The 166450-nt window shown below is 53.6% G+C and carries 161 protein-coding genes and 1 pseudogene (1 of these 162 running past the window's edge); 64 read left to right on the forward strand and 98 right to left on the reverse strand.

Translation table 11 applies throughout. The features are described 5' to 3' along the window. The 11 genes from HV107_RS25220 to HV107_RS25270 form a co-directional block, all read right to left on the reverse strand. Window positions 1-493, reverse strand: partial view of an MFS transporter gene (locus HV107_RS25220; protein WP_259349662.1) — the beginning only. The gene continues 821 nt to the left of window position 1, outside the view; the window shows 493 of its 1314 coding nt (coding positions 1-493); the start codon lies at window positions 491-493; its stop codon lies beyond the left edge, outside the window. 29 nt (window positions 494-522) lie between these two features. Then, window positions 523-1017: a flavin reductase gene (locus tag HV107_RS25225; protein ID WP_182061425.1), complete on the reverse strand. Its 495-nt coding sequence runs from the start codon at window positions 1015-1017 to the stop codon at window positions 523-525. 10 nt (window positions 1018-1027) lie between these two features. Beyond that, complete coding sequence (locus HV107_RS25230) at window positions 1028-1960, reverse strand: PDR/VanB family oxidoreductase (protein ID WP_182061426.1); 933 nt, start codon at window positions 1958-1960, stop codon at window positions 1028-1030. A gap of 9 nt (window positions 1961-1969) precedes the next feature. Next, complete coding sequence (locus tag HV107_RS25235; RefSeq protein ID WP_182061427.1) at window positions 1970-2704, reverse strand: SDR family NAD(P)-dependent oxidoreductase; 735 nt, start codon at window positions 2702-2704, stop codon at window positions 1970-1972. Window positions 2705-2714: 10 nt separating this feature from the next. Beyond that, complete coding sequence (locus HV107_RS25240) at window positions 2715-3194, reverse strand: aromatic-ring-hydroxylating dioxygenase subunit beta (RefSeq protein ID WP_182063593.1); 480 nt, start codon at window positions 3192-3194, stop codon at window positions 2715-2717. Beyond that, entirely contained in the window at window positions 3194-4507 is a 1314-nt protein-coding gene (locus tag HV107_RS25245) for a Rieske 2Fe-2S domain-containing protein (RefSeq protein ID WP_182061428.1), read from the reverse strand. Before HV107_RS25245 ends, HV107_RS25240 begins: the two co-directional genes overlap by 1 nt. Before the next feature lie 19 nt (window positions 4508-4526). Continuing rightward, window positions 4527-5039 (reverse strand): nuclear transport factor 2 family protein, encoded by a 513-nt coding sequence (locus tag HV107_RS25250; protein ID WP_182061429.1) that lies wholly within the window; start codon window positions 5037-5039, stop codon window positions 4527-4529. A gap of 11 nt (window positions 5040-5050) precedes the next feature. Further along, complete coding sequence (locus HV107_RS25255) at window positions 5051-5410, reverse strand: IacB protein (protein WP_166715748.1); 360 nt, start codon at window positions 5408-5410, stop codon at window positions 5051-5053. Window positions 5411-5432: 22 nt separating this feature from the next. Beyond that, entirely contained in the window at window positions 5433-6560 is a 1128-nt protein-coding gene (locus HV107_RS25260) for an acyl-CoA dehydrogenase family protein (RefSeq protein WP_182061430.1), read from the reverse strand. A 99-nt stretch (window positions 6561-6659) separates the two neighbouring features. Then, window positions 6660-7784: an amidase gene (locus HV107_RS25265; RefSeq protein ID WP_182061431.1), complete on the reverse strand. Its 1125-nt coding sequence runs from the start codon at window positions 7782-7784 to the stop codon at window positions 6660-6662. A gap of 333 nt (window positions 7785-8117) precedes the next feature. Further along, on the reverse strand, window positions 8118-8591 hold the full coding sequence (locus HV107_RS25270) for a MarR family winged helix-turn-helix transcriptional regulator (RefSeq protein ID WP_014070613.1): 474 nt from the start codon (window positions 8589-8591) through the stop codon (window positions 8118-8120). Window positions 8592-8856: 265 nt separating this feature from the next. Here HV107_RS25270 and hpaX point away from each other — a divergent pair, with 265 nt between their 5' ends. From hpaX to gap, 4 genes are all read left to right on the forward strand, one after another. Continuing rightward, a complete protein-coding gene (gene hpaX, locus HV107_RS25275) occupies window positions 8857-10245 on the forward strand; it encodes a 4-hydroxyphenylacetate permease (RefSeq protein WP_182061432.1) in 1389 nt (462 codons plus the stop codon). Window positions 10246-10383: 138 nt separating this feature from the next. After that, on the forward strand, window positions 10384-11580 hold the full coding sequence (locus HV107_RS25280; protein WP_182061433.1) for a DUF2235 domain-containing protein: 1197 nt from the start codon (window positions 10384-10386) through the stop codon (window positions 11578-11580). Window positions 11581-11632: 52 nt separating this feature from the next. Then, window positions 11633-12613: a GlxA family transcriptional regulator gene (locus tag HV107_RS25285; protein ID WP_182061434.1), complete on the forward strand. Its 981-nt coding sequence runs from the start codon at window positions 11633-11635 to the stop codon at window positions 12611-12613. A 78-nt stretch (window positions 12614-12691) separates the two neighbouring features. After that, window positions 12692-13702 carry a type I glyceraldehyde-3-phosphate dehydrogenase gene (gene gap, locus HV107_RS25290; protein WP_182061435.1) on the forward strand — a complete coding sequence of 337 codons (1011 nt, stop codon included), beginning with the start codon at window positions 12692-12694 and terminating at the stop codon, window positions 13700-13702. 137 nt (window positions 13703-13839) lie between these two features. Here gap and HV107_RS25295 read toward each other — a convergent pair whose 3' ends face one another. Continuing rightward, window positions 13840-15030, reverse strand: coding sequence for an MFS transporter (locus HV107_RS25295; protein WP_182061436.1), 1191 nt, complete (start codon window positions 15028-15030; stop codon window positions 13840-13842). 116 nt (window positions 15031-15146) lie between these two features. Between HV107_RS25295 and HV107_RS25300 the strand changes: the two genes are divergently transcribed. Next, entirely contained in the window at window positions 15147-16103 is a 957-nt protein-coding gene (locus HV107_RS25300; RefSeq protein ID WP_182061437.1) for an AraC family transcriptional regulator, read from the forward strand. A gap of 13 nt (window positions 16104-16116) precedes the next feature. On the opposite strand, the gene HV107_RS25305 is transcribed toward HV107_RS25300, so the two are convergent. Both HV107_RS25305 and HV107_RS25310 read right to left on the reverse strand, forming a co-directional pair. Beyond that, complete coding sequence (locus tag HV107_RS25305; RefSeq protein WP_182061438.1) at window positions 16117-17499, reverse strand: carbohydrate porin; 1383 nt, start codon at window positions 17497-17499, stop codon at window positions 16117-16119. 97 nt (window positions 17500-17596) lie between these two features. Next, window positions 17597-18955: a glycoside-pentoside-hexuronide (GPH):cation symporter gene (locus HV107_RS25310; protein ID WP_182061439.1), complete on the reverse strand. Its 1359-nt coding sequence runs from the start codon at window positions 18953-18955 to the stop codon at window positions 17597-17599. Between the two features lie 355 nt (window positions 18956-19310). Here HV107_RS25310 and HV107_RS25315 point away from each other — a divergent pair, with 355 nt between their 5' ends. Then, the gene (locus HV107_RS25315) at window positions 19311-20996 is read left to right on the forward strand and encodes an alpha,alpha-trehalase (RefSeq protein WP_182061440.1); all 1686 of its coding nucleotides are present in this window, start codon (window positions 19311-19313) and stop codon (window positions 20994-20996) included. Window positions 20997-21099: 103 nt separating this feature from the next. On the opposite strand, the gene HV107_RS25320 is transcribed toward HV107_RS25315, so the two are convergent. From HV107_RS25320 to HV107_RS25330, 3 genes are all read right to left on the reverse strand, one after another. Beyond that, window positions 21100-21387, reverse strand: a complete 288-nt coding sequence (locus tag HV107_RS25320; protein ID WP_182061441.1) for a hypothetical protein — start codon at window positions 21385-21387, stop codon at window positions 21100-21102. Between the two features lie 153 nt (window positions 21388-21540). Next, entirely contained in the window at window positions 21541-23643 is a 2103-nt protein-coding gene (locus tag HV107_RS25325) for a TonB-dependent siderophore receptor (protein ID WP_182061442.1), read from the reverse strand. 113 nt (window positions 23644-23756) lie between these two features. After that, the gene (locus HV107_RS25330) at window positions 23757-24011 is read right to left on the reverse strand and encodes a GlsB/YeaQ/YmgE family stress response membrane protein (protein ID WP_182061443.1); all 255 of its coding nucleotides are present in this window, start codon (window positions 24009-24011) and stop codon (window positions 23757-23759) included. 206 nt (window positions 24012-24217) lie between these two features. Here HV107_RS25330 and HV107_RS25335 point away from each other — a divergent pair, with 206 nt between their 5' ends. Then, entirely contained in the window at window positions 24218-24949 is a 732-nt protein-coding gene (locus tag HV107_RS25335; RefSeq protein ID WP_182061444.1) for a flagellar brake protein, read from the forward strand. Between the two features lie 37 nt (window positions 24950-24986). Here the strand turns inward: HV107_RS25335 and emtA are convergent, their stop codons facing one another. Further along, a complete protein-coding gene (emtA, locus tag HV107_RS25340) occupies window positions 24987-25598 on the reverse strand; it encodes a membrane-bound lytic murein transglycosylase EmtA (protein WP_166715770.1) in 612 nt (203 codons plus the stop codon). 108 nt (window positions 25599-25706) lie between these two features. Here emtA and ldcA point away from each other — a divergent pair, with 108 nt between their 5' ends. After that, window positions 25707-26621, forward strand: coding sequence for a muramoyltetrapeptide carboxypeptidase (gene ldcA / locus HV107_RS25345; RefSeq protein ID WP_182061445.1), 915 nt, complete (start codon window positions 25707-25709; stop codon window positions 26619-26621). A 97-nt stretch (window positions 26622-26718) separates the two neighbouring features. Further along, a complete protein-coding gene (locus HV107_RS25350; RefSeq protein ID WP_182061446.1) occupies window positions 26719-28452 on the forward strand; it encodes a potassium/proton antiporter in 1734 nt (577 codons plus the stop codon). A 59-nt stretch (window positions 28453-28511) separates the two neighbouring features. Here HV107_RS25350 and dadX read toward each other — a convergent pair whose 3' ends face one another. Next, entirely contained in the window at window positions 28512-29582 is a 1071-nt protein-coding gene (gene dadX / locus HV107_RS25355; RefSeq protein WP_182061447.1) for a catabolic alanine racemase DadX, read from the reverse strand. Window positions 29583-29594: 12 nt separating this feature from the next. Further along, the gene (locus HV107_RS25360; protein WP_182061448.1) at window positions 29595-30893 is read right to left on the reverse strand and encodes a D-amino acid dehydrogenase; all 1299 of its coding nucleotides are present in this window, start codon (window positions 30891-30893) and stop codon (window positions 29595-29597) included. A gap of 322 nt (window positions 30894-31215) precedes the next feature. Between HV107_RS25360 and HV107_RS25365 the strand changes: the two genes are divergently transcribed. After that, window positions 31216-32748 carry a SpoVR family protein gene (locus HV107_RS25365; protein ID WP_182061449.1) on the forward strand — a complete coding sequence of 511 codons (1533 nt, stop codon included), beginning with the start codon at window positions 31216-31218 and terminating at the stop codon, window positions 32746-32748. A gap of 109 nt (window positions 32749-32857) precedes the next feature. On the opposite strand, the gene fadR is transcribed toward HV107_RS25365, so the two are convergent. Beyond that, entirely contained in the window at window positions 32858-33577 is a 720-nt protein-coding gene (gene fadR / locus HV107_RS25370; RefSeq protein ID WP_182061450.1) for a fatty acid metabolism transcriptional regulator FadR, read from the reverse strand. A 201-nt stretch (window positions 33578-33778) separates the two neighbouring features. Here fadR and nhaB point away from each other — a divergent pair, with 201 nt between their 5' ends. Then, a complete protein-coding gene (nhaB, locus tag HV107_RS25375; protein ID WP_182061451.1) occupies window positions 33779-35317 on the forward strand; it encodes a Na(+)/H(+) antiporter NhaB in 1539 nt (512 codons plus the stop codon). 143 nt (window positions 35318-35460) lie between these two features. Then, window positions 35461-35991, forward strand: coding sequence for a disulfide bond formation protein DsbB (dsbB, locus tag HV107_RS25380; RefSeq protein WP_014070634.1), 531 nt, complete (start codon window positions 35461-35463; stop codon window positions 35989-35991). A 123-nt stretch (window positions 35992-36114) separates the two neighbouring features. On the opposite strand, the gene HV107_RS25385 is transcribed toward dsbB, so the two are convergent. The 3 genes from HV107_RS25385 to HV107_RS25395 form a co-directional block, all read right to left on the reverse strand. Beyond that, complete coding sequence (locus tag HV107_RS25385) at window positions 36115-36555, reverse strand: YcgN family cysteine cluster protein (RefSeq protein WP_182061452.1); 441 nt, start codon at window positions 36553-36555, stop codon at window positions 36115-36117. Window positions 36556-36648: 93 nt separating this feature from the next. Beyond that, window positions 36649-37308: a fumarylacetoacetate hydrolase family protein gene (locus HV107_RS25390; protein ID WP_182061453.1), complete on the reverse strand. Its 660-nt coding sequence runs from the start codon at window positions 37306-37308 to the stop codon at window positions 36649-36651. Between the two features lie 47 nt (window positions 37309-37355). Then, complete coding sequence (locus tag HV107_RS25395; RefSeq protein WP_182063594.1) at window positions 37356-37631, reverse strand: YcgL domain-containing protein; 276 nt, start codon at window positions 37629-37631, stop codon at window positions 37356-37358. 124 nt (window positions 37632-37755) lie between these two features. Here HV107_RS25395 and minC point away from each other — a divergent pair, with 124 nt between their 5' ends. Genes minC through minE form a run of 3 tightly spaced genes read left to right on the forward strand, consistent with a single transcriptional unit; the run spans window position 37756 to window position 39569 of the window. Beyond that, a complete protein-coding gene (gene minC / locus HV107_RS25400; RefSeq protein ID WP_182061454.1) occupies window positions 37756-38463 on the forward strand; it encodes a septum site-determining protein MinC in 708 nt (235 codons plus the stop codon). 23 nt (window positions 38464-38486) lie between these two features. Beyond that, entirely contained in the window at window positions 38487-39299 is an 813-nt protein-coding gene (gene minD / locus HV107_RS25405; protein ID WP_182061455.1) for a septum site-determining protein MinD, read from the forward strand. A gap of 3 nt (window positions 39300-39302) precedes the next feature. Further along, window positions 39303-39569 carry a cell division topological specificity factor MinE gene (minE, locus tag HV107_RS25410; RefSeq protein WP_003859937.1) on the forward strand — a complete coding sequence of 89 codons (267 nt, stop codon included), beginning with the start codon at window positions 39303-39305 and terminating at the stop codon, window positions 39567-39569. Window positions 39570-39651: 82 nt separating this feature from the next. Here the strand turns inward: minE and rnd are convergent, their stop codons facing one another. The 5 genes from rnd to HV107_RS25435 form a co-directional block, all read right to left on the reverse strand. Further along, the gene (gene rnd / locus HV107_RS25415; RefSeq protein WP_182063595.1) at window positions 39652-40767 is read right to left on the reverse strand and encodes a ribonuclease D; all 1116 of its coding nucleotides are present in this window, start codon (window positions 40765-40767) and stop codon (window positions 39652-39654) included. An 83-nt stretch (window positions 40768-40850) separates the two neighbouring features. Continuing rightward, window positions 40851-42536 carry a long-chain-fatty-acid--CoA ligase FadD gene (fadD, locus tag HV107_RS25420; RefSeq protein WP_182061456.1) on the reverse strand — a complete coding sequence of 562 codons (1686 nt, stop codon included), beginning with the start codon at window positions 42534-42536 and terminating at the stop codon, window positions 40851-40853. 203 nt (window positions 42537-42739) lie between these two features. After that, complete coding sequence (locus HV107_RS25425) at window positions 42740-43321, reverse strand: Slp family lipoprotein (RefSeq protein WP_182061457.1); 582 nt, start codon at window positions 43319-43321, stop codon at window positions 42740-42742. 37 nt (window positions 43322-43358) lie between these two features. Further along, entirely contained in the window at window positions 43359-44054 is a 696-nt protein-coding gene (gene tsaB, locus HV107_RS25430) for a tRNA (adenosine(37)-N6)-threonylcarbamoyltransferase complex dimerization subunit type 1 TsaB (RefSeq protein ID WP_182061458.1), read from the reverse strand. 66 nt (window positions 44055-44120) lie between these two features. Continuing rightward, complete coding sequence (locus HV107_RS25435; protein ID WP_182061459.1) at window positions 44121-46031, reverse strand: ATP-dependent DNA helicase; 1911 nt, start codon at window positions 46029-46031, stop codon at window positions 44121-44123. A 132-nt stretch (window positions 46032-46163) separates the two neighbouring features. Here HV107_RS25435 and HV107_RS25440 point away from each other — a divergent pair, with 132 nt between their 5' ends. Beyond that, window positions 46164-46508 carry a RidA family protein gene (locus HV107_RS25440; protein WP_182061460.1) on the forward strand — a complete coding sequence of 115 codons (345 nt, stop codon included), beginning with the start codon at window positions 46164-46166 and terminating at the stop codon, window positions 46506-46508. 6 nt (window positions 46509-46514) lie between these two features. On the opposite strand, the gene HV107_RS25445 is transcribed toward HV107_RS25440, so the two are convergent. Beyond that, complete coding sequence (locus HV107_RS25445) at window positions 46515-46700, reverse strand: YoaH family protein (RefSeq protein WP_182061461.1); 186 nt, start codon at window positions 46698-46700, stop codon at window positions 46515-46517. Between the two features lie 61 nt (window positions 46701-46761). Between HV107_RS25445 and pabB the strand changes: the two genes are divergently transcribed. The 4 genes from pabB (at window position 46762) to HV107_RS25465 (ending at window position 51982) form a co-directional block, all read left to right on the forward strand. After that, the gene (gene pabB, locus HV107_RS25450) at window positions 46762-48120 is read left to right on the forward strand and encodes an aminodeoxychorismate synthase component 1 (RefSeq protein ID WP_182061462.1); all 1359 of its coding nucleotides are present in this window, start codon (window positions 46762-46764) and stop codon (window positions 48118-48120) included. Window positions 48121-48123: 3 nt separating this feature from the next. Beyond that, window positions 48124-48702 (forward strand): CoA pyrophosphatase, encoded by a 579-nt coding sequence (locus HV107_RS25455; protein WP_182061463.1) that lies wholly within the window; start codon window positions 48124-48126, stop codon window positions 48700-48702. Window positions 48703-48886: 184 nt separating this feature from the next. Then, complete coding sequence (gene sdaA / locus HV107_RS25460; protein ID WP_014070649.1) at window positions 48887-50251, forward strand: L-serine ammonia-lyase; 1365 nt, start codon at window positions 48887-48889, stop codon at window positions 50249-50251. A 132-nt stretch (window positions 50252-50383) separates the two neighbouring features. After that, a complete protein-coding gene (locus HV107_RS25465; RefSeq protein ID WP_182061464.1) occupies window positions 50384-51982 on the forward strand; it encodes an EAL domain-containing protein in 1599 nt (532 codons plus the stop codon). Between the two features lie 6 nt (window positions 51983-51988). Here HV107_RS25465 and yoaE read toward each other — a convergent pair whose 3' ends face one another. Further along, a complete protein-coding gene (yoaE, locus tag HV107_RS25470; RefSeq protein WP_182061465.1) occupies window positions 51989-53548 on the reverse strand; it encodes a CNNM family cation transport protein YoaE in 1560 nt (519 codons plus the stop codon). Beyond that, a complete protein-coding gene (locus HV107_RS27575; protein WP_409050238.1) occupies window positions 53536-53745 on the reverse strand; it encodes a protein YoaL in 210 nt (69 codons plus the stop codon). The genes yoaE and HV107_RS27575 overlap by 13 nt, the downstream gene beginning before the upstream one ends. Window positions 53746-54011: 266 nt before the next feature. Here HV107_RS27575 and manX point away from each other — a divergent pair, with 266 nt between their 5' ends. From manX to mntP, 5 genes are all read left to right on the forward strand, one after another. Further along, complete coding sequence (manX, locus tag HV107_RS25475; RefSeq protein WP_182061466.1) at window positions 54012-54974, forward strand: PTS mannose transporter subunit IIAB; 963 nt, start codon at window positions 54012-54014, stop codon at window positions 54972-54974. Window positions 54975-55021: 47 nt separating this feature from the next. Further along, on the forward strand, window positions 55022-55822 hold the full coding sequence (gene manY, locus HV107_RS25480; RefSeq protein WP_008500490.1) for a PTS mannose transporter subunit IIC: 801 nt from the start codon (window positions 55022-55024) through the stop codon (window positions 55820-55822). A 12-nt stretch (window positions 55823-55834) separates the two neighbouring features. Continuing rightward, entirely contained in the window at window positions 55835-56686 is an 852-nt protein-coding gene (locus HV107_RS25485) for a PTS mannose transporter subunit IID (protein ID WP_014070653.1), read from the forward strand. A 54-nt stretch (window positions 56687-56740) separates the two neighbouring features. After that, window positions 56741-57199: a DUF986 family protein gene (locus HV107_RS25490; protein WP_182061467.1), complete on the forward strand. Its 459-nt coding sequence runs from the start codon at window positions 56741-56743 to the stop codon at window positions 57197-57199. Between the two features lie 399 nt (window positions 57200-57598). After that, window positions 57599-58165: a manganese efflux pump MntP gene (gene mntP / locus HV107_RS25495; protein ID WP_182061468.1), complete on the forward strand. Its 567-nt coding sequence runs from the start codon at window positions 57599-57601 to the stop codon at window positions 58163-58165. On the opposite strand, the gene rlmA is transcribed toward mntP, so the two are convergent. From rlmA to mgrB, 7 genes and pseudogenes are all read right to left on the reverse strand, one after another. Next, window positions 58162-58974: a 23S rRNA (guanine(745)-N(1))-methyltransferase gene (gene rlmA / locus HV107_RS25500; protein WP_182061469.1), complete on the reverse strand. Its 813-nt coding sequence runs from the start codon at window positions 58972-58974 to the stop codon at window positions 58162-58164. The genes mntP and rlmA overlap by 4 nt on opposite strands. A gap of 65 nt (window positions 58975-59039) precedes the next feature. Then, window positions 59040-60758, reverse strand: coding sequence for a peptidoglycan glycosyltransferase FtsI (gene ftsI, locus HV107_RS25505; RefSeq protein WP_182061470.1), 1719 nt, complete (start codon window positions 60756-60758; stop codon window positions 59040-59042). 218 nt (window positions 60759-60976) lie between these two features. Continuing rightward, complete coding sequence (cspE, locus tag HV107_RS25510; protein ID WP_001062678.1) at window positions 60977-61186, reverse strand: transcription antiterminator/RNA stability regulator CspE; 210 nt, start codon at window positions 61184-61186, stop codon at window positions 60977-60979. A 12-nt stretch (window positions 61187-61198) separates the two neighbouring features. Further along, window positions 61199-61343: pseudogene (locus HV107_RS25515) on the reverse strand (DUF2627 domain-containing protein). A 527-nt stretch (window positions 61344-61870) separates the two neighbouring features. After that, entirely contained in the window at window positions 61871-62860 is a 990-nt protein-coding gene (locus tag HV107_RS25520; RefSeq protein ID WP_182061471.1) for an MBL fold metallo-hydrolase, read from the reverse strand. A gap of 23 nt (window positions 62861-62883) precedes the next feature. Continuing rightward, window positions 62884-63171 carry a YebO family protein gene (locus tag HV107_RS25525; protein WP_182061472.1) on the reverse strand — a complete coding sequence of 96 codons (288 nt, stop codon included), beginning with the start codon at window positions 63169-63171 and terminating at the stop codon, window positions 62884-62886. 74 nt (window positions 63172-63245) lie between these two features. Continuing rightward, window positions 63246-63389, reverse strand: a complete 144-nt coding sequence (gene mgrB, locus HV107_RS25530; protein ID WP_013096124.1) for a PhoP/PhoQ regulator MgrB — start codon at window positions 63387-63389, stop codon at window positions 63246-63248. A gap of 160 nt (window positions 63390-63549) precedes the next feature. Here mgrB and HV107_RS25535 point away from each other — a divergent pair, with 160 nt between their 5' ends. Further along, complete coding sequence (locus HV107_RS25535) at window positions 63550-63789, forward strand: YobH family protein (RefSeq protein WP_182063596.1); 240 nt, start codon at window positions 63550-63552, stop codon at window positions 63787-63789. Between the two features lie 62 nt (window positions 63790-63851). On the opposite strand, the gene kdgR is transcribed toward HV107_RS25535, so the two are convergent. Next, entirely contained in the window at window positions 63852-64643 is a 792-nt protein-coding gene (kdgR, locus tag HV107_RS25540; protein ID WP_182061473.1) for a DNA-binding transcriptional regulator KdgR, read from the reverse strand. Between the two features lie 178 nt (window positions 64644-64821). On the opposite strand from kdgR, the gene HV107_RS25545 reads away from it, so the two are divergent. Continuing rightward, the gene (locus tag HV107_RS25545) at window positions 64822-66195 is read left to right on the forward strand and encodes an MFS transporter (RefSeq protein ID WP_182061474.1); all 1374 of its coding nucleotides are present in this window, start codon (window positions 64822-64824) and stop codon (window positions 66193-66195) included. Between the two features lie 49 nt (window positions 66196-66244). Here the strand turns inward: HV107_RS25545 and htpX are convergent, their stop codons facing one another. The 4 genes from htpX to HV107_RS25565 all read right to left on the reverse strand — a co-directional run bounded on the left by htpX (window position 66245) and on the right by HV107_RS25565 (window position 70671). After that, entirely contained in the window at window positions 66245-67126 is an 882-nt protein-coding gene (gene htpX / locus HV107_RS25550) for a protease HtpX (protein WP_182061475.1), read from the reverse strand. A 193-nt stretch (window positions 67127-67319) separates the two neighbouring features. Continuing rightward, on the reverse strand, window positions 67320-69368 hold the full coding sequence (gene prc / locus HV107_RS25555; RefSeq protein ID WP_182061476.1) for a carboxy terminal-processing peptidase: 2049 nt from the start codon (window positions 69366-69368) through the stop codon (window positions 67320-67322). Window positions 69369-69387: 19 nt separating this feature from the next. Then, the gene (proQ, locus tag HV107_RS25560; RefSeq protein WP_182061477.1) at window positions 69388-70077 is read right to left on the reverse strand and encodes an RNA chaperone ProQ; all 690 of its coding nucleotides are present in this window, start codon (window positions 70075-70077) and stop codon (window positions 69388-69390) included. A gap of 96 nt (window positions 70078-70173) precedes the next feature. Beyond that, window positions 70174-70671, reverse strand: a complete 498-nt coding sequence (locus HV107_RS25565; RefSeq protein WP_182061478.1) for a GAF domain-containing protein — start codon at window positions 70669-70671, stop codon at window positions 70174-70176. 132 nt (window positions 70672-70803) lie between these two features. Here HV107_RS25565 and yebS point away from each other — a divergent pair, with 132 nt between their 5' ends. From yebS to HV107_RS25585, 4 genes are all read left to right on the forward strand, one after another. Further along, window positions 70804-72087 carry a membrane integrity lipid transport subunit YebS gene (gene yebS / locus HV107_RS25570; RefSeq protein WP_182061479.1) on the forward strand — a complete coding sequence of 428 codons (1284 nt, stop codon included), beginning with the start codon at window positions 70804-70806 and terminating at the stop codon, window positions 72085-72087. Beyond that, window positions 72056-74689: a PqiB family protein gene (locus HV107_RS25575; RefSeq protein ID WP_182061480.1), complete on the forward strand. Its 2634-nt coding sequence runs from the start codon at window positions 72056-72058 to the stop codon at window positions 74687-74689. Before yebS ends, HV107_RS25575 begins: the two co-directional genes overlap by 32 nt. A 76-nt stretch (window positions 74690-74765) precedes the next feature. Next, window positions 74766-76208 carry a 16S rRNA (cytosine(1407)-C(5))-methyltransferase RsmF gene (gene rsmF, locus HV107_RS25580; RefSeq protein ID WP_182061481.1) on the forward strand — a complete coding sequence of 481 codons (1443 nt, stop codon included), beginning with the start codon at window positions 74766-74768 and terminating at the stop codon, window positions 76206-76208. Window positions 76209-76313: 105 nt separating this feature from the next. Next, window positions 76314-76553, forward strand: a complete 240-nt coding sequence (locus tag HV107_RS25585; RefSeq protein ID WP_014070670.1) for a YebV family protein — start codon at window positions 76314-76316, stop codon at window positions 76551-76553. A gap of 38 nt (window positions 76554-76591) precedes the next feature. On the opposite strand, the gene pphA is transcribed toward HV107_RS25585, so the two are convergent. Further along, window positions 76592-77236, reverse strand: a complete 645-nt coding sequence (pphA, locus tag HV107_RS25590; protein ID WP_182061482.1) for a protein-serine/threonine phosphatase — start codon at window positions 77234-77236, stop codon at window positions 76592-76594. 178 nt (window positions 77237-77414) lie between these two features. Between pphA and HV107_RS25595 the strand changes: the two genes are divergently transcribed. Continuing rightward, complete coding sequence (locus HV107_RS25595) at window positions 77415-78356, forward strand: VirK/YbjX family protein (protein ID WP_182061483.1); 942 nt, start codon at window positions 77415-77417, stop codon at window positions 78354-78356. A gap of 527 nt (window positions 78357-78883) precedes the next feature. On the opposite strand, the gene HV107_RS25600 is transcribed toward HV107_RS25595, so the two are convergent. From HV107_RS25600 to yobA, 3 genes are read right to left on the reverse strand one after another with little or no spacing between them, the layout of a single operon-like run. Then, a complete protein-coding gene (locus tag HV107_RS25600; RefSeq protein ID WP_182061484.1) occupies window positions 78884-79222 on the reverse strand; it encodes a YebY family protein in 339 nt (112 codons plus the stop codon). A 14-nt stretch (window positions 79223-79236) separates the two neighbouring features. Continuing rightward, entirely contained in the window at window positions 79237-80106 is an 870-nt protein-coding gene (copD, locus tag HV107_RS25605; RefSeq protein WP_182061485.1) for a copper homeostasis membrane protein CopD, read from the reverse strand. A gap of 1 nt (window position 80107) precedes the next feature. Further along, window positions 80108-80482, reverse strand: coding sequence for a CopC domain-containing protein YobA (yobA, locus tag HV107_RS25610; protein ID WP_182061486.1), 375 nt, complete (start codon window positions 80480-80482; stop codon window positions 80108-80110). A gap of 137 nt (window positions 80483-80619) precedes the next feature. Here yobA and HV107_RS25615 point away from each other — a divergent pair, with 137 nt between their 5' ends. From HV107_RS25615 to exoX, 3 genes are all read left to right on the forward strand, one after another. Continuing rightward, entirely contained in the window at window positions 80620-80850 is a 231-nt protein-coding gene (locus tag HV107_RS25615) for a DNA polymerase III subunit theta (RefSeq protein ID WP_182061487.1), read from the forward strand. Window positions 80851-80959: 109 nt separating this feature from the next. Next, window positions 80960-81610, forward strand: coding sequence for a carbon-nitrogen hydrolase family protein (locus HV107_RS25620; protein WP_182061488.1), 651 nt, complete (start codon window positions 80960-80962; stop codon window positions 81608-81610). 24 nt (window positions 81611-81634) lie between these two features. After that, window positions 81635-82297 carry an exodeoxyribonuclease X gene (gene exoX, locus HV107_RS25625; protein WP_182061489.1) on the forward strand — a complete coding sequence of 221 codons (663 nt, stop codon included), beginning with the start codon at window positions 81635-81637 and terminating at the stop codon, window positions 82295-82297. Here the strand turns inward: exoX and ptrB are convergent. Beyond that, on the reverse strand, window positions 82294-84354 hold the full coding sequence (gene ptrB / locus HV107_RS25630; RefSeq protein WP_182061490.1) for an oligopeptidase B: 2061 nt from the start codon (window positions 84352-84354) through the stop codon (window positions 82294-82296). The genes exoX and ptrB overlap by 4 nt on opposite strands. Before the next feature lie 198 nt (window positions 84355-84552). Here ptrB and purT point away from each other — a divergent pair, with 198 nt between their 5' ends. Continuing rightward, on the forward strand, window positions 84553-85731 hold the full coding sequence (gene purT, locus HV107_RS25635; protein ID WP_182061491.1) for a formate-dependent phosphoribosylglycinamide formyltransferase: 1179 nt from the start codon (window positions 84553-84555) through the stop codon (window positions 85729-85731). 59 nt (window positions 85732-85790) lie between these two features. Here the strand turns inward: purT and kdgA are convergent, their stop codons facing one another. The 3 genes from kdgA to zwf form a co-directional block, all read right to left on the reverse strand. After that, the gene (gene kdgA, locus HV107_RS25640; protein ID WP_014070680.1) at window positions 85791-86432 is read right to left on the reverse strand and encodes a bifunctional 4-hydroxy-2-oxoglutarate aldolase/2-dehydro-3-deoxy-phosphogluconate aldolase; all 642 of its coding nucleotides are present in this window, start codon (window positions 86430-86432) and stop codon (window positions 85791-85793) included. 37 nt (window positions 86433-86469) lie between these two features. Continuing rightward, window positions 86470-88281: a phosphogluconate dehydratase gene (gene edd / locus HV107_RS25645; RefSeq protein ID WP_182061492.1), complete on the reverse strand. Its 1812-nt coding sequence runs from the start codon at window positions 88279-88281 to the stop codon at window positions 86470-86472. 234 nt (window positions 88282-88515) lie between these two features. Next, entirely contained in the window at window positions 88516-89991 is a 1476-nt protein-coding gene (gene zwf / locus HV107_RS25650) for a glucose-6-phosphate dehydrogenase (protein WP_182061493.1), read from the reverse strand. 356 nt (window positions 89992-90347) lie between these two features. On the opposite strand from zwf, the gene HV107_RS25655 reads away from it, so the two are divergent. Both HV107_RS25655 and pyk read left to right on the forward strand, forming a co-directional pair. Further along, window positions 90348-91217, forward strand: a complete 870-nt coding sequence (locus HV107_RS25655) for a MurR/RpiR family transcriptional regulator (protein WP_041162241.1) — start codon at window positions 90348-90350, stop codon at window positions 91215-91217. Window positions 91218-91340: 123 nt separating this feature from the next. Then, on the forward strand, window positions 91341-92783 hold the full coding sequence (gene pyk, locus HV107_RS25660; RefSeq protein WP_182061494.1) for a pyruvate kinase: 1443 nt from the start codon (window positions 91341-91343) through the stop codon (window positions 92781-92783). Between the two features lie 272 nt (window positions 92784-93055). On the opposite strand, the gene lpxM is transcribed toward pyk, so the two are convergent. The 3 genes from lpxM to znuA all read right to left on the reverse strand — a co-directional run bounded on the left by lpxM (window position 93056) and on the right by znuA (window position 96426). Then, the gene (gene lpxM, locus HV107_RS25665; protein WP_182061495.1) at window positions 93056-94027 is read right to left on the reverse strand and encodes a lauroyl-Kdo(2)-lipid IV(A) myristoyltransferase; all 972 of its coding nucleotides are present in this window, start codon (window positions 94025-94027) and stop codon (window positions 93056-93058) included. Between the two features lie 119 nt (window positions 94028-94146). Next, the gene (gene mepM, locus HV107_RS25670; RefSeq protein WP_182061496.1) at window positions 94147-95466 is read right to left on the reverse strand and encodes a murein DD-endopeptidase MepM; all 1320 of its coding nucleotides are present in this window, start codon (window positions 95464-95466) and stop codon (window positions 94147-94149) included. Window positions 95467-95481: 15 nt separating this feature from the next. After that, the gene (znuA, locus tag HV107_RS25675; RefSeq protein ID WP_182063597.1) at window positions 95482-96426 is read right to left on the reverse strand and encodes a zinc ABC transporter substrate-binding protein ZnuA; all 945 of its coding nucleotides are present in this window, start codon (window positions 96424-96426) and stop codon (window positions 95482-95484) included. A 77-nt stretch (window positions 96427-96503) separates the two neighbouring features. Here znuA and znuC point away from each other — a divergent pair, with 77 nt between their 5' ends. Next, the gene (gene znuC / locus HV107_RS25680) at window positions 96504-97259 is read left to right on the forward strand and encodes a zinc ABC transporter ATP-binding protein ZnuC (protein ID WP_182061497.1); all 756 of its coding nucleotides are present in this window, start codon (window positions 96504-96506) and stop codon (window positions 97257-97259) included. Then, on the forward strand, window positions 97256-98041 hold the full coding sequence (znuB, locus tag HV107_RS25685; protein ID WP_182061498.1) for a zinc ABC transporter permease subunit ZnuB: 786 nt from the start codon (window positions 97256-97258) through the stop codon (window positions 98039-98041). The genes znuC and znuB overlap by 4 nt, the downstream gene beginning before the upstream one ends. A gap of 59 nt (window positions 98042-98100) precedes the next feature. Here znuB and ruvB read toward each other — a convergent pair whose 3' ends face one another. The 6 genes from ruvB to aspS form a co-directional block, all read right to left on the reverse strand. Then, on the reverse strand, window positions 98101-99111 hold the full coding sequence (gene ruvB, locus HV107_RS25690; protein ID WP_182061499.1) for a Holliday junction branch migration DNA helicase RuvB: 1011 nt from the start codon (window positions 99109-99111) through the stop codon (window positions 98101-98103). Between the two features lie 8 nt (window positions 99112-99119). After that, window positions 99120-99731, reverse strand: a complete 612-nt coding sequence (gene ruvA, locus HV107_RS25695; protein WP_014070691.1) for a Holliday junction branch migration protein RuvA — start codon at window positions 99729-99731, stop codon at window positions 99120-99122. A gap of 79 nt (window positions 99732-99810) precedes the next feature. Beyond that, window positions 99811-100332: a crossover junction endodeoxyribonuclease RuvC gene (gene ruvC, locus HV107_RS25700; RefSeq protein WP_182061500.1), complete on the reverse strand. Its 522-nt coding sequence runs from the start codon at window positions 100330-100332 to the stop codon at window positions 99811-99813. A gap of 33 nt (window positions 100333-100365) precedes the next feature. Beyond that, on the reverse strand, window positions 100366-101106 hold the full coding sequence (locus HV107_RS25705; protein WP_014070693.1) for a YebC/PmpR family DNA-binding transcriptional regulator: 741 nt from the start codon (window positions 101104-101106) through the stop codon (window positions 100366-100368). Between the two features lie 139 nt (window positions 101107-101245). Beyond that, window positions 101246-101689 carry a dihydroneopterin triphosphate diphosphatase gene (gene nudB, locus HV107_RS25710; protein ID WP_182061501.1) on the reverse strand — a complete coding sequence of 148 codons (444 nt, stop codon included), beginning with the start codon at window positions 101687-101689 and terminating at the stop codon, window positions 101246-101248. Window position 101690: 1 nt separating this feature from the next. Then, the gene (gene aspS / locus HV107_RS25715) at window positions 101691-103463 is read right to left on the reverse strand and encodes an aspartate--tRNA ligase (protein ID WP_182061502.1); all 1773 of its coding nucleotides are present in this window, start codon (window positions 103461-103463) and stop codon (window positions 101691-101693) included. A gap of 266 nt (window positions 103464-103729) precedes the next feature. On the opposite strand from aspS, the gene HV107_RS25720 reads away from it, so the two are divergent. The 5 genes from HV107_RS25720 to cmoB are packed head-to-tail and all read left to right on the forward strand — an operon-like array spanning window position 103730 to window position 107310. Next, window positions 103730-104296: a hydrolase gene (locus HV107_RS25720; RefSeq protein WP_182061503.1), complete on the forward strand. Its 567-nt coding sequence runs from the start codon at window positions 103730-103732 to the stop codon at window positions 104294-104296. Further along, entirely contained in the window at window positions 104293-105111 is an 819-nt protein-coding gene (locus HV107_RS25725; RefSeq protein ID WP_182061504.1) for a DUF72 domain-containing protein, read from the forward strand. Before HV107_RS25720 ends, HV107_RS25725 begins: the two co-directional genes overlap by 4 nt. A gap of 51 nt (window positions 105112-105162) precedes the next feature. After that, window positions 105163-105558, forward strand: coding sequence for an MAPEG family protein (locus HV107_RS25730; protein WP_182061505.1), 396 nt, complete (start codon window positions 105163-105165; stop codon window positions 105556-105558). A 40-nt stretch (window positions 105559-105598) separates the two neighbouring features. Beyond that, window positions 105599-106342 carry a carboxy-S-adenosyl-L-methionine synthase CmoA gene (cmoA, locus tag HV107_RS25735; protein WP_182061506.1) on the forward strand — a complete coding sequence of 248 codons (744 nt, stop codon included), beginning with the start codon at window positions 105599-105601 and terminating at the stop codon, window positions 106340-106342. After that, the gene (gene cmoB, locus HV107_RS25740) at window positions 106339-107310 is read left to right on the forward strand and encodes a tRNA 5-methoxyuridine(34)/uridine 5-oxyacetic acid(34) synthase CmoB (RefSeq protein ID WP_182061507.1); all 972 of its coding nucleotides are present in this window, start codon (window positions 106339-106341) and stop codon (window positions 107308-107310) included. The genes cmoA and cmoB overlap by 4 nt, the downstream gene beginning before the upstream one ends. Before the next feature lie 141 nt (window positions 107311-107451). On the opposite strand, the gene cutC is transcribed toward cmoB, so the two are convergent. Both cutC and HV107_RS25750 read right to left on the reverse strand, forming a co-directional pair. Continuing rightward, the gene (gene cutC / locus HV107_RS25745; RefSeq protein WP_182061508.1) at window positions 107452-108195 is read right to left on the reverse strand and encodes a copper homeostasis protein CutC; all 744 of its coding nucleotides are present in this window, start codon (window positions 108193-108195) and stop codon (window positions 107452-107454) included. Between the two features lie 85 nt (window positions 108196-108280). Further along, window positions 108281-108841 (reverse strand): VOC family protein, encoded by a 561-nt coding sequence (locus HV107_RS25750; protein WP_182061509.1) that lies wholly within the window; start codon window positions 108839-108841, stop codon window positions 108281-108283. Between the two features lie 238 nt (window positions 108842-109079). On the opposite strand from HV107_RS25750, the gene argS reads away from it, so the two are divergent. Continuing rightward, the gene (gene argS, locus HV107_RS25755) at window positions 109080-110813 is read left to right on the forward strand and encodes an arginine--tRNA ligase (protein WP_182061510.1); all 1734 of its coding nucleotides are present in this window, start codon (window positions 109080-109082) and stop codon (window positions 110811-110813) included. Between the two features lie 35 nt (window positions 110814-110848). Here argS and HV107_RS25760 read toward each other — a convergent pair whose 3' ends face one another. The 5 genes from HV107_RS25760 to flhB all read right to left on the reverse strand — a co-directional run bounded on the left by HV107_RS25760 (window position 110849) and on the right by flhB (window position 117447). Continuing rightward, a complete protein-coding gene (locus tag HV107_RS25760) occupies window positions 110849-111988 on the reverse strand; it encodes a glycoside hydrolase family 105 protein (protein WP_182061511.1) in 1140 nt (379 codons plus the stop codon). A gap of 4 nt (window positions 111989-111992) precedes the next feature. Continuing rightward, window positions 111993-113576: an MFS transporter gene (locus HV107_RS25765; RefSeq protein ID WP_182061512.1), complete on the reverse strand. Its 1584-nt coding sequence runs from the start codon at window positions 113574-113576 to the stop codon at window positions 111993-111995. A gap of 259 nt (window positions 113577-113835) precedes the next feature. Then, the gene (locus HV107_RS25770) at window positions 113836-114228 is read right to left on the reverse strand and encodes a flagellar protein FlhE (RefSeq protein ID WP_409050239.1); all 393 of its coding nucleotides are present in this window, start codon (window positions 114226-114228) and stop codon (window positions 113836-113838) included. After that, window positions 114228-116306, reverse strand: a complete 2079-nt coding sequence (flhA, locus tag HV107_RS25775; RefSeq protein WP_182061513.1) for a flagellar biosynthesis protein FlhA — start codon at window positions 116304-116306, stop codon at window positions 114228-114230. The genes HV107_RS25770 and flhA overlap by 1 nt, the downstream gene beginning before the upstream one ends. Continuing rightward, entirely contained in the window at window positions 116299-117447 is a 1149-nt protein-coding gene (flhB, locus tag HV107_RS25780) for a flagellar biosynthesis protein FlhB (protein ID WP_182061514.1), read from the reverse strand. The genes flhA and flhB overlap by 8 nt, the downstream gene beginning before the upstream one ends. 496 nt (window positions 117448-117943) lie before the next feature. On the opposite strand from flhB, the gene HV107_RS25785 reads away from it, so the two are divergent. From HV107_RS25785 to HV107_RS25800, 4 genes are all read left to right on the forward strand, one after another. Continuing rightward, window positions 117944-118519, forward strand: a complete 576-nt coding sequence (locus HV107_RS25785) for a fimbrial protein (RefSeq protein WP_182061515.1) — start codon at window positions 117944-117946, stop codon at window positions 118517-118519. A gap of 128 nt (window positions 118520-118647) precedes the next feature. Then, window positions 118648-119340, forward strand: coding sequence for a molecular chaperone (locus HV107_RS25790; protein WP_182061516.1), 693 nt, complete (start codon window positions 118648-118650; stop codon window positions 119338-119340). 93 nt (window positions 119341-119433) lie between these two features. Next, on the forward strand, window positions 119434-121905 hold the full coding sequence (locus HV107_RS25795; protein ID WP_259349664.1) for a fimbria/pilus outer membrane usher protein: 2472 nt from the start codon (window positions 119434-119436) through the stop codon (window positions 121903-121905). After that, window positions 121895-123052, forward strand: a complete 1158-nt coding sequence (locus HV107_RS25800) for a fimbrial protein (RefSeq protein WP_182061518.1) — start codon at window positions 121895-121897, stop codon at window positions 123050-123052. Before HV107_RS25795 ends, HV107_RS25800 begins: the two co-directional genes overlap by 11 nt. 47 nt (window positions 123053-123099) lie before the next feature. Here HV107_RS25800 and cheZ read toward each other — a convergent pair whose 3' ends face one another. From cheZ to HV107_RS25855, 11 genes are all read right to left on the reverse strand, one after another. Beyond that, the gene (gene cheZ, locus HV107_RS25805) at window positions 123100-123744 is read right to left on the reverse strand and encodes a protein phosphatase CheZ (protein ID WP_182061519.1); all 645 of its coding nucleotides are present in this window, start codon (window positions 123742-123744) and stop codon (window positions 123100-123102) included. A gap of 10 nt (window positions 123745-123754) precedes the next feature. Further along, window positions 123755-124144, reverse strand: coding sequence for a chemotaxis response regulator CheY (gene cheY, locus HV107_RS25810; RefSeq protein WP_182061520.1), 390 nt, complete (start codon window positions 124142-124144; stop codon window positions 123755-123757). A gap of 16 nt (window positions 124145-124160) precedes the next feature. Further along, window positions 124161-125210: a chemotaxis response regulator protein-glutamate methylesterase gene (locus tag HV107_RS25815; protein WP_014832418.1), complete on the reverse strand. Its 1050-nt coding sequence runs from the start codon at window positions 125208-125210 to the stop codon at window positions 124161-124163. Continuing rightward, window positions 125207-126061, reverse strand: a complete 855-nt coding sequence (gene cheR / locus HV107_RS25820; protein ID WP_182061521.1) for a protein-glutamate O-methyltransferase CheR — start codon at window positions 126059-126061, stop codon at window positions 125207-125209. The genes HV107_RS25815 and cheR overlap by 4 nt, the downstream gene beginning before the upstream one ends. Before the next feature lie 19 nt (window positions 126062-126080). Then, window positions 126081-127682, reverse strand: coding sequence for a methyl-accepting chemotaxis protein IV (gene tap, locus HV107_RS25825; protein ID WP_182061522.1), 1602 nt, complete (start codon window positions 127680-127682; stop codon window positions 126081-126083). A 44-nt stretch (window positions 127683-127726) separates the two neighbouring features. After that, window positions 127727-129394: a methyl-accepting chemotaxis protein II gene (gene tar / locus HV107_RS25830; protein ID WP_182061523.1), complete on the reverse strand. Its 1668-nt coding sequence runs from the start codon at window positions 129392-129394 to the stop codon at window positions 127727-127729. A gap of 83 nt (window positions 129395-129477) precedes the next feature. Continuing rightward, a complete protein-coding gene (locus HV107_RS25835; protein ID WP_182061524.1) occupies window positions 129478-130440 on the reverse strand; it encodes a spore coat U domain-containing protein in 963 nt (320 codons plus the stop codon). Beyond that, window positions 130437-132821 carry a fimbria/pilus outer membrane usher protein gene (locus tag HV107_RS25840; protein ID WP_182061525.1) on the reverse strand — a complete coding sequence of 795 codons (2385 nt, stop codon included), beginning with the start codon at window positions 132819-132821 and terminating at the stop codon, window positions 130437-130439. Before HV107_RS25840 ends, HV107_RS25835 begins: the two co-directional genes overlap by 4 nt. Further along, window positions 132797-133558 carry a molecular chaperone gene (locus tag HV107_RS25845; protein ID WP_182061526.1) on the reverse strand — a complete coding sequence of 254 codons (762 nt, stop codon included), beginning with the start codon at window positions 133556-133558 and terminating at the stop codon, window positions 132797-132799. Before HV107_RS25845 ends, HV107_RS25840 begins: the two co-directional genes overlap by 25 nt. Window positions 133559-133574: 16 nt before the next feature. Continuing rightward, window positions 133575-134123 carry a spore coat U domain-containing protein gene (locus tag HV107_RS25850; protein WP_182061527.1) on the reverse strand — a complete coding sequence of 183 codons (549 nt, stop codon included), beginning with the start codon at window positions 134121-134123 and terminating at the stop codon, window positions 133575-133577. A gap of 8 nt (window positions 134124-134131) precedes the next feature. Continuing rightward, window positions 134132-134704 carry a spore coat protein U domain-containing protein gene (locus HV107_RS25855; RefSeq protein WP_182061528.1) on the reverse strand — a complete coding sequence of 191 codons (573 nt, stop codon included), beginning with the start codon at window positions 134702-134704 and terminating at the stop codon, window positions 134132-134134. A gap of 430 nt (window positions 134705-135134) precedes the next feature. On the opposite strand from HV107_RS25855, the gene HV107_RS25860 reads away from it, so the two are divergent. Next, complete coding sequence (locus tag HV107_RS25860; protein ID WP_182061529.1) at window positions 135135-136394, forward strand: dicarboxylate/amino acid:cation symporter; 1260 nt, start codon at window positions 135135-135137, stop codon at window positions 136392-136394. 95 nt (window positions 136395-136489) lie between these two features. Here HV107_RS25860 and cheW read toward each other — a convergent pair whose 3' ends face one another. From cheW to flhD, 6 genes are all read right to left on the reverse strand, one after another. Continuing rightward, on the reverse strand, window positions 136490-136993 hold the full coding sequence (cheW, locus tag HV107_RS25865; RefSeq protein WP_182061530.1) for a chemotaxis protein CheW: 504 nt from the start codon (window positions 136991-136993) through the stop codon (window positions 136490-136492). A 19-nt stretch (window positions 136994-137012) separates the two neighbouring features. Beyond that, the gene (cheA, locus tag HV107_RS25870; protein ID WP_182061531.1) at window positions 137013-139034 is read right to left on the reverse strand and encodes a chemotaxis protein CheA; all 2022 of its coding nucleotides are present in this window, start codon (window positions 139032-139034) and stop codon (window positions 137013-137015) included. A 4-nt stretch (window positions 139035-139038) separates the two neighbouring features. Beyond that, window positions 139039-139968, reverse strand: a complete 930-nt coding sequence (gene motB, locus HV107_RS25875; protein ID WP_182061532.1) for a flagellar motor protein MotB — start codon at window positions 139966-139968, stop codon at window positions 139039-139041. Beyond that, complete coding sequence (gene motA / locus HV107_RS25880) at window positions 139965-140852, reverse strand: flagellar motor stator protein MotA (protein WP_094935636.1); 888 nt, start codon at window positions 140850-140852, stop codon at window positions 139965-139967. Before motA ends, motB begins: the two co-directional genes overlap by 4 nt. A 123-nt stretch (window positions 140853-140975) precedes the next feature. After that, window positions 140976-141557, reverse strand: coding sequence for a flagellar transcriptional regulator FlhC (gene flhC, locus HV107_RS25885; protein WP_014070721.1), 582 nt, complete (start codon window positions 141555-141557; stop codon window positions 140976-140978). A gap of 2 nt (window positions 141558-141559) precedes the next feature. After that, the gene (flhD, locus tag HV107_RS25890; RefSeq protein WP_182061533.1) at window positions 141560-141910 is read right to left on the reverse strand and encodes a flagellar transcriptional regulator FlhD; all 351 of its coding nucleotides are present in this window, start codon (window positions 141908-141910) and stop codon (window positions 141560-141562) included. A gap of 788 nt (window positions 141911-142698) precedes the next feature. Between flhD and uspC the strand changes: the two genes are divergently transcribed. Beyond that, the gene (gene uspC / locus HV107_RS25895; RefSeq protein ID WP_182061534.1) at window positions 142699-143127 is read left to right on the forward strand and encodes a universal stress protein UspC; all 429 of its coding nucleotides are present in this window, start codon (window positions 142699-142701) and stop codon (window positions 143125-143127) included. A gap of 15 nt (window positions 143128-143142) precedes the next feature. On the opposite strand, the gene otsA is transcribed toward uspC, so the two are convergent. The 6 genes from otsA to HV107_RS25925 all read right to left on the reverse strand — a co-directional run bounded on the left by otsA (window position 143143) and on the right by HV107_RS25925 (window position 149965). Beyond that, entirely contained in the window at window positions 143143-144567 is a 1425-nt protein-coding gene (gene otsA / locus HV107_RS25900) for an alpha,alpha-trehalose-phosphate synthase (RefSeq protein WP_182061535.1), read from the reverse strand. Then, window positions 144542-145336, reverse strand: coding sequence for a trehalose-phosphatase (gene otsB, locus HV107_RS25905; RefSeq protein ID WP_182061536.1), 795 nt, complete (start codon window positions 145334-145336; stop codon window positions 144542-144544). Before otsB ends, otsA begins: the two co-directional genes overlap by 26 nt. 176 nt (window positions 145337-145512) lie before the next feature. Further along, window positions 145513-146493, reverse strand: coding sequence for an L-arabinose ABC transporter permease AraH (araH, locus tag HV107_RS25910; protein WP_182061537.1), 981 nt, complete (start codon window positions 146491-146493; stop codon window positions 145513-145515). Between the two features lie 14 nt (window positions 146494-146507). Further along, entirely contained in the window at window positions 146508-148022 is a 1515-nt protein-coding gene (gene araG, locus HV107_RS25915; RefSeq protein WP_182061538.1) for an L-arabinose ABC transporter ATP-binding protein AraG, read from the reverse strand. A 76-nt stretch (window positions 148023-148098) separates the two neighbouring features. Further along, window positions 148099-149091, reverse strand: coding sequence for an arabinose ABC transporter substrate-binding protein AraF (araF, locus tag HV107_RS25920; protein WP_182061539.1), 993 nt, complete (start codon window positions 149089-149091; stop codon window positions 148099-148101). 316 nt (window positions 149092-149407) lie between these two features. After that, the gene (locus HV107_RS25925) at window positions 149408-149965 is read right to left on the reverse strand and encodes a DJ-1/PfpI family protein (RefSeq protein ID WP_182061540.1); all 558 of its coding nucleotides are present in this window, start codon (window positions 149963-149965) and stop codon (window positions 149408-149410) included. A gap of 549 nt (window positions 149966-150514) precedes the next feature. On the opposite strand from HV107_RS25925, the gene HV107_RS25930 reads away from it, so the two are divergent. Next, a complete protein-coding gene (locus HV107_RS25930; protein ID WP_182061541.1) occupies window positions 150515-151018 on the forward strand; it encodes a non-heme ferritin-like protein in 504 nt (167 codons plus the stop codon). 157 nt (window positions 151019-151175) lie between these two features. Then, the gene (locus HV107_RS25935) at window positions 151176-152519 is read left to right on the forward strand and encodes an anaerobic C4-dicarboxylate transporter (RefSeq protein ID WP_182061542.1); all 1344 of its coding nucleotides are present in this window, start codon (window positions 151176-151178) and stop codon (window positions 152517-152519) included. A 79-nt stretch (window positions 152520-152598) separates the two neighbouring features. Here the strand turns inward: HV107_RS25935 and HV107_RS25940 are convergent, their stop codons facing one another. Together HV107_RS25940 and azuC are read right to left on the reverse strand one after the other, a co-directional pair. Continuing rightward, complete coding sequence (locus tag HV107_RS25940; protein ID WP_014070732.1) at window positions 152599-152850, reverse strand: DUF2766 family protein; 252 nt, start codon at window positions 152848-152850, stop codon at window positions 152599-152601. A 107-nt stretch (window positions 152851-152957) separates the two neighbouring features. Further along, the gene (gene azuC, locus HV107_RS25945; protein ID WP_014832437.1) at window positions 152958-153041 is read right to left on the reverse strand and encodes a stress response protein AzuC; all 84 of its coding nucleotides are present in this window, start codon (window positions 153039-153041) and stop codon (window positions 152958-152960) included. A 214-nt stretch (window positions 153042-153255) separates the two neighbouring features. Here azuC and HV107_RS25950 point away from each other — a divergent pair, with 214 nt between their 5' ends. After that, on the forward strand, window positions 153256-154674 hold the full coding sequence (locus HV107_RS25950; RefSeq protein WP_182061543.1) for an MFS transporter: 1419 nt from the start codon (window positions 153256-153258) through the stop codon (window positions 154672-154674). Between the two features lie 72 nt (window positions 154675-154746). On the opposite strand, the gene HV107_RS25955 is transcribed toward HV107_RS25950, so the two are convergent. Then, complete coding sequence (locus tag HV107_RS25955; RefSeq protein ID WP_182061544.1) at window positions 154747-155385, reverse strand: RpiB/LacA/LacB family sugar-phosphate isomerase; 639 nt, start codon at window positions 155383-155385, stop codon at window positions 154747-154749. A 276-nt stretch (window positions 155386-155661) separates the two neighbouring features. Between HV107_RS25955 and yecR the strand changes: the two genes are divergently transcribed. Together yecR and ftnA are read left to right on the forward strand one after the other, a co-directional pair. After that, window positions 155662-156000: a YecR family lipoprotein gene (gene yecR / locus HV107_RS25960; protein WP_182061545.1), complete on the forward strand. Its 339-nt coding sequence runs from the start codon at window positions 155662-155664 to the stop codon at window positions 155998-156000. A gap of 202 nt (window positions 156001-156202) precedes the next feature. After that, window positions 156203-156700, forward strand: a complete 498-nt coding sequence (ftnA, locus tag HV107_RS25965; RefSeq protein WP_182061546.1) for a non-heme ferritin — start codon at window positions 156203-156205, stop codon at window positions 156698-156700. Between the two features lie 36 nt (window positions 156701-156736). Here the strand turns inward: ftnA and HV107_RS25970 are convergent, their stop codons facing one another. Continuing rightward, window positions 156737-156973, reverse strand: coding sequence for a YecH family metal-binding protein (locus HV107_RS25970; protein WP_182061547.1), 237 nt, complete (start codon window positions 156971-156973; stop codon window positions 156737-156739). A gap of 71 nt (window positions 156974-157044) precedes the next feature. Next, on the reverse strand, window positions 157045-157386 hold the full coding sequence (locus HV107_RS25975; RefSeq protein ID WP_182061548.1) for a hypothetical protein: 342 nt from the start codon (window positions 157384-157386) through the stop codon (window positions 157045-157047). Between the two features lie 248 nt (window positions 157387-157634). Between HV107_RS25975 and tyrP the strand changes: the two genes are divergently transcribed. Next, the gene (gene tyrP, locus HV107_RS25980; protein ID WP_182061549.1) at window positions 157635-158846 is read left to right on the forward strand and encodes a tyrosine transporter TyrP; all 1212 of its coding nucleotides are present in this window, start codon (window positions 157635-157637) and stop codon (window positions 158844-158846) included. 33 nt (window positions 158847-158879) lie between these two features. Here the strand turns inward: tyrP and HV107_RS25985 are convergent, their stop codons facing one another. Beyond that, window positions 158880-159548, reverse strand: a complete 669-nt coding sequence (locus HV107_RS25985) for a YecA family protein (RefSeq protein WP_182061550.1) — start codon at window positions 159546-159548, stop codon at window positions 158880-158882. 418 nt (window positions 159549-159966) lie between these two features. On the opposite strand from HV107_RS25985, the gene HV107_RS25990 reads away from it, so the two are divergent. From HV107_RS25990 to HV107_RS26010, 5 genes are all read left to right on the forward strand, one after another. Then, window positions 159967-161088 carry a branched-chain amino acid ABC transporter substrate-binding protein gene (locus HV107_RS25990; RefSeq protein WP_182061551.1) on the forward strand — a complete coding sequence of 374 codons (1122 nt, stop codon included), beginning with the start codon at window positions 159967-159969 and terminating at the stop codon, window positions 161086-161088. 98 nt (window positions 161089-161186) lie between these two features. After that, window positions 161187-162101 (forward strand): ABC transporter permease subunit, encoded by a 915-nt coding sequence (locus HV107_RS25995; protein WP_182061552.1) that lies wholly within the window; start codon window positions 161187-161189, stop codon window positions 162099-162101. An 11-nt stretch (window positions 162102-162112) separates the two neighbouring features. Continuing rightward, window positions 162113-163402: a high-affinity branched-chain amino acid ABC transporter permease LivM gene (gene livM, locus HV107_RS26000; protein ID WP_182061553.1), complete on the forward strand. Its 1290-nt coding sequence runs from the start codon at window positions 162113-162115 to the stop codon at window positions 163400-163402. Further along, window positions 163399-164274, forward strand: coding sequence for an ATP-binding cassette domain-containing protein (locus HV107_RS26005; RefSeq protein ID WP_182061554.1), 876 nt, complete (start codon window positions 163399-163401; stop codon window positions 164272-164274). The genes livM and HV107_RS26005 overlap by 4 nt, the downstream gene beginning before the upstream one ends. Then, window positions 164271-164987 carry an ABC transporter ATP-binding protein gene (locus HV107_RS26010; RefSeq protein ID WP_182061555.1) on the forward strand — a complete coding sequence of 239 codons (717 nt, stop codon included), beginning with the start codon at window positions 164271-164273 and terminating at the stop codon, window positions 164985-164987. The genes HV107_RS26005 and HV107_RS26010 overlap by 4 nt, the downstream gene beginning before the upstream one ends. Before the next feature lie 126 nt (window positions 164988-165113). Here the strand turns inward: HV107_RS26010 and HV107_RS26015 are convergent, their stop codons facing one another. After that, window positions 165114-165809 carry a hypothetical protein gene (locus HV107_RS26015; protein WP_182061556.1) on the reverse strand — a complete coding sequence of 232 codons (696 nt, stop codon included), beginning with the start codon at window positions 165807-165809 and terminating at the stop codon, window positions 165114-165116. Window positions 165810-165896: 87 nt separating this feature from the next. On the opposite strand from HV107_RS26015, the gene HV107_RS26020 reads away from it, so the two are divergent. Then, window positions 165897-166298, forward strand: a complete 402-nt coding sequence (locus HV107_RS26020) for a DUF6979 family protein (protein ID WP_182061557.1) — start codon at window positions 165897-165899, stop codon at window positions 166296-166298. Window positions 166299-166450 lie beyond the last annotated feature (152 nt).

Raw genomic sequence — 166450 nt, forward strand, 5'->3', positions numbered from 1 at the left:
TGTAGAACCCACGGCGCGATGCCGGTGCATTTTCGCTCAACATCAGCACGCCACCGCCCCACTCGCCACCCGAGGCTACACCCTGCAAAAAGCGCAGAATAATCAGCGTCAGCGGCGCCCAGATGCCAATCTGGCTATAGACCGGCAGCAGACCAATCACAAACGTGGTCGCCCCCATCAGCGTTAAGGTCATGATTAGCGTCATCTTGCGGCTGTAGCGGTCACCCAGGTGCCCAAAGACGATGCCACCCAGCGGACGCGCCAGAAAGCCGACCGCAAAACCGGAAAACGCCAGCAGCGTCCCCTGAAGAGGATCGCCGCCGACCGGGAAGAACAGCGGCCCAAAGACCAGCGCCGCTGCGGTGCCATAGAGGAAAAAGTCATACCACTCGAGCGCATTCCCCAGTACCGAGGCGATCACCAGCTTGCGCATCTGGCCCGCATCCTGGTTCACCCCGGTGGTGATGTTGTTTTCTGTGACGACATTGCTCATTACGCACTCCCCTGTATTCGGGAAAAAGGCTAAGCCTCAATGTCATGCCCGACGGCATGGTAACGGCGGTTAAAATAGACCAGCCCACACGGCTGTTCGCTGATGCGAATGGCCTGCACCTGGCAGTAAAAAACCGAGTGGCTGCCAACTTCATGGCAATCGGCTATCAGGCAGTCGAAACTGGCCACTGAGGAGCTCAGCACCGGCGCACCGCTGCTCATCACCTGCCAGCTGTCATGCAGAAAACGCTGGTCTGAGCGCAGGCTCGCGTTGGCAAACACGCCGGATAACTCCTGATGGCTACTGGAGAGCACGTTGACGCACAACACCCCGTTGCGGCGAAAGTGTTCGTGGGCATAAGAGTTGCGGTTCATACAGACCAGCAGGGTCGGCGGCTGATCGGTCACGCTACAGACGGCAGAGGCGGTGAAGCCAAATTTTCCCGCCGGGCCGTCGGTGGTGATCACCGATACCGCGCTGCCGAGCTGTGCCATCGCATTACGAAATTCAGTTTGCAGAGTCATGGGTATCCCCTTACAGATCGATAACTAAACGCCCGCACTTCGCGCGGGAACAGCACAGCAGGATTTGATCGCCGTCGGCTTTCTCTTCATCGGTGAGATAGTGGTCACGATGATCCACATCCCCTTCCAGCACGTCGGTTAAACAACTGCCGCAGATCCCCTGCTTGCAGGAGACATTGACCTTCAGCCCGGCCTGGGCCAGGGCTTCGACAATGGTCTGGTTTTCCAGCACCTTCACGGTGATACCGCTGGTGGCCGCTACCACATCAAAGGCCGAGCCGCCGGTTTGCACCTCAGCGCTGAAACATTCCTGATGGATTTGGCCCGACGAGTACCCCAGGGTTTGCGCCTGTTCAGTGACGGCATCCATCAGCCGCGTGGGGCCGCATACATACACGTGGGTTTGCGCTGGCACATCGGTCAGCACCGCAGCCAGGTTCAGCCGTTGTTCGTTGCTGAAGTGCAGTTGCACCTGTGCTGCGTAAGGGGCACGTTCCAGCTGTGAGACAAACGCCGCCTGCGCACGCGAACGGGCGCAGTAGTGCAGTGCGAAAGAACGTCCGGCGGCGTGCAGTTCAGCAGCCATCGCCAGCATCGGCGTGACCCCAATTCCCCCGCCAATCAGCAGGGTGTGCGCCGCGCGGTCTTCCAGCTCAAACAGATTGCGCGGCTCGCTGACCGCAATGGCGTCGCCTTCACGCAGGGCATGTACCGCAAGAGATCCGCCCTTTGAGCGCCCTTCTTTCAGGATGCCCAGTTGATAGTGCTGCCGGTCCTGCGGATCGCCGCAAAGGGAATACGGGCGGACCAGGTCGGCGCTGAGATGCAGGTCGATATGAGCCCCCGCGCGAAACACTGGCAGTGCGATGCCCTCAGAATGCGCCAGGGTCAGCAACACCACGTCGCCCTGCACCTCGCGTCGGATAACCTGTAATGTCAGCATGTTCACTCCTCAACGCATAAACAGGCCGCCGTTGATGTCCCAGGTCGCCCCGGTGACAAACGACGCCTGGGGTGAAGCCAGCAACGCAACGGCCTGGGCAACAAACTCCGCCTCGCCCAGTTTGCCCACCGGGATCATTTGCAGCAGCCCGGCCATCTTCTCTTCCGGGACCAGCGCGTGAACGGTGGGGAGATCCATCGGGCCCGGTGCAATGGCATTTACCGTCACGCCGGATTTGCTCAGTTCGCGGGCAAAGACTTTGGTCAGCGTTAAAATGCCGCCCTTGGATGCGGCGTAGTGTGCCCCGGAGGCCGTGCCCCCGTTTTGCCCGGCCAGGGACGCCAGGTTGATGATTCGGCCATAGCCCCGGTCGGCAAAATAGAGCCCCATCGTCTGACACCCGATAAACGTGCCGCGCAGATTGGTAGAGATAACCCGGTCGAACTCGTCGACGTTGATCTCCATCACCGGTGTGGTGAGCGTCAGCGCGGCGTTGTTTACCAGCACCTGCAGGCTGCCAAAGTGGTCGAGGGTGGCATCAAGCGCACGGGCAAAATCCTGCGGCTGGCGGATGTCCAGCCCAAGCGCCAGCACCTTGCCGTTATCCAGTTCATCTGCCGCCTGCTGTGCGCGGCTGGCGTCTACGTCGGTCAGCACCACCTGATAGCCCTGCCCGAGCAGTGTGGCGGCGATAACCTGTCCCAGACCGGCGGCAGCGCCAGTCACTAATACGGTTTGCGTCATGGTCAGCTCCTCAGAGGATGTAGCCGATGCTGTGCAGCACATCGTCGCTGTTCACCAGGCGGATCACCTTTTGCTGAATAAGCCAGCGGCCATCCTGCTGCTGGAGGTGCCAGGTAATGTCCGCCGCGTAGTGGCGGCTGTGGCCTTTACGGTGCTCCCACAGGGACTGCGCCCCGCGCACCACAATGCTGTCCTCGGCGGATCCCAGCACGCGAAAGCGCGACAGGGTGCGCAAGGTACGGGCGCGTGGTGTGGTGGAGATCGACTCCCCGCTGTAAAGACGTTTCACACGCTTTTCCCGCATGTGGTGGTCATCACAGGCGTAGTTGAGGGTGTTTTTGAAATCCGTTTCGGTCGGATCAATTGGCACCACGTACAGGCCATCGTGTTGCCACAGTTCAAGCCAGGTGTTGAATTCGCCCTGATCGAGCAAATCACCTTCGAGATTGATTACCGACATGGCGGTAAAGAGTGCTGAATCAGGCGTCATCATTGCGCGTTCTCCGTCATGAGCTTTTTCCACTGCTGGTAGGCGGCGCGCATCCCGGTTTCAGCGCTCACGTCACTGCGCAGGCCATCGTCGGAGCGGTATTCCCCTGCCAGCCCACGGTTGAGCATGATCCAGAGATCGTTGCCCGAGGTGGCCCCGCGCTGAACGCGCTCCCAGGCTTCGGAGTCATCCGGCGTGCCAAAGCCCATCGGCCCCTGGAAGTGTTCGTGCAGACGCAGACGCGCCTGGTTGGCGATTTCCGGCCCGCCATCCATGGTGATCACCGCATGGTGAATTTCGGTTTCGTTGACGGACACCGGCTGAAGCACGCGGAAGAACGCCATCGAACAGGCAATGTTCGGGAAGATATTGAGGTTAAAACCGGAGCCGCCGACCGCACGCACAATACGCCGGACCTGCTCTTCGTCGTGGTCTTCGCGCAGGGCGTCTGCCAGCTCACTAAAGCGCTCCGGGATGGGCGCATCGAGGTTAGCGTCAAGATCCACCAGCTCCGGGATCATCACCATCACGCTGTGGCCGTTGCCTAAGTCTTCGACGTAGCCGCTGCCATCCACAAAATTCAGCATCTCTTCTGTTTGCTTATCGACCGAGCTTAAAAACGAACGGTGAACCACCGGGAAGTGGTAGCCGTCAGTGGTGTTTTCGAGCTGGATTTTCCAGTTGCCCGGGAAGCGGAAACGGTGTGCCGGGCCGGTTTTGATCGGGTAACCTGCCCCCTGTTTCATAAACAGATCCATCCACTTCTTCGCCACGCCGAGGAAATCCTCCAGCGGCTCAATCTGGTCGTTAAAGGTGGCGAAAATCATCCCGGCATATTGTTCGGTACGTAGCGACACCAGCCCCAGTTCGCCTTTTTCCAGCTGGTCGGCGTAGCTTTCCGGGTGCGGCACGCCGCGCAGGCTGCCGTCCAGCGCATAGCCCCAGCCGTGGTACGGGCAGACAAAACTGTTGGTTTTGCCGCTGCGGTGTTCGCAAACGGTCGCTGCGCGGTGGCGGCAGCGGTTCAGCAGGGTGTGAACCGTGCCTTTGCGATCGCGCACCACGATCACCGGCTGTGTGCCGATCTCGGTGGTTTTAAAACTGCCGGTGTCCGGGATTTCACTGGCGTGGGCGACCCACACCCAGGTTTTGCTGAAGATCCTGTCCAGCTCCAGGCTGAACAGCGCTTCCGAGGTGTACAGCGAGGTGTGTACCCGGTCGTGCTGCACCAGCGCCGCAATCTCCGCGGTAGTCGGCGTGGCTGGCGTGGTGGTATCGATGTTCTTCACGTTGATGAGGTGATCGCATTGCATGTCCAGTATCCTGCAAGTCTTATTTTTTATCCGGTACGGGAAGCACATCCGCCGCGTGCCAGTGGTCAACCGGCCTGCTGAACAGATTGCGGGTCGTGAAATGGGCCATCGCCATGGCGTGCGCATCGCGCACAAAAGTGACGCGGATTTCCGCCGCATTCAGGTGCGCTCCACCGGCACTGAACGCCGAGGTTTGCAGCATCAGCCAGCGGCCCTTCAACTGCCCGTCCGGCTCATGCCATATCGCCTCTGAGCACAAAAAATGGGCGTTCATGGCGAAGTGCGCAGGCTGACGCACGTAACCCGCCATCATGGTGACGATGGCCTCGCGCCCCAGATGGCGTCCCAGACGCGTGGCATAAGGTTCACCGATGCCCTCCCAGCAGGCATCGGCAGTAAACAAGGCGCCAATGGCCTGCACGGTTTCGGGGCTGTCGAGGCTGTCGCACAGGCGCATGTAATCGCTAATGCAGACGCGGGCGGCCTGGCTGTCTTCAAGCTGCTGTAAACGCAGCGCATCCTGGGCGTTCATCGCGGGCCCCGTTAGTTCTGGATAATCAGTTCACGGCCCACGCGGGCTTCGATTTTGCAGTACTTCCACAGCTTGCTGCCGCTGTCGCCTACCGGCGTGGTGCGGAACAGGTTGCAGACGGCAGCCACGTTTTCCAGGCGCTCGGCATCCGCCAGCACGTAGGTGGTCCAGGGGGCGGTGGTCGATGGCCCGACCATCAGTTGGTCGTCATCCATGTTGCCGATCACGCGGATCCCCGGCGTCTCGTCGATGCCTTTCATCATCACGCCAAAGGCGGCCCAGACCTGTTTTGCCTCGGTCGCACTGGCGTCAAAAAAGTTCTGATTCACCCCAATACAAAACAGCACGCGTAAGGTGGTTGACTGGCTCATGTGTTGCTCCTTTCGTTAAAAATCACAGGTAACCCGGCAGCGGTTTGCCGCCGAAAAAGACCGTCCCGGCATTGAGGTACGAGAGGTCGCCCATAAAGGCGTGTTGGGTAATAACCATCGTGTCGCGCACGTAGCGTTGCAGCGGGCTACGCATAGTGACGCCGCTCATCCCGTTGAGCGCCAGCGCCTGACGCGCCACATCGGCGGCCACGCGGGTCACGTGCGTTGAGGAAAGACGTAGCGCGTTAATTTGTTCGCAGCTGGCGTCATCGCCCGCCAGCAGTCGCTGCCACACGTCGTCGATGGCGTCGTAAAACCAGGCGCGCGCTGAGCGCAGTTCCGCCTCGCAGCGGGCAATTTGCATCTGTGCCTGCGGCCGGTCGGCCAGACGTGGCGCGCCGGTGACGGACTGCTGGCGATGAGCGATGGCATAGATCTCGTTGAGTGCGGCACGCGCCACGCCGAGCGCCACCACCGACAGCACCTGGGTCGCCAGGGAAAGCACCGGATAGCGGTACAGCGGCCCTTCAAGGTTCAGTGCGCCACCGCGAATAAAGGTCCATTCCTGAGGAACAAAAGCATCGTTTACCACCAGGTCATGACTGCCGGTACCGGCCAGCCCGACGGTGTCCCAGACGGGATCAATCTGTACGCGCTCACGGGGGAGTACCGCCATGCGCGGCAGTGCCTGATCGCCTTCCGGCAAAATGCCCACGCCCAGCACCGTAGCCCCCATGCTGCCGCTGGCAAAGCTCCAGCGACCGCTCACCCGATAACCACCATCGGCCTGAGTGGCTTTTTGGGTGGGGAAAATGCCGCCCGCAAAGACCACGTCCGGCCCATCGCGATACAGCTCTTTCAGGGTATCCGGCGGCAGTGCGCCCAGGTAAAACGGGCTCATGCCAAAGCTTGCCACCCATCCGGCAGAGCCATCGGCGGTAGAGATTTGTTCTATCAGCTCGCAAAATTGCGCCGGAGAGCATTCATCACCGCCGTACATTTTCGGCACCAGTGCGCGGTATACGCCCACCTCTCTGAAACGGGCGATCACATCGTCAGAAATATGGCGCTGGTGCTCAAAATCAGGGCTGCGTGCGGCAACATCACTCAGCAGCGAAACCAGCTCTTCACGAACCTGTGCAGCAGACATAGCGACCTCCGAATAGTTATCCGCGGCTGTCGCGAGGGCGAACGGGGCCGCAATGAGTCGTACTCACTGAGAAATCAGGAAAATGAAAACAGGGGGTGGCTAGTGGCGTCGTCGCGCCGTGAGCCATTCGGCGGCCTGCACCAGCAGGCCATCATGCCCTTTGCGGGCGACCAGTTGCAGGGCCACAGGACGGCCGTCGATCTCCCCCACCGGCAACGTGAGTGCGGGATGGCCGCTCAGATTGAACGGGCGTACCAGTCGCGTCAGGTTGACGACAGCAAGTGGATCTTGTGCTTCCTGTAACGTGGGCGGCAGCTCTGGCAACGTGGCCAGCGCCAGCAGCGGCGTCTGTTTGAGTACGGCATCAAGGTGTTCGCTAAAAGCCACGCGGACCTCTTCTGCCTGTACCAGCGCTTCGCGGCTGACGTCTGCTCCGGCGCGGATACGGGACGCCACATCCGGCGATACGTCATCGCTTGCCAGTAGCGGGCCTAATGCCAGCCAGTTTTCATGGCTGATAAGCGTTAACCCCGAGCGGTGCGCCTCTTCCAGCAGTGGCAGCGTGGTTTCCTGTACAGAAACCCCGGTCTGTGAGAGTGCGTTCAGGATTAAGGCGTCGATATCGGGCTCCGCCGCCAGCACATACGCTACCGGCGGCAAGGAATTCAGCGGGGCGTCAACAGGCACCGACAGGCGCGTCATCACCTGGCGCAGCACTGCGGCATTACGGGTAAAGACACCCACGCAATCGAGAGAGCTTTCGGCAGGCATAACGCCCTGACGGCTTAACACGCCATAGCCAGGCTTAAGGCCCATCACGCCGCAGCAGGCCGCCGGCATCCGCACGGAGCCGCCGGTATCGGTGCCGAGTGAAAAATCCACCTCGCCGGATGCAACGACCGCCGCCGAGCCGCTGGATGAGCCACCCGGGATCAGCGCCGGGAAACGCGGGTTAACCGGCGTACCACAGCGCGGGTTGATCCCCGTTACCCCAAAGGCCAGTTCATGCAGCGTGGTTTTGCCCGTCAGTACGCAACGGTTTTCCAGTAATTGCGACACTACGCTTGCATGGCTGTGCGCGGCTGGCGACGTTGCCAGCGCCGGGCAACCCGCCTGAGTGCGGTATCCGGCGATATCCAGCGTGTCTTTGACGGCGAATCGCAGATCGCCTTCGCCGAGGATGAACTGCTCAGTATAACCATTGCTCTCTGAAACTGGCTTCATGATTGACACCTTTACCAGAAATGTTGAATCACATTCAGGCTGACAGTCATTGCTGTCTTTTTGTCCTGACTAACGTTAGGTCAATCATGGAAGAATTAGATGAAAATTCAAGTAATATTTCACGTTAATTTTACGTGACTGCAACATTTTATTAACCATAATATGTGCAGGGCCAATCACTCATAGTGATGAAAAATAAAGCAAAAAAGACGAAAGCGGCGAGAACCACTGTTGCAATCACTTGCAACAGTGGTTGAATAAAAGGTGATTATTTACAACGAGTTAAATCGATTTTCAACGCAGGTCACAAATTTGTCATTCGGTTTTTTTGGCTTATAGCTCGTTAAGGTTATCGAGCACTTTTGCCAGGGAGAGGTTCATTTTGGCAACCTGATTTCGGGTCATTCCTTTGAAGCCTTTCTCGAACACTTTTCCCGCCTGAGCCATGGCTTCTTCCACTTTTTGCCGCCCGGCGTCGGTGAGCATCACTTCCGTTACCCGGGCGTCATTTTCGCTACTGGCGGTGGTCACAAGGCCATCCTCCCGCAGCCGCCCGACGATTTTGGTCACCGTCGGCATTTTTGCCATCGCGTATTCGGAAATTTGTGAAATGCTCGCTTTACCGTACTGGTGCGTCACCATCAACACCCGGAAGCCAGAGACATCCAGCTGCGCTTTTTTCAGTGTAATTTCCATGATTTGTGTGTAGCGCGCATAGACATTAACAATCCAGTAGAAGGGAAATTCTTCTCGATGGAAGGCAGGATCGGTGGCCTGTTCTTCGGCTGTTTTTTTTATATTACTCATGCGTTTCCTTACCAAAAAAAGCGGCAGATAACGCGATTATACTCTGCGAATCTGTGACGGCTATAGCACCATCGCAGCCTGTAAAACCCCTGGCGACGCTCCGGGGAGTTCAGGGTGCGATCCCTGTCTCATTATGATTCACAAATGCTATGTAATTAACAAATACGTATCATTTTTTGAACATTAATTTGACGCTTCATATGGCGATTTTCTATACGTTACCCGACCTGCACACTCATACTAAAAAACGCAATGTGGAGCTTTCATGAACGATAATGCCTCTGTAGAACAGACTCAGAACGGAACGCTGGCCCCGCCTGCCGCGGGAGATACCACGCTGGATCCCCGCCAGCAAGCCGTTATCAAAAAGCTGTTCCGCCGTTTAATTGTTTTTTTATTTATTCTGTTCGTCTTTTCCTACCTTGACCGCATCAACATTGGCTTTGCCGGGTTAACGATGGGCAAAGATCTGGGGCTCACCAGCACCATGTTTGGCCTGGCCACCACCCTGTTTTATGTGATGTATGTTATTTGCGGGATCCCCAGTAACGTGATGCTGAGTATTGTCGGCGCGCGCCGCTGGATTGCTATCCTGATGGTTATCTGGGGGATTGCTTCTACCGCCACCATGTTCGCCACCGGGCCAAAAAGCCTCTACGTGCTGCGAATGCTGGTAGGGATTGCCGAAGCCGGTTTTCTGCCCGGTTTGCTGCTCTATTTAACCTACTGGTTTCCGGCGCACTATCGTGCCCGCGCCAACGCGCTGTTTATGATTGCGATGCCGGTGACCATGGCGCTGGGTTCGCTGGCATCCGGGTATATTTTGAATATGGACGGCCTGCTGAACCTGAAAGGCTGGCAGTGGCTGTTCCTGCTGGAAGGGTTCCCGTCCGTGCTGCTGGGCCTGGTGGTCTGGTTCTGGCTGGACGATAGCCCGGCAAAAGCCAAATGGTTAACGGATGATGACAAAGCCTGCCTGAACGAGATGCTGGAGGCGGACAAAGTGGCGGTGCGAAAGACTCAGCTCGCGGCAAATACCGCACCTGTGGCGCAGCGCAGTCTGGCGCGCGAACTCTTTACCCCGGTCATTATCCTCTACACCGTGGCTTACTTCTGCCTGACCAATACCCTTAGCGCGCTGAGCGTCTGGACGCCGCTGATTTTGCGCAGTATTAACGAAACCAGCAGCAACGTGACCATCGGCATTCTGAGCGCCATTCCCCAGATGTGTACCATCATCGCGATGGTCTGGTGGAGTAAACGTTCGGACAGGCTGAACGAACGTAAAATTCACACCCTGCTCCCCTATCTGTTTGCAGCCGCAGGCTGGATGTTAACCGCCACCAGCACCACGCCGCTGTTCCAGTTCACCGGGATTGTGATGGCCTCTGCTGGCGCCTTTGCTGCAATGGTGATTTTCTGGACGACACCTGACTGGTTTATCTCCGTGCGCGCCCGCGCGGTGGGCATTGCGGTGATCAACGCCACCGGGATGACCGGCGCCGCGCTTGGCCCGCTGCTGATGGGCCTGATGAAAGACACCACGGGGAACTTCAATGCCGGGATCTTTATGGTCGCCGGATTCCTGGTGCTGGGTGCGGTGATTATCGCCGCGATCCCAATGGCAAAAAACGCGGCGCAACCCGCGCATTAAGCAAGTCCCGGACCCGAAACGGTATGTATCGTTTCGGGTTTTAATCGCAAAGATCATCAATACTCATGAGGGTTAACCCTGTTAACCACGCCGAAAATTGGGTGGTGTTCCCGTTCCCGTTATGTGAGAAAAAACATCATGAGTAAAAACATTATTTTTTGTGCAGATGGTACGTGGAATGGACCGAATAACGACGATAACAAGGACGATATCCCCGATTACACAAATGTTTTGCGGCTATTTAATGAGCTGGATGGCACCGCCGATACTCCCGATATGTTTGTGCGCAATGAGCAGGAAAAAACGCTGAGAAATAAATCGGGAGTGGTTTTGCAGGTCAGTAAGTACATTCATGGCGTGGGGGATTCAAATAACTGGCTCGATAAAATGCTGGGCGGGGTGTTTGGTGCGGGGATCATTGAACGCATCGTGCGTGGATATACCTTCATCTGCCGTAATTACGACAGAGATGATGATATCTTTCTTATCGGGTTTAGCCGGGGAGCCTACACGGCACGCGCTCTGGCAGGGATGATTGGTGAATGCGGGCTGCTGGATAAAAACAAAATCGACCTCACTGACAAAGAGGAAGCCTACCGTCTGGGAACCGCGGTATGGCGGCAGTACCGGCAAAAAACCAACGTTGACGGTTCGCTGTTAGACCGAATTATCCGCGATGCCCCGATGTTTTTGCATGAGCAGGTTGATCCGAACAAGATTATCTATTTTGTGCCGATTAAAGCCGTTACCGTCTGGGAAACCGTGGGCTCATTGGGTATTCCTGAATATATTAAAGACGCCCGTATCGATGCCTTTAAATTTGCCAGCACCGCGCTTGGGGAGCACGTCAAATATGGCCGACAGGCCATTGCCATTGATGAAATGCGGCTGGATTTTACCCCCACCTTCTGGGACAAACGCGACAATATCGTGCAGATCTATTTTCCGGGGATCCACGCAGATGTCGGTGGCGGTTACAGCAGCACCAATAATGGAACCGGATTATCGAACGGCGCTTATCTGTGGATCCGCACCGAGCTGGGTCAGCTTGGCGTGCATCTGGATCCTGTGCAGGTTAACGTGGATTTCAAAGGGCCTATCCATTGCGAGTGGTACCAGATACCTTACAAGCTGGGCGTCCGGCAGCTCCGACGTCCCGACAGCCCGGACCTTGCTATCCACAGCTCTGCAGTATCGAGAATGGCCTGGCCGACTCCGCTTCCCGTGCAGGACAACACCGGGATGTGGGGGGCGCAGCTGTATCGCCCGGCGTCGATACAGCCTTATGTGAATGCCTGCTGGCAACCGCTGAACGGGATTGTTATCCATCCCTGATTAAGCACTGCCACCTCTTGACTTATTTTGCGATAAAGGTACTTTTCAGGACATGAAGAAGATCCTGATTATCGTCCCGGATGGCGGCATGTTATTTGAAGCCGCCGGTATCGCCGACATTCTGATGCAGGCCAACCGGCTACACCCGGAAGGCCCGCAACATCCCTGCTATCGCATTATTATCGCCACCACTCAGCCTCACCAGGTGATCCACGGCCAGTCCGGGTTAAACCTGCTGGCGGACTACCGCCTGCCAGAGCTTGATCCCCGCGAGCCGCTCGACACCATCATCATTACCGGACGCGGGATGAACGAACTGGAGAGCACTGCGGTGGTCGACTGGCTGCACCTGGCAGCGCCGCACGCGCGCCGTGTGGCATCAATTTGCGGCGGCGCCATGCTGCTGGCGCAGACCGGTTTGCTTGATGGCCGACGGGCAACGACCCACTGGCGACTGCTGGAAACCATGCAGACCACCTACCCTAAAATCAATGTTGAAGGTGGGCCGCTGTACATTCAGGATGGTCCGATATGGACATCCGGCGGCGTTAGTTCCGGCTTTGACCTGACGCTGGCGCTGGTTGAAGATGATTATGGATTTAGCCTTGCCCGTGACGTTGCGCAGGACATGGTGATGTACCTGCGCCGCCCCGGCGGGCAGCTTCAGTTCAGCCGCTATAACCTGCATCAGCCTAGCGCTTCCGGGCCGATAAATGACCTGCAACGCTGGATCCTGCAAAACCTCACTGCCGACCTGTGCGTTGAAAACCTGGCAGAAAAAGTCGCCATGAGCCCGCGTAACTTTACCCGCGTATTCACCCGTGAAACCGGAGCCTCCCCGGCGCGGTATGTCACCGAGGCACGGCTGGCGGCGGCACGACAACTCCTGGAACAGACAGCGGAAACCCTGGATCGCATTGCCGAAAAAAGTGGTTTTGGCAGCAGCATTAATCTGCGTCGGGTGTTTGAAAAACAGCTTCACCTCACCCCGGGGGAATATCGCCAGCGTTTTCACTGTCGCAAGATGGCGTAATGTGATCCTTTTTTGTCATTTACGCCATTTCACCTAAAGCCTACATTGACTCCAGACAACACAGATAAGGAGTTAATCATGGTTAAGGTCGGTATTAATGGCTTCGGCAGGATCGGACGTAATTTCTTACGCGCTGCACTGGGTAACCCGGATATTCAGATTGCGGCAATTAACGATCTGACGGACAGCAAAACCCTCGCCCATCTACTGAAATACGATTCCTTGCTCGGTACGTTACCGGTATCCGTTGAAGCGGCAGACGGCGCATTGCAGGTCGATGGCCAGCGCATCAGGGTGTTTAGCGAACGTGATCCGGCAAACATTCGCTGGCGTGATGTGGGCGTAGACGTGGTTATCGAAGCGACTGGATTTTTCACCGAGCGCGAAAAAGCGGCGGTTCATATCACCAGCGGCGGCGCGAAACGCGTCATCATCTCTGCCCCGGGCAAGAACGATGACCTGACGGTGGTGATGGGCGTTAATCACGGGAATTACGACCCGGCTCAGCATTTTGTCGTCAGTAACGGGAGTTGCACCACCAACGGGCTGGCACCGGCGGCACAGGTACTGCATCAGACATTTGGTATCGAACACGGGCTGATGAATACCACCCACGCGTACACCAACAGCCAGGTGCTGCACGACCAGCCGGAAAAAGATCTGCGCGGCGCGCGAGCTGCGGCTCTGTCGATTGTGCCTTACTCCAGCGGTGCGGCAAAAGCGCTTGGCAAGGTCATTCCCGAGCTGGATGGCAAACTGACGGGGTATTCACTCCGTGTACCGGTTCCGGTAGTGTCGATTGTGGATTTAACGGTAACGCTGAGTCGCAACGTGACCGCTGAAGAGGTTAACGCTGCCTTCCGCGAAGCCGCTGCCAGCGGTCCGCTAAAAGGGATCCTGGGTTATAGCGATGAGCCGCTGGTATCAAGTGATTATCAGGGCGACCCACGCTCCTCCATTATTGATGGCCTTTCCACGCTGGTGATTGGCGGCAATATGGTCAAGATCCTCGCGTGGTATGACAACGAATGGGGATTCTCGAATCGCCTGGTGGACCTGGCAGTGCTGATGGATAAGAAAGGGTTGTGAGTGACAGGTGATTGAGGTTAAGGAACATAGGGCCACCGTTCGCTTTATGTTCCTTGCCTCACTGTCACCACAATACGCGTGAACGTACCAGCAAGCCCAGTGGCGCTACGCTTACTGGGCCTACAATGGCTGACGCGTTACTCTTCCGCCTTCACCCTCACGCCCATAAACACAATCACCATTGCTGTTACCAGCAGCAGGCCACTTCCGGCAAATACGCCGCTGGCCCCATTAAGATCAAATACCGCGCCGCCGCCGGCCGCACCTGCACTGATAGCCAGCTGGATGGATGCCACCAGCAGCCCCCCTGCACTTTCTGCTTCATCCGGTACGGTGGTGGCAAGCCATGTTGACCAGCCTACCGGCACCAGCCCAAACGCAAAGCCCCAGAGCGCCACCAGTAAGCCATCCAGCATCGCCAGGTGCCCGAACGCCACCATCATCAGCGCCAGGATCCCCATCGCGAACGGGACCAACGCCAGCGTCAGGCGCAGATTTCGTGCCAGCAGATGCCCGGCAATCGACGTACCGATAAAGTTTGCCACGCCAAAGCCCAGCAGGATCAGCGAAATGCTCTCAACGCTTGCCTGGCCTACCGTTTCAAGGAACGGACGCAGATAGGTGAAGAAGGCAAAGTGACCGCTGAAAATCAGGATAGTCGCCAGCATCCCGCCAATCATGCCAGGACGGCGCAGCACGCGGAACAGCGTCCCCAGGCTACCGCTGCTTTCCGGCTTCATAGAGGGCAGAACCCACAGCTGCCAGAGCAGCGCCAGGATACTTGGCAGAATGCAGAGGATAAAAACGTTACGCCAGCCAATAAGGCTGCCGAGATAGCTACCCAGCGGTGCGGCAACCACCGTGGCAATCGACACGCTGGAGAAAATCACCGCCAGCGCTTTCGGCACTTTATCGGCAGGCACCAGACGCATCGCCGTGGCGGTAGACATTGCCCAGAAACCGCCGATGGCAACGCCCAGCAGCAGACGCCCGAGCAGCAACACGTGCAGAGTTGGCGCAAAAGCGACCAGCAGGCTGGAAATGATTTGCAGCACTGAGAAAAACATCAGTACCCAGCGCCTGTCGATACTTTTGGTGGCCGAGGTAATCAGCAGCCCGGTCACCAGTGCCACCAACGCCGTTGCGGTAACGGCTTGCCCGGCCATCCCTTCGCTTACGCCAAGACTGGCCGCCATCGGCGTCAGTAAACTGGCGGGTAAAAACTCTGCCGTTATCAGGCCAAAGACCCCCAGACCCAGTGAATAGACTGCTCGCCAGGCGGGCTTTGCGGGTGCAATGGCCTCTCTCGCCGCGACACATGAATTCATCTGTTGTTCTCCCGTTAGAAAAATGTGACAACTGTCGCAAAAGCATAGTGAGTTCCCCCTGGACGATCTATGACATATAATCTTTGATTATTGATTATTCGTCCGAAAGTGAAGACATGAGCAACCCGTCACCCGATTTGATCAGCGAGCTTCTTCGTGGAATGCGCCTCTCCGGTGTGAAATATCGCCGCATTGAAGCCAGCGCCCCCTTTGGTGTGGCGTTTCATCAGGCGCCCGGCAAAGCGCAATTCCATTTTGTGAGCCACGGCTCCGCACTGCTGCGCATGGAGAGTGGCGCGACGTTTGCCCTGAGCGGCGGCGATGCACTGTTCATCCCAAACGGCAACGCCCATGCCTTACTTTCTGACGAACATGCCGACATCACGCCGGTGAGCGCGTTTCCGAGTGAGCCGATTTGCAACTCAGTCTGCGCTATCACCTGTGAACCCTGCCCGGACAGCGAGAACACGGTAATATTCAGTGGTTGCATGGATTTTGAGCTTGGCGGGATGCAACCCCTCATCAAAGCGATGCCGGAAGTGATGATGGTAAGCCGCCTGATGTCCACGTGGCCGGAGATCCATCCGCTGCTCGCCGCAATGGAGCGAGAATCCATGACCCGGCAGGTTGGTTTTGCCGGCATTCTGGCACGCCTTGCCGATGTGGTGGCCGCGCTGATTGTGCGGGGCTGGGTGGAGGCCGGATGCGGGAAATCGACCGGATGGGTCCAGGTGCTGCGCGATCCACGTTTAAGCCGCGCGATTTATGCCATGCATCAACAGCCGGGGGTAAACTGGAACGTTGCGGACCTGGCAAAAGAGGCCGGAACGTCACGTTCCGTCTTCGCCGAGCGTTTTCTGTCGGCGACCGGCACCACCCCGGCCAAATACCTTTCAGAACTACGGATGCGGCTGGCCATTCAGTATATTCGTCACGAACATCAACCGCTCGAAACGGTAGCGCTGCGTCTTGGCTACGGGTCACTTGCCGCGTTTAGCCGGGCATTCAAACGCATTGTCGGCCAGGCGCCGGGTTCACTGCGGGAATCCAGTCAGACCCCGGAAGAGGTCTGACTGTCAGGGGGTATCAGAAGTAATATTTAAAGCGTACGCGGCCGCCGTATCGGGAGTCGTTATTATTGTCGCCCTGGTTTGGATGCGCTTCAACCCAGGACGCATACGCGCCCAGATAGATATTGAAGTTCTTCATCTTCATGACGTTATCGAAAAGATAGGAAGCGTGAACGGTATGGATATCGTAATCGCCCGGATCGGTTATCCAGCAGTCGTTGTCACAGTCGGCGTTGAAGCTGGCGGTGTCAAATTTGTCGATTTCATTATGCGCATAGATGTAACCCAGCTCGAACTTGCGCCATAACCCGTTGATACCCGCCGTGAAGTCTTTCTCATCCGTGGCGTCCATATAGGCTGTATTCAGGTTGATCACCGCGCCATTTTCCGGGTCGGCTTTCTGGCCGTTCCAGGTCATCGTCAGGCCGTAACCGGTACGATCGGACTGATCCACCCATTTGCCAGATGCATCGCGATAACCATAGGCGTTGTTCACCAGGTTGCTCTCCATCGCGATGGCGGTTGAGAAGCCCCCGTTTTGCCATGAGATGACCGGACGTACATAAGCCACGTTTTTCTCGTTATCGAGATCAACGCCGTGGTACTGCTTATCGACAAACAGCGTACTGCCGTTCTCCAGCAAGGTGTTGATCTCGAAATACCAGTTATCAACCGTCTTACTGAGCAGGAAGTTTCCGCCGCTGTCACTACGCCCACGCCCTTCTTTCAGCATGTAGATGTAGCCGTAGCCATCGCTGTAAAGGTCGTTTGCTGTGTTGCCGGAGTACTCTACGAAGGTGTCCTGGTTCAGCGGGAACATGTCGTAGGCTTCAAAGCGACCCACTTTTACCTTCCAGTCGTTTTCCGTTCCGAAGAAGAACACGGCATCATCAAGGTTCATTTTGCCGGTCAGGTCGGCAAGCGGTTGCACGGAGAAACCGGCAAAATTGCCGTTATCCATCCGGCGATAACCGTCAAAACCGAGCAACAGACGGCCGTTGATGTCCCAGCGCTCATTGCTGCCAGGTGCCCAGTCTTTATTGGCCGTGGTTTTCATTGATGTCAGGCTGCCGGTTTTGCTGGCCGCATCCATGTTAAATTCGACGTCGCCATAGAATTTAATATCGCCATAGCCTGATAACGTCAGTTTTGGTACAGCTGATTGGGCTACTGGCTCCGCTGATTCCACATTCACGCTGGCAGGTTTCTGCACGGCCACAACCTGCTGTTGCTGGAGAACCTGAATTTGCGCTTCTGCCTGCGCCGCGCGATTTTCTGCGCTTTCAAGGCGAGCTTCCAGTTTCGCCAGTTTTTCTTCAAGGGTCGGGGTATTTTTTGCTGCGAAAGCGCCTGTGGTACAAAAAGCGCTAATGACCAGAGCAATAGACTTAACTCTCATGGATTCCATCCTCGTGAATTATTCATTACGTCCTGAGTGGTACTACCCTATACCGGTAATACAACTGTATTACCGGCTTAATACATCAATTGTTATTTTATTCTTTTGCGAATTCACCTTTATTCAAATCACGGACTACGCCGTTCATCACATTTTCCGTCAGACCATAGAACTTAATTGAGAACGCCGTAAGCAAATAAAAGAACGATGGGATGAGAGTGAATAACAGAATAACACCCTGCACTGCGGATTCAGGCTGTACTTCACTGTTTGATTCATAATTGAACCAGGCCAGTACCCATCCCAGAATTGCCCCACCAACTGCGACACCCAATTTAATGACAAAAATATTGGCAGCGACATTCATACCCGTTATTCGACGCTGCGTTTTCCATTCACCATAGTTATTTGCATCAGTAATCATTGACCACTGCAATGCGCCATTTCCGCCCTGCACTATCTGAATCAGGACGTGGGCAATTAACGGAATAATCCAGAACTCCAACGGGAGCCAGAAACACGCTACGCCAAGCGCGGCGTTAAGAATATTGATCCAGAACGACAGTTTAACCTTGCAAAAGCGAGTCCCGAACGGTTGCGCCAGTACTGAGCCAAACATTGACGCCAGCATTCCGCCCAGCATAAAGAATGAGATGATGTCCGCGCCTTTGTTCAGGACCGTATTGACGAAATAAACCACGGCGCCGCCACGGATCACCACCGCGACCAGCATCATGAAGTTATAGACCGACAAAATGCGCCACTGGTCGTTACGAAAGAGGATCTTAACGTCTCGGGAGATGTTCAGATTCTCTTCTTTAATGGGTTGAACCCGCTCTCTGGTCGTGAGAAAACAGACCAGGAACATCAGGCAGCCAATCACGCCAAAAATGCCCATTGCGACCTGAATGCCGGTGGCTCGATCGCCTGGGAAAAGATAATCCGCTAGCGGCAGAATGCAGGCGGTTCCCAGCGCGCCACCAATGGGGGTAATGGCAAAACGCCAGGACTGCAACGAGAGATTTTCGCGTGGGTCGGAGGTTAACGCCGCACCAAGTGAGCAGTAAGGGATATTAATGGCGGTATACATCAGGGTCATAAAGATATACGCCCCGACGGCATAATAGATTTTTCCAGTTTCGGTAAAATCAGGAATGGAATACACCAGCACGCAACTTACTGCAAAGGGAATACACATTGCTAACAGCCACGGGCGAAAACGCCCCCAGCGCGTTGACGTTGCATCCGCAATCGCACCCATTATCGGATCAGTTATTGCGTCTAATAAACGGACCAGCAGGAACATGGTCCCCATGACTGCGGGTGGCAGACCATATATATCAGTGTAATAATACGCCAGAATGGCCACTGACGAGTCAAATACAATATGACTTGCCGCATCCCCCAGGCTATAACCTATTTTTTCTTTTACTGGAATTCGTTCTGTCATCGCCATACATTCACCTCATTTTATGAAACCGGTTTCTGTTGTCGGCGATAATTTCGCTGAGAGTCGCACGATTATCCATTATGTTTTTTCACTACAAGATTATGTTTTTTGTTTTATGTGATCCTGACAATTAAAATAATGAAATGACCGCAAGAGTGCTCTTCACTCTATATTAAATAATGTCGCAATTATTCTCCCGGTCAATATTTCAATTATTCGACGTGGACCTAAACGCAACGGTAAATTGTCTGAGTCTGCAAAAAATGGGATATTCGACACGCGAATATCTCGATATTCGTCTAAGGTTTTCACGTGGTTGATGACAGCGGTCACGCTGCTCAGCAAATACAGGAGAGAACCGATGATAAAACCTCATATGCGCCACCCTACACTTTTATCGCTCGCGCTTGGCGGCGCACTGCTGGGCGTCACCTTATCTGGCTACGCTGAAGACAAGGCAACCGGCCAGTCGACGCCCCCTGACATACTGCTCGGACCCCTTTTTAACGATGTCCAGAGTGCCAAACTCTTTCCCGATCAAAAGACCTTTGCCGATGCGGTTCCTAAAAGCGATCCCCTGACCATCCTGGCGGATTACCGGATGCAGCACACTCAGACCGGTTTCGACCTGCGGCATTTTGTGGAAATGAACTTTACCCTGCCAACGGAAGGTGAAAAGTATGTCCCACCGTCTGGACAGAGTTTACGGGCGCATATCGACGGGCTGTGGCCGGTTCTGACGCGGACCACTGACAAAGCCAGTAAATGGGATTCTTTGCTGCCGCTGCCAAAATCTTATGTGGTGCCCGGCGGTCGTTTTCGCGAGGTGTATTACTGGGACAGCTATTTCACCATGCTTGGTTTAGCAGAAAGCGACCACTGGGACAAAATCCGCGATATGGTAGACAACTTTGCCTATGAAATTGATACCTGGGGGCATATCCCAAACGGCAACCGCAGCTACTACCTGAGCCGCTCGCAACCGCCGTTCTTCGCACTGATGGTTGAGTTGTTAGCCACGCACGACAGCGATGCGCTGAAAAAATACCGCCCGCAGATGGAAAAAGAGTATCGGTACTGGATGGATGGCGTGGACGCACTCCAGCCGGGTCAAGCCAGTAAGCGGGTGGTGAAACTGGATGACGGCACCATTCTTAACCGCTACTGGGACGACCGTGATACGCCGCGCCCGGAGTCCTGGCTTGATGATGTGACCACCGCGAAAAAGAATCCCAACCGCCCGGCAACGGAGATCTATCGCGATCTGCGTTCCGCCGCGGCATCCGGCTGGGATTTCAGCTCCCGCTGGATGGATGATCCGCAAAAGCTTGGCACGATCCGCACTACCAGCATTGTGCCAGTCGATCTTAACGCGCTGATGTACAAGATGGAAAAGCTGCTGGCAAAAGCCAGCCAGGACGCTGGGGATACAGCCAGTGCGACGAAATATGACACCCTGGCAACTGCACGTCGGAAAGCCATTGAGGGGCATCTGTGGAATGAAAAAGAGGGCTGGTACGCCGATTACGATCTGAAAAGCAAAAAGGTGCGTAATCAGCTGACCGCTGCTGCCCTTTACCCGCTGTTTGTGAAAGCAGCGGCGCAGGACCGTGCGGATAAAGTGGCAGTTGCGGCCTCTGCGCGGCTGTTGAAACCTGGCGGCATTTCGACGACCACAATCGACAGCGGGCAACAGTGGGATGCGCCAAACGGTTGGGCACCATTGCAGTGGATCGCGACGGAAGGGTTGCAGAATTACGGGCAAGACAAGGTGGCAATGGATGTCACCTGGCGGTTCCTGAAAAATGTACAGCATACCTACGATCGCGAGCAGAAACTGGTTGAGAAATATGATGTTTCTACTACTGGCACAGGTGGCGGCGGCGGAGAGTATCCCTTGCAGGACGGCTTCGGCTGGACAAACGGCGTGACGCTGAAAATGCTGGATTTAGTGTGTCCGAAAGAGAAGCCGTGCGAGAGTGTGCCGGAGAATCAGCCTGCGGCAAATGAGAAGGTCGCGACTCCGGCGAAAAATGTGGCGCAGTAGGTGGAGATTGTCGGGAATTTGGAGGCTGTGTAGAGTGTGGGGGTACATACGGATGAAGTGGTCATTCCGTTCACTTTATGTTCCTTGCTACTCTGTTACTACATTACTCGTGAACGTGCCAGGGTGGCTCACCGCCACCACCCTGGCGACCCGGGCTCCCGGCAAGAAAATCGCCGCTTCGCGAATTGTTCGCCCCATCCCTGGGGCTCACCCCTTCGGGGTCAGCGCGAGCGCTGTCCAAAATTGCTCCCGGCAATTTTGTCCTCAGCGTTTGCTCCAGGCTAATCGGGGACGGGCGGATGAAACGTCCCTGTAAAGCCGCCCTCGCCGCGCATCCATGCGCGTCGCCCCGGCCTTCCGTAAACGCTTCGGCGATTTTCAGCCGGACCATGGAGCCGCTATAAGTCTTTCATTTCAAAGGTGTAATGTCATCGCTGAGTAAAGACAAAACTGACCGGAGGTCCCTCTTCCCGCAGGGCAAGGGAGAAAACCATTTCACCCGTAGGCCCGGTAAGCGAAGCGCCACCGGGCATCAGACCCAACATCAGAAGCTGTAACTTGCTCCCAGCTGCCAGGTGCGGTCGCGGCCTATCCAGCAGTTGCTGGCGTCGTAGCAGGTCAGCGTCTCTTTGTTGGTGATGTTCTGCGCGCTCATCTTCAGCGTTAGTCCCGCAAGCGACGGCAGGAGTTCACCCATACGATAAGACGCCGCCAGGTCATACTGCGTGGTGCCGCCCAGTTTGCCCTCGTCGTTGGCTGGCGCAATTTCCATTGGCCCGGTATAACGTGCCCCGGCACCGATATTCACCCCTTTCAGCAGCGTGCTGTCGAAGGTGTAATCGCCCCACAGGTTAAACGCATTCTCCGGCACCTGGGTCGGGCGTTTGCCTTTGTACTTATCATCCTCGGTGTTAATCGCGTGGGTATACGCATAGTTGGCCACCAGCGTCAGGTTGTCCGTCGGGCGACTGATAGCTGAAAGCTCCGCCCCCTCAGATTCCACCTCGCCGGTCTGGCGGTAGTTCAGGAAGCCGGGATCGGTTGTGACCACGTTCTTCTGGCGAATGTTAAATACCGAGGCAGTCAGCGTGGTCGCGAAGTCCTCCAGCAGATATTTTACCCCGCCTTCCACCTGTTTACTGGTCGTTGGCTTGACGTCCTGGGCCGTCAGCGTGCCTTGCGGCGATACCGGGGCAAATCCTTCGGAGTAACTGATAAACGGCGAAATGCCATTGTCGAAGGCATACAACGCGCCCAGACGTTTGGTAACACGATCCTGTGCAACCCACGCTTTATCCCCGTTTTGCAGGTAGTTGGTAGTCACAGAGCGGTAATCGTCATAGCGCAGGCTGCCCAGCAGGTTAAGCCCGCCAAATACCACTTGATCCTGCACGTAATAACCGTTCTGCTGATAGCTCAGGCGGTTTTTCTGCGCGGTATATAAACCCAGCTCGCTTTCATGAATTTGTGAATAGTCCGGGTGGCGCATATCGATGCCCGGTGTAGCGGAGGCGTAGCGATAGTGGAAGTGGGAGTTCAGCTTCTGGTAATCGAACCCCGCCAGCAGATGATGTTGCCACTCGCCCAGCGCCACCGTTTTGGTGACCTGGTTATCCATGTTGAAGCTCTGGAGGTCTTCATCCGTGGTATAGGCAAAACGGTTAAGCTCATACACTTCACTTCCCTGCCCGGTGGAATAGGCGCTGCGCTGATGCGTGTCCACATCGAAATAACGCACTTTCTGGCTGAAGCCCCAGCCACTGTCAAATGCATGTTCGAAGTGGTATCCGAGCATCCACTGCCGCTGTTTAAAACCGCTCCATTCATCCCCGGCATAATCACGACGCCCGGCATATTCAGAGCGCAAATACGCTAACGGCAGCGGGTTAGATGGCGACAAACTCGGGGTGTTTTGCGCCAGTGCATCAATCGTGAGCCGTGTGTTACTGTCGGGTTGCCAGGTCACTGACGGTGCCACCAGATAGTTTTCATAGCGCGTGGTGTGCGGCTGGTCGTCATTTTCGGTGGCTTTACCCAACAGACGGTAATTCCAGTCGCTGTCGGCAAGTTGCCCGGTCGAATCGAGATATCCCTCTTTCAGATTGCGGTTACCGGTGGTAAAGCCCAGCTCGGTTTTCGCCTCTTTTTGCGGCATCTTACCCTGAATATTCACCAGGCCACCCGGTGAGCCCCCGCCATACAACACCGACGATGGCCCTTTGAGAATATCGACGCTCTCGATCAGCAGAGGATCGATGCGCGCTTTGGTGTTACCGGTGACGTTGTAAGGCAGTTGTAGACCGTTGTAGAACTCCTGGTCGACGGTAAAGCCGCGAATTTTATACTCGCTCATGTACGACGTATTACCACGTACCTCGGTCGACACGCCCGGCGCATACCGCAGGATCTCGTTCACCGAGTTCGCATGGCGTTGTTCAATCTCTTGCGCAGACAGGGTATTAATGACCTGCGGGGTTTTACTTTCCGCCACCGCAGACTTGGTGGCACTGTTTGTCCAGGTTGGTAGCACATCGCTCTGCGCTGAACCCGTCACCACAAGTGTTGTTTCTTCGGCAAAAGCCGCTCCCTGCAATGCCAGCGTCACGGCTCCTGCCAACGCACATAACGCAAAACGCGAAATGATCATATTGTCGTCTTATTATCAAATGATATTGGGAACGACAATTATTATCATTTGCATAAACAAATCAATACCATCAAAGAAAACGGCCCTCCGAAGAGAGCCGTTTTTCACTGTTCTTATGCTCTTCTGAGTAACCTGAACACGCCCAGTACCACGATGGCGCCCACCACGGCAACCAGGAAACTGTGCATATTAAAACCACTCACGCTACCTCCGAGGCCAAACATTGTTGCCAGCCAGCCACCAACAACTGCACCAACGACCCCGAGGACACAGGTCAGAATAAAGCCGCCACCATCACGCCCCGGCATGATAAGTTTGGCGATAGCGCCGGCAATAAGACCAAAGATAATCCAGGCGATGATACCCATAGCAATGCCCTCTTGCAGGTTTAACGCATACGCAGAAAACCTTCTGCACATGTACTCTAATTATAGGCTAAAGCCATAAAACCGATTTCATCTCACCGACTTAAATTGCTGGCGCACTGAAAAAAACTCACCGGTTTGTATTAAGTTTCATTTCAGGCTGCCGATAACTCAAAGACAGTCTGTCACATATCGAGGAGCCATCTGGCGTGAGTAATTACAGTGAGCAGTTCCTGAAACAAAATCCGCTGGCTGTATTAGGGGTATTACGCGATCTGCAAAAAGGCGAGGTGCCGCTGCGCATCAGTTGGGCAACAAATCAGTTTATTAGCAAAATCCTCGAAGCCTCGTCGGAGCGCCTGGTCATCGATCTGGGTAGCCAGGAGTACGAAAACCGGGCGGCGCTTCGGGCAGAAAATATCTCGGTGATGGCTGAAACTCAGGGTGCAAAAGTAGAGTTTGTGCTGCCACGTCTGACACAGGGCGAATTCCAGGGTCTTCCTGCGTTTATCACGCCCTTGCCGACTAACCTGTGGTTTGTGCAACGCCGCGAATATTTTCGTATCAGCGCCCCGCTTCATCCTGCTTATTTTTGCAAGGCGCGAATGCCGGACAGGAAAGAGTTTCGCTTCCGCCTGTTTGATTTGTCGCTCGGCGGAATGGGTGCATTAATGGATACGCCAAAACCCGACGGACTGGTCGAAGGGATGCGTTTCTCGCAAATTGAGCTGGATATGGGCGGCTGGGGGCGGTTCTATTTTGATGCTCAGCTGATTGCCATCAGCGAGCGCAAAGTGGTTGATAGCAAAAACGAAACCATCACCACCCCGCGTCTGAGCTTCCGTTTTCTTAATGTCGGGCCAGGTGCGGAGCGGGAACTTCAGCGCATTATCTTCTCGCTGGAACGCGAAGCACGGGAAAGAGCAAACAAAGTCCTGTGACAGATGTCGGGCAGCAGAGCGCCGCCCGACGGCGGCATTACATGGCATCCATCGCTTTCTGTACTTTCCAGATATAACGTGGAGCCTGTGGTGCCGGATGATTCTTCACCACATGCTCAAAGAACTCATCTTTATCCATTCCATTAATCTCGTCGATCGCTTCTTTACGATCCGAGGAGAATGTCCTGAGCAACGCGCCCGCACCGTTAACGTAAGAGACCACCAGCGCATATTGCATCACTTCTGGATCTTCAATGCCTTTCAGCACCCCGTGTTCCAGAATGCTCAGATACGCGGTCCCCATTGAGATATTACGTTCCGGGTTTTTCAGCTCGCTGGTCGATGGCTGCCCGCTCCATCCCATATAGCGATAAACTTCTTTCCCGGCCGTAGAAGCCTTCAGCTGCATCAGCCCCACCGCGTTCGATTTACTGACCAGGGTCGGATTACCGCCCGACTCCACCGCAATGATCGCCGTCACCAGACGCGGGCTCACGCCCCAGGCCTTTCCGGCTTGCTCGCTGATTGGCATCCACTGCATTGCCCGTTTAACAGGCACTTCCGGGTTCCACGGCGGATTTTGGTAGTCATGTTTGGTACTACAGCCAGCAAGCAACACAATCAAAAAAGCAAACCATCTCAATTTCACGTCATCTATCCTTATAGCCGGTCATCGCAGTCACACTGCCTCTTGAAGCCGGCAGCGTGTAAGCGGCATGATATAGACAATTAGCTTCTCATTCAGCAAGGAATTGCCATGTCTCAGTTTCATCTCATTGCACCGTCGGGCTACTGCATTAACCAGGAGGCGGCACAACGGGGCGTTCAGCGCTTACTGGGATCCGGCCATCAGGTAGAAAATCAGACGATTATCCCCCGCCGCGAGCAACGTTTTGCCGGAACGCAGGCGCAGAGGCTGAATGATATCAACAGTCTGGTGAACCTGAAGGGTGAGAATAACATCGTGCTGGCGGTGCGAGGGGGATACGGTGCCAGCCGGTTGCTGGAAAGCATTGACTGGGCAGGGCTGGCAAAACGCCAGCAGCACGATCCCCTGCTGATTTGCGGCCACAGCGACTTCACGGTTATCCAGCTCGGGCTGCTGGCACTGCATAATGTGATTACCTTCAGCGGCCCGATGCTGGCCGGTAATTTTGGCGCACCAGAGCTTGATGCCTTTACCCAGGAGCATTTCTGGCGCGCCCTGCGTAACCCAACCTACAGCGTCGAGTGGCAAGGCGACGGGCCACACTGGGAATGTGAGGGGCTGCTGTGGGGCGGAAATCTGGCGATGCTGGTTTCGCTGATTGGCACGCCGTGGCTCCCTGATATTGATGACGGTATTCTGGTGCTTGAAGATATCAATGAACACCCGTTCCGGGTCGAGCGGATGTTACTTCAGCTTTATCATGCCGGTATTCTTGCGCGTCAGTCGGCTATCGTGCTGGGCAGTTTTAGCGGCTCCGCCCCGAATGAGTACGACGCGGGCTATTCTCTTGAAACGATGGTCGATTTTATCCGCTCCAGGCTGGATATTCCGGTGATAACCGGGCTGGCATTTGGTCATGAACAACAAACGGTGACCCTTCCTCTTGGCGCCCAGGCTTTCATGAAGCACGATAATTCAGGCAGTCGGTTAACAATAAGCGGCCATCCGGTCATAAAGGCATAAAAAAGCCGTTAAACCACCGCAATAAAACGCTGTATCTGTCGTTAATATGATAGGGTTTTAATAACAGATACAGTATTAAGGTGGGAGTACGACAACATTGGATGCCGCAGCGATAATCAACCTATTCATTCTGGGTTCTGTCCTTGTAACCTGTAGTATTTTATTAAGTTCATTTTCTTCGCGCCTTGGCATCCCTATTCTTGTAATTTTTCTCGCTATCGGGATGTTGGCCGGTATAGATGGTATCGGTGGAATTCCTTTCGATAACTATCCCTTCGCTTATATGATCAGTAACCTCGCTCTGGCGGTCATTTTGCTGGACGGCGGGATGCGTACTCAGGCCAGCTCATTCAGGGTAGCCTTAGGGCCCGCGCTTTCACTTGCAACTGTCGGGGTGCTTATCACCTCTGGCTTGACCGGCATGATGGCGGCGTGGCTGTTTCACCTTAACATCATGGAAGGCTTGCTGATTGGCGCGATTGTCGGCTCCACCGATGCGGCTGCGGTCTTTTCCCTGCTGGGCGGTAAAGGGCTGAATGAGCGCGTTGGCTCAACGCTTGAAATTGAATCCGGCAGTAACGATCCGATGGCGGTGTTCCTCACTATCACCCTGATTGAGATGATCCAGCAGCACGAAAACGGGTTAAGCTGGATGTTTGCCTGGCATATTTTGCAGCAGTTTGGGCTGGGGATTATCATCGGCCTTTCCGGCGGTTATCTGCTACAGCAAATGATCAACCGTATTTCGCTGCCTGCGGGGCTCTATCCGTTGCTGGCCCTGAGCGGCGGGATCCTTATTTTCGGCCTGACTACGGCGATGGACGGCAGCGGGATTCTGGCGGTCTATCTGTGCGGATTCCTGTTGGGCAACCGCCCTATTCGTAACCGCCACGCCATTTTGCAGAACTTTGACGGTCTGGCCTGGCTTGCACAAATCGGCATGTTCCTGGTGCTGGGGTTGCTGGTTACGCCATCCGACCTGCTGCCGATTGCTGTTCCTGCGTTAATCCTGTCTGCCTGGATGATTTTCTTTGCCCGTCCGCTGTCGGTCTTTGCCGGGCTGCTGCCATTTCGCGGGTTCAACCTGCGCGAGCGTATTTTTATCAGTTGGGTGGGGCTGCGAGGCGCAGTGCCGATTATCCTTGCCGTTTTCCCGATGATGGCGGGGCTTGATAACTCGCGGTTGTTCTTTAACGTGGCCTTCTTCGTGGTGCTGGTATCGCTCTTATTCCAGGGGACATCTCTGGGATGGGCCGCCAAAAAAGCCAAAGTGGTGGTTCCGCCTGTCGGCTGGCCTGTCTCCCGCGTGGGGCTGGATATTCACCCGGAAAACCCGTGGGAACAGTTTGTCTATCAACTGAGTGCTGACAAGTGGTGCGTGGGTGCTTCGCTGCGCGATTTGCACATGCCTGCCGAAACGCGAATTGCCGCCCTGTTCCGCGATAATATCCTGCTGCACCCGACGGGCAGTACCCGCCTGCGGGAAGGCGATATTCTCTGCGTCATTGGCCGTGAGCGCGACCTTCCGGCACTCGGGAAGCTGTTCAGCCAGTCTCCGCCGGTAGCGCTGGATCAGCGATTCTTCGGTGATTTTATTCTGGAAGCGAATGCCAAATTTGCCGATGTCGCGCTGATTTACGGCCTGGATGAAGGTCTGGAGTATCGCGACAAGCAACAGACCCTGGGGGAGATTATCCAGCAGTTGCTGGGTGCGGCACCGGTTGTCGGTGACCAGGTGGAGTTTGCCGGGATGATCTGGACGGTGGCCGAGAAAGAAGATAACGCGGTGCGTAAGGTCGGCGTAAGGCCGATGGAAGAGGACGAGGAGTAGTGGGTTTGTGCCGGGTGGCGGCTTCGCCTTACCCGGCCTACAACTTAACAAAAAAAATGTTACACCGTCACAACAGGCACTCTCGGTGCCAGCGCGCACATCAGTTCATACCCGATAGTCCCCGCCGCAGCGGCCACATCATCGATTTTAATCTCATTCCCCCACAACTCGACGGGCGACCCAATGCCCGCCTGCGGACACGGTGTTAAATCAACCGCCAGCATGTCCATCGAAACGGTTCCCACCGTACCGGTACGAACGCCATCAACCCATACCGGCGTGCCCGTTGGCGCGACGCGTGGATAGCCGTCAGCATAACCGCCTGCCACAATCCCGATACGTTGCTCACCTGTTGCGCGGTAGCGGCTGCCGTAACCGACGGTATCCCCTGCTTTCAGGGTCTGGACGCCAATGATTTCACTGCGCAGGGTCATCACCGGTTTCAGGCCACTGTTGGCAATATCCTGCCACTGGCCCGACGGAGAAGCGCCGTACAGAATAATTCCCGGACGCACCCAGTTATAGTGGGCTTCAGGGTGCCAGAGCGTGGCCGCTGAATTGGAAAGCGAACGGGGGCAATCCAGACCTTCGGCAGCTTGCCCGATACGCGTCATGGCATCGGCAATACCATCAGGTTTTTCTGCATCAGCGAAATGTGCCATTAACGTCATTTCACCCACATTTTGCAGGGCGCGGAGCTGCTGCCAGACCGTATGCACGCGCTCAGGCTGGAAGCCCAGGCGGTTCATGCCGCTGTTCATTTTGACGTAGATATCCAGCGGAGCATGTAATTTCGCATTTTGCAGTGCTTTGATTTGCCAGTTACTGTGCACGCTGGTTGTCAGACGATACTTATCCAGCAGCGGCAGATCGTCGGCGTGGAAGAACCCTTCCAGCAGCAGTATCGGCCCTTTCCAGCCGCGCTCACGCAGTAAAATGGCTTCTTCCAGATTCAGTAAGGCAAAACCATCCGTGCTGCTGAGCGCGCTCCAGATGCGATCAATACCGTGGCCGTAGGCGTTAGCTTTGACGACCGACCATACACGCGAGCCTGGCGCTGCACGACGAACAATCTGGAGGTTATCCTTCAGCGCCTTCAGATCCAGCTGAGCCAGAATAGGACGGGACATGACAACTCCTTGTTAATTATGCGCGCCGTGCAGGTGCTGTGGGCGCGATGGGGTAAATCCCGATTGATAACGCGCGGCACTTAAATCGTCAAACGGAATCGCCGGTGTACGCCCGGAAATCAGGTCGCTCAACAGCTGGCCTGAGCCGCAGGCCATCGTCCAGCCCAGCGTACCGTGGCCCGTGTTGGTCCACAGATTTTTAAACGGTGTACGCCCAACAATAGGCGTGCCATCTGGCGTCATAGGGCGCAGCCCGGTCCAGAATGTCGCCTGCTCAACAAAGCCGCCGCGCGGGAACAGATCGCCCACCACCATCTCCAGCGTTTCACGACGCGGCTGTAACAGCTCGGTGTTAAAGCCCACGATTTCGGCCATACCGCCCACGCGAATACGGTTGTCAAAACGGGTGATCGCAATCTTGTAGGTTTCATCAAGAATAGTGGAGACCGGCGCGCCGCTTTCCTCTTTTACCGGAATGGTCAGTGAGTAGCCTTTCAGCGGATAAACCGGAATATCAAGAATGCCTTTCAGCATCGCCGTGGAGTACGAGCCAAACGCCATGACGTAAGCATCGGCTTTAATCACTTCGTCACCACACTTCACGCCGTAGATGTTTTCACCTTCCGACAGCAACTTATCGACGGAGGTGTTAAAGCGGAATTTCACCCCTGCCTGTTCGCACATCGCTGCCAGACGCTGAGTAAACAGCTGGCAGTCGCCGGTTTCATCATTTGGTAAACGCAGCCCGCCGGTCAGCTTGTGTGCTACTTCCGCCAGCGCCGGTTCAACCTGCGCCAGCTGGCTGGCTTCCAGCAGCTGATACGGCACACCGGCGTCTTCAAGCACGGCGATATCCCGCGTGGCGTTTTCGTATTGCTGCGCGGTACGGAACAGCTGCAAGGTGCCGCCCTGACGCCCTTCGTACTCAATGCCGGTAGAGGCACGCAGCGTTTTCAGACAGTCACGGCTGTATTCCGCGAGGCGAACCATGCGGCCTTTGTTTTCCATGTAATGGCGGGTGTCGCAGTTGCGCAGCATTTGCCACATCCACTTGAGCTGGAATTGCGAGCCATCAAGGCTGATAGCCAGCGGCGCATGGCGCTGGAACATCCATTTAATCGCCTTCAGCGGCACGCCCGGAGCGGCCCACGGTGCTGCATAGCCCGGAGATATCTGTCCGGCGTTTGCTGCACTGGTTTCCAGTGCCGGGCCGGGTTCCCTGTCGATAACAGTAACGTCATGTCCCGCCTGACTTAAATACCAGGCGCTGGTTACACCAACGACACCACTTCCCAGTATGACAACACGCATAGCCAACTCCATTATGTGCAAAAGAACAATCTTCTAATTACAGATTGATAACCTAGTTGAAAATATTATTCAACATACGACTTTTTTATGGTGACTTATCTCACACCTTCCCCTGTATACGGGGACAGGGCTTATTTGGGATCTCCTGCTGCGCGTTATTTTTAACCAGCATAAAATATTGCAGCCATCGCTTTTTTACCCGTTTCAAAAACGGGAAATCGCAAAGAAAAAATTTCTGCGCCAGCACGCTTTTGAATGCGTTGTTCTATGCTTGAAAAGAGGCTCTCCAGACAGAGAGAGCACCAACAACGAGGGCGCGCTAATGGCTACTATTGATTCCATATCCAAGGACAGCACACGTCTGAGTGATGGGCCCGACTGGACCTTTGAGTTGCTGGATGTCTACCTGGCCGAGATCGACCGGGTGGCAAAACTGTATCGCCTGGATACCTATCCCCATCAGATTGAGGTGATTACGTCCGAACAAATGATGGATGCCTACTCAAGCGTTGGGATGCCTATCAACTATCCGCACTGGTCGTTTGGTAAAAAATTCATCGAAACCGAGCGGTTGTACAAACACGGCCAGCAAGGGCTGGCGTATGAAATCGTCATTAACTCCAACCCGTGTATTGCTTATCTGATGGAAGAGAACACCATTACCATGCAGGCGCTGGTCATGGCTCATGCCTGCTACGGGCATAACTCATTTTTCAAGAATAACTATCTTTTCCGCAGCTGGACGGATGCCAGCTCGATTGTCGATTATTTGATTTTCGCCCGTAAATACATCACCGAATGCGAAGAACGCTATGGGGTAGATGAAGTTGAGAAATTGCTCGACTCCTGCCACGCGCTGATGAACTACGGGGTAGATCGTTATAAACGTCCGCAGAAGATCTCCTTACAGGAGGAGAAAGCCCGGCAGAAAAGCCGTGAAGAGTATCTGCAAAGCCAGGTGAATATGCTGTGGCGCACCCTGCCGAAACGTGAAGAAGAGAAAACGGTGACTGAGGCACGCCGTTATCCGTCTGAGCCGCAGGAGAACCTGCTCTACTTTATGGAGAAAAACGCCCCGCTGCTGGAGCCGTGGCAGCGTGAGATCCTGCGTATCGTGCGCAAGGTGAGCCAGTATTTCTATCCGCAAAAACAGACCCAGGTAATGAACGAAGGCTGGGCCACTTTCTGGCACTACACCATCCTTAACCATCTGTACGATGAAGGGAAAGTCACCGAGCGGTTTATGATGGAATTCCTGCACAGCCACACTAACGTGGTGTTCCAGCCGCCGTACAACAGCCCGTGGTACAGCGGTATTAACCCGTATGCGCTCGGCTTCGCGATGTTCCAGGACATTAAACGTATTTGCCAGTCGCCAACGGAAGAAGACAAATACTGGTTCCCGGATATTGCCGGCTCTGACTGGCTGCAAACGCTGCATTTTGCGATGCGTGACTTTAAGGACGAAAGTTTTATCAGCCAGTTTATGTCGCCGAAGATCATGCGTGACTTCCGCTTCTTTACCGTGCTGGATGATGACCGGAATAATTATCTGGAAATTTCCGCTATCCATAACGAAGAGGGATACCGCGAGATCCGCTCGCGCCTCTCTTCCCAGTACAATCTGAGCAACCTCGAGCCAAACATCCAGGTGTGGAATGTGGATTTACGCGGAGACCGCTCGCTGACGCTGCGCTACATTCCGCATAACCGCGCGCCGCTGGATAAAGGCCGCAAAGAGGTGCTGAAACATGTGCATCGCCTGTGGGGCTTTGACGTGTTGCTGGAGCAGCAGAACGAAGACGGTAGCGTGGAGCTGCTGGAACGCTGCCCGACGCGGTTAAATACGTTGTAGTTTTTTTGCCGGGTGGCGGCTACGCCTTACCCGGCCTACGGGTTTTGTAGGCACGGTATGCGAAGCGCCACCGGGCGAAAAAAACCTCTCAAGCGAGAGGTTTTTTATTTTAGCGGCCCTGGATAACCAGGTCGCCTGGCAGCGTTTTCTGCATCCGGTGCCAGATCTCGCCGGAGTCGTGACCATAGCGACGCACGGTTTCATAAACCTGATCGTGCTGACCCGATGTGCACAGCTCGCTCAGCTTGTGATAGAACCCCAGTGCCAGGCTACGGGCTTCCGGGTTCGCAAAATAGTGACGACCAATGCGGGTGTACAGCCCTTTCATGCCATTGAGGATCAGGCCATAAATCGGGTTACCAGATGCAAACGCCAGCCCACGGAATACGTTGTAATCGAGGGTGGCAAAGGCATCGGCATGATCTTCAACTGCTTTTGCGCTTTCCAGCACTTCCAGCGCGTTGTCCGGGTGCTGGCGGAACGCTGTACGGATAAAGATGGTGGCAATGTTGGTACGAACAGACAGCAGGTTATCAATCAGCTGTGGCACGCTTTCGTGATCAAGACGCGCGAGCGTTTCGAGAATATTCAGCCCGGACGTTTCCCAGAAGTTGTTTACTTTTGTTGGCTTGCCGTGCTGAATCGTCAACCAGCCATCACGCGCCAGTCGCTGAAGAACTTCTCGCAACGTGGTACGGGTGACACCAATCAGTTCAGAGAGTTCGCGTTCAGCAGGAAGAATTGATCCCGCAGGGAAACGATTATTCCAGATGCTTTCAATGATGTACTCTTCCGCGAAACCCGCCGGGCTCTGCGCCTTAATGACCATAGTGAGATTTCCATTACACAGCTTTAGCAAATTGGACTCATCATACCAGAGGCCAGAAGCGGCAGGTAGCGCAGCAGCAAGAGAAAAGAGGGATCACCGTTTCATTTTTGTGAAATTTACAATACTGCCTTGTTGTCCTCCCGGGCGCTAATTTTGCGTATACTGATGTTTTAGCTGTCTTGACGGGGAAGGACGTCTGTCGTGGAAATTTCATTTGGTCGCGCACTGTGGCGCAATTTTTTAGGCCAGTCACCTGACTGGTACAAACTCACTCTGTTGGTATTTCTGGTTGTTAATCCGATCATTTTTATCGTCAGTCCCTTTTATGCCGGGTGGCTGCTGGTTGCAGAGTTCATCTTTACCCTGGCAATGGCGCTGAAATGCTATCCATTATTGCCTGGCGGCTTGCTGGCATTTGAAGCTGTTGTCATCGGTATGACCAGTGCCGAACATGTGAAAGAAGAGCTGGCATCGAATCTTGAAGTGCTTCTGCTGCTGATGTTTATGGTGGCTGGCATCTATTTTATGAAGCAGCTTCTGCTATTTATTTTCACGCGCCTGCTGTTAAGCATTCCTTCGAAAACGCTGCTGTCGCTCTCCTTCTGCCTTGCCGCAGCCTTCTTGTCTGCGTTTCTCGATGCCCTAACCGTGGTCGCGGTGGTGATAAGCGTGGCGGTCGGGTTTTACGGCATTTATCACCGTGTTGCTTCATCACGCCAGGGCGATGACCTGCAGGACGACAGCCACATCGACGCGCATAATCGTGTTGTGCTGGAGCAGTTCCGCGCATTCCTGCGCAGCCTGATGATGCACGCGGGTGTCGGTACCGCGTTGGGCGGGGTGATGACCATGGTCGGCGAACCGCAAAACCTGATTATCGCTAAAGCCGCAGGCTGGCATTTCGGCGAGTTCTTTCTGCGCATGGCGTCTGTCAGCGTACCGGTGCTTATCTGCGGTTTGGTCACCTGCATTCTGGTCGAGAAATTCAGCGTCTTTGGTTACGGCGCAAAACTCCCGGAGCCGGTACTCCTGGAGTTACGAAAATTTGACCAACAGAGTCGCAGCCAGCGCACCCGACAGGAAACATTGCGCCTGATAGCCCAGGGAATTATCGGCCTCTGGCTTATCGCCGCGCTGGCGTTCCATCTCGCGGAAGTAGGCTTAATCGGCCTGTCGGTGATTATTCTGGCCACGTCATTTACCGGCGTTACAGACGAACATGCTATAGGCAAAGCCTTTACCGAAGCTCTTCCGTTTACCGCATTGCTGGCGGTATTTTTCGCGGTTGTGGCGGTCATTATTGACCAGCAGCTGTTCACGCCGATCATCGCTTTCGTACTCCAGGCCGCCCCTGATTCACAGCTGACGCTCTTCTACCTGTTTAATGGCCTGTTATCGTCTATTTCGGATAACGTCTTTGTCGGTACCGTCTATATCAATGAGGCAAAAGCCGCGATGGAGCATGGGGCTATCAGCGCCGGGCAGTTTGAACTGCTTGCGGTCGCCATTAATACCGGGACGAACCTACCTTCCGTTGCTACACCAAACGGACAGGCGGCCTTTTTATTCCTGCTGACGTCTGCCCTCGCCCCACTCATACGACTTTCTTATGGAAGAATGGTATGGATGGCGCTGCCGTACACGATGGTGCTGACGCTCGTGGGATTGCTTTGCGTCAAAATTACCCTCATTCCCTATACGCACTGGTTGCTACAAGCAGGTATACTTGCGGCGCAGTAAGTCAGGCATATCGGGCAGTTCGCTGCCCGTTTGCGTTTTCGCATGATAAACATCCGATTACGCTTTAATTCGCAAGGCACAGGTGGCGCAGGAAATGAATTCGTTTACACTGCGCTTTCTAAGCATGTTCCAGGGAAATGATTATGTTGAGATTTTTAAACCAGTGCTCTCGCGGTCGCGGAGCGTGGTTGTTAATGGCCCTGACCGCCTTTGCGCTGGAAATGGTCGCTCTGTGGTTCCAGCACGTTATGGGGCTTAAGCCTTGTGTGCTGTGTATCTACGAACGTTGCGCACTGTTCGGCATTATGGGGGCGGGTCTGGTTGGAGCTATTGCGCCAAAATCCCCGCTTCGCTATGCCGGCCTCGCCATCTGGATTTACAGCGCCTGGAAAGGTATTGAGCTGTCCTGGCAGCACACTATGATGCAACTGCATCCGTCACCGTTTATGACCTGTGATTTTGCCGCCCGCTTCCCGAGCTGGCTGCCGCTGGATAAATGGCTGCCGCAGGTGTTCGTAGCATCCGGTGACTGCTCTGTGCGTCAGTGGGAGTTCCTGACGCTGGAGATGCCTCAGTGGCTGGTAGGGATTTTTGTTGCTTACTTCGTGGTGGCGCTACTGGTGCTGATTGCTCAGCCGTTCAAACCGAAGAAACGCGATTTGTTCGGAAGATAAAAGCAAAACGGCAACTTCGGTTGCCGTTTTTAGTGTTTGCGCCCTCTCCCGTGGGAGAGGGTTGGGGTGAGGGCATCAGGCAGCACACCACATTAAAAAACCGCCCAGGCGGTTTTTTTCGTATCAACGGTTGGGATGATTCATGATGTGGTCTTCCCAGTCCCGCACCTCTGACTCTTTCACCGCAATATGGCGCACGGAAATACGCTCACCGTGCATCGCCGCTTTTGACCCCGTCAGCAACGGATACCACTTCGGCAGGTCCTGACCTTCCGCCAGCAAACGATAGGCGCAGGTATGCGGCAGCCATTCGAAGGTTGGCAGGTTATCACGGGTTAACTTGATGCAGTCCGGCTCAAACTCGAAGCGACGCTCATAGTTGCGGCACTGGCAGGTTTTGATGTTCAGCTGTTTGCAGGCAACGTTGGTGAAATAGATCTCGTCCGAGTCTTCATCCATCAGCTTATGCAGGCAGCACTGCCCGCAGCCATCGCACAACGATTCCCACTCCTCGTCGGTCATTTCGTCGAGAGTTTTGCTTTGCCAGAAAGGGATGTTGTTCATCGGGATGTCCACACGTCAAAAGAAAGCGCACCTTATAACGAGTCTGGCACGTTGATGCAAGTTTTGCCGCCCGAAGAAGGCGGCAAGTTGCTTTTACAGCACGCGAGTTTTCAAGGACTGGCCGTTAAAACTGACTTCCAGTTCGTCGCCGCTGTTTAGCGGGCCAACACCTTCTGGCGTACCGGTCAGGATCACATCACCCGGTTTCAGGGTAAAGAAACGGCTCATATAGGCAATCAGCGGCAGGATCTTGTGGATCATATCGGCGGTGGTGCCCTGCTGGCGGAATTCACCGTTAACCTTCAGAGAAAGCGGGGTATCCTGCGGGTCAGCACTGAACTCACCCACTGGCACAAAACCGGAGATCGGGCAGGAATTATCAAACCCTTTAGCTTTTTCCCACGGCTGCCCGGCTTTTTTCATTTTGCCCTGCACATCACGCAGCGTGAGATCCAGCGCGACACCGTAGCCAGCAATCGCTTTTTGCACATGCTCTTCAGAGGCCTGACGCAGGGTTGCGCCAATCAGTACGGCCAGCTCCACTTCGTGATGAACCGAACCTAACCCCTGTGGTAGCGCCAGCGGCTGGCGAATGTCGCAAAGCGCAGTTTCCGGTTTAATGAACAGCACCGGCTCTTCTGGCGTGGCACTGCCCATTTCCTGAATGTGTTTTGCATAATTGCTGCCAACGCAGACAACTTTGCTGACGGGATAATCCAGTAATGCACCTTGCCAGTTATGATGTTGATACATTTACGCCCCCTAAACGGTTGATGTGTTGTGCCCGGACGCGCGCCGGACTATTTCTTTCCGTTCACCTCAAGATGCTGTTTTAATAAATTCTCGGGTGGTGGCGGAAGCTGTAAATAATAGCCCTGTTCAGCTAATGCTGATTTCACTTTTTCCAGATCGGCATTAACCAGTTTCTTTCGTCCATCCAGCGGCAGCAGCATTGCCAGCTGCGGACGGCCAAAGTTCTTCATTAATTCTTCAGGCACGCGGGAGAAATCGTCTTTCTTTTCGACATAAAGATAGGTCTGGTCGCGGCTGGTACTTCTATAGATCACACAAAACATGTTTTTACTCTGAATTCTCGGGTGGTTGCTTGCCTCAATATACTCCTGACTATAACATGCCTGATACTCTTCGGAATATCGCAACGACAGCGTTGTGGTTAATAGCAAATTGAGTAAGGCCAGGATGTCAAACACGCCCATCGAGCTTAAAGGCAGTAGTTTCACCTTATCAGTGGTTCATTTGCATGATGCAAAACCCGAGGTTATTCGTCAGGCGTTAGAAGACAAAATCGCGCAGGCTCCTGCTTTTCTGAAGCACGCCCCCGTCGTCGTCAATGTCAGCGGTCTTGATGCCCCTGTTAACTGGAAACTTCTCCAGCAGGCAGTGTCATCAACCGGGCTGCGCATTGTCGGCATCAGCGGTTGCAAAGACGCCGAACTGAAAGCTGAGATTGACCGCGCAGGGCTACCCATTCTGACGGAAGGCAAAGAGAAAGCCCCACGTCCGGCACCTGTTGCCGTGCAAACACCCCCGCTGCCAGTTCAGAACGTTACACCTGTCACAAAAACGCGATTGATTGATGTGCCGGTTCGTTCCGGTCAGCGAATTTATGCACCAAACTGTGATCTGATTGTTACAAGCCACGTCAGCGCCGGTGCAGAACTCATTGCGGATGGCAATATTCACGTCTACGGTATGATGCGTGGGCGTGCACTTGCAGGTGCAGGTGGCGATCGGGATGCACAAATATTTTGTACTCACCTGACGGCGGAACTGGTTTCCATCGCAGGTGAATATTGGCTGAGCGACAAGATCCCAGCCGAATTTTATGGCAAAGCGGCTCGTCTGCGACTGGCAGACGACGCGTTGACCGTTCAACCGTTGAATTGATCCCTTTTTAACAAGGAATTTCTATGGCACGCATTATTGTTGTTACTTCGGGTAAAGGAGGCGTTGGCAAGACCACCTCCAGCGCGGCCATCGCTACTGGTTTGGCCCAGAAGGGAAAGAAAACCGTCGTTATCGATTTCGATATCGGCCTGCGTAACCTGGACCTGATTATGGGTTGTGAGCGTCGTGTGGTGTATGACTTTGTGAACGTCATTCAGGGCGATGCCACGCTGAACCAGGCGCTGATTAAAGATAAGCGCACCGAGAATCTCTATGTTCTCCCGGCCTCTCAGACGCGTGACAAAGATGCCCTGACCCGCGAAGGCGTGGAAAAGGTGCTCGACGATCTGAAAAAGATGGAGTTCGACTTTGTGGTTTGCGACTCCCCTGCCGGTATCGAAACGGGTGCACTGATGGCGCTCTACTTCGCTGATGAAGCGATCATCACCACTAACCCTGAAGTATCGTCCGTACGTGACTCTGACCGAATTCTGGGTATCCTCGCCTCTAAATCACGTCGTGCGGAAAATGGCCAAGACCCAATCAAAGAGCACCTGCTGCTGACCCGTTACAACCCGGGTCGCGTGAACAAAGGTGATATGCTGAGCATGGAAGACGTGCTGGAGATCCTGCGCATTAAACTGGTGGGTGTCATCCCGGAAGACCAATCCGTGTTACGCGCCTCTAACCAGGGTGAGCCGGTTATTCTGGATACGATGGCAGACGCAGGTAAAGCTTACGCCGATACCGTTGATCGTCTGCTGGGAGAAGAACGTCCTTTCCGCTTCATTGAAGAAGAGAAGAAAGGTTTCCTCAAACGCCTGTTCGGAGGATAAGTTATGGCATTACTGGACTTTTTTCTCTCGCGGAAAAAAAGCACCGCCAACATCGCTAAAGAGCGTCTGCAAATCATCGTTGCGGAGCGTCGTCGTAGTGACGCCGAGCCGCATTACCTGCCGCAGCTGCGCAAGGACATCCTGGAAGTGATCTGTAAGTATGTGCAGATTGACCCGGAAATGGTCACTGTACAGCTGGAACAAAAAGACGGGGATATTTCGATTCTGGAGCTGAACGTTACGCTACCAGAAGCGGAAGAGTCACGTTAATCAGGTTTTGTTTTTGTAGCCCCGGTAAGCGCTAGCGCCACCGGGGAGATATTCCGGGCATGGTTTCATGACCCGGCATATTTTATCGCGGATACCCTTCCAGCAGCGTATTCAGGCGATCGGCCATCAGTTCCCCGCGCCAGCCTGCCATCATTTCCGGCAATCCATTCTGTGTTTTCAGCTTCCAGTGCCAGTTCAGCAACTGATTGATCTGACGACGCGACGCCAGCAATTCAGCACCAAGTTTGCTCTCGGTTGCAACGTCCTGCACCAGTGCCTTAATGTCTTTGAACGCCTTGCGGTAACCCGGCATGTCCATCAGATTCAACAGCGGTTCAGGTAGCGCGTCATCCGGCGTTTGCTGAGCTTTTTCCACCAGCGCCAGCAGGGTTTTACCGTGGAAACGGATCTCGCTCCCGGAAAGGCCAATGCTGTCCAGCTCGCCCATGCTACCTGGCATATAACGCGCAACCGCCCAGAGATGTTCTTCACGAACCACAAAGTTAACGGCCAGATCGCGCTCGCGCGCTTTACGCAGGCGCCAGTCGGCCAGCAACTGCAAACAGGCCAACTGACGCGTACGCAGCTGCCATGCGTTGCTGATATCGCGCCAGGCCTCTTTCGGGGAGACCACTTCCTGACGACGCTGCTGTGTCATGCGACACTCGTCCAGCGCCGCAGGCAACCAGCCAGAGGCTTCAGCTTCTTTCATCAGTTGGCCAGCAATCGGCAGCAGATAAAACACGTCTGCCGCAGCATATTCCAGCTGACGTTCGGTTAACGGGCGCGCCAGCCAGTCGGTACGGGATTCGCTTTTATCCAGCGCGATACCCGTGTACTCCTCAACCATTGCCGCAAAGCCCCATGAGAGTGGACGATTGCTGAATGCCGCCAGGATCTGCGTATCAATCAGGGGTTGCGGCATGATGCCAAAGGTGTTGAGAAACACTTCCAGATCTTCACTGCCGGCGTGCAGGTATTTGGTGACGCCAGTATCCAGCAGCAGCTCACGCATCGGCGACCAGTCGGTAATACCAAGCGGATCGATAAGTGAAACATGTTTACCGTCGTACATCTGAATCAAACCCAGCTGCGGGTAGTACGTTCGGGTGCGGACAAACTCGGTATCCAGCGCGATGGCGGGAAAATCACGCGTAACCTCGCACAGCGAAGCCAGCTCGTCGTTGGTGGTGATCATCTGGTAATTCAAAACGGATTCTCTTTTGTTTGCGCCCATAAAAAACGCCGGCTAAACCGGCGTCTGGGCGATTAGCGTGAAGCTCATGCCTTATTGTCCACTTTGGCACGGGCTTCGTCACGTAATTCTCGTCGTAATATCTTCCCGACGTTGGATTTCGGCAGCTCATCGCGAAACTCAACCAGCTTCGGTACTTTATAGCCCGTTAACTGGCGGCGGCAGAAGGTAATAAGTTCCTCTTCGCTAAGCGATGCATCTTTTTTGACCACAAAAATCTTCACCGCTTCACCGCTGCTGCCGGAAGGGACACCCACCGCCGCCACTTCCTGCACGCCGGAGTGCTGCATGACCACGTCTTCAATTTCGTTCGGATAAACGTTAAAACCGGACACCAGGATCATGTCTTTCTTACGGTCAACGATGCGCAGGAAGCCCTCTTCATCCATTACGGCGATATCACCGGTGTGAAGCCAGCCATTTTTGATTATCTCATCCGTGGCGTCCGGGCGCTGCCAGTAACCCAGCATTACCTGCGGGCCTTTTACGCATAACTCACCGGGTTGACCGGGTTCGACTTCGTTATCGTCGTCGTCAACCAGTCTGGCTTCCGTCGACGGAACAGGCAGCCCGATACTGCCACTGTGGTAGTCGATATCGTGCGGGTTTACACTGACCAGCGGAGCACATTCCGTCAGGCCATAACCTTCCAGAAGATACTGTCCGGTGAGTTTAACCCAACGTTCGGCAACGGCCTGTTGCACCGGCATCCCGCCGCCGGCGGACAGATGCAGCGTTGAGAAATCGAGCTGCTGGAACTCTTTGTTATTGAGCAGTGCGTTGAACAGGGTATTCACCCCGGTCATGGCCGTGAACGGATATTTTGCCAGCTCTTTGACCAGTCCCGGGATATCGCGCGGGTTGGTAATCAGTAGGTTCTGACCACCCAGTTCAATAAACAGCAGGCAGTTCATTGTCAGGGCAAAAATGTGATACAGCGGCAGTGCCGTCACGACCAGCTCTTTGCCACGGTGAAGCAATGGCCCATAGGTCGCATTCACCTGTTCGAGGTTTGCCAGCATATTGCGGTGCGTCAGCATGGCTCCTTTTGCCACACCCGTCGTACCGCCGGTGTATTGCAGAAACGCCAGGTCTTCCGCGACCACGTCCGGCTTAACGTATTGCATCCGGTAGCCCGCATGAAGCGCTCGGCGAAAAGAGATGGCATCCGGCAGGTGGTATTTCGGCACCAGGCGTTTGACGTATTTCACAACAAAGTTAACCAGCGTCCCTTTGGCGGTGGAAAGCTGATCGCCCATGCGGGTCAGAATGACGTGTTTAACCTGAGTCTTTTCGACTATTTTCTCGAGGGTATGGGCAAAGTTAGAGACAATCACAATCGCCGCAGCGCCGCTGTCGTTTAACTGGTGCTCCAGCTCGCGTGGGGTGTACAGCGGGTTAACGTTGACCACAATCATCCCGGCACGCAGGATGCCAAATAACGCCACTGGATATTGCAACAGGTTCGGCATCATTAACGCAACGCGATCCCCTTTTTGCAGCCCTAACCCTTGCTGTAAATAAGCCGCGAATGCACGGCTACGTTCCTCAAGCTTACGGAACGTCATCACCTCGCCCATATTCACGAACGCAGGCTGATCGGCATAACGCGCAACTGAATTCTCAAATAATTCAATCAGGGATTGATAACGGTCAGGATTGATCTCCGCAGGGACATCTGCGGGATAACGGTTAAGCCAAACCTTCTTCAATGCATCACCTCTGAAATGAGTGTTCGTCGTCATCACAACCCCGATAATAAACAGTTTGTTAACATTATATTAACTCAGCGTACCAGTTTATTAATTGTTCAGATTTAAGGTTGCGAAGCGCGTCACTCTTTTTTTTAGTTTTGTCCGTAAAAAAACAGAGACAGCGGCTGAGCCGCTGTCTCTTTCCTATTAATAACAGTTAGTTACTCGGTTACAACGGTCTGAACATGTGCAGGTCCTGGGTTATACCAGCCCCATCCCGGATAGCCGTAACGGTATGGATGTGGGCCCCACATCCACGGATCAATAGGCTGCGGTGGCATTATCACCTGCTGCTCAAGCCGCCAGCGTTTATAGCCGTTTACCTGCATGGTCATGAATTTATACGACGTACTGCCGATTTTGCCCTGTACCGTGCCGGTAATGGGGCCGACAACGGTCACCAGTTGTCCGCGAAAATCAACCGGGTCGAGGAAGCCGCTGACGTCAGCATAGATACGCCCGCGCGAGGCCTCACCCAGGACCGGTCTTGCGCCGCTATCCAGAGGGACGGTGGCTATTTCCAGGCGGGTTTTCCCCTGCTGGTTTAAGACTTCAACCACCTTACCGCCAAAACGCGCTTCCTGGCCAACATAGAGCTCAGGCGCATTCATTACGCGCACCAGATCCTGCTGCGGCGTTGGGCTTGTTCCCTTGATCACATCAGGAACGGTAACGCACCCGCTCAGCGCTGCGGCAACAATACCCGCCATCATCAGACGTACTACTTTAGTTTGAACCGCCATGGTGCGACTCCTTTTTCTCAGTTCCTGTTACTGAGATTCACTCGCGGCCCGGAAGTTTCTTCCACGCGACCGTGTTTCGCAAATAAACTGGTTCAGCTTGTTCAACTGCAACGGTTTTTCCTGCGCCGAGCAACTGGCAAGCGATAGGTAACATGTCTTCCGCGGCAGGCAGAAGTATGTTGCCGTCTACCAGCGTTACGCCGGTATCGTTCGCCATCTCAGGCCATGCGGGCCAGCCAGTACCTACCGTTGCCCATTCGCCTGAGAGCTGTTGCAGACGTTCGGTTACTGCTTCCGGTTTGAGTACCGCTTCAGTCTCTTCACCGTGCCAGACGCCGTTTTCGTCGCGGGTATATTCCGCCCAGTAAACTTCACCCATACGTGCGTCAATTGCCGCCAGCACGCGCGTTGCACCGGTCATGCGCCATGCGCCCTGCGCCATGGTTGCCAGTGTAGAAACACCGATCATCGGCAGTTCTGCGCCCAGGGCCAGCCCCTGCGCAATGCCGATACCGATACGTACGCCCGTAAAACTGCCCGGGCCACGGCCGTAGGCCAGCGCATCAAGGTGAGTTAAGGTGGTATTGCCCTTGTTGAGGATCTCTTTTACCAGCGGCAGAATCCGTTGGGTATGTTCTCGTGGGCACTCTTCGAAATGAGCACAGATAGCACCGTCGTTCCACAGGGCAACAGAACAGGCCTCTGTGGCGGTATCAATAGCCAGAATTCGCATGAGTCGTCGCGCTCTCGCAGTGGTCAGTCACAAAATGGCGCGCATTTTAGCACACTCCGGAGCAAATTACTCCGCTGTTGGGTTCGCGAGGAACCGAACCGCGCGTTTAATGTCCCGCGTACGCGGCGCGGGCGGCAGGCTTGCCAGGAAAGTGGCACCATACGGGCGCATCACCAGCCGGTTGTCGCAGATAACCAGCACGCCACGGTCGGTGACATCGCGAATAAGACGCCCTACCCCTTGCTTCAGGGTAATCACCGCATCAGGCAGTTGCACCTCGTCAAAGGGATCGCCGCCCCGCAGGCGGCAGTCTTCCATACGCGCTTTGAGTAATGGATCGTCCGGCGAAGTAAACGGCAGTTTATCGATAATAACCAGTGAGAGCGTATCACCGCGCACGTCTACGCCTTCCCAGAAACTGCTGGTTGCCACCAGCAGGGCATTACCGGCGCTGACAAACTGTTGCAGCAGTTGCCCTTTACTGGTTTCCCCCTGGAGCAGTACCGGTAAAGTCATGGTGGCGCGGAACTGTTCTGCCAGGTCGCGCATCATGGCGTGGGAGGTACAGAGCATAAAGCAGCGGCCATTATTGGCTTCGATCATCGGCTTCAGCATCGCCGCCAGGTGGCGTGCGGCACCGGGCTGGTTTGGCAGCGGCAGATTGCGCGGCACACAGAGCAGCGCCTGTTTTTCGTAATCAAACGGGCTTGGCAGCAGCAGGGATTCGGCCTGCTCAATTCCCAGACGTTCGGTGAAGTGGTGTAAATCGTCATTCACCGACAGCGTTGCCGAGGTAAAAATCCAGCTCCCCGGTTTTTGCGCCATCACCTCTTTGAATTTATCCGCCACGGTTAAAGGCGTCAGGGCCAGGGTGAAATGGCGTGAAGTGCATTCGTACCAGTAACTGAATCCTGGCTGGTTGATCTCTTTGAGTCGTTTCAGACGGCCACGGTACACAGCCGCGCGCTCAAAAGCGGCGTCAAGCAACGCGGAGCGCCCAAGCGACAGTTTTGCCACGTCGTAGCAAAGCTCCAGCGAATCATCCAGCAACAGCAATGCGCGCTGGATATTTTTATCGGCCAGCAGCTCGCGCAGGTTACCGCGATAACCCGGCTCCCCGAGCTGTAAGCGGAAATCCTGCGCGCTTTGCGCCAGACGGTCGGCACATTTTTGCAGCTGTTGGGTATCTTTTAACTCTGTGCGATAGGCAATGGTGAAATCTTTCGCCAGGTCCAGAAGCTGACGGCTGGAGATCGACTGGCCAAAATACTGGCTGGCAATATCGGGCAGCTGATGTGCTTCATCGAAGATCATGACGTCGGCTTCCGGGATCAGCTCGCCAAACCCGCTGTCCTTCACCACCATATCCGCCAGAAACAGATGATGGTTTACCACCACCACATCCGCATCCATTGCCGTTTTACGCGCCTTTACCACAAAACAGTCTTTATACAGCGGGCAGTCGCTGCCAAGGCAGTTATCGTTGGTGCTCGTCACCAGCGGCCAGGCCTGCGAGTCTTCCGCCACGCTCGCACAGGTGCTGATATCTCCGTCTTCGGTCTGATTCGCCCACGCCCGCAGGATGATGACATCACTCAGGGTTTGTACCGGGAGATCGCCCCCGGCCAGCGCCTGTTGTTCCAGACGCTCAAGGCAAAGGTAGTTGGAGCGGCCTTTCAGCAATGCCAGTCGCCCTTTGTATTTCAGTGCCTTAGCCACCGTGGGCAGATCGCGGCTATAGAGCTGATCCTGTAACGCTTTAGATCCCGTGGAGATGATCACTTTCTTTTTTGCACGCAGCGCCGGGGCCAGATAAGCGTAGGTTTTACCGGTTCCAGTGCCTGCCTCCACCACCAGCGGTTGTGCATTGTCGATTGCGTGCGCAACGGCGTGCGCCATATGGCGCTGAGGTTCACGCGGCTTAAAGCCGGGGATCGCCTGCGCTAACTGACCATCTGCTGAAAAATCGTCTGCCACGGTGCTCTCTCACTGTATTTTTACACAGGGATTATGTCAGCCCGCTCTCGCCAGTGCCACCCCAAATAGTGACGAGGCGAGAACAATATGGCAGTCTTGCCGCCTGATATGAAAAATAACGAGGAAACGTTTATGACAATTGTGCGCATTGATGCCGAAGCCCGCTGGTCTGATGTGGTTATCCATAATCAGACGCTGTACTACACCGGCGTGCCGGCAAACCTGGATGCAGACGCTTTCGAACAGACGGCCAACACGCTGGCGCAAATTGATGCCGTGCTGGTCAAGCAAGGCAGCGACAAGTCCCGCATTCTGGATGCGACCATTTTCCTGGCGAATAAAGAGGATTTCGCGGCGATGAACAAAGCCTGGGATGCGTGGGTAGTGGCGGGTCACGCGCCTGTACGCTGTACCGTACAGGCCACGCTGATGAAACCGGAATATAAGGTTGAGATCAAGATTATCGCGGCGGTCTAAGCCCGATTACTCTTCTTCATCTTCGTCTTCAAATCGCGCCACGATCCGCTCGCCGGTATGACTGGCGCGAATTTCCTGCGCGACAACGGTTATCGCCTCGCCGCTACTCATGCCCTGGGTCATCAGTTCCTGAATGCGCTCTACAGCTTTCTGCTGTTGCTCGTGGCTCAGAGAAGGTAAACCTGCAAACATCGTCAACTCCTGCTAAATTATTCGCGCTAATTATTTCACGCTGCCCGGTAGTATGCCACACATGAACATGCGCTTCCCCACTGTTATTATCTTGCCCTGGCGTACAGACGCTGCTGAATTTTGGTTTGCCCGTCTGAGCCATCTTCCTTTTGCGATGCTGCTGCACTCCGGCCACGCAGACCACCCCTATAGCCGCTTTGATATTCTGGTGGCTGACCCGCGGGGTACGCTGGTGACGCAGGGTGACACCACGACGGTATCCCTGGCTGATGTTCAGACCTCCACTGATGACCCGCTCCTCCTGCTTCAGCAGGCTCTCGATTCACTGGACTTACACGCGCCAGCAAACCCCGACCTGCCATTCCAGGGCGGTGCTCTGGGCTTATTTGGCTATGATTTAGGTCGCCGTTTCGAAACGCTGCCGGACCTCGCAAAGCAGGATATTTCCCTGCCGGACATGGCCGTGGGGCTGTATGACTGGGCAATCATTGTTGATCACCGCAAACAGGTCGTTTCCCTGTTAAGTCATACTGATATCGCGCAACGCCGCGCCTGGCTCGACGCGCAAACGCCTGTCGCCAGTCGCGATTTTCGCCTTACTTCCGGGTGGCGTTCGAATATGACGGCGCAGGAATACGCGGATAAATTCGCCAGCGTTCAGGCGTATCTGCAAAGCGGCGACTGTTATCAGGTCAACCTTGCGCAGCGTTTCCAGGCGACGTATCAGGGGGATGAGTGGCAGGCGTTTACCCGCCTAAATGCCAGCAATAAGGCACCGTTCAGCGCGTTCCTGCGCCTTGAACATGGCGCGATTTTAAGCCTGTCGCCGGAACGTTTTATTCATCTGGCGGAAGGGACCATTCAGACCCGGCCAATTAAAGGTACGCTACCGCGTCTTGCCGACCCTGTCGCCGACCGTCAGCAGGCAGAAAAACTCGCCGCTTCCCCGAAAGACCGGGCTGAGAATCTGATGATTGTGGATTTGATGCGTAACGATATTGGCCGTGTTGCCGAGCCGGGTAGCGTGCGCGTACCTGAGCTATTTGTTGTCGAACCCTTCCCGGCCGTACATCATCTGGTTAGTACCATTACCGCGCACCTGCCGGACTCGCGCACCGCTTGCGACCTGCTGCGTGCCGCATTTCCGGGTGGCTCAATCACCGGAGCGCCAAAGGTGCGGGCGATGGAAATTATCGACGAGCTGGAGCCTCACCGTCGTAACGCATGGTGCGGCAGTATTGGGTATGTGAGCCTGTGCGGCACAATGGACACCAGCATTACGATCCGCACCCTGACGGCCTGTGAGGGAACACTGTATTGCTCTGCCGGAGGAGGCATCGTTGCTGACAGCCAGGTTGAGGCGGAATATCAGGAAACCTTTGATAAAGTTAACCGTATCCTGAAACAACTGGAGAACTAACGGGTGGAGAAAGATAACCTGACGCTGGATGATTTTTTGTCGCGATTCCAGCTTTTGCGTCCGCAGACGCGCCGCGAAACGCTGAACAACCGTCAGGCTGCCGTGCTGATCCCGGTTGTGCGGCGCGAACACCCGGGCTTATTGCTCACTCAGCGTTCACCGCACTTGCGCAAGCACGCCGGGCAGGTCGCGTTTCCGGGCGGTGCGGTTGACAGCACTGATGCGTCATTAATTACCGCGGCGCTGCGTGAAGCACAGGAAGAGGTTGCCATCCCGCCTGAGTCTGTTGAAATTATTGGAGTTTTGCCGCCGGTCGACAGCGTAACGGGCTTTCAGGTCACGCCGGTGGTGGGCATCATTCCCCCCGACCTTCAGTATCACGCCAGCGTGGATGAAGTCTCTGCGGTATTTGAAATGCCGCTGGAAGAGGCCCTTCGTCTTGGTCGCTATCATCCTCTGGATATTCAGCGCCGTGGACATGCTCACCGTGTGTGGCTCTCCTGGTATCAGCATTATTTTGTCTGGGGCATGACGGCGGGTATCATTCGTGAGCTGGCGCTGCAAATCGGCCTGAAGCCTTGACTATACTTTACATTCCACCCTTTTCTGCCAGGTTTGCGATCGCTGTCGCGCTATTAGCAAAACAGCTGTTATCCATTAGTTTAATTCATGTGAATAGTTAAGCCGAGGCCAGTGTTCCCTCTTACACTATGCGCAGTTATAACATCGTTACTGGAAACCCGGTAACCCTGTCAGGAGTGTGAAAGTGATTAGTATATTCGACATGTTCAAAGTGGGAATTGGTCCTTCTTCTTCCCATACTGTAGGGCCGATGAAGGCCGGTAAACAGTTCGTCGATGACCTGGTCGAAAAAGGATTACTGGAAAGCGTTACCCGTGTTGCCGTGGATGTCTACGGCTCGCTGTCATTGACGGGTAAAGGCCACCACACCGATATCGCCATTATTATGGGTCTGGCGGGCAATATGCCGGACACTGTTGATATTGATGCCATCCCGGCATTCATCCGCGACGTTGAAACACGCGGTCGCCTGCTGCTGGCAAACGGCCAGCACGAAGTGGATTTCCCGCAGGATGACGGAATGCGTTTTCGCAGCGACAACCTGCCGCTGCATGAAAATGGCATGACCATCCATGCCTGGAACGGCGAAAAAGAGATTTACAGCAAAACGTACTACTCCATCGGCGGTGGTTTTATCGTTGATGAAGAGCACTTTGGCAAAGACAGTGCTGGCGACGTCAGCGTGCCGTATCCGTTCAAGTCTGCCACCGAAATGCTGGCGTATTGCAAAGAGACGGGGCTGTCACTCTCCGGCATGGTGATGCAGAACGAACTGGCGCTGCACAGCAAGAAAGAGATTGAAGACTACTTTGCTAACGTGTGGCAAACCATGCGTGCCTGTATCGATCGCGGTATGAATACCGAAGGCGTACTGCCTGGCCCACTGCGCGTTCCGCGTCGTGCTTCTGCCCTTCGCCGGATGCTGGTTACAACCGATAAATTCTCCAACGACCCGATGAATGTGGTCGACTGGGTGAACATGTTTGCGCTTGCGGTAAACGAAGAGAACGCCGCTGGCGGTCGTGTTGTTACCGCACCAACCAACGGCGCGTGCGGCATTGTTCCGGCGGTGCTGGCCTATTACGATCACTTTATTGAATCTGTCAGCCCGGATATCTATATCCGTTACTTCCTGGCGGCAGGTGCAATTGGCGCGCTGTACAAAATGAACGCCTCTATCTCTGGCGCTGAAGTCGGTTGCCAGGGCGAAGTGGGCGTGGCCTGTTCTATGGCGGCTGCCGGTCTTGCAGAACTACTGGGTGCAAGCCCTGAGCAGGTGTGTGTTGCTGCCGAAATTGGTATGGAGCATAACCTCGGTCTGACCTGTGACCCGGTCGCAGGCCAGGTGCAGGTGCCTTGTATCGAGCGTAACGCAATCGCATCCGTGAAAGCGATCAATGCGTCCCGCATGGCGATGCGCCGTACCAGCGAACCACGCGTATCGCTGGATAAGGTTATCGAAACCATGTATGAAACGGGTAAAGACATGAACGCTAAATATCGCGAAACCTCGCGTGGCGGGCTGGCCATTAAGGTGCAGTGCGACTAATACCTCGCTCTCGCCCATCTGCAACGGATGGGCGAATTTTCCCCTTCTTTCTCGTCGCCTTAGCATTTCCCCACTACACTTTCTCTGTTGCTTCTGGCTTTTGGTGCCAGTGGCGTTTCAGGCGACCGTTTTATGCAAACTGCACAAACGATCATTAAAAACTACCGCCAAAAACGCGTTATCGTCAGTGTCACGGTCGCGCTTCTTACGCTCATCCTTACGCTGGGAATTCGGTTTATTTCACAGCGCAATTTAAATCAGGAACAGATCCGCGACTTTACCAGCCACACCGTTGATTCGATGGATAAAGTCCTGCTTTCGTTAGAAAACCGTCGCGGTATGCTGCAATCATTGGTCGGCCAGCCCTGCACGCAAGCGCATCTGGTGCTGCGAAAGCAAGCCGCCATTTTGCAAACCGTTCGCTCCATCGCGCTGGTCAAGGATGGCGTGCTGTATTGTTCGAGTATCTTCGGAACGCGGGACGTTCTTGTACGTGAGGTACAGCCCACTTTACCCAATAACGCACCCCGGCTCATTTTATCGACCGATCAGTGGCTGCTGAAAGGCAGCCCAATCCTCATCCAGTGGTATCCCGTTTCACAAAGTGGTGAAGATGGGGTGATGGAGATTGTTAACATTGATCTCATCACCCGAATGATGCTGGAGCCGCAACCTCCACTGATTACTGACGTTGTCCTGAGGGTGGGCAACAACTTCCTGCGCTACGGGCAACAGGTGACGGATAACCTGACCTTTGATGATGGCGATTCGCTTCTGCACAAAGCGTCATCACACTATCCCTTCAGCATTACGGTGAGTGGCCCCGGCCCCGGGAAACTGGCGCTGAAAAATCTGCCAACCCAGTTACCGCTGGCGCTCATGCTCAGCCTGCTGCTTGGCTATGTCGCCTGGCTTGCAACGGCCAGGAGAATGAGCTTCACGTGGGAAATTAACATGGGGCTGGCGGCGCGTGAATTTGAACTCTTCTGTCAGCCGCTGGTGAATGCCCGGACGCAGAATTGTGTTGGCGTTGAAATTTTACTGCGCTGGAATAACCCGCGTCAGGGCTGGATTTCCCCTGAAGTGTTTATCCCTCTGGCAGAAGAGCACAACCTGATAGTCCCGCTAACCCGCTATGTTATTACCGAAACGGTTCGTCAGATTGGCTTTTTTCCCGCGTCCTCTGGGTTTCAGATAGGTATTAACGTTGCCGCCAGCCATTTTCGCCACGCCACCCTATTGCAGGATCTCAACCATTCCTGGTTTAACGTGGGTCCGGCTCAGCAGTTGGTTATCGAATTAACCGAGCGCGATGCACTTATGGATGTGGACTACCGGATAGTGCGTGAGCTTCACAATAAAGGGGTGAAGCTCGCCATTGATGATTTTGGGACAGGAAACAGTTCGCTCTCCTGGCTGGAAAAGCTGCACCCGGATGTACTGAAAATCGATCAGTCATTTACTACGGCGATTGGTACGGACGCGGTGAATTCGACCGTGACGGATATCATCATCGCGCTGGGTCAGCGACTCAATATTGAACTGGTTGCGGAAGGTGTAGAAACCGAGGAGCAGGCACAGTATCTGCGCTGCCACGGTGTGCATATCTTGCAGGGATTTTTTTACGCCCGGCCGATGCCGTTGCGGGAGTTTCCAAAATGGCTGGCGGGGAGCTCGCCTCCGCCAGCGCGTCATAACGGGCACATCGTGCCCTTAATGCCGTTACGTTAGAAACACTTATTCATCTTCGTCATGCACTGATTGCTCTTTAACAATACGCACCAAATCAACACGGTAGTCGTTCGCTTCGACAATCGTGATGTGCAACGGCGGCAGTTCGATGATGTCGCCAGCACGCGGAATTTGTCCTTTTACCGAAATGACCAGACCTGCCACGGTGGCAATGTCTTCCTCATCGTTGAGCACGTTTTCAACGCCCAGCGTATGGGATAACGCGTGCAGATCGGTGGTACCTTTTACCAGCCATCCTTCACCATCGGCGACGATTTCCGGGGTTTCATCCGCATCCGGGAATTCACCTGCAATAGCTTCCAGCACGTCCAGCGGCGTGACTAGCCCCTGCACGACACCAAACTCGTTAGTCACGATAACAAAGCTGCCGCGGGCACGACGCAACACGCCCAGCAGGTTAATCGGATCCAGCGTTTCAGGGACCACGATAGCAGGCGATGCTGCGGCAATGGCTTCAACGTTGCCCCCCTCTTCCAGGGCCACCAGCAGCTCTTTCGCGCGCACGATACCGACTATCTCATCGAGTTCACCACGGCACACCGGGAACAGGCTGTGCGGCGACGAGAGCAACTGCTGGCGAATTTCATCAATACTGAGATTAGCGTCTACCCAACTGATTTCACCGCGTGGGGTCATTATCCCGCGTAGCGAACGGGAGGCCAGAGAAAGCACACCGTTAATCATGTAACGCTCTTCTTCGACAAACGCCCCTTCAGGTACCGGAACCGGGTTACGGTTGTCTGAATCAGCCTGCACGTTCACCTGACGGCGACCGCCCATCAGACGTAAGATCGCATCAGCTGTACGGGCGCGCAGCGGCTGATTCGACTGCTGTTTGATAAAGTTACGACGCGCAATCTGATTAAACAGCTCGATGAGGATCGAGAAGCCAATTGCGGCATACAGGTAACCTTTCGGAATATGGAAGCCAAACCCTTCTGCCACCAGGCTCAGGCCAATCATCAGAAGGAAGCTCAGACAAAGTACAACGACCGTCGGATGCTGGTTCACGAAGCGCGTCAGCGGTTTAGACGCCAGCAGCATGACCGCCATCGCAATAACAACAGCCGCCATCATGACCGGCAGATGGTTCACCATACCGACCGCAGTAATCACCGCATCCAGCGAAAACACGGCATCCAGCACCACAATTTGCAGTACCACAACCCAGAAGCTGGCATAGCCTTTACCGTGGCCATCATCGTGCTGTCTGTTCTCTAACCGTTCGTGAAGCTCCGTCGTCGCTTTGAAAAGCAGGAATATACCCCCGACCAGCATGATCAAATCACGGCCGGAGAAGGTGTAATCCATCACGGAGAACAGCGGTTTGGTCAGCGTAACCATCCAAGAGATGACGGACAGCAGCGCCAGTCGCATAAACAGCGCCAGCGAGAGGCCGATCAGACGCGCTTTATCACGCTGTTTCGGCGGCAGTTTGTCCGCGAGAATGGCAATAAACACCAGGTTATCGATACCGAGAACAATCTCAAGTACCACCAGCGTGAGTAATCCCACCCAGATTGACGGGTCCATTAAGAATTCCATGACAAGCTCCTGCTAAAGGAATGACGAAACGGTGCCCCACTCAACGTGGGCAAATCAAGGGTAGACAGAATTGATGTGTGGCGAGAAACGCCGGTGAAAAAGGCATGAAATAGCCTGGAAGATGTCTGACGTCGGTGACGGTCCATACAGTGGGCTGCTGCCCTATACTCCTGAACAATTAAACGGAGGCTAAACATATCAGAGACAATGGGTTATTAGCAAAGATTTACGTTCCTTTGCAAACATCTGTAACACAAGTGCTTTACCTTACCGAAAAATCTGAAATCCGTAGCTAAATTACGGATCTTCATCACATAAATTATTTTTTCACTATCTAAAATAAATCGCGGAAGTCTTAGTTAATTTAACTCTAACCCTTATCTGAATCGATTCGGTTCACCTAATACGATTCTCAGTACGAATGCCTGGCAGACGTATTAATGATAATAAAAGGAGGTAGCAAGTGACCATTGCTATTGTAATAGGCACACATGGTTGGGCTGCAGAGCAGTTACTCAAAACAGCAGAAATGCTGTTGGGCGAGCAGGAAAACGTGGGCTGGATCGATTTCGTTCCCGGTGAAAACGCCGAAACGCTGATTGAGAAATACACTGCTCAACTGGAGAAGCTGGATACCAGCAAAGGCGTGCTGTTTCTCGTCGATACATGGGGCGGCAGCCCATTCAACGCTGCCAGTCGCATTGTCGTCGATAAAGAGCACTATGAAGTCATCGCCGGGGTCAATGTCCCGATGTTGGTAGAAACCTTCATGGCGCGTGACGACAACCCGTCTTTCGATGAGCTGGTGGCATTGGCCGTTGAAACCGGTCGCGAAGGCGTGAAAGCGCTGAAAGCACAACCGGTTGCGAAGCCTGTACCTGCTGCCGTGGCGCCAAAAGCCGCCGCACCAGCGAAACCGATGGGCCCTAACGATTACATGGTTATCGGCCTCGCACGTATCGATGACCGTTTAATCCACGGCCAGGTGGCAACACGCTGGACCAAAGAAACCAACGTTAAACGCATTATCGTGGTCAGCGACGAAGTTGCCGCCGACACGGTGCGAAGCACCCTGCTGACGCAGGTTGCCCCACCGGGTGTAACCGCGCACGTTGTGGATATCGCCAAGATGCTCCGAGTTTATAACAACCCGAAATATGCTGGTGAGCGCGTGATGCTTCTGTTTACTAACCCGACAGACGTAGAGCGCATTGTTGAAGGCGGCGTGAAAATAACCTCTGTTAACATTGGTGGTATGGCTTTCCGTCAGGGGAAAACTCAGGTCAACAACGCGATTTCAGTCGATGAGAAAGATATCGAAGCATTCAACAAACTGAATGCACGCGGTATTGAGCTGGAAGCCCGTAAAGTTTCCACAGACCAGAAACTGAAAATGATGGATTTGATCGGCAAAGTTGGGAAATAACCCCGCGCTGATTTTTCACATAAAGCTTATGTAATAGGAGAAGTGCAATGGAGATTACCACTCTTCAGATTGTGCTGGTGTTCGTCGTCGCATGTATTGCGGGTATGGAATCCGTACTTGATGAATTTCAGTTCCACCGCCCTCTGGTGGCCTGTACGTTGATTGGTGCCGTTCTCGGTGATATGAAAACCGGTATCATCATCGGTGGTACCCTGGAAATGATCGCCCTCGGCTGGATGAACATCGGTGCGGCGGTTGCGCCAGATGCCGCGCTGGCATCCATTATTTCTACCGTTCTGGTTATTGCCGGCCACCAAAGCATCGGTGCAGGTATCGCGCTGGCGATTCCACTGGCAGCGGCAGGCCAGGTACTGACCATCATCGTTCGTACCATCACCGTAGCCTTCCAGCACGCGGCGGATAAGGCGGCCGAAAATGGCAACCTGACGGCGTTGTCCTGGATCCACGTTTCATCCCTGTTCCTGCAAGCAATGCGTATTGCAATCCCGGCCGTTATCGTTGCTATCTCTGTCGGTACCAGCGAAGTGCAGAGTATGCTGAACGCCATTCCTGAAGTGGTGACCGGCGGCCTGAACATCGCAGGTGGCATGATCGTGGTAGTAGGTTATGCGATGGTCATCAACATGATGCGCGCAGGCTATCTGATGCCGTTCTTCTACCTCGGCTTCGTTACCGCTGCGTTCACCAACTTCAACCTGGTTGCTCTGGGTGTGATTGGTGCGGTCATGGCGATTCTCTACATCCAGCTCAGCCCGAAATACAACCGCGTAGCGGGTGCTCCGGCACAGGCTGCTGGTAATAACGATCTCGATAACGAACTGGACTAGCAGGTGAGCGAAATGGTTGATATGACAAAAAATACCACTGAGAAGAAACTCACTCCGGGTGATATTCGTGGCGTGTTCATCCGTTCTAACCTGTTTCAGGGTTCATGGAACTTCGAACGTATGCAGGCGCTCGGCTTCTGCTTCTCCATGGTACCGGCGATCAAACGCCTGTATCCGGAAAACAACGAAGCGCGTCGTCAGGCGATTAAGCGTCACCTGGAATTCTTCAACACCCATCCTTATGTAGCGGCACCGGTTCTGGGCGTTACCCTGGCGATGGAAGAGCAGCGTGCTAACGGCGCAGAGATTGACGATGGTGCCATCAACGGTATCAAAGTGGGTCTGATGGGGCCGCTGGCAGGCGTAGGCGACCCCATCTTCTGGGGTACTGTTCGTCCGGTATTTGCGGCTCTTGGCGCAGGTATCGCGATGAGTGGGAGCCTGCTCGGCCCACTGCTGTTCTTCATCCTGTTCAACGCTGTGCGTCTGCTGACCCGTTATTACGGCGTGGCATACGGCTACCGTAAAGGTGTTGACATCGTTAAGGACATGGGTGGCGGCTTCCTGCAAAAGCTGACCGAGGGGGCGTCTATTCTCGGCCTCTTTGTTATGGGGGCGCTGGTTAACAAATGGACGCACGTGAACATCCCGCTGGTGGTGTCGACCATTACCGGTCAGGATGGTCAGACACGCGTCACCACGGTGCAAACCATTCTGGATCAGCTGATGCCAGGCCTGGTTCCACTGCTGTTGACCTTCGCCTGTATGTGGCTGCTGCGTAAGAAAGTTAACCCGCTGTGGATCATCGTTGGCTTCTTCGTCATCGGTATCGCGGGCTACGCTGTCGGCTTGCTGGGTCTGTAAGTTACTGCTTTATATACCGGGGGCTTGCCCCCGGTTTTTTTATCTGGAGGATGAATGACTGCCACGGACATCGTACTGGTTCTTTTTATTGCTGCCCTTCTGGCTTACGCCATTTATGATGAGTTCATCATGACCCGCCGCCATGGCGAATCGTTGCTCACCATCCCTCTTCTGCGCCGTAACCGCATCGATGCCGTCATCTTTGTGGGTTTACTGGTCATTCTGATTTACAACAACATCATGAGTCACGGTGCATTATTAACCACATGGTTATTATGTGCGCTGGTATTAATGGCGATTTATTTGTTCTGGGTCCGTACACCGAAGGTCATCTTTAAAAGTCAGGGGTTTTTCTTTGCTAATGTGTGGATAGAATATAACCGCATTAAAGAGATGAATTTATCGGAAGATGGTGTCCTGGTTATGCAATTAGAACAACGCCGCCTTCTTATCCGGGTCAAAAATATTGATGACCTCGAAAAGATATACAAGTTACTCGTTAAAACTCAATAAGTTACACTTATAGCACTGGCTATATATTGCAGTATTTTCACGCTGAGAATATAGCCTTAGCTATATTAAGAAGCCAAAAACACTTATATTTATTAACGATAAGTTTACGCTTAAATCTAAATGAAAATCGTTATCAAGTAGTTAATGGAATAATACTTTTCTGTTGTTGTTTTATATTCTAAAAATATGTTAAGGTTGCGCCCGTCGTTGGGGAGTAGCTGATTTCCTGTTTACCAGGAAATGTACGTGTCAACATACTCGTTGAAAAACGTGGCGCGTACGGATCTTTTTGCACAGTTGCGGTGTTCGAAAAGATCAGGCGAGACCATAGATACATTAACTGCTGTTTACTGGGGGCAGTGATGTGTCATATGGATATCTCCCGGTCTGGACGCTCTTATGAATATCTCTGCAACAATTCTTCTGGCTTTCGGCATGTCCATGGACGCTTTTGCAGCCTCCATTGGTAAAGGTGCCACTCTCCACAAACCAAAATTCTCTGAAGCGTTACGCACCGGTCTTATCTTTGGTGCCATCGAAACGCTAACACCGCTGATTGGCTGGGGTCTGGGAATGCTCGCCAGCCAGTTCGTCCTGGAGTGGAATCATTGGATCGCGTTTGTTCTGCTGGTGTTCCTCGGCGGGCGAATGGTTATCGAAGGTTTTCGCGCAAGCAGCGATGAAGATGAAGCACCGCAACACCGCCATGGCTTCTGGTTGCTGGTCACGACCGCGATCGCCACAAGTCTTGACGCGATGGCTGTAGGGGTTGGTCTGGCATTCCTTCAGGTCAACATTATCGCCACCGCCCTGGCGATTGGCTGTGCCACCCTGATTATGTCGACGCTGGGGATGATGGTTGGCCGCTTTATCGGCCCGCTGCTTGGCAAGCGAGCCGAAATTCTGGGGGGTATCGTGTTAATCGGGATTGGTGCCCAAATCCTGTGGGCACACTTCGCCGGTTAATCTTTGCGCTGCCAGCAGTGGATACTGAAATCCGTCTGGCAGCAAAACTCGTTCTGTTTCGCTAACGTCTCCCACACAGCAGGTTTCGCCCGCCACGCAAAGGGCGTCATTTGCAGCAAGGCTACCGCTTCATCCCCTTTGAGTTTCATCTCATACGCGACCGTCTGTTCCTGTTGCAGGCTAAAACCCGCCAGCTGTTCAGAATGCGGTTCATGTAAGCGCACGTCATCGTAAATCAAACCTTTCAGCTCCATCAGATGACGCGGGCCCGGTGTAACGGTAATCACCCAGCCACCGGGTTTTACGACCCGCGCCAGCTCTTCAGCTTTACAGGGCGCATAAATTCGCACCACGGCATCCATGCTGGCATCCTCAAATGGCAAGCGATGGCTGGACGCCACGCAGAACGTCACCGACGAATAGCGCTTCGCCGCCGCGCGGATAGCCACTTTAGAGACATCCAGACCGAAGGTTTCAGCGCCTTTCTCGCGGGCCACATCAGCAAACAATGCTGTGTAGTAACCCTCACCACAGCCAATATCCAGAATGGCTGAAGGCGTCGAAAGGTTTTCTGTCAGTAGCTGTGCAACAGTGTCTCTCAGGGGCTGATAATGTCCGGCATCAAGAAATGCTCGGCGCGCCTGCATCATCTCCGCGCTGTCGCCCGGGTCGCGCGAACGTTTATGTTGCACCGGAAGAAGATTCACATAGCCCTCTTTCGCCATATCAAACTGGTGCCCTTGCGGGCAGGTAAAACTTTTCTCAGAACGCGTCAGGCGCGCGTGGCAAAGTGGGCAACTGAAGGACATGGTGGCTCCGGGCAATCATAAAGGGCGAAAGTGTACCGCTATTCGCCCGGGTTATAAACGCCTGGCTAACGCATGACGATAAGGTGAGTGGAATCCGCCGCTAAACCATCAGGTTTGACGTTTTCAAGGCGTAGCACGTTCCCCATGATCTCGCTGAAAACCGGTGCTGATACTGCCCCGCCGTAATAATCCCCGTTTTGCGGATCGTTAATCACCACCACTAATGCAAAACGCGGCTGACTGGCGGGCGCAACACCTGCGGTGTAAGCCACGTATTTATCAACATATTTACCGTCATCACCGATTTTTTTCGCTGTCCCGGTTTTAACCGCTACACGATAATCGCGTACCGCAGCCTTAATGCCACCGCCACCCGGCAGCGCCACGCTTTCCATCATATGCTCAACTTCATGGGCAATCTCCTCAGACATCACCCTGTGCCCGATTACCGGAGGATCAATTCGGGTTATCGACAACGGGCGCTCCAGCCCATAGCTGCCAATGGTAGCGTAGACATGCGCCAGTTGCAGTGGCGTGACCATCAGCCCGTAGCCAAACGCGAAGGTGGCCCGGTCGAGCTGGCTCCAGAATTTACGCTGCGGCAGCAAGCCCGAGCTTTCCCCCGTTAAGCCAAGCCCGGTGTTCGTACCAAAACCAAAGTTCTTATAGGTATCAAGCAATCGCTGGATCGGCATCGCCAGCGAGAGCCGCGACACCCCTGTGTCGCTCGATTTTTGCAATATACCGGTCATCGTCAGTTCAGGGTAATACCCCACATCCCGAATGCGGTGGCCATCAAGCATGTACGGATGGGTATCTATCACGCTGTCGGGCTTTACCAGCCCTTGCTGTAACGCGGTCATCAACACCAGAGGCTTGACGGTAGAGCCCGGTTCAAAGGTGTCGCTGATGGCGCGATTGCGAAAATCGTTCAAAGTCGCACCATCACGATTATTAGGGTTGAAATCAGGGAAACTCGCCATCGCCAGGATCTCGCCCGTCTGGACGTTAATCAGAACAGAGGCGCCAGATTCGGCTTTATTCCACACGACAGCGTTATCCAGCGCATCTTCCGTAATGGTTTGCAGACGCTCATCAATACTAAGCTGGATGTTGTGCGCTGGAACCGGCGCTATCTCAGTCAGGTTTTCAACCACGCGCCCGTAGCGGTCTTCCCTCACCTGCCTGACGCCGGCTTTCCCTGAAAGTTGTGCGTTAAAGCTTTTCTCAACCCCTTCAATGCCCTGCCCGTCAATATTCGTGAACCCTATCAGGTTGGCTGCAACATGACCGGCGGGATAAAAGCGCCGCGATTCGTCGCGCAAGTTGATGCCTGGCAGATTGAGTTTATCGATCCATTGCGCCTGAGAAGGGTCAACCTGACGGGCAAGATAAATAAAGCGCCCCTGCGGTGTGCTGTTGATTCGGGCAGAGAGTGTGCCAAGAGAGAGATGTAATGCATTCGCCAGCGCCTGCCAGCGTTCATCAAACCCCACACCACCTTTTGCCAGCACGGTTTTCGGATCAGCCCAGACAGCTCTTACCGGTACACTGACAGCAAGCGGTCTGTTTTCCCTGTCAACAATCATCCCGCGAGGCGCATCAATCGCGACTTCACGCAGCGAGCGCATATCTTCCTGCTTAACGAGATTGTCAGGTTTGATGATTTGCAACCAGGCAACACGGCCCAGTAAGAAAGCCAGACTACAAAAAATAGCAAGACACAGCAGCGCAAAACGAGCCGGGGTAAAGTTTCCGGCTGTCGTTATCGTTTTCTTTTTCACCTGAACCCCAGGTCCGTTGAACAACGCCCTGATTTAACGGGAAAAGGCCGGCTGACGCGGTGAAAACAATGCTAATAACCTCGTAGCTTTGCAACAAGTTGCTAACAAGGCGTTCATTCGTAATATTTTGAAAGATAAGGCAATAAAAAAGCCCCGCATAAGCGAGGCTTTATATCTGAGATCGAAGCGCAGAAGCACTTCAGTCAGCAGTGGTTCGATCAGATAGCAGTTACGTTAACTGCAGCTGGGCCTTTCTGGCCGTCCTGAATTTCGAACTCAACGTTCTGGCCTTCAGCCAGAGTTTTGAAGCCGTTACCCTGGATTGCAGAGAAGTGTACGAACACATCTTTGCTGCCGTCAGCAGGAGTAATGAAACCAAAACCTTTAGACTCGTTGAACCACTTAACTTGACCTTTAATCTTTGCCATTTGCAAAATTCCTTAGAGTGTTTTCTTAGCCCGCAGGCATTGACTGAGATAAAACTGAGACATTACTGCTTGAGGCACTAATATAAGGTTCGGCAGAGAAGCGGTATTCAACGACAACGTGTTTACTCAGGACTTCTTTACTGAAAATGCCACACATAAACAGAACTGTACCTCGTTTGACCCAAAACGTGTTATCACACACAACGTTAATTATGGCAAGCCATTTTTAAACGTGTCTAGATCCGCCGCACAAATTCTGGCGCTGCCTTGCAACCTTCTGCACAATTATGCGCAATGTTTGCGATCGGCATTACCAGCCTGAACTGCATTAACGATGTTTTCACAACCGCTGTAATCTAAGACTTTTTTACCTTAGCTCAATCACTTCGGTGCGTCCAGCGCCAGGCAAAAGAATCCTCCATGCAATGATTGAGTTAGAACAAATTGTGAAAAGTTATGCTTAAATCATTCCAACGTACCGGAGCTGTTGTAATGAAAATACGTTGTTAATAAACCCGCCCGAGTTGTATTAAAATTCACCGCTTAATAAATATCGTTATGCACCAAAATAATGAAATTTTTATGACTCTGCCTCAAAAGAAGGCAAGCAAAACGTTTCGATAAAAATAAAATTCTCTTTGCGTGATTAAAATACAGAATATATGCAACAAATCAGCGCTGCGTTTAGAAGGGTAAATATTCACCAATTTTCAGTGTCCTGAATGAATCATTAACTGGTGCTAAATTGGCGAGTGCCTGATTTAACTCCTTCACCGGTTCTTCCAGCGATTCATCCCCCAATTCAAACACGCCCCAGTGAATGGGGAATGCCAGCGGAGCACCCAGTTGTTGCCATAACGCAACGGCAGATTGCGGGTCCATATGATGTACTGACATGAACCAGCGCGGTGCATACGCGCCAACCGGCAATGCGGCAGCGTCAATCTTTCCAAGCCGTTCGGGGATGGTGAGCAGCTCCGGCGTATAACCCGTATCACCGCTAAACCAAAAGCGATGATGACGGCTTTCAAATACCCAGCCGCACCAGAGGGAGCGATTTCGGTTCCACGGCGTGCGCATACTCCAGTGCTGCGCGGGTACAGCCGTGAGCGTCATACCCTGCCACGTTATGCTCTGCCACCAGTCGAGTTCAGTCACATTTTTTGCTCCCCGACGACGAAACCAGCTCGCCAGACCTAGTGGCACAAACACGTGCAGATCGGGGAAACGACGCAACAGATGACGAACGGTGGCGGCATCGAGGTGATCATAGTGATTATGGGAAATGGCCAGAATATCGAGCTGCGGGAGTTTATCGACAGAGATAACCGGAGGCGTTTTACGCTCGGGCCCAAGAAAAGGAAACGGAGAGGCACGTCGGGAAAAAACGGGATCGGTCAGGATGTAATTCCCGTCCATACGCAATAGCATACTGGCATGGCCCAGCCACCATACGCCATCTTCGGATAACGTGTTAAGGGTTACAGGCTGCCACCACTGCTTAAGAAAGGTGTCATAGCCCGCTGCGGGCGGTTTAGGCAACCCAGCTGATTTACGCTCTTTTCGCCAGCGTTCGACATCGCCCTGCTGATGGCCAGCGGGCAGCGTATTGCGAAAACCAGCGGGGGTGTGATGCTTCAGGGAGGGGTCATACCAGGGATTTTTCCAGACCACAGCCACCTCCCGTGAATCACAGATTAACGTTCAGCCACCAGGCGAATAAAATCGTCTTCTTCTTTATCTTCAACAACCGCTTCTTTTGCCGCTTCTTTCTCTTCCGGCTCGTTGGCTTCACACAGACGGCGCAGCAAGGCATTCTGTCGTTTCTGCTGATCGAGCAATGCTTCCAGTAACTCAATTTGCTCGTTTGTACGGGAACTGGCGCGATTGACGAAAAACCACAGAACCAAACCCACAACCATAATAACCAAAGAGATAACCAGGGACGCCATGCTCAGCAGCCCTGAATTCAGTAACTCACCCATTTCACCACCTCAATAAAAACGTCTATTTTACCACTGGCGCGAAGGAAGGAAATCACCTTGAGAAAAAATGAGTCTTACCACGGAATAAACTTATTGATTGCACAAACGCCACTGAAGAACTGTACATCCTGATCGCACATCACATTGATAGTCTGCGTCCACAACACCACGCATGCTATCAGCACGATAACCAGAATTACCCAGCGTATTTTTTTCACTCCACACTCCGTCTTATGACCTGATGTAACCAGGTTAGCATGGCTATCTTAAACAGGGGCTAACTGTACTGTCATCAAGTACTTTTCGGAATAGTGCACTTGTTTCATTGCGTAAACCCGTTACGCTTAAAGGCATGACAACTAACAAAAAGAGGCAATGATGCATTTTATCATTCGCACTATTATTGCACTGGCCATTATCTGGATTGGCCTGTTGTTAACCGGATACGGTGTACTTGTGGGAAGTACCGAAAATGCGGCGGGCTTAGGTATTCAGTGTAAGTATGTGACGGCCCGTGGAGTCAGTACTGCACAATACCTGCATTCAGACAGCGGCTTCATTGGGTTAACGAACTGTCCGGTGCTGCGCAAGATGACGGTTGTTATCGATAACGGTTAACACCATAACGGGAATTAATAAAAAAACGCCGCGATTACGCGGCGTTTTTATCTTAGCCTGGATTAAAACGGATACTCGTTATAACCCATCTGCTCGGAGATTTTACGCGCAGCGGTATGCAGCATCGCTACATACTCGTGCAGACGTTCCTCAGAGAAACGCAGTGTCGGGAATGAAATACTCAGGCCGGCAATCACCACCCCGAAGCGATCAAACACCGGCACACCGATGCAACGCAAACCTTCTTCCTGCTCTTCGTTATCTTCGCCGTAACCCTGCTCGCGAACCTTATCGAGAACCGTTAACAGCTCATCAGTGCTGGTGATGGTTCGCTCGGTGCTGCGTTTATATTCCACGCCATCGAGGATCTGGGTCACTTCTTCACGATCGCGCCAGGCCAGCAGCACTTTACCGATTGCAGTACTGTACAGCGGGTTACGACGGCCAATGCGCGAATACATGCGCAGGTTGTACATGGAGTCAATTTTGTGGATGTAAACAATGCTGTCTTCATCCAGCGCCCCCAGGTGAACCGTCTCTTTGGTTAAACGAGATAATTCACGCATCTGGATATCGGCGCTGCGAATCAGATCGACGTTCTGGAGCGCGCGGGCGCCCAGTTCGAACAGTTTCAGCGTCAGAGAATATTTTTCAGATTCGCCTTCCTGCGCGACATACCCTAAAGACTTCATGGTTTGCAAAAAGCGATAAACGGTGCTTTTCGACATCATCACACGCTGCGACAACTCTGTAATACCAATTTCACGCTCTTCTCCGAGCGCCTGTAAGATGCCAAACACCTTCAGCACGGAAGAAACAGAATCTGGCTGCTTATCCAAATCTGCGATTGCCATTTATCACCTCATGGAGAGTGTTTTATAAAAATCAGAACCGGTTTTTATTATAAATTCCTGTCATGATACCTGCAATCAATCCCTGTTTACTTCGTTACAAATCTGCGACATAAAACGGAATTAACAATGCTAAAATAGTTACTCTGAGAATAATTTCACGTTGAGCTTTTTATTCCCCATGGAAAAAATTCCTTCTGATGGACTGCCTTTACCCCAGCGGTACGGCGCCATTGCCACCATTATTATCGGTATTTCGATGGCTGTCCTTGACGGTGCAATTGCTAACGTTGCCCTGCCAACCATCGCCAGCGACCTTCATGCCTCACCCGCCAGTTCCATCTGGATTGTGAATGCGTACCAGATAGCAATCGTGGTTTCTCTTCTTTCGCTCTCTTTCCTCGGTGATATGTTTGGCTATCGCCGGGTCTATCAGTGCGGTCTGGTGGTCTTTACGCTCACCTCACTTTTCTGTGCCCTGTCGGATTCCCTGCATACACTTACTCTCGCCCGTATCGCCCAGGGATTTGGCGGCGCGGCATTGATGAGCGTGAATACGGCCCTGATACGCCTTATCTACCCGCAGCGCCATCTGGGACGCGGCATGGGGATAAACTCCTTTATTGTCGCGGTGTCCTCGGCGGCCGGGCCAACCATTGCCGCTGCAATCCTCTCCGTTGCATCGTGGCAGTGGCTTTTTGCCATCAACGTGCCTCTTGGCATCATTGCTATCGTCTTTGCCCTGCGCTACCTCCCGGCAAATGGCCCGAAAAACACCATGCCGCGATTCGATTTACCCAGTGCGGTGATGAATGCGCTGACCTTCGGTCTGCTGATCACCGCCCTGAGTGGATTTGCTCAAGGTCAGTCCATCACCTTAATCGCCGCAGAAATTGCCGCGATGCTGGTCATCGGCTTCTTCTTTGTTCGCCGCCAGTTGTCCTTGCCTGTGCCCCTGCTGCCGGTTGATTTGTTACGCATTCCACTGTTTTCACTCTCTATTGGTACGTCAATCTGTTCATTCTGCGCGCAGATGCTGGCGCTGGTATCTCTGCCCTTCTTCTTACAGAGCGTGATTGGCCGTACTGAGGTTGAAACGGGGCTGTTGTTAACCCCGTGGCCGCTGGCCACGATGGTGATGGCACCGTTGGCAGGTTATTTGATTGAGCGGGTTCATGCCGGGCTGTTGGGTGCACTCGGTCTGGTGGTGATGGCAACAGGGCTATTCGCTCTGGCATTGCTCCCCTCCTCGCCCTCTGACCTGGATATTATCTGGCGAATGATCCTCTGCGGCGCCGGGTTTGGTCTGTTCCAGTCACCGAACAACCACACCATTATCACTTCCGCCCCGCGCCATCGCAGCGGTGGTGCCAGCGGAATGCTGGGTACGGCACGGTTACTTGGGCAAAGTACCGGGGCCGCGCTGGTCGCTCTGATGTTTAACCTCGCCGGTCAGAATGGCACACACGTGGCGCTGTTTACCGCCGGGACACTCGCTACCATTGCCGCAATTATCAGCGGGCTTCGCGTCACTCAGCCCGGCGTTCAGGCATAAAAAAAGCCGGGCGGAGTGGCTCCTGCCCGGCTCTTCATCACAAACTGCGTTACTTCAGGTATTCCCCACTACGCAGCGCTTCGATACGTTTATCCAGCGGTGGGTGAGACATAAACAGCTCACTCAGCGATTTAGATTTACCGTTGATGCAGAATGCCATCATGCTGGTTGCTTCCTGCGGCTCGTAGCTGGTTTTCAGACGCTGCAATGCGGCAATCATCTTTTCACGCCCTACCAGTTTCGCAGAGCCCGCATCCGCATGGAATTCACGGTGACGAGAGAACCACATGGTAATGATGCTTGCGAGAATACCAAACACCAGTTCCAGTACTATCGACACAGCGAGATAGATCAGCGGGTTACCGTTGCTCTCTTCACCCTCGTCACGGTTTCCGCTCATAAAACCAGCGGCAATCTGCGCCAGGATACGCGAAATAAAGATAACAAAGGTGTTCACCACACCCTGAATCAGGGTCATGGTCACCATGTCACCGTTGGCAATATGGCTAATCTCGTGAGCGATAACCGCTTCGGCTTCGTCACGGCTCATGTTCTGTAACAGACCGGTACTGACCGCAACCAGTGACGCATCGCGACGCGCACCCGTGGCGAACGCATTGATGTCCGGTGCATGGTAAATGGCGACCTGCGGCATGGCGATACCCGCCTGTTGCGACTGCTGAGCAACAGTGTTCATCAGCCACCGTTCCATATCGTTACGTGGCTGCTCAATGACCTCACCACCCACAGATTTCAGTGCCATCCACTTCGACATCAGCAGAGAAACGAAGGAACCACCAAAACCAAACAGCAGCGCCATAATCAAAAGACCCTGAACGCTGCTCGACTGAATTCCTGTCAGGCTTAGCACGAGCCCGAATACCACCATAACCGCCAGGTTGGTGAGCAGGAAGAGCGCGATTCGCATCATAATTTTCTTTTAACCTCAGTTTAACAAAACGCACTATGCGATTACCCACATCGTATGGGTATTGCGTCTATTTTCAAGGATTCGACGGGCGTAAGTCACCAGAAAGACACAACTTTACACAATTGAAAAGCTGATTGACGGGAGGATGCAGAACTAAAAAGAACAGGCACAATTACTTGTGCCTGTCTGGGGGTTATTTTGCCGGTGCAGGCTGCACGGCTGGCTTGTCTTTTTCAAGATTCGCCAGGTCGAGAGCGATATGCACCGTCTCGTCCAGATACGGATCTGGCTCCTGGTAATCTTTAGGCAGATCGTCCAGTTTTTTCAGCAGCGGTTTGCCTTCACGTTTGAAGCGATCGTTGATACGCGCCAGACGGGTTGCATCATCTTCCGTGTTCTCTTTCTCACGCTGTGCGTAATTCAGAGAAGCAATGTTCCGTTTATCTTTCATGGCATTGAAACGCGCAATGTCTTTCATGATGTACTGGAACTCAGGATCTTTTGCGATGCGATCGTTATGATCTTTCAGCAGTTCAGGACCAAACTGGGTCATGTCACCAGATTTCACATATGTCGCGGCGTTGATGCTATCCCACGGCAGTGCGTTATCTTCAAACTTCTCACCGGTTTCTGTCTCTTCCGTGCCCGTAGGCATCATGATATCCGGCGTTACGCCTTTACGCTGCGTACTGCCGCCATTCACACGATAGAACTTCTGAATGGTGTACTGTACGGAACCCAGCGCTGGCCATTCAGGGCGCAGCATCTGATCGTAAATACGGTTCAGAGAACGGTATTGCTGAACAGTACCTTTACCGAAGGTTGGCTCACCCACAATCAGCGCACGGCCATAATCCTGCATTGCAGCCGCAAAGATCTCAGAAGCTGAAGCACTGAAGCGATCGACCAACACCACCAGCGGGCCCTTGTAATAAACCACACCATCGGTATCAGAGTCTTCACGCACTTTACCGTTATTATCGCGTACCTGAACCACCGGACCAGACGGAATGAACAACCCGGAAAGTGAGACGGCTTCGGTCAATGCACCACCACCGTTGCTACGCAGATCGATGATAATGCTGCTGACGTTTTGCTTTTCCAGTTTCTGCAACTGCACTTTTACGTTATCCGTCAGGCCAACGTAGAAGCCAGGAATATCCAGAACACCGACCTTCTCTTTACCCACGGTTTTGACCGACATTTTCACCGCGCGGTCTTCCAGACGGATACGTTCGCGGGTCAAGGTAACGATACGGGTTTTGGTGCCTTTACCGGCAGGCAGGACTTCCAGGCGAACCTTGCTGCCTTTTGGTCCTTTGATCAGCGCGACAACATCATCCAGACGCCAACCGATAACATCAACCATGCTCTGCCCGGTCTGGCCGACACCGACAATACGATCGCCAACGCTAATCGCTTTGCTTTTGGATGCAGGGCCACCCGCCACCATGGAGTTGATGACCGTGTAATCATCGTCCATTTGCAGCACCGCACCAATACCTTCCAGAGACAGGCTCATTTCAGTATTGAATTGTTCGGTATTACGCGGGGAAAGGTAGTTGGTATGCGGATCGATTTCGTGGGCAAACGCGGTCATTGCCAGCGAGAACACATCTTCACTGTTGGTTTGCGCCAGACGACGAATGGCCGATTTATAACGACGCGTCAGCGTGTCACGGATCTCTTTTTCGTCTTTGCCGGCGAGCTTAAGGCTCAGCTCGTCATATTTTACCTTTCCGTCCCACAACGCATTCAGCTCGGCTTCATCTTTCGGCCAGGGAGATTTGCTGCGATCCAGATTAAAGGTGTCATTTCCGGTGAAGTCCATCGGACGTTCCAGCACTTTCAGCGCGTACTGGTAACGTTCAAAACGGCGCTTCTGTGCCAGATTATACAGGTCGTAGAACAGATCCAGCTTACCGGAGCGCAGTTCATCACCCACGTCGGCCTTACGTTTTGCGAACTGTTCAACATCGCTGGCCAACAGCACGTTATGGCTGTAGTCCAGCAAGTTTAAATAGCGGTCGAAGATTTTGGCCGAAAAGGCCTGATCGAGATCGAACTGACGATAATGCGAACGAGTAAAGCGTGACGTCACACGCTCACTCACCGTCGCGTGCTGAGTCTCTTCCTTTAAAACCGGAATTTGATCAACACGCGTAATATCGTCCACTGCGAAAGCGTGACCTGTTATAGCAAACAGGCCCGCCAGCGCGGTGAGCTTAAAAAAAGTGTTCATGCCAGGCTTGGCCTCCGTTTCAGAACAACAAGTGTTCTGCGCGTACAATCATTGACATACCAGAAGTCAGCTGTACCCGAACGCCATCTTTGGTGATTTCCAGTACGGTGGCGTCCATAGCATTGTTACCCGCTTTGACCTTCAGCGACTGACCCACGCTCAGTGCGTTGATGTCAGAAACTGGGGTGTGGCGCGGCTCTTCACGAGGCGCACGCGGGGCTTTCGCTGCTGCTGGTTTGTCGGTACGCGGTTTACGATCGTTATTCTCATTGCGACGTGGGGCAGGACGCGGTTTGCGCTCACGACGAGGCGCTTCTTCCTGACCGTTTGCCGCTGCGGCTTCGCGTTTTTTCGCTTGCTGCTCAGCACGTTGTGCCTGAACACGGGCTTTCGCTTCTTCCAGCTGCTTACGAGCGTGCTCTACGTGCTGTTCGTCCAGCTCACCGCAAGGGTTGCCGTCGAGATCGACACGCGTCGCGCCCGCTTTGATACCGTACAGGTAACGCCAGCTCGAAGTATAAAGACGTAAGGCAGAACGCAGCTGAGTTTTGCTGAGATTCATCTCACCTTCAACGCGTGCTACCAAATCCTGAAAAATACCGACTTTCAGGGGACGAGCTTCACCTTCAGCGCTAAAGCACTGTGGGAAACGCTCGGCCAGAAATGCGATAACTTCTTTACTGCTATTCAACTTAGGTTGATTTTCCATGAAATTTCCTGATTACAACGGACGTTGCCAACAAGCGCAGGCATGAACAGGCGACATTATAATGACGCCATCAGTAAATGCTACGTTATCCGTTGATTATCCTGCGACGCTCGCAAAGAATTTTTGATAATCGGTGGCTGCTAATACTTTTTCAAGATGAGCGACCAGCTCGCGAAGCCCCTGCTCATCTTCAGTTGTGAAGCGGCTGAAGACCGTACTGTCGATGTCCAGAACGCCAATAATCTGATCATTCACCACCAGCGGAAGAACGATTTCAGAATTACTGGCCGCATCACATGCAATATGTCCGTCAAAGGCGTGGACGTCTTCTACACGCTGAACCTGGTTTGTCGCAACTGCAGTGCCACATACGCCACGACCTACAGGAATACGCACACAGGCGATTTTCCCCTGGAATGGCCCAAGCACCAGCGTCTTATCTTCAAGAAGATAAAAACCGGCCCAGTTAACGCCGGAAAGACGTTCAAACAGTAACGCACTTGTATTTGCCAGAGTGGCTAAAAAGCTGGTTTCACCTGCCATTAATGCCTGGAAGTCGCGGTTGAGATCCGCGTAGAATTCTGTTTTGTTCATTATACAATCACTTGGTTGTCTTACAAAATCACCGCATAGCCTATTAAAATAAGCATTAAATGCGTTCATGCTCAAGATGAATCAGTTCATGAGTTAATATAACCTTCAACAATACTTATCTGTGCGCGACTGATGGCTCTAAAAACACCCAAAATTACGCCGGCAAAAAAGATAACAGTCCATGCGGTAAGCGATGCGCTGCCTCGTGCACATTATCAGCGTTGTCCTCAGTGCGATACGCTTTTTACGTTGCCGAAGATGAAATCGCACCAAAGTGCATTTTGTCCCCGCTGCGACGCAAAAATCCGCAGTGGTCGCGACTGGTCGTTAACCCGGCTCGCGGCGATGGCGGTGACCATGCTGATGCTGATGCCTTTCGCCTGGAGCGAACCGCTGCTCAAGCTCTATCTGCTTGGCGTTCGCATTGATGCCAACGTGTTGCAAGGTATCTGGCAAATGACCCGTCAGGGCGACCCGTTGACGGCAGCGATGGTGCTGTTTTGTACCGTTGGCGCGCCGCTGGTATTGGTTGCGTCCATTGCCTACCTGTGGTTCGGCAACATTCTGGGGATGAACCTGCGCCCTGTGCTGCTGATGCTGGAAAAGCTCAAAGAGTGGGTAATGCTCGATATCTACCTGGTCGGCGTTGGCGTTGCTTCTATTAAGGTACAGGACTATGCATTTTTGCAGCCAGGCATTGGCCTGGTGGCGTTTCTCTCACTGGTGTTGCTCAGTATTCTGACGCTCATCCATCTCAATGTGGAACAACTCTGGGAGCGGTTTTATCCCCAGCGACCTGCCACGCGCCCCGATAACAACCTACGCGTGTGTCTGGGCTGCCACTATACCGGCTTGCCCGACGCCCGTGATCGCTGCAAACGCTGCCATATCCCGTTAAGATTACGCCGCAACAACAGCCTGCAAAAATGCTGGGCGGCACTGATTGCTTCGGTGGTGTTACTGATACCTGCGAACATGCTTCCAATTTCAATCATTTATGTTAACGGAGGTCGACAGGAAGATACTATCCTCTCGGGTATTATCTCGCTGGGTCACAGCAACGTTGCCGTGGCCTCCATTGTATTCATCGCCAGTATTCTGGTGCCATTTACCAAAGTTGTGGTGATGTTTACGCTGCTTATCAGCATTCACTTTAAATGTGAGCAAGGATTACGCACGCGCGTCCTTCTCCTGCGGCTCGTCACCTGGATTGGTCGCTGGTCGATGTTGGATCTGTTTGTGATTTCGTTGATGATGTCGCTCATCAATCGCGATCAGTTACTTGCTTTTACAATGGGACCCGCAGCTTTTTACTTCGGCTCTGCGGTGATATTGACTATTCTTGCAGTGGAATGGCTGGATAGCCGCTTACTTTGGGATGCACATGAGTCAGGAAACGCCCGCTTCGCCGACTGAAGCGAGAATTAAAACAAAACGCCGCATTTCGCCATTCTGGTTGCTGCCGGTCATCGCGCTGATGATTGCAGGCTGGCTCGTCTGGACGAGCTATCAAGATCGCGGTAATACCATCACCATTGATTTCCAGTCCGCGGACGGCATTGTCGCCGGACGAACCCCTGTTCGCTTCCAGGGTGTGGAAGTGGGTACGGTTCAGGATATTACGCTGGGAAAAAGCCTGAATAAGATTCAGGTTCGCGCCAGTATTAAATCCGATATGCAGGACGCCCTGCGCAGTGAAACACAGTTCTGGCTGGTTACGCCAAAAGCCTCGCTGGCTGGCGTATCGGGCCTGGATGCGCTCGTGGGCGGGAACTACATCGGCATGATGCCCGGTAAAGGCGAACCCCAGGATCACTTCACCGCCCTGGATACCCAACCCAAATACCGTCTCAACAACGGTGATTTGATGATTCACCTGCAATCCCCGGATTTGGGCTCACTGAACAGCGGTTCACTGGTCTATTTCCGTAAAATCCCTGTCGGGCGTGTCTATGACTACACCATCAACCCCAACAAACAAGGGGTGACTATTGACGTCCTGATCGAACGCCGTTTCACCAATCTGGTCAAAAAAGGCAGCCGTTTCTGGAATGTTTCTGGCGTGGACGCAGACCTGAGCCTGAGCGGCGCCAAAGTGAGACTTGAGAGTCTGGCGGCCCTTGTCAATGGTGCCATCGCGTTCGACTCCCCGGACAATTCCAGCGCAGCAACAGCAGACGATACCTTCGGGCTATACGCCGACCTTGCCCACAGCCAGCGTGGCGTTATCATAAAACTGGCTCTGCCAGATGCCAAAGGTCTGAAAGCAGGTTCCACGCCGCTGATGTATCAGGGCTTACAGGTGGGGCAGCTCACCAAAATGACGCTCAATCCTGGCGGCTCGGTCACCGGAGAGATGACTGTCGACCCTGGCGTGGTCGACCTCTTGCGTGAAAAAACGCGCATTGAAATGCGTAATCCGAAGTTATCCCTGAGCGATGCGAACATCAGTAGTCTGTTGACCGGCAGCACCTTTGAACTGATACCCGGTGACGGCGAGCCAGTCAGCAGTTTTGTTATCGCCCCGGCAGATAAATCACTGCTGCAACAGCCCGGCGTTATCACCGTGACGCTGAATGCCCCGGAAAGTTACGGTATCGAAGCGGGTCAGCCGCTGATCTTGCACGGTGTCCAGGTCGGCCAGGTGCTGGAGCGTAAACTGACAGAACAGGGAGTGACCTTCTCTGTTGCCGTCGAGCCGCAGTATCGTGACCTGCTGCATGGCGACAGCAAATTTGTGGTTAACAGCCGTGTTGATGTGAAGGTCGGTCTGGATGGCGTGGAGTTTCTTGGCGCCAGCGCCAGCGAATGGGTCAACGGGGGTATTCGTATTCTACCGGGCGATAAAGGCCCGCTGCGCGACAATTATCCGCTGTATGCCAATCTCGACAAGGCGATTGAAAACAGCCTGAGTGATTTACCCACAACCACACTGACGCTCAACGCCGAAACCCTGCCTGATGTCCAGGCCGGCTCGGTGGTGCTTTACCGTAAGTTCGAAGTGGGTGAAGTGATCACCGTACGTCCGCGTGCCGATGCCTTTGATATCGAATTGCATATCAAACCGGAATACCGCCATCTGCTGACCCCGAATAGCGTCTTCTGGGCAGAAGGTGGCGCGAAAGTGCAGCTCAATGGCAGCGGTTTAACCGTTCAGGCCTCCCCGCTCTCCCGGGCCCTGCGCGGGGCGATCAGCTTCGACAACCTCAGCGGTGCAGGTGCGAACCTGCGTAAAGGCGATAAACGTATTCTCTTCCCGTCAGAGACGGCAGCACGCGCGGTCGGCGGGCAGATAACGCTTCATGCATTTGATGCGGGCAAGCTGGCGGAAGGAATGCCTATTCGCTATCTGGGTATCGACATCGGGCAGATCCAGAAGTTAACGCTTATCACCGCGCGTAACGAAGTGCAGGCAACTGCCGTGCTGTACCCGGAGTATGTGCAGACCTTCGCCAGAACGGGCAGCCGTTTTTCGGTGGTCACACCGCAAATTTCTGCCGCGGGTGTTGAGCATCTGGATACCATCCTGCAACCGTACATCAACGTCGAACCCGGTCGTGGCAACGCGCGTCGCGATTTTGAGCTCCAGGAAGCCACCATTACCGATTCCCGTTATCTTGACGGCCTGAGCATTGTGGTCGAAGTGCCGGAAGCAGGTTCCCTGAACATCGGGACACCGGTGCTGTTCCGCGGCATCGAAGTCGGGACCGTCACCGGCCTGACGCTCGGGACATTGTCTGACCGCGTGATGGTTGCCCTCAGGATCAGTGAACGCTACCAGCATCTGGTGCGGAATAACTCGGTATTCTGGCTGGCATCCGGTTATTCGCTGGACTTTGGTCTGACAGGGGGCGTGGTGAAAACCGGGACCTTCAACCAGTTCATCCGCGGTGGTATTGCCTTCGCCACACCGCCGGGCACACCGCTTGCGCCAAAAGCGCAGCCGGATAAACACTTCCTGCTGCTGGAAAGCGAACCAAAAGAGTGGCGTGAGTGGGGAACCGCGTTACCGCGTTAATCTCAGGGCTCCGGTGTCAACGCGCCGGAGCCTTTATGTTACACTGCGCACCTGAATTATTCCCTGTGGTGTGCCCGTGGCTCAAAACTCCGTATTTCTTCCTGAACAATTCCTGGCGCAAATGCGCGAGGCGCTTCCTTCTCATCTTTCGTTTGACGATTTTATTGCGGCCTGCCAGCGTCCGTTACGCCGCAGCATCCGCGTCAATACGTTGAAAATCAGCGTGACCGATTTTCTGACGCTGGTGTCGCCCTACAACTGGCAGCTGACGCCCGTCCCCTGGTGTGAAGAAGGTTTTTGGATTGAGCGTGATGACGAAGAAGCCCTGCCGCTGGGCAGCACCGCCGAACACCTGAGCGGGCTGTTTTATATTCAGGAAGCCAGCTCAATGCTGCCGGTTGCTGCGTTGTTCGCCGACGGCAATACGCCGGACCGGGTTATGGATGTCGCCGCCGCGCCCGGTTCAAAAACCACACAGATTGCCGCACGCATGGGTAACCATGGGGCAATACTCGCGAACGAATTCTCCGCCAGTCGCGTTAAGGTACTGCACGCCAATATTAGCCGCTGCGGAATCCACAACGTTGCCCTTACGCACTTTGATGGCCGCGTGTTTGGCGCGGCATTACCTGAAGCTTTCGATGCCATTTTGCTGGATGCGCCCTGCTCAGGTGAAGGTGTGGTACGTAAAGATCCCGATGCGCTTAAGAACTGGTCCGTTGAAAGTAATCTGGATATCGCCGCCACGCAGCGTGAACTTATCGACAGCGCATTCCATGCATTGCGCCCCGGCGGCACGCTGGTCTACTCCACTTGCACATTAAACCGCGACGAGAACGAAGACGTCTGCCTGTGGCTCAAGGCGCAATACCCGGATGCTGTCGAATTTCTGCCGCTTGGCGAGCTGTTTTCTTCGGCAAAAGAGGCACTGACGCCTGAAGGCTTCCTGCATGTTTTCCCGCAGATTTACGATTGCGAAGGGTTCTTTGTCGCCCGACTGCGTAAAATCTGCGCAATCGCACCACTGCCCGCCCCGAAATTCAAAGTCGGTAATTTCCCCTTCACGCCGTTAAAAGGACGTGAAGCGGCACACACCGAAGAGGCTGCACGTAAGGCCGGGATTTCCTGGGATGAGAGCCTGCGCCTCTGGATGCGTGACAAAGAGATTTGGCTTTTCCCGGTCAATATTGAGCCGCTGATCGGCAAAGTTCGTTTTTCGCGCATTGGTATTCGCCTCGCAGAGGTGCATAACAAAGGGTATCGCTGGCAACATGAAGCGGTCATTGCGCTTGCCGGTGAGGCAAATACCTTCGCCCTGACTCATCAGGAAGCCGAAGAGTGGTATCGCGGCCGGGATGTTTACCCTGAAAATACGCCTGCGTCTGACGAAGTGGTCGTCACCCATCAGGGATACCCGATAGGGCTGGCGAAGAAGGTGGGCTCGCGCCTGAAAAACAGCTACCCGCGTGAACTGGTGCGCGATGGCCGCCTGTTTACCGGTCATGATCGCACCGCCTGAAAAAAGCGCACTTTTTTACTGGCGATTTTGCTCCCCCTGGCTACTCTAAAATCTGGGTGACCTACTGGTCATACCAGATTTTTAGCTTAAACCCCGGAGAGCATTATGACGAAAACCAGCGTGCGTATTGGCGCTTTTGAAATCGACGATGCAGAATTGCGCGGCGAAACACAAGGCGACCGAACGTTAAGTATTCCCTGCAAATCCGACCCGGATTTATGTATGCAATTGGATGCCTGGGATGCCGATATCAGCATTCCTGCCATTCTTGATGGCGAACACTCTGTTCTTTACCGTGAGCACTACGATCGTAATTCCGATGCCTGGGTCATGCGGCTTGTCTGACCTAAAGAGAACCCGCCCGAAGGCGGGTTATTTATGCGTTACTGTAGCTGCGCCAGTGTAAAATACCCGTCAAAGACTGCGCCGGTATCGATATAGTGCAGGTTATTAAAATCATAGCGTTTATCGAGGGGCGTATGCCCAAACCAGAAGTGATCCGCGCCGCTAATCCCCTGCCCTTTACCCGCCATAAAACCCATTAAGCGGTTACGGTCCCATAAGACCCGCTGCGCGCTAACGGGCTTGTTCCAGGCATACTCCTCTGATGGATAATCTGCATGAGCAATCACATTGAGGCCGTTTGCACAGGTGATTTCAATAATAAGTGGTAATGTTCGACACTCCTCAAGCAACGCCAGGGCTCGTTTTTGCTGCCCGCTCTCAAGCCTGGCAAACCATATGCCGCCATTTATCGTCCAGAGTGCGAAATCATTATCATGAAGGCTGTCCAGGGCCATTTGCTCATGATTACCCCGAACCGCACGAAACCACTTTTCATGCATCAGTGCGAGGCAACTAACACTGTCTGGCCCACGGTCGATGAGATCCCCAACCGAGATAAGCAGATCCTCATAAGGATTAAAATGCCGGCGTTTGAGTTCGTCCATAAGCCATTGATAGCAGCCATGTATATCGCTGACCACCCAGACATGACGCCACTGTGAACCATCGATTCGTTGATACATAACCCCTCCTCAAAGGAGTATAGCCGCAACGTAAAAGACCATACGGAGCCGCTCTGTGATGCACCTTTTCATAATGCTAAACAAACAGTAAACTAAGGATAAATAAATCTCTCACCAGTATTAATTCACTTTTGCATGCCCCCTAAAATATGCAATGCATAAAATCTGAGGTTCTCACGTGTCAAATTCGCGCCTGCAAAACGATGTAGCACATTCTCATCGCGCAACTATTATTTCCGATCTGGTGAAAGGTAAACTCGTCCCAGGCCCAATCTGGCAAAAACGCGAGTATCGAATGAAATTTCTTCTTCGCTCGCTGCTGTTCTGGTCTTCAACTCACCGGATGCTGGAAGCACTGTCTCGCCGTGACGATTTTGATCAGCTTCTGGCCTCGCAAATCACCTTGCCGAGCAAAACTCACCGCCAGTATCTGATGCGCGGCATGAATGCCAACGATCGTGCCGAAGCCATCGTCAGCCACTATGAGTGGATCGATTCCCTGAAAGACGCCAGTCTGGTCAAGGCGTTAACGGGCCCGCAGGAACAGTCGATTGTTGAGTTTCATGCGAAAGAAGGCGTCAGCTATAACGTCAACGCCATGAATGCCAGCAAAGCTGAACGTGAAGGTGAATGTACGTTGTGGCTGCGTGATAACGAAAATACCTTGCTGGCGAGCCTGACGTTCTGTGTCGCCCGAGAAAACGGCCAGCCGGTGCTGGTGATCGGCGGTCTGCAAGGCCCGCGCCGCAGCGTGTCTCGTGATGTGATTAAGCAAGCCACCCGCGCCTGCCATGGCCTGTTCCCGAAACGCGTGCTGATGGAAGTGCTGTTCCAGCTGGCAACGCTTTCTGGCATCAAAGCCATTTACGCCGTCAGCGACGAAGGCCACATCTTCCGCGCGTTGCGTTACCGTCTGAGCAAAGGCCGCCATTTCCACGCCAGCTACGATGAGTTCTGGGAGTCTATTGACGGCAAAAAGCTGTCTACCTTCCGCTGGCAGTTACCTTTGCAGATGGAACGTAAATCTCTGGAAGAGATTGCCAGTAAAAAACGTGCTGAATACCGCCGTCGTTTTGAACTGCTCGACGAAATTGAAGCGTCAGTAAAATCACGCTTTTAAGCCCGGTTTACGTTATGCCGCTTTCGGGCGGCATTTTTATATTGCCCTCGCCCACATCTACGGTTTGACCAGCCTCAATATCCTTGTTTTTCTTCAGTAATGTCCTTCAGACCTTAAAAACACAATCACCGAATCGCTCAAACACGAAAACGTAATAATGACAAAAAATACCTGGACGAACGCGGTGCAGAGTATGTTATGGTTTAGAAAGGATATGGAAAATTCGAGAAATTTTCGGGTGGTTTCGGGTTAACACCGACAAGCACTGTGAAAAAACAAGCACATAAAAAGAGACCGAATACGATTCCTGTATTCGGTCCAGGGAAATGGCTCTTGGGAGAGAGCCGTGCGCTAAAAGTTGGCATTAATGCAGGCTAAAATCGCCTTGCCTTTTAAGAATAGATGAGAGCGCCAGGTTTTCCAGTCCACGGTAAAAGTGGCCTGAAAAAAAGCGTATCAACATCATAAAACTGAAAAACCGCAGTGCTCTCGCAAGCACCTGCGGTTTTTTATTGGAAACCAGAGTGCTAGCAGAGCTTGTCGGCTCGCTCGATAAACGGAGCCAGGCTCATTTTGTGGCCCGGATTTGCTGGATCGTCAATCTGGATCACGCTGATAGGTTTTCCGCTGCTTTTTCCGCTGGCGACCTGCTGCTCCGCAATATCATTGAGCGGGTATTGCACCAGGGTGCTTGGATTAATGGCATACAGGGCATGACCAGGGCGACAGGTCAGCATCACCTCTTCACGATCGAACGCCCATTTCTCTTTGCCCACTTCAAAACGGCTAACCGTGATCACCTGCTGCGCCGCCAGTACATTTGTGGCGCTGGCCAGCAGTAAGAGCGAAAATAGTGTCTTTTTCATATGTTTTAACCTTCTCAGAAGGGCTCCCAGGTGGCAAAAAGGCTGACAGTTGCCAGCACCAGCGCACCCAGCACAACCTCTGCCTGTGTCATCCTGATAAAAATCTGTTGTTCTCGTCCGGCATCCGGTCGAAATCGTGGAACCAGAAAATACCGATTCGTCAGCGCAATTACCACCATCATTGCCACCAGCGCACATTTGAACAACAAAAGTTGCCCGTAGTGCGTCTGCCAGGGGGCATTAAACCCGAGGATAAACAGCGCATTGATTACCCCGGTAACAATAACCCCCGCCACCGCATAATGCCCCACACGGGAAAAACGCATCATGGTGTAGATGGCGGCAACGTGCCAACGACCTTTCGCCAGTTGCATACAAAACAGCAATGGCAGCAATCCGCCGAGCCAGGTTGCAGCACACAGCAGGTGCACTGCATGATTCACGCGCTGCACGCCTCCGGCAATGCCTTCATTCATTGCTGCATGGCCGACGCCCGCCAGCAGAAAAAATTGCCCCATCGCCAGCAAAAGTAATCGCGCCCCTTTCTGCGGCGCAATCCAGGCGGATGCGGTGGTGATTAATGCCAGAATTATCTGCCACACCCAGACGCTGCCATATTGCGTGGAGGCCACCGTACTCCAGATTTCCGGGCGCAACACATCACTCCAGCCATTCCCCATCAACCCACCCTGAAGGCCAAACATCAGGAGGGCAGACAGCAGGCTGACTATTACCATGGCTTTTTGCTGTTGCTGAAAACGCCGCGTCATCAGTCTGTGCAGCGAAAAAGGCGCGAGCCATGCGCTGTACAACGCATTGCCAAAAATCAGCATCAGCGCGCCGAAGTGGATAAAACGCAGCACCACGTAGCTTAACGCCAGCATGTTATTTCACGCTGAAACGATAGCTGCCTTTGGTTTTGTGGCCATCCACAGAAACCACATGCCATTCGACGAGATACGTCCCCGTCGCCAGTGTTTGATCTAACGGCACAATTAGCTGCGTTTTGTCTTTCTCGTCACGCTTAACCGCGCCCGTTTTGACCGTTTGCTGCTGCTCCCCCGTTACGGTCACTCCGCTAAAGGCAGGTTCAATGCCTTCTGAAAAATGCAGTGTTAATGCCTGTGGCGCCGTTGCGACCACTGCGTCTGCCGCCGGGGTTTGCTGTTTAAGATGCGCGTGCGCCAGTACAGAAGGTGTTACCACCGAAGCAATCAGAAAGGTTAACGCGCAAACCGCGCGGGTCGAGGAAAAAACCATCGCAATCATTCCTTTTTGTTATGTCTACATGACAGAGGATAACTCTGTATAATAAACGAGTCGAGGATCATCCTGCGCCTGCTTGTCAACGCCGTGCAATCGCGGTAACGTTGCCGCCGCAAAAAAAGGAGAAGGAAATGAAGATCAATCTGGCCGCCCTTCCTCAGGACGAGATGGACAAAGTCAATGTCGATCTCGCTGCCGCTGGCGTGGTATTTAAAGAGCGTTACAACATGCCTGTCGTGGCCGAAGTTGTCGAACGTGAACAGCCTGCGCACCTGCGCGACTGGTTCCGCGAACGCCTTATTGCCCACCGTCTTGCCTCAGTTAATCTTTCGCGTTTACCCTACGAACCTAAAGTTAAGTAACCTTAACGACGTGTTACATTTCCTTACACGGATTGTGGCAGGATAAGAAAACCCTGATGTTATAAGGTGTATTCTTAAATTCTGCGACTCTGTGTATAAGGATGTCACGATGTCACGATGGAATATTGCTGCCGCCCAGTATGCCCCCCAGCATCACTGCGTGGACGCGCACGTCGAGCACCATTTACGGTTCATTGCCGAAGCCGCACGACAGCAGTGCGATTTACTGGTATTCCCAGAGCTTTCGTTAACCGGCCCCGGTGATGAGGATTTGCCTGCGCCTCCCAGCGATCGCCAGCTAGAACCTCTGCTGCGCGCAACCCAGATTTACCGTATTACCGTTATCGCCGGGATCACGCTGGAAAACCAGGGTCAGCGCCAGAAAGGATTGGCCCTGTTTAGCCCGTGTTGCGATACCTCTCTGCGCTATCCGCAAGGCAGTGGCGCATGTATTACCCGCGATGATACGCAACTCACCATAATAGATACCCACTCCGACACGCCGAACCTCGACCCAATGGCCGCCTTATTGACCTGCAGTCAGGATGTGGGCGACCATCGCTGGCGTCAGTCTATTAGTACGTTACAGCGGTTTTCCCACAAATATTCGATTGCCGTGTTGATGGCGAATGCCCGCAACGGCAGCGCGCTGTGGGATGAAAAAGGACAACTCATCGTCCGGGCCGATAAAGGTGAACTGTTATTGACAGGTTCCCGGGACAGACAGGGTTGGCAAGGCGATATCATTCCTTTAGGCTAAGCGTTTTAGGGTCAGGAGCGATCAATGCTGCGCGTAATCGATACCGAAACTTGCGATCTTCAGGGCGGAATTGTGGAAGTTGCCTCTGTGGACGTGGTTGACGGTAAAATAGTCAATCCCATGAGTCACCTGGTGCGTCCCGATCGTCCAATAAGCCCGCAGGCGATGGCCATTCACCGCATTACGGAATCGATGGTGGCGGATAAGCCCTGGATTGAAGAGGTCATCCCTCACTACTACGGCAGCATGTGGTACGTGGCGCATAACGCCAGCTTTGACCGCCGCGTCTTGCCGGAAATGCCCGGCGAGTGGATCTGTACCATGAAGCTGGCCCGCCGCTTATGGCCGGGGATCAAATACAGCAATATGGCGCTCTACAAATCGCGCAAGCTGAGCGTGAGAACCCCGGAAGGGCTTCACCATCACCGTGCGCTGTATGATTGCTATATCACCGCTGCACTGCTCATCGATATTATGAATACCTCTGGCTGGACGCCAGATGATATGGCAAACATAACCGGACGCCCGGCATTGCTGACAACGTTTACGTTCGGCAAATATCGCGGAAAAGCGGTGTCCGAAATAGCCGACAAAGATCCGGGCTATCTGCGCTGGCTGTACAACAACCTCGACAGAATGAGCCCGGAGCTTCGTTTAACCCTCCGGCACTACCTGGGCGAATCTTAATGCCCGGCACGGCCTGGCAGCGTATCCTGCGCCAGGCCAATCAAAAAGGCATACTCCAGCGCGACCCCTTCGTAGGATTTAAAACGCCCCGATTTCCCGCCGTGGCCGGAATCCATGTCCGTGCAGAGCAACAACAGATTATCGTCGGTTTTTAATTCGCGCAGCTTAGCTACCCATTTTGCCGGCTCCCAGTATTGTACCTGCGAGTCATGTAATCCGGTGGTCACCAGCAGATGCGGATAGGCTTTGGCCTCTACGTTGTCGTAAGGGCTGTACTCTTTCATGTAGCGGTAATAGGCTTCGTCCTGCGGATTGCCCCACTCTTCAAACTCACCGGTGGTCAGCGGGATGGATTCATCCAGCATCGTGGTTAATACATCGACAAACGGCACCTGGGCGACGATACCTTTAAAACGCTCGGGCCGCGCATTTATCACTGCCCCCATCAGCATTCCACCGGCACTCCCCCCCATACCGAAACAGAGCCCCGGATCGCCATAGCCCTGCTCTATCAACGCATCACAGACATCAAGATAGTCATTGAAGGTGTTTTTCTTTCTGAGGAATTTCCCCTCTTCATACCAGTGATGTCCCAGCTCACTGCCGCCACGCACATGTGCTATCGCAAAAACGAAACCTCGATCGAGGAGGCTTAGCCTGCTGCTGCTAAAATCGGCATCCATGCTGGCGCCATACGAGCCGTAACCGTAGACCAGCAATGGATTTTTGCCCTTACGAAAATGTTCAGGTCGATACACCAGCGATACCGGCACTTCCGCGCCATCCCGGGCTTTCACCCACAGGTGTTCACTGCGATAATTCTCCGACTCAAAACCGGCAACCGCAGCCTGTTTCAGCACCTGCCGCTGCCCGGTGTCCATATCCAGCTCGAACAGCGTGTCAGGTGTGGTCATTGACGAGTAGCCATAGCGAAGGCGAGACGATTCCGGTTCAGGGTTGAAGCCAATCCACGTCACATAGGCCGGGTCATCAAAGGCAATCCCCACCACTTCCCGCGTTTTACGATTGATCTGCCGCAGGCTGGTCAGCCCACGCTGGCGCTCTTCCACCACCAGCCAGTCAGTGAACAGCGTAAATCCTTCCAGCATCACCTGTTCGCGGGCCGGAATTAACACCTCCCATTTCAGCTCTTCGCGCACTTTGGTTTTATAAAGGCCGAAGTTTTTACCCTCGCGGTTTGAGCGCAGGTAAAAGCTGTGCTGGTAGTGATCCAGGCTGTACTCATGGTCTTTACGACGCGGCAGGAAGCACAAAGGCTGTGCGTCAGGAAGCTCCGCATCCAGCAGCAGTACTTCTGAGGTGGTCGCACTGGCAAGAGAGATGACGACATAATGACGGGATGTAGTTTTACTCAGGCTGACGTAAAAGGTTTCGTCTTTCTCTTCATACACCAGCTCATCCTGAACCGCAGATGTCCCAATGGTATGGCGCCAGACCTGGTAAGGCAGCAATGTCACCGCGTGTTTTTTAACGTAGTAGACCGTTTCGGAATCATTCGCCCAGACAAAATCCGGTGACACGTTGTCGAGCATTTCGGGATACCAGTTCCCGCTTTCAAGATTGCGAAAGCGCAGACCGTACTGCCGACGCGAAAGATAATCCTCGGCCAGCGCCATAATGGCGTTATCCGGCGAGATGGACATACCGCCCAGGGTATAAAATTCGCTGTGGGCAGCACGCTGATTGGCATCCAGCAGGATTTCCCAGTCGTCCCATTCTGCGCTCAGGGCAGACTGGCGTTGATACACCGGGTATTCGTTGCCGGGCTCGTAGATATGGCGATAGCGATAGCCATTTTTGGTCCAGGGCGCGGAGATATCGCGCTGCGGGATACGTTCCACCATTTCGGCTAATAGCCGGTCCTGAAGCGCCTGCTGGCTGGCCATAACCTTGCGGCCATAGTCATTTTCCTGGTGAAGATAGTCGAGAACCTCCGGGCGGGAACGTGAATCGTCCCGCAGCCAGTAATAGTTGTCTATGCGTGTATCGCCATGCGTGGTAATGGCGTGAGGCTCGCGTCGGGCTTTTGGTGACATGTTGTTTATTCGTTTTGGTTTTACACCTTATAAGGTTGGCAAAACACGCGCACGATGCAAGCGAAACATCGCCGTCAGCCCCGCAAGTTAGCCCTGAAATTCGAAAGCACAATTTCTTAAGCCCCTCATCGGGCCAGAGACAAGACAGACGCAAACGTTTTCGTTTATACTGCGCGCAACTTTTTCAGGGGGATTGTTATGATTCGTTTAGGAACTGCGCTGCGTCCGGCAGCCACCCGCGTAATGCTGCTGGGCTCGGGTGAACTGGGTAAAGAAGTCGCCATCGAGTGCCAGCGTTTAGGCGTGGAAGTGATTGCGGTCGACCGTTATGCCGATGCACCTGCCATGCATGTTGCCCATCGCTCACATGTGATAAATATGCTGGATGGCGATGCCCTGCGTGCACTGATTGCACAAGAAAAACCGGATTTTGTGGTGCCCGAAATCGAAGCCATTGCCACCGATACGCTGATTGCGCTTGAGCAGGAAGGCCAGCGCGTTGTGCCTTGTGCGAAAGCGGCAAAGCTCACCATGAATCGCGAAGGCATTCGCCGCCTGGCGGCAGAAGAGCTGGCTCTGCCGACCTCCAGCTACCGTTTTGCCGACAGCAAAGAGGCCTTTATCAACGCTGTGGAAGAGATTGGCTACCCGTGCATCATTAAGCCAGTGATGAGCTCTTCCGGCAAAGGACAAAGCTTTATCCGCGACAGCACCACGCTGGACAAGGCCTGGGATTACGCGCAACAAGGTGGCCGTGCAGGCGCCGGACGCGTGATTGTTGAAGGCGTGGTGAAGTTTGATTTCGAGATCACCCTTCTGACCGTCAGCGCTGTGGACGGTGTGCATTTCTGCGAAGCAATCGGCCATCGTCAGGAAGATGGCGATTATCGTGAATCCTGGCAGCCTCAACAGATGAGCGCACTGGCGCTGGAGCGTGCGCAGGATATCGCCCGCAAAGTGGTTCTGGCCCTGGGCGGTTATGGTCTGTTTGGCGTTGAGCTGTTTGTCTGTGGCGACGATGTGGTGTTCAGCGAAGTCTCCCCTCGTCCGCACGATACCGGGATGGTGACGTTAATTTCACAGGATCTCTCAGAGTTTGCCCTGCACGTCCGCGCATTCCTTGGCCTGCCAGTTGGCGGCATTCGTCAGTACGGCCCGGCAGCATCGGCGGTGATCCTGCCGCAATTGACCAGTCAGAACGTGACGTTTGATAACGTCAACGGTGCCGTTGGCGCAGGGTTGCAGGTACGTCTGTTTGGTAAGCCGGAAATCGACGGCACGCGCCGTCTTGGCGTGGCGCTAGCCACCGGTGATAACGTGGACGATGCCGTGGCAAGAGCCAAAGTAGCCGCGGCGAATATTATCGTCGCAGGATAAAAAAACGGGCCAAAAGGCCCGTTTTTTATTTCGCAGGCCGGGTTACCCGGCAAGCAAACTTACTGTTTCGCGCCTTCAACCGCTTCGCGAGCCAGTTTGGTGATGCGATCCCAGTCGCCCGCTTCCAGCGCATCCGCCGGAACCAGCCATGAACCACCGATGCACAGCACGCTTTTCAGCGCCAGGTAGTCACGGTAGTTCGCCGGTGAAATACCGCCAGTCGGGCAGAAACGAACCTGAGAGAATGGGCCAGCAATGGCCTGCAACGCTTTGGTGCCGCCGTTAGCTTCAGCCGGGAAGAATTTGAACTCTTTCAGACCGTAGTCCATGCCCAGCATCAGTTCAGAAACGGTGCTGATACCCGGGATCAAAGGAATGGTGCCTTCGGTAGCGGCTTTCAGCAGTGGCTCAGTCAGGCCAGGGCTGATAGCGAACTGCGCGCCTGCTTCAGTCACGTCAGCCAGCTGTTGTGGGTTCAGAACCGTGCCCGCACCGATAATTGCTTCCGGTACTTCTTTGGCGATCGCGCGGATCGCGTCCATTGCACAGGCAGTACGCAGGGTCACTTCCAGCACGCGAACACCGCCAGCAACCAGCGCTTTTGCCATAGGTACGGCGTGTTCCAGCTTATTCACCACGATTACCGGCACGACAGGGCCAGTTTTCAGGATTGCTTCTGCACTTGTTTTCCAGTTTTTCATCAGAGTTTCTCTCGCCAGATCGATAATTCAGGTCGTCTTAAAACGTAATACAGGTCGCACCCTGTTCCGCGCCGGAGAGTTTCTCGCGCAGCGCACTGAACATTTCGCGTCCGGTTCCCACGCGCGATGCGCTCAGGTCAGGAATATGCGGTTTACGGGCAGCAAGTTCAGCCTCATCCACCAGCAGGGTTAACTCGCCTGTCTGGCCATTGACGCGAATCATATCGCCGTCACGGACTTTCGCCAGCAATCCACCATCGTACGCTTCAGGCGTCACGTGGATTGCTGAAGGCACTTTACCTGAAGCACCAGAGAGGCGTCCATCGGTAACCAACGCAATTTTGAAACAGCGGTCCAATAATACACCAAGTGGCGGCATAAGTTTATGTAATTCTGGCATCCCGTTCGCTTTTGGCCCCTGATGGCGCACGACCACCACGCAATCCCTGTCGAGAAGACCGGCATCGAAGGCTGGTAAAACATCGTGCTGGCTTTCAAATACCACAGCCGGAGCTTCGATAATCTGGTTCTCTTCCGGTACGGCAGAGGTTTTCATTACCGCGCGCCCCAGGTTGCCGCTCAGCACTTTTGTGCCACCGTGACGGGAGAACGGGGTATCGAAGGTTGCGATAACCTGTGCGTCCAGGGAGGCAGTCGCCCCATCACGCCAGTCCAGTTCACCATTGTTCAGCCACGGCTCCATGGTGTAACGCTGCAAGCCAAAGCCTGCCACCGTATTCACATCTTCATGTAGCAAGCCGCCTTTGAGCAGTTCACGCATCAGCACCGGTACGCCGCCAGCCGCCTGGAAGTGGTTAATGTCTGCCGGGCCATTCGGGTACAGACGCGCCATCAGCGGCACAACGGCTGAGATGTCAGAGAAATCATCCCAGTTAATCAGAATGCCCGCCGCACGTGCCATCGCCACCAGGTGCATGGTGTGGTTGGTTGAGCCGCCGGTTGCCAGCAGGGCAACAATCCCGTTGACGATAACTTTCTCATCCACCATTTTGCCCATCGGCATCCACTCGTTACCGTTTCCGGTGAGGCGAGTAACCTGGCGGGCAGCGGCTTCGGTCAGCGCCTGACGCAGTGGCGCATCCGGCTGAATGAAGGATGAACCCGGAAGCTGCATACCCATAAATTCCACCACCATCTGATTGGTGTTGGCCGTACCGTAGAACGTACAGGTACCTGGTGCGTGGTAGGAGGCAGCTTCGGCTTCCAGCAGCGCCTGACGATCCGCTTTACCTTCGGCATACAGCTGGCGGATACGCACTTTTTCTTTGTTTGGCAGGCCACTTGCCATCGGGCCTGACGGCACGAAAATCGCAGGCAGATGACCAAAGGAGAGCGCCGCCATCACCAGGCCCGGGACAATTTTGTCGCACACGCCCAGGTAAAGCGCGCCATCGAACATATTGTGCGATAGCCCTACCGCCGCAGACATGGCAATCACTTCACGGCTCAGCAGGGACAACTCCATCCCATCCTGACCCTGGGTTACACCGTCGCACATGGCCGGTACGCCCCCTGCAACCTGCCCCACCGCATTGACGCTGTGCAGCGCTTTACGAATGATATTCGGGTAGACCTCATACGGCTGGTGCGCCGAGAGCATATCGTTATAGGAGGTAATGATGGCGATATTGTTACGCAACATGCTTTTCAGCGAGTCTTTGTCACCCGGCTGGCAGGCAGCAAAGCCGTGGGCCAGATTACCGCAGGCCAGCTGTGAACGATGTACGGTGTTGCTTTTGGCCTGTTCAACACGGGCGAGGTAGGCAGAACGCGTATCTTTCGAGCGCTCAATAATGCGTTGTGTTACGCGTAACAATGTCGGATTCATAAAAGCTCCTCTAATTTATCTGTCCGGGCTCGGGAGTTTACAAAGTCTCTGGCAGTTGTTAACAACGCTGAAACGCTTGGTGTCCGGAGCTCAGGGGCAAAATCGCTTCCGGCAGTGTAATAAAAAAAGCTCCGCGGGGAAATCCACGCGGAGCTTAAAAGATTAAAAATTGTGCCACTAACTGTGTTAGATCATGTTACCGGTAAAATAACACCTTCGGGCTAGAGGATTATCCTACTCAAACTCGTTCCAGGAGCGGCCATCACGGGTGATCATCGCCACAGAGGCGACAGGTCCCCAGGTACCCGCCTGATACGGTTTTGGCGCGTCCTGATCGGCAGCCCAGGCTTCGGTAATAGAATCGACCCATTTCCACGCCTCTTCCACTTCATCGCGACGTACGAACAGCGCCTGAATACCACGCATGGTTTCCAGCAGCAGACGCTCGTAAGCATCCGCAAGGTGTGTTTGGTTGAAAGTCTCGGAGTAGCTCAGATCAAGCTTAGTGGTTTGCAGGTTGTGTTTGTGATCCAGACCTGGCACTTTGTTCAGGATCTGAATATCCACACCTTCGTCCGGTTGCAGACGGATGGTCAACTTGTTCTGCGGCAGCTCCTGCCAGGACTCTTTGAACAGGTTCAGCTCAGGGTTTTTAAAGTACACAACCACTTCGGAGCATTTGGCTGGCAGACGTTTACCGGTACGCAGGTAGAACGGAACACCCGCCCAGCGCCAGTCATCGATATCCACACGGATCGCCACAAAGGTCTCGGTGTTGCTGGCCTTGTTCGCACCCTCTTCTTCCAGGTAGCCCGGCACTTTTTTACCCTGGGCAAAGCCTGCGGTGTACTGGCCGCGCACGGTTTTCTCACGCACATTTGAACGGTCAATGCGGCGCAGAGATTTCAGCACTTTCACTTTTGCATCGCGGATGCTGTCGGCCGTCAGGTCAGAAGGTGGAGACATGGCGATCATGCACAGAATTTGCAGCAGGTGGTTCTGGATCATGTCGCGCATCTGGCCGGCCTGGTCAAAGTAACCCCAGCGCCCTTCGATACCCACCTCTTCGGCCACGGTAATTTCCACGTGATCGATAGTACGGTTGTCCCAGTTGTTCACAAACAGGGAGTTCGCAAAACGCAGCGCCAGCAGGTTCAGTACCGTCTCTTTACCAAGATAGTGGTCGATACGGTAAACCTGGCACTCTTCAAAGAACTCGCCCACCTGATCGTTGATTTCGCGGGAGGTCGCAAGCGATGTACCCAGCGGTTTTTCCATCACGACGCGTGCAGGTTTGGCGTTCAGTTTCGCTTCGCCCAGGCCTTTGCAGATGGCGCCGAAGGTGCTTGGTGGCATTGCGAAATAGTTGATGGTGACGCGGTTTTTCTGGTCCAGCATCTCGCCCAGACGAGAAAACGCGCTAACGTCGTTCACGTCCAGGTTACAGAAATCGAGGCGTCCGCTCAGCGTATCCCACAAACTTTCATCGATTTTCTCTTTCATGAAAGTTTCGAGCGCTTCGCGCACGACTTTGGTATAAGCGTCCTTGTCCCATTCGGCGCGCCCGACACCCAGGATACGGGTATCCGGATGAAGTTGGCCCGCTTTTTCCAGTTGATACAGGGAAGGCAGCAATTTCCGGCGTGCAAGATCGCCTTTCGCGCCGAAAATGACCAGGTCACATGCCTGGGCTGTTTGCGTTACCGCCATGTCATTCTCCTCAGTTGGATAACCTGGTACTTCTGCCAGGTATCGTTGTAATTTTATTACAATGCACTGTACTGCTTTTACGTCATTCCCGAAACCATTAGCGCTTATCGTCACGTGCGATACCGCGATTTTTCGCCCGTAAAACGCCTGTGGCACGGCAAAAACGCTGGATCCGTCGAATCTTTGTACTGCCCGGTCACTGCAAAACCCGACAGCGATCAAGTAATGAAAAAAAACAACAACATTTCTTGTCGTACATTACCCTTTAAGGAAGCCTGAGGGGTAATATCGACTCAATCGAATCATGATTTCATCAATCAATGAAATCGTTTCCACCCATGAGCGCCTGGTTAACGATGAACATGCTGGAAAAAATCCAGTTTCAACTGGAACACCTTAGCAAATCCGAGCGAAAAGTGGCTGAAGTTATTCTCGCCTCCCCCGCTCAGGCGATTCATTCAAGCATCGCCGCTCTGGCACAGGAATCGGGCGTTAGCGAACCGACGGTTAACAGGTTCTGTCGAAGCCTTGAAACGCGTGGCTTCCCCGATTTTAAACTGCATCTGGCACAAAGTCTGGCAAACGGTACGCCGTATGTTAATCGCAATGTAGATGAAGACGACAGCGTTGATGCCTATACCGCGAAAATATTTGAATCCGCGATGGCAACGCTCGATCATGTCCGGCAGTCGCTGGATATGACATCGGTTAATCGCGCGGTCGATTTACTGACCCAGGCCAAGAAGATAGCCTTCTTCGGTCTGGGCTCGTCCGCAGCGGTTGCTCACGATGCCATGAACAAGTTCTTTCGCTTTAATGTCCCGGTCATTTATTCCGATGACATTGTGCTGCAACGCATGAGTTGTATGAATTGTAGCGAAGATGATGTGGTGGTTCTTATCTCGCATACCGGACGCACCAAAAGCCAGGTAGAACTTGCTCAGCTGGCGCGTGATAACGATGCTATGGTGATAGCGCTTACAACAGCAGGTACGCCGTTGGCACGAGAAGCGACTCTCGCCATCACTCTGGATGTGCCTGAAGACACCGACATGTATATGCCAATGGTGTCACGTCTTGCGCAACTCACTGTGATTGACGTACTGGCGACCGGTTTTACCTTGCGTCGAGGGGCAAAATTCAGAGATAACTTGAAGCGGGTCAAGGAAGCGCTCAAGGAATCGCGTTTTGATAAAGAATTGCTCATAAAGAGCGATGTTCCCTAATAGTTAATAATGATGTTTTAACGATTCACGGCACTCGGTCAGTTCACTGTTGCCTTGCAGCAGGCAGAACGCCGATTCAATGTTCACGCAACACCAAAATTGTTTCAGTCAACGGAGTATTACATGTCCAGAAGGCTTCGCAGAACCAAGATCGTAACCACCTTAGGCCCGGCTACCGATCGCGATAATAACCTCGAGAAAATTATCGCCGCAGGCGCCAACGTGGTACGTATGAACTTCTCTCACGGTACGCCAGAAGACCATAAACTGCGTGCAGATAAAGTACGTGAGATCGCGGCTAAACTGGGCCGCCATGTTGCTATCCTCGGTGACCTGCAAGGGCCAAAAATCCGTGTATCAACATTTAAAGAAGGTAAAGTTTTCCTTAATGTTGGCGATAAGTTCCTGCTTGATGCCAACCTGAGCAAAGGTGAAGGCGATAAAGAGAAAGTGGGCATCGACTATAAAGGTCTGCCTGCTGACGTGGTGACTGGCGACATTCTGCTGCTCGACGATGGCCGCGTTCAGCTGAAAGTGCTGGAAGTTCAGGGCATGAAAGTGTTCACCGAAGTGACCGTGGGTGGCCCGCTTTCCAACAACAAAGGTATTAACAAACTCGGTGGCGGTCTCTCTGCTGAAGCGCTGACCGATAAAGACAAAGCCGACATCGTTACTGCCGCCCAGATTAGTGTGGATTACCTGGCGGTCTCCTTCCCACGCTGTGGTGAAGACCTGAACTACGCTCGTCGTCTGGCGCGTGATGCAGGTTGCGATGCGAAAATCGTTGCCAAAGTTGAGCGTGCAGAAGCCGTTTGCGATCAGGATGCGATGGATGACGTTATCCTGGCCTCCGACGTGGTGATGGTTGCCCGTGGTGACCTGGGCGTTGAAATCGGCGACCCGGAACTGGTAGGTATCCAGAAAGCGCTGATCCGCCGTGCGCGTCAGCTGAACCGCGCGGTGATCACTGCGACCCAGATGATGGAGTCAATGATTACCAACCCAATGCCAACCCGTGCAGAAGTCATGGACGTGGCAAACGCCGTGCTGGATGGTACCGATGCGGTCATGCTGTCTGCTGAAACTGCGGCAGGCCAGTACCCGGCTGAAACCGTTGCTGCCATGGCGCGCGTGTGCCTGGGCGCTGAGAAGATCCCAAGCATCAACGTGTCTAAACACCGTCTGGACGTGCAGTTCGACAACGTGGAAGAAGCCATTGCGATGTCCGCAATGTACGCGGCAAACCACCTGAAAGGTGTTACTGCTATCATCACCATGACCGAATCTGGCCGTACCGCGCTGATGACGTCCCGTATCAGCTCCGGTCTGCCAATCTTTGCTATGTCCCGTCACGAGCGCACCCTGAACCTGACTGCGCTGTATCGTGGTGTGACCCCGGTTTACTTCGACAGCACCAGCGATGGCGTTGCCGCTGCGAACGATGCCGTTAACCTGCTGCGCGACAAAGGCTACCTGGTGTCCGGTGATATCGTTATCGTGACTCAGGGTGACGTGATGAGCACCGTGGGTTCAACCAACACTACCCGTGTTATGACCGTCGAATAATCCCGATGCTGTTAAAAAGCCCCCTCCTTGCGGAGGTTAGGCTTGCCAGTTAAGCACGGTGCAGGATTCCGTTCACCTTAATATCCGCAGAAAATAATTCGTTCAGCACACGTGAACGGGATAAGGGGGCCACCGCGGCCCCCTTAGCACGTTCACCGCAGCGGATTATGCAGGTAGCAGGAAAGTCTGAGTGAACGGAACGATGCCACGAAAATAACAGAGTGGCTTAATATCGTTTAACTGACTGGCATTGCTCCTTGCCGAGGTTTTTTTTATTTCTTCGGGAAAAGCTCTTTGCGTTTATAAGGCTCTTTTTCGCCCGGCTTACGCGTTTTAAGCAGCTTGAGTATCCACGTGTACTGTTCCGTATGCGGCCCCACCAGCAGCTCAACCTCTTCATTCATCCGGCGCGCAATGGTGTGATCGTCTGCCGTTAGCAGGTCATCCATTGGCGGGCGCACCTCAATGCTCAGGCGGTGCGTGTTGCCGTCATAAACTGGGAACAGCGGAATAACGCGGGCGCGACACACTTTCATCAGGCGGCCAATCGCAGGCAGCGTGGCTTTGTAAGTGGCAAAGAAATCGACAAACTCACTGTGCTCAGGACCGTGGTCCTGATCCGGTAGATAGTATCCCCAGTAGCCCTGACGCACAGACTGAATAAAAGGTTTAATGCCGTCGTTACGCGCGTGCAGGCGACCACCAAAACGACGGCGGACGGTGTTCCACACATAATCAAAGATCTTATTGCCCTGATTATGGAACATGGCAGCCATCTTCTGACCTTGCGATGCCATAAGCATGGCCGGGATATCAACACCCCAGCCGTGAGGAACAAGGAAGATCACCTTCTCGTCATTGCGGCGCATCTCTTCAATGATTTCCAGCCCTTTCCAGTCAACACGGCTGAGCAGCTTCTCCGGCCCGCGCAGCGCCAGCTCTGCCATCATCGCCATTGCCTGCGGTGCTGTGGTGTACATCGCATCAATGATAGCTTCACGCTCGGCGTCGCTTTTCTCAGGGAAGCAGTAGTAGAGGTTAATTTGTGCGCGGCGACGGGCGCTTTTACCCATCCGCCCGGCAAGGCGGCCTATTTTACCCAGAATGGGATCGCGGACGGCCGCCGGGAGCAGCGCGATACCGGCAAACGCATAGACACCCAGCCAGGCGCCCCAGTTAGACGGATGGCGAAACGACGGCTCAAACTCAGGAATGTACTCAATGTTATTTTTTTTTGTTTCCATGCTGATTCCAGGGAAGGTGACGCAAAATAAAGAACAATGCGGATAGTGTAGCGAGGCTGGCGCTTACGTACAAAAGAAAAAGCCGGCGCGCGAGGGCACCGGCTTTGCAAAACACGAGCTTAGTCAAAACGCAGTTGCGGCATCACCTCTTTCACCTGCGCCAGATAATCGGTGCGATCTTTACCGATCAGGCCTTCGGTGCGCGGCAGCTTCGCCGTCAGCGGGTTAACCGCCTGCTGGTTGATCCACACTTCATAGTGCAGGTGTGGCCCGGTTGAACGTCCAGTATTACCGGAAAGCGCGATACGATCGCCACGTTTTACCTTCTGCCCCGGCTGAACCAGCAGTTTACGCAAGTGCATATAGCGGGTGGTGTAGGTACGACCATGGCGCACGGCAACATAGTAACCTGCGGCACCACTGCGTTTCGCCATGACCACCTCGCCATCACCCACCGCCAGCACAGGGGTCCCCTGAGGCATGGCGAAGTCAACACCACGGTGCGGCGCAACGCGGCCAGTAACCGGGTTCAGACGACGCGGGTTAAAGTTAGAAGAGACACGGAACTGCTTCGCAGTCGGGAATCGCAGGAAGCCTTTCGCCAGCCCCGTACCGTTTCGGTCATAGAACTTGCCGTCTTCAGCGCGGATTGCGTAGTAATCCTTGCCATCAGAACGCAGACGCACGCCCACCAGTTGGCTTTGCTCACGCTTACCGTCCAGCATCTCACGAGACATCAGCACTGAGAACTCATCGCCTTTTTTCAGCTTGCGGAAGTCCATCTGCCACTGCATCGCTTTAATCACCGAGCTGATTTCCGCGCTGGTCAGGCCCGCATCACGCGCGCTGCTGACGAAACTCGCCCCTACCGTACCTTTCAGCACGCTGTTAACCCAGTCGCCCTGCTGCATTTCACTGCTCATTTTGAAACCGTTTGCAGTGCGATCGTAAGTACGGGTTTCACGGCGGGAAACTTCCCACGTCAGACGTTGTAAATCGCCCTCTGTGGTTAAGGTCCAGGAGAGTTGTTGACCGATTTTGAGGTTACGTAAATCTTTATCTGCGGCGGCAAGCTGGCTGATATCCCCCAGCTCGATGCCGTACTGGTTCAGTACACTACTGAGTGTATCTCCGGTGGATACCACGTATTCGTGGTTACCCGCTTCGGTATCGGTTTTGTCGTCAAGCTCATCCTGCGGAATAGCTTCATCTTCCTGAGCCGCCTGATCGATAGGCTCGCTGGCCTCAGGCAACAGAGAACGGATTTCGCTCTTCTCAAGCTCGATGGTTTTGATGACAGGGGTAGAACTCGGGTGGTAGACATAGGGCCGCCATACGGCGACCGCCAGAGTGAGAACTGTAAGCGACCCCAGCATAACGCGATGGGGTCGGGGCAGATTGTTAAATGCCAGAGCGACAGAGCGGGCTATCTGTTGCACGTATTCACTTCCTCGTTAATCTCCTTTCAGGCAGCTCGCATACTGGTTCGCCAGTTGGCTGAGGAACTGCGAATAGCTCGCTTTGCTCAACTGGATGTTCGTTCCTAGCGGGTCAAGGGTACCCATGCGCACGGATGTTCCCCTGGCCACGGCTTCTACGACCGCTGGCCTGAACTGTGGCTCAGCAAAAACGCATGTCGCTTTTTGCTCAACCAACTGTGTTCTGATTTCATGTAAACGCTGCGCACCAGGCTGAATTTCAGGGTTGACGGTAAAGTGACCGAGCGGGGTCAAACCGTAGTGTTTTTCGTAGTAGCCATAAGCGTCATGAAAAACGAAATACCCTTTGCCTTTCAGCGGTGCGAGCTCGTTACCCACCTGTTTATCGGTTGCGGCTAAACTTGCCTCAAAATCCTTCAGGTTGGCGTCTAATTTGGCTCGACTTTGCGGCATAAGTTCCACTAATTTGTCATGGATTGCAACCGCCGAAAGCCGCGCTATCTCTGGCGAGAGCCAAAGATGCATGTTGTACTCGCCGTGATGGTGATGGTCGTCACCTTTTTCACCTTCAGCGTGGTTATGCTCACTTTCGTGCTCGTCGTCGTCAGCCCCTTTCATGAGTAACGGTTTCACGCCTGCAAGGTCCGCAATGGTGACCTGCTTTTGCGCCGGAACCTGTTGGGCAGACTTCTGCATAAACGCTTCCATTTCTGGACCAATCCAAACGACTAAGTCCGCGTTTTGTAAGCGTTTTACATCTGACGGACGCAGAGAATAATCATGTTCAGAGGCACCATCAGGGAGCAAAACCTGGGTCTCCGTTACGCCCTCTGCAATGGCAGATGCGATGAAGCCAAGGGGTTTAAGCGAAGCGACAACGGCAGCGTTAACATCTTGTGCTGTTGTACCCCAAAGGGCAGCGGATAATGCTGCGAAAAGAAGCGTATTTTTATGTAACATAATGCGACTATTCATCGTAATAAGTTCGGGGAATGTGATATTATAACATTCGATGACTTCTGCAAGCTTAAATTGACATGACGACTTTGGTTTCTCTCGAAAATATTTCGGTGTCATTCGGTCAGCGTCGCGTCCTTTCTGACGTTTCGCTGGAACTGAAACCCGGTAAAATACTGACGCTGCTCGGCCCTAATGGTGCCGGGAAATCCACCCTGGTGCGCGTGGTTCTGGGTTTGGTTGCACCCGATGAAGGCGTTATCAAACGTGATAACAAACTGCGTATTGGCTATGTGCCGCAAAAATTACACCTGGACGCCACCCTGCCGCTCACGGTGAGCCGTTTCCTGCGCCTGCGCCCTGGCACACGTAAAGACGAAATTCTGCCAGCCCTGAAACGCGTGCAGGCAGGGCATCTGATCGAGGCACCCTTGCAAAAGCTCTCTGGCGGCGAAACGCAGCGTGTTCTGCTGGCTCGCGCATTACTGAGCAGTCCGCAATTGCTGGTCCTCGATGAACCGACCCAGGGTGTTGACGTGAACGGCCAGGTTGCGCTTTACGATTTGATTGATCAGCTTCGCCGTGAACTTGACTGCGCAGTGCTGATGGTTTCTCACGACCTGCATCTGGTGATGGCAAAAACCGACGAAGTGCTGTGCCTGAACCACCACATCTGCTGCTCCGGCACGCCGGAAGTGGTGTCGATGCACCCGGAATTTATCTCTATGTTTGGCCCTCGCGGAGCCGAACAACTTGGCATCTATCGCCACCACCACAATCACCGCCATGATTTACAGGGACGAATTGTGCTGCGTCGGGGAAATGGACACTCATGATTGAATTGTTACTGCCCGGCTGGCTGGCCGGGATTATGCTCGCCTGCGCCGCAGGGCCGCTGGGCTCTTTTGTTGTGTGGCGCAGAATGTCCTATTTCGGCGATACGCTGGCGCACGCCTCGCTGCTCGGCGTTGCCTTTGGTCTGCTGCTGAATGTAAACCCGTTTTATGCGGTGATCGCGGTGACGCTGATGCTGGCAGCCGGTCTGGTGTGGCTGGAAAAACGGCCGCACCTCGCCATTGATACTTTACTCGGCATTATGGCGCACAGCGCATTGTCACTGGGTCTGGTCGTTGTGAGTCTGATGTCGAATATTCGTGTCGACCTGATGGCCTACCTGTTTGGTGACCTGCTGGCCGTTACCCCGGAAGACCTGATCTCTATCGCCATCGGTGTGGTAGTGGTGCTGGCTATTCTGTTATGGCAGTGGCGCAACCTGCTGGCGATGACCGTTAGCCCGGATCTGGCATTCGTCGATGGCGTTAAGCTTCAGCGCGTGAAACTGCTCCTGATGCTGGTAACCGCCTTGACCATTGGTGTGGCGATGAAGTTTGTCGGGGCGTTGATTATTACGTCCCTGCTGATCATCCCGGCTGCGACCGCACGTCGTTTTGCCCGTACGCCAGAACAAATGGCCGGTGTGGCCGTTATTGTAGGGATGATTGCAGTAACAGGCGGGTTGACCTTCTCGGCGTTCTACGACACGCCAGCGGGGCCGTCAGTGGTTCTCTGTGCAGCGGTGCTGTTTATCTTCAGTATGATGAAGAAGGCTGCAGGTTAACATCGAGGGCGCTGATGCCCTCACCCTAACCCTCTCCTACAGGGAGAGGGAAAATAAGGCTACGGCATTGCCGGTGGCGTAATGCCAAAGTGATTCCACGCCCGCACCGTCGCCATGCGTCCACGCGGGGTGCGCTGTAAAAAGCCCTGCTGGATAAGATACGGCTCCAGCACATCTTCTATGGTTTCGCGCTCTTCACCAATCGCTGCCGCCAGGTTATCCAGCCCCACCGGCCCGCCAAAGAATTTATCCAGCACCGCCAGCAGCAGCTTGCGGTCCATATAGTCGAAACCTTCCGCATCCACATTCAGCATGTCCAGAGCCTGTGAAGCGATATCTGACGAGATAGTGCCGTCGTGCTTCACTTCAGCGAAGTCACGGACGCGTCGCAGCAGACGGTTAGCAATACGCGGCGTGCCTCGAGAACGCTTTGCAACCTCAAACGCCCCTTCATCGCTCATCTCCAGCCCCATGTAACGCGCGCTACGGCTGACGATATGCTGGAGATCAGGAACCTGATAAAACTCAAGGCGCTGCACAATTCCGAAGCGATCACGCAGTGGTGATGTTAATGAACCAGCGCGGGTTGTGGCACCAATCAACGTAAACGGCGGCAGGTCGATTTTAATGGAGCGCGCAGCCGGGCCTTCACCAATCATGATGTCCAGCTGGTAATCTTCCATCGCCGGATAGAGTACCTCTTCCACTACCGGGGAAAGACGGTGGATCTCATCAATGAACAGCACATCATGCGGTTCAAGGTTGGTCAGCATCGCTGCCAGGTCGCCCGCTTTTTCAAGCACCGGGCCGGAAGTGGTGCGCAGATTTACGCCCATTTCATTGGCAACGATATTTGCCAGCGTGGTTTTACCTAACCCCGGCGGGCCGAAAATCAGCAGATGATCGAGCGCATCGCCACGCAGTTTTGCCGCCTGGATGAAGATCTCCATCTGGGAACGAACCTGCGGCTGGCCAATGTACTCATCAAGCAGTTTCGGGCGGATCGCGCGATCCACGACGTCTTCTGCCTGAAGGGTGCCTGCCGATACCAGGCGGTCTACTTCAATCATCCTTTACCTCACAATGCAGCGCGCAGCGCTTCACGAATCAGGGTTTCACTGCTGGCATCCGGTTTGGCGATTTTGCTCACCATACGGCTGGCCTCCTGAGGTTTATAGCCCAGCGCCACCAGGGCAGCAACCGCTTCCTGCTCGGCATCATCAGCCGTTGGCGCACCCGGCGATGTCAGCACCAGGTCTGCCGCAGGGGTAAACAGATCGCCGTGCAGGCCTTTAAAGCGGTCTTTCATTTCAACAATCAGGCGCTCTGCGGTCTTCTTACCGATGCCAGGCAGTTTAATCAGCGCTACTGGATCTTCGCGCTCTACGGCATTCACAAACTGCTGTGCAGACATGCCGGATAAAATCGCCAGCGCCAGTTTCGGCCCGACACCATTGGTTTTAATAAGCTCCCGGAACAGGGTGCGTTCCTGCTTGTTATTAAAACCGTAAAGCAGCTGCGCATCTTCGCGCACGACGAACTGGGTGAAGACAATGGCTTCTTTGCCCGCGTCAGGAAGTTCATAGAAACAGGTCATTGGCATATGGACTTCATAGCCTACGCCTCCCGCTTCAAGCAGCACTAACGGGGGTTGTTTTTCAATGATGATGCCTCTGAGTCTGCCTATCACGTGACGCTCCTGCGTTCTGGAAGAGTTAACTGCGGGTATAATAAAAAAAGGCTGGATAAACATCCAGCCTGATTTGTCATTATCGTAACCTGCCTCGCGCCAGATTGAGCCGCGAATCACTCATTTGCATCGCGTTCTGGCTGACATGACAGTGGGTTATCGCAATCGCCAGCGCATCGGCGGCGTCAGCCTGCGGGTTTGCGGGGAGCTTCAACAGCGTGCGCACCATGTGCTGCACCTGGCTTTTCTCCGCGCCACCATTTCCTACCACCGTCTGCTTAACCTGTCTTGCCGCGTATTCGAACACCGGAAGATCCTGGTTCACGGCAGCAACAATCGCTACGCCGCGCGCCTGGCCAAGCTTTAACGCCGAATCGGCGTTTTTCGCCATAAAGACCTGCTCGATAGCGAAATAGTCAGGCTGAAACTGAGTGATAATCTCTGACACGCCTGCGTAGATCAACTTAAGACGTGATGGCAGATCGTCCACTTTGGTACGAATACAGCCACTGCCCAGGTAGGTTAGCTGGCGTCCAACCTGGCGGATGACGCCATAACCGGTGACGCGTGAGCCGGGGTCAATCCCGAGGATAATCGACATCACGCGCCTCCTGTAACGGTTTAAACGCTCTCATCAGAGAGTCGCTGCAACCTCATCAGAGATTTCACCGTTGTGGTACACTTCCTGCACATCGTCGCAGTCTTCGAGCATGTCGATCAGACGCAGCAGTTTAGGCGCAGTTTCTGCGTCCATGTCCGCTTTGGTTGACGGGATCATAGAGACTTCAGCGTTGTCTGCTTTCAGACCCGCCGCTTCCAGCGCATCACGCACCGCACCCATCTCTTCCCACGCGGTGTACACGTCGATAGCACCGTCATCGAAGGTCACAACGTCTTCAGCACCGGCTTCCAGCGCCGCTTCCATGATCACATCTTCGTCGCCTTTCTCGAAAGAAATCACGCCTTTTTTGCTGAACAGGTAAGCGACGGAGCCATCAGTACCCAGATTGCCACCGGTTTTGGTGAACGCGTGGCGCACTTCGGCAACGGTACGGTTACGGTTGTCAGACAGACATTCAACCATGACCGCAGTACCACCAGGGCCGTAACCTTCATAAATGATGGTTTCCATGTTCGCGTCGTCATCACCGCCCACGCCACGAGCGATTGCACGGTTCAGGGTGTCACGCGTCATGTTGTTAGACAGTGCTTTATCAATTGCTGCACGCAGACGTGGGTTAGAACCCGCATCGCCGCCACCCAGACGTGCTGCTGTTACCAGCTCACGAATGATTTTGGTAAAGATCTTACCGCGTTTGGCATCCTGTGCCGCTTTGCGGTGTTTGGTGTTGGCCCACTTACTATGACCTGCCATAAAAAGTTCTCCAAAATTATCCTGCGCCTTTCAGCTTCCAGATGCGTTGGCTGCGCCCGCTCATACCAGTCACTTACTAATGTAAGCTCCTGGCACTTCACGGCCTTGCCGCCTTCCTGGAAACTGAAATGCCTGGAAATTAATTAACATTAATTACAAATTCTTCAATCGCCTGCCGGTTGCTCCACGACTTGGTCAGTGCGGCGGCATCCGCCGCATCCACCCAACGGTAGCTCAGGTGTTCAGTGAACACGATCTCCCGTTCATGGGGGAGCGCGAGACAGAACCACGATTCCGTATTGCGCTCGATATCCGGAGCATAGCGATGACGTAAATGGCTAAAAATTTCAAACTCCACCGTGCGCTGACAGTCCTTCAGGGTCAATTGCTCGCAAGCAACATCAATGGCGACCTCTTCCTTTACTTCACGCGCGGCGGCCTGCGGTGCAGTTTCACCCTCTTCCAGGCTGCCGGTAACCGACTGCCAGAAATCAGGATCGTCACGCCGCTGCAACATCAGCACCCGCTTCGTGTCCAGGGCATAAATGACAACTAAGACAGAAACGGGAAGCTTATATGTCATATCAGTTTTTCTCTTCCTTTTTCACCACGTCGATGCCCAGTTCAGCCAGTGAGGCCGGGTTGGCAAAGCTTGGTGCTTCCGTCATCAGACACGCCGCGGCGGTCGTTTTCGGGAAGGCAATAACATCACGGATGTTGTCGGTACCGGTCAGCAACATGGTCAGACGGTCAAGACCGAATGCCAGACCCGCGTGCGGAGGCGTGCCGTATTTCAGGGCATCCAGCAGGAAGCCGAATTTCTCGCGCTGCTCTTGCTCGTTAATGCCCAGAATACCGAACACGGTCTGCTGCATTTCGCCGCTATGAATACGTACGGAACCGCCACCCACTTCATAGCCGTTGATAACCATGTCGTAGGCGTTCGCCACAGCCTCTTCCGGTGCCGCTTTCAGCTCTGTCGCGCTCATGTCTTTTGCCGAGGTGAACGGGTGGTGCATCGCAGTCAGGCCGCCTTCACCGTCGTCTTCAAACATCGGGAAGTCGATAACCCACAGCGGCGCCCATTTGGTTTCGTCGGTCAGGTTCAGGTCTTTGCCGAGCTTCAGACGCAGCGCACCCATCGCATCGGCAACCACTTTCTTGTTGTCTGCACCGAAGAAGATCATGTCGCCGTCCTGCGCACCAGTGCGCTCAAGGATAGCTTCTACGATCTCTGCGTTCAGGAATTTAGCAACCGGGCTGGTAATGCCTTCCAGACCTTTTGCACGCTCGGTAACCTTAATATAGGCCAGACCTTTCGCGCCGTAGATCTTGATGAAGTTGCCGTAGTCGTCAATCTGCTTACGGCTTAAGCTTGCGCCACCCGGAACACGCAGGGCAGCAACACGGCCTTTCGGATCGTTAGCCGGGCCAGAGAACACCGCGAACTCAACGGCTTTCACCAGGTCTGCCACGTCCACCAGCTCCATCGGGTTACGCAGGTCAGGTTTATCAGAGCCGTAGCGACGCTCGGCTTCAGCAAAGGTCATGATTGGGAAATCGCCCAGCTCAACACCTTTTACGTCGTTCCACAGGCTACGCACCAGCGCTTCCATCACTTCACGCACCTGCTCTGCAGTCATGAAGGAGGTTTCTACGTCGATCTGGGTAAATTCAGGCTGACGGTCAGCACGCAGGTCTTCGTCACGGAAGCACTTAACAATCTGATAGTAACGGTCGAAGCCGGACATCATCAGCAGCTGTTTGAACAGCTGTGGTGACTGCGGCAGCGCGTAGAATTTGCCTTTATGAACGCGGGACGGGACCAGGTAATCGCGCGCGCCTTCCGGCGTGGCTTTGGTCAGCATCGGGGTTTCGATATCGAGGAAACCGTGGTCGTCCATAAAGCGGCGCACAAGGCTTGTGATCTTCGCGCGCGTTTTCAGGCGCTGAGCCATTTCCGGGCGACGCAGATCAAGATAGCGGTATTTCAGACGCGCTTCTTCAGTGTTGACGTGGTTGGAGTCCAGCGGCAGCGCTTCAGCACGGTTGATGATAACCAGGTCAGATGCCAGCACTTCGATTGCGCCGGTCGCCATGTCCGCGTTGATATTTTTCTCGTCACGCGCACGAACGGTGCCAGTGACCTGAATGCAGAACTCATTACGCAGCTCAGAAGCCAGTTTCAACGCCTCTGCGCGATCAGGATCGAAGAACACCTGAACGATACCTTCGCGGTCGCGCATATCGATGAAGATAAGGCTACCAAGATCACGACGACGGTTGACCCAACCACACAGGGTAACCTGCTGCCCGACGTGGGACTGACGCAGCTGCCCGCAATATTCTGTACGCATGAGATATCCCTTATTTAGCCGCAGGCTGTTTGTCGCCTTTAAATCAGGCTACGTTGTCGCAGCTTTAACTGTATGTCACAACTGGATGAAAAAAGGCGGCTATTATACTGGAAATTCCGCCCGACGATAAGAGAGAAGCGCTGTCTGAGGCACGTTTGCTGCACTCTTATTGCGCATTCTCACAAAAATTAACAAAATTATCCGCCCGGTAACAGGCCGGAACATCGTAAGGTGTAGCCGAAGCGATTAATTTGACTGGAGTTACTATGTTTACACTCGATGCCGCCAAAACCGCACTTGTGGTGATTGATTTACAGGAAGGGATCCTGCCATTTGCCGGCGGCCCGCACGCGGCTGATGACGTAGTCAGCCGTGCCGCCCGTCTGGCGGAAAAATGCCGCGCCAGTGGCGCGCCTGTTGTCATGGTGCGTGTCGGCTGGTCTGCGGATTTCGCCGAAGCGTTAAAACAGCCTGTCGATGCACAGGCAGCAGGACATGCGCTGCCGGAAAACTGGTGGACATATCCGGTATCCCTTGGCAAACGCGACAGCGATATCGAAGTCACTAAACGCCAGTGGGGCGCCTTCTATGGCACCGACCTGGAGTTACAGCTGCGTCGTCGCGGGATAGACACCATCATTTTGTGCGGGATCTCCACCAATATCGGCGTCGAGTCCACCGCCCGTAACGCATGGGAGCTGGGCTTTAATCTGGTCGTCGTGGAAGATGCGTGCAGCGCAGGCTCTGCGGAACAACACCAGGGGAGCATGACCAATATCTTCCCGCGCATCGGTCGTGTGCGCAGCACCGATGAGGTTTTAAGCGCCCTATGATGTATGTGGGTCTGCCCCAGTGGTCGCACCCGAAATGGGTGCGTCTTGGGATAACCAGCCTCGAAGAGTATGCCCGCTACTTTAACTGCGTAGAGGGCAATACCACCCTGTATGCCCTTCCGAGAGCAGAGATCGTCGAACGCTGGCGGGAGCAAACCAGCGATAACTTCCGCTTCTGCTTTAAGTTTCCGGCAACCATAAGTCATACCGCGGCATTGCGTAACTGTGGTGATTTAACCGCTGAATTTTTTGCTCGGATGTCGCCGCTGGCACATCGTATCGGTCAGTACTGGCTCCAGCTTCCTGCGACATTTGGCCCTCGCGACCTCCCCGCCCTGTGGCAGTTTCTCGATGCCCTGCCCCGAGAATTTACCTACGGCGTTGAAGTGCGGCATCCCGATTTTTTTGCCAAAGGCGAGGCTGAAACAGCCCTCAATCGCGGTTTGCATGAACGCGCGGTTAACCGCGTGATCCTCGATAGCCGCCCGGTGCATAGTGCCATTGCGCATAACGAGGCCATTATTGACGCGCAGCGTAAGAAACCCAAGGTTCCCGTCCATGCCGTGGTAACGGCCAGTAACCCGATAGTGCGGTTTATCGGCAGCGATAACATGCTGCAAAATCAGGAGATGTTCGCCGTCTGGCTGCAAACCCTGCCGAAATGGGAACAGACAACAACCCCGTTCCTTTTTTTGCATACGCCTGATATTGCCCAGGCTCCCGAACTGGTCGATGCGCTCTGGCAGGCCTTGCAGAATGCAGTTCCGTCCGTAGGCGACGCGCCCTCTATCCCACAACAATCTTCTCTTTTCTGATATCACCCCCTATCATATAGACGTGCCATCTGCCAAAAACAGGGAGTTTGTATGGTCAGCGCGCTCTATGCGGTGTTAGGTGCATTACTGCTGATTAAGTTTTCGTTTGATGTTGTGCGCCTCAGAATGCAGTACCGCGTGTCCTACGGCGACGGTGGTTTTTCCGAGCTGCAAAGCGCGATCCGCGTCCACGGTAATGCGGTTGAGTACATTCCCGTTGCGCTGATATTGCTGCTGTTTATGGAGATGAACGGCGCGGAAACCTGGATGGTCCACATCTGTGGTCTGCTTCTGATTGCAGGTCGGTTAATGCATTATTACGGCTTTCACCACCGCTTATTCCGCTGGCGTCGTTCCGGCATGAGCGCAACCTGGTGTTCGCTTTTGCTGATGGTGCTGGCTAACCTTTGGTATATGCCGTGGGAGTTGGTTTTCTCCTTCCATTAGCGCACAATACGCCACTTTATTTTTCCCGGATTTTTACGTTATGTCTGATCGCGACACGCTTTTTTCCGCGCCTATCGCCAGTCTGGGCGACTGGACCTTTGATGAACGGGTAGCCGAAGTCTTCCCTGACATGATCCAGCGCTCTGTTCCTGGTTACTCCAATATTGTCTCCATGATTGGGATGCTGGCTGAACGTTTTGTTCAGCCCGGCACGCAGGTCTACGATCTGGGGTGTTCGCTTGGCGCATCAACGCTGTCGGTTCGTCGTAACGTTCATCACGAAGGTTGTAAAATCATCGCTGTTGATAATTCTCCGGCCATGGTTGAACGCTGCCGTCGCCATATTGACGCGTATAAAGCCCCAACGCCGGTTGAGGTTGTTGAAGGCGATATCCGCGATATCGACATTCAGAACGCCTCAATGGTAGTACTGAATTTCACCCTTCAGTTCCTGGTGCCGGAAGACCGCCAGCTGCTGCTGGACAAGATTTATAAAGGCCTGAACCCGGGCGGCGCGCTGGTGTTATCCGAGAAATTCAGTTTCGAGGATGCCGATGTGGGTGAGCTGCTGTTTAACATGCACCACGACTTTAAACGGGCGAACGGCTATAGCGAGCTGGAGATCAGCCAGAAGCGCAGTATGCTTGAAAATGTCATGCTGACAGACTCCGTTGATACCCACAAAGCGCGTCTGCGCAAAGCCGGGTTTGAGCATAGCGAACTGTGGTTCCAGTGCTTCAACTTTGGCTCTCTGGTGGCGCTGAAAGCCGGAGACGCAGCATGATCGAGTTCGGTAATTTCTATCAGTTGATCGCCAAAAATCACCTTTCTCACTGGCTGGAAACACTGCCTGCGCAAATCGCCACCTGGCAGCGCGATCAGCAGCATGGTCTGTTAAAGCAGTGGTCGAATGCGGTGGAGTTTTTGCCGGAACTGGCTCCTCATCGTCTTGATTTGCTTCACAGTGTAACGGCCGAAAGCGAAGAGCCCCTCTCCGCAGGCCAGACGAACCGTATCGAAACGCTGATGCGTAACCTGATGCCGTGGCGCAAAGGGCCGTTTTCGCTTTACGGTGTGAACATCAACACGGAATGGCGTTCAGACTGGAAATGGGATCGCGTTCTGCCGCATCTGTCTGACCTCAGCGGGCGCACCATTCTGGATGTGGGCTGCGGCAGCGGTTACCACATGTGGCGCATGATTGGTGCAGGCGCGCATCTGGCGGTCGGCATCGATCCTATGCAGCTGTTCCTGTGTCAGTTTGAAGCCGTGCGTAAATTGCTCGGCAATGACCAGCGAGCGCATCTGCTGCCGCTGGGTATCGAGCAATTACCGGCGCTGAAAGCCTTTGATACCGTGTTCTCTATGGGCGTGCTTTATCACCGTCGTTCCCCGCTTGAGCATCTGTGGCAGCTGAAAGATCAGCTGGTCAGCGGTGGTGAGTTGGTGCTGGAAACGCTGGTTATCGAAGGTGACGAGAATGCCGTTCTGGTGCCTGGTGACCGCTACGCGCAGATGCGCAACGTGTACTTTATTCCTTCCGCGCTGGCGCTGAAAAACTGGCTTGAGAAGTGCGGTTTTGTGGATGTGCGCATTGCCGATGTGAGCGTGACCTCAATCGAAGAGCAGCGCCGTACAGACTGGATGATTACCGAATCGCTGGAGCAGTTCCTCGACCCGGCAGACCACAGTAAAACGATTGAAGGCTATCCGGCACCGATGCGTGCGGTGCTGATTGCGACGAAGCCGTAGTCTTTTTTGCCGGGTGGCGGCTAACGCAGCTGCGGCTTGAAATATGAAGAAGAAAAAAAGGCCCCTGTGTAATTGGCAGGGGCCTGGTACAAGCAAGCATCATATTGGGCGACATGATGCGCGGTAAAAATCGGTACGTTGCTACACGTGATGACGTTCAATCATCGATTTCATTACCGCAACCGACTCTCCATCTACACCGTAGCGTGAATACTCATCCGCCTCAGCATCCGTCGACATTGACAACCCTGTATTGCGATAACGCATAGGCGAAGGCATCCATTTGCCTGCTGAGCTATGAAGCTCTTCTACCCCTGCGTTTAAAAACAGATTCAGATTGCTGGTGCGAACTCCTGCACCTGCCATTATTGTTAGAACACCGGAATGTGCTTTTAGTTCCGTAATTAATTGCAATCCTTTTTCTGCGGACGACTGCTGACCCGATGTCAGGATACGCGAAATGCCAAGTTCTGCCAGATTATCAAAGGCTTGCACTGGATTTTTACACATATCAAATGCACGATGAAAAGTGACTGCCAGCCCTTTCGCCGCATCCATGACCTGACGCATCCTCGGCATATCGACATTGCCGTCTTCATCAAGCAGGCCGATAACCAGGCCCGGGAATCCCAGGTCGCGAACGAGGGCGATATCTTCCAGCATGGCACTGAATTCACCCGCCGTGTAACAAAAATCACCGCCGCGCGGACGAATGATCGGGTGAACCGGAATGGAAACCGCCTGACGGGCAGAGTTCAGCATCCCGTAAGAGGGTGTTAAGCCCCCTTCTTTGGGCGCCGCGCACAGTTCAATGCGATCGGCCCCATGTTGTTGTGCGGTCACGGCACACTCCACGCTGTAACAACAAATCTCCAGCAGCGCCATTCAATCCTCCTTAAAAATCCACGAAACGAACTATCATGACACGCCTGCCGCCGTGGGTCCTGGCGTGAACTCACAAGTCTTACACTCAGGCTTCGCTGGCAACAATCTGTTCAATCGTCCACGGATGAAACTTCACGGTAACCTGCCCGTCTGTCACGGCAAGCGTCGGGTTTGGCAAACGCTCGCGCTCCCCTTTTGGTGAGCTGGTTTTCACGAAGATACCCGGCTTGCTTAATCCTTCGTCAGACAACAGGGCCAGCGCGCGGGCATTCAGGTTTTCAGACTCGCCCGGCAGCACAATTTCGATGTGTTCCCAGCCTTCATGCGGGTAGCGTTTTTCACCCGGCCACGGCAGCTCAACAACGCTGAATTGCCAGTGGGCAACGCAAACCGGTTCGTGCAGCTTAAACAGGCAAATTGGGCGTCCGTTGATGATGTTTTCTGACAGCAGCTCCCCGCACAACTCAAACCCACGACGCCAGCGTTCGGCGGTGGCATTCTGGTGGCAGCGCAGCGAAATGTGATCGGCCTCAAGCGGCGCAATATCCAGACCAAGACGGGTGGCAAGTTCTGTGAACGCCTGGGTGAAACGCGGGAGATCTGCGGAAATATCATGCAGTTGGTCAATGGATTGCCAGTTCGCCATAAAATCGTCTCTCAATATGTCGCAAAGCCGCTAATTTACTCTGTTGCCTCGTTTCTACCAACCGCAGCGTTGCGGTTTTTATGACTGCATGATTATGCATGCTGCCTTAGCCTGGATTCTGTACAATCAAAGCCCCCCGCAGTGCTGACGCCAGAAGGCATTTGCAGTATACTCCCGCCCTAAATTCTTAAACTGGCGCGGATGTGTTGAGTCCGCATCAAAAATGTAAGGTATCCAGGTGAATATTCAGGCTCTTCTCTCAGAAAAAGTCAGTCAGGCACTGATTGCCGCAGGCGCACCTGCGGATTGCGAACCGCAGGTTCGTCAGTCAGCAAAAGTACAGTTTGGCGACTATCAGGCTAATGGCGTGATGGCAGTGGCTAAAAAACTGGGCATGCCGCCGCGACAACTCGCTGAGCAGGTGCTGACTCATCTGGATCTCACCGGTATAGCCAGCAAAACTGAAATTGCCGGCCCTGGCTTTATCAATATCTTCCTTGACCCGGCATTCCTGGCAGGCAATGTTGATGCAGCGCTGAAGTCTGACCGTCTGGGCGTAACGCAGCCAGAAGCGCAGACCATCGTGGTTGACTACTCTGCGCCAAACGTGGCGAAAGAGATGCACGTCGGTCACCTGCGCTCCACCATCATTGGTGATGCGTCCGTGCGCACGCTGGAGTTCCTCGGCCACAATGTTATCCGTGCGAACCACGTGGGTGACTGGGGTACGCAGTTCGGGATGCTGATTGCTTACCTGGAAAAACAGCAGCAGGAAAATGCAGGCGAAATGGCGCTGTCAGACCTGGAAGGTTTCTACCGCGAAGCGAAAAAACACTACGACGAAGACGAAGTCTTCGCCGAGCGTGCCCGTAGCTACGTGGTGAAATTGCAGGGCGGCGATGCGTACTTCCTCGATATGTGGCGCAAACTGGTAGACATCACCATGTCCCAGAACCAGTTAACCTATAACCGCCTGAACGTGACTCTGACCCGTAACGATGTGATGGGTGAAAGCCTGTACAACCCAATGCTGCCAGGTATTGTGGCTGACCTTAAAGCGAAAGGTCTGGCGGTAGAGAGCGAAGGCGCAACGGTTGTGTTCCTTGATGAGTACAAAAACAAGGAAGGCGAACCGATGGGCGTGATCATCCAGAAAAAGGATGGCGGCTATCTGTACACCACCACCGATATCGCCTGCGCGAAATACCGTTACGAAACCCTTCATGCCGATCGCGTGCTGTACTACATCGATTCCCGTCAGCACCAGCATCTGATGCAGGCGTGGACGATTGTGCGTAAAGCAGGCTACGTGCCTGATTCTGTTCCACTGGAACACCACATGTTCGGGATGATGCTCGGCAAAGACGGTAAACCATTCAAAACCCGCGCTGGCGGCACAGTAAAACTGGCTGACCTGCTGGATGAAGCGCTGGAACGCGCCCGTCGTCTGGTGGCTGAGAAAAACCCGGATATGCCAGCCGATGAACTGGAAAAACTGGCTAACGCGGTAGGTATTGGTGCCGTGAAATATGCGGATCTGTCCAAGAATCGTACTACTGACTATGTGTTCGACTGGGATAACATGCTGGCGTTCGAAGGTAACACTGCGCCGTATATGCAGTATGCCTACACCCGTGTGTTGTCTGTGTTCCGTAAAGCGAATATCGACGAAAGCGTACTGGCCAATGCCGCGGTTCAGATCAGCGAAGATCGTGAAGCCCAGTTGGCCGCCCGCCTGCTGCAATTCGAAGAGACGCTGTCAGTCGTTGCCCGCGATGGCACCCCGCACGTGATGTGTGCGTATCTGTACGATCTGGCTGGCCTGTTCTCTGGCTTCTACGAGCACTGCCCTATCCTGTCAGCAGAAAGCGAAGAGGTGCGCAACAGCCGCCTGAAGCTGGCGCAGTTGACGGCGAAGACCCTGAAACTGGGTCTGGATACCCTGGGTATCGAAACCGTAGAGCGTATGTAAAAAAAGAAACCCGGCAAGCGCCGGGTTTTTTATTATCAGAAGTACTTACGCAAATATTCCGTTAAACACAAGATTGCCATCGCCTGGCCGTACGGCATCGACGTCAACGGGATCTGGCGATAAAACGCCAGATCGCTCCCCATCCCCGTACCGAATGACGTTTGCAGTAACTCTCCTTCCGGCGAAATATTTTTCACAATTCCGCGAATCGCTTTATCGGCGACGTCGGCATACTCCGCCCCGACATAGCGCTTACGCACTGCTTTCAGAATACCGTAAGCAAACCCCGCAGTTGCTGATGCCTCGAGGTAGGAATCTGGATCGTCAAGCAGCGTGTGCCACAGGCCGCTGTCGTCCTGACATTTTGCCAGAGCGGTAATCTGTGCGTTCAGCACCTGCACCAGATAACGACGCACGGCGCTGTTTTCCGGCAGATCCACAAGCTCGAGGAAATCCGGGATGACGATGGTCAGCCAGCTGTTGCCGCGCGCCCAGCGGGCCCTGGCAAAGTTGTGGTTTCCTTCGTAATTCCAGCCGTGGAACCACAACCCGGTTTCCCTGTCCATCAGGTTCTGCACGTGCAGCAGGAACTGATACACCGCTTCCTCAACGTATTCCGGTTTGTTCAGCAACTTACCGATTTTCGCCAGCGGCAGCACCGTCATCATCAGCGTGTCATCCCACATCTGCTGATGGTTCTCTTCAGCCAGTGTGATGTGCTGCATCCCGCCGTGATCGGTGCGCGGCATCTCGTTCATCGCCCATTCTGCCCAGCTTTCCAGCCACGGCAGCCAGGCCGGGTTTTTCGTCTCTTCGTAGCGATAAGCCAGGGTCAGAAACGGTGACATAGTGTTGACGTTTTTGGTGGTCGCCCCTTCCGCGAAGCGGTTGGTAAACCAGCTGTCAATAATGTCACGCATCGCTACGTCGCCGGTCTGGCAGTAATACTGCCAGATGCCGTATAAGCCGACGCCATGCGTCCACTCCCATCCCGCCCAGCCTTTGGTGTCGATCACGCGCCCGTCGTCCAGTCGCAGTAAAAATTCGCCCGTTTTATCGTGAATGTTCACCAGATTATGTGTCACCTTCTGAATCAGTGATTTCAGCTCATCCCTGGCGATAAAACGCTCAGGCTGACGCAGTAACGGACTCTGTTTGACAGGCCAAACTTTCATAATCTTAACCTCTGTTGTATGTCGAATTCAGTACTGCGCCATCCTTCAGAGAAGGTGCCGCTGGCTTATTACGATTCAGGTAACCGATGTTGTTGTTGCCCCACAGTGACTCGAATGGCATCCCGGCGAGCATCTCCACCGTCGCACGGGCTTGCGGGGTTGCGGCTTCAGGCATCGCCCTGCCAGACTCACGCATTTTGGCGGTCTCTTCACGCAGCGTACTGTGGGTCTGCAAATTGAGTTTGAACCGCAGGGACACCAGGAAGCCGCAGAACAGCACCAGAACGGTTCCCACACTCAGTATCATCAGAATGGTGTGGCTCACTTCAGCAGGCTGAACCTTCTGCCCGCTGACAAAGCCGGACATCTGCATCACGATCCCCACCAGCATTACCGCACCCGCCTGAGATGCTTTACGTGTCAGGGTCATGATGCCGGCAAAGATCCCTTCGCGGCGCTGACCGGTGATCACTTCGTCCACGTCAGCAATGTAGGTGTAGGTATTCCACGGCACGTAGTTGATACCACCGCGGCCCAGCCCCGCCACCGCGGAAACCAGCAACAGCAGCGAGAAGATGTCACTCAGTCCGGCGTAATAAAGCACGGCATACGAAACAGACGCCAGGCCAAACAGCACCACCACCATGCGGTAGGACGGCGCAGGTCCGAAGCGGATGCACAACGGGATCATGGCGATGACCGCAATAAACTGGAAGCTCGCCATCGTGCCGAGCAGGGTCGACGCCATTGACGCTTCCTGCATCAGGACAAACACCACGTAGTAGGTGAATACCGCATTGAACACGTCCTGCGCGATGTAACCCCCCAGGTACATCCCCAGGTGCTGACGGAAGATTTTAATGCGCAGCGTAGAGCTTAACTCCACAAACAGGCGGTTGAGACTCTGCCTCAGAGACAGTTTTTTCTTCTCTTCTTCGGCACGCAGCGCCGCTTCTGTCCAGTCTTCACGCGGGCGTTCCCAGGTAAAGCACCAGACGAAGGTCAGCATCACCGCGCAGAGCACAGAGAAGACCAGGCTTGCATAGAAGAAGGAAACCGCGTTGTCTTTACCAAAGTGAGTCAGTAAGACACCCGGCAGGAATGAAGCAAGAATGGCCGACATCTGTGCCATTGAGATACGCGCGCCAGAGAATTTGGTTTTCTGTTTGAAGTCATCGGTCATCTCCGGTACCAGCGTTTCGTATGGCACCAGAATCATGGTGTAGACGACATCGAACACCAGATAGGTCAACAGGTAGTACCAGAAATTCATGTCCCCTACCCACATCAGTGAATAGCTGAACACGCAAGGAATGCCGAGCAGGATAAAGAACTTACGCCGACCGAAGCGTTTTCCAAACCAGGTCGTGCCAAAGTTATCGGTTAAAAAGCCCATTAACGGGCTGACCACAGCATCCAGTACCCTTGCAGCAGCAAAGATAAATGTTGCCTCAATCGGCGAGAGTCCACAGAAGGTCGTATAAAAATATAAAAGCCAGGCGGAGGTCAGCGCAGTCGTCCCTGCGCCAAGGAAATCGCCCGAGCCATAAGCAAGGTAATTTGCGAGTCCAATTTTACGTGTTTTCATTGCCGTCAACCCTAATCAGTGTTGGGAGACTCCCTGTAAGCAACCTCATCCGGGAGTTTTTACACGGCTACAGTAAAAGTATCGTCAGGGTGATACCTTTCTGTTTTTGCCACCTCAAACAAGGGGATGGCAAAAATGCAAAGAGTGTCGCTACGCGCGTCACTGATTTATAAAACAGCGTTTCTTTTGCATCAAAAGCAGGTGTCATTTTTGCGAGCCCGCCATCAGAATCACCTGATGTCGGGCGTTAAGGCGGCAGTTAGCGGTAGTTGACGATGACAGAGTTGCTCTGAACTTTCAGCGCCGGAATCAAACGCCCGCCGCCAGGAACTTCCCAGATAAAGCGCAGTGGTTCGAGGGCCGATACGCCGTTAAACGCCTGAGTTGTGCCATTTTCCCCGTCGATTTCCGCGCAGCGGGTCTGTGTACACAAACGTACGCGCAACCCTGCGGGCGTTGGGCCAATCAGTCTGTAATTCCATGCCACCAGCGTCATCTGGCCAGAAGCAGATTCTGAAGGCGATAGCGGGCGTGAAGACATCGACTCACCACGATGATTGAGCGTAATCCCCATGCTGCTGGCCTGCCATGTCCCCTCGCCTGCGGCCTGTGCCGCCAGCGGGAAGAACAGTACCCATAACCACTTATGCATTATTTACCTCCAATGGTTGCCGTCATGCGGATATGGCGGTTATCCGACAGCTCCATGTTCGACAGCACCACCAGCTGCGTCAGGCTGCGGCGCAGGAAGCGGGACAACAACGGACGCAGAGCATGGTTCACCAGCAGAACAGGTGGCGCACCCAGCATCTCCTGACGCCCCAGCGCTTCCTGGGTTTGTGCCAGCAGTCGGTCTGCAAGCCCAGGTTCAAGACCGCCACCACCCTGCAAGGCCTGGAGCAGTAAGCGTTCCAGCGGAGTATCAAGACCAATTACCTGCACTTCACCTGTTCCCGGGAACCACTGTTGGGTAATAGCACGTCCCAGCGCCACACGAACCACCGCCGTCAGCTCATGCGGATCGCTTTGCAGCGGGGCATGTTCCGCCAGGGTTTCCAGAATGGTGCGCATATCACGGATGGGCACTTTCTCGTCGAGCAGGTTTTGCAGCACTTTGTGCAACGTAGTCAAGGTCACCACACCAGGTACCAGATCTTCGGTCAACTTCGGCATCTCTTGCGTGACGCGGTCAAGAAGTTGCTGCGCTTCCTGGCGGCCAAACAGTTCAGACGAGAATTGCCCAATCAGATGGTTAAGATGGGTTGCCACTACGGTACTGGCTTCCACCACGGTATACCCCTGGATCTGCGCCTGCTCTTTTAGCGCGCTCTCGATCCAGATAGCGGCCAGACCGAAGGCCGGATCGATGGTTTGTTCACCCGGCAAAGTACCGGCAGCCGTGCCCGGGTTGATAGCAAGCCAGCGTCCCGGATAAGCATCACCGCTGCCAATTTCCACACCTTTCATCAGAATACGGTATCGCGCTGGCGGTAAATCCATGTTGTCGCGGATATGAACCACCGGAGGCAAAAAGCCCATCTCCTGCGCGAATTTCTTACGAATACTGCGAATACGCCCAAGCAGTTCACCATCCTGCTGGAAATCCACCATCGGGATCAGGCGATAGCCCACCTCCATCCCCAGTGAATCCTCCAGCTGGACATCGTTCCAGGTGGCTTCGACCGCCTGGGTATTCTCCTGCATTTTAACGGGAACAGGCTCGGCAGCGGGTTGGGTTTCACGCCCGCGCATCCACCAGGCAAGGCCAAGCAGAGCGGCGGTAAACAGCAGGAACACCAGATTCGGCATCCCCGGAACCATACCGAGCAGCCCCAGCACAGCCGCAGCCAGCAGCATCACGCGTGGGTTGCTGAACAGCTGGCCAACCATCTGCTCGCCAACGTCCTGGTCCGTACTGACGCGGGTAACAATAACACCCGCAGCAGTAGAGATAACCAGCGCCGGGATCTGTGCAACCAGACCGTCACCGATGGTCAGCAGCGTATAGCTTTCCGCCGCGTGGCCCATGTCCATACCATGTTGCAGAACACCGACCAGCAGGCCGCCCACCACGTTGATAACCATAATCAGGATGCCCGCAATGGCATCCCCACGCACAAACTTACTCGCACCGTCCATCGAGCCGTAGAAGTCGGCTTCCTGAGTCACTTCCGAACGGCGCTTTTTGGCTTCATCTTCAGCAATAAGACCCGCGTTAAGGTCGGCGTCGATCGCCATCTGCTTACCCGGCATCCCGTCCAGCACGAAGCGCGCACCGACTTCTGCGATACGCCCTGCACCTTTGGTGATAACCATAAAGTTGATGATAACGAGGATCACGAACACCACGATACCGATGGCAAAGTTACCGCCCACCAGGAAGTGACCGAAGGCTTCAACCACTTTACCCGCCGCCGCCGCACCTGTATGCCCTTCCATCAGGATGATACGCGTAGAGGCCACGTTCAATGCCAGACGCAGTAAGGTGGTAAACAGCAGAATGGTCGGGAACGCTGCAAACTCCAGTGTCCGCTGGGTAAACATCGCCACCAGCAGCACCATGATGGACAGTGCAATGTTGAATGTGAAAAGCAGATCGAGGATGAATGCCGGGAGCGGCAATACCATCATCGACAAAATCAGCAGGATGAGAATCGGCCCGGCCAGAATCTGCCATTGCGTCGATTTCATGTTGCTCGGCAGGCGCAACATTGCCACCAGATTAGCCATCAGTGTCCTTCTCGTTCATAAAATCCAGCGCTTCTGGCACTGGAAGGTTTTCAGGTTTCACAGGTCGTTGACCACCTGCTAAACGCCAGCGTTTCAATTGCCATACCCAGGCCAGAACTTCCGCCACTGCGGCGTAAAGTTGCCCCGGGATTTGTTGTCCTATTTCGGCATGACGGTACAAGGCACGCGCCAGCGGCGGTGCTTCAAGAATGGGAACGCGATTCTCAGTGCCGATCTCACGAATACGCAGCGCAATCAGCCCGGCCCCTTTCGCCACCACTTTTGGCGCGCTCATTTTGTTTTCGTCGTACTGCAACGCCACCGAGTAGTGCGTCGGGTTGGTGACAATGACATCGGCTTTTGGCACATCTTCCATCATGCGACGGCGAGCGGCAGCGCGCTGCATCTGGCGAATACGCCCCTTCACATGCGGGTCACCTTCCATCTGCTTGTATTCATCACGAATATCCTGACGTGACATGCGCAGCTTCTTGAAGTGGCTATACAGCTGGAAAATAACGTCGAAACCTACCATCGGGATAATGCTGAGCACCACCAGTAGCGCGCACAGCCCGACAAGGTTCATGGCGTTACTCATCGCGCTTAACGGTGATTCGCTAATAAGGCGCATCATCTCGGGCCAGTTGTGCAAAAGATAAAAACCCGCCGCACTGCCCATCAGCGTAGATTTCAGAATAGCTTTCACCAGCTCCGCGCCGGTCTGGGCGGAAAACATGCGGGCGATGCCCGGCAGCGGGTTGAGTTTGGAAAACTTAGGTTGCAGCGATTTCGCGCTGAACACCAGTCCGCCCAGCATAACGGGTGAGACGATAGCCACCAGCACCACGCCGGTTATCAGCGGCAGCAAGGCAATCATGGCGCCTTTGATGAGCAGAATGATTTGGCTAAGGATCAGGTTCGGATCGTTGACCATGCTGTGATCAAAACGTAATCCGGTAGAGAGCATTCCAGCCAGTCTTCGGGCGAGCGACTCCCCACCCAGCCAGATAATGCAAACACCCACTACTAAAATAAGCAGGGATGTCAGTTCTCTGGAACGGGGGATTTGCCCTTCCTCACGCGCTTTTTCAAGTCGGTGGGGTGTGGGGGCTTCCGTTTTGTCGTCGTTTTCTTCTGACACTGTACGTGCTCGCAGCCCATTAAGTCACGGTTATCATGCCAGAGCTCAGGGCATTCAATGGCTGGAAAAGACTCTATAACTCACCGTTTTTACCTGGTTTACTTTCCACAAGGCTATTTCAACACGGCTTCATTTTTCAGAAAAATGCCCAGATGTATTATTCGTTAACAATGTTTGTTAAACCCTTACGTGTTTCAAAACTTATTACTACAACTCATACACAATAAATTTACGGCAATCGCCGCAACACGCAGAAATAGCTTTTACATTACCGAATCACATTCCCGATATGTATACAAACAAATACAAAGATCAATTCGATCAATTAAACAAAAGAATTCACAAAATAAATAGCGCGTTTATCAAGTCCATTTCAATTTCACCGATCTTTTCAGCTCTACATAAGGGTGTATACTCCCCGCAGCATCAGCATCACTATTACCAAACCCTCTAACACTCAACGAATAGATGCATTATTTATTAAAGGACACTAGTTATGAAACGTACCAAAACAATGGTAGCCAGTTTTATTCTTAGCCTCGTTTCTGTTAGCGCAATTGCTGCTGAAATGAATGCAGGGACAATTCACTTTACCGGGCAAATTATTGAACCAAGCTGTACGATTGATGGTGATAACGGCACAGACAGCACTGTCCCTTTGGGTACGTATCCAAACTCATTGTTTGACAAGGTGGGTAAAGAAAGTGAATTGATCCCTTTTAGTATCAGGCTCTCAGACTGCCCGGTCAAAAGTGATGGTCTACCGTCAGTACAGCTAACGTTTAACGGGAGCACTGCCGTCACAGGTTCAACGACCTTACTGGACGTCAGTAAAATCACCACAGATGGCGATACGGCAGCGACAGGCATTGGCATTGCCGTGACCCCGGCAGATGATAACGAAGACTATATTTCCTTCGATGGCAGCGAAGATCAGGTACGTATTACGCTACCCACGACGAAAGAAGATCAGGTTCATGCTGATTTCAATGCGCGTTATCAATCTTTTGCATCTGATGTCACGCCAGGCCCAGCAGATGCCGATATGACAATTAACATTCTTTACCGTTAACAGATCGCCATCGAACATTCATCAATTCAATTTTTAACTAAAAACACACTCTCAGAATACCAAATAGAATAGTTCGGATAAGCCCGGATTATTCTATTTTATTTTAAATTACGAACAGCAGGCTGACCATGCGTAAATTGTCGAAAGCATTTATCTACCTCTCGCTAATAATGCCCACATTGAGCCATGCAGCAGGTGTCCAGATTGGCCGCACGCGTATTATTTACAACGCCGAAAAAAAAGAGATAGCCCTTCCGCTCGTCAACAAAGATAACGCACTTCCCTGGCTCATCCAGTCCTGGACGGACACAGGCGACGAGACAACGCGTGGCCCCTTTATTGTCACCCCCCCGCTTTTCCGACTGGATGCGCAAAAGGAGCAAAGTCTCCGCATCGCCTGGAATGGATCCTCGCTCCCTGAAGACCGTGAATCGTTGTTTTATATGAACATCCGCACCATTCCAGCAACCGCGAAAGAGGACAGCGATAAAAACATGCTGCGCCTTATTTATAAGACCCGCCTGAAGCTGTTCTGGCGCCCTTCTGGGCTTAAAGGGACGCCCGGTGACACCTGTAAAAACCTGCATTTTCGCCAGGAAAAGGGCGACGTAATTATCATTAACGACGGGGCATTTTACAGCGTTTTTGACAGCCTACAGTTCGGGAATACACCGCTATCAAAGGCGGATATGGTTGCGCCGTTTTCCCGTGTCTCCGTCCCTCTTCCGGCGAAGACCTCAGGCGCTCAAGTTAGTTGGCGTTGTATTACTGATTACGGAAATGCATCGGAAAAATACACATCCACAATGATTCAGGGATAAATCAACAAAATGACGAATGGACTATGCCATTTACCCGGCAAACGGAACAACACATTCGCATCGCTGGTACATTGCTTTTGCGGCGTTTTACTGATGACCTCTACGCCCCTTCTCGCACGGGAATACCTTTTTTCACCCTCTTCACTGGAAGGCAGCACGCTTGCTCAGCAGGACATCGACCTTTCACTCTTTTCGAAGCCCAACGCTCAGCCTCCTGGCCGTTATTCATCCCATATTGTCATCAACAAAACGCGGATGCGCGATGCCGACATACATTATGTGAACAGCCCGACGGGCGAGCTGGTCGCAGAGATCACGCCGGATATGCTGCGTCAGTGGGGGGTGGATGTCGATATGTACCCTAAACTTGCAGACTACGATGTTCAGACGCCGCTCGATAAGCCCCTCGGCGATTTTATTCCTTTCGCCTCCTCAGCGCTTGATTTCAGCAAAATGACGCTGAGCCTTAGCATTCCGCAGGCGGGTATGGTCAGCAATGCCGTGGATTATATTGACCCGTCAAGGTGGAACGACGGTGTGCCGGTCATGTTCTCGGATTATGCCTTTTCGGGTACCCGCCATAATGACGACGCGCAGAATACGACCACCAGTCAGTACCTAAATCTGCGCAGCGGCGCCAATCTTGGTGGCTGGCGGCTTCGCAACTACTCAACCTGGAGCAAAACGCAGGACGCCGCTCACTGGAGTACCATTAATACCTATCTACAGCATGATATTGATGCCCTGAAAGCACAATTCACCGCTGGTGAAAACAGTACACGGGGAGAGGTTTTTGACAGTCTCCAGTATCGCGGGGTGAATATAGCGTCTGACGAAGAGATGCTACCCTATAGCCTGCGGGGGTATGCCCCCGTAATACGAGGGATAGCCAGTTCCAGTGCCGAGGTGTCCATTCGCCAGAACGGCTATCTGATCTACCAGCAGAGCGTTGCGCCTGGGGCGTTTGAGATACACGACCTCTACTCGACGACTAACAGCGGCGACCTTGAGGTCACGGTGAAAGAAGCCGACGGCAGCGAGCACCACTTCACCCAGCCCTACTCTAGTGTCGCCGTGATGCAGCGCCCCGGTCATCTGAAGTATGAAGTAACCGCTGCACGCTACCGCGCCGACAGCGGCAGCGGTCAAAAAGAACCCACGTTTGTGCAGGGCAGTGCTATCTATGGTCTGAACAATGCCATGACGCTGTTTGGCGGTGTCACCGCGTCTGAAGACTATCAGGCGGTTAACAGCGGCGCGGGAATTGCACTCGGCGTAGTGGGTTCACTTTCAGCGGACGTGACGGTGGCCAAAACCCGGCTGGATAATGGGGAAGAAAGCACCGGGCAGTCTTACCGCCTGCTCTACTCAGGGAAAGTCGATGCCACAGAGACCAACTTCACGCTCGGCAGTTATCGCTACTCCACGGCGGGCTATTACAGTTTTGCTGATGCCAACCAGAAGTATGAAGGTAATGAAAACGACTGGCTGTATCAGTACAACAAACGCAGCCGTCTTCAGGCCAGTATCAGCCAGAGCCTGTTTGGCAGCAGTTTTTATCTGAATGGCTATCAGCAGGATTACTGGGGAAGCTCGCGTAAAGAGCGCAGCCTTTCCGCTGGCGCAAACACCGTTGTGGAAGGGGTCAGCCTGCACATGGCTTACACCTACAGTAAAACCAGCGACGACAGCAGCGATCAGATGGTCTCCTTTGGTTTCAGCATCCCACTCAGCAAATGGCTGCCGCGAGCGTGGAGCAGTTATTCCTTAAGCAACAGTAAAAAGGGTTACACCCGACAAAACCTGGGTCTCAGCGGCACCCTTCTGGACGATGAACGGCTCAGCTATTCGTTGCAACAGAGCCATGCCAACCACGATGCTGACGATAGCAGTAGCCTGTACGGCAGTTATCGTTCGCAGTACGCCAATCTCAATGCGGGCTATTACTACTCATCAGATAACAGCCAGCAGCTCAGTTACGGCGCCAGCGGCGCAATCGTAGCTCATCCACACGGGATCACTCTTGCCCAGCCATTAGGCGATCAGTTTGCCATCGTCAGTGCTTCCGGTGCGGCGGGGGTTCGCTTCAAGAATCAGCGGGGAGTCCAGACAGACTGGCAGGGAAATGCGGTGATCCCCTCACTCACGCCCTATCAGGAAAACCGCATACGCATCGATACCACCAGCCTGCCACGAGATGTGGATACCAGCGACACCTCGATCACCGTAGTACCTTCGCGAAATGCCGCCGTGACCGCGAGCTTTGACGCCCATGTTGGTTACCGTGCCCTGATCACACTTACCCGCCAGGATGGCAGGAACGTCCCTTTCGGTGCGATAGCGACGATGAGAGCGTCCAGTATGACAGGAATTGTCGACGATATGGGCACGCTCTACCTTGCAGGGATAAGCAAAAATGCTGAACTTGACGTCGTCTGGGGAGACACCAGCGATCAACGCTGCACGGCGCCCATCACGCTTTCCGATTTGCAAAATTCAAACAACCCCACGGGGATCCGCCAGGCCCGCGTGATATGCCAGCAGGAACAACCGCATGATCAGTAAACGCCAGAAATCTGTTTTGACGCGCCTTCAGGTCCTCCTGTACGCCTTCGCCTTCCCCCTTACAGGACAAGCCGCAACGGTATTAAAGAATTGCTTCGCGGCCCCTCAGGATTACCAGATTTCCTATAGCCGGGAGCTCTCCACCACGGATAACGTTGTGGGTAATGCGGTAAATGATAACGAGCACCTTGTCGGTAGCGGTAGCGAAATGGAAGCTAACTGTAGCTGCCCAAAAGATCTGGATGAAAGTACAGCAATCATGGAGCTGACGCTTGCCGGCAGCCCGCTTAGCCCCGGTGCCAGCGGCTATGGTTATCTTACAGACTCGCTGGATATTCACGTATCCGGCTACAATGATGCGATTAACTCGCCTGATGGGGCGAATTTAACCAAACTCGATATCAACGCGTACCCTTCGTCGCTCTCGTCGATGGATAAATTGATCGAAAAGATAAAAACCACTGAGGGCACTGCCAGCGTTTGCAGTGAAAGCACCCGCCCTAAAAGCACTCTCCCCGTGAAGCGGCAATTCCGATGGAATGTCATTGTGGCGAGATTTCTGGTCAAAAAAACCATTCTGGGAGAAGCCATCATTCCCCCGACCATCGTGGTACAAAACTATGCCTGCCTCTACTACGGCTCCGGCAGCTGCGACCCAACCAACGCTGAACAGGTATCAAATATCTGGTTAAGCGGTTCTCTTACTGCCCCTCTAAGTTGCACGATTAACGAGGGAAGTACCATCGAGGTCGATTTTGGCGACCTGGTCTCCAGTCAGTTTGTGAATAAGGGACAACAACCGAAAGGCTTTACGCTGAAAGATGTCGACATTTCCTACCAGTGCGGCAGTAACACCGTAGGTAAAAATGACAGGATTAAACTCACGCTGAGTGCCGATCAGGGGGTCATAGACAGCAGTAATCCCGTGATTGCGAAAATGATCGGAAGGGATGATATCGGCGTAAGGGTGTTCGATGAACAGAATCAGGATATTGCGCTGGACGGCAGCTATGCGTTTCCCGTCACGGTGGATGAACAAGGAAATGGTGTGATTCGTATTAAAGCCGCGCCAGTCAGCACCACCAGTGCGACACCCGGATCCGGGAGCTTTGAGGGTAATGTCACAGTAAAAATGGATCTTCGTTAGTCAAAATACCCTCAGGTTGAACAAACAACCTGAGGGTAACAGCACAATCAGAAACCAAGGCTGTCCAGCAGATCGTCCACCTGATCCTGGCTTGCCACAACGCCCGCTTTGGTCGCGTCGAGCTGTGGGCCATTGAGCAGGCTTTCGTTCTCACGTTTCGGACGCGCAGCCGGTTCCGGGATGTTCTCCAGCAGAACCATCAGCAGCTGACGCTCAATCTCCTGAATCACATCCATCATGCGCTTGATAACCTGACCAGTCAGGTCCTGGAAATCCTGCGCCATCATGATGTCCAGCAATTGCGCGTTGGTAAAGCTGGTGTGACCCGGCACATCCCCCAGGAACTGACGGGTATCGGTCACCAGCTCACGGGCATCCGCCAGCTCGATTGGATTTTCGAACCACTCGTCCCAGCGTTTGGTCAGGGATTTAGCCCCTTTCTCCATAGCGTCCTGGTGTGGCTGTGATGCTTCGACACTGTTCAGTGCACGTTCAGCCGCCTGAGCAGTCATCTGCACAACATAGTCCAGACGATCGCGCGCGTCCGGAATCGCTTCCGCCGCTTCAGCAATTGCCTGATCCAGCCCTAATTCACGCAGGCTGTCACGCAACATACGCGTCAGGCTACCAATGCGGGCAATAATGTCGCTCGGTGAATGTTCTTCAACAGGTTTCATAGTAGGTTGCAACATATTCATCACCTCACATGCCGAGTTTCTCGAAGATCTTACCGAGCTTCTCTTCCAGGGTTGCAGCGGTGAATGGCTTCACCACATAGCCGCTTGCGCCCGCCTGTGCTGCTGCAATGATGTTCTCTTTCTTCGCTTCTGCGGTCACCATCAGCACCGGCAGTGATGCCATACCTGCATCTGCGCGAATGGTTTTCAGCAGTTCCAGACCGTCCATGTTAGGCATGTTCCAGTCAGAAATTACAAACCCAAAGCTACCAGCCTGCAGTTTGTTCAGCGCATCCACGCCGTCTTCTGCTTCTTCAACGTTGTTGAAGCCCAGCTCTTTCAGCAGGTTGCGCACGATGCGACGCATGGTGGAAAAGTCATCCACAACCAAAAATCTGAGCTCTTTGTCCGCCATAAAACTACACTCCTCTTTAAATACGTATTGCCTGTCCGGCACTGATTTTCGCCAGCATCTGCTGGCTTACCTGGCTAAGATCGACCACTTCGCTCACGCCACCCATATTGATGGCCTCGCGCGGCATGCCGAACACCACACAACTTGCTTCATTCTGCGCAATCGTCCAGGCGCCAGCCTGGTGCATTGCTAACATTCCGGCGGCACCGTCGTTGCCCATCCCCGTCAGGATCACCCCAACGGCGTTGCGCCCCGCATGTTTCGCCACCGAATGAAACAGCACATCCACCGACGGACGGTGCCGGTTAACCGGCGGCCCGTCATGAATTTTGATTTGATAGTTCGCGCCACTGCGCGCCAGCTCCATATGCTTGTCGCCCGGCGCGATATACGCGTGCCCCGGAAGAACACGTTCGCCGTCCTCCGCCTCTTTCACGCTTATCTGACACAATTTGTTCAGACGTTCCGCGAACGAGCGGGTAAAGCCTGGCGGCATATGCTGCGTAATAAGAATACCTGGGCTTGAAAGCGGCAATGGCTGGAGTACATGGCGAATTGCCTCTGTTCCCCCGGTTGATGCACCAATCACCAGCAGTTTTTCCGAGCTGAGTAACGGGCCAGCCTTCAGTGTTGCCGGTACTGCGGTCGGTGTATGAGCCGCCAGCTTTGCGCGCGATGCAGTGCGGATTTTCTCGGCGATCATCTCGCTGTAGGCCAGCATCCCTTCCCGGATACCCAGTTGAGGTTTGGTGACAAAATCCACCGCCCCCAGCTCCAGCGCGCGCAGCGTGATTTCGGATCCTTTCCCCGTCAGGGATGACACCATCACCACCGGCATCGGGCGCAGACGCATTAATTTTTCCAGAAAATCGATGCCATCCATGCGCGGCATTTCGACATCCAGCGTTAGCACGTCGGGGTTATATTTTTTGATTAAATCCCGCGCAACTAACGGATCAGGCGCTGTTGCCACCATCTCCATATCGCTGTGGCTATTGATAATTTCAGTCATGATCTGGCGCATCAGCGCCGAATCATCGACAGACAACACCCTGATTTTACTCATGCTTTTTCCTTACTCAGCGCATATACCGTTTGCCCACGCAGGCTAAACTCACGCACGAGGTTGCTAAAGTTTTCCGAGTGCCCGGCAAACAGTAAACCGTCAGGCTTGAGCAACGGAACAAAGCGACGCAGAATGTCCTGTTGCGTCGTTTTATCAAAATAAATCATCACGTTACGGCAAAAAATGGCGTCAAAAGGCCCCGGAACGTTGTACTGCTTATCCAGCAGGTTTACAGAGGTGAACTCCACGCAGTTCGCCAGCTCCTGGCGAACGCGCACCAGCCCTTCATGCGGGCCCGTACCGCGCATGAAGTAACGCTGGAGCTGCTGAGGCGAGAGCGTCTTCAGTTCATCCTGGCGATAGACCCCGTTACGGGCTTTCTCCAGCACTTCGGTGTCGATATCACTGGCGAACACTTTCCAGCGCCCTGGCGCCATCCCCAGCGTGATCGCCAGCGAGTACGGCTCTTCCCCGGTTGAGGCTGCCGCACTCCAGACGCGATACTCTCCGCTACGACGACGCGCATGATCCGCCAGCACCGGAAAGTGGTGCCCTTCGCGGAAAAACGCGGTCAGGTTAGTGGTTAATGAGTTAATAAATGCCTGCCATTCCGCGCTGTTCTGGTTCGCTTCGAGCATACTCAGATAGCGGCCAAAATCATCCAGCCCGAGAGTGCGCAAGCGCCGCACCAGCCGGTTGTAAACCATGTCTCGCTTATGATCGGCAAGCACGATCCCCGCACGCTGGTAGATTAACTGACATATCCGACGAAAATGCGCGTCGGACAGCGCGAGGCGCTGTGTCATCTGTAACAGTAATGACGTTTGCCCTGAGGGCATTGGTGATGTCATAGCGCCTTCTTAATCACATTCAGGTTCCAACTGGCACGGCCTGCGACCGCCCGACTTCTGTTACTGCTTCAACGTGCTCATTTACATTAAATACCGCGACCAGGCCGGTTAAGTGATCGGCCTGGTTTGCCAGCTGATCGGTTGCCGCGGCCGCCTCTTCCACAAGTGAGGCGTTCTGCTGTGTCACCTGATCCATCTGGCTGACAGCCTGGGCTACCTGCTCAATCCCGCGACGTTGTTCATCTGACGCGGAGGCAATCTCACCCATGATGTCGTTAACCCGGGTCACTGAGGTGACAATCTCGGTCATCGTTTTTGCTGCCGTGTCCACCAGCGCAGAGCCTTGCTCAACGCGAGACACCGACTCTTCAATCAGTACCTTAATCTCTTTCGCCGCGTTGGCACTGCGGCTTGCCAGGTTACGGACTTCACCGGCGACGACCGCAAACCCGCGCCCCTGTTCCCCTGCGCGCGCTGCCTCAACGGCGGCGTTCAGGGCCAGAATGTTGGTCTGGAAAGCAATACCGTCAATCACGCTGATAATGTCGCCAATTTTCTGAGAACTGGCGGCTATCTCATGCATAGTGCTGGCAACGTGAGTCGCCTGGTCGCCCCCTTTCTTCGCCGTTTGCGCGGCCTGTTTTGACAGGTCCGATGCCTGGCGCGCGTTATCGGCGTTCTGGCTTACCGTCGCCGTCAGTTGCTCCATGCTGGCGGCCGTTTGTGCCAGCGAGGCCGCCTGTTGCTCGGTTCTTGAAGAGAGATCGTTATTGCCTGCCGCAATCTCTGAAATCCCGGTGTGCATGGCATAACTGCCCTGACGCACATCGGTCACTGTTTCACGCAGTGACCCCTGCATCGCCTTCAGGCTGGCGAAGATCGCCGAAATCTCGTTCTTACCGTACACCGCAACCGGGCGCGCCAGGTTGCCCTTCGCGATGCTGTCGAAATGGCTGCTGATGATCGCCAGCGGTTGCACAATCATCCTGCGCGACCAGAACAGTGCCCCTCCGGTCAGCAATGCCGCCAGAATCACCACCACGGTAAAAATCACGCCGGACATGTGGTAGCTGGTGCGGCTGTCTGCCTCCGCACGCTCAACAAACTGGTTGATGTCCTGCTGCCATGCGTTAAAGCTGCCATCAAAGGCCGCCTGTGATTCCTGCACTGGCGCAGTCATAAAATCAGAAAGCTGGTTGTTCTCAAGCCACGTCGCCTGGTGATCCAGATCGCTGTGCCACTGCTCAAAGTTCTTCTTCATGGTGACTTTCAGCGTTTTGCCCTTCTCGCTGACAGCCTCCTGAGACGTGAAGGCTTTAAACTGCGCGTCAGCCTGTTTAAGGCTGTCGCGCGCCGTTGCCATCAGTGCCTTAATGTCATCCGGCGGATAACTTAACGCGGTCAACGTCCCCGCCTTGTTCAGCGCAGTGCTTGCCTGCAACAGCACGGCACGTGTTTGTGCCAGTGCGGAGCGCTGTTGATTACTCGCCTCAACTTCCTGCAAATTCTGATAGCCATCGCGAAACGCCCAAAAAGACAACCCGTTACTGCCAACCTGCAACACACCGCAAAGGATCAGAATCAAAAACAGTGTGGTCGAGATACGAATACGATTTAACATCCACGCTCCCATTAAGCGGCAAGTAGCCGCGGTTTAAAGTTCAGTCAAAATGTTTCCCAGTTTTCATCTTGTCCGGTCGTCACGGTGCGGGTGCGAGCCGCTGCCGGGGCAGTCGCTGACCCACTGTGCATTGCACGCGTGATGGCCGTATTTGTCGTTTTTGAAGCAAGACGGAACGCCGAGACGGCCATCTTCAGACGGCTCGCCTGGTCTTCCAGTGCAGCCGCCGCCGTGGCGGACTCCTGCACCAGCGCGGCGTTTTGCTGTGTCACGCGATCCATTTCAGATACCGCCAGGGCGACCTGGTCAATACCACGACTCTGCTCATCCGATGCAGAGGCGATTTCACCCATGATGTCCGTTACGCGGGTAACGGCATTCACGATGTCATTCATGGTTTCCCCTGCGCTTTCAACCAGCACGGAGCCGGTATCCACACGGGAAACAGAATCTTCAATCAGCGCTTTAATCTCTTTCGCCGCGTTGGCACTGCGGCTTGCCAGGTTGCGCACTTCACCGGCCACCACCGCAAACCCGCGGCCCTGTTCACCGGCACGCGCCGCTTCAACGGCGGCGTTCAGCGCCAGGATGTTGGTCTGGAAGGCAATACCATCGATAACACTGATGATGTCGGCGATTTTCTTCGAGCTGTCGGCGATTTCATGCATGGTTTTCACCACGCCATCCACCACACGACCACCGCGCTGTGCGGTGTCGGAAGCGCTTTCGGCAAGCTGAGAAGCCTGACGGGCGTTATCCGCGTTCTGCTTCACGGTCGCGGTTAACTCTTCCATGCTGGCTGCCGTCTCTTCCAGCGCCGAAGCTTGCTGTTCGGTACGAGAAGAAAGGTCATTGTTGCCCATCGCAATTTCGCTGGTGCCGGTATAGATGGCATCCGATCCCTGACGCACATTGGTCACGGTATCAATCAGCGAGCGCTGCATGTGGTCAACGGTGTTCGCCAGCTCCGTGATTTCATTACGCCCGGATACGGTAAGCGTTTTGGTCAGATCGCCGCTGGCGATTTCACGGATATGGGCAATCACGCGGCCCAGTGGATTCAGCAGAATGTGGCGAATGCCATACCACACGCCAACCAGCACAATCACCAGCGCCAGCGCCAGTACGGCCATCTGCCATTTGGCGAAGCGGTAATCGTTCTGACTTTCCGTAAAGGAGGTGTGATACAGGTCGCTACTGGCTTTGGCGTATTCACCCAGCGCTGCACCGAGGGCGTTTTGCATCCCCTGGGTTGGCTGCGCGAAGTAGGCATCCATGTTGCCGCTTTCCAGGAACTGAATAAGCTCCGTCAGGCCCGCGAAGTAGGCCGTGTATTTCTCATCAATGTTGCTGCTCACCTGCTCCATTGCAGGCTGCGGGGCAATTTTTTTGAAGGCGTCGTAGTGTTTCGCGGCGTCGGCAAGCGTTGCGCGGGCATTTTTCAGCAGATCCGTTTTCGCGGTGCTCTGCTGGTTATTGGGGTCCATCATCATGCGGGCAGAAGAGCGGCTCAGGTTAATGCGCGTTTGCAGCATCAGATCCCAGGTCGATGTCAGCTCGCTTTGTTGCAAACGCAGATCGTTTGATGCGGCAAAGCTGTCCTGATTATTTTTTAACGACGAGAAAAAAAGCCCGCCTGAAATGAGCTGAAGAAGCGCGAAAATGACCAGCACCATCATGAGCATTGTGACAACGCGGATACGGTTCAACATACAACACCTTCTCATAGATTTATTAACGGTGTTATCGGCACCGACCACAGGAACTTTACATTTGCGAAAGGGAAAAGCGCCGGTTAAAACGCCACGTCGACAATTAGCGTATCGCTGTAGGTCCCGGCAGGTGGGGTAGTCTGGTTGGTGAGCACTTTGGCCGTGTAGTTATAGGTACGCAGCAGGCCGTCAGTGCTCAGCTGTGAAGAGGCTGAGCTGGCCCAGCGCTCGGTGCCGCTGCCGCCCCAGCGGCTGGTGGTCGCTTCTTTGTAGATGTCGTAACTCATATAGTTACTGCCGCTAACCATACGACGCACATTGTTCAGCGCGTTGGCACCATCGTTAATTCCTATGGTGTAAGTGCTGCCTTTGGTGCAGGTCACGGCGATGGCTTGCGAAATGGTGGGGAAATTTTGTACCAGCGGCGCACTGTTGAAGTTCACGTCCGGCGTAGTCATGGCGCTACAGTCGTTGGTCACGGTCATGTTGAGCAGAAGACTTGTCGTCGCCGTCCCCGTTTGTGGCGTAGTGCACAGCCCCAGAACCCCCACCGAACAGACATTGTAGTTAATGCTGAAGGTCAACAGCACCTGATACGGCCCGGCCGTCACGTTTTGCCCGGCCACGGTTCGGAAATAGAGCGGAATGTTGTACTGCTTCGACCCCAGCAGCCCCAACAGCGTGTTACCACTCCAGGTGTAGGTCTTGCTGATTTGCACTTCACTGTTGCTTGCACAGCCCGATAAACCGCACAGCCGCGTGGGGATCACGTCGGTGATGGTTGCGTTGTCGGTGCGTTTCATCGTGGCGCGGCTGTTACCGGATACCGAAGCCGACGTGTAGCTCAGCGTCACCGAATCGTTAGTCAACAGATTGAGTATCGCATCACAGGAAACCACCAGAGTGCCGGTAGTTTCCACCTCCCCGGTTCCGCTAAGGGAAAATGACCCTACGCTGCCAAATGCAGCATTCACAGTACTGATGGTACACACCGCCACACTGCCGCCGGAAAAGAGCAGCATAATCACCAGCAGCAGGCGCTTCATGGCCTCTCCCGGCACACCAGTGGCCCATAGGTTTGCAGCTTATGATCCGGGTTTGCACCAATGGTCAGCGTCGCCGTGCAGTGTTTGCCTTCCGGGGTGGTAATATCCAGCGGATTCACGTCGCTGAGATTTTCCAGCCAGGCAATGCCGTCATACCCCACCACCGCATTGCTGCGCGAGGCTCGTCTCACCTGGCTTCCAACCGGAATATCCTGCCCCTGCGCATCATGCAGAATCACGCTTGCCACCCGTTCCTGCTCCATCGGGAAATCGACCAGATAACCGCTGTGACGACGAATAGCCACCCGCCTCTCGGTCTCTTTCAGCCGGGTATCGGCAGGCAGATTCAGGGTATCAATACTGTAGCTCGCCGGATAATAGGCCGACACGCCGCTCACCAGCAGATAACCATTGTTATTGGTTTTGCCGACCGGCTGGTTCTCATAGCTAACGGGAACATCCGGGTGGCCATCAGTACTGATCACCACGAACGCATCATTGATTTTGTTGGCGGCAAACAACTCGCCGTCCATCAGCACAAGGGAGCCCATCGCCTCGCCCCACCAGGTCATCATGTCCTGTTCGCCGTATCCCCCGCCCTGCAATTCAATATTATTGTTGCGCCAGCCCAGCGTTCCCTGCTGATAGTTATTCGCCCGCGACTGGTTGGCCCACGCCATATTCCAGCTAAACCCACCGTCGGAAGGCATGGAATGGTTGTAGTTGATGCGCTGTGTGCTGCCTGCATCCGGGGTATTTTCAAAGGTGACGGCGGTGCTGTCACGTTCGCCCAGCGGAACCTGTAGCGAGAGTGCGACCGTCCAGTCCCCCCGCTGCTGGTCGCAGCTGGCCGCCAGATAGATACTGCTGGCACCCCACAGATTGCGGCTCCAGGAGAGATTCAGCAGCTCCGTTTTCTGGTTATCAAAACTCTCAACACCGATCCAGGCCGCGCCAATATTGCCGTACTGCCCGAGGTTAAAGGTCAGCGAATACTGGTCAGTATTGCGGCTAAAACTGGCAATCGGACGGTTGTTTTCATCATAGACCGTCGGCTGGTCATACAGTGCCAGGTTGCCAAAGCCGCGACCTCGCCGGCTATGCTGGGTGGCAAGGTTAAACTCACTGGTGCTGTACTGATAACCCCAGTTGATTTGCCCGCCATCGTCCCCACGCATCTGACTGCGGGTATATGACGTATTCACCACACCAAAACGTCCGAGCTTCACCACCGTTCCCGCCCCGCCCAGCGCCAGCTCTTGCGCGCCTTCTGCGTGTCCTTCCAGCGTCAGCCAGTCTGTAAGGCCATAGCGATACGATCCGCTGCCTGCCGCCGGACCGTAGTCGAAACTTTTGATTCCATAATTACGCCGCAGGCTCCCGAGCGTCACCGCGCCGTCACTCAGCCCTTCTTTGAGCACATCACTGGTGACATAAAACGGCAGCGTCGTGCTGACCTGTCGACCCAGCGCATCGGTGGTCACCAGCACGGCATCCCCGGCGCCGTTGATATAGGGCAGGTTCGTCAGGGTGAATGGCCCGGGCTGGAGCTGAGTCGAGCCCGAACGATAGCCGTTGATAAACAGATCGACGGAGGTGGGCACGGCCGCTTCCCCCGAGAACTCCGGCAGCGGCCAGGTCACCAGATCCGGGCGCAGGGAGAAATCACGCCCGTAGCTTATCCCGCCCATACGCACGCTGCTGCTCCAGCTCAGAGCATCGCTTATCACATCCCCGGCAGTCCAGGTGGTTGCATCGTCTTCGTTGGTCATCAACAAGGTGGTGTCATAGCGAACGTAACCTTCCTGTTGACCATTGTCCCCGGAGAAATTTTGTCGGGCGTAGCCAGTAGATGAAAACGAGCCGTTTTCATTGAAGTAGCGGAACTCATGCCAGAGAGACGCCTGGCCGCCAATGTGGTCGGTATGATTGGTATAGAGATCGTAATTCAGCAGCGCCCCCCGGCCATAGTGGGGTTTGCTCTGTGCCGCCAGGCCGCTAAACGGCGTGATGCGGGATGAAACCCAGTCGCGAGGCACGGTTAACAACAGCCGCTGTGCGGTGCTGTCGTACTCCACGCGCACCTGAGAAAGCGTAGAAAGATTGACGTCCCCATTCGGCACATGCTCGGGGGGAAGCCCGGCACGCAGCAGATCGGCGCTGGAAATAAAGTAAGCGCCATCGCGTTGCGTGACGGGCACCACCAGCCCGGTATCATAGTGATTCAGTACAAGAGCAAGCTGGAAAACGGCTTCACCGTTTATTGCCTGGGCTTGCGGTGGCGGCGGCAAACTGTCATCGCCAGGCTCGGCCCAGGTGCTGGTACTGATACAGAGCAGGATAATCATCGCCGGTTTCAGTTGACGGGCGTCGACTGCCATTGCGTATCCCTGGCATTAATCTGCGCGCTCATCTGCTCTGGCTGGCGAATTCCCGCCGGGATCGGCCACCTGCGGGTACTGTCGGGCAGCACGTACCCCAGCAATCCATCAGCAACCGTTCGTTTCTGCCCGCCCTGCTCCAGCGTCACCTGACTCAGCCTGACGTGCACATCTCCCTGGTTACGAACCTCGAGCGCAGGATGCCCCCCTTCCTGCGTTACCCGCCAGCTCAGATTTTTACTCTCCACCAGCGCATGATGCGCACCCTCTTTTATTGTCGGGATCCCTTGCCCGTAAACAAAGAGCGGAATGGAGTAGCGCATCTGGAGTTTAAGGCCGATGGTCGGTTCAGCTTTGGCATCAGGCTGGGGAATTTCATCCACGATAATGCGGTAGGCTTGTTCGACGCCCATCGGGACAGCGCCCTGTTTGATCAGACGGATAAGCTGCTTGCTGTCTTTGCCGATGGTGACAATCGGCGGGCTGGCAACGACATCCTGCTGTGCGGTATAGCGTTCAAACCCTTCTTCCTGCTTCCAGCGCACAATGCGTACCTGCATGGTCGTCGAGCTGTTGCCCTGATTCTGGATCCATAATTCCGTGGCTTTGGCGTCTGCCGAAAGCCACGGGTCGATGGGCCATAACAGAATAGTCGCCGCCGCGTGCGCCTGGCTTGTTGCAACGGCGGTGACTCCCAACATACTTACCAGACAAATACGCCTGAATAATGGCTGCATCGATTTTCTCCCTTAATCACCATGACAACGTCACGACGAGTTGATCAGAATACACACCTGCCGGGCTAAACCCGGTCAGGAGCGCCACACCGAAGAGCGGAAGTGAGATGTTATTGCTGTTGGTATAGGTCACCGCGACCGCCTGGTTGACCCCAATCTCACTGTTCGCGGCCAGAGAACTGTTGCTGTAGAGTCGGTACGCCACAACATCGGTTCCGCCTGAACGTTTCATTTGCCGTACAGAAGCGTAATTCTGTCCACCATCAATACTCATACTCAGCGACACGCCTGGCGTACAGGCAATGGACAATGCCCCGTTGGGCACAAAGCTGGTATTGACCGGGGCGCTTTCTACCCCAGTATGTGTGCCAAAATCCAGCGTACCCAACAGCCCACCGGTTCCGGAAATTACCGAGCATCCAGGCACAATGGTCGCACTGACCTTAAATGGCTGCGACGTCACCGCCCCGGCGATGGGCGCCAGCATCAGCCCCACAGTGAGTACAAAAAAAGGTTGCAGGAAACTCTCTGCGCTTTCGCGCAGACATAACCAGAATGCCTTCATGACTGGAACTAGTAGGTTACGCTGACGTTAATGGTGTCAGTGTAGGTTCCCGGGACAACCGTAACGCTGTTGCCGCCTCCGGTGATGCGTCCGTACAGGGTGTAACTGCTCACCCCGCCCGTCGTCGACGCTGCCGGCAACGCCGCGTTATTGGCGATGATGTTGTTAAATCCGCTGTCGCTGTACAGGCTGTATGCCACACCCTGTGCCGCGTCGGTGGTATTAATCAGGTAACGCGCGGGCGTACCTGGTGTCCCTACCACGGTGGTTGGAGCGGTGGAGTTGGTATTGCCGGTTATCGCCACCGTATAACTGGCGGTGGTGCATTGAATACTGAAGGAGTTACCGCCGCTGGCCCCGGTCAACTGGGTTGTCAGCGTAGAAAAGGTCGCAGGATGGGTCCCGAAATCCAGCGTCCCGAAGTTAATTCCGTTTTGAGTGGGTGATCCGTTGATCAAACAACCGTTGGTCAGAGTCAGTGTCGCGCCGATGGTGCCGCTACTGGTTACCGCCAGCGCCTGCCAGGCGGTCGTGGCGATAAGCAGGGTGCCTGCAAATATTAAAAGGCGTTTTCTTTTCATTTTTACCCCTCCAGAAGATGTCGCCGTTCGCTTGCCACATTTTATTTATACTGTTCAAGATGTTAGCCCCACTGAACAATCCCGAGAGGGGGTTATTGTGAATTTAGTTGATGGATACCGCTTCAACCACCCTTGCCAGGATACGTGCAACTTTTGCCGTATTGACAACTTAGTTAATTAAAAAACAATCAGTTAAAACAATTTACGGGAAGTAAATGCGTCTCATCCTGAGAATATATCCATAAAAACGTGATAAGCGTCACAATATATCGTTGAGGCATTAGCAACAAAATTAATAAAAATTAAAAACCTGTTGTATCCCCACTCACTTTACGTCAATTTATGTGCCGAATATTTTCCTGCGCTGTAATAAAAAATCTATATGTATCGGCGCGGGGATGAATCTTAAGCGCATAGAGGGTCTTTTTTCGTGGCAAGTGCAAACAAACTCACACTCTTCATCGTGATATTCATGCTGGCGGGTATTCTTTCAGGGGCAGTAATTCACGAGTACGCATCACAGGATGTCATTACCGCCTGGGCGGATAACATCACGCTGCTGACCGATATTTTCCTGCGACTGATTAAAATGGTGATAGCGCCGTTGGTGTTCAGTACGTTAACCGTCGGCATTATGAAGCTGGGCGAAACCTCTACCATTGGCCGCGTTGGCGGAAAAGCGATGGTGTGGTTTATCAGCTCTTCCGTGCTTTCTATTCTGGTGGGGCTGTTTATTGTCACCCTGGAACACCCGGGTAGCGGCCTGAACCTGACTATCCCGAAAGAAGCGGTTGATACCGGCCTGGCCGTGGGGGGGATGACGCTGAAAGCCTTCCTGTCTCACACCATTCCAACCAGTATTGCGGGCGCGATGGCGAATAACGAGATCCTGCAAATTGTGGTGTTCTCGATGTTCTTCGGTATTGCAGGCGCGTCACTGGGTCAAAAATTCAATACTCCGCTGGTTGCCGCGCTGGATGTGGTTTCGCACATCATGCTGAAGGTGACAGGCTACGTGATGTACGTTGCCCCGCTGGCCATTTTCGCGGCGATTTCATCCGTCATTGCCACGCAGGGTCTGGGCATTTTGCTGAACTACGCGTCATTTATTGGCGGTTACTATGTTGCCATCCTGCTCACCTGCATGGTGCTGCTGGCGGTGGGTTACATGGTGCTGAAAAAAGAGGTGTTTCGTCTGGTCAGTATGCTGAAAGATCCGGTACTGGTCGCGTTTACCACCAGCAGTTCTGAAGCCGCTTATCCAAAAACGCTGGAACAGCTGGAGCGCTTTGGCTGTTCACGTAATATCGCCTCTTTCGTTCTGCCGATTGGTTATTCCTTTAACCTGGTGGGCTCGATGGTGTATTGCTCTTTTGCCTCTATGTTTATCGCCCAGGCGTACAACATTCATCTGAGTTTCTCCGAAGTCACCGTTCTGATGCTGACGCTGATGCTGGCCTCCAAGGGGATTGCGGGTGTGCCGCGCTCTTCGCTGGTGGTGCTGGCTGCGACCATTCCAAGCTTTAATATCCCGGTGGCGGGTATTCTGTTGCTGATGGGGATTGACCACTTCCTGGATATGGGGCGTTCTGCAATTAACGTGCTGGGGAACGGGATTGCGACGGCGATGCTTTCACAGAATGAAGGTGCGCGGGAAGCGGAAGCTGAGCTGGTAGAGCAGGAAGCTTAAGATGTAAAAAAGCCGGGTGGCGGCTTCGCCTTACCCGGCCTACAAATGGCTCGCACACGTAGGCCGGGTAAGCGTTAGCGCCACCCGGCTTTGTTTTAAGCTACGTGACTCGCTGCGATATCCAGCAGCGCCATCTCATCGCTGTTCAGCAGCTTCTCGATATTCACCAGAATCAGCATACGCTCGCCGAGCGCACCCAGACCGGTCAGATATTCGGTGGACAGCGTCACCGCAAACTCTGGCGCAGGACGGATTTGGTCAGAGGTCAGTGACAGCACATCCGACACGCCATCAACAACAATACCCACAACACGTTGGCCCAGATTCAGGACAATCACCACGGTGTTGTCATTGTAGTCCACGTCGCCCTGGCTGAACTTCACGCGCAGGTCAACGATTGGCACAATCACACCGCGCAGGTTCGTCACGCCCTTGATAAAAGATGGGGTGTTAGCAATACGCGTAACCTGGTCATAACCGCGGATCTCCTGCACCTTAAGGATGTCGATTCCGTACTCTTCATCGCCTAAAGTGAAGACCAGGAACTCCTGTCCAGATGGCTCGCCCGCCAGTTTCGTTACATTACTCATACCGGTCATGTTATTACCTTTTTCTTAATCAGGCGGCTGTGTATGCCACACGTTGTTCACGATTTAATCCCTGAAGCGCTGATACATCAACGATCAGCGCAACGCTACCATCACCCAGGATGGTGGCGGCAGAAATTCCCGGCACCTTGCGGTAGTTGCTTTCGAGGTTCTTCACCACGACCTGGTGCTGACCAATCAACTGATCGACCAGCAGCGCATAGCGGCGTCCTGCGCTTTGCAAAATAACCACAATGCCTTGCGTCGCTTCGGTTTTCGCACCATCGACTTCGAATACTTTCCACAGTTCAACCAGTGGCAGATACTCGCCACGCACTTCCAGTACGCGCTCGCCACCCGCCAGTGGATGCAGATCTTCTTCACGCGGTTGCAGAGATTCCATTACCGCATTCAGTGGCAGAATGAAGACTTCACCAGCAACTTTGACAGACATACCATCCAGAATCGCCAGCGTCAGTGGCAGCAGGATGCGAATGGTCGTACCGGAACCTTGTTTAGACTTGATCTCAACGTGGCCACCCATCTCCTGGATATTACGTTTCACCACATCCATGCCCACGCCACGGCCAGAAACGTCCGTCACCTGTTCAGCCGTCGAGAAGCCAGGCGCGAAGATAAGCATCCCCACTTCTTCATCGGTCATGTTTTCACTTACCGCCATACCCTGAGACATTGCCTTCGCCAGAATACGTTCGCGGTTCAGGCCAGCACCGTCATCGGTCACTTCGATGCAGATATTGCCGCCCTGGTGTTCCGCAGACAAAATCAGGTTACCGACCGGTGATTTCCCCGCAGCAACGCGGTTTTCCGGCAGTTCGATACCGTGGTCAAGGCTGTTACGCACCAGGTGCGTTAATGGATCGATGATGCGCTCGATCAGGCTCTTATCCAGTTCGGTAGAGCTGCCCATCAGCGTCAGTTCGATTTGCTTGTTCAGTTTACCGGCTAAATCGCGCACCAGACGCGGGAAACGGCTGAAGACATATTCCATCGGCATCATACGGATGGACATCACCGATTCCTGCAAATCGCGGGCGTTACGTTGTAACTGACCCATGCTGGTGATGAGATCACCATGAGTGACCGGGTCCAGTTCGTTGGAACGCTGGGCAAGCATGGACTGGGTGATCACCAGTTCGCCCACCAGGCTAATCAGCTGGTCAACTTTCTCGACTGCAACACGAATACTGGTGGATTCACTTGAACGTGCCGCCGGTTTTTCACCGCGGGCAGGTGCTGCTGATTCTTTTGGCACCGCTTTCAGCGCCGGCGCGGCAGGAACAACAGCAGGAGCCGCCACTTCAGCGACCGCAACAACCGCTTCTGCCGCCGCAGGGGCTTGAGCAGTTTCTTCTTCAAAATCAATCTGATCGGCTTCGATTACAAAGCACAGCACTGCCACGATATCGTCCTGGCTAATGCCGTCTTCAAGCGTTGCGGCAAGGCTGTCTTTCCCCTTCACCACATTGCTTAATTTGGCCAGATTACCCAGCTCTTCTTCCAGCAGATTGACTTCGCTCTCTTTAAGGCGAGATAGCACAACGCGCAACTTACTTGCCGCAGCGGCAGGCGCGACGTCTTCAGCGGTATCGACAACGCTCAGGGTTGCCGGGCTAACAGCGGGAGCCGCTGCTTCACCTTTTGCTTCCAGCGCTAACTGACGCAGCGCGTTGCAGATGTATTCAAAGCTGGCGGCATCAGGCTCTGCCGAGCTTTTATAGGCGTCGAGCTGTTCCTGCATAATATCTTTGGTTTCCAAAAACAGGTTAATAATGTCGGTATTGAGCTGCATCTCACCGCGGCGTGCTTCATCGAGCAGGTTTTCCATTAAATGGGTTGTTTCCTGCAAGATGGTAAAACCAAACGTCCCTGCTCCGCCCTTAATAGAATGCGCCGCACGGAAGATGGCATTGAGCTGCTCTGAATCCGGTGCTTCAGGCACCAGATCCAAAAGATGTTGCTCCATGTCAGCCAACAATTCGTCGGCTTCATCAAAGAATGTCTGATAAAAATCGCTAATATCCATGCTCACGCTATCACCTCGGATTGGCTGGTGGCGATGTTGGAACGGCAGCCGAAGGTACGGCCCCAGGCTGTTTTAAATCGTCCAGTGACTCATTCTGACTTTCGGCGTTTTCATGCAGGATGGCCTGCTCCGCCTGCTGGTTCAGCACTAAAAGACTGATACGACGGTTGATGGCATCATCTGGCCCGCGGTCGGAGACGCGCATCGTTGCGGCCATGCCGACCACGCGCAGTACCTTGCCATCATCAAGCCCACCCGCCACCAGCTCGCGACGCGAGGAGTTGGCACGGTCGGCAGAAAGTTCCCAGTTGCTGTATCCCTTCTCACCCGTGGCATACGGGAAATCGTCCGTGTGTCCTGACAAGCTGACGCGGTTTGGGATCCCGTTCAGAACCGGCGCAATTGCACGCAAAATGTCGCGCATATAAGGTTCAACTTCAGCACTGCCGGTTTTAAACATTGGGCGGTTCTGGCTATCAATAATCTGTATACGCAAGCCTTCCTGCACCAGGTCTATCTTCAGATGCGGGCGTAATGCGCGCAGTTTCGGATCGGCTTCAATCAACTGATCCAGATCGCCACGCAGTTTTTTCAGGCGCGCCTGTTCCATCCGTCTTTTCAGCTCGTCAATGTTCGGCTCTTTTTTCACTTCACCCTTTTGTTGGGTGTAGTCATCACCGCCGCCAGGGATTGGGCTGTCGCTGTTCGCGATACGCTGCCCCCCTGTCACCGCCGTCGCCAGCGGTGTTCTGAAATACTCAGCAATCTGGATAAGCTCTTTCGGGCTGGAGATGGAGATAAGCCACATCACCAGAAAGAACGCCATCATTGCGGTCATAAAGTCGGCGTAAGCAATTTTCCAGGAGCCGTGCGAACCATGTCCGCCGCCCTTGTGCTTGCGCTTTTTTACGATGACGATCGGATGGGACTGGTTTTTCATGCGTCCTCAGTTGTCGTCTGTTGATTTGGGTTTTTCACCGCACGCACGTGTTCTTCCAGCTCGATAAACGATGGACGTTCGCTGGAGTAAAGCGTTTTACGACCGAATTCGACAGCGATCGGCGGTGCATAGCCGTTGAGGTTAGAGAGCAGCGTGATCTTCACGCATTGCATCATTTTGGTGGTTTCCGCGCTCTTCTGACGCAGCACGCTTGCCAGCGGAGAAATAAAACCGTATGCCAGCAAAATACCGAGGAAGGTCCCGACCATTGCGTGTGCAATCAGGGCACCCAGTTCTGCCGCCGGACGATCCGCAGACGCCAGGGCGTGTACTACCCCCATTACCGCCGCAACGATACCGAAGGCCGGAAGGGAGTCACCCACAAGCGCCAGGCTGTTTGCTGGCACTTCGGATTCGCTTTCGTGGGTTTCGATCTCTTCGTCCATCAGCGCTTCGATTTCGAAGGTGTTCATGTTGCCGCTGATGATAAGGCGCAGATAATCAACGATAAAATCCAGCATCATTGCATCGGCAATAATGCGCGGATAGCTGGCAAAGATTTCGCTCTCTTTTGGATTTTCAATGTCTCGCTCCAGCGAGAACATTCCCTGCTGACGCGACTTCGCCATCAGGCGATAGAGCAGCGCCAGCAAATCCATATACATGCTTTTGGTGTATTTCGAGCGACGGAACAGCAGTGGAATAGCTTTCAGCGTCCCTTTGATCGATTTACCGTTGTTACCAACGATAAAAGCCCCTACCCCTGCGCCGCCGATGATAATAAGTTCAGCCGGTTGATAGAGTGCTCCAAGGTGCCCGCCGGTCATCATGTAACCGCCGAAAACTGTACCGAGAACTACCAGGTAACCTAATAAGATAAGCACGACATCATCCTTCCGCTAGTGACTAAGGCAGGACGTTCATTTCGAATGAGTGACCGGAATGCGGGGTAAAAAAAAGCAGCGGTAATTTCTTACCGCTGCTGGAATCTTGCCCACACGTTCGGGTTAAACAGCTTGTTCGATCTGTTCATCCAGCAGTTGTGGAATAATATCGGCAGCATCCCGGGAAAGTTTACGTCTTTTTACGGCTCGGGATGGAGGCTGGCATAAACTACAGGCAAAGCTGCCAGCAGGCTGATGAGCATGGGTAATAAAATTACCGTCACAGCAATTGCAGCGTGACAGTTCAAGCATTCCGCTTTCAACAAAACGCACCAGCGTCCAGGCGCGAGTTAAGGCCAGCAGCGGACCGTCGTCATTCTGCTGTGGGCATTGCTCAAGGTAAAGTTTATACGCTTTGATCACGGCATCAACGCCGCTGCATAGACCTGTTTTCAGCAGATATTGCCAGGCATTGCAGAACATCGACGCGTGGATGTTCTGTTCCCAGGTCATAAACCAGTCCGTTGAGAACGGTAGCATCCCTTTTGGCGGTGGGCTGCCACGTAATTCTTTGTACAGTTTGATGAGGCGACCACGGCTGAGCTGGGTTTCGCTTTCCAGCATTTGCAAACGAGCACCCAGCGTAATCAGTTCCATTGCCAGCTGTATGTCACGCGCTTCCTGAACAATGCTTTTTTCACTCATTTTTACGCCCTTTTCTTACGGGCTGCGTCATCAGGCTGGCTGATTTCGTTGAGCAAGCGGGTAGAAAGTAAAATACCGGTGTGGATCTGTTGCAGATCGTCAACACGAGAATCTTGAGTCAAACGCGTGATAGTCTGAGGATTATCAAAACGGAACTGACATACTAGTTGATTCGTTTCCGCCAGCTTCACCATCTGTGGAAGAGTTAACCCACCCAGCATGGTTGCCATTTCTTCGCTAACACCCAAACGAAACATCGCGGACGCCTTGTCCTGACTAATCAAACGCTGCGCGAGCAGTAAATATGACAAATTGATGTCATAGATATGTTTTAGCAACTCGGATGTATGCATTTTTCCCATCCCGAATAACTACTATTATTTTTAAGCGGAAAAACCGCACCCCGTGATGTCGCCGGGAAATCACCCGGTATAAAAAAAGAAGGCCAAATGCATAGTTGAATTAAGGTTTGTATGTAGCAAAACGCGCAACACCCGACTGCGTTGTTTACACGTTTTATCATTTCTTACAAATAACTAAGATTTTTCCTAATTCGACGCAAACTCTACTCGTCAGCTCTAACACATACAATGCGACCCCACCAAAAATTTAAAAAAAATGTGATCTCCGTCACATAATTTAAGCGAATGTTATCGATAAATCCATCAGCATGACTTGTAAATTGATTATTTATTGACCTGTTGACACTATTTTATATTCTTAATGGACGAATACTCATGCAGAAGTATGAAGTAGTTGGGTATGACAATTGCTTAGCGGCCTGATAATTAGCGAGTTTGTTCCTGACGATATCTCTATGATAGAGACATTCGATCATAATCCATTAAAAACATATAGTTATATATATATTGCATTTAACAAATTTCTCTGCGTGATCATCCCGCTTGTGTTGATAACCCGTTAAAACGATTTAGCAGCCCAACACAATGTTTGTTTTATTTACGTTAAGTTGTTAATTTTTATCATTCAGCTGCATTATTTGATTATTCCTCTTATAAGAATAATTAATGAATAATTATGATAAGGTTCACACTAATGTCGTATTCACCTCTTGCAGAAGCGGCAATTTCGAGGTAATGCTGATTGAAACACCGTATTTCAGATGCCAAAGGAGTGCGTGATGAGCTACGCCCATCTTCTTGTTTCTGTTGCTGTTTCACCCGAAAGCCACCAGCTTGTCGCCCGTGCTGTCTCCATCGCCAGGCCCACCAATGCCCGGATCACCCTGATAACTCTTGCTACTGAGCCAGAGATGTACAATCAACTGGCCGCACCCATGCTTGAAGATATTCGTGAGGTATTGCAGGAAGAGACACAGCAATTTCTGCGGGAGCTGGTTGAGAAGGCGCAATATCCTGTTTATGACACCATCATTGCGACAGGTGAATTAAACGAACATATTCTTAGCATGTGCCGAAAACAGAATATTGATCTGGTTATTTGCGGTAATCATAACCACAGTTTCTTTTCCAGAGCGTCTTGTTCTGCAAAATCGATTGTTGCATCAAGCCAGGTTGACGTGCTGTTAGTACCTCTCGGGGGTAAATAATACCCCCGGAGGGGGTCATGCCAGCTTAGGGAATGTCGCGACTTTTTTTTGCAAACGCTGTTCCGTATCCCGCGGCGTGATACTGCGCAGGTCGCGAATAAAATGCGCCTGCCAGTGGTTGATGTCATTTTTACGGAGTGTTTCCATCATCTCCGCATGACGTGAAATACGCTCAGTAAGCGGCATATTCAGTGCACGATCGAGCGCATTCGCAACATCATCACGATCGTAAGGGTTCACGATAAGCGCAGACGTCAATTCGTTTGCAGCACCGGCAAACTGTGACAACACCAATACGCCAGGATCGGCAGGATCCTGCGCGGCGACATACTCTTTCGCCACCAGATTCATGCCGTCGCGCAGCGGTGTGACCAGCCCGACATCGGCATAGCGGAATACCTTCATCAGGATCTTACGTTCAAAATGCTGGTTTAAATAAAAGAGCGGTGTCCAGCCTAATTGCCCGTAGCGACCGTTAATGCGCCCCGCTTCCGTTTCTAACTGATGACGAATGTCCTGATAGGCCTGCACCTCACCGCGTGAAGTGGGTGCTATCTGGGTGTAGCGAATTTTGCCGTGATGCTGAGGGAATTTTTCCAGCAGCGCTTCATAGGCAAGAAAACGCTCCGGCAGGCCTTTGGAATAATCTAATCGTTCAACCGAAAAGATATTTTTAACATGCTTGAGTTCATTCTTAAGCTGCGCCAGTTTCGGCGGCAATGGCCCCGCGGCCTGCCCGGCGATTTCGTCAGGCTCGATGCCGATAGGGTACACATCAGTATGGAACGGTTTCCCCCACGCGGAATGCGACTTGCCGCCATGTGTTACCAGCCGGGTTTTGCCTGAGACGCTGTCGAGGAATGCCAGCCGGTCATTTTCGGTCTGAAATCCCAGCAGGTCATAGTCACATAATCCTTCCAGTAATTCCTCATGTGGCGGCAACGCGTTGAATATCTCGGGCGTAGGGAAAGGGATATGCAGGAAAAAACCTATCCGATTATTTACGCCCCGTTTTCGCAGCTCTCTGGCAAAAGGTAACAGGTGGTAATCATGCACCCATAAAGTGTCGTCGGGCTCAATTAATGGCAGCAGTTTATCCGCCAACAGCGCATTGACGCGCATATAGCCTTCGAAGGATCCACGCTGAAAATTCACCAGATCGAGTCGATAGTGAAACGCTGGCCATAACACGGCATTCGAGAACTCAGAGTAATACTCTTCGTAATCTTTTTCATTGAGGGCGAAGGATGCCCAGGTGATGTTACCCCGCGTCACTTTCTTCAGGGGTTTATCTTCATTACTGATATCACCGCTCCAGCCAAACCAAAGGCCTCCGGCGGCTTTTAAGGCACCTAACACCCCTACCGCCAGACCCCCTGCACCAGACTTCTTATCATCAGGCGGCGCGATCCGGTTAGAGATGACGACTAAGCGACCCATACTGGCTCCTCCCGCTGTGTTGTGCGATTTGCTGATTAGCGACATCTGTTATCCACTGCCAGACGCTACTGACATTTCCCAGACGCCATCCGGCGTTGGTTTCGCCCGGCCCAACCTTTACCGACATGCCTTTGGCCCGGTTGACGACCTTGAACCCGGCTTCATCTGTCAGGTCATCCCCCACAAATACCGGCGTCCGGTCTTTAAACGGCGCGGTTCCCATAAAGGCGTTGATGGCCGCGCCTTTGTTGATCCCCGCAGGTTTTATCTCGACCACACATTTTCCTGGCTGAAGCGCCAGCTGAGGATGCGCATCCACCAGCGTCTTTGCCAGCGCAAGCACCGCCGCTTCATGCTGCGGTGCCTGACGGTAGTGCAGCGCAAAGGCCATGCCCTTGGCTTCAAGCTCCGTGCCCGGAAGCCGGGCAAGCCCAGACGTAAGCTGCGTGTGCAGCAGCGCAATTAAATCATCCGGGAGAGAAACGATATGGGTTTGGCCATGGATGTCGCGGCGCTCCGCTCCGTGGACACCCGCCAGCGGAAAGCGATAAGGCCTGGCGAGCGCGTCCAGCTCGGCCATTGAGCGCCCTGATATCAATGCCAGTGCTCCCTCATTCATCTGTGAGAGCTGATACAACATCTGAAGAACCGCAGTGGGTATGACCACCTGGTCGGGATGAGGTTTTATCTCGGCGAGTGTGCCGTCGAGGTCAAAAAAGAATGCAAAGTGTCCGGGCAGTACAGGCGGTGCAGTTAACAGGTCAGCCACCCTCTTCCTCCTTACAGGGTTACGTGAGGTAAAACCTTTACCTCATCATTAGCCATGTAAGTATAGACAGTGTGACGTTGCTCGCCATTCAGGAATCCACCGGCCTGGGAAACTGGCCGGTGGGTTAGAGGGTCAACTACAGTTATAAGTTGGGTCGTTAAAAGGCAGGAAATGGCTTATACGGTGCGCTTCGCTTTTTGCTTGTAACGGTCGAAGATAACCGCTGCCAGCAGGATCAGACCACGAACCACATACTGCGAGAACGGAGAGATGTTCAGCAGGTTCATGGCGTTTTCCACCGTCCCCAGGATCAGAATACCGGCCACCACATATGAGATTTTTCCGATGCCGCCTTTCAGGGATACCCCGCCCAGAACACAGGCCGAAATCACAATCAGCTCATAACCGATAGAAGTCATTGGCTGGCCGCTGGTCATACGCGATGCCAGGATAATCCCCGCCGCTGCCGACACCAGCCCGGACAACACAAAGATGATTATCTTGGTGCGTACCACCGGTACACCCGCCAGACGCGCCGCTTCTTCGTTACCACCAATCGCCAGCGTATTGCGGCCAAAGGTGGTCCGGTTAAGCAGGAAACCGAACAGGATAAGACAGGCCACCGTCAGCCAGATTGGCGCTGGCAGACCTAACCAGTTGGCATAACCCAGGGTAAAGAAACGCTCGTCTTCAATCCCGACCGCTTTACCGTCAGAGATGATATAGGCCAGACCACGCACAATCTGCATCGTCGCAAGGGTGGTAATCAGTGCGTTAATCTTGAGGCGCGCAATTACGAAACCGTTCACCAGACCGCTTATCACCCCAAGCATCAGACCGGCAAAGACGCCGATCCACAGGCTTTCGGTCATATTGATGACCACCGCCGTTGTGACACCAGCACAGGCAATCACAGAGGCAACAGACAAATCAAAATCGCCGGACGCCAGGCAGAACAACATCCCACAGGCCACCATGCCAGACATGGAAATCGCCAGCCCAAGCCCCTTCATATTAATGAAGGTGGCAAAGTTCGGGACAAAGAGAGAACAGGCGATGAACAGGGCGGCAAAAACCACCAGCATCCCGTACTGATCCCAGATGCGGCCAAAACTGAAAGCCGACTTTGGTGCTCCAGATGTAGTAACAGAGGACATCATTAACTCCTTACTCAGGCGACAGCCTGGCTAACTTTAGGCATGGCGAGACTCAACGCCTGTTGTTCATTCGCCTGTTCATGAAGCAATTCACCGGCAATTTCACCTTCACGCATCACCACAATGCGGTCGGCAACCCCCAGCACCTCAGGCAGATCGCTTGAGGCGAATAGCACTGCCACACCGCGTTTTGCCAGTTCATAAATCACGTTATAGATTTCGTGTTTTGCCCCCACGTCGATACCACGGGTGGGTTCATCCAGCAAAATGACCTTCATATCTTCCGACAGCCAGCGCCCTAAGATCGCCTTTTGCTGGTTGCCGCCGGAGAGGTTCATGATTAACTGCTCCGCCCCCGGGGTTTTAATATTTAACGAACGGATATGATGATCGGCATTGCTCAACTCCCAGCCATCGTTAATCAGACATCCAGCGCGGATAAACTTACGTCTTGCTGAAATGTTGATGTTGTCGCGCACGGAGTGCACAGGAATGATCCCTTCGGCTTTGCGGTCTTCCGGGCAAAGCATCATCCCTGCCCTGATGGCATGGGCGGGTTTGCGGATATCGACCTGCTCACCATCGATAGTGACCTGGCCTTCGGTGATACGTGTCCCGCCAAACAGCCCTTTCATTAATTCGCTGCGCCCCGCCCCGACAAGGCCGAACAACCCAACGATTTCACCGCTGCGTACAGATAATGAAATCGGCGTACGCACGCCAGGTGCTTTGACGTTATCCAGACGCAGGCGTTCAGGGCCATACTCTCTGGATTTCCAGTGATAAATGTCTCCCAGTTCGCGTCCGACCATCGCTTGCACCAGCTGATCGTGATTGACCTGCTGCATATCGCTAAAGGTGCGCACATAACGCCCGTCTTTGAACACGGTAATGGCATCGCTGAGGGCGAAAATTTCTTCCATGCGGTGCGAAACGTACAAAATAATGCGGCCTTCTTTACGCAGCTCGCGTATCACGCGGAATAAATTTTCAATTTCGCGCGCAGAGAGCGAACTGGTGGGTTCATCAAAGGCGATAATCTTGGCGTTACGCGCCAGCGCCTTCGCAATTTCAACCATCTGCCACTGGCCAATAGAGAGATACTTCAGGGGCGTTTGTGGATCGACATCCAGCCCAAGGTGTTTTAATTGCAGCCCCGCTTCATAATTGAGTAGCGAACGATTTACCACGCCGCTTTTGTGCGGAAGCTGGCCTAAATAGATGTTTTCTGCCACCGTCATTTCAGGGATCAGATGCAGCTCCTGATAAATGATGGCCACACCCGCATTCAGTGCGGCTGTTGTGTCGGCAAATGCCACCTCTTCGCCGCGAATGGCAAGCGTACCGGTGGTTGGCGCGTAGTTGCCGCTGAGGATTTTCAACAGCGTAGATTTCCCCGCGCCGTTCTCCCCCATCAGGGCGTGAACCTGGCCGGCATAGCAATCGAAGCTGATATCGGTCAGCGCGTTTACGCCGGGGAATGTTTTACCGATGCCGCGAAAAGAGAGATACGGTAAGGACTGTTGCATAACGACTCCGTGATTCCTGTAGTGTGTACGTCTGGCCCCTCACGGCGACATGAGGGGCGCAATCACAGCGAATTACTTATGACTTACCACCCAGTCCTTTTTTCGCCAGTTCCTCTTTGAAGTTATCGCGGGTGATCAGCACCACATCGGTCACTTCGGTGAATTTCGGCGGTTCCGCCCCTTTGGTCACCCAGTTGTAGAGCATCTCACTGGATTTATAGCCGTGTACGTCCGGGCTTGGCAGCAGAGAGCCGTAGAAACCGGTAGCCTGGGCTTTAGAGAGTTCGCTCACAGCGTCAACACCGTTGATACCAATACCGATAACGTCTGGTGCTTTGAAGCCCTGACCTTCTGTTGCACGCACACCACCGAGCACGGTGTTGTCGTTCATACCGACCACCAGCCAGTGTTTCACTTCAGGGTGCTGTACCAGCATGGAGTTAGCCGCGTCAAACGCACCCGGGATGTCGTTGGATTTGGTCGGTACTTTGTAGATTTGTTTCTCAGGGAAACCGGCCGCTTTCAGGGCATCCATTGAACCGCTGGTACGGCGGCGGGCAGTATCCAGCTCATCCGCGGTAATGGCCATCACGCCGGTTTCTTTCACGTCCCAGCCGCGTTTTTGCATCTCTTTATAAAGTTCCTGGCCCTGGCGTTCACCGATTTTGGTGGCTGCCATCATGACCAGCGGCACGGTGTCCATTGGTTTACCTTTAGCATTGACGAACTGGTCGTCAACGGCGATGACTTTCATGTCATAGCCACGTGCTTTTGCGGCAATCGCGGAACCGAGTTTTGGATCAGGCGTACAGATAACGAATCCTTTCGCACCGCTGGCCGCCAGGCTATCAATGGCATTCAGGGTCTTTTCACCGTCCGGCACGGCAATTTTAATCACGTCAAAACCTAAATCTTTCCCGGCTTTATCAGCGAATTTCCATTCGGTCTGGAACCAGGGTTCTTCAGGTTGTTTCACCAAAAAACCGAGTTTTAAATTTTCTGCGATAGCGGATTGTGACATAACAGCAGCCAGTCCAACGGCCGCCAGAGCTTTAGTAAATTTGTGCATGGTAAACTCCAGCTTTAGCATTCTTTTCTGTAGGGAATATTTGCGTGCTTCTTATTTAATCGGACTTAAAACAAGGCATTAGCGCTTACCTCGTCATAAGCGTTAGTGCTGGTGATAGTTTTAGCGGGAAATTAATCATCCATAAGAGAGCGCCATCACACCGCAGAATTACAGTAATTGCGTACATAAATTCAGCGGAAAATGACATAAAAACGGCAGATATTGTCGGACAAATGAAAGGCAGTTAAGCAGAATTATCCATAAGGTCAGCTAAGAAATCCCTGTAAGCCGGACGCCATAACGCCCGGCAGGAAAATTACCAGGCGTAATAGATGTGATCCGCGTGATCGCGCACGGGAATTTCGTCGCCCAGCAGACGTGCAGAAAGCGTCAGGGCAAAATCAAAGGCGTGTCCAAGCCCTTTGCCACTGATGAGGTTTTTGTCCTCCACCACCGGCGCATCGACAAATACGCCGTCGCTGACCTGTTGCCATAAATCACCGGAACAGACATAGCGACGCCCCTTCAGCAGGCCATTTGCGCCGAGTACCCGGGCAGCGGCAGAGCAGATTGGGCAGATAAACTTACCGCTTTCATCATGCGCCGCAACAAAACGCAGGACATCCCGGTTTGCCGCCAGATTTACACTCCCCTGTGGCCCGCCGGGCAACACGACGGCGTCATACAGCGTGTCGATGCGTTCCAGCAGCGTGCTGTCCGCCACCATGGGGATATTGTGGTAGCTCACCACTGCACGCGACTCCGCACAGGCGAGCGTGTCCACCTCAATATTCATACGACGCAGGATATCAATCGTAATAATTGCTTCCGCTTCTTCAAACCCTGGTGCCAGCAGCACCGCAACCTTAGCCATTTTCACCTCACCACCAAATAAAAGATAAAACGATGTTTCATTTTTTCATAATGCGCGAGAGCAAACTTACGAGCGGATCACATAAACAGGCATAAGGAAGAAAAATGATCTGGCGCAATTTTTCCATCACATCATATATTATCGGAAAGATATATTGTTTTACCTGTGATTACAGGGATACACATTACATCCATCTACCGGTTATTTAGTTATTGCAACAATCTATATAATAAATAATCAAAACGTTTATTTTCAATGGGTTAATAAATCAACAACTATGTACCCCCATTTAGTTACTTAAAGTATATTAAAATTTGTAATGTAACGTAAAATAAACAGCCTTAAGAGTTTTCTTACTCCTCTGACAAGGGTATGCTTATTTGTATCGAACACAGGACGTGAATATTCGAGCACATTCAGTCAATGCAGAATATCTCTATTCTGCTCTCCATTATCGTGCGTTGATTACGTTGTGCGGTAAGCGTCAACGACCTGCCGAACCTGGTTAAGCAGCGGGCATTCGTGCCCACAGTAAATAAGGATATTAGTATGGCTACCCAAGCGATGATTCAGAAACTTAATGCCCAGATGAATCTGGAGTTTTACGCCTCTAATCTGCATTTGTATTTGAGCGACTGGTGTTCTGAGAACAGCCTCAACGGTACTGCCACCTTCTTTCGCTCGCAGGCGCAAAGTAATGTCACCCATATGATGCGTGTCTTTGATTTTATGAAGCATGTTGGGGCTAACCCTATCGTTAAAGCCATCGATACGATGGAAGACGATTACTCCTGCCTGGAAGACCTTTTCCAGAAAACGCTGGAGGAGTACGAACAGCGTTGCACCACACTAAACAGCCTGGCAGATGAAGCCAAAGCGCAGAAAGACAGCACCACGCTGCTTTTTTTGCAGGATATGGGCAAAGAGCAACAGCAGGATGGCGTGTTGCTGAAAACCCTGGCAGCTGAGATCCATAATGCGAAACGTGCCGGATTGTGCCAGGAACAGACCGACCGCCATTTACTTGATATTGTGAATTACCAGCACCACTGATCCTGTAGCCTGCATCTTCTTCCCGATGCAGGCACCCTTCTCTATTATCAACCCTCTGCTTTTTCTGACATTTAACAAATCAGATCTCGCTCCCAATGAATATCCCTACATCATGTAATGATTTACGTAATTTCATTATCTTTGACGAGGGAGCTTCATGATTACCATCGAGTTTATTGTCATTATCCTCTGCCTGCTTGCGGGAACGCGGTTCGGCGGTATGGGTCTTGGCCTGATAAGCGGTATCGGTCTGTTCGTTTTGTGTTTTGTCTTTGGCCTGCAACCGGGTAAACCCCCGGTTGACGTGATGTTGACGATCCTGGCCGTTATTGGCTGTGCGGCTACATTGCAGACGGCAGGCGGCCTGAATGTGATGATGCAATTCGCCGAGCGGCTGTTACGTAAGCACCCGCAGCACATCACCCTCCTTGCCCCCTTTACCACATGGATGTTGACGTTTTTATGCGGGACCGGGCATGTGGTTTACACTATGTTTCCCATCATTGCCGATATCGCGCTGAAAAAAGGCATTCGCCCTGAACGCCCGATGGCGGTGGCCTCTGTGGCCTCGCAAATGGCGATCACCGCGTCCCCAGTGTCCGTGGCGGTGGTTTCTCTGGTGTCGATTCTTGGCGCGCAACACGGTATTGGTCACGCCTGGGGGATCCTCGAAATCCTGGCGGTATCGGTTCCTGCCTCTCTCTTTGGCGTGGCTATCGCGGCACTCTGGAGCCTGCGGCGAGGCAAAGATTTGGCGGATGACGTGGAGTTTCAGGAGAGGATAAAAGACCCTAAACAGCGTGAGTTTATTTATGGCGGCACGGAAACCCTAATGAATCAGCGCTTCCCGAAACAGGCGTACTGGTCCACGTGGATCTTCTTTGCCGGGATTGCCGTGGTCGTGCTGCTGGGGGCGTTGCCAGAGCTGCGGCCAGCCTTCGACGTGAAAGGCAAAATGACAGCTCTTTCGATGAATCTGGTCATCCAGATGATGATGCTCATTGCCGGGGCCGTGATGCTGGTCGCCTGTAAGGTTAATGCGGCAACCATATCAAACGGCGCCGTATTCAAAGCCGGGATGGTCGCGATTTTCTCGGTATTTGGCGTGGCGTGGATGAGCGATACCTTTTTCCAGGCGCACCTTGATGAGCTAAAAATGGCGCTTGAAGGCGTGGTGAAAAGTCATCCCTGGACGTATGCCATTGTACTGTTTCTGGTTTCTAAGCTGGTCAACAGTCAGGCTGCCGCACTCACGGCGGTGGCGCCGATGGGGCTAATGCTGGGTATCGATCCTAAAATGCTGATCGCTTTCTTCCCGGCATCTTACGGATACTTTGTCCTGCCCACCTATCCAAGCGATCTGGCCTGTATCGGCTTTGACCGTTCAGGAACCACGCGTATTGGCCGGTTTATCCTTAACCACAGCTTCATACTGCCGGGTCTGATTGGTGTGAGTTGCGCATGTGCGGCGAGTTATTTGCTGGTGCAGACGTTCTTTTAAGAATCTCTCCGGGCGACAGTCCTGTCGCCCTTCGACGTTTTTCAGAAAAGTGTTTCTAATTTCAAAACATCGGTTTATTTTAGTGGGACTCACCCTGCGGTGTGAATCGTAACTCGATTAGCGCAATGGCTTTCTGGATAGCACGGAGCGTAACCGGGTCTGCCGCAGCAGGATGGCTGGTGAAATCGATGGTTTTCAGTTGGCTGGACATTTTTTCGCGCACTTCAACCGGCGCAATCACGTCCAGCACATCAAGGATTTGTTTGATAACCAACTGACATGCAACGACGTCAGACACCAGTTCCTGATCGGCGCTCAGGTTTTGAGACATAGGCTTTCTCCTTATTTAAAGGTAGCCATAGTAACAAAACGTAGCCCCTTTCATCTCCCTCTCGTCGTTTACAGGCATAAAAAAACCTGCCGAAGCAGGTTTTTCCATCAGAACATAGCACCCGGTGGTACGTCTTTAAATGTATTGCAGTAGTTAGCCCACATGCTTTTCAGGATTTTGCGCAGTTTCATTGTGATGCTCCGGTAATTTGTTATGCAGGTGTTATTGTCAATGCGCTTATAATATGACCATCGTCACATAAATCAATATTTTCGTGACCTCCATCACAATTGTAAATCCACCAGTGCTACCAGTTTGTTAAGAAAAATCGCGGTAAATCCGTAAGTTACGCACCTATAAATTCCAGTAAATTTTTATAATTTTTTTTGATACGGCAGGAAGAAAATGAGTGAAAACATAACCGGCAAAGAGAGTCGGGGCTTGTCGCCTGCGGCGCTGTTGGTTGCCGGTGCTTTCTTTATGGAGTTTCTTGACGGTACGGTTATCGCCACGGCACTGCCGGACATGGCAAAAAGTTTCGGCGTACAGGCGGTTGACCTTAATATTGGTATCAGTGCATATCTGATTACGCTTGCCGTGCTGATCCCCGCCAGCGGCTGGATTGCCGACCGCTTCGGCGCTCGCAAGGTATTCGCCCTTGCACTGGCTATCTTCACCCTGGCATCGGTATTTTGCGGCCTCTCGACTACGGTGGATCAGTTCGTTGCCATGCGCGTGCTTCAGGGGATGGGAGGTGCGCTGATGGTGCCCGTCGGCCGCCTGGCCGTTTTACGCACCACACCGAAACACCAGCTTATTACCGCTATCGCCACGCTGACCTGGCCTGCGCTGGTTGCCCCGATTATCGGCCCGCCGCTCGGCGGTTTTATTACCAGCTACGCCGACTGGCGCTGGATCTTTTTCATCAATGTCCCACTGGGTATCGCCGCTATTATTCTGGCGCTGAAGATCATTCCCGACCTTCATGAAGATGCCCGTCGGCCTTTTGATTTACCGGGTTTTGTCGCCACAACGGTGGCTATGGTAAGCCTGGTGTACGCGATGGAATCCATGGGTGGTCAACACATGCAGGAGGGGCTGACGCTGCTGCTGTTAGCCATCGGCTCCGCCGCCCTGACGTTCGCCCTGCGCCATTTCCAGCGCGCGCAGTGGCCGATGATCAGCCTGGACGCAATGCAGGTGCCGACCTTTCGGGTCACGATGTACGGTGGCTCGCTATTTCGTGCATCAATAAGTGCCGTGCCTTTCCTGTTGCCGCTGATGTTCCAGGTCGGGTTTGGCATGGATGCGTTTCATTCCGGCCTGCTGGTGCTGGCAGTATTTGTCGGGAATCTGACGATTAAACCCGCAACCACACCACTCATCCGCCGTTTAGGGTTTAAACGCCTGTTACTGATTAATGGCGCATTAAACGTGCTGGCGCTGCTGGCCTGTGCGTTTCTTACCCCGCACACGCCGGTCTGGCTGATTATGCTGATCCTCTATCTGGGCGGGGTGTTCCGCTCGATTCAGTTTACGGCCGTGAGTACGCTGGCTTTTGCCGATATTCCGTCGGCTCAGATGAGCTACGCTAACACCCTTTTTTCCACTGCCACGCAGCTTGCCGTTGGGCTGGGCATTACGCTTGGTGCAATTGGTATCCGTATTGGCGAAAAAGTCAGTGATGCCATCGGGATGACGGCGATACCCGGCATCAGCTTCAGGCTGGCATTTGTGGTTATCGCGATCATTTGCCTGGTGGGGATGTTTGATACATTACGCCTGACCAAAGATGCAGGCAGCGCAGTGTCGGTGAAGAAATAAAAAAGCCCGATATTGCTTATCGGGCCTGTGATACGCACTGTTTATCGGCCGGATCATCCGGCCGACACGGGATTAGCCAACAATCCCGCGAACAAAGGCTTCAATCTCTTTGTCCTGGCAGTTTTCGAAGAAGCACTGCTGGAAACGCTGGCCGGATACGGCGGTTTTCACCAGCTCAGGATCGATAGCGCGCAGAGTATCAAGATAATTTTCTTTCACCACCGCCGCTTTCACCTGGTTCAGGATCCCGGCGTTACGCACCTGTGGCTCTTTACGCTCTGGTGGGTAGCCTTCACCTTTACGGCCAGTAAAGGCTTTTTCGAAGATGAAGCGCACGTTCAGTTCGGCACCCCAGCCAAAGCCTTTAGCAAATGGCAGTGACAGCGCGTTACCGTTGTTGATCTGTGAAAACAGGAATGCGTCAGCCGGGTCAATGCAATACCCGCAGATAACGCCCGGATGAATGTTCAGGGACATCAGCGCACCCTGCCCTGTACCGCAGCCGGTCACAACGAAATCCACGGCTTTGGAATTCAGCAGAATGCTCGCCATAATCCCCAGGTGGATGTAGGTCAGATGATGATCGTTTTCATCACTCATCCCGACGTTATACACCGGGAAGCCTTTCTCATCGGCAACAGCGTTCAACTCGTTAAGGATGATGGCATTTTTACCCGCCTGGCTGTTTTCCATCATCAGTGCAATTTTCATCTTTACTCTCCTGAATGCGTTGCGGGGTAGCCCGCCGTGGATACCTGAAGACATCACCTTACTATCAAATAAACACGCTTTCAAATTAAGTGAAAACTTGTTTTAAAAAACAGAATGGCGCTCACAAATTCGAGGTGATTCGGCGCGAAACATGCGCCTGTGGCAGGTGTGTTGTACTCCGTTGCAAAGAGAAAGGGCAGTTTGTCTGGCTATTCCTGGCATTGCGCCAGGCATCTGCGGTTAGGATAACGTATCTCCATCTATTCAGAGCGATATATGAAAAGAGTATTCGTTGCCGCTACGCTCCTGTTACTTGCGGGTTGTTCTGTCACCCGGAAGGCCGAAGTGAGTAACCTGGATGCACCAAACGGGATAGTCCGTCTCGACTACGGTCAGGCAATGCTCCAGAACGCCCATTACGATGACTACGTCACTAACGGCACCGCGGCAAAAGCCTGTCAAAGCATGGGTTATGCCACTGCCTCAGCCTACGGCCAGCCGATTAAAACCTGTACCCTGATCAGTGGTTCACTGTGCCTGAACGAAAGCGTTACCATCCAGTACAAGTGCATGGGTTATGCCGTTAATCCAAATAGCGCTAATCCCTGGTATTAATCCTTACTGCCAGTGCTGACTGGCAGTATATTCAATTAAGAACAAAAACAATTCTCATTAATAAATATAAAAAGCGCCAATGCGTTTTATTCCCATTCGTATTTTTAATAAAAAGTTATTTATTTTACTTTTTGCAAATAATTAAATAACAAATTATAGTGGCGCTCATCGTGAACCAGAAATAATAAACCGGAGCTGCACCATGCTGAAAACTGAAATGATCGACAAGCTCAATGCTCAAATGAACCTTGAACTGTGCTCATCCCTGCTCTATCAACAGATGAGCGCCTGGTGCAGCTATCACAGCTTTGAAGGTGCGGCCGCGTTTCTGCGCCGTCATGCTCAGGAAGAGATGACGCACATGCAGCGTCTGTTTGATTATCTGACAGATACGGGCAGCCTGCCGCGCATTGCCACCGTTGAGTCACCATTCGCGGAATACGCTTCGCTTGATGAACTGTTCCGCGCCACCTACGAACACGAGCAACTGATCACCCAGAAAATTAACGAACTGGCGCACGCAGCAATGACCAGCCAGGATTATCCGACCTTTAATTTCCTGCAATGGTATGTTGCCGAGCAACACGAAGAAGAGAAGCTGTTTAAATCCGTGCTGGATAAATTATCTCTGGCGGGTAAATCCGGTGAAGGTCTTTACTTTATCGATAAAGAGCTTTCAACTCTCGATACGCAAAATTAAGATCATGCGGAGCTGAATATTCAGCTCCGCACTGTTTTAATGACGGCAAATTTTACTTTCGTGTGTTGAAAATCCTTCCGCAGCCGGAATAAACTTGCCGCGCGCCGCCAGAAATGCCACCAGCTCACCCGCCGTCATATCTTCTGCTGAACAGGTATGAAAACGTTCTGCTTCGCCAAAACGCGCCTGAATAGCCGCAACCAGGCTTTGCTCTGTGTACTGTTCGCCAGACTCAACCATCATATTGAGCACTTCATGTCCGTGGATCGACATTTTTACCCCCTCTGAAAAGAAGTCAGCAGACTATACGTTCCAGGAGAAATACGCCTTGCGCTGGCGCAGGTTTACATGCACCCCGCGCAGCTGGTACAACGCCAGTCATGTGGATTAACGGCCTGGTAGAAGTAACGATAATTTGCCGTTTCCAGCGGTACACCGGCATCGAAGAAGAGATCGGTCAGCCACTCGACATTTTCGATGATCCAGTCATCTTCCGTTAGCCCCTGGGCAAAGGTTTCATCTTCCGGGTCAATAATGGAATAAATGGCCCAGGTGCCCATGTCTTTGTCCTGCCGGGACTCCGGCAGCGTCAGTGCTTTATCCTGCCAGCTGATAATCCAGTGTCCGTGACAGAGTAAATTACCGCCGCGACTCCAGGCTGCCGTGAATGGATTTGTCCCCGCCATTGCCCCTCACTTTTTTTGATAATTTATCTTTACTGTTTAAGGTACGCCTGATTTTCGCGCGATAACATTGCCCTTATGAAGTAGGCAGAACCCCAAAAAGGATCAGTGAGTTGCCCAGGTTTAAGCCCGCCGGGCAAAGCGTAAACTAATGATTACACCACTTGTAACGGTGATTTGACGAGATAGCGCTTTTCCCTTACTCTGCGCCGCAGATTTTGTCGCGATGTAAGTTCGTTGTAGAGGAAAGCGTGAAAAACAGAACCCTGGGAAGTATTTTTATCGTCGCTGGCACCACAATTGGCGCAGGAATGCTGGCCATGCCGCTGGCGGCGGCAGGTGTCGGATTCAGCGTAACGCTGATATTGCTGTTCTGCCTGTGGGCATTGATGTGCTACACCGCGTTATTACTGCTGGAAGTGTATCAGCACGTTCCCGCTGATACCGGCCTGGGGTCACTTGCGGCACGCTACCTGGGGCGCTACGGCCAGTGGATAACCGGATTTAGCATGATGTTCCTGATGTATGCCCTGACTGCGGCCTACATCAGCGGTGCCGGGGAGCTTATCGCCTCCAGCGTCAACGACTGGTTCGGCACCGGCATCACACCAGCCACCGGGGCAATTTGTTTTGCCCTCATCGGCGGCGGCGTTGTTTGTGTGGGCACATCGCTGGTTGATCTGTTCAACCGTTTCCTGTTCAGCGCCAAAATTCTGTTTCTGATCGTAATGCTGGTTTTACTGGCACCGCATGTTCACAAGGTTAACCTGCTGACGCTGCCGCTGGAAAAAGGGCTGGCGCTTTCCGCTATTCCGGTGATTTTCACCTCGTTTGGTTTCCACGGCAGCGTGCCTAGTATCGTCAGCTACATGAATGGTGATATCCGCAAGCTGCGCCGCATCTTTATGATTGGTAGCGCCATTCCGCTGATTGCCTATATTTTCTGGCAGCTGGTGACGCTGGGCAGTATTGATTCTTCAACTTTTGTTGGCCTGATGGCCGAACATTCGGGTCTGAATGGTTTCCTGGTGGCGTTGCGTGACGTGGTGACCTCTTCACACGTTGAGCTGGCAGTGCATCTGTTTGCCGACCTGGCGCTGGCAACATCGTTCCTCGGCGTGGCGCTTGGCCTGTTTGACTACCTGGCCGATCTGTTCCAGCGTCGTAACACCGCTGCCGGGCGTATTCAGACAGGGGCAATCACCTTCCTGCCACCGCTGGCGTTTGCGCTGTTTTATCCGCGTGGTTTTGTGATGGCGCTGGGTTATGCCGGTGTGGCGTTATCCGTCCTTGCCCTGCTGCTGCCTTCCCTGCTGACATGGAAAAGCCGCCAGCAGCATCCGGAACAAGGCTACCGGGTTGCGGGTGGTAAACCGCTGCTGTGTATTGTGTTCGCCTGCGGTGTGGTGGTTATTCTGGTGCAGTTTTTGATTGCAGCAGGGCTGCTGCCGGAAGTGGGTTAAAAAAAAGGGGCTACCTGGTAGCCCCTTTTTTTATCAGTGCAGACAGCAGCTTTTAAACTTCTTGCCGCTACCGCACGGACACGGATCGTTGCGCCCAACTTTCGCGCCATTTACGACCGGTTTTTGTGCGACAGGCTGCTGCGGATTCTCGACCCAGTAGTTGTACAAACGCAGCGCCGCAGGCTGGATGCCCTCAATACTGGCGGTGTATTCTTCTTCGGTCAGTTCATCCAGCTTGTCGCTGTTCTCTTCGGTACCGTGCAGAGCAATCACATCCAGATCGGCTTTCAGCTCTTGCGGTAATGATGACCAGTCGGTCAGCGCCACACCGCGCATGTAGCCGTAGCACCACTCTTCAACCACCGTGTAGCTCTGACCATCCACATCGTTAAAACCAAACATCGGTTCAAACTGTTCCGGATATTCGCTCAGTCGCTCGGCAATATCGTTCATATGCTTAAAGCAAAGGTCGATAAAGCGGTTCATTTCGCGATCGTTTTTCCAGCGTGGGATATATTTTTCGCCACCCCAGACAGCCACCAGCCATGCATCGGGTTCAACCACAACAGGGCCAGAAAGGACTGCGGTGAGCATACCGTCCAGTTCAGACACGTCGATAACTGACGCATCTTCATGCCCGTAAGAGATTAATGTCTCTTCCAGCCACGCCATTTCGCCTTCATTTAATGGGCCTTCCGTCATCGCTGACACTCCTGATAAAAAAAGGAAAAGATCCTGGCATATATCGCACGCCATGCCTATCTGAAGTTTAGGTCTTTATTGGTGCAAAAAAGCACAAACCGTGACCATTGCACAACTTATGGGCATTCTTGTTAACGAGATGTGATCTCCGCTGTAATTTCATTGCGTCCCGCAAGGCGGCGTAAAACGGCACTCTATACTCAAACATGTCGCAGCCCGGTCAATGGGTTAACAATTCTGGCAACTATTTTGCTTGTTGTTTTGCGCGCGAATTTTGCGCAAGGAACCCTCGCCGTAATAAGCAGTATGTTGTCGTGTTTAGTGCATTTTGTTCTCGTTTTTGTTTTTGGATTGGCAACGCCGTCGGGCGTTCGGGCTTTAACCTCGTGCAAAAACCTCTTCGCTAAGGAACATAATAATGTCGCTGAAATTTATCAGAAGTCCTCTTTCTCTTGTGCTGGCAGGTTGTCTGGTGACCGCATTCTCCGCCCAGGCGGATATTGTTATTGGTGTCGCCGGACCGTTCACTGGCCCTAATGCCACGTATGGCGATCAGTACTGGCATGGTGCCACACAGGCAGCAGAAGACATTAACGCCGCAGGAGGGATCAACGGTGAGAAAATTAAGCTGGTTCAGGGCGATGACGCCTGCGAGCCTAAACAGGCCGTTGCGGTTGCTAACCGATTAGTCGACCAGGATAAAGTCAAAGCCGTTATTGGCCATTTTTGCTCCTCCTCAACCATGCCCGCCTCAGAGGTGTATAGCGATGCGGGGATTATTGCCATCACCCCTGGTTCAACCAACCCGCTTATCACTGAACGCGGCATGAGCGATATGTTCCGCATGTGCGGACGCGATGACCAGCAGGGTCTGGTTGCCAGCGATTTCATCATCGATAAGCTGAAAGCCAAACGGGTCGTCATCATTCACGATAAAGATACCTACGGTCAGGGGCTGGCAGATGCCACCAAAGCCGCGCTGGCAAAACGCGGTGTCCAGGATGTGATGTACGAAGGTTTATCGCGTGGTGAAAAAGACTTTAACGCCCTGGTCACCAAAATTGGTGCCCAGAAGCCAGACGTGGTGTTCTTCGGTGGCTGTCACCCGGAAGCCGGCCCGCTGGTGCGTCAGATGCGTGAGCAAGGTGTACAGGCCAAATTCTTCTCTGGCGACTGTATCGTCAATGAAGAGATGGTGACCGCCGCAGGTGGGCCGCAATACACCAACGGTATTTATATGACCTTCGGTAAAGATCCGCGTCTGATCCCGGATGGCAAAGCCGTTATCGAGAAATTCCGCGCAGGCAAATTTGAACCGGAAGGTTACACCCTTTACTCCTATGCCTCTGTGCAGGCCATTGCTGCGGCATTCAAAGCGACCGGTGGTACGGATTCCGCCAAAGCCAGCGAGTGGCTGAAAGCCAACCCGGTTGAAACCGTGATGGGTAAAAAAGCCTGGGACAGCAAAGGCGACCTGAAAGTGTCTGACTACGTTGTGTATCAGTGGGATGACAAAGGGAAATATAAGGAAGTGCAGTAACAGGACGGAGTCACGCTCAACGCCGGCAGGTCTTCTGCCGGCGCGAAATAAACATCAGGCTGCGCGGTTCGCGCGGCCTTTATAAAGAGCGCGCTAAGATGAGTACATTCTTCCTGCAACAATTAATCAATGGCCTAACGCTCGGTTCTGTCTATGGATTGATCGCCATTGGTTACACCATGGTTTATGGCATTATCGGCATGATTAACTTCGCTCATGGCGAGGTGTATATGATTTCGGCCTATCTCTGCGCCATCGGCCTGGCGCTGCTGTCGTTCTTCGGTTTGCAATCGTTCCCCCTGCTCATTCTCGGCACACTGGTCTTTACCATTGTGGTGACGGGCGTGTACGGCTGGACGATAGAGCGCATTGCGTATAAACCGCTACGCAACTCCACCCGTTTAGCACCGCTGATTTCCGCCATCGGGATGTCACTCATCCTGCAAAACTACGCGCAAATCAGCCAGGGGCCGCGTCAGCAAGGGGTTCCCACTATGCTTGATGGCGTGCTCCGTTTCCATCTGGGTGATGGTTTTGTCCAGATAACCTATACCAAAGTCTTTATTCTGGTCGCCTCGTTCCTGGGAATGCTGTTGCTGACCTGGATAATCGGCAATACCCGCTTAGGACGCATGTGCCGCGCGGTTCAGCAGGATCGCAAAATGGCTTCGATCCTCGGGATCAACACAGACAGGATCATTTCACTGGTCTTTGTGATTGGCGCGGCAATGGCAGGCCTTGCCGGGGTGTTGATCACCATGAACTACGGCACGTTTGATTTTTACGCCGGGTTCGTCATTGGTATTAAGGCTTTTACCGCAGCGGTACTTGGGGGAATAGGTTCATTACCAGGCGCCATGCTCGGCGGGTTGATCCTCGGCGTCGCCGAAGCGCAGTTCTCCGGGATGGTGAACTCGGATTATAAAGATGTGTTCTCGTTTGGATTACTGGTGGTTATCCTGATTTTCCGCCCACAGGGACTGCTTGGCCGCCCTGTCGTGGCTAAAGTGTGAGGGAGAATGACATGACATCACACGCTGTGTCGTCTGACGGTTTCTCATTGAAGCGCTGTATCCTGGATACGATTTTCTCAGGCATGGTTGCGCTCATCATTTTCGGCCCGATCGTGGGTGTTGTTCTGGATGGTTACAGCTTTAACTTTGCGGGGCCCCGGCTGGCGTGGATTGTCGCCATCGTCATGGTCGGGCGGTTTATGCTCAGCGCCTTTTTAGGTACTCATGCCGGGATGCGTTTCTTGTCCCGTTTTGAAACGGATAACGCGGGCGTTTATGTTCGCCCGGCAGATTATAAAAGCCGGATGCGCTGGATTATCCCGCTGGTTATCGCGCTCGCCGTGTGCTTCCCCTTTGTCGCCACAAAGTACGTGTTGACCGTTGCCATTCTGGGCCTGATTTATGTGTTGCTCGGTCTTGGGCTGAATATTGTGGTGGGTCTGGCGGGGTTGCTGGATTTGGGGTATGTCGCCTTTTATGCCATTGGCGCTTATGGCCTGGCGCTGGGGTATCAGTATCTTGGGCTGGGTTTCTGGTCCATGCTGCCGCTTGCCGCACTGATGGCCGCCGCCGCGGGTGCCTTGCTGGGCTTTCCGGTGCTGCGAATGCACGGGGATTACCTGGCGATTGTGACACTGGGGTTTGGAGAGATTATCCGCCTGATCCTCAATAACTGGCTGTCGTTCACCGGTGGCCCGAATGGTATCTCCGCCCCGCCGCCGACCTTTTTTGGCCTGGAATTTGGACGGCGCGCCAAAGAGGGAGGCGTCCCCTTCCATGAGTTTTTCCACCTGACCTATAACCCGAACCTGAAGTTTATCTTTATCTATGCAGTCCTCTTCCTGGTGGTGCTTCTGGTGCTGTACATCAAACATCGTCTGACACGGATGCCGATCGGCCGGGCATGGGAAGCGCTGCGCGAGGACGAGATTGCCTGCCGTTCAATGGGGCTAAATCATGTGCTGGTGAAGCTCTCGGCCTTTACTCTGGGTGCGTCCACCGCCGGGATTGCCGGGGTGTTCTTCGCGACTTATCAGGGTTTTGTGAATCCCACCTCGTTTACCTTTTTTGAGTCGGCGCTGATCCTCGCCATTGTGGTGCTGGGCGGTATGGGTTCGACCGTGGGCGTGGTGCTTGCCGCCTTTGTGCTTACCGTCACGCCGGAACTGTTGCGCAGCTTTGCGGAGTATCGCGTTCTGCTGTTTGGCATGTTGATGGTGGTCATGATGATCTGGCGACCGCGCGGCCTGATCCGCATTAACCGCAGCGGTTTTGCCGTACGTAAGGGAGTCGCGCCATGAACGGAACGATCTTAAGCGTTGAACATCTGATGATGCATTTTGGCGGTATTAAGGCGTTAAACGATGTCAATCTGGAGGTACAACGCGGTTCGATAACCGCCCTGATTGGGCCGAACGGTGCGGGTAAAACCACGGTATTTAACTGCCTGACCGGGTTCTATAAGGCATCCGGCGGCAACATTATGTTCAACACCCGCAGTAAAACCACCAATGTGATTCAGGTGCTGGGGCAAAAATTCCAGCCAGGCGACTGGATAAACCCGACGCAGTTGGGGCAGCGTCTTTTTTACAAGATGTTCGGTGGAACGCATCTGGTGAACCGCGCCGGGCTTGCCCGCACTTTTCAAAATATTCGGCTATTTCGGGAGATGTCGGTAGTGGAAAACCTGCTGGTCGCGCAGCACATGCAGGTAAACCGTAATCTGATTGCCGGTGTGCTTAATACCCCTGCCTATCGCCGGGCGGAAAGTGCAGCCCTGGACCGGGCCTTTTACTGGCTGGAGGTGGTGGATCTGGTGGATTGCGCCAACCGGCTGGCGGGCGAGATGTCTTACGGGCAGCAGCGTCGGCTGGAAATTGCGCGCGCCATGTGCACCGGGCCAGAGATGATTTGTCTGGACGAACCTGCCGCCGGGTTGAACCCGGTTGAAACCCGCACGCTCAGTAAAATCATCCGTTTTCTGCGCGATCATCACCAGATAACGGTGCTGCTGATTGAACATGATATGGGGATGGTGATGGAGATTTCGGACGACATTATTGTGCTCGACCACGGTGATGTCATTGCTCAGGGAAAACCCGAGCAGATCCAGCACGATGAAAAAGTGATTGCCGCTTATCTGGGCACCGATGAGAGCGAGGTCAATATATGAGCGAGGCAATGCTGGAGTTTCGTGAAGTGGATGTGTTCTACGGCGTGATCCAGGCGTTAAAACAGGTTTCCTTGCAGGTTAACCCGGGGGAAACCGTGGCGCTGATTGGCGCGAACGGCGCGGGGAAATCCACTCTGCTGATGTCTATCTTCGGGCAGCCGCGCATCAGAAAGGGTCAAATCCTGTTTTGCGGGGATGATATCAGCCACCAGTCGACGCACTTCGTTGCCGCCGGCGGCATTGCACAGGCACCGGAAGGACGGCGTATTTTCCCGGATATGACGGTGGAAGAAAATCTGTTGATGGGGACTATCCCCATCGGCAATCAGTATGCCGCGCAGGATATGCAAAGCATGTTTGATCTGTTCCCGCGTCTGAAGGAGCGCCGCAAACAGCGCGCGATGACCATGTCCGGCGGGGAGCAACAAATGCTGGCCATCGCCCGGGCGCTGATGAGCCGTCCCAAGCTACTGCTGCTGGATGAACCGAGCCTGGGGTTAGCCCCTATCGTGGTGAAACAGATCTTCCAGACCCTGCGCGAACTGGCCCGCAACGGGATGACCATTTTCCTGGTGGAGCAAAATGCGCATCACGCGCTGAAGCTCTCTGACCGGGGTTATGTGATGGTCAACGGGCAAATCAGACTGAGCGGCAGCGGTGAGGAGCTGCTGGGGAATCAGGAGGTAAGGAAGGCTTATTTGGGCGGGGCGTAGCGATGCCTTAACAGGTGATTTCTTGCTGGTGATACCCGGATTGAGTTAATAGCCCTTCGCAAATCATGCAATGGGCTATCTCTTCAGTGGTGATAAAATGCAGGGCAGTGAATCGTCTTATTGCAGTCAGCTACGACTATGCCCTTCACGGTTAAGCAATGTCTCAGGGAATAGCGAACTTGCCACGCCAATTAACAGATATTCCAGAAACGTTAATCTTATTGGGCCAAATTCAGGCCATATACCTGTATTATTTTTGTTCCATGCTTTACACCAGAACCAGATATCCTGCTTTAATTGCGGCCGTTCCGCTGGATATGAAACAAACAGGCTTTCCGCCCAATGCTGATATTTTAATGTGACATACCTTGCATCGTGGCCTGGTAGTACAGATGCACTCAGATCCCCAATATGGTACTGGTAGTTATCCCCCCAACGGGCGAATTTATCTTTAACGCGAGCCACATCCTTTATATTGGCAGACACAGGGTTACTGCGTCCTTTGGATTCAGCTTTACCAATATAGAGCGGGATGACATCATCATTTTGACGTGTAAACATCATATAGATAAGACCATCATACTGTTCACTGTTGTGTTCAATATCCTTCAGCAGAATATTTGTTTCAGCAATCACCCGCGCTTCCATCGATTCACTTCGCGAGAGAATGCTTCTGGATAACGTCTTCCCTACCTGCCGGACGCGCACGATAGACTCATGGTCCGTATCGAACAGAAGTGTGCTGTTTTCTGTTATTTTCTGGTTGTGGCAGAAGGCATCCCATAATGCTTTACGTCGTCCAGTTACCTGCGGTTCTGTCATCTTTTTTGTTACCCTTACAAGCCCCTCACTTTTCATCAGATGATATCATCGTTAGATCCAGCAATCCGATGCAAGGCATAATCAATAATGAAAGCCAGTCAAAGTAGCTACGGCGTTATTACCCTGAATGCGGTAGAACTTATCAGGCAGCGATTCACACCTGTCGAAGCATGGAGCCAGGCGGTCGCAGGAAAAGAGAAAGCTTGCCCTAAATCAGCATTCCTTGGGTTATGCCAGTTTGGCTGGGTGAAAGATGTTCCCGCCGGAGAATACCTTTCTACGCGGGCATTAGCCGGGCCGAATAAGGATTATACGATCCGGGCAGCCCAGCTTTTGCTTGCAGAACCAGATGCAGATTATACCCCTCAGGCTTTGTGGACACTGAGCATAGCTGACTGTAGCCAGTTGCCAGCCAACCACAATCAGCAAATGAATGTCGTGCTTGCTCTCAAAGAGGCGGGATTGCTTATCGAGGGGACCGTGCCTTAGCAGGCGCGTACATGACATGAATTTCAGATACAAAAAAACCACCTTTCGGTGGTTTAACGACACTGCTTATCATTGATTTTATTCTTTATTTCCCATGGTAGCCGGAGTGGGACTTGAACCCACACAGCGCGAACGCCGAGGGATTTTAAATC

Source organism: Enterobacter sp. RHBSTW-00175 (assembly GCF_013927005.1).
Classification (GTDB): Bacteria; Pseudomonadota; Gammaproteobacteria; order Enterobacterales; family Enterobacteriaceae; genus Enterobacter.

Bases quoted from the DNA above. Each gene is read 5' to 3' on its own strand.
- HV107_RS25225 (WP_182061425.1), bottom strand. From the start codon at position 1,017: ATGACTCTGCAAACTGAATTTCGTAATGCGATGGCACAGCTCGGCAGC.
- HV107_RS25230 (WP_182061426.1), bottom strand. From the start codon at position 1,960: ATGCTGACATTACAGGTTATCCGACGCGAGGTGCAGGGCGACGTGGTG.
- HV107_RS25235 (WP_182061427.1), bottom strand. From the start codon at position 2,704: ATGACGCAAACCGTATTAGTGACTGGCGCTGCCGCCGGTCTGGGACAG.
- HV107_RS25240 (WP_182063593.1), bottom strand. From the start codon at position 3,194: ATGACGCCTGATTCAGCACTCTTTACCGCCATGTCGGTAATCAATCTC.
- HV107_RS25245 (WP_182061428.1), bottom strand. From the start codon at position 4,507: ATGCAATGCGATCACCTCATCAACGTGAAGAACATCGATACCACCACG.
- HV107_RS25250 (WP_182061429.1), bottom strand. From the start codon at position 5,039: ATGAACGCCCAGGATGCGCTGCGTTTACAGCAGCTTGAAGACAGCCAG.
- HV107_RS25255 (WP_166715748.1), bottom strand. From the start codon at position 5,410: ATGAGCCAGTCAACCACCTTACGCGTGCTGTTTTGTATTGGGGTGAAT.
- HV107_RS25260 (WP_182061430.1), bottom strand. From the start codon at position 6,560: ATGTCTGCTGCACAGGTTCGTGAAGAGCTGGTTTCGCTGCTGAGTGAT.
- HV107_RS25265 (WP_182061431.1), bottom strand. From the start codon at position 7,784: ATGAAGCCAGTTTCAGAGAGCAATGGTTATACTGAGCAGTTCATCCTC.
- HV107_RS25270 (WP_014070613.1), bottom strand. From the start codon at position 8,591: ATGAGTAATATAAAAAAAACAGCCGAAGAACAGGCCACCGATCCTGCC.
- hpaX (WP_182061432.1), top strand. From the start codon at position 8,857: ATGAACGATAATGCCTCTGTAGAACAGACTCAGAACGGAACGCTGGCC.
- HV107_RS25280 (WP_182061433.1), top strand. From the start codon at position 10,384: ATGAGTAAAAACATTATTTTTTGTGCAGATGGTACGTGGAATGGACCG.
- HV107_RS25285 (WP_182061434.1), top strand. From the start codon at position 11,633: ATGAAGAAGATCCTGATTATCGTCCCGGATGGCGGCATGTTATTTGAA.
- gap (WP_182061435.1), top strand. From the start codon at position 12,692: ATGGTTAAGGTCGGTATTAATGGCTTCGGCAGGATCGGACGTAATTTC.
- HV107_RS25295 (WP_182061436.1), bottom strand. From the start codon at position 15,030: ATGAATTCATGTGTCGCGGCGAGAGAGGCCATTGCACCCGCAAAGCCC.
- HV107_RS25300 (WP_182061437.1), top strand. From the start codon at position 15,147: ATGAGCAACCCGTCACCCGATTTGATCAGCGAGCTTCTTCGTGGAATG.
- HV107_RS25305 (WP_182061438.1), bottom strand. From the start codon at position 17,499: ATGAGAGTTAAGTCTATTGCTCTGGTCATTAGCGCTTTTTGTACCACA.
- HV107_RS25310 (WP_182061439.1), bottom strand. From the start codon at position 18,955: ATGGCGATGACAGAACGAATTCCAGTAAAAGAAAAAATAGGTTATAGC.
- HV107_RS25315 (WP_182061440.1), top strand. From the start codon at position 19,311: ATGATAAAACCTCATATGCGCCACCCTACACTTTTATCGCTCGCGCTT.
- HV107_RS25320 (WP_182061441.1), bottom strand. From the start codon at position 21,387: ATGGTCCGGCTGAAAATCGCCGAAGCGTTTACGGAAGGCCGGGGCGAC.
- HV107_RS25325 (WP_182061442.1), bottom strand. From the start codon at position 23,643: ATGATCATTTCGCGTTTTGCGTTATGTGCGTTGGCAGGAGCCGTGACG.
- HV107_RS25330 (WP_182061443.1), bottom strand. From the start codon at position 24,011: ATGGGTATCATCGCCTGGATTATCTTTGGTCTTATTGCCGGCGCTATC.
- ldcA (WP_182061445.1), top strand. From the start codon at position 25,707: ATGTCTCAGTTTCATCTCATTGCACCGTCGGGCTACTGCATTAACCAG.
- dadX (WP_182061447.1), bottom strand. From the start codon at position 29,582: ATGTCCCGTCCTATTCTGGCTCAGCTGGATCTGAAGGCGCTGAAGGAT.
- HV107_RS25360 (WP_182061448.1), bottom strand. From the start codon at position 30,893: ATGCGTGTTGTCATACTGGGAAGTGGTGTCGTTGGTGTAACCAGCGCC.
- HV107_RS25365 (WP_182061449.1), top strand. From the start codon at position 31,216: ATGGCTACTATTGATTCCATATCCAAGGACAGCACACGTCTGAGTGAT.
- fadR (WP_182061450.1), bottom strand. From the start codon at position 33,577: ATGGTCATTAAGGCGCAGAGCCCGGCGGGTTTCGCGGAAGAGTACATC.
- dsbB (WP_014070634.1), top strand. From the start codon at position 35,461: ATGTTGAGATTTTTAAACCAGTGCTCTCGCGGTCGCGGAGCGTGGTTG.
- HV107_RS25385 (WP_182061452.1), bottom strand. From the start codon at position 36,555: ATGAACAACATCCCTTTCTGGCAAAGCAAAACTCTCGACGAAATGACC.
- HV107_RS25390 (WP_182061453.1), bottom strand. From the start codon at position 37,308: ATGTATCAACATCATAACTGGCAAGGTGCATTACTGGATTATCCCGTC.
- HV107_RS25395 (WP_182063594.1), bottom strand. From the start codon at position 37,631: ATGTTTTGTGTGATCTATAGAAGTACCAGCCGCGACCAGACCTATCTT.
- minC (WP_182061454.1), top strand. From the start codon at position 37,756: ATGTCAAACACGCCCATCGAGCTTAAAGGCAGTAGTTTCACCTTATCA.
- minD (WP_182061455.1), top strand. From the start codon at position 38,487: ATGGCACGCATTATTGTTGTTACTTCGGGTAAAGGAGGCGTTGGCAAG.
- minE (WP_003859937.1), top strand. From the start codon at position 39,303: ATGGCATTACTGGACTTTTTTCTCTCGCGGAAAAAAAGCACCGCCAAC.
- rnd (WP_182063595.1), bottom strand. From the start codon at position 40,767: ATGATCACCACCAACGACGAGCTGGCTTCGCTGTGCGAGGTTACGCGT.
- HV107_RS25425 (WP_182061457.1), bottom strand. From the start codon at position 43,321: ATGGCGGTTCAAACTAAAGTAGTACGTCTGATGATGGCGGGTATTGTT.
- tsaB (WP_182061458.1), bottom strand. From the start codon at position 44,054: ATGCGAATTCTGGCTATTGATACCGCCACAGAGGCCTGTTCTGTTGCC.
- HV107_RS25440 (WP_182061460.1), top strand. From the start codon at position 46,164: ATGACAATTGTGCGCATTGATGCCGAAGCCCGCTGGTCTGATGTGGTT.
- HV107_RS25445 (WP_182061461.1), bottom strand. From the start codon at position 46,700: ATGTTTGCAGGTTTACCTTCTCTGAGCCACGAGCAACAGCAGAAAGCT.
- pabB (WP_182061462.1), top strand. From the start codon at position 46,762: ATGAACATGCGCTTCCCCACTGTTATTATCTTGCCCTGGCGTACAGAC.
- HV107_RS25465 (WP_182061464.1), top strand. From the start codon at position 50,384: ATGCAAACTGCACAAACGATCATTAAAAACTACCGCCAAAAACGCGTT.
- yoaE (WP_182061465.1), bottom strand. From the start codon at position 53,548: ATGGAATTCTTAATGGACCCGTCAATCTGGGTGGGATTACTCACGCTG.
- HV107_RS27575 (WP_409050238.1), bottom strand. From the start codon at position 53,745: ATGTTTAGCCTCCGTTTAATTGTTCAGGAGTATAGGGCAGCAGCCCAC.
- manY (WP_008500490.1), top strand. From the start codon at position 55,022: ATGGAGATTACCACTCTTCAGATTGTGCTGGTGTTCGTCGTCGCATGT.
- HV107_RS25485 (WP_014070653.1), top strand. From the start codon at position 55,835: ATGGTTGATATGACAAAAAATACCACTGAGAAGAAACTCACTCCGGGT.
- HV107_RS25490 (WP_182061467.1), top strand. From the start codon at position 56,741: ATGACTGCCACGGACATCGTACTGGTTCTTTTTATTGCTGCCCTTCTG.
- mntP (WP_182061468.1), top strand. From the start codon at position 57,599: ATGAATATCTCTGCAACAATTCTTCTGGCTTTCGGCATGTCCATGGAC.
- rlmA (WP_182061469.1), bottom strand. From the start codon at position 58,974: ATGTCCTTCAGTTGCCCACTTTGCCACGCGCGCCTGACGCGTTCTGAG.
- cspE (WP_001062678.1), bottom strand. From the start codon at position 61,186: ATGGCAAAGATTAAAGGTCAAGTTAAGTGGTTCAACGAGTCTAAAGGT.
- HV107_RS25525 (WP_182061472.1), bottom strand. From the start codon at position 63,171: ATGGGTGAGTTACTGAATTCAGGGCTGCTGAGCATGGCGTCCCTGGTT.
- HV107_RS25535 (WP_182063596.1), top strand. From the start codon at position 63,550: ATGCATTTTATCATTCGCACTATTATTGCACTGGCCATTATCTGGATT.
- kdgR (WP_182061473.1), bottom strand. From the start codon at position 64,643: ATGGCAATCGCAGATTTGGATAAGCAGCCAGATTCTGTTTCTTCCGTG.
- HV107_RS25545 (WP_182061474.1), top strand. From the start codon at position 64,822: ATGGAAAAAATTCCTTCTGATGGACTGCCTTTACCCCAGCGGTACGGC.
- htpX (WP_182061475.1), bottom strand. From the start codon at position 67,126: ATGATGCGAATCGCGCTCTTCCTGCTCACCAACCTGGCGGTTATGGTG.
- prc (WP_182061476.1), bottom strand. From the start codon at position 69,368: ATGAACACTTTTTTTAAGCTCACCGCGCTGGCGGGCCTGTTTGCTATA.
- proQ (WP_182061477.1), bottom strand. From the start codon at position 70,077: ATGGAAAATCAACCTAAGTTGAATAGCAGTAAAGAAGTTATCGCATTT.
- HV107_RS25565 (WP_182061478.1), bottom strand. From the start codon at position 70,671: ATGAACAAAACAGAATTCTACGCGGATCTCAACCGCGACTTCCAGGCA.
- yebS (WP_182061479.1), top strand. From the start codon at position 70,804: ATGGCTCTAAAAACACCCAAAATTACGCCGGCAAAAAAGATAACAGTC.
- HV107_RS25575 (WP_182061480.1), top strand. From the start codon at position 72,056: ATGAGTCAGGAAACGCCCGCTTCGCCGACTGAAGCGAGAATTAAAACA.
- HV107_RS25585 (WP_014070670.1), top strand. From the start codon at position 76,314: ATGACGAAAACCAGCGTGCGTATTGGCGCTTTTGAAATCGACGATGCA.
- pphA (WP_182061482.1), bottom strand. From the start codon at position 77,236: ATGTATCAACGAATCGATGGTTCACAGTGGCGTCATGTCTGGGTGGTC.
- HV107_RS25600 (WP_182061484.1), bottom strand. From the start codon at position 79,222: ATGAAAAAGACACTATTTTCGCTCTTACTGCTGGCCAGCGCCACAAAT.
- copD (WP_182061485.1), bottom strand. From the start codon at position 80,106: ATGCTGGCGTTAAGCTACGTGGTGCTGCGTTTTATCCACTTCGGCGCG.
- yobA (WP_182061486.1), bottom strand. From the start codon at position 80,482: ATGGTTTTTTCCTCGACCCGCGCGGTTTGCGCGTTAACCTTTCTGATT.
- HV107_RS25615 (WP_182061487.1), top strand. From the start codon at position 80,620: ATGAAGATCAATCTGGCCGCCCTTCCTCAGGACGAGATGGACAAAGTC.
- HV107_RS25620 (WP_182061488.1), top strand. From the start codon at position 80,960: ATGTCACGATGGAATATTGCTGCCGCCCAGTATGCCCCCCAGCATCAC.
- exoX (WP_182061489.1), top strand. From the start codon at position 81,635: ATGCTGCGCGTAATCGATACCGAAACTTGCGATCTTCAGGGCGGAATT.
- ptrB (WP_182061490.1), bottom strand. From the start codon at position 84,354: ATGTCACCAAAAGCCCGACGCGAGCCTCACGCCATTACCACGCATGGC.
- purT (WP_182061491.1), top strand. From the start codon at position 84,553: ATGATTCGTTTAGGAACTGCGCTGCGTCCGGCAGCCACCCGCGTAATG.
- kdgA (WP_014070680.1), bottom strand. From the start codon at position 86,432: ATGAAAAACTGGAAAACAAGTGCAGAAGCAATCCTGAAAACTGGCCCT.
- edd (WP_182061492.1), bottom strand. From the start codon at position 88,281: ATGAATCCGACATTGTTACGCGTAACACAACGCATTATTGAGCGCTCG.
- zwf (WP_182061493.1), bottom strand. From the start codon at position 89,991: ATGGCGGTAACGCAAACAGCCCAGGCATGTGACCTGGTCATTTTCGGC.
- HV107_RS25655 (WP_041162241.1), top strand. From the start codon at position 90,348: ATGAACATGCTGGAAAAAATCCAGTTTCAACTGGAACACCTTAGCAAA.
- pyk (WP_182061494.1), top strand. From the start codon at position 91,341: ATGTCCAGAAGGCTTCGCAGAACCAAGATCGTAACCACCTTAGGCCCG.
- lpxM (WP_182061495.1), bottom strand. From the start codon at position 94,027: ATGGAAACAAAAAAAAATAACATTGAGTACATTCCTGAGTTTGAGCCG.
- znuA (WP_182063597.1), bottom strand. From the start codon at position 96,426: ATGTTACATAAAAATACGCTTCTTTTCGCAGCATTATCCGCTGCCCTT.
- znuC (WP_182061497.1), top strand. From the start codon at position 96,504: ATGACGACTTTGGTTTCTCTCGAAAATATTTCGGTGTCATTCGGTCAG.
- znuB (WP_182061498.1), top strand. From the start codon at position 97,256: ATGATTGAATTGTTACTGCCCGGCTGGCTGGCCGGGATTATGCTCGCC.
- ruvB (WP_182061499.1), bottom strand. From the start codon at position 99,111: ATGATTGAAGTAGACCGCCTGGTATCGGCAGGCACCCTTCAGGCAGAA.
- ruvC (WP_182061500.1), bottom strand. From the start codon at position 100,332: ATGTCGATTATCCTCGGGATTGACCCCGGCTCACGCGTCACCGGTTAT.
- HV107_RS25705 (WP_014070693.1), bottom strand. From the start codon at position 101,106: ATGGCAGGTCATAGTAAGTGGGCCAACACCAAACACCGCAAAGCGGCA.
- nudB (WP_182061501.1), bottom strand. From the start codon at position 101,689: ATGACATATAAGCTTCCCGTTTCTGTCTTAGTTGTCATTTATGCCCTG.
- aspS (WP_182061502.1), bottom strand. From the start codon at position 103,463: ATGCGTACAGAATATTGCGGGCAGCTGCGTCAGTCCCACGTCGGGCAG.
- HV107_RS25720 (WP_182061503.1), top strand. From the start codon at position 103,730: ATGTTTACACTCGATGCCGCCAAAACCGCACTTGTGGTGATTGATTTA.
- HV107_RS25725 (WP_182061504.1), top strand. From the start codon at position 104,293: ATGATGTATGTGGGTCTGCCCCAGTGGTCGCACCCGAAATGGGTGCGT.
- HV107_RS25730 (WP_182061505.1), top strand. From the start codon at position 105,163: ATGGTCAGCGCGCTCTATGCGGTGTTAGGTGCATTACTGCTGATTAAG.
- cmoA (WP_182061506.1), top strand. From the start codon at position 105,599: ATGTCTGATCGCGACACGCTTTTTTCCGCGCCTATCGCCAGTCTGGGC.
- cmoB (WP_182061507.1), top strand. From the start codon at position 106,339: ATGATCGAGTTCGGTAATTTCTATCAGTTGATCGCCAAAAATCACCTT.
- cutC (WP_182061508.1), bottom strand. From the start codon at position 108,195: ATGGCGCTGCTGGAGATTTGTTGTTACAGCGTGGAGTGTGCCGTGACC.
- HV107_RS25750 (WP_182061509.1), bottom strand. From the start codon at position 108,841: ATGGCGAACTGGCAATCCATTGACCAACTGCATGATATTTCCGCAGAT.
- HV107_RS25760 (WP_182061511.1), bottom strand. From the start codon at position 111,988: ATGAAAGTTTGGCCTGTCAAACAGAGTCCGTTACTGCGTCAGCCTGAG.
- HV107_RS25765 (WP_182061512.1), bottom strand. From the start codon at position 113,576: ATGAAAACACGTAAAATTGGACTCGCAAATTACCTTGCTTATGGCTCG.
- HV107_RS25770 (WP_409050239.1), bottom strand. From the start codon at position 114,228: ATGCATAAGTGGTTATGGGTACTGTTCTTCCCGCTGGCGGCACAGGCC.
- flhA (WP_182061513.1), bottom strand. From the start codon at position 116,306: ATGGCTAATCTGGTGGCAATGTTGCGCCTGCCGAGCAACATGAAATCG.
- HV107_RS25785 (WP_182061515.1), top strand. From the start codon at position 117,944: ATGAAACGTACCAAAACAATGGTAGCCAGTTTTATTCTTAGCCTCGTT.
- HV107_RS25790 (WP_182061516.1), top strand. From the start codon at position 118,648: ATGCGTAAATTGTCGAAAGCATTTATCTACCTCTCGCTAATAATGCCC.
- HV107_RS25795 (WP_259349664.1), top strand. From the start codon at position 119,434: ATGACCTCTACGCCCCTTCTCGCACGGGAATACCTTTTTTCACCCTCT.
- HV107_RS25800 (WP_182061518.1), top strand. From the start codon at position 121,895: ATGATCAGTAAACGCCAGAAATCTGTTTTGACGCGCCTTCAGGTCCTC.
- cheZ (WP_182061519.1), bottom strand. From the start codon at position 123,744: ATGTTGCAACCTACTATGAAACCTGTTGAAGAACATTCACCGAGCGAC.
- cheY (WP_182061520.1), bottom strand. From the start codon at position 124,144: ATGGCGGACAAAGAGCTCAGATTTTTGGTTGTGGATGACTTTTCCACC.
- HV107_RS25815 (WP_014832418.1), bottom strand. From the start codon at position 125,210: ATGAGTAAAATCAGGGTGTTGTCTGTCGATGATTCGGCGCTGATGCGC.
- cheR (WP_182061521.1), bottom strand. From the start codon at position 126,061: ATGACATCACCAATGCCCTCAGGGCAAACGTCATTACTGTTACAGATG.
- tap (WP_182061522.1), bottom strand. From the start codon at position 127,682: ATGTTAAATCGTATTCGTATCTCGACCACACTGTTTTTGATTCTGATC.
- tar (WP_182061523.1), bottom strand. From the start codon at position 129,394: ATGTTGAACCGTATCCGCGTTGTCACAATGCTCATGATGGTGCTGGTC.
- HV107_RS25835 (WP_182061524.1), bottom strand. From the start codon at position 130,440: ATGAAGCGCCTGCTGCTGGTGATTATGCTGCTCTTTTCCGGCGGCAGT.
- HV107_RS25840 (WP_182061525.1), bottom strand. From the start codon at position 132,821: ATGGCAGTCGACGCCCGTCAACTGAAACCGGCGATGATTATCCTGCTC.
- HV107_RS25845 (WP_182061526.1), bottom strand. From the start codon at position 133,558: ATGCAGCCATTATTCAGGCGTATTTGTCTGGTAAGTATGTTGGGAGTC.
- HV107_RS25850 (WP_182061527.1), bottom strand. From the start codon at position 134,123: ATGAAGGCATTCTGGTTATGTCTGCGCGAAAGCGCAGAGAGTTTCCTG.
- HV107_RS25855 (WP_182061528.1), bottom strand. From the start codon at position 134,704: ATGAAAAGAAAACGCCTTTTAATATTTGCAGGCACCCTGCTTATCGCC.
- cheW (WP_182061530.1), bottom strand. From the start codon at position 136,993: ATGACCGGTATGAGTAATGTAACGAAACTGGCGGGCGAGCCATCTGGA.
- motB (WP_182061532.1), bottom strand. From the start codon at position 139,968: ATGAAAAACCAGTCCCATCCGATCGTCATCGTAAAAAAGCGCAAGCAC.
- flhC (WP_014070721.1), bottom strand. From the start codon at position 141,557: ATGAGTGAAAAAAGCATTGTTCAGGAAGCGCGTGACATACAGCTGGCA.
- flhD (WP_182061533.1), bottom strand. From the start codon at position 141,910: ATGCATACATCCGAGTTGCTAAAACATATCTATGACATCAATTTGTCA.
- uspC (WP_182061534.1), top strand. From the start codon at position 142,699: ATGAGCTACGCCCATCTTCTTGTTTCTGTTGCTGTTTCACCCGAAAGC.
- otsA (WP_182061535.1), bottom strand. From the start codon at position 144,567: ATGGGTCGCTTAGTCGTCATCTCTAACCGGATCGCGCCGCCTGATGAT.
- araH (WP_182061537.1), bottom strand. From the start codon at position 146,493: ATGTCCTCTGTTACTACATCTGGAGCACCAAAGTCGGCTTTCAGTTTT.
- araG (WP_182061538.1), bottom strand. From the start codon at position 148,022: ATGCAACAGTCCTTACCGTATCTCTCTTTTCGCGGCATCGGTAAAACA.
- araF (WP_182061539.1), bottom strand. From the start codon at position 149,091: ATGCACAAATTTACTAAAGCTCTGGCGGCCGTTGGACTGGCTGCTGTT.
- HV107_RS25925 (WP_182061540.1), bottom strand. From the start codon at position 149,965: ATGGCTAAGGTTGCGGTGCTGCTGGCACCAGGGTTTGAAGAAGCGGAA.
- HV107_RS25930 (WP_182061541.1), top strand. From the start codon at position 150,515: ATGGCTACCCAAGCGATGATTCAGAAACTTAATGCCCAGATGAATCTG.
- HV107_RS25935 (WP_182061542.1), top strand. From the start codon at position 151,176: ATGATTACCATCGAGTTTATTGTCATTATCCTCTGCCTGCTTGCGGGA.
- HV107_RS25940 (WP_014070732.1), bottom strand. From the start codon at position 152,850: ATGTCTCAAAACCTGAGCGCCGATCAGGAACTGGTGTCTGACGTCGTT.
- azuC (WP_014832437.1), bottom strand. From the start codon at position 153,041: ATGAAACTGCGCAAAATCCTGAAAAGCATGTGGGCTAACTACTGCAAT.
- HV107_RS25950 (WP_182061543.1), top strand. From the start codon at position 153,256: ATGAGTGAAAACATAACCGGCAAAGAGAGTCGGGGCTTGTCGCCTGCG.
- HV107_RS25955 (WP_182061544.1), bottom strand. From the start codon at position 155,385: ATGAAAATTGCACTGATGATGGAAAACAGCCAGGCGGGTAAAAATGCC.
- yecR (WP_182061545.1), top strand. From the start codon at position 155,662: ATGAAAAGAGTATTCGTTGCCGCTACGCTCCTGTTACTTGCGGGTTGT.
- ftnA (WP_182061546.1), top strand. From the start codon at position 156,203: ATGCTGAAAACTGAAATGATCGACAAGCTCAATGCTCAAATGAACCTT.
- HV107_RS25970 (WP_182061547.1), bottom strand. From the start codon at position 156,973: ATGTCGATCCACGGACATGAAGTGCTCAATATGATGGTTGAGTCTGGC.
- HV107_RS25975 (WP_182061548.1), bottom strand. From the start codon at position 157,386: ATGGCGGGGACAAATCCATTCACGGCAGCCTGGAGTCGCGGCGGTAAT.
- HV107_RS25985 (WP_182061550.1), bottom strand. From the start codon at position 159,548: ATGACGGAAGGCCCATTAAATGAAGGCGAAATGGCGTGGCTGGAAGAG.
- HV107_RS25990 (WP_182061551.1), top strand. From the start codon at position 159,967: ATGTCGCTGAAATTTATCAGAAGTCCTCTTTCTCTTGTGCTGGCAGGT.
- HV107_RS25995 (WP_182061552.1), top strand. From the start codon at position 161,187: ATGAGTACATTCTTCCTGCAACAATTAATCAATGGCCTAACGCTCGGT.
- livM (WP_182061553.1), top strand. From the start codon at position 162,113: ATGACATCACACGCTGTGTCGTCTGACGGTTTCTCATTGAAGCGCTGT.
- HV107_RS26005 (WP_182061554.1), top strand. From the start codon at position 163,399: ATGAACGGAACGATCTTAAGCGTTGAACATCTGATGATGCATTTTGGC.
- HV107_RS26010 (WP_182061555.1), top strand. From the start codon at position 164,271: ATGAGCGAGGCAATGCTGGAGTTTCGTGAAGTGGATGTGTTCTACGGC.
- HV107_RS26015 (WP_182061556.1), bottom strand. From the start codon at position 165,809: ATGACAGAACCGCAGGTAACTGGACGACGTAAAGCATTATGGGATGCC.
- HV107_RS26020 (WP_182061557.1), top strand. From the start codon at position 165,897: ATGAAAGCCAGTCAAAGTAGCTACGGCGTTATTACCCTGAATGCGGTA.